Annotated in this window: 193 protein-coding genes, 2 tRNA genes and 1 pseudogene; 104 read left to right on the top strand and 92 right to left on the bottom strand. The window is 62.0% G+C overall.

Annotation, left to right across the window (positions count from 1 at the left end; translation table 11 throughout):
- The 7 genes from M653_RS0107405 to M653_RS0107375 form a co-directional block, all read left to right on the top strand.
- Window positions 1-590: 2-oxo acid dehydrogenase subunit E2 (locus M653_RS0107405; RefSeq protein ID WP_027142757.1), on the top strand; the 590-nt coding region annotated here is incomplete at its 5' end.
- Window positions 591-648: 58 nt separating this feature from the next.
- Entirely contained in the window at window positions 649-1,017 is a 369-nt protein-coding gene (locus tag M653_RS0107400; protein ID WP_245262073.1) for a hypothetical protein, read from the top strand.
- A 4-nt stretch (window positions 1,018-1,021) separates the two neighbouring features.
- On the top strand, window positions 1,022-1,657 hold the full coding sequence (locus M653_RS0107395) for an SGNH/GDSL hydrolase family protein (protein ID WP_027142755.1): 636 nt from the start codon (window positions 1,022-1,024) through the stop codon (window positions 1,655-1,657).
- A 16-nt stretch (window positions 1,658-1,673) separates the two neighbouring features.
- Window positions 1,674-3,137 (top strand): dihydrolipoyl dehydrogenase, encoded by a 1,464-nt coding sequence (lpdA, locus tag M653_RS0107390; RefSeq protein WP_027142754.1) that lies wholly within the window; start codon window positions 1,674-1,676, stop codon window positions 3,135-3,137.
- 99 nt (window positions 3,138-3,236) lie between these two features.
- Window positions 3,237-3,494, top strand: coding sequence for a GlsB/YeaQ/YmgE family stress response membrane protein (locus M653_RS0107385; RefSeq protein WP_027142753.1), 258 nt, complete (start codon window positions 3,237-3,239; stop codon window positions 3,492-3,494).
- A gap of 136 nt (window positions 3,495-3,630) precedes the next feature.
- The gene (gene lipA / locus M653_RS0107380) at window positions 3,631-4,596 is read left to right on the top strand and encodes a lipoyl synthase (protein WP_027142752.1); all 966 of its coding nucleotides are present in this window, start codon (window positions 3,631-3,633) and stop codon (window positions 4,594-4,596) included.
- A gap of 114 nt (window positions 4,597-4,710) precedes the next feature.
- Window positions 4,711-5,169 (top strand): type II toxin-antitoxin system RatA family toxin, encoded by a 459-nt coding sequence (locus tag M653_RS0107375; protein WP_027142751.1) that lies wholly within the window; start codon window positions 4,711-4,713, stop codon window positions 5,167-5,169.
- Here M653_RS0107375 and M653_RS0107370 read toward each other — a convergent pair.
- A complete protein-coding gene (locus tag M653_RS0107370) occupies window positions 5,145-5,654 on the bottom strand; it encodes a CinA family protein (RefSeq protein WP_027142750.1) in 510 nt (169 codons plus the stop codon). The two genes, M653_RS0107375 and M653_RS0107370, sit on opposite strands and share 25 nt — an antisense overlap.
- Complete coding sequence (locus M653_RS0107365; protein ID WP_027142749.1) at window positions 5,651-6,880, bottom strand: bifunctional 2-C-methyl-D-erythritol 4-phosphate cytidylyltransferase/2-C-methyl-D-erythritol 2,4-cyclodiphosphate synthase; 1,230 nt, start codon at window positions 6,878-6,880, stop codon at window positions 5,651-5,653. Before M653_RS0107365 ends, M653_RS0107370 begins: the two co-directional genes overlap by 4 nt.
- 140 nt (window positions 6,881-7,020) lie before the next feature.
- Between M653_RS0107365 and dusB the strand changes: the two genes are divergently transcribed.
- From dusB to hflX, 8 genes are all read left to right on the top strand, one after another.
- A complete protein-coding gene (gene dusB / locus M653_RS0107360; RefSeq protein WP_027142748.1) occupies window positions 7,021-8,049 on the top strand; it encodes a tRNA dihydrouridine synthase DusB in 1,029 nt (342 codons plus the stop codon).
- Window positions 8,046-9,188, top strand: coding sequence for a nitrogen regulation protein NR(II) (locus M653_RS0107355; protein WP_027142747.1), 1,143 nt, complete (start codon window positions 8,046-8,048; stop codon window positions 9,186-9,188). The genes dusB and M653_RS0107355 overlap by 4 nt, the downstream gene beginning before the upstream one ends.
- On the top strand, window positions 9,185-10,645 hold the full coding sequence (ntrC, locus tag M653_RS0107350) for a nitrogen regulation protein NR(I) (RefSeq protein ID WP_027142746.1): 1,461 nt from the start codon (window positions 9,185-9,187) through the stop codon (window positions 10,643-10,645). Before M653_RS0107355 ends, ntrC begins: the two co-directional genes overlap by 4 nt.
- A 129-nt stretch (window positions 10,646-10,774) precedes the next feature.
- Window positions 10,775-13,060, top strand: a complete 2,286-nt coding sequence (locus M653_RS0107345; RefSeq protein WP_027142745.1) for a PAS domain-containing sensor histidine kinase — start codon at window positions 10,775-10,777, stop codon at window positions 13,058-13,060.
- On the top strand, window positions 13,050-14,411 hold the full coding sequence (locus tag M653_RS0107340) for a sigma-54 dependent transcriptional regulator (protein ID WP_027142744.1): 1,362 nt from the start codon (window positions 13,050-13,052) through the stop codon (window positions 14,409-14,411). Before M653_RS0107345 ends, M653_RS0107340 begins: the two co-directional genes overlap by 11 nt.
- Before the next feature lie 98 nt (window positions 14,412-14,509).
- On the top strand, window positions 14,510-15,373 hold the full coding sequence (locus M653_RS0107335; protein WP_027142743.1) for a D-amino-acid transaminase: 864 nt from the start codon (window positions 14,510-14,512) through the stop codon (window positions 15,371-15,373).
- A 144-nt stretch (window positions 15,374-15,517) separates the two neighbouring features.
- The gene (gene hfq, locus M653_RS0107330) at window positions 15,518-15,763 is read left to right on the top strand and encodes an RNA chaperone Hfq (protein WP_006202172.1); all 246 of its coding nucleotides are present in this window, start codon (window positions 15,518-15,520) and stop codon (window positions 15,761-15,763) included.
- Window positions 15,764-17,155, top strand: coding sequence for a GTPase HflX (hflX, locus tag M653_RS0107325; protein WP_027142742.1), 1,392 nt, complete (start codon window positions 15,764-15,766; stop codon window positions 17,153-17,155). It begins immediately after the preceding gene.
- Between the two features lie 61 nt (window positions 17,156-17,216).
- On the opposite strand, the gene mazG is transcribed toward hflX, so the two are convergent.
- Complete coding sequence (gene mazG, locus M653_RS0107320) at window positions 17,217-18,041, bottom strand: nucleoside triphosphate pyrophosphohydrolase (protein WP_027142741.1); 825 nt, start codon at window positions 18,039-18,041, stop codon at window positions 17,217-17,219.
- A gap of 89 nt (window positions 18,042-18,130) precedes the next feature.
- A complete protein-coding gene (locus M653_RS0107315) occupies window positions 18,131-19,315 on the bottom strand; it encodes an amino acid aminotransferase (RefSeq protein ID WP_027142740.1) in 1,185 nt (394 codons plus the stop codon).
- Window positions 19,316-19,409: 94 nt separating this feature from the next.
- Here M653_RS0107315 and M653_RS01000000132195 point away from each other — a divergent pair, with 94 nt between their 5' ends.
- The 5 genes from M653_RS01000000132195 (at window position 19,410) to M653_RS0107290 (ending at window position 23,245) form a co-directional block, all read left to right on the top strand.
- Window positions 19,410-20,093, top strand: coding sequence for a histidine phosphatase family protein (locus tag M653_RS01000000132195; RefSeq protein WP_348626231.1), 684 nt, complete (start codon window positions 19,410-19,412; stop codon window positions 20,091-20,093).
- A 39-nt stretch (window positions 20,094-20,132) separates the two neighbouring features.
- Entirely contained in the window at window positions 20,133-20,651 is a 519-nt protein-coding gene (locus tag M653_RS0107305) for a sigma-70 family RNA polymerase sigma factor (protein WP_245262072.1), read from the top strand.
- Window positions 20,648-21,421, top strand: a complete 774-nt coding sequence (locus tag M653_RS0107300; protein ID WP_027142738.1) for an anti-sigma factor — start codon at window positions 20,648-20,650, stop codon at window positions 21,419-21,421. Before M653_RS0107305 ends, M653_RS0107300 begins: the two co-directional genes overlap by 4 nt.
- A gap of 24 nt (window positions 21,422-21,445) precedes the next feature.
- Complete coding sequence (locus M653_RS0107295) at window positions 21,446-22,162, top strand: Bax inhibitor-1/YccA family protein (RefSeq protein WP_027142737.1); 717 nt, start codon at window positions 21,446-21,448, stop codon at window positions 22,160-22,162.
- A 198-nt stretch (window positions 22,163-22,360) separates the two neighbouring features.
- Window positions 22,361-23,245 carry an aldose 1-epimerase family protein gene (locus M653_RS0107290; protein WP_027142736.1) on the top strand — a complete coding sequence of 295 codons (885 nt, stop codon included), beginning with the start codon at window positions 22,361-22,363 and terminating at the stop codon, window positions 23,243-23,245.
- Between the two features lie 48 nt (window positions 23,246-23,293).
- Here M653_RS0107290 and M653_RS0107285 read toward each other — a convergent pair whose 3' ends face one another.
- Complete coding sequence (locus tag M653_RS0107285; protein WP_027142735.1) at window positions 23,294-24,205, bottom strand: agmatinase; 912 nt, start codon at window positions 24,203-24,205, stop codon at window positions 23,294-23,296.
- 264 nt (window positions 24,206-24,469) lie between these two features.
- Between M653_RS0107285 and M653_RS0107280 the strand changes: the two genes are divergently transcribed.
- The 3 genes from M653_RS0107280 to M653_RS0107270 all read left to right on the top strand — a co-directional run bounded on the left by M653_RS0107280 (window position 24,470) and on the right by M653_RS0107270 (window position 26,576).
- The gene (locus M653_RS0107280) at window positions 24,470-25,348 is read left to right on the top strand and encodes an alpha/beta hydrolase (RefSeq protein ID WP_027142734.1); all 879 of its coding nucleotides are present in this window, start codon (window positions 24,470-24,472) and stop codon (window positions 25,346-25,348) included.
- A 24-nt stretch (window positions 25,349-25,372) separates the two neighbouring features.
- On the top strand, window positions 25,373-25,717 hold the full coding sequence (locus M653_RS0107275) for a hypothetical protein (protein ID WP_027142733.1): 345 nt from the start codon (window positions 25,373-25,375) through the stop codon (window positions 25,715-25,717).
- Between the two features lie 196 nt (window positions 25,718-25,913).
- A complete protein-coding gene (locus M653_RS0107270; protein ID WP_027142732.1) occupies window positions 25,914-26,576 on the top strand; it encodes a DUF1629 domain-containing protein in 663 nt (220 codons plus the stop codon).
- Between the two features lie 218 nt (window positions 26,577-26,794).
- Here M653_RS0107270 and M653_RS0107260 read toward each other — a convergent pair whose 3' ends face one another.
- The 7 genes from M653_RS0107260 to M653_RS0107230 form a co-directional block, all read right to left on the bottom strand.
- Window positions 26,795-27,616 (bottom strand): MBL fold metallo-hydrolase, encoded by an 822-nt coding sequence (locus M653_RS0107260; protein ID WP_027142731.1) that lies wholly within the window; start codon window positions 27,614-27,616, stop codon window positions 26,795-26,797.
- On the bottom strand, window positions 27,613-28,413 hold the full coding sequence (locus M653_RS0107255) for a TatD family hydrolase (RefSeq protein WP_027142730.1): 801 nt from the start codon (window positions 28,411-28,413) through the stop codon (window positions 27,613-27,615). The genes M653_RS0107260 and M653_RS0107255 overlap by 4 nt, the downstream gene beginning before the upstream one ends.
- Complete coding sequence (gene metG / locus M653_RS0107250; RefSeq protein ID WP_027142729.1) at window positions 28,413-29,966, bottom strand: methionine--tRNA ligase; 1,554 nt, start codon at window positions 29,964-29,966, stop codon at window positions 28,413-28,415. The genes M653_RS0107255 and metG overlap by 1 nt, the downstream gene beginning before the upstream one ends.
- A 141-nt stretch (window positions 29,967-30,107) precedes the next feature.
- The gene (locus M653_RS0107245) at window positions 30,108-31,163 is read right to left on the bottom strand and encodes a DNA polymerase III subunit delta' (RefSeq protein WP_027142728.1); all 1,056 of its coding nucleotides are present in this window, start codon (window positions 31,161-31,163) and stop codon (window positions 30,108-30,110) included.
- Complete coding sequence (gene tmk, locus M653_RS0107240) at window positions 31,160-31,834, bottom strand: dTMP kinase (RefSeq protein WP_027142727.1); 675 nt, start codon at window positions 31,832-31,834, stop codon at window positions 31,160-31,162. The genes M653_RS0107245 and tmk overlap by 4 nt, the downstream gene beginning before the upstream one ends.
- Before the next feature lie 81 nt (window positions 31,835-31,915).
- Window positions 31,916-33,079 carry a D-alanyl-D-alanine carboxypeptidase family protein gene (locus M653_RS0107235; protein ID WP_027142726.1) on the bottom strand — a complete coding sequence of 388 codons (1,164 nt, stop codon included), beginning with the start codon at window positions 33,077-33,079 and terminating at the stop codon, window positions 31,916-31,918.
- A gap of 95 nt (window positions 33,080-33,174) precedes the next feature.
- Entirely contained in the window at window positions 33,175-34,398 is a 1,224-nt protein-coding gene (locus tag M653_RS0107230) for a septal ring lytic transglycosylase RlpA family protein (RefSeq protein ID WP_027142725.1), read from the bottom strand.
- A 1,990-nt stretch (window positions 34,399-36,388) separates the two neighbouring features.
- On the opposite strand from M653_RS0107230, the gene M653_RS0107215 reads away from it, so the two are divergent.
- The 13 genes from M653_RS0107215 (at window position 36,389) to M653_RS0107150 (ending at window position 46,985) form a co-directional block, all read left to right on the top strand.
- A tRNA-Ser gene (locus M653_RS0107215) sits at window positions 36,389-36,478 on the top strand.
- Window positions 36,479-36,598: 120 nt separating this feature from the next.
- Window positions 36,599-37,885: an integrase arm-type DNA-binding domain-containing protein gene (locus M653_RS0107210; RefSeq protein ID WP_084636490.1), complete on the top strand. Its 1,287-nt coding sequence runs from the start codon at window positions 36,599-36,601 to the stop codon at window positions 37,883-37,885.
- Window positions 37,886-38,154: 269 nt separating this feature from the next.
- A complete protein-coding gene (locus M653_RS1000000134915) occupies window positions 38,155-39,651 on the top strand; it encodes an AAA family ATPase (RefSeq protein ID WP_051442615.1) in 1,497 nt (498 codons plus the stop codon).
- Window positions 39,648-40,055, top strand: coding sequence for an HNH endonuclease signature motif containing protein (locus M653_RS01000000132185; protein WP_084636488.1), 408 nt, complete (start codon window positions 39,648-39,650; stop codon window positions 40,053-40,055). Before M653_RS1000000134915 ends, M653_RS01000000132185 begins: the two co-directional genes overlap by 4 nt.
- On the top strand, window positions 40,055-41,662 hold the full coding sequence (locus M653_RS0107195; protein WP_027142723.1) for a terminase TerL endonuclease subunit: 1,608 nt from the start codon (window positions 40,055-40,057) through the stop codon (window positions 41,660-41,662). The genes M653_RS01000000132185 and M653_RS0107195 overlap by 1 nt, the downstream gene beginning before the upstream one ends.
- A 17-nt stretch (window positions 41,663-41,679) precedes the next feature.
- Window positions 41,680-41,985 (top strand): hypothetical protein, encoded by a 306-nt coding sequence (locus M653_RS0107190; protein ID WP_156938157.1) that lies wholly within the window; start codon window positions 41,680-41,682, stop codon window positions 41,983-41,985.
- 573 nt (window positions 41,986-42,558) lie between these two features.
- Window positions 42,559-43,821: a phage major capsid protein gene (locus tag M653_RS0107185; RefSeq protein ID WP_027142721.1), complete on the top strand. Its 1,263-nt coding sequence runs from the start codon at window positions 42,559-42,561 to the stop codon at window positions 43,819-43,821.
- Complete coding sequence (locus M653_RS01000000132180; protein WP_051442614.1) at window positions 43,821-44,099, top strand: head-tail connector protein; 279 nt, start codon at window positions 43,821-43,823, stop codon at window positions 44,097-44,099. Before M653_RS0107185 ends, M653_RS01000000132180 begins: the two co-directional genes overlap by 1 nt.
- 2 nt (window positions 44,100-44,101) lie before the next feature.
- Window positions 44,102-44,626 (top strand): HK97 family phage prohead protease, encoded by a 525-nt coding sequence (locus M653_RS0107170; protein ID WP_027142720.1) that lies wholly within the window; start codon window positions 44,102-44,104, stop codon window positions 44,624-44,626.
- A complete protein-coding gene (locus M653_RS0107165) occupies window positions 44,623-45,849 on the top strand; it encodes a phage portal protein (protein ID WP_027142719.1) in 1,227 nt (408 codons plus the stop codon). Before M653_RS0107170 ends, M653_RS0107165 begins: the two co-directional genes overlap by 4 nt.
- Window positions 45,846-46,181, top strand: coding sequence for a head-tail adaptor protein (locus M653_RS0107160; protein ID WP_027142718.1), 336 nt, complete (start codon window positions 45,846-45,848; stop codon window positions 46,179-46,181). Before M653_RS0107165 ends, M653_RS0107160 begins: the two co-directional genes overlap by 4 nt.
- Entirely contained in the window at window positions 46,178-46,720 is a 543-nt protein-coding gene (locus M653_RS0107155; RefSeq protein WP_027142717.1) for a hypothetical protein, read from the top strand. The genes M653_RS0107160 and M653_RS0107155 overlap by 4 nt, the downstream gene beginning before the upstream one ends.
- A 55-nt stretch (window positions 46,721-46,775) precedes the next feature.
- On the top strand, window positions 46,776-46,985 hold the full coding sequence (locus M653_RS0107150; RefSeq protein ID WP_027142716.1) for an AlpA family phage regulatory protein: 210 nt from the start codon (window positions 46,776-46,778) through the stop codon (window positions 46,983-46,985).
- An 88-nt stretch (window positions 46,986-47,073) separates the two neighbouring features.
- On the opposite strand, the gene M653_RS1000000136605 is transcribed toward M653_RS0107150, so the two are convergent.
- Window positions 47,074-47,250, bottom strand: coding sequence for a hypothetical protein (locus M653_RS1000000136605; RefSeq protein WP_156938156.1), 177 nt, complete (start codon window positions 47,248-47,250; stop codon window positions 47,074-47,076).
- Window positions 47,251-47,983: 733 nt separating this feature from the next.
- Here M653_RS1000000136605 and M653_RS0107140 point away from each other — a divergent pair.
- Complete coding sequence (locus M653_RS0107140) at window positions 47,984-48,196, top strand: hypothetical protein (protein WP_140711572.1); 213 nt, start codon at window positions 47,984-47,986, stop codon at window positions 48,194-48,196.
- Window positions 48,197-48,334: 138 nt separating this feature from the next.
- Here the strand turns inward: M653_RS0107140 and M653_RS0107135 are convergent, their stop codons facing one another.
- Entirely contained in the window at window positions 48,335-49,051 is a 717-nt protein-coding gene (locus M653_RS0107135) for an SDR family NAD(P)-dependent oxidoreductase (protein WP_027142713.1), read from the bottom strand.
- 132 nt (window positions 49,052-49,183) lie between these two features.
- On the opposite strand from M653_RS0107135, the gene M653_RS0107130 reads away from it, so the two are divergent.
- A complete protein-coding gene (locus M653_RS0107130; protein WP_027142712.1) occupies window positions 49,184-50,134 on the top strand; it encodes a LysR family transcriptional regulator in 951 nt (316 codons plus the stop codon).
- A 28-nt stretch (window positions 50,135-50,162) separates the two neighbouring features.
- On the opposite strand, the gene M653_RS0107125 is transcribed toward M653_RS0107130, so the two are convergent.
- Complete coding sequence (locus M653_RS0107125; RefSeq protein WP_245262070.1) at window positions 50,163-50,357, bottom strand: hypothetical protein; 195 nt, start codon at window positions 50,355-50,357, stop codon at window positions 50,163-50,165.
- Between the two features lie 360 nt (window positions 50,358-50,717).
- On the opposite strand from M653_RS0107125, the gene M653_RS0107120 reads away from it, so the two are divergent.
- From M653_RS0107120 to rimO, 7 genes are all read left to right on the top strand, one after another.
- On the top strand, window positions 50,718-51,515 hold the full coding sequence (locus M653_RS0107120) for a sterol desaturase family protein (RefSeq protein WP_027142710.1): 798 nt from the start codon (window positions 50,718-50,720) through the stop codon (window positions 51,513-51,515).
- A 174-nt stretch (window positions 51,516-51,689) separates the two neighbouring features.
- Window positions 51,690-52,496 (top strand): alpha/beta hydrolase, encoded by an 807-nt coding sequence (locus tag M653_RS0107115; RefSeq protein WP_027142709.1) that lies wholly within the window; start codon window positions 51,690-51,692, stop codon window positions 52,494-52,496.
- Between the two features lie 95 nt (window positions 52,497-52,591).
- Window positions 52,592-53,263: a DUF2161 family putative PD-(D/E)XK-type phosphodiesterase gene (locus M653_RS0107110; RefSeq protein ID WP_027142708.1), complete on the top strand. Its 672-nt coding sequence runs from the start codon at window positions 52,592-52,594 to the stop codon at window positions 53,261-53,263.
- 64 nt (window positions 53,264-53,327) lie between these two features.
- Window positions 53,328-53,621, top strand: coding sequence for a TfoX/Sxy family DNA transformation protein (locus M653_RS01000000132175; protein ID WP_051442613.1), 294 nt, complete (start codon window positions 53,328-53,330; stop codon window positions 53,619-53,621).
- Between the two features lie 110 nt (window positions 53,622-53,731).
- Entirely contained in the window at window positions 53,732-54,139 is a 408-nt protein-coding gene (locus M653_RS0107100) for a DUF930 domain-containing protein (RefSeq protein ID WP_032935075.1), read from the top strand.
- A 184-nt stretch (window positions 54,140-54,323) separates the two neighbouring features.
- Window positions 54,324-55,010 carry a TerC family protein gene (locus tag M653_RS0107095; RefSeq protein WP_027142706.1) on the top strand — a complete coding sequence of 229 codons (687 nt, stop codon included), beginning with the start codon at window positions 54,324-54,326 and terminating at the stop codon, window positions 55,008-55,010.
- Window positions 55,011-55,175: 165 nt separating this feature from the next.
- Window positions 55,176-56,489: a 30S ribosomal protein S12 methylthiotransferase RimO gene (rimO, locus tag M653_RS0107090; protein ID WP_027142705.1), complete on the top strand. Its 1,314-nt coding sequence runs from the start codon at window positions 55,176-55,178 to the stop codon at window positions 56,487-56,489.
- 73 nt (window positions 56,490-56,562) lie between these two features.
- Here rimO and M653_RS0107085 read toward each other — a convergent pair whose 3' ends face one another.
- From M653_RS0107085 to M653_RS0107050, 8 genes are all read right to left on the bottom strand, one after another.
- Window positions 56,563-57,630: a BMP family ABC transporter substrate-binding protein gene (locus M653_RS0107085; RefSeq protein WP_027142704.1), complete on the bottom strand. Its 1,068-nt coding sequence runs from the start codon at window positions 57,628-57,630 to the stop codon at window positions 56,563-56,565.
- A gap of 51 nt (window positions 57,631-57,681) precedes the next feature.
- On the bottom strand, window positions 57,682-58,602 hold the full coding sequence (locus tag M653_RS0107080) for an ABC transporter permease (RefSeq protein ID WP_027142703.1): 921 nt from the start codon (window positions 58,600-58,602) through the stop codon (window positions 57,682-57,684).
- The gene (locus M653_RS0107075; protein WP_027142702.1) at window positions 58,602-59,732 is read right to left on the bottom strand and encodes an ABC transporter permease; all 1,131 of its coding nucleotides are present in this window, start codon (window positions 59,730-59,732) and stop codon (window positions 58,602-58,604) included. The genes M653_RS0107080 and M653_RS0107075 overlap by 1 nt, the downstream gene beginning before the upstream one ends.
- Window positions 59,729-61,306: an ABC transporter ATP-binding protein gene (locus tag M653_RS0107070; RefSeq protein WP_032935074.1), complete on the bottom strand. Its 1,578-nt coding sequence runs from the start codon at window positions 61,304-61,306 to the stop codon at window positions 59,729-59,731. Before M653_RS0107070 ends, M653_RS0107075 begins: the two co-directional genes overlap by 4 nt.
- Window positions 61,307-61,518: 212 nt before the next feature.
- Window positions 61,519-62,496, bottom strand: a complete 978-nt coding sequence (locus M653_RS0107065) for a quinone oxidoreductase (RefSeq protein ID WP_027142700.1) — start codon at window positions 62,494-62,496, stop codon at window positions 61,519-61,521.
- A 27-nt stretch (window positions 62,497-62,523) separates the two neighbouring features.
- Window positions 62,524-63,342, bottom strand: coding sequence for a phosphatidylcholine synthase (pcsA, locus tag M653_RS0107060; protein WP_027142699.1), 819 nt, complete (start codon window positions 63,340-63,342; stop codon window positions 62,524-62,526).
- A complete protein-coding gene (locus M653_RS0107055; RefSeq protein WP_027142698.1) occupies window positions 63,339-63,953 on the bottom strand; it encodes a DUF1326 domain-containing protein in 615 nt (204 codons plus the stop codon). Before M653_RS0107055 ends, pcsA begins: the two co-directional genes overlap by 4 nt.
- Before the next feature lie 13 nt (window positions 63,954-63,966).
- The gene (locus M653_RS0107050; RefSeq protein WP_032935073.1) at window positions 63,967-64,854 is read right to left on the bottom strand and encodes a DUF2182 domain-containing protein; all 888 of its coding nucleotides are present in this window, start codon (window positions 64,852-64,854) and stop codon (window positions 63,967-63,969) included.
- Between the two features lie 113 nt (window positions 64,855-64,967).
- Between M653_RS0107050 and M653_RS0107045 the strand changes: the two genes are divergently transcribed.
- Window positions 64,968-66,182 (top strand): UbiH/UbiF family hydroxylase, encoded by a 1,215-nt coding sequence (locus M653_RS0107045; RefSeq protein ID WP_027142696.1) that lies wholly within the window; start codon window positions 64,968-64,970, stop codon window positions 66,180-66,182.
- 142 nt (window positions 66,183-66,324) lie between these two features.
- Window positions 66,325-66,648 carry a heat shock protein HspQ gene (gene hspQ, locus M653_RS0107040; protein ID WP_027142695.1) on the top strand — a complete coding sequence of 108 codons (324 nt, stop codon included), beginning with the start codon at window positions 66,325-66,327 and terminating at the stop codon, window positions 66,646-66,648.
- Between the two features lie 79 nt (window positions 66,649-66,727).
- On the opposite strand, the gene M653_RS0107035 is transcribed toward hspQ, so the two are convergent.
- Complete coding sequence (locus tag M653_RS0107035; RefSeq protein WP_015317881.1) at window positions 66,728-67,357, bottom strand: invasion associated locus B family protein; 630 nt, start codon at window positions 67,355-67,357, stop codon at window positions 66,728-66,730.
- A 232-nt stretch (window positions 67,358-67,589) separates the two neighbouring features.
- Here M653_RS0107035 and M653_RS0107030 point away from each other — a divergent pair, with 232 nt between their 5' ends.
- From M653_RS0107030 to mgtE, 4 genes are all read left to right on the top strand, one after another.
- Window positions 67,590-69,410, top strand: a complete 1,821-nt coding sequence (locus M653_RS0107030) for an extracellular solute-binding protein (protein WP_027142694.1) — start codon at window positions 67,590-67,592, stop codon at window positions 69,408-69,410.
- A 16-nt stretch (window positions 69,411-69,426) separates the two neighbouring features.
- Window positions 69,427-70,107 (top strand): DsbA family protein, encoded by a 681-nt coding sequence (locus M653_RS0107025; protein WP_027142693.1) that lies wholly within the window; start codon window positions 69,427-69,429, stop codon window positions 70,105-70,107.
- Window positions 70,108-70,662: 555 nt separating this feature from the next.
- On the top strand, window positions 70,663-72,555 hold the full coding sequence (locus tag M653_RS0107015; RefSeq protein WP_027142692.1) for an ABC transporter ATP-binding protein/permease: 1,893 nt from the start codon (window positions 70,663-70,665) through the stop codon (window positions 72,553-72,555).
- Between the two features lie 271 nt (window positions 72,556-72,826).
- A complete protein-coding gene (mgtE, locus tag M653_RS0107010) occupies window positions 72,827-74,191 on the top strand; it encodes a magnesium transporter (protein ID WP_027142691.1) in 1,365 nt (454 codons plus the stop codon).
- A gap of 56 nt (window positions 74,192-74,247) precedes the next feature.
- Here the strand turns inward: mgtE and gor are convergent, their stop codons facing one another.
- The 3 genes from gor to rpiA form a co-directional block, all read right to left on the bottom strand.
- Window positions 74,248-75,639, bottom strand: coding sequence for a glutathione-disulfide reductase (gene gor / locus M653_RS0107005; RefSeq protein ID WP_027142690.1), 1,392 nt, complete (start codon window positions 75,637-75,639; stop codon window positions 74,248-74,250).
- A 119-nt stretch (window positions 75,640-75,758) separates the two neighbouring features.
- Window positions 75,759-76,379 (bottom strand): DUF2059 domain-containing protein, encoded by a 621-nt coding sequence (locus M653_RS0107000; RefSeq protein ID WP_032935072.1) that lies wholly within the window; start codon window positions 76,377-76,379, stop codon window positions 75,759-75,761.
- Window positions 76,366-77,097, bottom strand: coding sequence for a ribose-5-phosphate isomerase RpiA (gene rpiA, locus M653_RS0106995; protein ID WP_027142688.1), 732 nt, complete (start codon window positions 77,095-77,097; stop codon window positions 76,366-76,368). Before rpiA ends, M653_RS0107000 begins: the two co-directional genes overlap by 14 nt.
- Before the next feature lie 253 nt (window positions 77,098-77,350).
- Here rpiA and M653_RS0106990 point away from each other — a divergent pair, with 253 nt between their 5' ends.
- The 5 genes from M653_RS0106990 to M653_RS0106970 all read left to right on the top strand — a co-directional run bounded on the left by M653_RS0106990 (window position 77,351) and on the right by M653_RS0106970 (window position 80,253).
- Complete coding sequence (locus tag M653_RS0106990; protein WP_027142687.1) at window positions 77,351-78,034, top strand: phosphoglycolate phosphatase; 684 nt, start codon at window positions 77,351-77,353, stop codon at window positions 78,032-78,034.
- A 139-nt stretch (window positions 78,035-78,173) separates the two neighbouring features.
- Window positions 78,174-78,248 (top strand) — tRNA-Val (locus M653_RS0106985).
- 270 nt (window positions 78,249-78,518) lie between these two features.
- A complete protein-coding gene (locus M653_RS0106980) occupies window positions 78,519-78,776 on the top strand; it encodes a PepSY domain-containing protein (RefSeq protein WP_027142686.1) in 258 nt (85 codons plus the stop codon).
- Between the two features lie 143 nt (window positions 78,777-78,919).
- Window positions 78,920-79,663, top strand: a complete 744-nt coding sequence (locus M653_RS0106975) for a lysozyme inhibitor LprI family protein (protein ID WP_051442612.1) — start codon at window positions 78,920-78,922, stop codon at window positions 79,661-79,663.
- Window positions 79,664-79,776: 113 nt separating this feature from the next.
- On the top strand, window positions 79,777-80,253 hold the full coding sequence (locus tag M653_RS0106970; RefSeq protein WP_084636482.1) for a hypothetical protein: 477 nt from the start codon (window positions 79,777-79,779) through the stop codon (window positions 80,251-80,253).
- Window positions 80,254-80,256: 3 nt separating this feature from the next.
- Here the strand turns inward: M653_RS0106970 and M653_RS0106965 are convergent, their stop codons facing one another.
- A complete protein-coding gene (locus tag M653_RS0106965) occupies window positions 80,257-82,146 on the bottom strand; it encodes a murein L,D-transpeptidase (RefSeq protein ID WP_027142683.1) in 1,890 nt (629 codons plus the stop codon).
- 211 nt (window positions 82,147-82,357) lie between these two features.
- Window positions 82,358-83,104, bottom strand: a complete 747-nt coding sequence (locus M653_RS0106960; RefSeq protein ID WP_027142682.1) for a 3-oxoacyl-ACP reductase family protein — start codon at window positions 83,102-83,104, stop codon at window positions 82,358-82,360.
- A gap of 100 nt (window positions 83,105-83,204) precedes the next feature.
- Here M653_RS0106960 and M653_RS0106955 point away from each other — a divergent pair, with 100 nt between their 5' ends.
- Both M653_RS0106955 and M653_RS0106950 read left to right on the top strand, forming a co-directional pair.
- Window positions 83,205-83,819 (top strand): TetR/AcrR family transcriptional regulator, encoded by a 615-nt coding sequence (locus M653_RS0106955; protein WP_027142681.1) that lies wholly within the window; start codon window positions 83,205-83,207, stop codon window positions 83,817-83,819.
- Window positions 83,820-83,883: 64 nt separating this feature from the next.
- Window positions 83,884-84,279, top strand: coding sequence for a rhodanese-like domain-containing protein (locus tag M653_RS0106950; RefSeq protein WP_027142680.1), 396 nt, complete (start codon window positions 83,884-83,886; stop codon window positions 84,277-84,279).
- 8 nt (window positions 84,280-84,287) lie between these two features.
- Here M653_RS0106950 and M653_RS0106945 read toward each other — a convergent pair whose 3' ends face one another.
- The gene (locus tag M653_RS0106945; RefSeq protein WP_027142679.1) at window positions 84,288-85,199 is read right to left on the bottom strand and encodes an alpha/beta hydrolase; all 912 of its coding nucleotides are present in this window, start codon (window positions 85,197-85,199) and stop codon (window positions 84,288-84,290) included.
- Window positions 85,200-85,246: 47 nt separating this feature from the next.
- Between M653_RS0106945 and M653_RS0106940 the strand changes: the two genes are divergently transcribed.
- A complete protein-coding gene (locus M653_RS0106940; RefSeq protein WP_027142678.1) occupies window positions 85,247-85,699 on the top strand; it encodes a MarR family transcriptional regulator in 453 nt (150 codons plus the stop codon).
- Window positions 85,700-85,715: 16 nt separating this feature from the next.
- Here the strand turns inward: M653_RS0106940 and M653_RS0106935 are convergent, their stop codons facing one another.
- The gene (locus tag M653_RS0106935; RefSeq protein WP_027142677.1) at window positions 85,716-86,327 is read right to left on the bottom strand and encodes a pyridoxamine 5'-phosphate oxidase family protein; all 612 of its coding nucleotides are present in this window, start codon (window positions 86,325-86,327) and stop codon (window positions 85,716-85,718) included.
- A 63-nt stretch (window positions 86,328-86,390) separates the two neighbouring features.
- Window positions 86,391-86,744 carry a DUF971 domain-containing protein gene (locus M653_RS0106930; protein WP_027142676.1) on the bottom strand — a complete coding sequence of 118 codons (354 nt, stop codon included), beginning with the start codon at window positions 86,742-86,744 and terminating at the stop codon, window positions 86,391-86,393.
- 191 nt (window positions 86,745-86,935) lie between these two features.
- Between M653_RS0106930 and moaA the strand changes: the two genes are divergently transcribed.
- From moaA to M653_RS0106870, 12 genes are all read left to right on the top strand, one after another.
- Window positions 86,936-87,931, top strand: a complete 996-nt coding sequence (gene moaA / locus M653_RS0106925; protein ID WP_027142675.1) for a GTP 3',8-cyclase MoaA — start codon at window positions 86,936-86,938, stop codon at window positions 87,929-87,931.
- Window positions 87,932-87,986: 55 nt separating this feature from the next.
- Window positions 87,987-88,460, top strand: coding sequence for a hypothetical protein (locus M653_RS0106920; protein ID WP_027142674.1), 474 nt, complete (start codon window positions 87,987-87,989; stop codon window positions 88,458-88,460).
- A gap of 137 nt (window positions 88,461-88,597) precedes the next feature.
- The gene (locus M653_RS0106915) at window positions 88,598-88,957 is read left to right on the top strand and encodes a hypothetical protein (RefSeq protein WP_027142673.1); all 360 of its coding nucleotides are present in this window, start codon (window positions 88,598-88,600) and stop codon (window positions 88,955-88,957) included.
- Window positions 88,958-89,136: 179 nt separating this feature from the next.
- Complete coding sequence (locus tag M653_RS0106910) at window positions 89,137-90,057, top strand: DMT family transporter (RefSeq protein WP_027142672.1); 921 nt, start codon at window positions 89,137-89,139, stop codon at window positions 90,055-90,057.
- A 54-nt stretch (window positions 90,058-90,111) separates the two neighbouring features.
- On the top strand, window positions 90,112-90,744 hold the full coding sequence (mobA, locus tag M653_RS0106905) for a molybdenum cofactor guanylyltransferase MobA (protein ID WP_027142671.1): 633 nt from the start codon (window positions 90,112-90,114) through the stop codon (window positions 90,742-90,744).
- Window positions 90,741-91,250, top strand: coding sequence for a molybdopterin-guanine dinucleotide biosynthesis protein B (gene mobB / locus M653_RS0106900; RefSeq protein WP_027142670.1), 510 nt, complete (start codon window positions 90,741-90,743; stop codon window positions 91,248-91,250). The genes mobA and mobB overlap by 4 nt, the downstream gene beginning before the upstream one ends.
- 159 nt (window positions 91,251-91,409) lie before the next feature.
- Window positions 91,410-92,195, top strand: a complete 786-nt coding sequence (locus tag M653_RS0106895) for an ABC transporter substrate-binding protein (protein ID WP_027142669.1) — start codon at window positions 91,410-91,412, stop codon at window positions 92,193-92,195.
- Window positions 92,196-92,268: 73 nt separating this feature from the next.
- Window positions 92,269-92,985, top strand: a complete 717-nt coding sequence (locus M653_RS0106890) for an ABC transporter permease (protein WP_027142668.1) — start codon at window positions 92,269-92,271, stop codon at window positions 92,983-92,985.
- Entirely contained in the window at window positions 92,982-93,806 is an 825-nt protein-coding gene (locus tag M653_RS0106885) for an ABC transporter permease (RefSeq protein WP_027142667.1), read from the top strand. The genes M653_RS0106890 and M653_RS0106885 overlap by 4 nt, the downstream gene beginning before the upstream one ends.
- A 113-nt stretch (window positions 93,807-93,919) precedes the next feature.
- Window positions 93,920-94,789: an NAD(P)-dependent oxidoreductase gene (locus M653_RS0106880; protein ID WP_027142666.1), complete on the top strand. Its 870-nt coding sequence runs from the start codon at window positions 93,920-93,922 to the stop codon at window positions 94,787-94,789.
- 7 nt (window positions 94,790-94,796) lie between these two features.
- Entirely contained in the window at window positions 94,797-95,501 is a 705-nt protein-coding gene (locus M653_RS0106875) for a DNA alkylation repair protein (protein WP_027142665.1), read from the top strand.
- Between the two features lie 103 nt (window positions 95,502-95,604).
- Entirely contained in the window at window positions 95,605-96,168 is a 564-nt protein-coding gene (locus tag M653_RS0106870; protein WP_027142664.1) for a DUF3299 domain-containing protein, read from the top strand.
- A 9-nt stretch (window positions 96,169-96,177) separates the two neighbouring features.
- Here the strand turns inward: M653_RS0106870 and M653_RS0106865 are convergent, their stop codons facing one another.
- The 4 genes from M653_RS0106865 to M653_RS0106850 form a co-directional block, all read right to left on the bottom strand.
- On the bottom strand, window positions 96,178-96,669 hold the full coding sequence (locus tag M653_RS0106865) for an Lrp/AsnC family transcriptional regulator (protein ID WP_006205209.1): 492 nt from the start codon (window positions 96,667-96,669) through the stop codon (window positions 96,178-96,180).
- 108 nt (window positions 96,670-96,777) lie between these two features.
- Complete coding sequence (locus M653_RS0106860; RefSeq protein ID WP_032935071.1) at window positions 96,778-97,452, bottom strand: uracil-DNA glycosylase family protein; 675 nt, start codon at window positions 97,450-97,452, stop codon at window positions 96,778-96,780.
- Window positions 97,392-98,003: a glutathione S-transferase gene (locus tag M653_RS0106855; protein ID WP_027142662.1), complete on the bottom strand. Its 612-nt coding sequence runs from the start codon at window positions 98,001-98,003 to the stop codon at window positions 97,392-97,394. The genes M653_RS0106860 and M653_RS0106855 overlap by 61 nt, the downstream gene beginning before the upstream one ends.
- A gap of 33 nt (window positions 98,004-98,036) precedes the next feature.
- On the bottom strand, window positions 98,037-98,660 hold the full coding sequence (locus tag M653_RS0106850; protein WP_027142661.1) for a thermonuclease family protein: 624 nt from the start codon (window positions 98,658-98,660) through the stop codon (window positions 98,037-98,039).
- A 76-nt stretch (window positions 98,661-98,736) separates the two neighbouring features.
- Here M653_RS0106850 and M653_RS0106845 point away from each other — a divergent pair, with 76 nt between their 5' ends.
- A complete protein-coding gene (locus M653_RS0106845) occupies window positions 98,737-100,257 on the top strand; it encodes a HAMP domain-containing sensor histidine kinase (protein ID WP_027142660.1) in 1,521 nt (506 codons plus the stop codon).
- 23 nt (window positions 100,258-100,280) lie between these two features.
- Here the strand turns inward: M653_RS0106845 and M653_RS0106840 are convergent, their stop codons facing one another.
- Entirely contained in the window at window positions 100,281-101,279 is a 999-nt protein-coding gene (locus M653_RS0106840; protein WP_027142659.1) for a nicotinate-nucleotide--dimethylbenzimidazole phosphoribosyltransferase, read from the bottom strand.
- A 198-nt stretch (window positions 101,280-101,477) separates the two neighbouring features.
- On the opposite strand from M653_RS0106840, the gene M653_RS0106835 reads away from it, so the two are divergent.
- Both M653_RS0106835 and M653_RS0106830 read left to right on the top strand, forming a co-directional pair.
- Window positions 101,478-101,708, top strand: a complete 231-nt coding sequence (locus M653_RS0106835) for a DUF1289 domain-containing protein (protein WP_027142658.1) — start codon at window positions 101,478-101,480, stop codon at window positions 101,706-101,708.
- A 10-nt stretch (window positions 101,709-101,718) separates the two neighbouring features.
- On the top strand, window positions 101,719-102,423 hold the full coding sequence (locus tag M653_RS0106830; RefSeq protein WP_027142657.1) for a TIGR02281 family clan AA aspartic protease: 705 nt from the start codon (window positions 101,719-101,721) through the stop codon (window positions 102,421-102,423).
- A gap of 105 nt (window positions 102,424-102,528) precedes the next feature.
- Here M653_RS0106830 and dusA read toward each other — a convergent pair whose 3' ends face one another.
- On the bottom strand, window positions 102,529-103,524 hold the full coding sequence (dusA, locus tag M653_RS0106825) for a tRNA dihydrouridine(20/20a) synthase DusA (RefSeq protein ID WP_032935070.1): 996 nt from the start codon (window positions 103,522-103,524) through the stop codon (window positions 102,529-102,531).
- Window positions 103,525-103,798: 274 nt separating this feature from the next.
- Between dusA and M653_RS0106820 the strand changes: the two genes are divergently transcribed.
- Together M653_RS0106820 and M653_RS0106815 are read left to right on the top strand one after the other, a co-directional pair.
- Window positions 103,799-104,212, top strand: coding sequence for a hypothetical protein (locus M653_RS0106820; protein WP_032935069.1), 414 nt, complete (start codon window positions 103,799-103,801; stop codon window positions 104,210-104,212).
- A gap of 32 nt (window positions 104,213-104,244) precedes the next feature.
- Entirely contained in the window at window positions 104,245-104,562 is a 318-nt protein-coding gene (locus M653_RS0106815) for a hypothetical protein (protein WP_027142654.1), read from the top strand.
- A gap of 89 nt (window positions 104,563-104,651) precedes the next feature.
- Here M653_RS0106815 and M653_RS0106810 read toward each other — a convergent pair whose 3' ends face one another.
- Complete coding sequence (locus M653_RS0106810) at window positions 104,652-104,954, bottom strand: DUF982 domain-containing protein (RefSeq protein ID WP_027142653.1); 303 nt, start codon at window positions 104,952-104,954, stop codon at window positions 104,652-104,654.
- Window positions 104,955-105,079: 125 nt separating this feature from the next.
- On the bottom strand, window positions 105,080-106,066 hold the full coding sequence (locus M653_RS0106805; RefSeq protein ID WP_032935084.1) for a dipeptide ABC transporter ATP-binding protein: 987 nt from the start codon (window positions 106,064-106,066) through the stop codon (window positions 105,080-105,082).
- Window positions 106,067-106,225: 159 nt separating this feature from the next.
- Between M653_RS0106805 and M653_RS0106800 the strand changes: the two genes are divergently transcribed.
- From M653_RS0106800 to M653_RS01000000132170, 3 genes are all read left to right on the top strand, one after another.
- The gene (locus tag M653_RS0106800) at window positions 106,226-106,543 is read left to right on the top strand and encodes a LysR substrate-binding domain-containing protein (RefSeq protein WP_027142651.1); all 318 of its coding nucleotides are present in this window, start codon (window positions 106,226-106,228) and stop codon (window positions 106,541-106,543) included.
- 251 nt (window positions 106,544-106,794) lie between these two features.
- Window positions 106,795-108,252: an NCS1 family nucleobase:cation symporter-1 gene (locus M653_RS0106795; RefSeq protein WP_027142650.1), complete on the top strand. Its 1,458-nt coding sequence runs from the start codon at window positions 106,795-106,797 to the stop codon at window positions 108,250-108,252.
- Between the two features lie 534 nt (window positions 108,253-108,786).
- Window positions 108,787-109,389: a HEPN domain-containing protein gene (locus M653_RS01000000132170; RefSeq protein ID WP_156938155.1), complete on the top strand. Its 603-nt coding sequence runs from the start codon at window positions 108,787-108,789 to the stop codon at window positions 109,387-109,389.
- 57 nt (window positions 109,390-109,446) lie between these two features.
- Here M653_RS01000000132170 and M653_RS0106780 read toward each other — a convergent pair whose 3' ends face one another.
- The 5 genes from M653_RS0106780 to tpiA all read right to left on the bottom strand — a co-directional run bounded on the left by M653_RS0106780 (window position 109,447) and on the right by tpiA (window position 114,574).
- Entirely contained in the window at window positions 109,447-109,986 is a 540-nt protein-coding gene (locus M653_RS0106780) for a DUF1697 domain-containing protein (RefSeq protein ID WP_027142648.1), read from the bottom strand.
- Window positions 109,987-109,994: 8 nt separating this feature from the next.
- Window positions 109,995-111,632 carry a CTP synthase gene (locus M653_RS0106775; protein WP_084636480.1) on the bottom strand — a complete coding sequence of 546 codons (1,638 nt, stop codon included), beginning with the start codon at window positions 111,630-111,632 and terminating at the stop codon, window positions 109,995-109,997.
- Window positions 111,633-111,829: 197 nt separating this feature from the next.
- On the bottom strand, window positions 111,830-112,960 hold the full coding sequence (locus tag M653_RS0106770) for a L,D-transpeptidase (protein ID WP_027142646.1): 1,131 nt from the start codon (window positions 112,958-112,960) through the stop codon (window positions 111,830-111,832).
- A gap of 211 nt (window positions 112,961-113,171) precedes the next feature.
- The gene (gene secG / locus M653_RS0106765) at window positions 113,172-113,636 is read right to left on the bottom strand and encodes a preprotein translocase subunit SecG (protein ID WP_027142645.1); all 465 of its coding nucleotides are present in this window, start codon (window positions 113,634-113,636) and stop codon (window positions 113,172-113,174) included.
- A 167-nt stretch (window positions 113,637-113,803) separates the two neighbouring features.
- Window positions 113,804-114,574: a triose-phosphate isomerase gene (tpiA, locus tag M653_RS0106760; protein ID WP_027142644.1), complete on the bottom strand. Its 771-nt coding sequence runs from the start codon at window positions 114,572-114,574 to the stop codon at window positions 113,804-113,806.
- 143 nt (window positions 114,575-114,717) lie between these two features.
- Between tpiA and M653_RS0106755 the strand changes: the two genes are divergently transcribed.
- The 5 genes from M653_RS0106755 (at window position 114,718) to glp (ending at window position 120,223) form a co-directional block, all read left to right on the top strand.
- Complete coding sequence (locus tag M653_RS0106755; protein WP_027142643.1) at window positions 114,718-116,610, top strand: SurA N-terminal domain-containing protein; 1,893 nt, start codon at window positions 114,718-114,720, stop codon at window positions 116,608-116,610.
- Window positions 116,607-117,617 carry an anthranilate phosphoribosyltransferase gene (gene trpD / locus M653_RS0106750; protein ID WP_027142642.1) on the top strand — a complete coding sequence of 337 codons (1,011 nt, stop codon included), beginning with the start codon at window positions 116,607-116,609 and terminating at the stop codon, window positions 117,615-117,617. Before M653_RS0106755 ends, trpD begins: the two co-directional genes overlap by 4 nt.
- Before the next feature lie 3 nt (window positions 117,618-117,620).
- Window positions 117,621-118,469, top strand: a complete 849-nt coding sequence (gene trpC, locus M653_RS0106745) for an indole-3-glycerol phosphate synthase TrpC (protein ID WP_027142641.1) — start codon at window positions 117,621-117,623, stop codon at window positions 118,467-118,469.
- Window positions 118,470-118,535: 66 nt separating this feature from the next.
- Window positions 118,536-119,018, top strand: coding sequence for a cyclic pyranopterin monophosphate synthase MoaC (gene moaC, locus M653_RS0106740; protein WP_027142640.1), 483 nt, complete (start codon window positions 118,536-118,538; stop codon window positions 119,016-119,018).
- Window positions 119,018-120,223, top strand: coding sequence for a gephyrin-like molybdotransferase Glp (gene glp, locus M653_RS0106735; RefSeq protein ID WP_027142639.1), 1,206 nt, complete (start codon window positions 119,018-119,020; stop codon window positions 120,221-120,223). The genes moaC and glp overlap by 1 nt, the downstream gene beginning before the upstream one ends.
- A gap of 46 nt (window positions 120,224-120,269) precedes the next feature.
- Here glp and M653_RS0106730 read toward each other — a convergent pair whose 3' ends face one another.
- The gene (locus tag M653_RS0106730) at window positions 120,270-121,100 is read right to left on the bottom strand and encodes an alpha/beta hydrolase (protein ID WP_027142638.1); all 831 of its coding nucleotides are present in this window, start codon (window positions 121,098-121,100) and stop codon (window positions 120,270-120,272) included.
- 166 nt (window positions 121,101-121,266) lie between these two features.
- Here M653_RS0106730 and M653_RS0106725 point away from each other — a divergent pair, with 166 nt between their 5' ends.
- Window positions 121,267-122,892 (top strand): AMP-binding protein, encoded by a 1,626-nt coding sequence (locus M653_RS0106725; RefSeq protein ID WP_027142637.1) that lies wholly within the window; start codon window positions 121,267-121,269, stop codon window positions 122,890-122,892.
- Window positions 122,889-123,725: a tryptophan 2,3-dioxygenase gene (kynA, locus tag M653_RS0106720; RefSeq protein WP_027142636.1), complete on the top strand. Its 837-nt coding sequence runs from the start codon at window positions 122,889-122,891 to the stop codon at window positions 123,723-123,725. Before M653_RS0106725 ends, kynA begins: the two co-directional genes overlap by 4 nt.
- Window positions 123,726-123,746: 21 nt before the next feature.
- On the opposite strand, the gene kynU is transcribed toward kynA, so the two are convergent.
- From kynU to M653_RS0106700, 4 genes are read right to left on the bottom strand one after another with little or no spacing between them, the layout of a single operon-like run.
- The gene (gene kynU, locus M653_RS0106715; protein WP_027142635.1) at window positions 123,747-124,994 is read right to left on the bottom strand and encodes a kynureninase; all 1,248 of its coding nucleotides are present in this window, start codon (window positions 124,992-124,994) and stop codon (window positions 123,747-123,749) included.
- 34 nt (window positions 124,995-125,028) lie between these two features.
- A complete protein-coding gene (locus tag M653_RS0106710) occupies window positions 125,029-125,952 on the bottom strand; it encodes an ABC transporter permease (protein WP_027142634.1) in 924 nt (307 codons plus the stop codon).
- 5 nt (window positions 125,953-125,957) lie between these two features.
- Complete coding sequence (locus M653_RS0106705; protein ID WP_027142633.1) at window positions 125,958-126,737, bottom strand: ABC transporter ATP-binding protein; 780 nt, start codon at window positions 126,735-126,737, stop codon at window positions 125,958-125,960.
- A 58-nt stretch (window positions 126,738-126,795) separates the two neighbouring features.
- Complete coding sequence (locus tag M653_RS0106700; protein ID WP_027142632.1) at window positions 126,796-127,782, bottom strand: ABC transporter substrate-binding protein; 987 nt, start codon at window positions 127,780-127,782, stop codon at window positions 126,796-126,798.
- Window positions 127,783-127,935: 153 nt separating this feature from the next.
- On the opposite strand from M653_RS0106700, the gene M653_RS0106695 reads away from it, so the two are divergent.
- Together M653_RS0106695 and lexA are read left to right on the top strand one after the other, a co-directional pair.
- Window positions 127,936-128,709 (top strand): GntR family transcriptional regulator, encoded by a 774-nt coding sequence (locus tag M653_RS0106695; protein ID WP_032935064.1) that lies wholly within the window; start codon window positions 127,936-127,938, stop codon window positions 128,707-128,709.
- A gap of 406 nt (window positions 128,710-129,115) precedes the next feature.
- Window positions 129,116-129,859: a transcriptional repressor LexA gene (lexA, locus tag M653_RS0106685; RefSeq protein ID WP_027142630.1), complete on the top strand. Its 744-nt coding sequence runs from the start codon at window positions 129,116-129,118 to the stop codon at window positions 129,857-129,859.
- On the opposite strand, the gene M653_RS0106680 is transcribed toward lexA, so the two are convergent.
- A complete protein-coding gene (locus tag M653_RS0106680; RefSeq protein ID WP_027142629.1) occupies window positions 129,853-132,306 on the bottom strand; it encodes a ComEC/Rec2 family competence protein in 2,454 nt (817 codons plus the stop codon). The genes lexA and M653_RS0106680 overlap by 7 nt on opposite strands.
- A gap of 102 nt (window positions 132,307-132,408) precedes the next feature.
- On the opposite strand from M653_RS0106680, the gene gltX reads away from it, so the two are divergent.
- Together gltX and gltA are read left to right on the top strand one after the other, a co-directional pair.
- Window positions 132,409-133,833: a glutamate--tRNA ligase gene (gltX, locus tag M653_RS0106675; protein WP_027142628.1), complete on the top strand. Its 1,425-nt coding sequence runs from the start codon at window positions 132,409-132,411 to the stop codon at window positions 133,831-133,833.
- Window positions 133,834-134,014: 181 nt separating this feature from the next.
- Window positions 134,015-135,337: a citrate synthase gene (gene gltA, locus M653_RS0106670; RefSeq protein ID WP_027142627.1), complete on the top strand. Its 1,323-nt coding sequence runs from the start codon at window positions 134,015-134,017 to the stop codon at window positions 135,335-135,337.
- 75 nt (window positions 135,338-135,412) lie between these two features.
- Here gltA and lpxB read toward each other — a convergent pair whose 3' ends face one another.
- From lpxB to M653_RS0106595, 14 genes are all read right to left on the bottom strand, one after another.
- Window positions 135,413-136,591 (bottom strand): lipid-A-disaccharide synthase, encoded by a 1,179-nt coding sequence (gene lpxB / locus M653_RS0106665; protein WP_027142626.1) that lies wholly within the window; start codon window positions 136,589-136,591, stop codon window positions 135,413-135,415.
- The gene (locus tag M653_RS0106660) at window positions 136,584-137,498 is read right to left on the bottom strand and encodes an LpxI family protein (protein ID WP_027142625.1); all 915 of its coding nucleotides are present in this window, start codon (window positions 137,496-137,498) and stop codon (window positions 136,584-136,586) included. The genes lpxB and M653_RS0106660 overlap by 8 nt, the downstream gene beginning before the upstream one ends.
- Window positions 137,470-138,303, bottom strand: a complete 834-nt coding sequence (lpxA, locus tag M653_RS0106655; protein ID WP_027142624.1) for an acyl-ACP--UDP-N-acetylglucosamine O-acyltransferase — start codon at window positions 138,301-138,303, stop codon at window positions 137,470-137,472. Before lpxA ends, M653_RS0106660 begins: the two co-directional genes overlap by 29 nt.
- 13 nt (window positions 138,304-138,316) lie before the next feature.
- Window positions 138,317-138,784 (bottom strand): 3-hydroxyacyl-ACP dehydratase FabZ, encoded by a 468-nt coding sequence (fabZ, locus tag M653_RS0106650; RefSeq protein ID WP_027142623.1) that lies wholly within the window; start codon window positions 138,782-138,784, stop codon window positions 138,317-138,319.
- Window positions 138,777-139,832 carry a UDP-3-O-(3-hydroxymyristoyl)glucosamine N-acyltransferase gene (gene lpxD / locus M653_RS0106645; RefSeq protein ID WP_027142622.1) on the bottom strand — a complete coding sequence of 352 codons (1,056 nt, stop codon included), beginning with the start codon at window positions 139,830-139,832 and terminating at the stop codon, window positions 138,777-138,779. Before lpxD ends, fabZ begins: the two co-directional genes overlap by 8 nt.
- A gap of 73 nt (window positions 139,833-139,905) precedes the next feature.
- Window positions 139,906-142,287, bottom strand: coding sequence for an outer membrane protein assembly factor BamA (gene bamA, locus M653_RS0106640; protein WP_027142621.1), 2,382 nt, complete (start codon window positions 142,285-142,287; stop codon window positions 139,906-139,908).
- Window positions 142,288-142,504: 217 nt separating this feature from the next.
- The gene (gene rseP / locus M653_RS0106630; RefSeq protein WP_027142620.1) at window positions 142,505-143,647 is read right to left on the bottom strand and encodes an RIP metalloprotease RseP; all 1,143 of its coding nucleotides are present in this window, start codon (window positions 143,645-143,647) and stop codon (window positions 142,505-142,507) included.
- A gap of 97 nt (window positions 143,648-143,744) precedes the next feature.
- Window positions 143,745-144,560, bottom strand: a complete 816-nt coding sequence (locus tag M653_RS0106625) for a phosphatidate cytidylyltransferase (protein WP_027142619.1) — start codon at window positions 144,558-144,560, stop codon at window positions 143,745-143,747.
- Window positions 144,557-145,291, bottom strand: a complete 735-nt coding sequence (locus M653_RS0106620) for an isoprenyl transferase (protein ID WP_027142618.1) — start codon at window positions 145,289-145,291, stop codon at window positions 144,557-144,559. The genes M653_RS0106625 and M653_RS0106620 overlap by 4 nt, the downstream gene beginning before the upstream one ends.
- A 32-nt stretch (window positions 145,292-145,323) precedes the next feature.
- Window positions 145,324-145,878 carry a ribosome recycling factor gene (gene frr, locus M653_RS0106615; RefSeq protein ID WP_027142617.1) on the bottom strand — a complete coding sequence of 185 codons (555 nt, stop codon included), beginning with the start codon at window positions 145,876-145,878 and terminating at the stop codon, window positions 145,324-145,326.
- A 102-nt stretch (window positions 145,879-145,980) separates the two neighbouring features.
- The gene (pyrH, locus tag M653_RS0106610) at window positions 145,981-146,703 is read right to left on the bottom strand and encodes a UMP kinase (protein ID WP_027142616.1); all 723 of its coding nucleotides are present in this window, start codon (window positions 146,701-146,703) and stop codon (window positions 145,981-145,983) included.
- A 152-nt stretch (window positions 146,704-146,855) separates the two neighbouring features.
- Window positions 146,856-147,965, bottom strand: a complete 1,110-nt coding sequence (locus M653_RS0106605) for an aldo/keto reductase (protein WP_027142615.1) — start codon at window positions 147,963-147,965, stop codon at window positions 146,856-146,858.
- A gap of 35 nt (window positions 147,966-148,000) precedes the next feature.
- Complete coding sequence (locus tag M653_RS0106600; protein ID WP_027142614.1) at window positions 148,001-148,528, bottom strand: nuclear transport factor 2 family protein; 528 nt, start codon at window positions 148,526-148,528, stop codon at window positions 148,001-148,003.
- A gap of 63 nt (window positions 148,529-148,591) precedes the next feature.
- Complete coding sequence (locus M653_RS0106595; protein ID WP_027142613.1) at window positions 148,592-149,020, bottom strand: nuclear transport factor 2 family protein; 429 nt, start codon at window positions 149,018-149,020, stop codon at window positions 148,592-148,594.
- A gap of 112 nt (window positions 149,021-149,132) precedes the next feature.
- Here M653_RS0106595 and M653_RS0106590 point away from each other — a divergent pair, with 112 nt between their 5' ends.
- A complete protein-coding gene (locus M653_RS0106590; protein WP_027142612.1) occupies window positions 149,133-150,068 on the top strand; it encodes a LysR family transcriptional regulator in 936 nt (311 codons plus the stop codon).
- 13 nt (window positions 150,069-150,081) lie between these two features.
- Here M653_RS0106590 and tsf read toward each other — a convergent pair whose 3' ends face one another.
- From tsf to M653_RS0106565, 5 genes are all read right to left on the bottom strand, one after another.
- Window positions 150,082-151,002 carry a translation elongation factor Ts gene (gene tsf, locus M653_RS0106585; RefSeq protein WP_027142611.1) on the bottom strand — a complete coding sequence of 307 codons (921 nt, stop codon included), beginning with the start codon at window positions 151,000-151,002 and terminating at the stop codon, window positions 150,082-150,084.
- Between the two features lie 109 nt (window positions 151,003-151,111).
- The gene (gene rpsB / locus M653_RS0106580; protein WP_027142610.1) at window positions 151,112-151,894 is read right to left on the bottom strand and encodes a 30S ribosomal protein S2; all 783 of its coding nucleotides are present in this window, start codon (window positions 151,892-151,894) and stop codon (window positions 151,112-151,114) included.
- A gap of 176 nt (window positions 151,895-152,070) precedes the next feature.
- On the bottom strand, window positions 152,071-152,682 hold the full coding sequence (locus tag M653_RS0106575) for a LysE family translocator (RefSeq protein WP_027142609.1): 612 nt from the start codon (window positions 152,680-152,682) through the stop codon (window positions 152,071-152,073).
- On the bottom strand, window positions 152,679-152,957 hold the full coding sequence (locus tag M653_RS0106570; RefSeq protein WP_027142608.1) for a DUF4031 domain-containing protein: 279 nt from the start codon (window positions 152,955-152,957) through the stop codon (window positions 152,679-152,681). Before M653_RS0106570 ends, M653_RS0106575 begins: the two co-directional genes overlap by 4 nt.
- Before the next feature lie 31 nt (window positions 152,958-152,988).
- Window positions 152,989-153,819: a cell envelope integrity EipB family protein gene (locus M653_RS0106565; protein WP_027142607.1), complete on the bottom strand. Its 831-nt coding sequence runs from the start codon at window positions 153,817-153,819 to the stop codon at window positions 152,989-152,991.
- 139 nt (window positions 153,820-153,958) lie between these two features.
- On the opposite strand from M653_RS0106565, the gene M653_RS0106560 reads away from it, so the two are divergent.
- From M653_RS0106560 to M653_RS0106545, 4 genes are all read left to right on the top strand, one after another.
- Window positions 153,959-154,423, top strand: a complete 465-nt coding sequence (locus tag M653_RS0106560; protein ID WP_015317774.1) for a RidA family protein — start codon at window positions 153,959-153,961, stop codon at window positions 154,421-154,423.
- Between the two features lie 14 nt (window positions 154,424-154,437).
- A complete protein-coding gene (locus M653_RS0106555; protein ID WP_027142606.1) occupies window positions 154,438-155,166 on the top strand; it encodes a glycerophosphodiester phosphodiesterase in 729 nt (242 codons plus the stop codon).
- Window positions 155,167-155,221: 55 nt separating this feature from the next.
- On the top strand, window positions 155,222-156,433 hold the full coding sequence (locus M653_RS0106550) for a GNAT family N-acetyltransferase (RefSeq protein WP_027142605.1): 1,212 nt from the start codon (window positions 155,222-155,224) through the stop codon (window positions 156,431-156,433).
- A gap of 95 nt (window positions 156,434-156,528) precedes the next feature.
- The gene (locus M653_RS0106545; RefSeq protein ID WP_027142604.1) at window positions 156,529-156,960 is read left to right on the top strand and encodes an HIT family protein; all 432 of its coding nucleotides are present in this window, start codon (window positions 156,529-156,531) and stop codon (window positions 156,958-156,960) included.
- A gap of 6 nt (window positions 156,961-156,966) precedes the next feature.
- Here the strand turns inward: M653_RS0106545 and M653_RS01000000132165 are convergent, their stop codons facing one another.
- The 5 genes and pseudogenes from M653_RS01000000132165 to M653_RS0106525 form a co-directional block, all read right to left on the bottom strand.
- Complete coding sequence (locus M653_RS01000000132165) at window positions 156,967-157,905, bottom strand: phosphatase PAP2 family protein (RefSeq protein ID WP_051442611.1); 939 nt, start codon at window positions 157,903-157,905, stop codon at window positions 156,967-156,969.
- A 23-nt stretch (window positions 157,906-157,928) separates the two neighbouring features.
- A pseudogene (locus M653_RS1000000134320) lies at window positions 157,929-158,585 on the bottom strand (chloramphenicol phosphotransferase).
- Window positions 158,586-158,695: 110 nt separating this feature from the next.
- Window positions 158,696-161,164 carry an ATP-dependent Clp protease ATP-binding subunit ClpA gene (gene clpA / locus M653_RS0106535; protein WP_027142603.1) on the bottom strand — a complete coding sequence of 823 codons (2,469 nt, stop codon included), beginning with the start codon at window positions 161,162-161,164 and terminating at the stop codon, window positions 158,696-158,698.
- Between the two features lie 6 nt (window positions 161,165-161,170).
- Window positions 161,171-161,500: an ATP-dependent Clp protease adapter ClpS gene (gene clpS, locus M653_RS0106530; RefSeq protein WP_010909565.1), complete on the bottom strand. Its 330-nt coding sequence runs from the start codon at window positions 161,498-161,500 to the stop codon at window positions 161,171-161,173.
- Window positions 161,501-161,754: 254 nt separating this feature from the next.
- Window positions 161,755-162,084, bottom strand: coding sequence for a phasin family protein (locus tag M653_RS0106525; protein WP_027142601.1), 330 nt, complete (start codon window positions 162,082-162,084; stop codon window positions 161,755-161,757).
- Window positions 162,085-162,367: 283 nt separating this feature from the next.
- Here M653_RS0106525 and M653_RS0106520 point away from each other — a divergent pair, with 283 nt between their 5' ends.
- Entirely contained in the window at window positions 162,368-163,789 is a 1,422-nt protein-coding gene (locus M653_RS0106520; protein WP_027142600.1) for a D-alanyl-D-alanine carboxypeptidase family protein, read from the top strand.
- Between the two features lie 45 nt (window positions 163,790-163,834).
- Here M653_RS0106520 and M653_RS0106515 read toward each other — a convergent pair whose 3' ends face one another.
- From M653_RS0106515 to M653_RS0106505, 3 genes are all read right to left on the bottom strand, one after another.
- Window positions 163,835-164,536: a DnaJ domain-containing protein gene (locus M653_RS0106515; RefSeq protein ID WP_027142599.1), complete on the bottom strand. Its 702-nt coding sequence runs from the start codon at window positions 164,534-164,536 to the stop codon at window positions 163,835-163,837.
- A 345-nt stretch (window positions 164,537-164,881) separates the two neighbouring features.
- Window positions 164,882-165,319, bottom strand: coding sequence for a DUF1489 family protein (locus M653_RS0106510; RefSeq protein ID WP_027142598.1), 438 nt, complete (start codon window positions 165,317-165,319; stop codon window positions 164,882-164,884).
- A 76-nt stretch (window positions 165,320-165,395) separates the two neighbouring features.
- Complete coding sequence (locus M653_RS0106505) at window positions 165,396-166,799, bottom strand: L-serine ammonia-lyase (RefSeq protein ID WP_027142597.1); 1,404 nt, start codon at window positions 166,797-166,799, stop codon at window positions 165,396-165,398.
- Between the two features lie 170 nt (window positions 166,800-166,969).
- Here M653_RS0106505 and M653_RS0106500 point away from each other — a divergent pair, with 170 nt between their 5' ends.
- Complete coding sequence (locus tag M653_RS0106500; protein WP_027142596.1) at window positions 166,970-167,689, top strand: DUF599 domain-containing protein; 720 nt, start codon at window positions 166,970-166,972, stop codon at window positions 167,687-167,689.
- On the opposite strand, the gene M653_RS0106495 is transcribed toward M653_RS0106500, so the two are convergent.
- The 6 genes from M653_RS0106495 to M653_RS0106470 form a co-directional block, all read right to left on the bottom strand.
- On the bottom strand, window positions 167,662-168,459 hold the full coding sequence (locus tag M653_RS0106495; RefSeq protein ID WP_027142595.1) for a YdcF family protein: 798 nt from the start codon (window positions 168,457-168,459) through the stop codon (window positions 167,662-167,664). The genes M653_RS0106500 and M653_RS0106495 overlap by 28 nt on opposite strands.
- Window positions 168,460-168,568: 109 nt before the next feature.
- Window positions 168,569-170,134 carry an amidase family protein gene (locus tag M653_RS0106490; RefSeq protein WP_027142594.1) on the bottom strand — a complete coding sequence of 522 codons (1,566 nt, stop codon included), beginning with the start codon at window positions 170,132-170,134 and terminating at the stop codon, window positions 168,569-168,571.
- Window positions 170,134-170,586, bottom strand: a complete 453-nt coding sequence (locus M653_RS0106485) for a GNAT family N-acetyltransferase (protein WP_027142593.1) — start codon at window positions 170,584-170,586, stop codon at window positions 170,134-170,136. Before M653_RS0106485 ends, M653_RS0106490 begins: the two co-directional genes overlap by 1 nt.
- A 7-nt stretch (window positions 170,587-170,593) precedes the next feature.
- Complete coding sequence (gene gatC, locus M653_RS0106480; RefSeq protein WP_027142592.1) at window positions 170,594-170,881, bottom strand: Asp-tRNA(Asn)/Glu-tRNA(Gln) amidotransferase subunit GatC; 288 nt, start codon at window positions 170,879-170,881, stop codon at window positions 170,594-170,596.
- A gap of 88 nt (window positions 170,882-170,969) precedes the next feature.
- The gene (locus M653_RS0106475; protein ID WP_027142591.1) at window positions 170,970-171,386 is read right to left on the bottom strand and encodes a hypothetical protein; all 417 of its coding nucleotides are present in this window, start codon (window positions 171,384-171,386) and stop codon (window positions 170,970-170,972) included.
- Window positions 171,387-171,410: 24 nt separating this feature from the next.
- A complete protein-coding gene (locus tag M653_RS0106470; protein WP_027142590.1) occupies window positions 171,411-172,118 on the bottom strand; it encodes a metal-dependent hydrolase in 708 nt (235 codons plus the stop codon).
- A gap of 123 nt (window positions 172,119-172,241) precedes the next feature.
- Between M653_RS0106470 and ruvX the strand changes: the two genes are divergently transcribed.
- Window positions 172,242-172,748, top strand: a complete 507-nt coding sequence (ruvX, locus tag M653_RS0106465) for a Holliday junction resolvase RuvX (RefSeq protein ID WP_027142589.1) — start codon at window positions 172,242-172,244, stop codon at window positions 172,746-172,748.
- Here ruvX and M653_RS0106460 read toward each other — a convergent pair.
- From M653_RS0106460 to M653_RS0106450, 3 genes are all read right to left on the bottom strand, one after another.
- Entirely contained in the window at window positions 172,666-173,007 is a 342-nt protein-coding gene (locus tag M653_RS0106460) for a DUF6105 family protein (protein WP_027142588.1), read from the bottom strand. The genes ruvX and M653_RS0106460 overlap by 83 nt on opposite strands.
- A complete protein-coding gene (locus M653_RS0106455) occupies window positions 173,007-173,555 on the bottom strand; it encodes an AEC family transporter (protein WP_027142587.1) in 549 nt (182 codons plus the stop codon). Before M653_RS0106455 ends, M653_RS0106460 begins: the two co-directional genes overlap by 1 nt.
- A 135-nt stretch (window positions 173,556-173,690) precedes the next feature.
- Complete coding sequence (locus M653_RS0106450; RefSeq protein WP_027142586.1) at window positions 173,691-175,319, bottom strand: DNA alkylation response protein; 1,629 nt, start codon at window positions 175,317-175,319, stop codon at window positions 173,691-173,693.
- 171 nt (window positions 175,320-175,490) lie between these two features.
- Between M653_RS0106450 and M653_RS0106445 the strand changes: the two genes are divergently transcribed.
- The 4 genes from M653_RS0106445 to dprA are packed head-to-tail and all read left to right on the top strand — an operon-like array spanning window position 175,491 to window position 179,526.
- Window positions 175,491-176,471, top strand: coding sequence for an aspartate carbamoyltransferase catalytic subunit (locus M653_RS0106445; RefSeq protein WP_027142585.1), 981 nt, complete (start codon window positions 175,491-175,493; stop codon window positions 176,469-176,471).
- The gene (locus M653_RS0106440) at window positions 176,468-177,754 is read left to right on the top strand and encodes a dihydroorotase (protein ID WP_027142584.1); all 1,287 of its coding nucleotides are present in this window, start codon (window positions 176,468-176,470) and stop codon (window positions 177,752-177,754) included. The genes M653_RS0106445 and M653_RS0106440 overlap by 4 nt, the downstream gene beginning before the upstream one ends.
- A 54-nt stretch (window positions 177,755-177,808) precedes the next feature.
- Window positions 177,809-178,396, top strand: a complete 588-nt coding sequence (gene plsY / locus M653_RS0106435) for a glycerol-3-phosphate 1-O-acyltransferase PlsY (protein ID WP_027142583.1) — start codon at window positions 177,809-177,811, stop codon at window positions 178,394-178,396.
- Window positions 178,393-179,526 carry a DNA-processing protein DprA gene (gene dprA, locus M653_RS0106430; protein WP_027142582.1) on the top strand — a complete coding sequence of 378 codons (1,134 nt, stop codon included), beginning with the start codon at window positions 178,393-178,395 and terminating at the stop codon, window positions 179,524-179,526. The genes plsY and dprA overlap by 4 nt, the downstream gene beginning before the upstream one ends.
- 6 nt (window positions 179,527-179,532) lie before the next feature.
- On the opposite strand, the gene M653_RS0106425 is transcribed toward dprA, so the two are convergent.
- From M653_RS0106425 to M653_RS0106405, 5 genes are all read right to left on the bottom strand, one after another.
- Window positions 179,533-179,745, bottom strand: a complete 213-nt coding sequence (locus M653_RS0106425; protein WP_027142581.1) for a hypothetical protein — start codon at window positions 179,743-179,745, stop codon at window positions 179,533-179,535.
- Window positions 179,745-180,545, bottom strand: coding sequence for a trehalose-phosphatase (gene otsB / locus M653_RS01000000132155; protein ID WP_032935056.1), 801 nt, complete (start codon window positions 180,543-180,545; stop codon window positions 179,745-179,747). The genes M653_RS0106425 and otsB overlap by 1 nt, the downstream gene beginning before the upstream one ends.
- Window positions 180,545-182,350, bottom strand: coding sequence for a trehalose-6-phosphate synthase (locus tag M653_RS0106415; RefSeq protein ID WP_027142580.1), 1,806 nt, complete (start codon window positions 182,348-182,350; stop codon window positions 180,545-180,547). Before M653_RS0106415 ends, otsB begins: the two co-directional genes overlap by 1 nt.
- 106 nt (window positions 182,351-182,456) lie before the next feature.
- On the bottom strand, window positions 182,457-184,619 hold the full coding sequence (locus M653_RS0106410; protein ID WP_027142579.1) for an amylo-alpha-1,6-glucosidase: 2,163 nt from the start codon (window positions 184,617-184,619) through the stop codon (window positions 182,457-182,459).
- A 44-nt stretch (window positions 184,620-184,663) separates the two neighbouring features.
- On the bottom strand, window positions 184,664-185,725 hold the full coding sequence (locus M653_RS0106405) for a glycosyltransferase family 4 protein (RefSeq protein ID WP_027142578.1): 1,062 nt from the start codon (window positions 185,723-185,725) through the stop codon (window positions 184,664-184,666).
- Window positions 185,726-185,903: 178 nt separating this feature from the next.
- Here M653_RS0106405 and M653_RS1000000136595 point away from each other — a divergent pair, with 178 nt between their 5' ends.
- Both M653_RS1000000136595 and M653_RS01000000132140 read left to right on the top strand, forming a co-directional pair.
- Entirely contained in the window at window positions 185,904-186,389 is a 486-nt protein-coding gene (locus M653_RS1000000136595) for a hypothetical protein (protein ID WP_027142577.1), read from the top strand.
- Between the two features lie 134 nt (window positions 186,390-186,523).
- On the top strand, window positions 186,524-186,663 hold a 140-nt coding region (locus M653_RS01000000132140), incomplete at its 3' end, for a helix-turn-helix domain-containing protein (protein ID WP_032935043.1).

Raw genomic sequence — 186,663 nt, 5'->3', positions numbered from 1 at the left:
CCCTGCGCACGCAACTCAATGCCGCCGCGCCGGTGAAGAAGACCGACAAGGGTGAGGCGCCTGCCTACAAGCTGTCGGTCAACGACATGGTGATCAAGGCGATGGCCATGGCGCTGAAGGCGGTGCCGGATGCCAATGCCTCGTGGACCGAGAGCGCCATGGTCAAGCACAAGCATGCCGATGTCGGCGTTGCCGTGTCGATCCCCGGNGGCCTGATCACGCCGATCATCCGGCATGCGGACGAAAAGACGCTGTCCGTCATCTCCAACGAGATGAAGGATCTGGCCAGCCGCGCCCGCAGCCGCAAGCTGAAGCCGGAGGAGTATCAGGGTGGCACGACCGCGGTCTCCAATCTCGGCATGTTCGGCATCAAGGACTTCGCCGCGGTGATCAACCCGCCGCATGCGACGATCCTGGCGGTCGGCGCCGGCGAGGAGCGGGCGGTGGTCAAGAACGGCGAGATCAAAATAGCCACGGTGATGTCGGTGACGCTGTCGACCGATCATCGCGCCGTCGACGGAGCNCTGGGNGCCGAACTGCTGGTCGCCTTCAAGAAGCTGATCGAAAATCCGATGGGCATGCTGGTCTAGGAAGGAAAAGGCTGTGCGGATATTCTTCACCAGCCTTTTTGCCTTTCTCATTTCCGGGTTGGCCGGCGGGCTGATCGCGCAATGGTTGGCCGTCGCCACCGGCGCCGAGGAAGAATACATCATTGTCTTCATGTTCTCGGTGCTGGTGACTTTTGTCGTCACCTTCGTCTTCTTCGTCGCGCAATTAACGAACGATCCGGTCGCGGCCGTGGCGACCGCCGGAAAGTGGACGCTGATTGTATTTGTGACGCTGCTCCTCCTCTTGGTCGCGCTGATCCTCTACAGCGACAGCAGCGCCGCGGTGGTCAGGAGAGACATGCCGGTGGTTGCCGGTCTCGGTCTGCCGGGCCTGGTGACGATCATCATCCATTGGTTGTTCGTGCGCTGGCGCGTGAAGCGCGGTGTGGCAGACATAAAGGCGGGTTGAACGGATGAAGACGGTTCTTTGTTACGGCGACTCGCTGACATGGGGTTACAATGCCGAAGGCGGGCGTCATGCGCTCGAGGATCGCTGGCCAAGCGTGCTGCAAGCTGGCCTCGGCGAAGGCGTTCAGGTTATCGCCGACGGCCTCAACGGCCGCACCACCGCCTTCGACGATCATCTGGCCGGAGCCGACCGCAACGGTGCGCGGCTGCTGCCGACGGTGCTGACGACGCATGCGCCGATCGAACTGATTGTCATCATGCTCGGCGCCAACGACATGAAGCCATGGATCCATGGCAACCCGGTTGCGGCCAAGCAAGGCATCCAGCGGCTGATCGACATCGTGCGTGGCCACGACTATCCGTTCGACTGGCCGGCGCCGCAGATACTGATCGTTTCGCCACCTGTTGTAAGCCGCACCGAGAATGCCGATTTCAAGGAGATGTTTGCCGGCGGCGATGACGCCTCGGCACAGCTCGCAGGGCAGTATTCGGCGCTTGCCGACGAAGTCGGCTGCGGCTTCTTCGATGCAGCCACTGTGGCGCAAACCACACCGCTCGACGGTGTCCACCTCGACGCCGAAAACACGCGAAACATCGGCAAGGCGCTGACTTCGGTCGTGCGCGTCATGCTGGAATTGTGATTGAAGGAGAAAAACCGTGGCTGAGAACTACGACGTCATCATCATCGGCTCCGGTCCCGGCGGCTATGTCACGGCGGTGCGTTCCGCCCAGCTCGGCTTCAAGACGGCGATCGTCGAGCGCGAGCATCTCGGCGGCATCTGCCTGAACTGGGGTTGCATTCCGACCAAGGCACTGCTGCGCTCGGCCGAGATCATGCACTATTCGGATCACCTGAAGGACTATGGCCTGAAGCTCGACGGCAAGATCAGCGCCGACACGGCGGCAGTGGTCGATCGGTCGCGGAAAGTGTCACTGCGGCTCAATGGCGGCGTTGCCTTCCTGATGAAGAAGAACAAGGTCGACGTTATCTGGGGTGAGGCCAAGCTATCGAGGCCTCCTTCCGGTGATAAATTGGGTGAGATCGTTGTTTCCAAGACGGCCAAGAAGCCGATGGAACCGCAGCCGCCGGTGCCGAAAGGCGTCAAGGGCGAGGGCACCTACGCCGCCAAGCACATCATCCTGGCGACCGGCGCCCGGCCGCGCGCACTGCCCGGCATCGAGCCGGATGGCAAGCTGATCTGGACCTATTTCGAAGCCATGGTGCCCAAGGAGATGCCGAAGTCGCTGCTGGTGATGGGTTCGGGCGCCATCGGCATCGAATTCGCCTCCTTCTACCGCACCATGGGCGCGGACGTAACGGTCGTCGAACTGCTGCCGGCGGTGATGCCTGTCGAGGACGCCGAAGTCTCGAAATTCGCGCAAAAGCAGTTCGAGAAGCAAGGCATGAAGATCATCCTCGAAGCCAAGGTGACCAAGGTCGAGAAAGGGGCGAACTCGGTCACCGCGCATGTCGAGATGAAGGACGGCAAGATCGAGAAGATATCAGCCGACCGCATGATCTCGGCCGTCGGCGTCCAGGGCAATATCGAGGGCCTCGGCCTTGAAGCACTCGGCGTGAAGACCGATCGCGGTTGCGTCGTCATCGACGGTTACGGCAAGACCAATGTGCCTGGCATTTACGCCATCGGCGATGTCGCCGGCCCGCCGATGCTTGCCCACAAGGCCGAGCACGAGGGCGTCGTGTGCGTCGAGAAGATCGCGAATTTCCCCGGTGTTCACGCCATAGACAAGCTCAAGATCCCTGGTTGCACCTACTGCAATCCGCAGGTCGCCTCGGTTGGCCTGACGGAAGCCAAGGCCAAGGCCGAAGGCAAGGACATCCGCGTCGGCCGCTTCCAGTTCGCCGCCAACGGCAAGGCGATCGCGCTTGGCGAGGACCAAGGCTTCATCAAGACCATCTTCGACAAGAAGACCGGTCAGTTGCTTGGCGCGCATATGGTCGGCGCCGAAGTCACCGAATTGATCCAGGGCTTTGTCGTGGCGATGAACCTCGAAACGACCGAGGAAGAGCTGATGCACACGATCTTCCCTCATCCGACGCTGTCGGAGATGATGAAGGAAAGCGTGCTCGACGCCTATGGCCGCGCCTTGAACGCATGATAGATTCGCCGCAGGAGACTCAGCTTCGAAAGTCGCGAGATCGCGACGGCGGGGCAGTTCGTTTCCGGATGCATTTTTACTGGCGCAAGGAGAAGGCATATGCACTTGAACGGCGTGGGCTGGATCGCAGCCATCATCATCGGCGGCCTGGCAGGCTGGTTGGCCGAAATGGTCATGAAGAGCAACACCGGCATATTCATGAATATTATCATGGGCATCGTTGGCGCTGTGGTGCTGAATGCCATCCTGCAGGCGCTCAACATCGGCGTGTTCGGCGTCGGCTGGACCGCCTATCTGATCACCGGCTTTATCGGTGCCTGCCTGCTGATCTGGGTCGGTCGTCTGGTGCGCCGTTAGTCGATATCGCTCCGGCTATGCGAAAACGGTTGTGGCGGCATGCGCCGCTGCCGCCTTTTTCTTTGTGTTGAAAAGTCCTAGATGACGTGAAAGTGACGATCGCCGACGGGCGGTCGCGAGAAAAGCCAGGGTTCAGATGGTCACTGTCCTCGACACGATCGCCAACGCGCCGCGGCTGCGGCATCCCGAGAAAGCGCACAAGCCCGACCAGGAGGTGTTGCGCAAGCCGGACTGGATCCGCGTCAAGGCGCCGGTCTCGAAAGGTTATGCCGAGACGCGCGAGATCGTGAAATCGCACAAGCTGGTGACCGTATGCGAAGAGGCCGGGTGCCCGAATATCGGTGAGTGCTGGGAAAAGAAGCACGCCACCTTCATGATCATGGGCGAGATCTGCACACGCGCTTGCGCCTTCTGCAATGTCGCCACCGGTATCCCGACCGCGCTCGATCCCGACGAGCCGGCCCGCGTCGCGCATGCCGTCAAGCAGATGGGCCTTACCCACGTCGTCATCACCTCGGTCGACCGCGACGATCTCGCCGATGGCGGTGCGCAGCACTTCGCCGACGTCATCCGTGAGATTCGGGCGGCAACGCCTCTGACGACGATCGAAATCCTGACGCCGGATTTCCTGCGCAAGGACGGGGCGCTGGAGATCGTCGTGGCGGCCAGGCCCGACGTCTTCAACCATAATCTCGAAACTGTGCCGTCGAACTATCTGAAGGTCCGGCCGGGCGCCCGCTATTTCCACTCGATCCGGCTGCTGCAGCGGGTCAAGGAACTCGATCCGTCGATTTTCACCAAGTCCGGCATCATGGTGGGTCTTGGCGAGGAGCGGAATGAAATCCTGCAGTTGATGGATGATCTGCGCTCGGCCAATGTCGACTTCATGACCATCGGCCAATACCTGCAGCCGTCGAAAAAGCACCATCCGGTGATCCGTTTCGTCACGCCCGAGGAATTCAAGTCCTTCGAGACGATCGGCAAGACCAAGGGTTTCCTGCTGGTGGCATCGAGCCCGCTGACGCGCTCGTCGCATCACGCCGGCGACGATTTCGCCCGGCTGCGCGCGGCGCGCGAAGCGCAGCTCATGAAAGCGCTCTAATGCATGTTGCCCAAAAGTGAACTCGGTTTTGGGAGAACGACGTGCATAAAGACAAAGACTCCGAAGCGCGTCGCATGAGTCCGTTTCGACGCGACGCGCTTTAGGGCAGGGTTCATGCCGAAATTCGAAGCCAACCGCCGCGTCGCCCACACGCCTGAGCAGATGTTCGCGCTGGTCGCCGACATCGAGACGTACCCGCAATTCCTGCCGCTTTGCGAAGCGCTGACGGTCCGCTCGCGCAAGGAGCGTGACGGACGCACCATCCTGGTGGCCGATATGAGCATCGGCTACAAGGCGATCCGGGAGACCTTCACGACGCAGGTGCTGCTGAAGCCCGAAGAGAACGCAATCGATGTGAAATACATTGATGGCCCGTTCAAATATCTGAGCAATGTCTGGCGTTTCGAGCCGGACGGTGCCGGCTGTACAGTGCGCTTCTTCATCGACTATGAATTCAAGAGCCGCATCCTGGGTGCGCTGATGGGCACGATGTTCGACCGCGCCTTCCGCATGTTCGCCGAGGCTTTCGAAAAACGCGCCGACGTCATCTATGGCAAGACACCGGCGGCCTGACTCGCGCCAAGAGCCTGCAAGCCGAGCTCGAGTGCATGGTTGACCGTTTCCCGGCGGATGAAGTCACGGCCATTGTCGGCAAACAGCTTGCGTTCAGCCGTCACCGGCTGGCCGTTCACCGCAACGCCGAACCAGACCAGCCCGACCGGCTTTTCCCTAGAACCGCCACCCGGACCGGCAATGCCGGTGACGGCCAGGGTCAGCCCGGCGCGTGAAAGGGCGAGCGCGCCGGCTGCCATTTCGATCGCTGTCTCGCGAGAAACCGCGCCATGCGCGTCAAGCGTGGCGGCGTGCACGCCGAGCATGTCCATCTTGGCTTCATTGGAATAGGTGATGAAGCCGCGATCGACCACGGCCGAAGAGCCGGCAATGTCGGTCAGCGCGGCAATGATCATGCCGCCGGTGCAGCTTTCCGCGGTCGCCAGCATGATGCTGCGCTCCCGGCAGGCCTCGAACAGGGCGATTGCCAGGTCGCTGTTGGTCATTCCGGAACCTCGCCGGGAAACACCACGCTGGCGGTTGCGATCGCCGCGATGCCTTCTTCGCGGCCGACGAAGCCGAGCTTCTCGTTGGTTGTCGCCTTGATCGAGATGCGGTCGGCGGAAATGCCCAGCATCTGGGAAAGGACCGCCGTCATCGCCTCACGGTGCGGGCCGACACGCGGTGCCTCGCAGATCAGCGTGATGTCGGCATTGGCGATGCGCCCGCCGCGCTCCCGCACCAGTCTTGCCGCATGTTCGACGAATATCCGCGACGCAGCACCTTTCCACTGCGGATCGGACGGCGGGAAGTGCGTGCCGATGTCGCCGGCCCCGCAAGTCGCCAGCAACGCGTCGGTCAGGGCATGCAGGCCGACATCGGCGTCGGAATGGCCCGACAATTTTCTGTCGTGCGGAATGGCGACGCCGCAGAGCGTGACATGGTTGCCGGGCTCGAAGGCATGGACGTCATAGCCATTGCCGGTGCGGATGTCGGGAAAGTGCGCCCGCTCACTGGAAAGTCGCTGGTGCGCCATGGCGATGTCCCGTGCCCATGTGAGTTTGACATTGTCCGGCGAGCCGGGAACGAGCTTCACCGGCATTTGCATCCATTCAGCGATCGACGCGTCGTCGGTAAAGTCGGTTCTGCCTCTGTTATAGGCTTCCTCATGCATCGTCATGATCGCGAGGAAGGGAAAGCCTTGCGGCGTTTGCGCCGCGTGCAGCCCGCGCCTGGGGACTGTTTTGCCGACCATGCCGGTGGCCGATTCGCGTTTCAGCGTGTCGGCAACGGGCAAGGCGGGAAGCGCGCCTTCGCCCTCGCCGATGGCCGCGATGGTGCGGTCGATCAGATCCATGTCGACAAAGGGGCGCGCGGCGTCGTGGATGAGGACCTTGTCCGGCGCGTAGCTTCTTAGCGCGTGCAATCCGAGCCGAACCGAATCCTGTCTGGTCGCCCCTCCGGCGATTGCCGTCACCCGATCGGCATCGGTGCCGACCGCTTGCCGAAAAAGCTCCTGGTCCTCGGCATGAATGGCCACGACGATCCGGCCGATAAGTGGGTGCGCCAGAAAAATATCTATGACACGAGCGATGACGGCACGTCCGCCAATTCGTTGATATTGCTTCGGACCATCAGTCTGTCCGGCACGCGCGCCGCGACCGGCCGCGACGATAACCACCGCGACTTTGCCACCCGGATCCGGAGCCTGATTTTCAGTTGCGCCAGTCATTCAGTCTGGTCCTAGTCGCGGCTAAGGCCGAAGGCCAGCATTTTCCCAATTGCGCCTTAATGTGGCGTCATTCCGCGTTGCACATTTCTCTCGATCTGGCTAGAGAATGTGCAACGAATGGACATGCTTGGTTTTTGTGCATGATTAACTTGATCAGATTGGCCGCGCCTCTCGACGTCGGCGGCGTGAGAATCCGCAACCGCGTCTTCCTCGCGCCGATGTCCGGGATTACGGACGAGGCGTTCAGACAGCGCGCCCATGCGCATGGCGCCGGCCTGGTCGTGTCCGAAATGGTGGCCAGCGGCGAACTCGCCAAGGGCAGGGCCGGCTGCGACCTGCGCATACGTCATTCCGGCCTGCCCGTCCATATGGTGCAGCTTGCCGGCCGCGAAGCCATGCATATGGCTGAAGGCGCACGGATCGCCGCCGGCGAGGGTGCCGACATCATCGACATCAATATGGGCTGTCCGGCCAAGAAAGTCACCGGTGGCTATGCCGGCTCGGCATTGATGCTGGACCTCCACCACGCGCTCTCGCTGATCGAGGCCGTGGTCGCCGCCGTCAAGGTGCCGGTGACGGTCAAGATGCGACTGGGTTGGGACGACGCCGCACTTAACGCTCCCGTCCTGGCCCGCCGTGCCGAGCAGGCGGGCGTCAGGATGGTCACGGTTCACGGTCGTACACGCTGCCAGTTCTACCAGGGCAAGGCGGATTGGCGCGCCATCGCTCGCGTCAAGGAGGCCGTTTCCATCCCGGTCGTCGCCAATGGCGATGTCTGCTCCCAGGCTGAAGCGTCGGTCATTCTCGAACAGTCCGGCGCCGACGCCGTGATGGTCGGCCGCGCCCATTATGGCGCGCCGTGGGTCGCCGGCAGCATCGCTGCGGCTGCCGGCGGGACATTTTCATCCGGCATTCCCGAGACCCCGCAAGGGCTCGCCGACTATGTCGTCGCCCATTACGAGGACATGCTGGCGCTTTACGGCATCGAGAGCGGCCTGCGGCAGGCGCGCAAGCATCTGGGCTGGTATCTCGATCGACATGCCGGCGGTGTCGCTGGCGAGAGTAGAAAAGCGATAATGACCGCACTCGAGCCGGCTCGCGTCATTACCTTGCTGCGCGATGTGTTTTCGCGCGATCCGCAAACCTTGAACCTGCGGAGCGCCGCATGACCGCCACCGCTGGCCAGGGCACCGAAATGGCCGATGCCGCCCAGATCGTGCTGAACACGATCCGCCGCCCGGTGATCATGCTCAGCGAGGAAGGCTTCATCACCTTCGCCAACGCCGATGCCGAGGATTTCTTTCGCTCCAGCGCGACCATGCTGGCGCGCAACACCCTGTCCAAGCTCATACCCTTCGGCAGCCCGTTGCTGACGCTGGTCGACCAGGTGCGCGAGCGCCGCGCGCCCGTCAACGAGTATCGGGTCGACGTCTCGTCACCGCGCCTCGGCATCGAAAAGGTCGTCGATCTCTATGTCGCGCCGGTGCCGGAATTTCCGGGCTCCGTCGTCGTCATGTTCCAGGAGCGGTCGATGGCCGACAAGATCGACCGGCAGATGACGCATCGCGGCGCCGCGCGCTCGGTGACCGGCCTGGCGGCGATGCTGGCGCATGAGATCAAGAACCCGCTCTCCGGTATCAGGGGTGCTGCCCAGCTGCTCGAACTGTCCGCATCCGATGAGGATCGCGCGCTGACGCGGCTGATCACCGACGAGACGGACCGCATCGTGTCGCTGGTCGACCGTATGGAGGTGTTTTCCGACGAGCGGCCGATCGATCGCTACCCCGTTAACATCCACGTCGTGCTCGATCACGTGAAAGCGATCGCAAAGAATGGTTTCGCGAAGAAAATCAAGATATTGGAGGATTATGATCCTTCATTGCCTCCGGTATTCGCCAACCGCGACCAGCTGATCCAGGTGTTCCTCAACCTGATCAAGAACGCCGCCGAGGCAATCGGCAGCGATCCGCAGGGCGAAATCGTGCTGTCCACCGCCTTCCGGCCCGGTATTCGGGTTTCGGTCCCGGGCACGCAGGACCGCGTATCGCTGCCGCTGGAGTTCTGCGTGCGCGACAATGGTTCCGGCGTCTCGGAAGATATCCTGCCGATCCTGTTCGATCCCTTCATCACCACCAAGCCGAACGGCTCGGGGCTGGGGCTGGCGCTGGTGGCCAAGATCGTCGGCGAACATGGCGGCATCATCGAATGCGATTCGACGCCGCGCGCGACAACGTTCCGGGTCCTGATGCCGGCCTGGAAGGAAACGGCGCTGGGCGCCGATCAAGACGGCGAAGGAGACCGCAAATGACGGTTCGCGGCAATATTCTCGTCGCCGACGACGATGCGGCCATCCGCACCGTGCTCAATCAGGCCCTGTCGCGGGTCGGTCACGAGGTGCGCGTCACCTCCAACGCCTCGACCCTGTGGCGTTGGGTGGCGGCAGGCGAGGGTGACCTCGTCATCACCGACGTCGTGATGCCGGACGAGAACGCTTTCGACATGCTGCCGCGCATCAAGAAGGCGCGGCCGGAGCTACCCGTCATCGTCATGAGCGCCCAGAACACCTTCATGACGGCGATCCGCGCTTCCGAAACCGGGGCCTACGAATATCTGCCGAAGCCTTTCGACCTGACCGAACTCCTCAACATCGTCAATCGCGCGCTATCCGAGCCCCGGCGGCCGAAGATCGATGCCCGGCAAGAAGAGCAGCCCGAGACGATGCCGCTGGTCGGCCGTTCGGCCGCCATGCAGGACATCTACCGCATGCTGGCGCGCATGATGCAGACCGACCTGACGGTCATGATCTCGGGCGAATCGGGCACCGGCAAGGAACTGGTGGCGCGCGCGCTGCATGAGTATGGACGCCGCCGCGGCGGTCCATTCGTTGCCATCAACATGGCGGCGATCCCGCGCGACCTGATCGAATCGGAATTGTTCGGCCACGAGAAGGGCGCGTTCACCGGAGCGCAGAACCGCTCGACCGGCCGCTTCGAGCAGGCAGAGGGCGGCACGCTGTTCCTCGACGAGATCGGCGACATGCCGATGGAGGCGCAGACGCGCCTGCTGCGCGTCCTGCAGCAGGGCGAGTACACGACGGTCGGCGGCCGCACGCCGATCAAGACCGATGTGCGCATCGTCGCTGCAACCAACAAGGACCTGCGCACGCTGATCAACCAGGGCCTCTTCCGCGAAGACCTTTTCTATCGCCTCAACGTCGTGCCGCTCAGGTTGCCGGCGCTGCGCGAGCGCTCCGAGGATGTGCCCGATCTGGTGCGCCATTTCTTCAAGCTTGGCGAAATGGAGGGGCTGCAGACCAAGCGTATCTCTTCCGGCGGCATCGAACTGATGAAGCGCTATCCGTGGCCAGGCAATGTGCGCGAGCTGGAAAACCTCGTTCGCAGGCTCGCCGCGCTTTATTCGCAGGACGAGATTTCCGCCGAGATCATCGAGGCGGAGCTCAAGACAGGTGAGCGCCCGGTGGTACCAGGCGCCGGCAACCTCATTCCCGACGATCTTTCCATTGGCCAGGCAGTGGAGCACTTCCTGCAGCGCTATTTCGCCTCCTTCGCGGGCGAATTGCCGCCCGCCGGTCTCTACGAGCGCATTCTGTCCGAAGTCGAATATCCGTTGGTGCTGGCTTCGATGACGGCAACCCGCGGCAACCAGATCAAGGCCGCGGAGCTCTTGGGCCTCAACCGCAACACCTTGCGCAAGAAGATTCGCGAATTGGGCGTCAACGTCTATAAGTCATCCCGCCAGACCTGAGCCGGCGCCGGGCACACGATCTTTTCAGGGGACCGAACGGGGAAAGAGTCCCGTCGCCGTCACACTTGTTGCATAATCGCCACAATGCGTTGCATAGATCGGATGCAATCACTGGCTCTACACGGCGACATGGCTCCGCAGACACCTGTACTCAACCAACCGCTTTTCAGCGAACCCGGCGCGCGCGACGGACGCCGGCTGCTGGCGCTGCCCGGCGTGATCGCGGTCGTCGGCGCCCTGGCCATGGCGGCTATTTCGTTCGCTATCCTGGTCGGAGCGACGCCGATTGCGCCGGACGCCAAGGCAACCTGGGCGCTGATCGCACTCAACGCCGCCTTCGTGGTCTTCCTGATTGCGCTGGTCGGGCGCGAGGTGCATCGCATCGTCATGGCCCGCCGCCATGGCAAGGCGGCTTCGCGCCTGCATGTGCGCATCGTTGCCATGTTCGCGCTGGTTGCCGCCATTCCCGCCATCATGGTGGCGATCATCGCCTCGATCACACTCGATATCGGCCTTGATCGCTGGTTCGAGATTCGCACCAAGACAATCGTCAATTCTTCATTGTCGATCGCCGACGCCTATGTGCAGGAGAACGCGCGCAACCTGCAGGGCACGACATTGTCGATGGCCTACGATCTCGATGCCTCCCGCTCGCTTTATGGCCTCGATCGCACGGGCTTTCTCGATCTCATGAACAAGGAAGCCGTAGGCCGCTCGCTGGCGCACGCCGCGCTGATCAAGCCCGACGGCTCCTTCGTCATGAGCGCCAAGACCGATGCCGATTTCGCCATGCCGGAACCGCCGGAAGGCGCGGTTGCCACTGCCACCGACGGCAAGCCGGTGCTGATTGAGCCGCGCACGCGCAACATCATGGGCGCCATCGTCAAGTTGCGTGAGATCGAGGGCCTCTATCTCTACACCATCCGGCTGGTCGACCCAGAGGTGATCAAGGCGCGGCAGATCGTCAGGTCCAACACCGACGAGTATCGCAATCTCGAGGACAACAGGCGCACCTCGCAAGTGGCATTTGCGCTGCCCTACCTGTCGCTGACCCTGATCATTATCCTGTCGGCGATCTGGACCGGCATAGCCGTCGCCGACCGGCTGGTGCGGCCAATCCGTCAGCTGATCGGCGCCGCCGACGAAGTCGCGACCGGCAATCTCGATGTCGCGGTGCCGGTGCGGCCGTCCGATGGCGATGTCGCCTCGCTTGGCGATACCTTCAACAAGATGCTGCTGGAGCTCAAATCACAGCGCAACGAGATCCTGTCGGCGAAGGACCTGATCGACGAGAGGCGGCGTTTTTCGGAAGCCGTGCTTGCCGGTGTCACCGCCGGCGTCATCGGCGTCGACCCTTACGGCATCGTTACCATCGTCAACCGATCTGCCGAATCGATGCTGGCCATTTCCGCCAGCGCGGCACTTGGGCAAAACCTTTCCGCGCTCCTGCCGCATGTCGGCCGTGTCTTCGAGATCGGCCGCAAGTCCGGCAAGCCGGTTTACCGCGAGCAGGTGACTTTCTATCGCGCCGGCGCCGAACGGACCTTCAATGTGCAGGTCACCATCGAGGCCGGCGACGACGGCTCTGAGGAAAAATCCTATGTCGTGACGGTGGATGACATCACTGATCTGGTTCAGGCCCAGCGTTCATCCGCCTGGGCCGACGTGGCGCGGCGCATCGCCCACGAGATCAAGAATCCACTGACCCCGATCCAGCTTTCCGCCGAGCGTATCAAGCGCCGCTATGGCAAGGTCATCACCGAAGACCGCGAAGTTTTCGACCAGTGTACCGACACCATCATCCGGCAGGTGGAGGACATCGGCCGCATGGTCGACGAGTTCTCGGCTTTCGCGCGCATGCCAAAGCCCGAGATGAAGGCCATCGACCTGCGCGAATCACTGCGCGAAGCTTCCTTCCTGGTCGAAGTCAGCCGCGCCGATATCATGTTCGAGCGGATATTCGGCAATGAGCCGCTCAAGGGCACTTTCGACAGCCGGTTGATGGCCCAGGCCTTCGGCAATGTGATCAAGAATGCGGCCGAAGCGATCGACGGACTGGAACAGAAGGACGGTTCGCACGGCATAATCCGGATTCAAGCCGGGCGTCAGAATGGCGCGATTCGCATCGACGTCATCGACAACGGCAAAGGCCTGCCGCGCGAGAATCGCCAACGGTTGCTGGAGCCTTATATGACCACACGTGAAAAAGGCACCGGTCTTGGTCTCGCTATCGTCAAGAAGATCGTGGAGGACCATGGCGGCAGGCTGGAGCTCAATGATGCACCTGCTGATTTCCATGGCGGGCGCGGCGCGATGATCAGCATCATCCTGCCGCCCGCAGCCGCCGCACTGCCGCGCGGCGAAAGCAGGGCGGACCACGAAAGAGAAACTGAAAAGGTCGATAATGGCGTCTGATATTCTCATCGTCGATGACGAGGAAGACATCCGGGAACTCGTCGCAGGCATCCTGAGCGACGAGGGTCACGAAACCCGCACGGCATTCGATGCCGACAGCGCACTGGCGGCCATCGCCGATCGAGCGCCGAGGCTGATCTTCCTGGACATCTGGCTGCAAGGCTCGCGCCTGGACGGATTGGCGTTGCTGGACGAGATCAAGACCATGCACCCGAACCTGCCCGTGGTGATGATTTCAGGCCACGGCAACATCGAAACCGCGGTTTCCGCCATCCGTCGCGGCGCGTATGACTTCATCGAGAAGCCATTCAAGGCCGACAGGCTGATCCTCATTGCCGAACGTGCGCTCGAGACCTCGAAATTGCGCCGCGAGGTTTCCGACCTCAAGCTGCGCAGCGGCGAGACCTTTGACCTGATCGGCATGTCGTCGGCGATGAGCCAGTTGCGCCAGACCATCGAGCGCGTCGCGCCGACCAACAGCCGCGTGATGATCATTGGTCCCTCCGGCTCGGGCAAGGAGCTGGCGGCCCGCGCCATCCATACGCTGTCGACCCGCAAGGGCGCGCCGTTCGTGACGCTGAGCGCCGCCAACATCACGCCCGAACGCATGGAGATCGAACTGTTCGGCACCGAATCGAACGGCGTCGAACGCAAGGTGGGAGCGCTGGAGGAAGCCCATCGCGGCATTCTTTACATCGACGAAGTGGCCGACATGCCGCGCGAGACGCAGAACAAGATTTTGCGCGTGCTGGTCGAACAGCAGTTCGAGCGGGTGGGCGGCACAAAGCGGGTCAAGGTCGATGTCCGCATCATTTCCTCGACCTCGCAGAACCTGGAGGCGATGATCGCCGACGGGCGCTTCCGCGAGGATCTTTACCACCGTCTCGCCGTGGTTCCGGTCATGGTGCCGGGGCTGGCCGAGCGGCGCGAGGACATTCCCTATCTCGTCGACAATTTCATGAAGCAGATCGCCCGCCAGGCCGGCATCAAGCCGCGGCGTATCGGCGACGACGCGCTGGCCGTGCTGCAGGCGCACAATTGGCCGGGCAACGTGCGTCAGCTGCGCAACAATGTCGAGCGGCTGATGATCCTGGCGCGCGGCGAGGACGTCGACGCGCCGATCACCGCGGATCTGCTGCCGTCCGAAATCGGCGATGTCATGCCGCGCACGCCCAACCAGTCGGACCAGCACATCATGGCGCTTCCGCTGCGCGAGGCACGAGAGCAGTTCGAAAAGGACTATCTGATCGCCCAGATCAACCGGTTCGGCGGCAACATCTCGAAGACGGCCGAGTTCATCGGCATGGAGCGCTCCGCCTTGCATCGCAAGCTGAAGTCGCTGGGCGTCTGACGCGCGGCGTCCGTCAGACGCGCCTGGGCCAAGCATTTGCCGGTTACGGCGGCGACGGAATCGCATAAGAAAGCCCGAGAATTTTCCAGGGGTCGCCAATGCCGCGCATTGCCTATGTCAACGGGCGCTACGTCGCTCATGCCGACGCTTCCGTGCATATCGAGGATCGCGGCTATCAATTCGCCGACGGCGTCTATGAGGTCTGCGAGGTGGCGCGCGGCTTCATCGTCGACATGCCGCGCCACCTTGCCCGGCTGAACCGCTCACTGACCGAACTGTCGATCACCTGGCCGGTGACACGCAATGTGTTGCCGCTGATCCTGCGCGAGGTGGTCAACCGCAATCATGTCGTCAACGGTCTGGTCTATGTTCAGGTAACGCGCGGTGTCGCCAGCCGCGATTTCGTCTTTCCGGCGGCGGACACGAAGCCGGCCTTGGTGGTGACCGCCAGGAAGGCGGATCCTGCCGCCGGCACGAAACGGGCTGAGACTGGTATCGCGGTCATCACCGTACCCGAGAATCGCTGGGACCGTGTCGACATCAAGAGCACCGGGCTGCTGCCCAATGTATTGGCCAAGCAGAAGGCCAAGGAGGCCGGCGCCCAGGAAGCCTGGTTCGTGGACACGGATGGCAACGTCAAGGAAGGTGGCTCGTCGAACGCCTGGATCGTTACCAGGGATGGGGTTCTGGTCACCAGGCCGGCCGAACATGGCATTCTGCGCGGAATCACGCGCACCACCATGTTCGAAGTCGCGGCGAAACTTGGCCTGAAGATCGAGGAGCGTGGATTTTCCGTTGCCGAGGCCAAGACGGCTCGCGAAGCATTCATCAGTTCGGCGACGACTATTGCCATGCCAATCGTGACCATTGACGGTGATCCCATAGCCAATGGGCACCCCGGCTCAATAACACTTTCGTTGCGGCAGGCCTTTTTTGACATTGCGGAAAAAAGTCCAGCCTGATAACCGCACAGGTGGAATGAACATCAATATATCTCGTTCTGCTTGTCGTTACTGACGGCAAGAGGGTGTTTGCGCGCTTGACATGTGCCCGTTAATTTGGCGCATTGGCTGCAAACCGAAGGGGATCGGCGAAAGACAAAAACAATGGCGGAACGATCGCAAAACCTTCAGGACCTGTTCCTGAATTCAGTTCGCAAGAGCAAGAACCCGCTCACCATCTTCCTTATCAACGGCGTGAAGCTGACCGGCGTGGTCACTTCCTTCGACAACTTCTGCGTCCTGTTGCGCCGCGACGGCCACTCCCAGCTCGTCTACAAGCACGCCATTTCCACGATCATGCCGAGCCAGCCGGTTCAGATGTTCGATGGCGAGGAAAGCCAGGGCGCCTGATTGGCACGTGAGAAGGACGCGGACGGCACGGTTCGCGGAAAACCAGCGCATCATCCCGGGACGGAAGCCAAGGGTCCGACCCGGGCCGTTGTCATTGTGCCTGTGCTTACCCGCCAACCGCGTAATGACGATGACACGAGCCGTCCCCGGCTGACGCGCTCGGCCGAGGCGCGCCACGACGAAGCAGTCGGCCTTGCCCGAGCCATCAACCTTGATCTAATCCATACAGCGGTCGTAACCGTCAACGATCCACGTCCGGCGACGTTGCTCGGCAGCGGCAAGGTCGAGGAGTTCGGTCAAATCGTGAAGGAGGGTCATGTGGAAGTGGTCATTGTCGACCATCCGCTGACCCCGGTGCAGCAGCGCAATCTCGAGAAGGAATTCAACGCCAAGGTGCTGGATCGCACGGGGCTGATCCTGGAGATCTTCGGCGAGCGGGCGCGCACCAAGGAAGGCACGCTGCAGGTCGAGCTTGCCCATCTCAACTATCAGAAGGGCCGCCTGGTGCGTAGTTGGACCCACCTGGAGCGTCAGCGTGGTGGTGCCGGCTTCCTCGGCGGCCCCGGTGAAACGCAGATCGAATCCGATCGGCGTCAGTTGCAGGAAAAGATCATAAAGCTGAAGCATGAGCTGGAAACCGTGCGCCGCACTCGCGACCTGCATCGCGCCAAGCGCAAGAAGGTGCCGTTTCCAGTGGTGGCGATCGTCGGCTACACCAACGCCGGCAAGTCGACGTTGTTCAACAAGCTGACCGGAGCAGGGGTGCTGGCGCAGGACATGCTGTTTGCCACGCTTGATCCCACACTGCGCCGCGTGCGCCTGCCGCATGGAACGCCGATTATCCTTTCCGACACGGTGGGCTTCATCTCGGACCTGCCGACGCATCTGATCGCGGCTTTCCGGGCGACCTTGGAAGAGGTGGTCGAGGCCGATCTCGTCCTCCATCTACGCGATATTTCCGATCCCGATACGGCGGCTCAGGCCGAGGATGTCGAACGCATCCTCGCCGATCTCGGCGTCGACGCCAGCGACACCAAGCGCGTGATCGAAGTCTGGAACAAGATCGACCTGCTGGACGAAGGCAACAGGCAGCGGCTGCTCGCCGACGGCGCCGACGGCAGCAAGGAGCCGCCAATCGCAATATCGGCGATATCAGGCGAGGGCATCGATGCGCTGAAAGCGATCATCGAAACGCGGATGGCCGGCGAGCTGCAAGATCTGACGGTGACGATCGAGCCGGCCCAGTTCGGGCTTCTCGACTGGCTCTACCGCAATGGTGATGTCGTTTCGCGAACCGACAATGACGACGGCAGCGCCACCATCTCGCTCCAGGCCACGCAAAGCGCCCGTGAAGAGATCGAAAGCCGGTTGCGCCGCAAAAACAACGGCTAACGCACAACAATTCCAGGGAAAGTGTATCGCGGTTTTTGCCTGGGATTGCCGAGCTACAGGCTTACTTCGCGGTTTTTGCTTCCTGCCAGAGCGCTTCCATTTCCTCCAGGGTAGCTTCCTCTAGCGAGCCGCCTGATTTTTCCAAGGCCCGCTCTACATAGTGAAAGCGCGAGCGGAATTTTTCGTTCGTTCCGCTCAGCGCTGCCTCCGAATCGAGCTTGAGGTGACGACCGAGATTGACGACGGCAAACAACATGTCGCCGAACTCATCCTTGATCTCAGCCGTTTCGCCCTTGGCCAGAGCCTCGCGCAGCTCCCCGATCTCTTCTTCGATTTTATCCAGGATGGGAGCAGCCTCGCTCCAGTCGAAGCCGACACGGGCGGCCTTTTCCTGAAGCTTCAAGGCTCGCGTCAAGGCGGGCAGGGCGACCGGAACACTGTCCAGGAATCCCTTGCCATTGTCCTCCGGGTCGAGGCCACGCGCGAGGCGGGCTTGCCGCTTCTCGGCCTTCTCCTGCGCCTTGATCTTCTCCCACATGCCCTTGGCCATGCCGGCGCTGCGAGCCTTCTCGTCGCCAAAGACGTGCGGATGGCGGCGGATCATCTTGGTGGTGATGGCCTGGACCACGTCAGGGAACGCGAATTCACCGACCTCCTGCGCCATCTGGGCATGGTAGACGACCTGCAGCAGGAGGTCGCCAAGCTCGTCGCGCAGGTCGTCGAGATCGCCGCGCGCGATGGCGTCCGCCACCTCATAGGCCTCCTCGATCGTATAGGGGGCGATGGTGGAGAAATTCTGCTCGATGTCCCACGGGCAGCCGGTCTTCGGCGCGCGCAACGCCGCCATGATCTCGATCAGGCGTGAAATGTCCTTCGATGGCGTCATGTAGCGGATGCTACAGCGCGAACCGCGGCACTGCCAACGCTGTCAGCCGGCGAGGGGACCTTGTCCACAATTGCACCGCATCCGCTTCGTCAGTCGAGCACGGAAACGATCGCGTTGGCGAGGTCATCCATGCCGTCCTCGGGCAGGCCGGCCACGTTGATGCGGCTGTCGCCGACCATGTAGACAGCGTGCTCGGCGCGCAGCCGTTCGACCTGCGCTTCCGTGAGGCCAAGCCGGGAGAACATGCCGCGATGGCTGGCAACGAAGTCGAAACGGTCGGAGTTGGATTGCCGGCGCAGCGCCTCGGCGAACGCGACCCTAAGCCTCAGCATACGCAGGCGCATCTCTTCGAGCTCGGCTTCCCAGTCGGCACGCAGCGTGGCGTCTTCCAGCACGATGCGCACCGCGGCCGCGCCATGGTCCGGCGGCATCGAATACATAGCGCGCGCCGCCGACAGCATCTGGCTCATCGCGACGTCTGACTGCGCGCCGTCCCTGGCCAGGACCATCGCCGCGCCGACACGGTCGCGGTAGACGGCGAAATTCTTCGAGCAGCTCGACGCGACAACCATTTCCGGGACTTTCGCGGCCAGTAGCCGCAAGCCGAGGGCGTCGGCCTCGAGGCCGTCACCAAAGCCCTGATAGGCGATGTCGACAAACGGCAGCAAGCCACGCTCGACCATCAGAACCGTGACGGCCTCCCACTGAGCCGCGTCCAGATTGGCGCCGGTCGGGTTGTGGCAGCAGCCATGCAGCAGCACCACGTCGCCGCTGCCGGCCGTCCGCAATGCCGCCAGCATGGCGTCGAAACGAACCGCACCCGAGGCCGCATCGAAATAAGGGTATTCGCGAATCCGCAGGCCGGCGGCACGCATCACCGGCATATGGTTCGGCCAGGTCGGGTCGGAGACCCAGACTGTCGCGTCTGACCGTGTGCGCTTGAGCAGTTCCGCCACCAGCCGCAGCGCGCCGGAGCCGCCGGGCGCCTGTGCCGCACGGATGCGCGACAGGTCCGCACCCGGACCGAAGGCGAGCTTAGCCATCACAGTGTTGAAAGCGGTATCGCCGGCAAGGCCGAGATAGGTCTTTGTATCCTGTCGCTCCAGCAGCCGCTTTTCGGCCTCGCGCACGGCGCGCATGACCGGCGTCTTGCCGTCACGATCCTTATAGACGCCGACGCCGAGGTCGACCTTGCCAGGGCGTGGATCGGCGCGATAGAGGCCGATCAGCGCAAGAATTTTGTCGGCGGGAGCTGGCTGCAGGTCTTCGAACATCATTATGGTTCCGTTGGCGCGGCGGAGTGATACGCAAATTGGCCAGGTTTCACCAGAGGTTTCGGTGCGCCGACGCGAAAGGCGGCACCTGTTGGTGCAGCTTCCACAAACTTCAGAGAAAGCATGCTCCATGCTCGTCCGTCTGACCATGATCTGCGCCGGCGCCACGGCGGCGACCCGGAAAGGATCGTTTCCTTCGGATGAACCGCTGGAGCCACGATCGCGGGCATTGGCAAAGGCGATGCGTGGGACGCTGCGTCGGGCCGACCGTGTGTGGACAGCGCCGGCGCTTCGCGCCTGTCAGACCGCGGAGGCGCTATCGCTGGATACGTCTGTCGATCCGATGCTGGCAGACCAGAACTACGGTCGATGGGCAGGCAAGAGCTTCGACGAGGTGCAGGCGCTACAGCCGGACGAGATCGCCGCCTGGCGCACGGATCCGAATGCGGCCCCCTGTGGCGGTGAATCGCTGGCCGACGTTGCCCAACGGGCCGCTGGATTGATGGATCGATTGATCGCCGAACGTGGTCACACGATCGCTGTGACGCATGCCAGCGTCATCCGCACCGCGATCCTGCATGTTCTCAGCGCGCCGCTTGCCGCCAGTTGGAAGATTGACGTCGAGCCGCTGAGCATCACCGATTTTCGCAGCGATGGCCGCAGGTGGATGCTGCGCGCCTGCGGCGTAACAGCTCTCAAACCGGCAAAACCGCTTGGGGCTGAGACGCGAGCCGCGGCGATATCCTCCAGCAAAGAAAAGTGGCGCCCCCGGGATTAAAACCCCCACATGCTCCGTAAACAGGACATGAAACCGTCGATGCCACGCTTTGACATCATAGGACAGCTCGGGCCGCTGCGGCGCTACGCGCGCTCGCTGACGCGCGACGGCGTCGAGGCCGAGGATCTCGTGCATGACGCGCTGGTGCGCGCCTATGAGCGGCGCGGCACCTTCCGCTCCGGCGGAAACCTGCGGGCATGGCTGCTGTCGATCGTCCACAACACCTTCATCGACCGCATGCGTTCGCGCCGCTCGGAAGCGGCACGTCTCGAACAAGCCGGATATCTGGCCGACGGCAGCACGCCGGCGCCGCAGGAACATTCCGTGCGCCTGGCGCAGGTGCGCGAAGCCTTTTTCAGCCTGCCGGAAGAGCAGCGCTCGGCGCTGCATCTGGTCGCCATCGAGGGGCTCTCCTACCAGCAGGCCGCCAACGCCAGTGGCGTGCCGCTGGGCACGCTAATGTCGCGTATCGGCCGGGCGCGCGCGGCCTTGCGCCAGATGGAAGAGGCGCCAGCGCGCGGCAAAAATCATCTCAGGATCGTTGGAGGTGACTCATGACCGCTCTTGTCGACCCGGTTACGGACGCCGATCTCGACGCCTATGTCGACGACCAGCTTGATGTCGCCCGCCGCATCGAGGTCGAGGCTTTCCTGTCCGCGCGTCCGGATGCGGCCGCGCGCGTGATGTCGGATCTGCGCACCCGCGACGAACTGCGCGTGGCGCTGGCCGGCTCCGAGGGCATGGCGCGGCCGGCGACGGCCGATGCGGCGCGGCGGCTGGAGAGGGGACTTGGCCGGGGTCGCATCTTCGGCGTGCTGCAACGCGCCGCGGCGGTCGCCGCCTTCGTTGCCGCCGGCTGGCTGGCCAACGGTATCGTCGGGCCGATGTCGGTGACAAAGGTCGTCGCTTCGCCACAGCCGCCCGCTTATGTCGACGAGGCTGTCCAGGCACACAGGACGACGTTGCTGCGCGAAAACATGCCCTCGCAGACCGAAGCGCCCAATTACAATGCCGGCGAGATCCGCGCCGCCACCGCCATCGTCATGCCGTCGCTGCCGAAGGACTGGAAGGTCCGCGACGTGCAGATCTATCCGTCGCGCTTCGGCCCGAGCGTCGAGATCGCGGTTGAAACGAAGGAGATGGGCCTGGTGTCGCTGTTCGCGATCCGGCCGGGCACTTTCGATGTGGTCAAACCGACCGTCGCGCCCTCCGGCGATATCTCCTCGGCTTATTTCCAGATTGGCGATGTCGCCTACGCGGTTGTCGCGAAGAGCGGGGTTCATGATCTCGACCGCACCGCCGAAACGCTCGCCAGAACGCTTTACTGACCCATCCACAAAGGAGACCTCAAAATGAATACGCCCAATCTTGGATACCGCGTGGGCACGGGCGCCCGGACCGGAGCCGTCTATGACGAGGGCCTGCGCCAGCACATGCTGCGCGTCTACAATTATATGGGCCTCGGCCTGGTGGTTACGGGCCTTGTCGCCTTGCTGGTGTCGTCGACGCCGTCTCTCTATGTGCCGATCTTTTCCAGCCCGCTGAAATGGGTGGTGATGCTGGCGCCGCTCGCTTTCGTGCTCCTGTTCTCGTTCAAGATGCAGACCATGTCGGCGGCAAGCGCGCAGGCAATGTTCTGGGCCTTCTGTGCCGTCATGGGCCTCTCGCTGGCCTCGGTGTTCCTGGTCTTCACCGGAACCAGCATCGCGCGCACCTTCTTCATCGCCGCGACCATGTTCGGTGCCACCAGCCTCTATGGCTACACGACAAAGCGCGACCTGACCCAGTTCTCGTCCTTCCTGATCATGGGTCTGATCGGCGTGGTGATCGCCAGCATCGTCAACATCTTCCTCGGCTCGACCGCACTGCAGTTCGCCATCTCGGTGATCGGCATCGCCGTGTTCATCGGCCTGACCGCCTGGGACACGCAGACGATCAAGGAGCAGTATGCGGAGAATTTCGATGCGGAGTCGCGGCAGAAGCTCGCCGTCTTCGGCGCGTTCTCGCTCTATCTGAACTTCATCAACATCTTCCAACTGCTGCTGAATTTCACCGGCGAGCGGGAATAATCCGAACCGTAGCAGGAAACAGCTGGCATCTTGCCGTGGCCGGAGGGAAACCTCCGGCCACTTTTTGATCTGAGACGGCGCCCGGCTCGTGGCGCCATCGAAGTTCATCGCGACTGTGTGAAATGCTGCGTCCGCCGCCTTGAGTTCACGCCTGGCCATTTGCTAGCCTGCCGGCCACCAGACGAACCGCGAGGACATATGGAACAGGACAGCCTGACGCTTCATGGCGACGGCATATCGGCGACCATTGCCGGGCAAGGCGCCGAACTGGTTTCGCTAAGGGATGCGCAAGGATTTGAGTTCCTGTGGCAGGCCGGTCCGGCCTGGCGGCGCCATTCACCAGTGCTGTTTCCGATCGTCGGCCGGCTGGAGGGCGATCAACTGCGCCATCGCGGCCAGACCTATCCGATGACGCAGCACGGCTTCGCCCGCGACAAGCCGTTTATGTGGGCGGAGAGGGCGCCTCGATCCTGTACGCTGGTGCTCACCGATGACGCGGAAACCCGAACCCACTACCCATTCGCATTCCGCCTGGCCGTGACCTATACACTGGGCGAGGGGCAACTCGACATAGGATTGGAGGTCACCAACTCCGGCGACCAGCCGATGCCGGCCTCGATCGGGGCGCATCCGGCTTTCAATTGGCCGCTGCTGCCGGATCTGGCCAAAACGGACTATCGGCTGACCTTTTCCGATGACGAGCCAGCGCCGATCCGCCGGCTGAAGGATGGCCTGCTCACCGCGAAGCCGCAGCCAACGCCGGTCAAAGGCAATATCCTCGAACTCTCCGAACGGCTGTTCGACGAAGACGCCGTGATCATGGACCGGCCGGTCAGCAACAGCGTTCGCTACGGCGCCGAGACTGGTCCGGCGATCGAGGTCTCATGGCAGGGATTTCAGGAACTGGGCATCTGGTCCAAACCAGGCGGCGCACCGTTCCTGTGCATCGAGCCTTGGCACGGCACGGCCAGCCCGCTGGATTTCGATGGAGAGTTCACCGACAAACCGGGCCTGATGCTGATCGCGCCGGGCGCGAAGCGTTCGCTGAGTTACCGGATCAGGCTGGAGCAGGGGCCTCGGTAAAGTTTCCTGTAGGCTGGACAGGGGCCGTATTCGACCTCAGGTCGGGTTTCAAACCTGCCGGACCACGGCGCCGATCACATTGACGAGGAGGCGCGCGGCGGTCAGCGCCGACAGGCCGTCAATGTCGGCTGGCGGATAGAACTCCACCAGATTGAATCCGGCGATCCTCGCCCGCTTGCCCAAGCCGGCAATAAGATCGATGACCTGCGTGTAGGTGAGGCCGCCGGGAGTACGCGCTGCTACGCCCGGCATGATGCTGGGATCGAGGCTGTCAAAGTCCAGGGTGACGACGACCCGCGCTCCCTCCGGGATGTGCCTGAGCGCCGCTTCGACACCCAGGGTGTGGACCTCGCGCGCGGTGACGAAACGGCTGCCATAGTGCCGCGCCGCTTCGATCTCCGTGAGGCGTGCGCTGCCGACGCTGCGCAGTCCGACCTGCACCATGCCGGCGACGTGCGCCATCTCGCTCGCCCGGCGCATCGGGCTGGAGTAGCCGTGGCGTTCGCCATGCACCTCGTCGCGCCAGTCGATATGGGCGTCGATCTGCAGGATCCAGACAGGCCCGTGATCCGCGAAGCCGGTGAGGAAGGGAATGACCACGGAATCGTCTCCGCCGAGCAGGATGGGCACGGCCGGCAATGACAGGACCTCGCGCGTCTTCGCCTCGATCCGGGCGCGGTTGCCGGCATTGTCATGCATGGTGGTCAGGATGTCGCCGGCGTCGACGCAGCAGATCGGCCTGCCGTCGAACAGCGGGCCGCCGAGATCGAAATCCCAATGCTCGATGAGCGCGGCATCACCCTGGCTTGCAACACGGATGGCATCGGCGGCCAAGGCATGGCTGCCGCTGTCTTTGCCGGGATAGGTGCTGCCGTGACCAGCTCCGAAGATCACTGCGCGGGGCGCCGTGCCATCGGCGAGGCGATCGGGCAAGCCCAGAAAGGAAGATCGAGTGGTCATTTCTGATCGCCTTCAGTCCCGCCGACGCATGATGAGCGGATTGGGGCAGGGTAGTTGCTTTGTATGCCGGATTCCATCGTCGAAATCTTGATCCCATGCTGGGCCTGCATTGGGTTCATTCCCGGCGTTCCGCGCCGGGTGACCCTTTCGATCTTTCCTTGACCACCGTTTGGCACGGAACCTTCCAGCGCGAGCATCGTAAACGACGAGAGGTATTGGAAGCGCAATGCGCTCGTCTTCGAACGCTCTATCGAGGAGGCAAGGTTGCGACACCGCCAAGTGAAAGTTGACGGAAATACCATTTTCTATCGCGAGGATGGTCCGACCGACGCACCGGTGCTTCTGCTGCCGCACGGCTATCCATGCTCGTCCTATCAATTTCGGAGGCTGATGCCGGCATTGGCCGATCGCTGGCGTACCTTTGCGCCGGATTTCCCGGGCTTTGGCTACAGCGCGACGCCCGACTTCTCGGCATTCGGCTATGATTTCGATGCCTATGCAGGATTTCTGACGGCTTTCGCGGATACGCTCGGTCTGTCCCGCTATGCGCTCTGGTTGCACGACTACGGGTCGCAGATCGGCTTGCGCCACGCCATCGCACATCCGCAACGCATCACCGCGTTGATCATTCAGAACGGCGACGTCTACGAAGACGTGCTCGGCCCGAAATATGCGGCTATCAAAGCCTATTGGACCGAGAAAACACCTGAGAAGCATCGTCCGCTGGAGGAGGCGGTGAGCGAGGAGGGTTTCCGGCACGAGTTTATCGGTGAGGTGGCTGACGCCGTGGCCGAGCGAATGCCACCGGATCTATGGAAACTCCACTGGCCGCTCATGGATACGCCGCTGCGTCGGCGGCTGGCCGTGGGCCTGATGGAGAAGCTGGAGGCGAATCTCGACTGGTTCCCGCGATACCAGGCCTATTTGCGCGAAAGACAGCCGCCGACGCTCATCGTCTGGGGGCCGGAAGACGGCTACATGCCGGCCGCATCGGCTCGAGCCTACAAACGCGACCTGCCGGGAGCAGAACTCCATCTCATCGAGGGCGCCGGCCACTGGCTTCTGGAGACCCATTTCGATGACGTGCTTCCGCTGGTGCGTGACTTCCTCGCGCGCATCCATCGTTCAGCGCAAGGTTTGTGAAGAAGTGCAAAAGGAGAAGGATCGATAACGACAACGCCGACAATCGCGCGCATTTGGCGCGGCCGCACCCGGGCTGGTGTGGGCGACGCTTACGAAGTCTATTTGAAGGCCGAGGGCATTCCGCCGCTTGAGAAGACCGCGCTGGGCGTCCAGCTGTTTCGCGAGGATCGCGAAGGGGAAAGCTGGTTTACCACCATCTCGTACTGGCCCGACCACGAATCCATGACGGCTTTCACCAAGGGCGAGCCAACCAAGGTCCATCATCTCGACCGCGACCCGGAGTTCCTGATCGAGCTGCCGGAGCGCATCCAGATCCATCGCATCCTGCTCGACCGGCGGAGGCTCCGCGGATATCGGAACACACAGTGAGCGTCGCGCGGCACCGCCGCGTCATGTACAATGATATGTTGGGTGCGGGCGGTTCGCCAAACCGGATGCGTTTGTCTCGATCGACGTGTCTGTATCGGGGGCGCCGTTCGAAATCCGCTGCGAGGCCGAATACACCTCAGGAGGAGTACACCTGCGGAGCAGCACTGCCTTGAGCGGACGAGGGTCAGGAGGTCGGGTGAAAATCTATGTTTTGAGTGTAGTGGAGGGGCAGGAATGGGTTCTTCCCCATCAACCCGACGACTACCAGCTATTCGCGACCCTCGGGTGCCGGAGCCAGAAGCGATGGCGTTCGCCCCGGATGAAATTCCTGCGCGAGCAAGACGACGGAACACCCCGGCTGTATTCGGATTTTCCTTGGCTTGGCGAGCACGTGCTCATTCTGAGGGGCACGGCGTTGGAGTCGCTACGGCCGATTCTCGAACCGTATGGCGAATTCCTGCCGCTTCGTGCTGACGAGCCGATATCGCTCTTCAACGTCACCACTGTGGTCGACGCGCTGGATGAAGAACGTTCAGGAATCGTCCGCTTTGACGATGGCGGCATCATGACGATCGAAAACCTCGTCCTTCGGGCCGAGGCCATCGCCGGGGCCGAGATATTCAAGCTGCCGGAGCGTGCCGATGGCGTGCGAAGATCCGATATCTATCTGCAAGAAACCATCGTGCGTCAGATCGGAGACCTCGGGCTCAAAGGCATCGCCTTTGAGTTGGCCTGGAACGACGAAACGGTCGGTCGCGACAGGATCGAATACCGCGGCGGGAAGCGGCGTGCGCCTGTCTCATCCGCGAGTTCGCTCAGAAGCTTCTGGGCCGGCCTGCTTCGGAAGGCAGGGCTGTAAAGCAGGGTTGCGAGATGGATTCGAGATGCTTCTCACGTTGTGGCGAAAGTCGCATAAGATAGATTATGGAACTAGCGCATGGGGCGCAGCCCGGGAATTGCTGCGGTTTCGGCGTTTGACGAGCAACATCGTGAACAGCACCACGCCGGCACCTCACGACCTCGAACTCATGATCGAACATTCGAACGGCGGGTTGAAAGCCGACTGAGCCGCTGTCTCTATCGTTCTGACTCGTAAGGGATTTCGATCACCATACCATCATAGGCCGGTTCGACATTGTCGGGCGTCTCAGTCATCACGGCGGTGTAGTCGAGCGGCACGTGCATGTGCGTCAGCACGGCGTTGCAAGGCGAAAGCGCCTCGATCCAGTCCAGCGCCTGGCCAAGCGAAAGATGGCTTGGATGCGTGTTGTACTGCAGCGCATCGATGACCAGCATGTCGAGGCCTCTCAGCCGCTCTGTGGTGGTCTTGGGAAAGTCGCTGATATCGGGACAGTAGGCGAGCCCGCCGATACGGAAACCCAGCGAAATGATGTCGCCATGGATCTGGGGCAGCGGCTCGAAGGTGAGGGCACCCCCCTCTCCTTCGATCACAACCGGCCTGGAATGATCGATGATGTGGGCGTCGACGATCGGCGGATAGGAACTGCCTGGCGGCGTCTCGAAGCAATAGCCGAACGCCTGGCGCAGCCGTAGCATGGTCGGCTCGTCGGCATGGATGTCGATGCGATGCCCCTGCTCCTGCACATAGCCGCGCAAATCGTCGATGCCGTGGATGTGGTCGGCATGCGGGTGCGTGTAGAGCACACCATGGATACGCCTGACTGAAGCCATCAGCATCTGCTCGCGGAAATCCGGACCGGTGTCGATGACGACCGTGGTGCGGCCGCCATTGTCGGCGATGCGCTCGACAAGCGCGGCCGTGCGCATGCGCCGGTTCCTGGGATTGGCGGGGTCGCAATTGCCCCAGTCGCCGGTGATGCGCGGCGTGCCTGGCGACGATCCACAGCCGAGAATGGTGAGGCGCAGCCGGTCGCTCATGCCTCGGGCGCCTGCTGGTCCGGACGTGGCATTTTTCCAAACAGTCGAAAGAAGTTATCGGTGGTCACCGCTGCGATTGCAGCCTCGGTGACGCCGATCGTCTCGGCCAGCACCTTGGCGGTCTGCGCGACATAGGCCGGCTCGTTGCGCTTGCCGCGAAACGGCACCGGCGCCAGATATGGAGCATCGGTTTCGACCAGCAGCCGGTCGTGCGGGACATCGGCGGCGATGGCGCGCAATTCGATCGAATTCTTGAAGGTCAGGATGCCCGAGAACGACACATAGCCGCCTAATGATACGCCAACCTCGGCGAGCCGCCGTCCCGACGAAAAACAATGCAGGATGAACGGGAAGGCGCCCTTCCCTGTCTCGTCCTCGAGAATGGCGGCCATGTCGTCGTCTGCATCGCGCGAATGGATGACGAGAGGCAGCCCGGTCTCGCGGGCGGCGGCGATATGGGCGCGAAAGCTCCGCGCCTGCGCATCGCGTGGTGCCTTGTCGTAGAAGAAATCGAGCCCCGCTTCACCGATCGCCACCACCTTCGGGTGAGTGGAGAGGCGGACAAGGTCGGCGGTGGTGACGTCGAGCTCCTCGGCGGCATTGTGCGGATGGGTGCCGACCGAGCAATAGACTTCGTCGAAAGTCTCTGCGATCTCAAGGATTTGCTGAAACCGCTTCACGCGCGTGGAGATCGTCACCATGCGGCCGATACCGGCCGCCTTGGCGCGGGCGACAATGGCCGCCCGCTCCTCGGCGAAGTCCGGAAAGTCCAGATGACAATGGCTGTCGACGAGCATCAGGCGTTCGCGTCCGTCTGTTCGACATAGCGCGGAAACACGCCCTCTGGCGCAGGCAGCGCCGTGCCGGACACAAGCGCATGGTCGGCGTGGACATGCACGAAATCGCGATTGTCCGCCGGCACTGCCAAGAGGTCGAGCAGCTTGCCGGCCGAGCCCGGAATGAAGGGCTGGCATAGAACGGCCACGCGCCGGACCACTTCGGCCGTCGTCCACAGCACCGTTTCCATGCGTTCCGGATTGGTTTTCTTGAGCACCCAAGGTTCCTGACCGGCGAAATACCGATCGGCTTCCGCGACCACGCCGAAGATCGCCGCCAGTGCCAGATGGATGCCCTGTTCGGCCATTGCCTTGCGCGCGGTGGCGAGAGCGTCGACCGCCTGATCCAGGATCACCTTGTCGGATTCCGCCAGATCGCCGCGCTTCGGCACCACGCCGCCGCAATTCTTGGCGATCATCGACAGCGAGCGCTGTGCCAGATTGCCGAGACCATTGGCCAGATCCGCATTGGTACGGTTGACGATCGCTTCATGGCTGTAGCTGCCGTCCTGTCCGAACGGCACCTCGCGCAGGAAGAAGTACCGCACCTGGTCGAGGCCGTAATGCTCGATCATGGTGAACGGGTCGATGACGTTGCCGACCGATTTCGACATCTTCTCGCCGCGGTTGAACAGGAAGCCGTGGCCGAAGACGCGCTTCGGCAGCGGGATGCCGGCCGACATCAGGAAGGCGGGCCAATAAACCGCGTGGAAGCGTACAATGTCCTTGCCGATGATGTGTGCATCAGCCGGCCAAAACCGCCAATTATCAGCTTTTTCATCGGGATAGCCGACGCCGGTAATGTAGTTGGTCAGCGCGTCGACCCAGACATACATGACGTGCTTTTCATCGCCAGGTACCGGCACGCCCCAGTCGAATGTGGTGCGCGAGATCGAAAGGTCCTTCAGTCCCGACTTGACGAAGCTCATCACCTCGTTGCGGCGCTCGGCCGGACCGATGAAGTCGGGTTGGTTTTCATAAAGCGCGACGAGCTTGTCCTGATAGGCCGACAACCGAAAGAAATAGCTCTCTTCCTCGACCCATTCGACCGGCGTTCCCTGTGGCCCATAGCGAATATTGTCGGGACGGACCTCGGTCTCTTCCTCGCCGTAGTAGGCTTCGTCGCGCACCGAATACCAGCCGGCATAGCCGCCCTTGTAGACGTCACCATTGGCGGCCATCGCCTTCCAGATCGCCTGCGAAGCCGCGTAATGCCGCTCCTCGGTGGTGCGGATGAAATCGTCGTTCGAGGCGTTGAGCGCGGTCGCCATGCGCTTGAATTCGGCCGAGTTGCGGTCGGCCAGGTCGCGCGCCGAAATGTCTTCCTTCTTTGCCGTCTGCAGCATCTTGATGCCGTGCTCGTCGGTGCCGGTGAGGAAGAAGACCTGCTTGCCATCGAGCCGCTGAAAACGGGCAAGCGCGTCGGTGGCGATCAGCTCGTAGGCATGGCCGATATGCGGCTTGCCGTTCGGATAGGAAATCGCGGTGGTGATGTAGAATGTGTCGCGTGACATGAATGAACCGTCATGAATGTCTGAATGGAAGCCGTGGCGGTGGATATCGCATCGGAATGGCGATTGCCATCCCGAGACCAGTGCATGCCGCCCAAAAGTGGCTCCTGTTTGGGAGGCCAACGGCATGCACCAAAAAGGCCGTCACATTCGCATTGCAGAATTCAGGCGGTCGATCATGGTCAGGGCGTGCTGCTTCTTGTCGAGATTGTAGGTGTCCGTTTCAGATATAGCGTCCAGGGCCTCGTGCCAAGTATCGGAGAGCGTTTTGGCCCGCTTGAGATCGCCAGCCCGCGCCGCCTGGCTTGCCGCGTCCGACAGAAGGTCCAGCGCCCGGCGGTTGAAGATGTCGAACTGGATCGCCTGGTCTTTGCCCGCGACGGCCTCGGCCAGGCGGTAGGCACCGGCAATATCGCTCTTTCCCGTCGCCACCAGGCCATCGAGCGTCTGCGCGATCTCCAGCCCGCCATACTGCGTCAACAGGATCGCGCTGCGGGCGCTCCCCCCTGCCCGCTCGACCAGTGCGGCCCTCGCTACCGGATCGTCCGGTGGTGGCGGCTCCGCTGTCTCCAGCACCGCCATCAATTCGTCGGCGTCGAGCGGTGTCAGCCGCACCACCTGGCAGCGCGAACGGATCGTCGGCAGCAGACTGCCCGGCGCATGGACGATGAGAATGAACAGGGTCCGTGCCGGTGGCTCCTCGAGATTCTTCAGCAGGGCATTGGCCGCATTGGCATTCATGTCGTCGGCCGGGTCGACGATCACCACCCGGTAGCTGCCGTCATGCGAAGTCAGCGACAGGAAGCGGCTGACCTTGCGGATTTCGTCGACGGTGACGACGGTTTTGAAGCTCTTGGTCTTGTCGTTCAAGGGACGGGTCAGATGCAGCACCCCCGGATGCGCACCGGTGGCGATCTGGCGAAACAGCGGCGAGGCCGGATCGGGAACCGCAAGGTTGCCGGGCGCCTGCTCGAAGGCTGGATGCTTTAAAAGGTGGTGGGCAAGATGGAAGGCGAGCGTCGCCTTGCCGATCCCGACCGGTCCAGCGAAGATCAGCGCGTGCGGCAGCTTTCCCGCGCGATAGGCGGCGGCAAGCATGGTGGCGGCCTGCCCGTGCCCGACCAGACGTGGCGTTTCGGAAGGTTCCGGCACACCGTCCAGCGTGTCGTGCTGTTCCGGCGCGATGCGTTCGAAGATCATACCGGTGCGACCTGCCTGTTGCGCTCGGGCGCCCTTGCCTCCAGTGCCGCGAACACGGTCGCCGTGACGACATCCTCCACCGTGTCCGGATCGGCGGAGGCATCGACGACGATGCAGCGTTCCGGCTCTGCCGCCGCGATCGCCAGGAACGCTTCGCGGCGGGCCTGGTGGATGGCCAGCGTCTCCTTTTCGAAGCGGTCGGCGACGGCATCGCTGCCACGCCGCAATGTCGCCCGCTTCAAGCCCTCGGCCGGGTCGATATCGAAGATCAGCGTCATGTCGGGCATCATGCCGTTGATGGCGACCTGTTCCAGCATGGCCATGAAGGCCGGATCGATCCCGCCTGTGACGCCCTGATAGACACGCGAGGAATCCAGGAAGCGGTCACAAAGCACGATGGAGCCGCGCTCGACCGCCGGCCGGATGACCTGCTCGACATGGTCGGAACGCGCGGCAGCGAAGAGCAGCGCTTCCATCTTCGGCCCGAACGGTTCGGCGGCACCCGAAAGCAGCACATGCCGGACCGCTTCCGCGCCCGGCGAGCCGCCCGGCTCGCGCGTGCGCAGGACATCATACTTCTTGGCGCGCATCTTTGTGGCCAGCCGCTCGATCTGTGTCGACTTGCCTGCGCCTTCGCCGCCTTCGAAGGTGATGAAAAATCCGCGCGCCAACCGAGGGGCCTTTATTCCTGTTTGAGTGGGTTGTTGCGCTCTAGATAGTCCGCGACAGGGAAAACGTCCATGCCGTCGGCACTATCGAAGCCAGCCGACCGCCAGTTCCTTGACGGCGTCGAGCGCGCGTTGCGGCAACGTGCCGACGCCGATCGACTCGGCGGCGAACAACGGTGTCTCCTGGCTCAGCGTGTCGCCGATCCAGACCCGCAGTGCGCCCACCGGTTGCCCCTCCTCCACCGGTGCGGCGACCGGGCCGAAGTAGATGATCCTGGCCGTCAGCTTGTCGCGGTTGGTGATCGGCAGGAAAATGTCGATCGGACCTTTTGCCTTCAGCGTCACGCCGGATTTCGCACCGCCAAAGACCTGGGCCTCCCCGACCACCTCGTCCTTGGCGAAGATCTCGGTCCTCGCGAAGGAACGAACGCCCCAATCGAGCAGTTTGCGCGCTTCTTCGGCGCGCTCCTTGTCATTGGCCAGCCCGCTCATTGCCGCGATCACCCGTGTGCCGCCGTGGCTGACCGAAGCGACGATGCCGAAGCCGGATGTCTCGCTTGCACCGACAGCCAGGCCGTCGGCGCCGATGTCTATCGCCAACAACGGGTTGCGGTTCCTCTGCGAGATCTTGTTCCAGGTGAAATCCTTCAGGCCATAGTAGCGATAGAAATCCGGGTATTCGCGCCACAGATGCAGGGCAAGCTGCGCCAGCTCGCGCACGCTTGTCTGCTGGCCATCGGCAGGCAGGCCGGTCGAATTGACGAAAGTCGATGTCTTGAGGCCGATCTGGCGCGCGCGTTCGGTCATCTCTGCGGCAAAATTGTCCTCGGATCCGGCCATGCCTTCGGCGATAACGATGCAGCCGTCATTCGCGGCCTGCACGGTCACTCCCTGGATCAGGTCCTCGATCCGGATCGCCGATTTGAGCTTGGCGAACATCGTCGAGGTTCCCGACGGCGCGCCGCCTTTGCGCCAGGCGTTCTCGCTGACCACGAACGTATCGTCGAGTTTGAGGCGCCCGGACTTGAGGGCGTTGAAAACCACCTCCATCGTCATCAGCTTGGCCATCGAGGCCGGCGGAATGGGTTTGTCGGCATCTTTCGAAAACAGCACCGTGCCGGTGTCGGCATCGATCATGAAGGCCTGTGCGGCCTTGGTCTCGAAAAGCTGCGCTTGGGCCGGCGAAAGCGTGAGCAGGAGGCCGAGGAGAAAGAACCCGGCAAAAGGCTGTAGCAAGCGAAACTGCATGAAATTCGACCCGTTGGCCGGCCCCTCCGGCGTGCCGAAACTATCGGGCTTTTTCGCTGAGGGATCAACAGCCGGGCGGAAAGCCGGCTGTTGGATCAGTCGCGCACGACCAGCGCATCGGGCGCACCGTGGGACCATGCCGCCTTCAGCAACTCGTCCAGGCCGCCATGGCCGTCCGGATAGAGGTTGACCGCATACCAGTCATTGCCGTCGAGATCGGAGCGCTGGATTTCTATTCTGCCGAAGGGCTTTAGTGCCGAGGCCACACGTTTGGCTTCGGTAGCATCGTCGAACGTGCCGGCGGCGACATAATCTGGGCTGGACGGCGCCGCTTGGCGGCCGTTCTTTTTCCACGACCGCAGGATATCGGCGGGCGACATGCCGCTGTCATCCAGAGCGGCAAAAACATCTGCGTGATGGACGCGTTCATTCGCATATGACAGCGAGGCCATGGCGAACGGCGATTGCGGCGGCAGGCTGATCTCCGGCCGCTCCGGCACGATCGGTCCGAAATCGGGCAGCGCCAGATCGCCGAAGGCCGCCGACTGCGCGGACATCTGCCCCTGCACCGGGGTTGCGGCATCGGTCAGCTGACCTGGAAACGGCACTGCGGCCGCGCCGACCGGAAGGCTCGGCGAAGGCCCGTTCATGGCCACCATGACGCCGGTCGGCAGGCCATCCGACGGATCCGGTATGCGGTTGCCTGGATGGTAAGAGGCCATCAGGTACTGGTCGTCATTGCCGTCGAGCGGCGCGCGGCCGACATATTCGACCTTCACCTTCGCGGTGCCGACCTTGTCGTAGTCCAGCATCTGCGCGGCTCGCTCAGAGACGTCGATGATGCGGCCCTCATGGTATGGGCCGCGGTCATTGACGCGCACGATCACCGAACTGCCGGTTTCGAGGTTGGTGACGCGGGCATAGCTGGGCAGCGGCATGGTCGGATGCGCCGCCGTCAGATGCGCCGTGTCGTAGACTTCGCCGTTGGCGGTCAGCCGGCCATGGAAGGCGTCGCCATACCACGAGGCCAGACCCACCTTGGCGTACTTCTTGTCTTCTTTGGGATAATACCACTTGCCGCGCACCTGATAGGGCTTGCCGAGCTGGTCGCGGCCGCCGCCGCGCCGCATGAAGGCAGCGCGCGGACTGGCCTTCACGCCATATTCGGTCTCGGCGAAATATTCCTTGGAGCGGGTCTTCTTGTAGACCATGCCTTTCGGCTCAGGCTGCGACGCGCAAGCGGCAAGCAATGCAGCAGACGCTGCAAGCAACGCAGCCGTGGCAACGCGACGAAGACGCGGGTGCGTCACAGCCTGCATTCTTGATTGTCCCCTAAAGTCTCAACCAAAGACGTCGTATCCGACCATCAGAGGAGCCAAGCACTCACTCGACAATGCCAACGATGTCTCGGACCCCGATCCTTTGTGCGCAGGAATTGTTTATTACGGTATTAACCGATTGTGGCCGGAACCGGGCAAGATTGTGACACTGCCCGTCCTGTCGTTGGCTAGGGAGAGGTATGCCTTTGCGGAGCCTGCCTGCAGGAAGCGATCAGGCGGTCGATCTCCGCTTCGTCGGCAAGTTGCCGGCGTCGGAAAGCCGCTCCAAGGCCAGGAACAACGGTGATCGCGCCCGCGAGCGCGGAGCGTCGCGTTTCTGCGTATGCATTTGGTAGTTCTCATCAGGAAGGGCTGTTCAGTCGCCGCCCTCGGGAGGCTTCTCCCGAGGGCGGGCAACGACGGCTTACCGAATGTAGGCTCAATCCAGAACTTAACAACGCAACGCTTACGCAACTGCCAATTCAATAGATTTTGAACGTTTTTGTTCCGTTAGCTATGGCTAAAAAGTAGAAAAAACCAACCTTCTTCATGCATGGCACCGGCGGGACCGGCGCGGGCGGAATCCTCTTCTAAGAATTCTACTTCTTTCATACACCCATCTAAGCCCATTAGCTTGCTGGCGGCCGATGCTGCGAATGGTACGGTAGTGTTGAATTGGAGGCTTTATACATGTCGACCCAGAACACGAACGGCTCGAAACTCGACCAGGGCCTTGTATCGGAATCTCAAGCGCGCCGGGACTTTCTTAAGAAGGCGGGGCGTTTCGCTGCGGTTACGCCGCCGGCTGTAACTCTCCTGCTCGGCACAAGCTTGAATTCCAAGGCGATTGCCAAATCAGGCGGATCACGTCCTGGCAACGGAGGGGGGGACAAGAACCACCCCCACGCCGGCCCTCCCGGTCATCCTCAAGGCGGCCCTCCCGGTCAGGTCCATACTCAGTTCCTGTTCGAGCGAGGCCACTCTGACAACGCCGGCGGCGGATCCCACGGAGGATCGAGGGCAGGCGATCCTAACTAGCAACCAAGCCCTCTGGATAAGGCCGAAGCGCTGGCGGTATCAATCGTCACCACGGTCGAGAAGCTGAGGGATAACGGCTGATGCCCGCCTGGCCTGCGAGATCGCAAAAATTAACGGATCGTTGACCGCGCTGTCCTATTCTGAGACAGCGCGGTCTAGTCCCATCCGGACTGCGCAGGCGGCTCCGGCAACACAGCCCCCGCCGCACTGTCGGAGCCGCCACCATACTAGCCTGAAGATACCAGCAATGGTTGAATCAACTGTTACTGCAGTTGTTGCAAATAGAGCGAGCTGCGTCGGCCGCCGTCCCGCCACCAGATGCAAAAAAGCCCGCCGGAAGTCTCCAGGATGAATCAAGGGACATAACCGGAGCGTTGGAAACCCAAGCTATCTCTTAACGCGTGAGAAGCGGCCTAGAGGTTTCAAGGTGTGAGGAACGGTAGCGGGCCTGTTCGAGGCCAGCATAGGTCAACGATGGGCGGCGGGGTCGGCTATTTCGACTCCACGCCCAGCTCAGGCCGTATGTCGATTGTATCGTCATCTCCATGCAGGGCATCATGGTCCCGATTGTTCGTCTTCTCGGGCGTTTTGACGACAGCCTCTCGGGTGTCTCTGTCTTTGTCCTTGCGGGGCTTTGGACCTGGCATGTCGCGTGATGACTTCGGTTCCATATGCGCCTCCTTTAGTTCTCTCCAGAAACAAGGACGGGAGGCTCGGGTTCCAAAAACAAGAACGTCCGCTGCCTCGGGCAGCGGTCCGCTGCCTCGGGCAGCGGACTTTCGCTAGGAGTTGAGGGGACATCTCCACGCTGCGGAGACAAGGAGCAAGTTGACGTCGCGTTGCAGGCGGCTATAAGCAGCGATCGAAAAGGCAAATAGTTGCAAAGTGCGCAGCAGCCGGCATTTCTCGACCGGACGTAGAATCAAAAAAAGCGCAGCGTTTGTAATTACTTGGAGGGATGGCCGAGCGGTTTAAGGCACCGGTCTTGAAAACCGGCGTGGGCGCAAGTTCACCGTGGGTTCGAATCCCACTCCCTCCGCCAATTACCTTTCCCATACGTACCCATACATTGCCGCAATGCCTTGAAAAGGCGAGGAATATTGCGGTATTCCGTTCCCATGCTTTGCCAAACCCTGCCGCACCTACCCGGTGGAAGTCGGGTATGAAACCGGGTATGTTCCCTTTGAACCGGGTATTTCAAGGGGAAAGCAACATGCTCACAGACACGCAATGCAGGAACGCGAAGAAAGCGGACAAACCCTACAAACTCGCAGATGGCGGTGGACTACACCTGTTTGTCAGCGTGGCGGGCGGGAAGCTTTGGCGCTTCCGGTACGAATTTGGCGGGAAGGAAAAGCTTCTTTCACTTGGCGCGTACCCGGTAGTTTCGCTCATTGATGCTCGTTCGGCTCGTGACGAGGCCAAGGCCACCATCCGGGCCGGGCGCGATCCTGGCATCGCCAAGAAGCTCCGGAAGCTGGCGCACGTCACAAGCACGGCTAACACCTTCGAGGCGATCGGCCGCGAATGGTACGAACTGCAAAAGCCGCAGTGGGCGGAACGGCACGCGCACGACGTGCTGGTCAGTCTAGAGCGCGACGTATTCCCCACCTTTGGCGATGTTCCGATCAAGGATATTACCGCGGCGGAGGTGTTGGCTTTGCTTCGCGTTGTCGAGAAGCGGGAAGCGAAAGAAACGGCACGCCGTATCCGCCAGCGCATGTCGGCAATCTTCGTCTACGCCATCGCTTCTGGCCGGGCGGAAAACGACCCTGCCGCGATCGTCAAAGGCGCAATGGCGCCAATGAAGAAAGGCAAGCAGCCCGCCATAACCGACTTGGACAAGGCCCGCGAAATGCTCGTGAAGGCGGAGGCCGAGACGGCACACCCGGTGACGAAGCTTGCGCTTCGGATCCTTGCGCTAACCGCCATTCGCCCCGGCACGCTTGCGACGACGCCTTGGGCGGAGTGGCCCGTTGGCGTTGACCTTTGGCAGATACCCGCCGAACGCATGAAAATGCGACTTCAGCATAAGGAAGACGAAGCCCGCGACCATCTAGTGCCGCTGTCGCGGCAAGCGGTGGATGCAATCGCAGCGCTTCGCACGATATCGGGACGCGGCCCGCTTGCCTTCCCCAACACCCGCCATGCGCACAAGCCCATGAGTGAGAACGCAATCGGGTATTTGCTCAATCGGGCCGGGTATCATCACAAGCACGTCCCGCACGGCTGGCGAGCGACATTCTCGTCAGTGATGAATGAGCGGTTTCGGGCCGACAAGCCCGTTATCGACCTCATGTTGGCGCACGTTCCGAAAGACAAGGTGGAAGGCGCCTATAACCGCGCGCTGCATTTAGAGCGGCGACGGGAACTTGCCCAGCTATGGGCCGACCTCATTCTTGAGGGAGCAAGACCGGCCCGAGAGCTTTTGAGCGGGCCTAGACGGTAAATCAAATCACGAAACGGAGCATATATTGCATATCATTGATATCCGCCTCGAACCTCCGGGTTCCGGCAGCACCCTTGCACGGTTCGACGTGCAGCTAACCCCAGAGCTTCGCCTCTACAATGTGAAACTCATTGAAGGCCCACGCGGGCGGCGAGTTCATGCCCCCCATGCCTTCGGCGCCAACGTCGCCACCTTCGCCCCGGCCTTGGCCGACTCCTTAACGCGCGCCGCTGGCGCAGCCCTTGCGAGTGCTAATTCCGGAGTCCGTAATGCAGCGTGAAACCCTACTCGACCTTATCCAGGCCGGCGACACTGCCCGATTGGGCGATTTCTTCTACACCAGCGCAGCCAAAGCCAAAGGCACAGTCAAGGTGCGGCCCGCAGATGTCGGCTGGGAAGACCACACGCTGACCGCGGACAAGTTCCAGCGTGCCGAAACCGATCCCGCAGACATTGACGAGGCCATGCGGTGGTGCGTGCTTGTCTCCGATATTCCGGAATGCGATGGCGATACAGCCGCGTTCATGTACCTCGATGGCGAAACCGGCAGTGCGATTATTGCAGCACTCTCCGGTCCTGCCCATGACCATGCCGTTGCCATCCGCATGGTGGCCCGCGATCTAAGGGCCGAACAGACGGAGGCCCCAGCACGTAAGACAGTCACGGTTGAAGCCGCGCCAGAGCCGCGGAAGGCCGCAAACGACAACAAGCCCAAGTTCGCATCGATCGACGCGGAAACGCTGCTCGGCATGGAATTCGCGCCCATCAAATACGTCATACCCGGCTATGTGGCGGAAGGTCTTACACTGCTTGGCGGCAGGCCGAAGCTCGGCAAGTCCTGGCTGGCCCTAGACTTCGGCGTTGCCGTTGCCAGCGGCGGGCGGTCGCTAGGTGCGGAGTGCGAACAAGGCGACGCTTTGTATTTGGCATTGGAAGATAACCAGCGTCGTTTGCAGGACCGGCTTCGCGTGGTGCTACCGAGGTTCAAGCGTCCGGATATGTCGCGCCTTTCCCTGCTGACCGAAGCGCCCAAGATCGGGGCCGGATTGATTGAGATGCTCGACAAATGGCGGCAATCCGTGCCTGACCCGCGCCTTATCATCGTGGACACGCTGGCGATTGTGCGGCCGCCCAAAGGCAAGAACCAAGACAGTTATGCGGCGGACTACGAGGCGCTTTCGCCATTGCAGCGGTTCGCCAGCGAACATCGGCTTGCCGTGGTGGTCGTGACCCACGTCAGGAAGGCCGAAGCGGAAGATCCCCTTGAAATGATATCCGGCACGAACGGATTAACCGGCGCGGCGGACTCCATCATGATCCTCAATCGCACCACAGACGGCCCGAAACTCTACGGTCGCGGACGTGACGTGGAGGAAGTTGAGAAGGCGTTGAAGTTCGACGGTGGGCGCTGGTCTGTGCTTGGCGACGTCGATGATGTGAAGCGTTCCGGCGAGCGCAAGCAGATCATGGAAGCTCTGGCCGCAGCCAGTGGCCCGATGACTCCAGCCGAGATCGTCACGGCAACCGGCATGAAGCTGCCCAACGTCAACTATCTGCTCCGCAAGATGGTCGCGGCCGGCGAAGCCGAGAAGCAAGGTTACGGCTCCTATGTCTCAACCCCTCAGACTCCTATGACCCCTCAGTCTTCATCCTCACACTATCCTCCTATGGGTACTAAGACTGAGGAGTCTGAGGACTCTGAGGGGGGAACACTAGAGAGTGAAGTCCCCGATTGCGTGCCCACCTTCCTGCGGAGGGCAGCATGAGCCGTTGGCCTTACAACACCGCCGCATGGCAGCGCTTGCGGCAAGCCAAGCTATCGACTGACCCATTGTGCGAGGCGTGCGTACGGCGGGAAGTGATCGAGCCTGCCATTGCCGTCGACCATGTTGTTGCAATCGAGAAAGGCGGGGATCCGTTCCCGCCGATCGACCGACTCATGAGCCTGTGCTTGCCGTGCCACAACAGCAAGACACGGCGCGTCGATAGCGCGGATAGCAAAGGCGGCTCGCGCTTCAAGGGCTGCGACGTCGAGGGCAACCCGCTGGACGATGAAGACGACTGGTGGGCGCCTGGGGGCTTCGCATCGCCAGGTTCGACCGGCCGGGGACCGCCGTGCCCCACAAAGAAAGAATTAGTTTCACCTGAAACCAATTGGGAGTTTGTCTAATGGGCCTGCGTGGACCTGGCGCCCGCGCTAAGGGCAAATCCATCATATCGGCACCGGCCCGTGATCTGCCATGGATGGCGCCCAACCTCACCCGCGTCGAGCGGCTGGTCGCCTTCATGGAGTTCCTGCCCATCACTAAGGGCATCCTGGCCGGCCAGACTATGAAATTGCTGCCGGAACAGATCGAATTCATCGATAATGTGTACGGCAATGTCGATGAAGACGGTCGGCGCAAAGTGCGGCTGGCAATTCAGAGTCAGCCACGCGGCGGGGGAAAGACCGGTTTCCTAGCAGGAATAAATCTTGCCCATCTGCTTGGCCCGGAGAGCGAACCGCGCGGCGAAATCTACAGCGCAGCCATCGATAAGCAGCAAGCCGGTCTCCTGTATCGAGAGATGGAAGCCATAATCTCCGCTGTGCCTGAGTTCGAGGAGCGCACGAACTGCCAGCGTTTCCACAAGCGGATTGAGGTTCTGGACGGCGACGGCAAGGGCTCGCTTTACGAGTCCCTGTCGGCAGATGTCCGCCGTGGTCACGGCTTGGCGCCCTCCCTCTGGACCTACGACGAATTTGCGCAGGCCAAGACGGACGAGCTGCTGCACAACCTGCAGACCGCGCAAGGCAAGCGCAAAGAGAGCCTTGGCATCGTCATTTCGACGCAAGCGGCCAACGACCACCATCCGCTTTCCGTGATGATAGACGATGCTCTGCGGGGCGAAGACCCGACCGTCTATTGCCAGTTGATATGCGCACCGGATGACGCTGATCCGTTCGATGAGGAAGTGTGGAAGGCGTGCAACCCGGCTTGGGGCATCTTCCTAGACGAAACCGAATTCCGGGCACAAGCGGAGCGCGCCAAGCGCATGGCGTCCTTCCTGCCGCGGTTCTTGAACCTCCGCCTCAATCGCCGCGTAGAGGCGCAGGAGCGGTTTATACGGGCTGCCGAATGGAAGGCGTGCGGCGGCAAGGTCGACGTTGCCGGGCTTGCCGGACGGCGCTGCTATGGCGGTTTGGATCTTGGTTCAACGCGCGACCTTAGCTGCCTGACGCTCGTCTTTCCCGACGACGAAGGCGGCTTCGACGTGTTGCCGTTCTTTTGGTGTCCTGGCGACAACCTTCTCGAGCGGGAAGACACCGACCGCGTGCCCTATTTCTCATGGGCTAAGGACGGCTTCATAGAGCCTACGCCGGGCGCCGCAACGGACTATTCGTTCATCTCGCACCGTATGGGCGAGCTTGTGCAGACGTACGATGTGCAGGCGATCGGGTTCGACCGCTGGCGCATTAAGGATTTGCAGCGCGACCTGGCCGACGACGACATCAGTGTCAATCTTGTCGAGTTCGGCCAGGGCTACCGCGATATTTCGCCCTCGCTCGACTACATGGAAACCTTGCTGATATCCGGCAAGCTGCGGCACGGCGACCACCCGGTCATGACATGGAATGCGGCAAACGCGGCGGTGAGCCGTGACGCCGCTGGAAACCGCAAGCTCGATAAAGACAGGTCGCGAGAAAAAATCGATGGCCTAGTGGCGATGACAATCGCGCTCGGAATTGCGCGGCGGCACGAGAATGATAGCTTGCCGGCGTGTCTTATGGCGGCTTAGAGAACAGGGGAAGCACTATGAATGAAGAAACTAAAGCCGAAATTGACGCCTTGCGAAACGGCATGGTTCAAGGTCGCTCTATTGAAGAAATCGACAAAGCTTGGGACCATTACTATCGGCTGGAATCGCACTTTGAACGCTACCATTCCGCAGACAAGGCGATCATGAAAACGCTAGGGCGCCTGAAGCAGGGGCTGGGATGGTTCACGCGTGACGTACGGGAAGAAATGCCCTCGCCCTATTCCGGCTTCGGTCCAGCGCTCACCTCACTCCGCAGTTACCTAGACGGCGGCTATGACGAGAAAGGCTGGCCGAAGAAATAGCTATGCAGCCATGCGGCGGCGCCTGCTCCTGCGTGGCTGCTCCTTGCCGATTATGCGGCTCAACTCTATATATAGTGGTGGTGGCGAGAAAAATTCGCATATCTTGTGCTTCGGACCTAAAAAAGCCGCAATGATTTGCGATCCTATTGTCAGATCGGGTTTTCTGAGCGATTCGCAGCCACTAGATGTAGATTCTTTAGAAAACCGACCCACTACATATTGACTTTCTAAGCGGAAACGTGCTATAATAACTTTTTGAAGGTCGGATACCGATTCGGCATCTTCAGGTAGCGGTCGAGGCCGCTCACAAGCACCGCGCGAAAAGCGTGGAAGATATAGAAGCCGGCAACAGGGGCGCCGGAATGAATAGAGCCACAAGGCTCGCGCTGGGAGGCGCTTCAAAATCCTAAAAGTTTTCAGCCTGCCGGCATCAGCCGTGCGGGCTATTCGTGTTTCCGGCGTTAGGCCGGAAAACCCGTAGGTACCTACGGGAAAGCAAAGGGGCCGCGGTGGCCTAGGAAACGACCGCGAACCCCTCATTTCTACCAACTGTCTCGAAAGGACAAACATTACATGAACGTTCATACACTTCAGGAACAGCGTGCCGCCAAGGTAGTCGATATGAAGGCTCTTGGCAACGACCTGACCGGCGATAAGGCCGGGAAGTTCGATGCGCTCGAAACCGAAGTTCGCGATCTCGATAAGCAGATTGGGCGCGCCAAGACGCTGGCCGACTTCGAGCGTGCCGCGCCCGCCATCGTGTCGTCCGACAATATCGGTGACGGCCAGTACGAGGAACGCGCTCGCGGCTTCTCGATCACAAAGGCCATCTCTGCCGCCATCGGCGATAACGTCGACGCCGGCTTTGAGCGGGAAATGTCGCAGGAAGTTGCCAAGCGTTCCGGCCGCAAATTTCAGGGCATCGCAGTTCCGGACGAGGTATTCCTCGAGCGGCGCACCCTGCTTGCTGGCTCGTCCGCTGCCGACCTGATTCCGAACGTGCACCGGGCCGACCTCTTCATCGATCGCCTGCGGGCCAAGCTCGTTGTCGGCAGGCTGGGCGCAACTGTTCTGGACGGTCTCGTCGGCAACGTCGACATCCCGCGCCAGACCGGCTCTAGCACCGGCCAGTGGGTTGCCGAAGACGGCTCGCTCACCGAAACGGATGCCGCCTTCGATGACGTGAACTTGGCGCCGAAGACGGTTGGCGCAATGACGTCGTTTAGCCGCCGCACCCTCATCAACGCCGTTCCTGCCATCGAGCAGCTGGTCCGCAACGACCTGGCCGCTGTGATTGCCAACGCGATTGACGACAAGGCCATTGCCGGCGACGGCACGTCAAACACGCCGACCGGTATCCTGAGCACGTCGGGTATCGGTTCCGTGGCGCTAGGCACCAACGGCGCCGTACCGACCTGGCAGTCGATTCTGGACCTGATTGCCGCGCTCGAAACTGCCAACGCCGAAGGCAGCGCCTTCCTGACCAACCCCAAGGCGGTCAAGAAAATGCGCGGCACCCAGAAGGTTTCGGCAACCGACTCCGTGATGCTGCAGGAAGCACCCGGCTCGCTCGCTGGCTATGTGCTGGCCAGCACCAATCTGGTGCCGTCCAACCTGGTCAAGGGCACGTCGGGCGCGGTTGCTTCGGCCCTGATCTTCGGCAATTTCGCCGACCTGATTATCGCCAACTATTCGGGAACAGACATTCTGGTTAATCCGTATGAAACAACGGCTTACGCCAAGGGTCGGGTTATGGTCCGCGCTATGAAGGACGTCGATGTGGCCGTGCGCCACGCCGAGTCGTTCGCTGCCATCAAAGACATGCTGACCGCATAATGACCGCGGTTAGCCTTGCGGAAGGCAAGGCACATTTGCGCGTCACATTCGATAGTGACGACGATTATGTGACCTCGCTTCTAGAGGCGGCCGAAGGGTATGTGACCGAGATCGGGGTGGCGTTTGCCACCCCGGTTCAGGCGCCCGTCAGGCACGCCATTTTGCTACTTGTGAGCCACTGGTACTCAAACCGAGATGCAGCGACCGAGGCACCACCGAAGGCGATTGCCTACGGCGTAGACGCTTTGCTGCAACCGTTTAGGGAGCAAACGATATGACAATGGAAACTCGCGCGGCCCATGAGGTTCGCGCCGAAGGTCGGAAACTGGTCGGTTTTGCCGCGGTCTTCGACCAAGAGACTCGGATTACCGACTTCCGGGAAGTGATCAAACGCGGTGCGTTCGCGGCGAGCCTGGCAAGCGGCAAGGACATTCTGGCCCTGGTCGACCACGATTCCGGCAAGGTGCTTGCGAGGACGCGCAGCGGTTCGCTGCGCCTTTCCGAAAATGAGCGCGGACTCGCTTTCGAACTAGACATCCCCGACACATCGGCAGGCCGCGACGTTCTCGCCCTTGCCGCTCGTGGCGATCTTGGCGGCGCATCCTTTGGCTTCACGGTCGAAGCCAGCGGCGAAGTCTGGAGCGGCGACAAGCGCGAGCTTAGAGCCGTGACACTGCACGAGATTAGCGTTGTCCAGTCATTCCCAGCCTACAGCGGCACAAGCGTGCAGGCCCGTTCCCGGCCCGCTACGCGCACGACCGCCGATCGCCGGATTGCGCTTCTCGACCTGGAGGCCGCACGATGAACTGGTGGCCTTTCGGAAAGAAGACGGAGACCCGAGACCTGACCTCATGGGATCTCCTCCAAGGCACGACGTACTATTCGGCTACCGGCACGCCTATTAGCCCTGAGGCGGCGGCGGGCCATGCCGTGGCCCATCGCTGTATTTCGGTCATTGCGGAAAACCTCGCCAGCGTGCCGCTCGTCCTGTACCGCAAGACGGCAGACGGAGGCCGTGAGCCCGCAACGGACCATCCGTTGCATGACGTCCTACAGTCGCAGTCCTCGTCCCTGCTTACCGCCTACGAGGCTCGCGAGGCACTGATCGTTTCGTGTCTTCTCTTCGGTAATGCCTTTGCCAAGATAGAGCGTAACGGTCGCGGCCAGGTCGCGGCGTTGCATCCGATCCCGGCAAGCAGGGTCTCCGTCGAACAGCTTGCATCCGGTAGGTTGCGATATCGTGTTAGTCCGATCACGGTCGCTAGCACGGAGACCTTGCTAGCCGACGAAATCTTGCACTTGAGATACAGGCTCGACCGAACGACCGGCTTCCTCGGTCAGTCACCAATCTCGATCGCTGCGGCGACCTTTGGGCTTGCGCTTTCGCAACAGGAGCAAGCCGGTTCCGCCGCAGAAAATGCCTTCCGCCCAAGCGGTCTGTTAACGTTTCCAGACAAGCTTTCCGGCGCTGGCAAGGAAGACATTATCACCAAATTCCAGAACAGGCTGATCGGCTCGCTTAAGGCAAATCAGCCCCTAGTACTGGACGGCGGCGCCACATGGTCCAACATCAGCTTCAACAGCAAGGATTCGGAATTCCTGGCTAGCCGTCAGCTTTCCAACCTTGATGTTTGCCGCATCTTTGGCGTGCCGCCTACCGCAGCCGGCATTGTTGATCAGGCCACATACTCGAATGTCGAGGGTGAAAGCCGAGCCTTGGTTCAGCGCTGCTTGCAGCCATGGGCAAAGCGTATCGAGCAGACAATGAACGTGGCCCTGCTGTCGCCGGAAAGCCGAAAGTCGCTCTTCATCGAGCATGACTTGGACGGATTGCTCCATGGCAGTTTGGTTGACAGGTACAACGCATACCGCGTCGGCCGCGAAGGCGGCTGGTTGTCCACCAACGAGATCAGGTCGATGGAGAACATGTCGAAGATCCCGGATGGGGACCAGTTCGTCCAAGCCTTGAACATGGGGCTAGTCGGCGCGAATGACAACAAGGCGAAGATCGATGAGGCGGCGGCATGAGCGCCGGTCAGCTTCGCGAACTGGTGACTCTGCAAGACTTCGTGGAGATGGACGACGGGCATGGAAATACCATTAGCGATTGGTTCGACGTCGCTACTGTGCCTGCCAGGATCCGCTACCTCAAGGGAAGCGAGGAAGTCCTCTCCGCTCGGCTAACGGGCGTGCAGCCCATCGTCATCACGATCCGCAATGGCGGCCCTGTGGCCGTCGTGACGACAGACTGGCGCGCGCTTGATGCGCGTGCCGGAACAGCATTCAACATCAGATCAATCATTAAGGCCGAGCGAGGCGACTATATCGACCTCCTCGTGGAAAGCGGAGTCGCAACATGACCTTCAATACCGAAATTCGCGGCATGACATTCTTCCAGAACGACGACGGCAAGCGGGCCTTCACCAAGCTTGCATATGCCGACATCTACGTTCCTGAACTGCACACGAACATCAAAGGCGTGGTGCTGTCATGGTCGGCTGACCGTGGCTACGTAGCCATGGCGCCATTCGCAACCGTGCAAGGCGGTCAGCCGGTGATCCAATGGCTGCATAAGGGCGCTTTCGCAACTGACCTCAAGGAGAAGCTGTTGGACATGTATGAGCGGATGGGCGGCAAACTGCCGGCTCCGGCGAAAAAGACCCGCGTCGAGGCCATAGCCGATGCGAAGGCAGGCAAGATTGAGCGACGTGTGTTTCCGGCAACCTTCAAGATCGGCACGGCAAACGGCCAGCCGATCGATGAAGTCATTGCGGAAGCGGAGTGCGAGATTGCCCGCATGAACGAGCACCTTGACCCAGTAGACGATGCGGCAGGCTTACACGCTTTTCTTGGCGTCAGCCCTGCCGTTTCGGAAACTATGGACCAGGCTGGGCTTTGATGCATCTTGCCGTCTGCCCGTAATGGGCGGGCGGCCTGCTCAACGGAGGAAGACAATGCACGCTGACAACGACAATCTGCCCGATCGCCTGCTGAAGCTCAAAGAAGTCATGCGGATGACGAGTCTCGGGAGTAGCACGATCTATCGTAAGATGGATGCCGAATCCTTCCCTCGGCCGCGTGTCTTGAGCGAAGCCTGTGTGCGATGGCTTGAGTCGGAAATCCTCGCATGGATCACAGGGCTGCCCGTCCAAAAAGCCGCATAATCGAGCCGGGTACTTTTACGGGTATTTTGTCGCACTGGCGTTATGAATGATAAATGATATCAATATGATGTATAGATTAGATAGACGGTCACTCCCTCCGCCATATCTCATTGAAAATCACCGAGGTTTCTTCATTTTTACCTTGCGGTGTGCTCTTCATCTGCTCAACAATCTCAGCAGCCAGCGCCAATTTTGGCCAAGCTTTCCCTGGCTGCTTGGCGTTGCACAGAATAAGGCCCTGGGAAGAGTCGGCCCTTTCTGCCAATCTCCCGATCTATTCGGCCATAATCCGGGATACAGGTGAAGAACACCGGGCGCTGGTCCCTGCCCGCCTGCTTGCACTCGCACCGGAACATCTTCACCAAGTCACCGTGCATGAGCGTGCTCAAGCCCCAGGCGGGCGCGCCTAACGCCGCAAGGTCGAACTTGACGGAATGTTTGCACTTGGGATGCCGCAAGTGACGTAAAACGAATCGCATCGGCAATGGTTTTGGGCGAGGTGCGGCCTCGGAATGACAAAATCGCCGCGCGCGGAATATGTTCCTATTGGCTAAGATTTGGCAAAATGAAAAGGGCCGGAAGCCGAACCCCGCCGGGCCTTGACGCCCTGACTTAAAGAAAACGCCCGCCACGTTTTGCGCAGCGGGCGCTAGTTCATGGGAGGAAATGAAACGCGTGCGGTCAAGGGTGGCCCCCTTTTACCCTCGATGACGATACGCCTCGCCTGGTTGGATAATAAGCGCGCAGCAGTTGAAGCACCGCATTATCCGGGTTGCGTGACTTTTCCGCCACAGACGAAGAAAGCCCGGGCACCTGAGCAGCCGAGCTAAACCTGCAAATATGCAGGTTTGATGTGGGAGGATCGTGTTTCCTTTCAGTGCAGCAGCGGGGCGCCGACGACGGCCAGCGCTGCGGAGAGGGCGAGGAGCGGCAGCAAAGGCAGGGAGGCGGGTTAACCATGCCGAATCTAGATGCGGTTGGCCTTCAGCAGGCGTACGATGGACTCGCGGGAGGGCATCTGGGAGGAGCCCTTTATGTTTGAAGTGCGGAGCTTTGTCGCCAAGATGGTGAAACGCGAGCGCGTAGCTGCCAAGCAGCGCGTCATGCCGCCGATAGTGAAAACACTCGCCGATCGGCCGGTTCACATCAAACCCCGGCCCGCCAAGAACAGACCGGCTCCGCCGCAGCATCACGCCGCCAGCAACATGTAGGCTTTCAGACGCCTGCACTTTCCGCACAGGACCGACGCTCAAGGATTGAGCGCCGACGCCCGAACCTTTGTCCCTCTTTCTCCAGAACCATCGTGCGGTGCCGGTGACGTTTGCGACGTTCCGCTTGGCGGGCCTATATCACCAGGGGACGGTGCGGCCGAGATAGTCGACATAGGTCAACCCCGGGGTTCCCCGCCTGGCAAGCAGGACGTTCACAAGGCTGGGCACGCTTTCCTCGATGCTCAGCCGTCCATCTGGTCCGCCCAACTCAGTACGGACCCATCCGGGCGCCATCAGCACCATGGCACGCGATGTTGCGGCATGACGGGTCGCGAAGCTTCGCATGAACATGTTCAGCGCCGCCTTGCTGCCGCGGTAGACCTCACGTTGACCTGTTTCGTTGTTGGAAATGCTGCCCTGCCCGGACGACATCACGCCGATCAGACCGGTCGCCGGGACAAATGGCTCCAGGCTCTCGAGGACACGCATCGGGCTGAGTGCATTTGTGACCATCACGCGAACGAACTCGTCGGTCGTCACATCAGCGATCGTTTCAGCCGGGTTGTTTGTCACGCCGGCATTGACGAACACTATGTCGAATGCCCTGCCCGACAGCCGGTCGCGCAAGGCCGCGACCTGATCGGGCTCGCAGATGTCGACCGTCTCGATTTCGAGCCGGCCGTCGAACTCATCCGCGAGATCGTGCAGCTTGGTCCGGCCGCCGCTTTCCCGGATCGTGCCAACGACATGCCAGCCTTTCCTGAGGAACTCGGCCGCCATCGCGTGGCCGAGGCCGCGCGATGCGCCGATAAGAAGGGCTGTACCTGATGGGGTGTTCAGAACGTCTGCGGACATTGGGCAATCTCTTTCGTTTGCTGGGTGAACGCAGATATGGGCAAGCGGAAGCCACGCGCCAGACGCGCCAAATTCAAACTATGATTGCATCCGGCGCTATGTCTGCCAGAACAGCTGCGATAAGGCTGTGCCATGGACAATGTGGACTTGAACCTTCTCGTGGCGCTGGACGTCTTGCTTGCCGAAGGCAGCGTGACGGGGGCGGCCCGCCGGCTCGGCTTGAGCACCTCGGCGATGAGCCGGACGCTCACGCGACTTCGCGCTGCCACCGGCGACCCGCTGCTCGTCCGGGCCGGACGCGGGCTTGTGCCCACGCCCCACGCCACGGAATTGCGCGATCGCGTCCATGAGCTCAGCCGGGACGTGCGAGCTGTTCTACGGCCGCAAAACATGCGCCTGGACCTGGCCAAGCTCGAATTGACATTCACCATTCGCGCCAGCGAGGCATTCCTGGAATTCCTTTCCGGCCCGGTCGTGATTGCGGTCACCCGTGCGGCGCCCCGTGTGCGCCTGCGCTTCGCACCAAAGCCCGACAAGGACGCGCGTCCGCTTCGGGAAGGTCTCATCGATCTGGAGATCGGTTTGCTTGGAACGTCCGCGCCCGAGATACGCACCCAGTTGCTGTTCCACGACAAATATGTCGGCGTGGCCCGGGCCGGACACCCGCTTCTGACGGGTGCGGGTGTGACGCCCGAACGCTACGCCGCCTGCAAGCATGTGGTGGCATCACGGGAAGGAAATGTCGTCGAGCCGATCGATGGAGCCTTGGTGAAGCTTGGCCTCGGACGCACCGTCGTGGTTGTCGTGCCCGGCTACCCCGATGCAATGCGGATCGTGCGCCAATCGGATCTGGTCGCGACCGTGCCGCGCTCGTGTTTCGGCAATGCCGGCGCAAGCGACCATGCCGTCACGGCGGGTCTCGAGAGCTTCGAGCTCCCGCTTCTCATTCCGGAGTTCAAGATATCGGCGATGTGGCATCCTCGCATGGACGCCGACCCGGCGCATCGTTGGCTGCGCGATACCGTCATGTCGGTCTGCCGGGCGGCTTATCCCCGGCGAGGAAGCGTGATCGCGCAGCGATAGTAAGACCAACGCCAAGGCGCCGACTTGCTCAGTCCGATTGCTGTGTGCGCTCCGCGATGGCAAATGCCTGCAGGTTCCTGGCCTTGCCGATGTCCTGGTCCGCGTTCGCGATGATCGAGAAGAAGGCTGCTCTCGCAATGTCCTTCTTGGAGGCCTTGGGGTGCGCTTTCCGGGCAGCTTTGACAAGCTGCTTGGGAGACATGTCGGGCGTGACGATCCTCATGAGAGTGTCGCCGATCGCACTCATTTCGCTGCGTCCATGATGGGCGTCCCTGTGCTGACCGCAATGCCACAATAGCAAGGACAACTCGCGACCGACAATATGGTTCTGGAAATGAAAAACCCCGCCGGCAGGGACCCGGAGGGCTTAGTCCTGGGAGGACGCGCGTTGCGCTGCGTTCGACAAGCGCGCGCCGACCAAGTAGCGCCAGCTTGCGACGCGGATGTGACACCCGGCGAGTGCGTGACAAGCCGTGAGCATGACACAGGCGGCCGGCATCAAGCCTTTCGAAAGGAGAAGTGTGGTTCTGTTCGAAACTGAAGCGCGGGTGGCGCTGGCCAAAGGCAAGGCGATAGCGGTCGAATGGATATCTTTGGCATCAAGGGGCTGCTGATCTGCGCGCTGATCTTCATTCCGTTCGAGCATCTGTTTGCAGAGCGACCGCAGAAGATCCTGCGCAACGGCTTGGGTGTCGACCTGATCTATGTGCTGTTCAACGGCCTCGTCATAAAGGCAGTAGTAGTCCTGATCGCGGCGAACACGCTCGAAGCCGCTGCAATGCTGGTCCCGCAATCGGTAACGCACGCGATCGGCGGCCAGCCAATCTGGCTGCAGGTCGCTGAAATCATCGTGATTACCGATACAGGTGTCTACTGGGCACACCGTGCGTTTCACGAAATCCCCGCGCTTTGGAAGTTCCATGCGGTCCATCACGGCATCGAGGAACTGGACTGGCTCGGTGCATTCCACTCTCACCCCGTCGACTCCATAATCACGAAGGCAATTTCGCTGACTCCGATCTTTTTTCTCGGATTTTCCGAAGCTTCGATCGGGGTCTTTTCCGTCATCTACTTCTGGCACACGCTGCTCGTTCATTCGAACTTGCGAATTCCGTTCGGCCCCTTGAAGTGGCTTATCGCCAGCCCGCAGTTCCATCGCTGGCACCATGCCAACCAGCGCGAAGCCTATGACAAGAACTTCGCCGGACAGTTGCCCCTCCTCGACGTGGTGTTCGGCACCTATAATGCGACAGGCAACAAAGTGCCTGAGAAGTATGGCGTCGATGATCCGGTCCCCTCCAGCTACTTCGGACAGATTGGCTACCCACTGCTGCGCCGCGGGAAACGATCGAATCGGGCAAAGGCTGACGGCAAATATTGACCGCGGCTGTTGCCGCCCGATGTGGCTGCTTCGCGCCGAACGGCGTTCATGGCGGCAACACAACCCCACTTGTCGTGTCGGCTGATGCAGCAGAAATTCCTTCGTGGGTTGGTATCGGCGGGTGCCGGCGATAAATGTAGGTCCTGCGCAATTTGCCACGAGGCTGGTTTCGGCATGGATTATCGCGACGACGACCTCACGAAATTCGAAGCGCATGGCGCCGCTCCTTTGCCGGCCGCGGCGGACGAAGGTCAGGTGGAGCACGAGGGCGCAAAGATCTGGTACGCGACGTTTGGGACGGGTTATCCCGTGATCCTGTTGCATGGCGGCCTTGGCCATAGCGGCAATTGGGGATTTCAGGTCCCGTCATTGGTCAAGCACGGCTATCAGGTCGTCACTGTCGACAGCCGAGGCCATGGACGCAGCACCCGCGACGAACGGCCGTACAAATACGAACTGATGGCCTCGGATGTCCTGGCGGTGATGGACCGCCTGCAATTGAACAAGGCTATCGCAGTGGGTTGGAGCGATGGCGCCTGCGTTGCCCTGATCCTTGGGATGAAGGCCGCCGATCGCATCGCGGGTGTGTTCTTCTTCGGCTGCAACATGGATCCCAGCGGCACGAAGGAGTTCGAGGCCAGTCCGGTCATCGAGCGGTGTTTCAGCCGGCATAAAAAGGACTATGCCGAGCTGTCGGCCACGCCAGGTCAATTCGATGCGTTTGTGAAAGCTGTCGGCCTGATGATGAAGACCGAACCCAACTATGGCGCCGCCGAACTGGGAGAGATCGGCGTGCCCGTGGCGGTCGTCCAAAGCGAGCACGACGAGTTTATCAAGGACGAGCACGCGATCTATCTGGCCCACAGCATACCGGGATCGGAATTGGTCATGCTGCCCGAGGTTAGTCATTTCGCGCCCTTGCAGCGCCCCGACCAGTTCAATCGCGTGCTGTTGGCTTTCCTCAAAGAAATTCATCCTTGAGCCCTGCCGCCTCCGGAGTCCCAGCTCCGGGCCATGCACGCGAGACATCATTTCGCCTGCGAGGCTTTTCACGTCGAATCGGCTAGCCTTGCGGCATGAACGAGACCTCACTTTATGCGCCGGTGAAGCGTTTCCTCGAAAACCTCGACTTCGTCGTGAAAGGCGAAATCGGCGGCTGCGATATCGTCGCGCTGCGCGAGGGAGAGCCGCCGATCGTCGTCATCTGCGAGTTGAAGCTGCAGTTCAATCTCGAGCTGGTTCTGCAGGGCGTCGACCGCGCGGCTGCTTGCGATGAAGTGTGGCTGGCGGCGCGCATGTCGGCGCGTGGCAAGGGGCGCGAAAGCGATGCCAGGTTCCGCAACCTTTGCCGTCGGCTCGGCTTCGGCCTGATTGGCGTAACCGCCAATGATCGGGTCGAAGTGCTTCTCAGTCCGATCGCCGTGGCGCCGCGCAAGAATGCGAGACGGCGTTCTCGCCTGGTCGACGAGCACCAGCGCCGCCGCGGCGATCCTGTCGCCGGCGGAGGATCGCGCACTCCGATCATGACCGCCTACCGGCAGAGCGCCCTCGCCTGCGCCGCGGCGTTGGCGGACGGGCCCCAGCGCCCACGCGACCTGAAGGCGCTGACGCCGCTTGCGCCAAAGATCCTGCTGCATAATGTCTATGGCTGGTTCGCGCGCGTCGACCGCGGCGTCTACGATCTCACCGACGCTGGCCGTGCCTCGCTGATCCGTTGGCCGCAGGCCCCGGACAGTTCGCCAGGATGATCGTGAACGTGCTCTATGCCGTCGGTCAGTTTGAGCGGGATTTGCCGATCGAACCAGGGGATGCATGGTGATGGTGCGCATCCTGGACATGCGAAACCTTGGCCCGGCGATGGCGCGGATGTTGGCGGAAATCGACATTGTCTCCGACGACGATTTGCGCAATCTCGGCTCGGTCGAAGCCTATCATCGCCTGAAGTTTCGATTTGGCCGGCATGTGACGATCCTCGCGCTCTATGCGATGGAAGCTGCATTGTGCGACTGCGATTGGCGGAATCTCGACCAGGACACAAAGGTGTTTCTCCGACAACAGGTTGGCGCCGGCCAAGTCTTGGGGACGGCGTTACGCACGCCTCGCTGATCCGTTGGCCGCGGTCGTCCGACGATGAAACACGACACGGGATTTTGAACGCGCCGACCGCCTGAACACGGGAACCTGCCAGGCCTGTTGGTTGATTTTTCAGACAAAACATGCTGCTTGTCCCACCCATGAAGACACTATGTATGACGGCCGTGGCGTCCTTGGCCCTGGCTTTTCCGGCCAGCGCCATGGACAGCGCCCTGCGCGCCGGCCTCCTGAAACTCGACCCGCAAACTCGCCTCGAACAACGTTGCGACGCCGAAATCCTCGACCGCATCTCTCATGACGACCGCAAGTTCAAGGCCGACCGCGTCGTCGCATACGCCTTCGCGACGCCAGAGATGAGCGCCGACGCGATCCGGAGCCCCGGTGCGGCGTTCCGCAGCAAGGGACAATGGTACCGGCTGAAATTCAAATGCCAGACGGGGCCGGACCATATGGACGTTCTCCAGCTCCGCTATCGGATCGGGGATGAGATCCCGGAGGCCGACTGGGCGAAGTACAATCTCTACGATTAGGTTCTCGCGGGCTCGCGCCGGCATCTGGCTGCAGTCGGCGGCTGTTGAGAATCTCGCGTGGTTCCACCGCCACGAAAATGGTTTTCCAGCGTTGTCCGGTGCCGCGACTTGACGCCAGCGGACCATGCCTTTAGGCCCGTTTGGACGATCGACGACGAACACTCGACGAAGGGCTTCCAGGTCGATGGAAATTTTTACCACCGCGGGCTTTTCGGCTCTTCTTCAGGTCATCGCTATCGATCTTGCCCTAGCGGGCGACAATGCCATTGTCATCGGCCTCGCGGCGGCCGGCCTACCGGTCAGCCAGCGCAAGCGAGCCATTCTTGTCGGCATCGCGGCAGCCACCGTTCTTCGCATTTTCTTCGCCTTGATCACGCAATGGCTGCTGACCATTGGTCCCATGCTGCTTATCGGTGGCGGCCTGCTTTTGCTGTGGGTTTGCTGGAAGATGTGGCGCGAATTGCGTGTCAGCCACGACGACGAGCGCGACGCCACCGAAGCGCTGTCGAACGGCGACTTCGACAAGGATGGCGTCGTCGGCGGCAAGGGGCCCAGCAAGACCTTCTCGCAAGCCGCCTGGCAGATCGTCATTGCCGACGTGTCGATGTCGCTCGACAATGTCCTTGCCGTGGCGGGCGCGGCCATGAACCATCCGACGGTACTGATTGTCGGACTGGCGCTGTCGATCGCGTTGATGGGCTTTGCCGCGTCGTTCGTCGCGCGCCTGCTGCACAAATACCGCTGGATTGCCTATGTCGGCCTGATCATCATCCTCTATGTCGCGGTCAAGATGCTGCTTGATGGGGCCGTGCAGCAATTCCCCGGTCATTTCGCTTTTTTGGCACCCTGGTTCGGATCGGGAGGCCACTGAGCCACCCTGATGGCGTGGACCAGCCAATCGACAGGTTTGCTTGATTGCTGAACCCGTGCTATTGCGCCGCGCGTATTGGCTCCGGCCATGCGCCACAGACCGACATTTACAGCGACTTGAGGCCGGGGCACCGTTTCGGCCCGTGCCCCCATCGGAAACTTGCCTATGTCCGCCCCTCGCGTCAGTTTCGTCAGCCTTGGATGCCCGAAGGCGCTCGTGGATTCCGAGCGCATCATCACGCGTCTGCGGGCCGAGGGCTACGAGATCGCCCGCAAGCATGATGGCGCCGACCTCGTTGTCGTCAACACCTGTGGTTTCCTTGATTCCGCTCGCGACGAGTCGCTCAACGCCATCGGCTCCGCGCTTTCGGAAAACGGCAGGGTCATCGTCACCGGCTGTCTGGGCGCCGAGCCGGACGTGATCCGCGAGAAGCACCCCAACGTGCTGGCGATCACGGGGCCGCAGGCCTATGAGAGCGTGATGGCCGCCGTCCATGAGGCTGCCCCTCCCTCGCACGATCCCTACATCGACCTCCTGCCACCGCAAGGCGTCAAGCTGACGCCGCGCCACTATGCCTATTTGAAGATTTCGGAAGGCTGCAATAACCGTTGCACCTTCTGCATCATCCCGGCACTTCGCGGAGATCTCGTCTCGCGGCCGGCGGCCGATGTGCTGCGCGAAGCCGAAAAACTGGCCAAGGCCGGCGTCAAGGAACTCCTCGTCATCTCGCAGGATACCAGCGCCTACGGCATCGACATCAAGTACCAGACGTCCATGTTCGGCGACCGCGAAGTGCGGGCGAAATTCCTCGATCTCTCGGAGGAGCTGGGCAAGCTCGGCATCTGGGTTCGCATGCATTATGTCTACCCCTACCCGCATGTCGCCGACGTCATCCCCCTGATGGCCGAGGGAAAAATCCTTCCCTATCTGGATATCCCCTTCCAGCATGCCTCACCGCAGGTGCTGAAGAACATGCGCAGGCCCGCCCACGGCGAAAAGACGCTTGAGCGCATTCGCGGCTGGCGCGACGTGTGCCCGGATCTCGCCATCCGCTCGACCTTCATCGTCGGCTTCCCCGGCGAAACGGACGACGATTTCGAGATGCTGCTCGATTGGCTGGATGAAGCGAAGATCGATCGCGCCGGCTGCTTCAAATACGAGCCGGTCAGGGGCGCCCGTTCCAACGACCTTGGGCTCGAGCAGGTTCCGCAGGAGATCAAGGAGGCGCGCTGGCATCGCTTCATGCAGCGCCAGCAGAAGATCTCGGCGACGCAGCTGGCCAGGAAGGTCGGCAAACGGCTGCCGGTGCTGATCGACGAAGCGCACGGGAACTCGGCAAAGGGCCGCACCAAATATGACGCGCCTGAGATCGACGGCTCGGTCCACATCCAGTCGCGCCGGCCGTTGCGCGCCGGCGACATCGTCACCGTCAAGGTCGAGCGCGCCGACGCCTATGATCTCTACGGTTCGGCCGTCTGACCCTTCCTCGCTTTCCCGACAAATGAAAAGGGCGCCTCGCGGCGCCCTCTCAGTATCCGAGGTGATCCGCTGCTTATTGCGGCAGCTTGTCGTCGACGCCCTTGACGTAGAAATTCATGCCGAGCAGCGTGCCGTCGTCGGCGACCTCGCCGTCCTTCAGCCATGCCGAGCCGTCCTGCTTTGCGATCGGTCCGGTGAAGGGATTCCAGCCGCCGGCGATCTTCTTTTCGGTCGCTTCGGCCATCGCCTTCACGTCATCAGGCATGTTGGTGTAGGGCGCGAGCTTGACCGCGCCGTCCTTGATGCCGAGCCAGACATTGTCCGGCTTCCAGGAGCCGTCGATGGCTGCCTGCACGCGGCTGATATAATAAGGGCCCCACTCGTCGGTCAGCGAGGTCAGCTGCGCGTTCGGCGCGAACTTGATCATGTCGGACGACTGGCCGAAGCCGTGCAGCTTGCGCTCTTCGGCCACCTGCAGCGCAGCGGTCGAGTCGGTGTGCTGGACGATGATGTCGGCGCCCTGGTCGAACAGAGCCTTGGCGGCGTCGGCTTCCTTGCCCGGATCGAACCACGAGTTCACCCAGACGATCTTGGCCTTGAAGTTCGGATTGATCGATTGCGCGCCGAGCATGAAGGAGTTGATGCCCATCACCACTTCGGGGATCGGGAAGGAGACGATGTAGCCGGCGACGCCGGACTTCGATTCCTTGGCGGCGATCTGGCCGAGCACGTAGCGGCCTTCATAGAAGCGCGCATTGTAGATGCCGAGATTGTCCCCCGTCTTGTATCCGGTGGCGTGCTCGAACATCACCTTGGGAAACTTCTTGGCGACCTTCACTTCGGCGTCCATGAAACCGAACGAGGTGCCGAAGATGATCTTGCAGCCTTCGCGCGCCAGACGCTCGAAAGCCCGGTCGGCGTCGGGACCTTCGGAGACGTTCTCCAGATAGGCGGTTTCGACCTTGTCGCCGAGCGCTTTCTCGACCTCGAGACGGCCCTGGTCGTGCTGGTAGGAATAGCCGAAATCGCCGATCGGGCCGGTATAGACCCAGCAGGCCTTCAACTTGTCGGCGGCCTCTGCCGACGCCGCCAGCGACAAAGCCGCTGTCGTCGTCATCAGGGCAATAAGCAGTTTTTTCATTGTGTTACCTCTCTGTGTTAAGCCTTGGAGCTTCCCGTCTTTTTGTTGTTGTCAACGATCCGGAACGAATGGCTGCCCCAGGGAGGCCGGCGTGTTCATCATCGTCAGACGCTTGTTGCGCGAGATTAGAACGAGAACCACGACGGTTGCCAGATAGGGCAGAGAAGAAAGCATCTGCGAGGGCACCGGAATGCCAAAAGCCTGTGCATGAAGCTGGCCGATCCAGACCGCGCCGAAGATATAGGCGCCGGCCAGCACCCGCCACGGCCGCCAGGATGCGAACACCACCAGTGCGAGCGCGATCCAGCCGCGGCCGGCGGACATGTTCTCGACCCACTGCGGCGTGTAGACCAGCGACAGATGCCCGCCGGCAAGACCGGCGCAGGCGCCGCCGAAGATGACCGCCAGGTAGCGGTAGCGGATGACTTTGATGCCGAGCGCATGCGCCGATGTGTGGCTGTCGCCGATCGAACGCAGCGTCAGCCCGGTACGCGTCTTGAACAGGAACCACATTACCGCGGCCGTCAGCGCGATCGAAATGTAGAACACAGGGTCCTGGCCAAAGAGCAGCCTGCCCACGACCGGAATCGAGCTGAGGCCGGGAATGTCGAGGTTGGGCAGCCTGACGCCAGGCTGGCCGACGAAGCGCGTTCCCATCATGCCGGAAAGGCCGAGCCCGAGCAGCGTCAGTGACAGGCCGGTCGCCACCTGGTTGGTGGCCAGCGACAGCGTCATGACGGCGAACAGCAGGGAGAAAAGCGCGCCCACGGCGATCGCTGCCAGGAGGCCGACCCAGGGAGATCCGGTCAGATAGCCGGCTCCGAAGCCGCCGACGGCGCCCATGACCATCATGCCTTCGACACCGAGATTGAGCACGCCGGAGCGCTCGACCACCAATTCGCCGATCGCCGCGATCAAAAGCGGCGTCGCCGCCGTTGCGATGGTCAGGAGGATGTTGACGGTAATGTCCATCAGCGGGCTTCCTTCAACTTTGGCGCGGCCTCGAGCTTCGCGGGGGCTTCCTGTTTGGTCAGCGCCAGGCCGATCAATCGGATGCGGTAATGAATGAGCGTGTCGCAACCGAGCACGAAGAACAGCAGCATGCCCTGGAACACCCTCGCCACCTTGTCGGAAATGCCGAGCGCGCTTTGCACCGCCTCGCCGCCGAGATAGGTCAGCGCCAGAACCAGGCCCGCGGCGACGATGCCGAGCGGATTGAGGCGGCCAAGGAAGGCCACGATGATGGCGGTGAAGCCATAGCCGGGCGAAATCACGGGCTGCAGTTGCCCAATGGCACCGGAGACTTCCGAGATGCCGGCAAGGCCGGCCAGCGCGCCCGACAGCAGGAAGGCGAAGAATACCATGCGGTTCAGGCCGAAGCCGGCGAACCGCCCTGCCCTCGGACTGGAGCCCAGCACGCGGACCTCGAAACCCTTGAGCATGCGGCCCATCAGGATCCAGATCAGCACCGCCGCAACCAGGGCGAAGACGAAGCCCCAATTGGCTCGCCCGGCATCGGGCATCAGCTCCGGCAGCACGGCCGAGTCGCCGAACTGGATCGTCTGCGGAAAGCCGTGTCCCTGCGGATCGCGCCAGGGACCGCGCACCAGCCAGTCGAGGAACAGCTGCGCGACATAGACCAGCATCAGGCTGGTCAGGATCTCGTTGGTATTGAACCGGGTCTTCAGCAAGGCCGGGATCGCCGCGTAGGCCGCACCGCCGACCATACCGAGCAGAAGCATCAGCGGCAGCACCAGCGGGCCCTCGAATTGCGGAAACAGCACGGGAATGATGGAGCCGAAGATTGCGCCGAAGATGAACTGGCCTTCGGCGCCGATGTTCCAGATGTTGGCCTTGTAGCAGACCGACAAGCCGACAGCGATCAGGATCAGCGGCGCGGCCTTGATTGCCAGCTCATGCAATTGCCAGACCTGGCTGATCGGCTCGATGAAATAGATCTTGAATGCGTTGAGCGGGTTGACGCCGAGCAGCGCGAACATAATGGCTCCGGCGATGATGGTCAGCGCGAAGGCGATGAACGGCGACAGCATCGAAAACAGCGCCGAGCGCTGCGGGCGTTTGACGAGTTCGAGGCGCATCATGCCGTCTCCAGCGTGTGTTCGGCGTGGCCGGGTTCGGCGCCGCCCATCAACAGGCCGACCTTCTCGAAAGTCGCCTCGGCGATCGGCATCGGCTTGGACAATTCGCCATTGTGCATGACCGCGATCGCGTCCGATATCTCGAACAGCTCGTCCAGATCCTGGCTGATCACCAGTACGGCCGATCCGCTGCGAGAGAGCTCGATCAGGGCCTGGCGAATGTGGGCGGCGGCACCGGCGTCGACGCCCCATGTCGGCTGGTTCACCACCATGACGCTTGGCCGGCGGTCGAGTTCGCGGCCGACGATGAATTTCTGCAGATTGCCGCCCGAAAGTGCCGCTGCTTCGGGATCCGGCGCGCTTTTGCGCACATCCATCGCCTCGATGATGCGTTGCGAAGCGGCGTAGACGGCGCCGCTCCTGACCATGCCACCGGTGCCGACAAAGGCCTTGCCGTCCGTGGCATGGCGCGACAGCAGGAGGTTTTCCGAGAGTTTCATGCGCGGCGCGGCACCATGGCCGAGACGCTCCTCCGGCACGAAGGCAGCCCCCAGCAGGCGCCGCCCGGTAATGGTGAGGCCGCCGGCGTCCTTGCCACGTATGCGCACCGAGGCGGTATCCTGCTGCAAAACCTCGCCGGAGACGGATTCGAAGAACTCGCCTTGGCCGTTTCCGGCGACGCCGGCAATGCCAATCACCTCGCCGGCGCGGACATTGAGGCTGATGTTCTTGAGCGGAATGGAAAACGGCGTTGCCGGCTTGCGGTTGAGGCCGCGGATTTCGAGCAGCGGCTGCGCGGTTTCGATCCCCTCGACCGGCGCCCGCACCACCGCCTGCACCTCGCTGCCGACCATCATGCGGGCGAGCGATGAAGCGGTCTGCTCGCGCGGATTGCAGTGACCGACCACCTTGCCGTGCCGCAGCACCGTGGCGCGGTCGCAGATGCGTTTGACCTCTTCGAGCCGGTGCGAAATGTAGAGGATCGATTTGCCTTCCGAGCGCAACCGTTCCAACGTCTCGAACAGCTTGTCGGCCTCCTGTGGCGTCAGTACCGATGTCGGCTCATCCAGGATGATGAGTTGTGGCGTCTGCAACAGGCAGCGGATGATCTCGATGCGCTGGCGCTCACCGACCGAAAGGTCGCCGACCAGCGATTCCGGATCGAGCGGCAGGCCGTAGCTGTAGGAAAGCGCCCTCGCCTTGGCCGCGATGCTGCTGATCGGCGAGCCGTCATCCAGCGACAGCGCGATGTTCTCGGCAGCCGTCAGCGCCTCGAACAGCGAAAAATGCTGGAACACCATGCCGATGCCGAGCTTCTTGGCGGCGCCAGGGCTGGTGATCCGCACCGCTTGGCCGTTCCAGAAAATCTCGCCCGAATTGGGCTCCAGCGAGCCGAACAGCATCTTGACCAGCGTCGACTTGCCGGCGCCGTTCTCGCCGAGCAAAGCGTGGATTTCACCTTTGGCGATGTTGAGGTCGATATGGTCGCACGCCGTCAACGTGCCGAATATCTTGGTCAGGCCACGAACCTCAAGCAGGTTCGCCCCATCATGATTTGCACTCACAGTGCCTCCCATCCGGATTACCGGACATGTTCTGTGTTCCCGCAAGCATCGTATGCGCGGCCGGCTCTCGTGCGAAAGCAGCACGCAACTTGAAAGAGCTTCAAGAATTTCAGCGGAAACTCAAGGGTAAAGATTAGCCCTTCTCGCACAAGGATACGGCTGGCCGGCTTTTCGTGCAAACCATGCCCGCCGCTGCGGCAGGACGCTGAAAACCCAGGCTGTCGTCAGGGAACCAGGACGGTCGTGCCTGTCGTTCTACGTCCTTCAAGATCCTGATGTGCCTTGCCCGCGTCCTTCAGCGCATAGCGCTGATTGATCTTAATCTCGACAGCACCACTGAGCACAACCTCGAACAGTGCGGCGGCGGAGGCGTCGAGATCCTTGCGTTTAGCATTGTAGACGAACAGCGTCGGCCTCGTGGCAAACAGCGAGCCCTTCTGCGCCAGCAGCGACATCGAAAACGGCGGGATGGGTCCGGAAGACTGCCCGAAGCTGACGAACATACCGAGCGGCTTGAGGCAGTCGAGCGAGGCCGGAAATGTGTCGTTGCCCACGGAATCATAGACAACGTCGCATTTCCTGCCGCCGGTGATAGCGGCGACGCCGGCGACGAAATCCTGCTCCTTGTAGTTGATGACGTGATCGAAACCGTGTGCCTTGGCCAGTTCGATCTTGTCGGCAGAGCTGGCGGTGCCGATGACCGTCGCCCCGAGATGCTTCGCCCACTGGCCCAGAATGAGCCCGACGCCGCCGGCCGCTGCATGAAACAGGATCGTGTCGCCTGCCTTTACCTTGAAGGTTCGGCGCAGCAGATATTCCGCGGTCATGCCCTTCAGCATCATGGCGGCCGCCTGTTCGTCGCTGATGCCGTCCGGCACCTTGACGACCTTGCTGGCATCGATGACGCGCTCTTGCGCATAAGCGCCCGTCGTCACGGCATAGGCAATCCGGTCGCCGGGCTTCAGCCAGTCGACGCCCTGGCCGACTTCCAGCACCATGCCGGCGGCTTCGCTGCCCGGAATGAGCGGAAACCCTCCGGGCGGCGGATAGAGGCCCGAGCGATGATAGACATCGATGAAGTTGAGACCGATCGCGGTATGCCTGATCAGGATCTGGCCCGAACCCGGCTGGCCGGGATCGGCGTCTTCATAGGTCAGGACTTCCGGGCCGCCATTGGCATGGATGCGGATCGCTTTGGACATGGACGGGATTCCTTGAAAAGCGGCTGGTCAGGCCTTTTTGGCGCCGAGGTTTGGAAAGAACTGCATGAGGCCACCAATGGTTGCAAGATAGAGCCCGGTAACGGTAATGCCGATCTTGGTGAAAGTGCCGACCTGCTCGCCCAGCACGCCGATCTGGTCGTAGAAGGCGGCGAGCGCCGCCTGCGCGAGCGCAAGCGCGCCAAAGGCGCACCACAACAGTGTCATGCCGAGATTGATCGGCCGCAGCCGCTCCACCCGCACCGGATGGATGAAGTTTATCGGGACAAAAGTCAGAATACCGGCCACCACGACCACGGCGAACGAAACCCATTGTCCCGGTTCTATGACGAATAGAGTGAACACCACCATGTTCCAGACCACGGGGAATCCCTTGAAGAAGTTCTCCTTCGTCTTCATGCCGGTGTCGGCATAGTAGATCGCGCTCGACACGACGATGATGGCGGCCGAAAGGAACGAGAGGCCTTCGCCCATGAAGCCCCGTTGGTAGAGCGCGAAGGCCGGGATCAGCACGTAGGTCACATAGTCGATAATGTTGTCGAGGAGTTCGCCGGACCAGGTCGGCAGGATTTCCTTGACCTCCAGCTTTCGGGCGATCGGCCCATCGATGCCATCGACGAACAGCGCCAGTCCGAGCCACCAGAACATGGCCGTCCAGCGCTCCTCGCTCGCCGCGACCAGCGACAGGAAAGCCAGGAACGAACCGGAGGCGGTCAGCAGATGCACCGAAAACGCGCGCGCCTGCGGCCAGGTTACCTTCTTCTTCGGTCGCGGAATCCGCTCGGTGATCTTCTCGGCGATTTTCCGGGCCTTTGTGTTCTTTCTCACGGGCCCCGCCAATCCAGCTTGCAGATTTCGGCCGAGCGGCCGGCGAAATTCCAATTGCGGCCAAAGGCGCGCATCTTGCTCTTGTCGGACCTCGCCACGATGATCTCCGGCGCGATCCAGTATTCGGAATTCGTGATCACCGTATCCTTCTCGCGGTCCTTGCCCGCGATTGGCGTGACCGCCCCGTCGATGATCTTCGGTATCTGGACAATACGCGTCTTGTCCCGCGTCTCGTAGGTAATCGGCACCTGTTCGACGCCCAGGAATTTGCCGACGAGGATCGAGAGCAGCGACGTCGTCCCGCCGGCCTTGCCGGTGAAGATCTTGGTCAATGCCTTGACCGCGTAGACCGAGGCTCTGATGTCGATGAACAGGCCCGCGGTCCAGTTGCCGCGGCTCATGTAACCGGGGATTTCCATGATCAGCCCAAGATTGAGGCCGGAGAGGTCGACCTCGCCGAAATGCCCAGCGTCGATACGAAAACCCGCCCAGGTCTGGCAATAGCCCTCGGTCGGAGGATGACTGCCAAGCGACAACACGCAAGGGCAAAAAACGGTGCAATTGCAGGAGAGTACGAGCTCTCCTTTCATTGCCCAGCTTTGATCTGCCATCGAATTTCCCCACTCATAGCGAGACTACTAGCAGCGCGGCTGCCCAGACAAGCAGTATCGCACCAGCCAGCCGGGTTGGAAGACTGCCCGTCGTCTGTTTTTCAATCAGGGTGAACACACCGATCAGCGCCATCCAGAAGACATTCATCACGCCCACGGCGAACATCACCAGCATCAATGCCCAGCAACATCCCAGGCACCAGATGCCTTGCGCGGCGCCGAGCCGAAATACGCGGACGGTCTCGGCACTCCAGTTCGAAAACAGGATCGAGAACGGGTTCCGGCATTTCGTCAGGCAGGCCTCCTTGAGGCCGCTGAACTGGTAGAGGCCGGCAACCAGCAAGGCGAGCCCACCAGCAACGCCAAGCACCGGATCGAATATCCCGCCGGAGGCGGCGAATGCGTGGACGGCAAGTGTCAGTGCCGCAAACAGCATCGAGGCGGCAAGCCAGACGCAGAGGTAGCCGGCAACCAGCACCAGCGGATGGACGACTGACTCCCCTTTGATCCGCGCCGTATCGGCGATCTCGCAATAAATGCGGATCATTGGTGCCGCGGATGGCAGCATCGCGGCGATCGCCATGAGAAACCACATGAGGATGAGCGCCAGGGTATGCGGGCCAATGCTTGCGTCGAGCGGCGCTGGTGAAAGGCAGAGCGCGAAGAACCGTTCGAGGACGGCCGGTAACGGCAGTTGCGGCAAATTACGCAACAAAGCATCGCCTGGCGCGCTGATCTGGGCTTCGGCGCCGCGAATCGCAATCGCGGCAAGCAGCAGCCAGGCCAGTGCGATGCTTGCACCGACGACGACGTTGACCGTCAAGCGCGGGTTGCGCGCGACGTTTGCCGTGGCGCGGCCGGCACGATCGAGGTGGCTGAAATCATCCTGTTGGCCGGTCATTCCACTCGAATGGGCCGAATCGCCGCGTTGATCAAGCCGCATGATCTGCCCTATATGCGTCTCTTGACTGGCAGGTCTGATGGCCGCCTCGCACAGCAAGCCGGAAACCGATCTTGGAGCATCAGGAAACAGCGCGGATACTGATCGCAGGCACGGGGCCGGCGGGATTGATCGCCGCACTTGCCTTCGCCGATGCCGGTTTTCCGGTGACGATTGCCGGGCCCGAGGTTTCGGCTCCCGATGGCCGCACCACGGCGCTCATGACGCCTGCGCTGAAAGTGCTCGAACGGCTGGGCGTGCTCCAGGACATCGAGTCCAAGGCCGCACCCTTGAAGGTGATGCGCATTGTCGATGCGACCGGCCGGCTGATCCGCAGTCCCGTCGTCACTTTCCGCGCCAGCGAGATCGACGAGGAACAGTTTGGCCTGAACCTGCCCAACAGTGTCCTTGGACCCGCGCTTGCCGGCAAGGTGGCCGAGCATTCCGGGATCGAATGGCGCAGATCGATGGTGAAGACCTGGCATCTCGGCGCCGCCAAAGCTCATGCCGCGCTGGCCGACGGCAGCGAAATCGATGCATCCCTTGCGGTCGCCGCCGATGGCCGCCTGTCGTCGGCCCGCGAGGCCGCGGGCATCTCGACGGCGGCGCGCGCCTACCCTCAGGCGGCGCTCGTCCTCAATTTTGGCCACAGCCGCGAACATGGCTTCACCTCGACGGAGTTCCATACCGAGACTGGCCCGTTCACGCAGGTTCCGCTGCCGGGCAATCGCTCCAGCCTTGTCTGGGTGGTCAAGCCCGAGACCGCCAGGGAGCTTGCCGCGTTGGACGACGCAACGCTCTCGCTGCGGATCGAACGAAAGATGCAATCGATGCTCGGCCGGGTAACCGTGGAGCCGGGCCGCCAGATTTATCCATTGTCGACGGTGACCCCTCTGCGTTTCGCGGCGCGACGGATGGCGCTTGTCGGTGAAGCCGCGCACGTATTCCCGCCGATCGGTGCGCAAGGCCTCAACCTAGGCATCAGGGATATCGACGATCTGGTTGGAATCGCAACGGAAAATCGCGGAGATCCCGGCGCTGCTGAGGCCCTTGCAGCCTATGATTTCAAACGCCGGCCTGACATCCTCGCGCGGAGTAGCGCGGTCAATCTGCTCAACGTGTCGCTTCTTTCCGATATGTTGCCGGCGCAAATGGCGCGTGTCGTCGGTCTCGGCGTGCTTGGTGGTTTTGCACCGCTTCGCGCCTTTTTCATGCGCGAAGGGCTGCGTCCCGGCAGCGGCTTTGCGGCCCTTGCGGGCGGCCTTCGGAAGCCGACGCGGCAGCGGTAGCGATTTTGCGGGCTTTGCCGCGGTACGTTCATCCAAAACCTTTGTTGCGCATTCCGCGTATTTTGAAGGCGCTCAGACGCCCGGGATTGAATTGATGCGGAGTCTGCGCCAAATAAAGTCAAGGAATTCAGTGGTGAGTACGATGAAAACGGCCAAATTCGCGATCGGACAGGTGGTTCGCCACCGGCTGTTCCCGTTCCGAGGCATCATTTTCGACGTCGATCCGCAATTCGCCAACACCGACGAATGGTACGAAGCCATCCCCGCTGACGTGCGGCCGCGCAAGGACCAGCCGTTCTACCACCTGCTCGCCGAGAATTCAGAAACCGAATACATCGCCTATGTCTCAGAGCAGAATCTGCTCGAGGATCAGTCGGGAGAACCCGTCCGCCATCCGCAGATCAAGGAAATGTTCGACAAGAAGCCGGATGGGCGCTACGCGCCGAAACGACAGTCCAGGCACTGACTTCCGGCATACTGAGACGGACAGAAAAAGCGGGGCATGACCCCGCTTTTTTTGACTCGATAATGACCCCGATGGCGGATCAGTTCGCGGTCTTCGCCTTGTCCTGCTCGTCCTTGAGCTTCTTGGCGAAGTCCTGGTTGTTCTTGGCGACGAAGTCCTGGAGCTTCTTCTGCCGGTCCTCGATGTCCGACTGCTGCAGCGGGGGGCCGTCATAGGCGCCGCTGAAGCCCTGCAGCGCGATCTTGATCGGGTTGGCCTGGTTCTGGAAATTGATCGAGGTCAGCGTGATCCCCTGACCCTTCTTGAACGAGGCGACGAGCTGGTCGGTCAGCGGCACTTCGGCCACGCAACGATCCGGGAAGCAGATAACATAGTCGAGCTTCTGCGCCTTGCCGGTGTCGATCTGCAGGCCGATGCCGGGAGGCACGAGGCGACCGGTCGGGACCGTCACCTGGAACACCTTGCGGTTCACCTTGCCCTTGAGCTCGATCAGGCTGACGCCGGTGACGAGCTGGCCATTGCCAGCGGTGACGATGTTCTGGACATTGCAGATGTCGACATCTTCCTGCTTGGTGCAGGCCTTGAACCAGCCCTGCGGAATCTGCGGCTGCTGCTGCGCGGAAGCAGAGGGAAGTCCTGCGCCGAGAAAGCCAACCACGCCTGCGGCCATGACCGACAGGCGGTACGCGTTGCTGTTCAGGCTCGTCATGTCGTGTACTTCCTCTCAATGATCCCGGGACCGGCTTCTTCGTGCCGTGTGGTCCAGCTACCTGTTGCCAAAATGAGGCAACAGAATGACTTCGGACGGCGTGTTACACTGCAAGCGGCGTCGAATCCAGCCCGCTCACTTGTAATTCTTGACGACGCCATTGGCCGCCACGCAGTTGCCCCATGCTAGGGTGCGGACCGAATCATCAAGCCGACCTGTTAAGGAGACGGTCATGGGCCGCGTTCTTGTTTGGCTGGTCACCGCACTATCGTTTTTCACCCTGTCGTCGCCACCGGCGCTGTCGGAGCCGAAATACGCGATTGCGATGCAGGGCGAACCGGCCCTGCCGCCGGACTACACCCATTTCAGCTACGTCAATCCCGACGCTCCGAAGGGTGGCAGCATCACTTATTGCGTGGTCGGCAGCTTCGACAATCTGAACCCTTTCATCCTGAAAAGCCTGCGCACGACGGCGCGCGGCATGATGGACACGATCTTCGGCAATCTGGTCTTCGAGCCGCTGATGCAGCGCAGTGCCGACGAGGCTTTTACCCTCTACGGGCTTTTGGCCGACACCGCCGACATGGACCCCGAGCGCCAGAGCATCGAGTTCCATCTCAACGCGAATGCCAAATGGTCGGATGGTCAGCCGGTGACGCCGGAAGACGTGCTGTTCACTTACGATGCCTATACGCAGAAAGGCCGCCCACCCTACAGCGACCGCATGGCCAGGATCGCCAAGCTCGAAAAGACCGGCGACCATAGCGTGCGCTTCACCTTCAACGACAAGGCCGATCGTGAGTTTCCCCTGATCATCGCGCTGACGCCGATCATCCCCAAGCACGCTTTCGACATCGACACTTTCGACAGAACGACGCTGAAGCCGTTGATCGGAAGCGGTCCCTACAGGATCGCGCAGGTGACGCCCGGCCAGCGCATCGTCTTCAAGCGCAACCCCGACTATTGGGGCAACGGCGTTCCCGCCAAGCGGGGTTTCGACAATTACGATCAGATCACCATCGAGTATTTTCTCAACGCCAACGCCAAGCTCGAAGCCTTCAAGAAGGGGCTTTGCGCCATCGACGACGACGGCGATCCCGTGAAACGCGAGCGCGACCTCGACTTTCCCGCCTTCCATAGGGGTGACGTGGTTTCTGAAACCTTCGACACTGGCATTCCGCCTGTCGTGACCGGTTTTCTGTTCAACACGAGGTTGCCGAAGTTTTCCAACCCGGTGGTTCGGCGCGCGCTCGGCATGCTTTACGATTTCGAATGGGCCAACAAAAATCTGTTCGGCGGCAAGTACACGCGCACGATGAGCTATTGGCAAAATTCCGAGCTTTCCGCGCTCGGCCATCCGGCTGACGACAGGGAAAAGGCGCTTCTGGCGCCCTACCCCGGCCGCGTGCCGGCCGACGTCATGGACGGCACCTGGAAACCGCCGGTGACAGACGGTTCGGGCCAGGACCGCAAGGTGCTGAAGATCGCTTTCGACCTTCTGAAAAGCATCGGCTACCACGTGAACAATGGCACGATGATCGATCCCGATGGCAAACCTTTTGGTTTCGAGATCCTGACCGCCTCGCAGGACGAAGAGCGTCTGGCCGGCATCTACCAGCGCACATTGGAGAAGATCGGCATCAACGTCAGCATCCGCAGCCTCGATGGCGACCAGATCCAGTCGCGCAAGCAGCGTTTCGATTTCGAAGTCCTGATCGGCTCCAGCGGCTTCAACAATTCGTTGTCCCCTGGCATCGAGCAGATCGGGCGCTGGTCGTCCGCCGCGGCCAGGACAGAAGGATCGTTCAATCTCGCCGGCGTCGCCGATCCGGCGATCGATGCCGCCATCGACGCAATGCTGCGAGCCCGTTCGAAGGAGGATTACGTCGCGGCGGTTCGCGTTCTCGACCGGCTGCTGATCTCCGGCAATTACATGGTGCCGATGCAATACAACACGCAGCAGTGGCTTGCTTACTGGAATTATCTGGAACATCCGCGAAAGACGCCCATATTCGGTTACCAGTTGCCGACCTGGTGGCGCAAACCGAACTGAAAACCCGGAGATAGAGATGAGCGAAGCGAACGCCATAACCGTCGATGTGGTGTCGGACGTCGTCTGCCCGTGGTGCTTCATCGGCCAGAAGCGGCTGGACAAGGCGGTCGCCGCGGCCGGAGACGTCGAAGTTCATATACGCTGGCGGCCGTTCCAGCTCGATCCGACCATTCCGCCGCAAGGCAAGGACCGCCACGAATACATGCTGGCCAAGTTTGGCAGCGACGAGCGCATTAGCGAAATTCATGCCCGCATCGAGCCGCTTGGCGAGGCCGAGGGCATTTCCTTTGCCTTTGACGCCATAAAGGTGGCCCCAAACACGCTCGACGCGCATCGGTTGATTCGCTGGGCCGGTGCTGCCGGCGAGGACGTTCAGAACCGGCTGGTGCGCCGCCTGTTCCAGCTGAATTTCGAGGAAGGCGTCAACATCGGCGACCATACGGTGCTGGTCGAAGCTGCCCGCAAGGCCGGCATGGACGCCTCGGTTGTTGAAACGCTCTTGCCGAGCGACGCCGATGTCGAAGCGGTTCGCACGGAAATCGCCACCGCTTCGCGCATGGGCATCACAGGCGTGCCGTGCTTCCTGCTCGAGGGTAAATATGCCGTGATGGGCGCGCAGGACGCGGACACGTTGGCTGATGCGATCCGTCAGGTCGCGGCGGCCAAGGGGCGTGGTGAATTGGAAAAGGCCGACTGAGGCCAGCAGACGCCACTTCGCCGCCATTTTGGCCTTGCTGATGAAAGAACCAGCCACCGTTGGCGCGCTGGTGCGGATCAACCCCTTGGTTGATGACGGGACAGGCGAGTTTGGCGACGTCGCTGCGGCAAGGAATCAGACATTGAGGGCAGGGTATTTCGGGAATTCTGGCCAGGCCCAGTAAGAAAATCCCCCGCCTCACACGACTTTTGAGTCACAAAGCCGTGTACGAAGCTTCCCTAAGGGAAGATCTACCGCGGCCACGGCCGTGGTGCCTAAACGGCTGAAATTCCTTGAAATGTTCTGATCATCATCCACGATTTTGATGTCAATTCGATCTTAAATCTGTTGCCTCAGGGCAACGGCCGCGGCGGCTTTCTGATCGGCCCGGTTTAAAATTAATGGAAAATGATCAATTGGTGTTACCATCCGTAACAAAACAAAAAAGGTTTGGGCGGGATCGTGATTCGGATCGGCAGACGATCGCAAGAGTCAGTACCGGATGGACTACACCGCGACGCCGCAGGGCAGTCGCATTTGACGCCGGTATCCTCGATGCGCAATTTCTGGGGGCTCATGCGGGCCTACTGGGTCTCGGACCGCTGGAAGGAAGCCTGGACGCTGACGCTGGTGATCGCGCTGCTCACCGCGCTGTCCAGTAAGGCCAGCGTGTGGTTCGCCATGGCTTCGGGCGAATTGGTGAATTCAATTGCCTTCCTGCACGACGCCGCCAACACCCGTCCGCTGGAGACAATCCTGACCAACGCCGGCGTGCTGGTGCTGCTCGTCCTGCTCAAGGATGCCGGCTTCACCGGTATTCGCAATCTCGTCTCGGCAACCTTGCACCGCAAATGGCGTGGCTGGCTGAATGACAAATTCAACCAGGCCTTGCTCGACGGCAACCATACTCATTTCCATGCTCAACATGGTTCCGCGGACGGCGGCATCGTTGCGCCCGACAATGTCGACCAGCGCATCCAGGAATCGATCAAGGACATGACCGGCGGTGCGATCGGCCTCGCCATGGGCGTGCTGGGGCTGGCGACTTCGCTCTACTTTATCGGCCAGAACCTGCTGCAGTCGTCGGTGGAGGTCAAAGGTCTGGAGTTTCTTGGCAGCTATGGCAGCGCTGTTCTGGCCCTCCTCGCGGTTGCCACTTACGTGCCCCTCAACACCTGGATCGCGGTCAAGCTCGGCAGCCTGCTCGAACGTCTCAATATTCGCATGCAGAAGGCCGAGGGAAGCTATCGTAGCGAACTGACGACATTTCTGCGCCGCAGCTTCCATGTCGCCGCCTCACATGGCGAGGGCGTGCAGAAAATGATGCACGACCGGCTCTATGTCGACATCGATCGCACCTGGGGACGGCTGAATGTCGTCAACACCAGCTATATGTCGTTCGAGTTGATCTACAATTTCATCGGCGCCCGTATTGTGGCCTATGCTCCTGGCCTGGTGCCGTTCATCCACAGCCGCCTGGACTATAAAGGCTACATCACCGGCTCTGAAATGGTGGGCCAACTCATCAGCCAGTGTTCGTGGTTCATTCACGTCATGCCCGCCATCGCCACGCTTCGCGCCAATAGCCAGCGTGTGACGGAGCTCGCCAACGCGATCGAGAATGTCCAGCACCCACAGGAATTCTACAGCCAGAGCGGCCGTTCCGACTTCCACTACGCCAGCCAGAATCCGGTTTTCGGCCTGACCATCCAGAAGCTGGAGCTGGCGCATCAGGGCGAGGACGCGACGCCATTCCTCAGCTCCGCCAACCTGCGCTTCCGGCGCGGCGAATGGACCTTCCTGAAGGGCGAATCCGGTTGCGGCAAGACCTCGCTGATCAAGGCGATCAACGGTTTGTGGCCCTACGGCCGCGGCACTATCGTCTTCCCCGAGGGCGTGAAGAGTTTTTATGCCGCCCAGGAGGTCAAGCTGCCGCAGGTATCACTGAAGCAGCTGGTCTGCCTGCCCGGCTCCGAACGCGATCATGGCGATGCCCAGGTCGCGTCGGCGCTGCACAAGGCTGGCCTTGGCGATTTCATCGAACACATGGCCAATGAAAGCCGCGAGGGCAAAAGCTGGGATCAGGTCCTGTCGGGCGGCCAGAAACAGAAGTTGGTGGTGGCTCGTATCATACTGCAGCAGCCGGGACTGTTGTTCCTCGATGAGGCGACCGGTGCTCTCGACCCTGACGGCAAGATTGCCTTCCACCAGGCCATCAAGGACAACTGCCCGGATGTGACGGTGATCAGTGTCATGCACGAAGCCGTGGCGCCGAGATCGGCTGCCGGCACCGAGTTCTACCACTCGATGGTCTTGATTGCCGACGGCGTCGCCACGAAGAAGCCGCTCGCCCCGAGCCTGCCTCTCGAACTCACCACGATCCTGGCCCAGCCAAGGCCGGTAGAGGACAAATGGACGCGGTTCTCGCGTCGGCTGAAGCAGAAATAACGACGACGTCACCGGGACTTGTCGCGTTGAACGGCACACGGTGATCACAGTCTCGCGATCGGCGCCGTTCGGCACTGTTTTCCTTCCTCACCGCGATTGACTCGGCAAGGCGCGCTCCTATGTTGCGCCGGCTTGCAGACAGTCAAAAGCGAACCCGCAAGCGGAAAGGTCACCGCGCCATGCCTGGCGACAGTCACAGTCGAACGCAACCGCCGTCCGCCTAGACGTGACCTGAATGGTTCATGTCCTGCCGGACGGCAAGGAGTGAACCATGAACGATTTTTCCCCGGTAGCGGACGACGAGGCCATCGCCATCGCCTGCATCCTTGCCAATGACCACGTCGCCGACGTTGTCGAGGCGCTCAATCATGAATCGCGCGAAACCGCGACGGAGCTGCTTTGCGCCGTACCCTTCGAACGGCTGGTCGAGATTTTCGATCAGCCTGAGCTTGAGGGCGCGCCCGAACTGGCGGAGGCCCTGCCCCGTCCCAAGGCGAGCAAGCTGCTCACCGCCATGTCGGTCGACCGCGCGGCCGACATCCTGCGCGAGCTCGAAGATCCGGCACGCTCCGAGCTGCTCGGCGCATTGGTGCCGCCGCTACGCGCGACCCTGCTTTCCATTCTGGGCTATCCTGAAGGCAGCGCCGCCTCGATCATGACGACGGAGTTCGTCAGCGTTCCCTCCGACTGGACCGTCGGACGCACGCTCGATTACATCCGCAAGGTCGAGCGGACGCGCGAGACCGTGTATGCAATCTACATCGTCGATCCGCAAACACACCTCCTGGTGCGGTCGACGGGCTTGCGTCGGCTCATCGCCGGTGAGCCGGACGACTCGATCCTGTCGGTGGCGCCCGACCGCATGCCGGTGACGGTCAGCCCGCTGATCGACCGCGAAAACCTGGCGCAGACGATCTCCAAATACGATCTGCTCGCCGTTCCGGTCGTCGACCACGGCAAGATCCTCGGCATCGTCACCATCGACGACATCATCGACACGATGATCGAGGAGACCACGGAGGACGTGCATCGCTTCGGCGGCATGGAGGCTCTGGACGAGCCGTATATGAAGATGAGCTTCCTCGCCATGATCAAGAAGCGTGGCGGCTGGCTCTGCGCGCTGTTCATCAGCGAGATGCTGACGGCCAATGCGATGCAAAGCTATGAGGGCGAGCTGGAGAAAGCGATCGTGCTGACGCTGTTCATCCCGCTGATCATGAGCTCCGGCGGCAATTCCGGCTCGCAGGCGACCTCGCTGGTCATCCGTGCGCTGGCACTGCGCGAGATCGGCCTGCGCGACTGGTGGCGGGTGGCGTTGCGCGAATTGCCTACCGGTCTCGTGCTCGGCGCCATGCTCGGCGTCGTCGGCGTCTGCCGCATCGCGCTCTGGCAATATATGGGCTTCTACGACTATGGCCCGCACTGGCCGCTGATCGCCACGACTGTCGGCGCCGCACTGGTCGGCATCGTCACCTTCGGCTCGCTGTCGGGGTCGATGCTGCCTTTCGCCCTGAAACGGGTCGGTTTCGACCCCGCCAGCGCATCCGCGCCGTTCGTCGCCACGCTGGTCGATGTCACCGGACTGGTGATCTATTTCTCAGTGGCGCTGGTCATTCTGCGCGGCACTCTGCTGTAGCGGTTTGACTACCGCCGCCGGCCAAGGCTGGCGGCGGCGCGTCGACAGGCGAGGCGTCAGATGCGCTCGCCGTCCTTCACCCGGTAGGTCGGCTTGTACATGGTGACGAGCTCTTCTGCCGCGGTCGGATGCACGGCCATGGTGCGGTCGAAATCATCCTTGGTCAGCCCCGCTTTCAGGGGGATGCCGAGCAACTGTGCCATTTCCCCGGCATCCGGCCCCAGTATGTGGGCGCCGAGAACCTTGCGCGAAGCGCCGTCGACGACCAGCTTGATCATCATCTTTTCGTCACGGCCCGACAGCGTGTGCCGCATCGGCCGGAAGCTGGCGCGGTAGATTTCGATATCGGCGAAGCGCTTGACGGCTTCGTCTTCCGATAGGCCGACCGTGCCGATTTCGGGTTGCGAGAAGACGGCGGTCGCGATCGTGTCGTGGTCGGGCGCCGTCGGATTGCCCTTGAACGCCGTCTCGACGAAGCACATCGCTTCGTGGATCGCCACCGGCGTCAGCTGTACGCGGTTGGTGACATCGCCAATCGCCCAGATATTGTCGATGTTGGTGCGGGAATACCGGTCGACCTTGATCGCACCGGTCGCGGCGGCCATCTCGATGCCTATGCCCTCCAGGCCCATATTCTCGCTGTTGGGGATGCGGCCGATGGCCAGCATCACCTGGTCGACCGTCAGCACCTGCCCGCTGATGAGCTGCGCGTCGAGCCGCCCGTCCGGCCGCCTGCTGACCGATTCGGAGACGGAATGGCAAAGGATTTTTATCCCCTTCTTTTCCATCGTCTCATGCAGCGTGCGCCGCAGATCCATGTCGAAGCGGCCAAGAATTTCCTTGCCGCGATAGACCAGCGTGGTGTCGACGCCGAGCCCGTGAAAGATGTTGGCGAACTCGACCGCGATATAGCCGCCGCCCTCGATCATAATCGTCTTCGGCAGTTCCTTGAGGTCGAAAGCCTCATTGGAGAAGATGCAGTGTTCGTGGCCGGGCAGTGCCGGATGCGCCGCCGGACGGCCGCCGGTGGCGATCAGGATCTGATCGGCGGTGACGGTGCGGTCCTCGCTCAGGAGATGGATCACGTGCGGGTCGACGATCATCGCCCGCGAATGAAAGGTCTCGCCGCCCGAACCCTCGACGTTCTTCTTGTAGATCGCCTCCAGGCGGCTGATCTCGCGGTCCTTGTTGGCGACCAGCGTCTGCCAGTCGAAACTGGCTCCCGGCACCGTCCAGCCGTAGCCGGCGGCGTCGGCGAAATGCTCGGGAAATTGCGAGGCATAGACATAGAGCTTTTTCGGCACGCAGCCCCTGATGACGCAGGTGCCGCCAAAACGGTATTCTTCGGCGATGCCGACGCGCTTGCCGAGCGCTGCCGCGACCCGTGCCGCCCTCACCCCGCCGGAGCCTCCGCCGATGACGAAGAGGTCGTAGTCATAACCGGCCATGAAGCGGCTCCTTGAACGCCAAAAATGTGAGTGACAGGTAGGCCGCAAACCACCAAAAGAAAAGCCCGGACAGGCCGGGCTTTACAGATGGCCGCAAAGGCAGCGTTTGAAATGCAGGATCAGTTCTGCGTGCCGTCGGCGGGAGCCGAACCGTCCGCGGGTGCGGCGCCATCCGCCGGGGCCGCATTGTCGGCCGGAGCGGCGCCATCGGCGGGCGCAGGCGCAGCCGGCGCCTTCGCTTTTGCCGCCGCCGCCAGCGTTTCGCCGACCTGCTGGGCAAGATCGCGAGCTACGCCGTTCTGCCAGATGTCGGCGGCCTTGACGAGGTCGCGCGTCACGGTCGGGCCGCTGTCGAGCAGCTTCTTGCCGGACTCGGAGCTGTAGAAGGCCGCGATGTCGGTGAGTTCCTTTTCGGAAAACACTTTCGCATAGGCAAGAGCCGCTTCCTTCTCGAGATCCGCGCGGCGCGAGGCCATCGCCAGTGCCTTCTCGTTGATCGTCTTGCCGATCAGCTCCTGCATGTCAGGGTTCTTCTGGATGAGCTGCGATTCGAGCGCCGCGGCGGCCTGCGGCAGGATGCTGTCGAACGGGTCGGTCGCGTGGATCGCGGCAACCGCGGCGCGTGCGGCCTTCAGATGCGATTCCGTGACGTCCTGCGCGAAGACAGGCGAGGAGAACGCGAAGACGGCCGAAGCCGCCACAAGGACGGAAAGACGGCGAACCCGGTTATGCAACATCATGATCGGTAGAACTCCCTGGTTTTCGGGCGGCATGGACAGTTTGGATACCGTCGCCGCCGGCGATGATGGCCGCTGACGCCAGCCCGATGAAAAGACCGTGCTCGACCACGCCAGGAATGGCGTGGAGAGCATTCGAAAGCGCTCTTGTATCCGGAATGCGGCCAAAAGATGCATCGAGGATAAAATGGCCGCCGTCTGTAACAAAAGGCTGGCCTCCCGTCATCCTCAATGTCACCGGACCGGAAAGGCCGAGATTTCCAGCCGCCACGGCCACGGCGATCTCGGTCGCGCGCAGGCCGAACCGGTTGACTTCGACGGGAAGAGGAAACCGGCCGAGCGTCTCGACCATCTTCGAACGGTCGGCGATGACGATCATGCGCCGCGAGGCCGCGGCCACGATCTTCTCACGCAGCAGCGCACCGCCGCCGCCCTTGATCAATGTCAGCTCCGGGTCGACTTCGTCGGCGCCGTCAACGGTGAGATCGAGTTCGGGCGTTTCCTCCAGCGTCGACAGCGGCACGCCGAGTTCGCGGCACAGCGCAGCGGTGCGTTCCGACGTTGGCACGCCTGTTATGGTCATGCCGGAGGCAACCTTGTCGGCGAGCAGCCGCACGAACTCGTCGGCAGTGGTGCCGGTGCCGATGCCGAGCCGCATGCCGTCGGTGACTTGGGCAAGGGCCGCCCGCGCGGCCTCGACCTTCAATTGCCTCGCATCCATGCCGTTTGCTGCCCCGAAACCTAATGCATGCCGCCCAAAAGTGACCTCGGTTTTGGGAAACGACATGCATGAAACAAAGACCCAAAGCGCGCCGCAGGGAGTCCGTTTCGACGCAACGCGCTTTAGCGTTTCGGGCTCCTAGCACTTTTGCCGGCCGGGTCAAAGCCTTTGGCGGCGGCCCCACCAGTCTGCTTGCCTTAAAGCGTCGCAGCCGCTATCGCCTGCCGATGCACAAATCTGCGCAGGATGGATCATGAGTCGCCCGATCATCGTGTTCGACCTCGATGGAACGCTGATTGACACGGCGCCGGACCTGCTCGACAGCCTCAACCACAGCCTGGCGGCCAGCCAACTGGCAGCCGTCGACGAAGCCGGCTTCAGACGCTTCGTCGGCCATGGCGGCCGGGTGATGATCGAACGGGCGCATGCCGCGCAGCAACGATCCCTCAAGGTTGAGGAGCACGACCGGCTGCTGAAACTGTTCCTCGATCACTACACCGACAATATTCCGGGCAAATCCCGGCCCTACCCCGGCGTGATCGAGGCGATTGCCCGCTTTGAGAAGGCCGGCTATCTGCTGGCCATCTGCACGAACAAATACGAAGCCAACTCGCTGGCGCTGATCGAAGCGCTTGGCTTGACCAGGCATTTCGCGGCAATTGCCGGGCAGGACACGTTCGCGTTCCGCAAGCCCGATCCGCGTCACCTGATCGAAACCATCAAACGGGCCGGCGGCGATCCGCACCGCGCCTTGATGGTGGGCGATTCGCAAACAGATATCGACACCGCCAAGGCCGCCGGCATTCCTGTCGTCGCCGTCGACTTCGGCTACACCGACCGTCATGTGCGCGAGTTCGAGCCCTCGGCGGTGATATCGCATTTTGACGCATTGACGCTCGATCTGGCGCAAGGGCTGATCGGCGCCGCCGCGCACTGAGCGCCGGCGATGAAAATGTCTCCGGAACGGGCCCTGGCGGGACCGCAAATCCGATCTGTGTGAGAACACCAGACACTGCCTTGACTTAACGGGCCGGCCTCCCTTATATCGCGGCTCGCTTGGCCTTCGGGCAACGAGCGGGCGATTAGCTCAGCGGGAGAGCACACCCTTCACACGGGTGGGGTCGCAGGTTCAATCCCTGCATCGCCCACCATCTGTTTGCTGGGCATCACATCGGCAGCTACAGTCCGCCCCTTCAGCGTTCTGCCTTTTTGCGCAGGCATTGAAACGTCGGGATGCAGGCACGACGACATGACGCCAATGTTGCATCGCCATGAATATTGAAGCGGCCATCGTGGGTTTTGGCATAGGACGCTTGTCTTGCCGCAACTGCAAATCCTTGGATCGGTGACCCGGCATGCCCATATGCGGAACAAACCTGCATGGCAGCGAGTTTCCCTCCGTCGAAACTTGAGGGAAAACCATGTCCAGATTTCTGCTTGCGACCTCCGTCGCCGTTCTTCTCGCCGCCGGGCCTGCCTTTGCCGCAGATGAAACTCCGCTGCCGCCACCCAATGCCAAGAAGCTGTCGGAGATCATCGCCAAGGTCGAGCAGCGTGACGGGTTTCGCTACGTGAAAGAGGTCGACTGGGACAAGGACGGCTACACCGTCACCTACTACACCTCGGACAAGGCAAAGGTCGAAATCGACTTCGATCCTGTGACGGCCGAACCAAAATAGGATTCGCAGGGATATCCTCGTCGCGAATGCGCTACCTACGAGCATTCTCAACGACGAAACGGGAGCCCAAATTGTCTATCCTTGGGGTATGTTATGCGCCGGCGCGGGGCCGCGCCTTGGGCAATCCTATTGGCTTGGGGGTCATGATGCGATGTTTCGTTAGAACTTATTTGCTGTCCGTGCTCGCCATCGTCCCAGCCGGCAGTTTCCTTGCCGTTTCTCGGGCGCGGGCCGATGGGCCGTCCTTCGACTGCGCCAAGGCAAGCCTGCCGGCGGAAAAAGCGATCTGCGCCGACCCGCAACTGTCGGCGATCGATCTGCTGGTTTCGAAGGCGTACAAGGGTTTCGAGCCAGCGTTCGGCGGCGACAAGCGCAAGATTGCCCGCGGGCTGATCGCCGACCGCAATGCCTGCAAGAGCGATACGGCCTGTATCGTCAGCGCGCTTAACAACGCCTTGCAGACCTATGGGAATGCGCCATCCTGGGTGCAGGACTACAACGTCGCGCTGATTGGCAAGAAGGCGCTCGAAGCCGCCGGGCGAAACCCCGGGCATAACGATCAGCCCTTGCCCTTAGCAATCGGCCAATGCGCATCGACGCACATCAAGACGCTTACCACGCGCCTCGGCGACGATCCGCTGGAAACGGCCAGTCCCGACGCGGGCAGCGCGGCCACGTTCACCAATGGTGGCGGGGCTGTCTCCTATGATCGCGAGCCTGGATTGGCTGCCTCGAAGGTTGGAGAACCGGTCGTCATGTGCTTGATCTCGATTCCCAGGGACTGCCCCAAGGACGACGACCGTGGCCGGGTCTATTATTCCGTCGACCTCGTCGCGAAAGGCTCCTGGGCTCTGCCGGATTCGCAGCATATGTGCGGCGGCGCCTGAGTGGCTGGTCCGCCTGCGTCGGGCCACGACGCTGGCCAGGTCTTCCGTCTCCCCTTGCGTCAATTCGCCATTGATGGCTGACTGTAGGATGAACGGGCTTCACGGGGGTGGGCATGTCGACTGCGAAGCACTTGATGAAGCGCGTCCTGATGATGCTGGCCGGTTATCTTGTCGCCATACTGGTTGGGCTGATCGCCGTAGTGGCGATCTATGCGGCGCTGAGTTCCCTGCCCAACGCGCCCGCCTATTTCGACCTCATGGGCGTATCGCCGATCGCGGCCTTGGTGGTGCCGCCGCTTGGCATGTTCATCTATTTCCTGACGGTTGTGCTGACCGCGCCACAGACACTGATTTTCGCGCTGATCGCCGAGTTTTTCTCCCTGCGCAGCGCCCTGCTGCACATGCTCTTCGGCGCCGCCGCAGCGGCCGGCGGCTTCTTCCTGATCTGGCCGAGCGCGGCGGAGGAGGTCGATCCGGAGCGCTGGGCCGATATCGGCATCATCGCCGTCGCCGGTCTTGTGGCCGGGCTGGTCTATTGGGTGATCGCCGGGCGCGACGCCGGTTTCCGGCGCCCGCTGTCAGAGAGTTAGCGATTAGCTCGAGGGCGAGCGCACCGCCTCGGTCGCATCCAGGGCCTGCTTTAGCCGGGAATCGCGGTCATAGACGTCGCTGAAATACTCGACCTTGCCGGACATGTCTGGCCAGGCGGTGAAATAGGCGACATAGACCGGGATTTTGCGCGTCACATCCTCGGTCGAGTGTCCGTGCTTCAGCTTCTCCGCGATATAATCGACCGAGGTGCCGAGCACCGCCGCCGCCATGCCGCGTGGATCCTGCAGGCGTACGCAGCCATGGCTGAGCGCGCGCATATCCTGCTTGAAGAATGATTTCTGCGGCGTGTCATGCATGTAGATCGCATGCTTGTTGGGGAACAGGATCTTCAGTTCGCCCAACGCATTGGCCTCGCTCGGCTGCTGGCGCACATTGTAGGGAATGTTGGCGCCATAAGCGCCCCAGTTCACTGCCGACGAAGGAATGCGCTTGCCGCGTGAATCCGTCACCTCGTAGCCGGCACGGTCGAGATAGCCGGGGTCGCCGCGCAACCTCGGCAGCATTTCGTTGACGATTATCGACTGCGGCACGCCCCAGTAGGGGTGGAAATCGACCTGCTTGATCTGATCGTAGAAGAAGGCCGTCTGGTTGGTAACCCGACCGACGACGGCACGCGTCTTCAGCTTTTCCTGGCCGTCGTCAATGTAACTTGCGGTGAAGGCGGGCTGGTTGATGAAAACACGCGGACTGCCGAGATCGGAAGGCAGCCAGCGCAGTTCTTCCAGCGCCACCTCGACCTTCAGCAGCCTGTCGGCCTTCGACGTCCCGGCCAGCGTGGCGACGGTGCGCGGTCCGATGACGCCGTCACCCTTCATGCCCTCCTTCTGCTGCACCGCCTTGATGAGCGGGACCAGTTCGGGAACATAGATTTCGCTGGTCGCCAGCCGCGACAGGACCTCGCCATAGCTGCCGCCCATCTCGTCGTCGAGATTACGCGCGATCAGCGACAGGAGCTTTGGCAGTTCGGGGCTGGTTTCGCCTGGCTTCAGCAGCAGCTTGGGATCGACGACGATTTCGTTCTCGGCACTCGCCTGCAGCGATTCCAGTTCGACGCGCAGCGCCTGATACTCCGCATTCTGCGGATGGCGCGATTCCAGATATGTACGAACTTCCTGTGTATGCGCCAGTGTCTTCAGCACGCCTATCATGTCGAGCGGCTTGGCCGGGAAATCGTAGTAGCCGGTCATACGATTGGGCTCGACGCGGCCGCTCTGGGCGTCATGAGCGTAACGCAGGACGCGTGCCGACAGCGCCATCTCGAAACGGACGAGTTCCTTTAGCTTGGCTGCGTCGTCTGTCGAGGTCGAACTGGTGGCTGGCACGTCGACGGTGTAGTCGGCAGGCGTGAGGCCGTAGCTGGCAGCCTCGCCGAGCACCCGCACGGCATCTTGCGCACGGTTGTTGGGGCTGGTTCCGTTCACCCAGATGAAATCCGGGTTGGCCGAGTAATAGGCGATCAGCGCCTTGGCGATGTCGGGCTCCGCGTAGAGTTCGTAGTCGCTGAGGCCGGCAATGGCATCGTGGAAGGCAGCACCGGTGGCCGAAGGAACGAAAGCGGCATCTTGCGGTGTCGCCGGCTGCGGCGCGGTCGCTAGCGTCGAGAAGTCGACACGCACCAGCCTGTCGGCCTTGTAAGTATAGTATGACGGACCGCTGATCCTCACGCTACCGCCGTCGCCGCTGCCGGCCGGCGCCTTCGGCTTGTGCTTTGGCGGAGGAGGCGGAAATTCGCCCTTCGGCTCGTGCCTGATGCCGCCGCCGAACAGCATGTCGAAAAGCCCTTGGGCCCCTGCCTGAGGCATGCCGAAAGCCAGCGTCGCCGTAATCGCCACCAGCGGCATCACGGTTGCTTTTGTACCGAGGAATTTCATGGATCACCCGCTCCGGTCGCAACCGGTTCCCGTTCCGCACGACAAACCGTCCCGCTCACCGCATGGCGGATGTAAGGCGCGACTATACCGATTCATACCGATTTCGTTAAGCTTTCATAAATTTCGGCAGGGCTGTTGCAGAACGGTTTCACAACATCGTGACGGCCGGCGCGACCGAACTGTCGCCCCCGGCCACGGGAAGCCTCGCGCCTCAAGCGTTTGCGCCGCCGTCGATGGTCAGCGCGGCTCCGGTGACGAAACGGCCCTCCGGTCCGGCGAGCCAGGCAACCATGCCGGCGATATCCTCCGCCTTGCCGAATCGCGGGGTCGCCATCTTCTGGCGCTGATGGTCGGCATGCGGGCCGTCGGCCGGGTTCATGTCGGTATCCGTCGAGCCGGGATGAACCACATTGGCGGTGATGCCGCGTGACCCGAGGTCGCGGGCCAATGCCTTGGTCAGACCGACCAGCGCCGCCTTGCTGGCCGAGTAGGCTCCCAGGCTGGTGTCGGTGACCCGCTCGGCCAGATTGCTGCCGATTGAGATGATCCTGCCGCCCTCGCTCATGTGTCTTGCCGCCGCTTTCGAGGCGATGAACGGCGCCCTCAGATTGACCGACATGGTTTCGTCGAAATCGGCAAGCGACAGCGTATCGATCGGCGCCGCACGCCAGATGCCGGCACTGTTGACCAGGATGTCGAGCCGGCCGAAGGCGGTCACCGCATCGGCAACCGCCTGGTCTATGGCCTCGGCATCACGGTTGTCAGCCTTGATCGCGATGGCGCGACCGCCCTTGGTCTCTATCTCGGCGACGACGGACCGAGCCAGTTCCTCTCCATGCACGTAGGTCAGCGCGACATCGGCCCCGTCTGCCGCGAGCCTTCGCGCGATTGCCGCGCCGATACCGCGGCTGCCTCCGGTGACGAGTGCCGCCTTGCCGTTCAAACTTCCTGATGACATCGATTTCTCCATTTATGTAGCGATTGATACATAAATATCTGCCAACCTTGCCCAGTCGCGTCAACTCATTTATGTATCGATCAGCACAGAAAAGAGCGTCATGTCGGAAAGAGGCCGTCCCCGCACGTTCGACCGAACCGCGGCCCTGCGGCGCGCGATGGATGTGTTTTGGGCCAAGGGCTATGAAGGCGCGTCGATCAGCGATCTCGCCGCCGCGATGGGCATCTATTCGCCGAGCCTCTATGCCGCCTACGGTAGCAAGGAGGCCCTGTTCCTCGAGGCGACCGATCTCTATTCCCGCGTGGAGGGCGCCGACATCTGGCTCGCGCTGGAAGAGGCGCCAACGGCGCGCCTTGCGATCGAGCGGTTTCTGCGCCGCACTGCAAAGGCCTATTCGCAGACGGATCGCCCGCAGGGCTGCCTGATTACGCTGGGTGCGCTGCACGAAGACTCGAGCCGAGGCGCGATCTGCACGGATTTGCGGCGCCGCCGCGCCGAGAATCTTACCGCCCTGAGGAAGCGTCTCGAGCGCGGCGTGGCCGAGGGTGAACTGCCCGCCGGCTTCGATTGCCGTGCCGCGGCGACCTTTTTCGCAACGGTCCAGCACGGCATGTCGATCCAGGCGCGTGACGGCGCTTCCCGGGCCGCCCTGCTGGCGACGGTGGCCGGGGCAATGGCCGCCTGGAAGACCATGGCCGGCACAGTCGAGGCGTGACAAACACCGTTCGTTGTGCTCGAAATCCGCCTTGCCAGCAAACCTGCGGCCGGGAGGGACGACAGTGAAAAAAGGGTATCGCGAACTGCTGGATGAGGCCAACGCCGAGATCGAAGTGGTCTCACCCGAGGAAGCGGCGGGACTGCTTGAAGACGAAGACACCATTTTCGTCGATCTGCGCGATCCTCGAGAGATCGAGCGTGACGGCAGAATTCCCGGCGCCAAGCATGTCACCCGTGGCATGCTGGAGTTCTGGATCGATCCCGAAAGCCCTTACCACAAACCCTTCTTCGCTTCGGGAAAAAGCTTCGTCTTCTTCTGCGCCGGCGGCTGGCGTTCGGCGCTGGCCACCAAGACCGCACAGGACATGGGGCTTTCACCGGTCAAGCACATTCTCGGCGGCTACACGGCCTGGAAAGCGGCCGGGTTGCCCGTAGAGCCGGGGGAAAAGAAGAAATAGCCTGAAGCTCAGTGGAGCAGCGACGGCCCGCGCTGCGTGGCCACGAAGTCGACGGCGCGTTCAACCACACCCTTGTCGACCAGAATGCGGCGATGGCCGAGCCCGTCGGCCCAATGCAACCGCACATGATCACCGGCGCCGGCATAGCGTCGTGCGTGTTCAGCCGGCACCTCCCGGTCGTCAGGCGCGTGGATGACCAGCGTCGGCACGGGCGCCTGGGCAAGCTGGCAGTCACCGGTGAATTCATGCAGCGGCCGGCCGGAGAGATATTCGACGCGGTCAGCCATCGCGACTTGCGAGCGGGGACCGACATTGAGCATGCGGCTGAAGTCGTCGAAGATTGCCGGCAGTGAGCTTGGCGCCGCGATCAGCACAAGACGTGCGGCCGCCAGTGGGAGGATGTCCTTGACGGAGCCGGCGATGGCATTGACGGCAACAGCGCCTCCGAAGGAATGGCCGACGGCGGCCACGAATGGCCCGAACCATTCGCCGGCCACTCTTGCGGCTTCGACGGCGTTGACCATGTTGAGGTGCCTGCCCTGCGAATGGCCATGACCGGGAAGATCGAGCGAGACGACCTTATGGCCGGCAGCGCGAAACCCTTCGATCAGCACGCGCATATATTCGGTACGCGAGCGCCAGCCATGGATGACGAGAACGGTGCCGGCAGGCTCGCGGCCCGGCTCGGGGCGGAATTCATGCACCATGACGCAGCCGGTCGCGGTCTTCAGCCGGTGATGCCGCGCCTCGGCCATGAACTCCGCGGCGCGGTCGATAGCGCGGCGCTCGCCGTCGGTCAGCGTCCTGGAGTTTGGCGTACGGCAGAACAATTCAAAAGCCGCGCGTCCGGTGATGCGCGGCGCGACATGTTCGGCCGCACCAAACACACCTCGGATGACCTTCAGCCCGAATGATGCCATAGTCAGGATCCATCCATACGTTCAAGCATGAACATAATAGTTCAAAGATGAACAATAAACAAGAGCTACCCTGGGACAACCCGCGTTTTCGCAACTGGGTCGCGGTGGCGCGCGCCTGCCATGTGCTGGAGCGCACGCTGGCGGTGAAACTCGCGCCGCTCGACCTGAAGCCGGCGCAGCTCGACGTGCTGATGAATCTCTACCGCCATCCCGGCATGTCGCAGCACGACCTTGCCCGCAAGCTGCTCGTGGGCCGCTCCAACATCACCATGTTGTTGCCGCAGCTCGAGACACGTGGCCTGCTGCGGCGCGAAGGCGACGAGAAGGACAAGCGCGTCTTGCGGCTTACGCTGACCGAAGCCGGCGAGGCGCTGCTGATGCAGGCGCTGAAAGTGCATATGGCGCTGATCGAGAAGGCGATGAGCCAGTCGACGCCGGAGCAATGCGACATGATCGGCGACCAGATGCGCAAGATCTATGACGTGCTGAACGAGGCGTGACCGCCCTTTCAGTAGATTACCACATCGATTTTTTCGCCCGTTCCGGCCATTCCCTGTCGTAGCTTTCGCCGTCGATATTCTTGCGGCTGGTGATTTCCAGGATCTTTCCGGGTGTCGGCAGCGACTTCGGATCGACATGTCTCTCCGGGTTCCACAGCTCCGACCGCACGATCGCCCGGGCGCACTGGAAATAAACCGAATCGACATCGATCACGGTGACCGAACGCGCCGGCCTGCCCTCGACCATGAACGACGCGCACAGCGCTGCATCCGTGGTGATATGCGCCCGGCCGTTGATGCGCAGCGTCGTGCCGGAGCCCGGCACCAGGAACAGCAGGCCGACGCGCGGGTCGCGGATGATGTTCTTTAGCGAATCGGCACGGTTGTTGCCGCGCCGGTCCGGCATCATCAGCGTTTTCGCATCGACGATGCGCACGAAGCCCGCGAGATCGCCGCGCGGCGAACAGTCCAGCCCCTCCGGACCGCTGGTCGCGAGCGCGACGAAGGGCGAGGCTTCGATAAAGGCTGCGTATTCGGGAATGACATGGTCGAGTTCCTTGACCACGGAGGCTTCGCCGGGCAATCCGTAGAGCGCTTCGAGTTGTTCGACTGTGGTGATCACCGACATTTTCCGTCTCCCGATCCGCCGCCCCTACTCCCGGCACATGACGTTTTGACGACGCAACGGCGGCTAACGATCGCGGCTCAAGCCCTTTTCGGCGAGCTCCGCGAGATAGGCGTTCCAGCGTGCGTCCTTCTCGTGGCCGAGCGTGTGCAGGTAATTCCAGGTGAAGATGCCGGTGTCATGGAAATCGTCGAAGGTGATGCGCACGGCGTAATTGCCCACCGGTTCGATCTTCAGGATGGCCACGTCGCGTTTGCCGGGAACCGTCACTCTCTGTTCCGGCGAATGGCCCTGCACTTCCGCGGAAGGCGATGCCACGCGCAGCAATTCCGCCGGCAACTCGAACGGCTGATGGCCGGGAAACGTCACGGTGAGCAGCTTGCGGTCCCTGGAGACCCTCAGTTCTTTTGGCGCTGTCATGGTCGATCCTGCCTGAATGCCCTTCCCTACGCTGCTTCGCCCCGTACGCAAAGGCGTCAACGGTGTCCGACACGCAATGTCGGTCGCGGAATGTTACCAAGGATCGAGGCAAGCTATCTTGAATGGCGGGCTGGATCGTATCACATAGCAATATATAACGATGCCGATAACGGCCACGGAAACGTTCGAACATGAACATGATCGACCCCTTCGGTCGCACGATCAGCTATCTCAGAGTGTCGGTCACCGACCGCTGCGATTTCCGCTGCACCTATTGCATGGCGGAGGACATGGCCTTCCTGCCCAAGAAGGACCTGCTGTCGCTGGAAGAACTCGACCGGCTCTGCACCGTGTTCATCGAAAAGGGTGTCAGACGGTTGCGCCTCACCGGCGGTGAGCCGTTGGTGCGCAAGAACATCATGCATCTGGTGCGCCAGCTTTCGCGGCACCTCGAGAGCGGCGCACTGGAAGAACTGACGTTGACCACCAACGGCTCGCAGCTTTCGCGCTTCGCCGCCGAACTCGCCGATTGTGGTGTCAAGCGCATCAACGTTTCGCTCGATACGCTCGATGCCGACAAATTCCACGCCATCACCCGCTGGGGTCATCTCGACAAGGTCATGGCCGGCATCGACGCGGCTCAGGCGGCGGGACTGAACGTCAAGCTCAACGCGGTGGCGCTGAAGGATTTCAACGACGCCGAATTGCCCGAGATGATGCGCTGGGCGCATGGCCGGGGCATGGGCCTGACCGTCATCGAAACCATGCCTATGGGTGAGATCGATGCCGACCGCACCGACCAGTATTTGCCGCTGTCGCTGCTGCGCGCTTCGCTCGAGCGCCAGTTCACGCTGACCGACATCCCGTTCAAGACCGGTGGCCCGGCCCGCTATGTCCATGTCAGCGAGACCGGCGGGAAACTCGGCTTCATCACGCCGATGACGCATAATTTCTGCGAAAGCTGCAATCGGGTCAGGCTGACCTGCACGGGCACGCTCTATATGTGCCTTGGCCAGGAGGATGCGGCCGATTTGCGCGCGCCGCTGCGCGCGTCCGAAGGCAACGAACTTGTCGCCGACGCTATAGACGAAGCCATCGGCCGCAAGCCGAAAGGCCATGACTTCATCATCGATCGCCGCACCAGCCGTCCGTCAGTGTCGCGGCATATGAGTGTCACGGGCGGCTGACCTTCTCGTCTTTTTGTGCGAGAATTGCCCTGCAATCATCGGCTTCGGGGCAGACATGCGGTGGCTCTTTTCGACCGTGATATCTCTCGCCGTGGTCTCGGCGAGCACTGCGTTTGCCGAGCAATCCACCTACGTGAACGAGCGCTTCGGCACCGTCTGCACTTTTCCCGACGATGTCTTTACCGATCGCCAGCCCGAGCCTGAGAATGGCGACGGGCAGGTGTGGCTGAGCGCGGACGGCGCCAGCCTGACATGCTCCGGCATATTCAATGTCGATGAGGACACGCCGAACGGGTTCATTGCCGGCGAAAAAGCGAGCAACGAGCCGGGCTATATGGTGACCTACAGCAAGGCCGGCAAGGACTGGGCGGTGCTGTCGGGCATGAAGGATGGAAAGATCTTTTACGAGCGGCGCCTGTTTGGCAGGGATGGCGTCATCCGCACGGTCTGGATCGATTATCCGTCGGCGCTGAAATCGAAATATGACCCGCTGGTCGGCGTCATCGCCGGCAGCCTTAAGGGGCCATGAGCCGTAGGTGGTCATGAGCATTTTAGCCACACGGCAAACAAATCTTTGTCCGCAAATGTCCGTCAGATTTACTGGTGACGGTTTCCCGCCTAGCCTCCATTCCCTAGCGGCTCATCGCTTTCTCGGGGGATAACATCATGCGCCAACTTCTTCTTTCTTTCGCCTTGCTCGGCTTGGCCGCCCTGCCCGTGGCTGCCCAGTCGATCGGCGGCACTTACACCGTCGCCGGCACCAATTTCGACGGTTCGTCCTATGACGGCGAAGCCACCATCACGCTGACCAGCGGGACCACCTGCGCGATCCATTGGGAGACGGGCGGCTCATCCTCCGATGGCATCTGCATGCGCAACGACAACGCATTCTCCGCCGGCTACGCAATGGGCAAGGATATTGGCCTCGTCGTCTACAAGGTTGAGGATGACGGGTCGCTGCATGGCCTGTGGACCATCGCCGGCAAGGAGGGGAATGGCACCGAGGTGCTGACGCCGAAGAAATAGGGATCGCCTCGGCTGTACAGGTGTCGGGAGGCAATGCCGCCTTCCGAGAGAATTCGTGCCTGATCCAGGATGATTTCACGCCGGCGACGATGGGTATCCGGTCCTGGCCCAGCCCTTTGCTGTTGCTGTTTCGTTGCGGGCTGTTACAGGCTTGCATGCCAAAGCAACCGGTAGATGTCTTGCCCCTTTCCCCAAATCTTCGCGGCGCGTTGTTCATGGTGGTGGCGATGGTTGGCTTCACGCTCAACGACGCCATTACCAAATACTCTTCCCAGTCGATGAACATGGCGCAGGTCATGCTGATCAGAGGGGCGTTCGCCTCGCTCTTCGTCGGCCTGCTGGCCTGGCAACGCGGAGCGCTTGTCCAGCCTCGCCTGATGCTGCAGCCGCTGGTGGCGATCCGTGTGCTGAGTGAAGCGGGCGCTACCGTGTCCTTCCTTGTCGCCCTCGCCCATTTGCCGATCGGCAGCGTTTCGGCCGTCTTGCAAGCACTGCCGCTGGCGGTGACGATGGGTGCGGCGCTGTATTTCGGCGAAGCGGTCGGCTGGCGGCGCTGGTTGGCGATCGCTATCGGTTTTGCCGGGGTTATGATCATCGTGCGGCCGGGTTTCGAGGGCTTCAGCGTCTATTCTCTGGTGGCGCTGGCCAGCGTCGTGTGCTGCACGGTGCGGGACCTCGCCACCAAGCGCATCCCCCAGGCCGTCCCGACGATGCTGGTATCAACCGCCACCGCGCTTGCCATGACCGTCGTCGGCGCCTTTCTGTTGACGCCGCTGGGCGGCTGGACACCGATGACAGGCAAAAGCACGGCGCTGCTGGCGCTGGCGGCAGTGCTGGTGCTGATCGGCTATCAATTCATCATCATGGCGATGCGTTCGGGCGAGATCTCCTTCATCGCGCCGTTCCGCTACACCGCGCTCCTCTGGTCGATACTGCTTGGCCTGATCATCTTCGGTGACATACCGGACATGCCGATGATCGCCGGCGCGGCAATAGTCGTCGGCTCGGGCCTCTATGCGCTTTATCGCGAGCGCATCGTCGGCCGGCGAAGGATCGTCGCCGAAAGCACCGGCCCGGCCATGGCGCCGGAAGGACTCTAGCACTCCCTTGAAGCCGCTTGCGATTTCCGGCGGCTGGCGTACAGGCTGGATGGCATGAAGCGCGATGTCACGGGGATCATTCTGGCCGGTGGCCAGTCGAGACGAATGGGCGGTGGTGACAAGGCGTTGTTGCCGCTGGGCGGCGGCTGCTTGCTTGACCAGGTCCTGTCGCGGTTTGGTCCGCAGTTCGAGACCCTGGCGCTTAGTGCCAACGGCGACCCGGCACGGTTTGCCCGTTTCGGGCTGCCGGTGCTGGCCGATACCGTTGAAGGCTTTGCCGGGCCCCTTGCCGGTATCCTCACCGGCCTGGAATGGGCCGCTGCCGGCAGGCCTTGCAAGGCGGTCGTCACTGCTGCCGGCGACACGCCTTTCCTGCCGCTGGATCTCGTCGATCGTCTGGCGGCGGCAGTCGATGAACGTCCCGGTTCGATCGCCGTCGCTTTCTCGTCAGGCAGGCGGCATCCAACCTTCGCGCTATGGCCGACCGGATGCCGCGAAGCCTTGCGGCATTTCCTGGTCGACGAAGACAACAAGCGGGTTTCGGCCTTCATCAAGCGGCACGACTATGTCGAGGTGGAATTCCCGTTCCTGCAATCCGCCGGACAACCAATCGATCCTTTCTTCAACATCAACGTGCCGGACGATCTTGCCCAGGCCGCGCGCCTGTTGCAGAGCATGACGCCATGAATAGACGCGTCTTCGGCATCACCGGCTGGAAAAACTCCGGCAAGACCACACTCACCGAGAAGCTGGTCGCCGAGCTTGTGCGGCGCGGCTGGAAGGTCTCGACGGTCAAACACGCCCATCATGATTTCGACATCGACAAGCCAGGCGCGGACAGCTTCCGCCATCGGCAGGCCGGCGCAACCGAGGTCGCGATCGTGTCGGGCAATCGCTGGGCGCTGATGCACGAGTTGCGTGGCGAGCAAGAGCCGCCGCTGGACGCGATCCTCTCGCGGCTTGCCCCGTGCGACATCGTGCTGGTCGAAGGCTACAAGCGCGAATCCCACCGCAAGATCGAAACGAGGCGACTGGAAGCGAAGGACCGGACGCCGCTTGCGGCGGGTGATCCCAATATTGTCGCCGTCGCCGCGGATTTTGCCATCACCGACAAGAGCCTGCCGGCGTTCGACCTCGACGACGTAGAATCCATAGCCGACTTCATCGAGCGCACGACCGGCCTCGTTGCTTGAGATGTAACGTAAGGGCAGAATCCCATTACCGATTTTGGCGGTTTTGCAGTTGCTTTTTTCTTGGAAAGAGTGGGAGTATCGGCCCAGCGGTCGGTCAAAAAGCACCGCCCCACAGAGCCGTTTCGGAACGACGGCCGGGACCATAAAGAGAGGACTATCATGCGTATTGCACTGCGTATCGCGCTCGCCGCATCGGCTGCGCTGCTGACGCTCGGCGTAGCCCAGGCCCAGGAAAAGACCCTGCGGATCGGCACCGAAGGCGCCTACCCCCCATTCAACAACCTCACCGCCGATGGCCAGCTTGTCGGCTTCGACATCGACATCGCCAAGGCGCTTTGCGATGAGATGAAGGTCAAGTGCACCTTCGTCGCCCAGGATTGGGACGGCATCATTCCCGCACTTCAGGCCGGCAAGTTCGATGCCATCGTCGCCTCGATGTCGATCACGCCGGAGAGGAAGGAGAAGGTCGACTTCTCGCACAAATACTACAACACGCCGTCGGCGCTCGCCGTGCCGAAGGATTCGCCGCTGAAGGGCGTGACCAAGGAAGACCTCGCCGGGAAGAGCATCGGTGTCGCCACCACGACCACCCATTTCAACTATGCCTCGAAGACCTACACCGACAGCACCGTCAAAGGTTATCCGAGCAGCCCCGAGGAGCAGGCAGATCTTGCCAATGGCCGTCTCGACGCTATCGAGGACGATATCGTCGTGCTGCAGCAGTGGCTTGATTCGCCTGACGGCGCCTGCTGCAAGATCCTCGGCCAGCCATCGCCGCAACCGGTCGAAATTTTTGGCCCTGGCGCCGGCATAGCCGTTCGCAAAGGCGAGACCGACCTGGTCAACAAGCTGAATTCCGCCATCGACGCCATCCGTGCAAACGGAAAATATAAGGAAATCAACGACAAGTACTTCAAGTTCGACGTCTACGGCGCCGAGTCCTGATCATCATTGCCAAGGCGGCAGGGGTCTCCTGCCGCCTTTCATCTCAGGAGCGCCGTGGGGATAAGACCAGTCAATGCCAGCCCAAAGCATATGGACACTGCTGAGTTGGGGACCCGAGGGCTGGAGTGACGATATTGCCTATGGCGCGTTGGTCACCATCGCGCTTGCCCTTGCAACGCTGCCGATCGGCCTGACGATCGGCTTTTTCGTCGCCTGGGCCAAGCAGTCCGAAGAACCGTCGCTGCGGGTGGCCGCCAACATCTACACCACCGTGTTTCGCGGCCTGCCGGAACTGGTGACGCTGTTCCTGTTCTTCTTCGGCATGCCCATCCTGCTGCAATATGTCATCCGCCTGTTCAAGCCCGACGCGACGGTCGACGTCGACAGCTTCATCGCCGGCATGATCGTGCTGTCGCTGATCTTTTCCTCCTACGCCAGCGAGGTATTCCTCTCCGCCTTTCGCGCCATTCCCAAGGGCCAGTATGAGGGCGGCTACGCGATCGGCCTGTCGACATGGCTGACCATGCGCAAGGTGATCCTGCCTCAGCTGCTGCGCATCGCCTTCCCCGGCCTCGAGAATTGCTGGCTCAGCCTGCTCAAGGACACCGCCCTGGTCTCGGTCGTCAACCTCGCCGAAACCCTGCGCAACGCGGGGGTGGCGGCGCGTGTCACGAAACACGCGTTCCTGTTCTACAGCGTCGCGGCCCTGGTTTTCCTCGTCCTGGCGATCCTGTCGTCGATCGCGACCGGGTTCATCTTGCGTTCGCTGGGACGGAGGGAGGCACGATGAGCGTCAGCCAAGCTATCTCCGTTGACCGGCCGCCGCCGCAGGCACGCGGCTGGTCGCGCACCCGTATCGTCGGGTACGCGCTCGTCGGCCTCTGGATTCTCTTCGGCCTCGGTATCCTCGCCTATCTCATCTATGCCTGGAATGGCGAGTTCTTTGCCAGATATGCGCCTGCCTATCTGCAGGGGCTGTGGACCACGCTGTCGCTCGTTGCCATCTCGATGGTGGTCGGCGCGATCTTTTCGCTGCCCGTCACCTATGGCCGCATGTCGAAGAGCCGTTTCCTGTCCGGCCTTGCCTATTGCTATGTCTATTTCTTCCGCGGCACGCCACTGCTGGTCCAGGTCTACCTCGTCTACTATGGCTTGGGTTCTTTCCGGCTGCAGCTCGAATCCATCGGGCTGTGGTGGTTCTTCCGCGAGGCCTTCAACTGCGGCGTCTTCGCCTTTGCGCTCAACACCGCGGCTTATCAGGCCGAGATCCTGCGCGGCGCCATCGAAAGCGTGCCCAGGGGCCAATGGGAAGGAGCCGCCTCGCTCGGCCTTCACAAGCTGCAGACGCTGCGCAAGGTTGTCCTGCCGCAGGCGTTCATCGTGGCATTGCGGCCTTACGGCAACGAGCTGGTTCTGATGATCAAGGCTTCGGCGATCGTCGCCATCATCACCGTCTATGACCTGATGGGCAACGCGAAGCTCGCCTACGCCAAATCCTTCGATTTCCAGGCCTATGTTTGGGTCGCCATCGTCTATCTTGTGATGGTCGAAATCCTGCGCCACGGCGTCGAATGGATCGAGCGCCGGATCACGATCCACCTAAAGCGCTGAACCGTTCCTGATAGGCCTGTGCCAGTCGATGCGGCGGTGCGCGCCTTGACGAATTCGTCGCATGGCCTAGAGCTTCCGCAGCTGAAATCTCTGTTTCGCCGGAAGGACAAGGCATGGCATCGGTGGCATTTCTCGGTCTTGGGGTCATGGGCTATCCCATGGCCGGACACCTGAAGAACAAGGGCGGCCACGACGTCACCGTCTACAACCGCACCCAAGCCAAAGCCGAACAATGGGTCACCCAACATGGCGGCAGCCTTGCCGCGACGCCGGCCCAGGCCGCCGAGGGCAAGGATTTCGTCTTTTCCTGTGTCGGCAATGACGATGATTTGCGCTCGGTGACCACGGGGTCGGAAGGCGCCTTCAAGGCGATGGAGAAAGGCTCGGTCTTCATCGACAACACCACGGCGTCGGCTGAAGTCGCTCGCGAACTGGCGCAAGCCGCGCAATCGGGCGGATTCTCATTTCTCGACGCACCGGTCTCCGGCGGTCAGGCCGGCGCCGAGAACGGCGTGCTGACCGTCATGGTCGGTGGCGATGAGGCTGCGTTCGACAGGGCCAGGCCCGTCATCGACGCCTTTGCCCGCATGGTTGGACTGATGGGGTCGGCGGGCGCCGGCCAGCTCACCAAGATGATCAACCAGATCTGCATCGCCGGATTGGTGCAGGGACTGTCGGAAGGCATCCATTTCGGCAAGAAGGCCGGCCTCGACATCGAAAAGGTCATCGAGGTGATTTCCAAGGGTGCGGCCGGTTCGTGGCAGATGGAAAACCGGCACAAGACCATGAACGCCGGAAAGTACGATTTCGGTTTCGCCGTCGACTGGATGCGCAAGGACCTCGGCATCTGCCTGGCGGAAGCCGACCGCAACGGCGCCCGGCTGCCGGTGACCGCGCTTGTCGACCAGTTCTACAAGGACGTGCAGGCGATGGGCGGCAAACGCTGGGACACATCCTCGTTGCTGGCCCGGCTGGAAAAATAGGATCGCGATGGCCGAGCTTTCGCCCCAATCCAATGCCGACGAAATCGTCGCGCATCTGCGCTCGATCGCCTCGGAGGAAAATCGTCTTGGCATGCTGCGCTACGGCATCAAGATCGAACGTGCGCTCGGCATCTCGCACGGTGTGCAGCGGCAGATTGCCAAGAAAATCAAGCGCAACCACGAGCGCGCGTTCGCGCTGTGGCAGACAGGTATCGTGGAGGCGCAGTTCATCGCCTCCGTCACGGCCGACCCAAAGCGGTTTTCCGCCGCGGATGCGAGGCAATGGGCGTCGAGTTTCGACTCCTGGGATATCGTCGATGGCGTCTCTGATCTGTTCGTCGACACGGATGCCTGGATAGAACTGATCAGCGAATTTGCGGCCGATGAACGGGAATTTGTTCGACGCACGGCTTTTGCCATGATGGCCTGGTCCGTCGTCCACCGGAAGAAAGAGCCGGAGGCGACTTTTCTCGCCTTCTTGCCCATCATCGAAGCGCAGGCCACCGACGCCCGCAATTTCGTGAAGAAGGGTGTGAACTGGGCCCTTCGTTCGCTCGGCAAACGGTCCATGGTTATGCACGGTGCTGCCCTTGCTGTCGCCGAAAGGCTCGCGCAATCGACCGACAAGACCGCGCGCTGGATCGGCAAGGATGCTGTGAAGGAACTATCGGATGCCAGGACAATCGAGCGCCTCGCCGCCAGAAAGACCTGACAGGTTGAGGAGTGCTGCGGCCGGTTCTCGCCGACATGTGATGCGGCTCGAGCATTGACGCCACCGACGGCGGCGTCTTTACTCGCCCGCAAAGGATGCGGCCATGACCCATTTCAAATCAATCCTGGCGCTTGCTGCCGCGCTTGCTCTCTCCACCGCCGGCGCTTCGGCCGAAACCACGCACATCTTTTGGAAGGATTTGCGCCCGGTAACCCAGGCGGTTGCCGAAGACGCCGGCCTGCCGATGATCGCGGCGAAACTGCCGGACCACGGCGAGACGCTGTCGGTTGCCCTACAGGGCAAAACGATACAATTAGCCGGCTATGCATTGCCGGTCGATCGCGACGGCGATCTCGTCTATCAGTTCCTGCTGGTGCCTTGGACCGGCGCGTGCAGTCACATGCCGACGCCGCCGCCCAATCAGATCGTGCTGGTCACGCCTGCCCGTCCCTACAAGATGTCGGAAGCCTACCAGCCGGTCGCCGTTGCTGGTGCCCTGAATCCGGAGATGGAGAAAAGCCAATTGTTCATTCTCGACGGCGTCAGCGTCATCCAATCCGGTTACGCCGTGCGCAAGGCAGATGTCAAGGCCGTCGACACGGTGCCGGATTCCATCGTATTGCCGGTGAACTCGCCCTGGAGTTTCCTCAACAAGAAGAAGAATTGAGTTGCGAGATCAGGCCGCGTTGGCGCCCGACTCCTTGTCCAGCACCATGTAGTCGAGCGGGATTTCGGTCGTGTATTTGATCTGCTCCATGGCGAAGGACGACGACACGTCCCGGATCTCGATCTTGGCGATCAGCCGCTTGTAGAAGGCGTCATAGGCGGCGATGTCGGGCACCACGACACGCAACAGGTAATCGACGTCGCCGCTCATGCGATAGAATTCGACCACCTCGGGAAATTCCTGGATGACCTCGGAGAACCGGCGCAGCCATTCATGGCTGTGCGAATTGGTGCGGATCGACACGAAGACGGTGACCCGCACATTGACCTTTTCGTGGTCGAGAATGGCGACGCGCCGCTTGATGACGCCCTCCTCTTCGAGCTTCTGGATGCGCCGCCAGCACGGTGTGGTCGACAGGCCGACTTTCTTGGCAACGTCGGCGACCGCGAGCGTCGCGTCCTCCTGCAGGAGGCGGAGAATTTTTCGGTCAAGGCGATCCATCGGAGGCTCCTGGTGGAATAGTTTCGCTATATTCCCTTTTATTTGGGCCGTTCACAAGAAAGAAATTCTGCTGCCTGCGCCGAAAGCGAGTGATTTCTTGCTGAATGCCTAACCGAGGCGATAGCGGATTTCCGACCGCAGGAAAGGCAGCAAATCCATTTCAAACCAAGGATTCTGCTTCAACCAGCCAGTGTTGCGCCAGGATGGATGTGGCAGTGGCAGCACTTTGGGGCCGACGGAACTCTCCCAGATGGCGCGCCAGTTCATCACTGTTTCCGTCAGCGAGGGGCGGCGCGCCGCGCCCATGTGCCAGGTCTGCGCATAGATGCCGATCGCCAGCACCAGGTCGATCCGCGGCATCGACGCCATCAAGGGCGCGCGCCAGGCCGGGGCGCACTCACGCCTCGGCGGCAGGTCGCCGCCCTTGGCGTCCTGTCCGGGAAAGCAGAAGCCCATCGGCACAATGGCGAATTTCTCGATGTCATAGAATTCGTCGCTGGTCACACCGAGCCAGTTGCGCAGGCGGTCGCCGGAAGCGTCGGTGAATGGCATGCCCGACACATGCACCTTGGTTCCGGGGGCCTGGCTGGCGATCAGGATGCGGGCGCTGGACGAGGGTCGCAGCACCGGACGCGGCTTGTGGGGCAGCGGCTTGCCGACGGGAGTGTCGACGCAGATGCGGCAGGCGCGGACCGTCGCGGCGAGCCTGTCCAGTTGGACGCTCAAGCGGCGGCACTCGGGCGGCTGGAGACGGCCTGATGCCAACGTAGCACATTGGTGCATTCCTCCGGCACCTTGATGCGTGCCGGCTTCATGAAGTCGATCGCGATCAGGCCGGTGATGTCGGCAATCGAATAGCTGTCGCCGGCGGCGAATTCGCGGCTGCCCAGTTCAGCGTCCAGCAGCCTGAGAAAATCCACCGCCTTCGGCTTGTTGGCCTCGCCCCATTCGGGGATCTGCGGGATTTCCCATTCCTTCATGGCCGGATGGATGTGGCGGAAAGCTTGCGTGACGCTGCTGAGCAGGTTGAACTCCATCCGCCTCTGCCACATCTCGACCTGCGCCTTGCCAAGTGCGCCGCGCCCGAACAATGCCGGCTCGGGATAAAGCTCCTCGAAATAGCGGCAGATAGCGACGGATTCGGTGAGGATGGTGCCGTCATCGAGCTCCAGAACCGGCAGGCGCCGCAGCGGATTGCGCGAGCTGACCGGCTGCTGCTTGTGTTCCAGTGCGCCCATGTCGATGGGCACCAACGGAACCGTGATCCCCTTTTCAGCGAGGAAAACGCGAACCCGCCGTGGGTTGGGCGCACGACCGCCGTCGAACAGCTTCATTTCGATCCTCCTTTTCCTTCCGCCAGACATGCTTCACCAGAAGCGAAATATCTCGCGCACGGCATCGCCGATCGACGCCAGCATGCCATGTTTTCGCTCCACGACATCGCCGTGGTGGCTGTCGCGCCAATCCTGCGGCTGGTCGAACGTGCCCGCCCAGATGCCAATCCTTGCGGCGCGCGCGGTGGCTTCCTCGCCTTCGAAGTCGCCATAGGCGACGGCCCAGCCCGCCTCGACCTGGGCGCGGTTGAGGTCGGTGCCGCCGGCCTTGCAGTCGCCAAGCAACCGGCCATAGCGATCGCGCTGCCAGCCGCTGCAGGTGACCGGCCTGCCGGCGATCAGCCGCACCAGCGATTGGCGCGCCTGAGTACCACAGGCATAGTCGGCGCCGCTCTTGCGGCAGGTCTGGGTATACTCTGGAGCGTCGATGCCGCGCATGCGGATGCGCTCGGCGCCGAGCGTGATCGAATCGCCGTCATTGATGATGGCCGTACCTTGCGTCTTGCGTGTCTCCACCCGGTCAAGACGCACCGCAAGCAGGATCAACAGCCCCAGAATGATGACGGTCAGCCCGTAGTCCAGCGGCTTGCGCCACAGGCTTCTGCGGCGAGGTGCCGCGTACCGCGGGCGCGACCTTGGCGACCAGGAACGGCTCATATGGCAAACGGTTGGTTAATCATTCGAACGTAGCTTAACACCTTGAAATCGCTGCGCGCATAAATTGAAGCTTTTGATGCCCTTGCAACGCTCGAACACAGCGGACAAGTTCATTGTGGACCGCAGGAAACGGCATCGCAACAGCGATGTCGCGCGCGCGGTGCGCAAGACGCGCGACCGTCTTTCGCAGCAGGCCGGGAATCCCGATTTCGATCGCGAACTGCTGAAGCTTCACGCCCGGGCCATGACAAGCGGTGCCGTCGTCATCCCGCTGCTCGTCCTGGTGATCGCCGCGGCCGGCCGTCTGGCCGGTGTCGGCAATGAGATCGGGCTCTGGGCGTTGTTTACACTCACCTGCTATACAACAGTCGTCTTCATGGCGCGGCGCATCGAGCGCACGGAAGCTTCCGAACTCAACTCATTGCAAACGCGCAGGGAATTCCTGGTCGGGCATTTCCTTTGCGGCCTAGGCTGGGCCTGGTTCGTCTGGCTGGGCTGCGGCGCCTGCGAGGTCGACCAGTTCCAGGTGATCAAGGCGGTGGTGCTCCTGTTCGCCATGGCAGGGACCGCGCTCATGGCCTCGTCCCTGATCGGCGCCCTGCTGGCGACCTTCGCGTTTCCGGTGGCACTCTACGCCTATGCCGCGACCAGATCGTGGATGCCGGTCGAGGCGATCATGGCCGGGCTGCTCGTCCTGTCGCTGCCTTTCTTCGCCTATATCGCCAGTCACCTCAATCGCTTCTCCCTGCTGCTCTTGTCGTTCCGCTCCGAAAAGGATGCGCTGATCGCCGAAGTGGAGACGGCGAAATCGATGTCGGACGAGGCGCGGCGGCGGGCAGAGGACGCCAACCTTGCAAAATCGCGTTTCCTCGCTTCGATGAGCCATGAATTGCGCACGCCGCTCAACGCTATTCTCGGCTTTTCCGAGGTGATGGCGAACGAGGTGCTGGGGCCGATGAGCAATCCCACCTATCGCGACTATGCCCATGACGTGCATGATTCAGGCCAGCACCTGCTCGACCTGATCAACGAGATCCTCGACCTGTCGCGCATCGAGGCCGGCCGATACCAGCTCAATGAGGAGCCGGTGATGCTGCTCAACATCGTCGAGGATTGCTGCCACATGATGGAGCTGAAGGCACGCAACAAGGATATCCGTGTCGTTCAGGATTTCGAACAGACATTGCCGCGGCTGTTCGCCGACGAGCGCGCCGTGCGCCAGATCGCGCTCAACCTTCTGTCCAACGCCATCAAATTCACCGCCACCGGCGGCGAAATCCGCGTCCGGGTCGGCTGGACGGCGGGTGGAGGACAGTACATTTCGATCAAGGACAACGGCCCCGGCATTCCCGAGGACGAGATCCCGATCGTGCTTTCAGCCTTCGGCCAGGGGTCGATCGCCATCAAGAGCGCCGAGCAAGGCACCGGGCTTGGCCTGCCGATCGTGCAAGGGCTGCTCGCCATGCATGGCGGCGAGTTCGAGCTTCATTCCAAGCTGCGCGAGGGCACCGAGGCGATCGCCATCTTCCCGCTGAGCAGGGTGATGGAAGAACTGCCGGCGCTGCCGACCGCCGCGGTCGCCGCGCGACGGCGGTAGCGGATCTATCAGTTGCGGTGTGCTTAGCCCCGCACAGCCGCCGCCATGCCTGAACCTGTCAATGCCGCTGCCTTGACCAGCCCGGCCGCCAGGGCTGCTCCTGCCCCTTCGCCATGACCGATGCCCAGATCGAGCAGCGGACGCAGCCCGAGGTGCTCGGCGGCCCTTGCATGCGCGGGCTCCGGCGACAGGCTGGCGAGCAGACAATGATCAAGCGCTGCGGGGTTCGCCGCATGCAGCACCGCCGCGGCTGCCGTTGCCGCGAAGCCATCGAGCAGTACCGGTATCTGCTGCATCCGCGCGGCAAGGATTGCGCCGGCTATCGCCGCGAACTCGCGGCCGCCGATCCGGCGCAGCGCCTCCAGCGGGTCTTCCAGATGGTTCCCGTGAAAGGCCAGCGCCGCATCGATCACCTCCGCCTTGCGGGCCTGCATCGCCGCATCGGCGCCGGATCCCGGACCAATCCAGTCGGCACCCCTGCCCCCCAGCAACGCGGCGAACAGGGCGGCGGCGACGGTGGAGTTGCCGACGCCGAGATCGCCCAGGCAAAGCAGGTCGGTGCCGCCGGCAATCGCCTCCATTCCGAAGGCCATGGTGGCCGCGCAACCGCGTTCATCGAGCGCGGCATCCTCGGCGATGTCGCCGGTCGGGATGTGCAGGGCAAGATCGAACACCTTCAGACCGAGGTCGTTGGCAATGCAGATCTGGTTGATCGCCGCACCGCCGGCCGCGCAAAGCTCGACCGCGTTGGCGGTCGCCGCCACGGGCCTCGTCGAAATGCCATACCTGACAACGCCATGATTACCGGCAAAGACAGCCATCAAGGGCCTGGTCACGGCGGGCGGAGCGCGACCGCTCCAGGCCGCGAGCCACGCGGCGATGTCCTCGACGCGGCCAAGCGAATTCACCGGCTTGTCGGCCTTGGCAAACAGCGTGCGCACGCGCGCTTCGGCTTTGAGGTCGGCTGCCGGCAAATTGTCGAGCAGGTTGCGGAAATCATCGAAAGGCAGTGCACTGGTCATGTCGCGAACAATCGTTCCTGGATTCGGGGAGCGGCATAGCTGCCTTGCGTGATCGGCACAACCTCCTCGATCGTCCTTGCTGATTTGCCGCAAAGGCGGTCACGGAAGGCGCTATCGCGAGGGCTTGCATTGGCTTTGCCGTTGCACCATGTGGAGATGGAAGAGCGGATTCCGGACCGGGTCCCTCGAGAGAAAGTCATGACGGCCATCGAAACTCCCTGCATCCTGGTCTGTTCGATCGATATGAAAACCGGCTTCTGCTTCGGTTGCGGCCGCACGCGCGACGAGATCGGCGCCTGGATGGCGATGACGCCCGAGACGCGCCGCAGCGTGATGGCCGAACTGCCCGCCCGGCTGGAAACCGTCGAGCGCCGGCCGCGCCGGGAAACACGCCGCACCCGCATGGCGCGCGAACGCGACGCACTCTAGCGAGGGACGGATGAGCAGCCGGCTGTTCTGGACTGTGATGGCGGTGATCGGCGTGGGGGCAGCGCTTCTCATGCTCAACGATTCCGCCGGCAGCACGCTCGGCGTCGAGAATTACGATTTTGGCCGGCTGATCTGGCTTGGGGCTTTCGCCGCCCTTATCGGCGCCGGCTTGCTGCGGTCGGCTCCGCTCGGAGTGATGGCCCGCAATCTCGGCGCCTGGGCGGCAATCGTGCTCGCGCTGATTGCCGGCTACCAATATCGTTACGAGTTGCAGGACGTCGCCAGCCGCGTGACCGCAGGCCTCGTTCCCGGCAGTCCGCTGGCGCTCGGCGTCGAAGACGGCCACGCCACCGTGACCCTGGACAAGGCCGACAATGGTCATTTCGAAGCGCGCATCCTGGTCAACGGCAACCCGGTTCGCACCGTCGTCGACACCGGCGCGACCAGCACGGTCCTGACTTCGGAAGACGCGCAAGCCGCCGGCTTCAATCCGGCGGCGCTCAACTACACAATACAGGTTTCGACAGCCAACGGCATGGCACGCGCCGCAGCGGTCAAAACCCACGAGCTGGCGATCGGCGGCATCGTGCGCAAGGATATGTCGGTGATGATCGCCGCTCCCGGCATGCTGAGCCAAAGCCTGCTCGGCATGAACTTCATCGGTTCGCTCTCGGGCTTCGACGTGCGCGGCGACCGTATGATCCTCAGGGACTAATGCATGTCGCCCGGAAGCGCCCTCGGTTCCGGGACAACGACATGCATAAAATCAGAAGCTTACAGCCGGTCAGGCGAATCCTATTCGCCGCGACATGCTGTAAGTTCATGCCGCTTCGGCGGCCGCTCCACCAAATTCGACAGCCGCGAAAGCCGTCTTCAGCACGTCCGGCCCGGCTCCGGGCCGGGTCGCGTCGATGGATAGGATCTGGCGGTAGCGGCGCGCTCCGGGCAGCCCGTGAAACAGCCCGACCATATGGCGGGTGACATGGCCGAGCCGTCCGCCTTGTTCGATATGGCGCGCCGCATAATCCGCCATCGCATCGACCAGCGCCGCGAAATCGAACGCTTCCGGCAGCGCTCCGTAGAAGGCGGCGTCAACACCGGCCAGAATGCCTGGTGTGTGGTAGGCGGCGCGGCCGAGCATGGCACCATCGACATGATCGAGATGCGTCCGAGCCTCTTCAAGCGACTGAATACCGCCATTGATGCCAATGAATTGGCTCCTCTTTTTTTTCTTCAGCCGATAGACCCTGTCATAGTCAAGCGGCGGGATGTCGCGGTTTTCCTTGGGGCTCAGCCCTTCCAGCCACGCCTTGCGAGCATGCACCCACAAGGCATCGGCGCCGGCCTCGAAAACCCCATTCGCCAGCGCATCGAGCGCCGGCTCCGGATCCTGTTCGTCGACGCCGATGCGGCATTTGACCGTAACCGGCACCGTTACTGCCGCTTTCATCGCTGCGACACAGTCGGCGACAAGGTCGGGCACTTTCATCAGGCAAGCGCCGAAGGTGCCCGACTGGACGCGGTCGGACGGGCAGCCGACATTGAGATTGATCTCGTCATAACCGAAGGCCTCGCCAATGCGCGCCGCTTCGGCAAGTTTTGCGGGATCCGAGCCGCCAAGTTGCAGGGCGACAGGATGTTCCACCTCATCGAAGCCAAGCAGCCGCTCGCGTGCGCCGTGGATCACCGCGTCGGCGACAACCATTTCGGTGTACAGCAGCGCATATGTCGTCAGCCGGCGATGGAAGAACCGGCAATGCCGGTCCGTCCAATCCATCATAGGTGCTATGGCGAGTTTGTGATATATATTGTTCATTTCATTATCTTTTCGATCTCAGGCCGTCCAATACCAAAAGGAGAAGAACTGCGGAACTTGGCCCGGGCAGCCATTCTCTGCTCGCCGTGACGTGAGGCATCAGTCTTTTCTGTGCACAGATAGTGCACACGCCCCTGCCCGCACAAGCTGCATTGGTCGATCATGAGGCGGCGGAAATGCCATGGCGCCATCACGGTCATTTAAAATCATATGGGAAAGGAGTAATATTAGTTGTCGCTCACATTGTTGCGCGACCAGCATATGGGAGGAAGGCATGAATCGCAGATCTGCAATTGCCCTTGGTCTCACGGCCGCGGCGGCAACCCCTCTGTTCGTCCTGACCGCGCATGCAAAGACCAAGAAATACGGTCCGAAAGACGGCAAGGAGATTGCCCCTGGCATCAGGGTGGTGGAGGTCGGCACCGGGAACGCCGACATTCCCGCCTACAAGAGCATCTCGATTGTCGACGTCGTCTTTCAGCCCGGGGCACACGCTCCTCAAATGGTGATGGACAACGACATGGTCTGCACGATTACCGCCGGTGCATTCACCATCAAGAAAGCGGACAAGGAATTCAAGCTGAAGGAGGGCGACATGTACACTTGCGCCAAGGGCAAGACCGACGAGGCGACCAACACAAGCAAGGTGGTCGGCATACATCGCATCGCCGTCCTGATACCTGCTTAGAGAGACGGGAATCCGGTCGACGCGTCGCCCGCATGTTGCCGCGCAATCAGCGGCTCCAATTCCTGCAGATTCAGCGAGATCGGGCCTCGTTGTTCGAACCGGATGCGGTGATCGACTGTGGCGGTGGACGGTTTCTGCACGGCCACGAAGCCATTCGCAGCTACTATGCCGACGTCACCGCCTCCGGTCGTAAGTTTGCCGTCGGCGAGCAGCGTGCGGCGCTGGTCAGCAGTGATCTGGCGCTGACGTCTACCCGCTTTCCGGACGGTGATGTGACAAGCGAGGTCGCCGGCCGGCAAACGGATGGATCATGGCTCTGGGTGATCGATCGATACAGTGTCGATTGGTGACCGGATGGTGGGACGGTTTGTCCGAAGCGCAAACATCGACATCGCGCCCGCAACGGGCGCGATCCGCCAGCAGTAAAGGCCGTGGACGGCTACCGCCGCAGCGCGTGTATGCTCGCCTTGCTGTCGTTGCCTATCGGCAGAGCCATGTCATCGTCCAGAAGCCGCGTGATCCGGGCAAAGCCGGTGAACGCCTTTCTTGCTTCCTCCGCCGACATCTGTCCCGCCAGGGCGGCCGAGCAGCAATTCAGTGCACACTGATACACAGGCCCACGCCGTCCCTTCGGCCATTTACGCAAGAAAACCATCGCCTCGGCGACACTATCCACTTCTTCCACAGGATGCCCCTGCCCGCGCGATATCCGCACGGGCGAAAAGAAATGCAGGTAGTCCATCGTTTCCTCCGCTTCGATCGAGATGCGCTCGATCGAACCCCACGAAACGCGCCGTCCGGCGGTTGGTTCCACGCGGAACACAGAATTTTGAAAAATCTGGCGGTCGGATTGATGAGTGATGTCGGCTATATCGTTGGTAAGTGACAGGCCGCTTTGCGGCCGGATCGGTACTCCTTCAGTTCCGGCCGCTCCGACCGGCAGCGCTCAACCGCTATTGGGCATCGGGAGTGGAACCGGCACCCGGATGGAGGATTGAGCGGGCTCGGCACATCGCCCGTAAGGATAATGCGCCTGCGCGTCCCGCTGGGTGTCGTCTCCACGACGGGAACGGCCGAGATCAGCGCCTGGCTGTAAGGGTGGGCCGGGGCTGAAAACACCTCTTCCGCCGGTCCTTCCTCGACGATCGAGCCGAGATACATGACCGCGATGCGGGTCGAGACCTGACGCACCACGGACAGGTCGTGGGCGATGAAGACATAGGTGAGGTCCAGCTTCTCCTGAAGGTCGGCAAGCAGGTTGACGATCTGCGCCTGTACGGACACGTCGAGCGCTGAGACCGGTTCGTCGAGAACGACGAGATCGGGATTGAGGGCTATGGCGCGCGCTATGCCGACACGCTGACGCTGCCCGCCCGAGAATTCATGGGGGAAGCGCATGACATGGTCCGGTAACAGTCCGACGAGCTCGAAGAGCTCCGCGACGCGGTTGGTGATCTCGCGCGATGAAAGCTTGCCATGGATGCGCAGCGGTTCCGCCACGAGGTCGCCGACACGCCGGCGCGGATTGAGCGAGGCCGACGGGTCCTGAAACACCATTTGCAGGCGCCGCCGCAGCGGCCTCAGTTCAGACAGCGACTGCGACGTGATGTCGTCGCCTTCGAACAGCAGCTCACCGTCTGAAATGTCGTAGAGCCTGACCAGACAGCGCGCCAGCGTGGACTTGCCACATCCGGACTCGCCGACCAACCCTACGGTTTCGCCGCGCCGCACCGTCAGGGAGACATTGTCGACCGCATGGACGGTTCGCCTGCCTTCGGCGGAAAAACGGGTGCCGATCGAGAAACGCTTGCCGAGCGAGCGCGTTTCGAGGATTGGACGGTCGTTGTCGATCATCGGTGCGCTCATGTCTGCGCCACCCGAAAGCAGGCCGCCGCGTGCGTGGCGGCACCAAGCTCGGGCTTGCCGGTTAGACAGGGCTCGTAGCGGACCCGGCAACGCGGACCGAAGGCACAGCCTTGCGGCAATCGCAGCAGCGATGGCGAATGCGAGACCATGCGATGGAAGCGCTGGCTGGAACAGGAAGGCGTTTTGGACACGACGCCGAAATCCAGCACGACGCTGGATGATTGCACGCTGATCATGCGCGAGGCGATCAATGGCGCTGGAATAGCGCTTGCCGACACGATGATGGCCCAGGATCTGCTGCAGCAGGGCAAGCTGGTCGCCCCGTTCAGCGCCCGCCATACCTATCCGGCGGGCATCTACCTGCATCAGCGCCGCAGCATCGGCAACAAGCCGGGTACCGGCCTCTTTCAGGACTGGCTGCTTTCCGAAGTCGAGGACCATAAGCGGGTGATGGCCATCGCCTAGGCACCCCCGCTTGCCGACAGATGTCGTGAACACGGGTTCGTCCAGATTCGGGCCGTGGATCGAGAACTCGAATCAACAGGCAGGCCTTTTCAAAAGCGGCTCGCCATCATTGCCCCGTCGATAATCGCGGTTCGCATTGAATATCTTTAAGGTCAAAGCCGGCAAATCGATTGCTTGCCGGTTCCCCTGCGTCAGGCGTAACCTCCGCGGTCAACGCGTGAGGGCGCGTGCTGCAAGAAGGGGACATTGCAATGACGATACAAGGCGCATCGCCTGACCTGTATAATGAAGACCTCGCTCCTGCCAAGGTTCGAAACTGGGGACCGTTCTCGATCTTCAACGTCTGGACGTCGGACGTCCATAGCCTGTGGGGCTACTATCTCGCCGCCAGCCTGTTTCTGTTCTGTGGCGGCTTCGTCAATTTCATCATCGCCATCGGCATCGGCTCGCTGATCATCTACGCGCTGATGAACATGGTCGGCTATGCCGGTGTGAAGACCGGTGTGCCCTACCCCGTGCTCGCCCGCGCCTCCTTCGGCATCTGGGGCGCCAACATTCCGGCACTGGTGCGCGCCATCGTCGCCTGCTTCTGGTACGGCGCGCAGACTGCCGCCGCCTCCGGCGCCATCGTTGCATTGCTCATCCGCTCGCAATGGTTCGCCGATTTCAACGCCAACACCCATTTCCTCGGCCATTCCGGCCTGGAGGTGATCTGCTTCGTGGTCATATGGGCCCTGCAACTGCTCATCATCCAGAAAGGCATGGAAACGGTGCGCCGGTTCCAGGATTGGGCGGGACCAGCCGTCTGGGTGATGATGCTGCTCCTGGCCATCTATCTCTGCGTCAAATCCGGAACCTTCGCCTTCACCAGCGACATCCCGATGGACGTGCTTCTGGAAAAGACCAAGGATGCCGGCGTGCCTGGAACGCCGGGCTCGTGGACGTCGCTGTTCGCGGTCGCCGCGATCTGGGTGACGTATTTTTCGGCGCTCTATCTCAATTTCTGCGATTTCGCCCGCTATGCGCCCGATCAGGCGGCGCTGCGCAAGGGTAATATCTGGGGTCTGCCGATCAACCTGATCCTGTTCTCGCTGGTCGCCGGCGTCACCACCATTGCCGCCTACGACGTTTACCATGAGGTGCTGCTGCACCCCGACCAGATCTCGGCCAAGTTCGACAGCTGGTTCCTGGCCGCCCTTGCCGCGCTGACCTTCGCGGTGGCGACGCTTGGCATCAACGTCGTGGCCAACTTCGTGTCGCCGGCCTTCGACTTCTCCAATGTCTTCCCGCGGCAGATCGACTTCAAGAAGGGCGGCTACATCGCCGCTGTCATCGCGCTTGTGCTCTATCCGTTCGCACCGTGGGAAGGCAGTGCCGCCTCCTTCGTCAACGTCATCGGCGCGACGATGGGACCGATCTTCGGCGTGATGATGGTCGATTACTATCTGATCCGGAAGGGCGAGGTCGACGTCGAGGCGCTGTATCGCGAGGACGGCGAGTTCCGCTTCCAGGGCGGCTGGCATGTCAATGCCTTCATCGCCGCCGGCATCGGCGCCATCTTCTCCTCGATCCTGCCGAACTTCACCAACTGGCTGCCGTCCTGGTGGGGCGTCTATGGCTGGTTCTTCGGCGTGGCGATCGCCGGCATCATCTACTACGTGCTGCGCACCGCCGCCCTGGGTGCAGGCGCCAAGATAGCAAAAGCTTGAGCAAGTTAGATAAAAGCTAGGGATCCAGGCTAGCCCTCGATTCCCTAGCTTTGAACCTCTGACCAGGACATGCTTACCATACAGGGCCAACCCACCGGGGAGAAAATGGCGATCTTGCCGAAAAAGAGTCAATACGTCTTGGAGGTGCGGACATATGGGCGTGAAATCACTGACGCCAATTGGCAAGTAATAGAGGTAAACCTAAGGGATTTCTGGGCGGTAGCGAAAACCTCATTCAGAAATAAGACCGTAAAATTCGAAACGAGATCTACGAGATCGAAGCAGATTTCGAATCCCTATACGAGCACTTTCGAGACCTTGTTATTGCTCTCCAAGGAATAGCAGATGGAACAATTGAGTTGGGAGACTCTGCGGACCCATTCCCGCGTGCTCCTGTAATAATTACTATAGATGTGACGTCAAGCCACGAGAGCAAGCAAGATATATAATTCTATTATTGAGAATTATATCTATGATATATTTTTAGTTTCCAATATAGCGGCTCCAGCTTCTCTTAACCTATATGTTTCATCGTTGTCCGTCGACGGAAAGAATCTGGATACAGAAATATCTCTTACGAGTACGATATTTGAGGTTTCGTACCTGCAAGACATTTCTGGCGGGCTAGCTTTGCCATCCGTATTGAGCCCAGATGATGCATGGCGCTGGTATTTCGATATACGGAAATCACCAACGCAAGTATCAAAAGATCCTATCGAGCAAATATTCTTTGCGCTATTTCATATGGCCAGAGTGTCCGATACTCCTACCAACTTGGTATGGATATTCTACTGTCTTGAGACTCTGTTTGATACCAAGGTCGGAGAAAATTTTCGAGTTCTAACGGAGAGGATCGGCATTTTTTTAGAACTCGAAACGAAGGGCATTGCTATCGTTAAGAAAAAACTCCGAAATCTTTATGATTTCCGTAGCTCCTTGGTGCACGGCGGGCAACCTATTATACACCCTATGCATGATGATATTCTGGACAAGGAAGTTGCGGAGCAGACTAGCAAAATCATCCAAGGGCTTGATTTTGGCTACGTTCTCATATTTTCCTGCTTGCAAAAGCTAGCAAGAAACCACTGGACGTCGCTTGCGTTCACAGAAATCATGACGGGAACAAAGGCTTCATAGCCATCTCAGTGGAGCTAAAGTCGAATGCGCCGCTGCGGTTATAAAGAACGTCTTAACTTATCCGCCGGTCATCTCGGCCAGCTTGCGCACCGTGTTCCAGTTGCGCGAGGTTCCGATGCCCATGCGCTTGTGATTTGCGGCCGCGAGCAGCCGCGAGCTAGGCCTCTCCCGTGAAAAGAGGACCCAGATGTCGCCGCCGACCAGAAGCACCTTCTCGTCCGCTGCGGCATAGGCCTGAAGGCCCGATATGGCATCCTCGGCCACGGGTTTGCGCATCACGCGCACCGCGACCTGGTCGCCGGCTTCCACCGACTCGGTCGGGAATGGATTGCCGCTTGCGAGTTTGCGCCAGTCTCCGGCGGCACGGACGATGATGTCGACATGGCGGCCAAAGGTCTGTTCGAAGGCGGATTCCAGCCGCTTCTCAAGTCCGGCGATCGAGATCTTTTCGCTCTCGAAAACCAGGTTGCCGGTCGCCACCAGGGTGCGGGCATTCTTCAGGCCGAGGCCTTCCGCCATCGCCTTGAGATCGGACATGACGACCCGCCGCCCCTCTCCCAGGGTGATGCTGTAGAGAAGCGCCACATAGGTCCGCATGGTAGCGATCAGACCAGCCGGCTCTGCTCCACCGCCGCCTCGATGAAGCTGGCGAACAGCGGATGCGGATCGAGCGGCCGGCTCTTCAGCTCGGGGTGATATTGCACGCCGATGAACCAGGGATGGTCGGGATACTCGACCGTCTCCGGCAGCACACCGTCGGGCGACATGCCGGCAAACACCAGCCCGCAATCTTCCAGGCGCTTCTTGTAGTCGATATTGACCTCGTAGCGGTGCCGGTGACGTTCGGAAATCTGGGTGTCGCCGTAGATATCGGCGATCTTCGAGCCCTTGGCGAGCTCGGCCTGATAGGCGCCGAGCCGCATGGTGCCGCCGAGATCGCCGCTCGCCCTGCGCTTTTCCAGCATGTTGCCCTTCAGCCATTCGGTCATCAAACCGACGACTGGTTCCTTGGTCGGGCCGAACTCGGTCGACGAGGCATGTTCGATACCGGCCAGTGAGCGTGCCGCCTCGATGCAGGCCATCTGCATGCCGAAGCAGATGCCGAAATACGGCACCTTGCGCTCGCGTGCGAACTTCGCCGCCAGGATCTTGCCTTCGGAGCCGCGTTCGCCGAAGCCGCCGGGCACGAGGATGCCGTGCACCTTCTCCAGCCAAGGCGTCGGGTCTTCCTTTTCGAAGATTTCCGATTCGATCCAGTCGAGCTTGACCTTGACGTGGTTGGCCAGCCCGCCATGCGAGAGCGCCTCGATCAGCGATTTGTAGGCATCCTTGAGGCCGGTATACTTGCCGACGATGGCGATGGTGACCTCGCCCTCCGGATTGTGGATGCGGTTGGAGACAGCCTGCCATGGTTCCATGCGCGGCTTGGGCGCCGGGTCGATGCCGAACGCGGCCAGCACTTCCGAATCGAGACCTTCCTTGTGGTAGGCCATAGGCACGTCGTAGATGTGCGGCACGTCGAGCGCCTGGATGACGGCGCTTTCCCTGACATTGCAGAACAGCGACAGTTTGCGGCGCTCTTCCTTGGGAATGGCGCGGTCGGCGCGCACCAGAAGAATATCCGGCGCAATGCCAATGCCGCGCAATTCCTTGACCGAATGCTGCGTCGGCTTGGTCTTCAGTTCACCCGCTGTCGGGATGTAGGGCATCAACGTCAGGTGGACATATACGGCGTTGTTGCGCGGCAGATCGTTGCCGAGCTGGCGGATGGCTTCGAGGAACGGCATCGCCTCGATGTCGCCGACCGTGCCGCCGATTTCGCACAGCACGAAATCATAGTCGTCATTGCCGTCGAGGACGAAGTTCTTGATCTCATCGGTAACGTGCGGGATGACCTGCACGGTCGCGCCGAGATAGTCGCCACGCCGCTCGCGCTCGATGATATTCTTGTAGATACGCCCGGTCGTGATGTTGTCCTGCTGGTTGGCGGAACGGCCGGTGAAGCGCTCGTAATGGCCAAGGTCGAGGTCGGTTTCGGCCCCATCATCGGTGACGAACACTTCGCCATGCTGGTACGGCGACATCGTGCCGGGATCGACATTGAGGTAGGGGTCGAGTTTTTTGATGCGTGCGCGATAGCCTCGCGCCTGCAGGAGAGCCCCAAGGGCCGCTGCGGCAATGCCTTTTCCAAGTGAGGAAACCACGCCGCCTGTGATGAATACATATCGCGCCATGGGAGTCATCGCTTAACGCGGCCGGATTGATTCCGCCAGAGAAAAAACCGCCGCGAAGGCTTTTTCCCAAGATGGCGCTCGAACCATGACCCCGAAAAGTGGAATCCGGCTTTTGGACAAGATCACGACCAAACAGGTTTGAGCGGGACCTTAAGCAAAACAAAAGGGCCGGCTGAGCCGGCCCTTTCGGCATGATGATGGAAACGTCAGATGATGACGACTTTGGTGCCGACCCGGACGCGGCTGTAGAGATCCATGACGTGCTCGTTCATCATGCGGAAGCAGCCATTGGAGGCACTGGTGCCGATCGACTGCGGCGCGATGGTGCCGTGGATACGCAGATGCGTGTCCTTCTTGCCGTCATAGAGATAGATGGCGCGCGCGCCGAGCGGGTTCTGGCCGCCGCCGGCCATGCCGTCCTTGTACTGGCCGTAGTGCTTGGGCTCGCGCTTCTGCATGTCGAGCGTCGGGATCCAGCGCGGCCATTCCTGCTTGTCGCCGACCGCGAGCGTGCCCTTGAACTGCAGGCCTTCGCGGCCGACCGCGATGGCGTAGCGGCGTGCGGTGGTCGATGATTCGACGAGATAGAGCCGGCGAGCACTGGTGTCGATGACGATCGTGCCGGCATCGTAGCCCGTGAATTCCACGTCCTGAGGCACGAATTCCGGCTTCACCTTGAACGGCTTCTTGGCATTCTTCTGGGCAAGTGCCGAGTCGAGCGCCTGTGTCTCGGGCAGATAGCTGATCGATGAGCCGGATGAGGTTCCACCGAACAGACCGGCGAACAGGCCGCCGCTTGACTGCTTCTGGCCGCCGACCACCTCGCTGCGCAATTCGCCATTGTTACCGGTCAAAGCGACATTCATCACCTCGGCCGGGACAGGCTCGGCCGACTGGATAGCCGTGACCGGTTCAATCGGCTCGATAATCTTAATGGTCTTCTTGGCCGGCTTGGCATCGGCCACTTCGGTTGCCGGTGCTTTTTGACCCTTGCTGGCCAGGAATGCCTTCCGGTCCGCGTCAGCCCTGGCTTTGGCTGCCTCGCGCATCGCCAGCTTCCTAGCTTCGAGCGCCTTGGCTTTGGCGTCTTCCTTGCCAGCGGCGATCTTGGCCTCGATCTTCTTGATCTGGGCGAGGTCGTCCGGTGTCGGGGTTTTCTTCTTCTTGAGAAGCTTCAACTGCGCCGCATCGCTCTTGGCCGCGACGGCGATGGCGTCGGTTTTTTCAAGCGACACCGACTGTTGTGCGGCCATATTTGCCGGCATGCCGGCGAAGGCCGGGGAACTCATGCCGATTGCGGCGCAAAGTCCCAGGAAAATGAAGCTGCGAAGCTGCATGGCGAAGATCCGATCGTTCAATGCTTGTTGCCCACGGCGTCGCCCGGCGTCCCCCAAGGACGCCGAAAATGCCGCGTGCAATCTATAGTCGAATAAGCGCGGGTGCCTCAAGCGCGAGACCGCACTGGTGCCCGTCGAATCTTCGTGATCGCGCAGCATTTGCCGCGACTGTGTTCAAACGATCACAGATCGCGGTTTGGAGACGTGGAAGTTACTGGTTCGGAACCTGAGGCGCCGCCGGCGCTGTGTTGGTCGTCCCATTGGTCGCTGGCGGCGTCGAACCGGCGGCGGGCGCGGTGGCCGGGGCCGGAGGCTTTGCCGCGGCGTCGTTTCCGGACGGTGGCGTCGGCGTAGCGTTGCCGGCGGGTGCCGGCATGGTCTTGCCCGGCAGTTGGTTGAGCACGCCCTTGCCATCCGAGGTCGTGGGAACCCGATCGAGAATGTCGATCGGTTTCTCGCCGTAGCGGGCGATGATCGACAAGGTCAGCGACGTCACAAAGAACGCAGCCGCCAGGATCGCCGTCGCCCGGGTCAAAGCGTTGGCGGCGCCGCGTGCCGTCATGAAGCCCGATCCGCCACCAATGCCGAGGCCGCCGCCTTCGGAGCGCTGCAGCAGCACCACGCCGACAAGGGCGAGCACGACCATGAGATGGATGACGATCAGTACGGTTTGCATAGTTTATCCTGGCAAGGCCCTGCCCGGCCGCGGACACGACCGGTGAATTGGAGGCGGCTCAATACAATGCTTTCACGGCATTTCCAAGCCCGTGGCCGGAATATGGGAAGCAACGCGCCCTTTGCAACGAATTTGGACGGAACGAGACCCGCCCACCCTCGTGACTCTCAGCCTGTAATGCTGCGATAGGCTTCGGCGATACCCAGGAAATCAGCCGCTTTCAGGCTGGCGCCACCGACCAGCGCGCCATCGACATTCCGGACGCCCAGCAGCTCCACCGCGTTGGACGGCTTGACCGAGCCGCCATAGAGAATACGCATCCTGGCAGCGGCGGTCCCCAGCTTTTCCGACAGCTTTTCACGGATATGCGCATGCGCTTCGGCCACATCGGCCGCGGTTGGGGTCAAGCCGGTGCCGATCGCCCATACCGGCTCATAGGCAATGACGGTGTTGGATGGCGTGGCACTTGGCGGCACCGAGCCGGCCACCTGGCGCGACAGCACCTCCAGCGTGGCTCCAGCCTCACGCTCCTGCCGCGTCTCGCCGATGCAAACGATGGCCACCAGCCCGGCACGCCAGGCCGCGGTGGCCTTGGCCTGGACCGTCGCGTCGTCCTCGCCGCTTTGTTCGCGGCATTCGGAGTGACCGACAATGACATGGCTCGCGCCCGCGTCCTTCAGCATCTCCGCGGAAATGCAGCCGGTATAGGCGCCGCTCTCCTTGCTATGGCAGTCCTCACCGCCGGCATGGACCGGCGTGCGTGACAGGATCTCCGCGGCATGGGAAAGCAGCGTCGCGGGAACACAGACCAGTGCTTCGGTCTCGGCGTCGAGCCCGCTCATGAAACCGTTACCGATCATCCTGAGCTCGTTCAGCGAGGCGCTGGTGCCGTTCATTTTCCAGTTGCCGGCGACAAGCGGGCGAATTCCTGGCGTCATGGTGTGCTTCTCCGGGCGATATCAGGCTCTGGCCCTCACTACCAAAATCGGGCCACAAAGCAATCGACAGTGAACCGGAAGGGCGCTATTGCGCTTGTTTCAAACTCGGCGCATGCGAAAATGCGCATAAATCGGAAGTAACCATGCTTGGTATATTGAGAAGCGCGGCGGGTACCTGGGTCGCGAAGACATTGCTTTCGCTGCTGGTGGTCAGTTTCGCCGCGTGGGGCATCTCCGGACGGCTGATGGGCGGCCTTGCGGGCCACGATTCGGTGATAACGGCCGGCGGCACCAAGGTATCGATCAACGAATACCGCCTTGCATATGACCGCCAGCTCGCCGTCATGTCGCAGCAGTTCGGTCAGCGCCTCACTCATGAACAGGCAAAGGCGCTCGGCATCGATAACCAGGTGCTGGCGCAACTCGTTTCCGGTGCCGTTCTCGACGAACAGGCACGCAAGCTGGGCCTCGGCCTCTCCAAGGACCGGCTGGCCGAACTCACCCGCGAAGATCCGGCTTTCAAGGGCCCTGGTGGTCAGTTCGACCGAAGGACATTCGACTACATGCTGCACGAGGTCGGCATGCGGCCCGAGGATTACCTGAAGAACCGCGCCCAGGTGGCGGTGCGCCAGCAGATCGTCGAAGCGGTCTCGGACGGCCTCAAGGCGCCGGACACGTTCTTCAAGGCGGTCGCACTCTACCGCGGTGAAGACCGCACCGTCGACTATTTGACATTGCCAAAGACGCTGGTCGAGCCGATCGAAGCGCCGAGCGACAGCGTGCTCCAGGCCTATTTCGAGGCCAACAAGAAAACCTACGCCGCACCTGAATACCGCAAATTCTCGTATGTCCGCCTGGAACCGGTGGACATCATGGACACGACCGCGGTCACCGACCAGCAGGTCAGTGACGACTACAACAAGAACAAGGCACGCTACACCACGCCCGAAATGCGCACCATCGAGCAGCTTGTGTTCAAGACGCCGGATGCGGCCAAGGCAGCGCTCGATTCGCTCAAGGCCGGCGCCACCTTCGACAAACTGGTGATCGCCGAAGGCAAGGCCCCGGCCGACACGCTGCTTGGCACGCTCGCCAAGGACAAGATCGCCGACAAGGCGGTTGCCGATGCCGCCTTCGCGCTCAACGTCAATGAAGTCAGCCAGGTCGTTCAGGGCACCTTCGGCCCAGTGCTGTTGCGCGTGACCGAGATCAAGCCCGAGGTGGTAAAGCCGCTCGCCGAAGTGTCCGACCAGATCCGCAAGGACCTGGCGCTGGGCGAGGCAAGCCGCATCCTTTTGGATGTACACGACAATTATGAGGACACCCGTGCATCGGGCAGTTCTCTGGCCGACGCGGCCGCCAAATTGAAGCTTAAGGACATCACCGTCGACGCCATCGATCGCAATGGCCTGAGGCCCGATGGCTCCATCGTCAAGGACCTGCCGGAATCACCGTCTCTGATCAAGGCCGTCTTTGATGCGGAACCCAACACCGAAAACGAGGCGCTGACCACCGCGGACAACGGCTTCGTCTTCTATGAGGTCGGTTCGATCACACCGGCCCGCGACCGCACTCTTGACGAGGTGCGCCAGAAAGTTGTCGCCGACTGGACGGCGGCCGAGATCACCAAGCGGCTCGCCGCCAAGGCGGGCGAACTCGAGAAGCGCCTCAAGGCCGGCGCCACGCTCGACGTCATCGCCGGTGACCTCAAGCTGGAAAAGCAGACCAAGCGCGGCTTGAAGCGCGAAGCCGATGACGCCGATTTCGGCAAGGAGGGCGCCGCCGTGATGTTCGGGGTCGGCGAAGGCGGCACCGGCTTGATCCCCTCGCCCACCGGCGACGGCCAGATCCTGTTCAAGGTCGCCGAAGTGTTCGAACCGGCCGGCGCCGACGCCAGCTCGGTGCCGGACGACGCGCAGAAATCATTCACCTCCGGCATGTCCGACGACCTGCTCGACCAATTGGTGGCGCAGTTGCAGACGCAGTACGATGTCCGCATCGACCAGGCCGCCGTTGCTCAAGCCTCGACAAGATGAGCGCGCTGAAAACCCATATCGCCAAGGTCGCGACCGGCACTGCCCTGTCCTTCGAGGAGGCCTGCGAGGCCTTCGACATCATCATGTCGGGCGATGCGACCCCAGGGCAGATCGGCGGCTTTCTGATGGCGCTGCGCGTGCGCGGCGAGACGGTGAACGAGATTTCGGGCGCTGTCGCCACGATGCGCGCCAAGATGCTTCGCGTCGATGCCCCTGACGGCGCCATCGACATTGTCGGCACCGGCGGCGACAATTCGCACTCGGTCAACATCTCGACGGCCTCCGCCTTTGTCATTGCCGGCAGCGGCGTGCCTGTCGCCAAGCACGGCAATCGCGGCCTGTCGTCGCTGACCGGCGCGGCCGACGTGCTGATTGCCCTCGGCGTCAAGATCGACATTGCGCCGGAGATTATCGGCAAATGCATCCATGAAGCCGGCGTCGGCTTCATGTTCGCGCCGGCGCACCATCCGGCGATGAAGCATGTCGGTCCGGTTCGGGGCGAGCTTGGCACGCGCACCATCTTCAACCTGCTGGGCCCGCTTTCCAACCCGGCCAGCGTCAAGCGGCAGATGGTCGGCGTGTTCATGCCGGAATGGATCATGCCGGTGGCCGAAACGCTGAAGGCGCTCGGCACCGAGCATGCCTGGGTCGCCCATGGCGATGGCTATGACGAGATCACCACCACAGGCGAGACGCAGGTCGCCGAACTGGTTGGCGGCGAAATCCGCAGCTTTACGCTGACCCCGGAAGAGGTTGGACTGAAGCGCCATACCAAGGGTGAGCTGCGCGGCGGTGATGCCGCCTATAATGCCAAGGCCTTGCGCGACATGCTGGGCGGCGCCGCCGGCGCCTACCGCGACACGGTGTTGATGAATGCCGGCGCCGGACTGGTGATCGCGGGCAAGGCGACGACACTCGGCGACGGCATCGCCATCGCCGCGCAGGCGATCGACAGCGGCCGGGCGCTGCAGGTGCTCGACCGGCTGGTCGAAATTTCGAACGGGTGAACCGTGTCTGACATTTTGCGCAAGATCGAAGCCTACAAGCGCGACGAGATAGCCGCCGCCAAGGCACGCCTGCCGCTGGCCGAGATCAAGGCGCGCGCAAAGGACGCCGACGCACCGCGCGGGTTCCTCGCCGCGCTCGAAGCGAAGCGCAGATCGGGCGGCTTTGCACTGATCGCCGAGATCAAAAAGGCAAGTCCGTCCAAAGGATTGATCCGGGCCGATTTCGATCCGCCGAGTCTGGCCAGGGCTTATGAAAAAGGCGGCGCGGCCTGCCTTTCCGTGCTGACCGATGCGCCCTCCTTTCAGGGCGCACCGGAGTTTCTGACCAAGGCGCGAGCCGCCGTGACGCTGCCCGCCCTGCGCAAGGATTTCCTATTCGACCCCTACCAGGTCTACGAGGCGCGGGCCTGGGGCGCGGACGCCATTTTGATCATCATGGCCAGCGTCGATGACGCCATGGCAAGCGAACTCGAATCGACCGCGTTCGAGCTAGGCATGGATGCCCTGATCGAGGTGCACGACGAAGCCGAGACGGAGCGCGCGCTGAAACTGTCATCGCAATTGATCGGTATCAACAACCGCAACCTGCGGACATTCGAGACCAGCCTCGATACGTCGGAGCGGCTGCGGGCGATGGTGCCGGGTGGTCATTTGCTGGTCAGCGAAAGCGGCATCTTCTCGCATGACGATTGTCTTAGACTGCAAAGGATGGAGATCGACGCCTTCCTGGTGGGCGAGAGCTTGATGCGCCAACGGGATGTGACCGCTGCAACACGCTCGCTGCTCACGGGCAAGGCGTCCGATGGGTCGGCCCGAAAATCGGAATCGATTTTCGGAGAGCACGATGCATAGAGTCAAAGTGATAGAGCGCACTTTGTGCGTCCGAATGGACGCACGTCGCTCTAGGGCGATTTGACGATGGCTGCCAACCTCACGCACCTTGGCGCGCAGGGCGAGGCCAACATGGTCGATGTCGGCGACAAGGACGAGACGACGCGCACCGCGATTGCCGAGGGTTTCGTCTCGATGCATCCAGAGACGTTGAAGACCATCCTTACCGGCAATGCCAAGAAAGGCGATGTGCTCGGCACCGCGCGCATCGCCGGCATCATGGCGGCGAAGAAGACGCATGAATTGATCCCGCTCTGCCATCCCCTGCTGCTGACCAAGGTTTCCGTCGACATTGAGCCTGACCATGCGCTGCCAGGCCTGAAGGTCACTGCCCTGGCGCGCGTCACCGGCAAGACCGGGGTCGAAATGGAGGCGCTGACCGCCGCGTCCGTGGCCTGCCTGACCATCTATGACATGGCAAAGGCGGTGGACCGCGCCATGGTCATCTCAGGTATCCGGCTGGTCGAAAAAACCGGCGGCAAGTCTGGCGACTACAAGGCAGGTGCCTGATGGCGCTGGTTCCAGTCGTCGAGGCGCTCGAACGCCTGCTTGATGGCGCCGTGCCGCTGGAGGGCGAAAGCGTTCCTCTCATCGAGGCTGCCGATCGTGTGCTGGCGGAATCCGTCGTGGCGCTTCGCACCCAGCCGCCTTTCAACGCTTCGGCCATGGACGGTTATGCAGTGCGTGCCGCCGACGTGGCGTCGGTGCCGTCGAAACTCGCGGTGATCGGCATGGCGCCGGCCGGGCGTGGCTTTGACGGTACGGTCGGCCAGGCACAGGCCGTGCGCATCTTCACCGGCGCACCGCTGCCTGACGGCGCCGACACCATCGTCATCCAGGAAAATGTCCGGGATATCGGCGGTGGCAATATCGAGGTGATCGAGCCCACCGCGGAGTGGCGTAACATCCGCCGCATCGGCCTCGATTTTTCCAAGGGCGACGTGCTGCTGGAAAGGGGGCGCGTGCTCGACCCGGCGGCACTGTCGCTGGCGGCATCGGCCAATCATCCCCGAGTGAGCGTGGTGAAACGGCCGCTGGTCGCCATCATCGCCACCGGTGACGAGCTGTTGCCGCCCGGAAGCGAACTCGGGCCTGACCATATTATTTCGTCCAACGCCTATGGCGTCGCCGCGGCAGCACAGTCGGTCGGTGCCCGCGCGCTCGATCTCGGGATCGCCGCCGACTGCAAGGACGCCATAGCCGGCATGGTCAGGAAAGCTGTCGCGGCGAGCGCCGATGTCATCGTTACGCTGGGCGGCGCCTCGGTCGGCGACCACGACCTGATCCATGACGTGCTGACCGGCGAAGGCATGACGCTCGGCTTCTGGAAGATCGCCATGCGTCCCGGCAAGCCGCTGATGTTCGGACGCCTCGGCGATATCAGATGCATCGGCCTGCCCGGCAACCCGGTGGCAAGCCTGGTCTGCTCGCAATTGTTCCTGAAGCCGCTTCTGGCAAGGCTGGGCGGTCGCGCCTACCGTCAGGACATCCGTCAGGCGCGGCTGGGCACCGCAATGCCCGCCAATGATCTGCGCCAGGATTATGTGCGGGCGATGGTCAGGGAAGACCACGGCGAACTGATGGCAACGCCGTTCGGCATCCAGGATTCCTCGATGCTGAGGATGCTTGCCGACGCCAACGGGCTGGTCGTGCGCGCGCCTTTTGCCCCTGCATCCGCTGCCGGAGACGTTTGCAGCGTTCTGATGTTGCGCTGAAGCATTTTCCTGTAATAAGCTGATAACAAGACAAAAATGATCTCGGCTATTCCGAGATCAAGGTTCGCGTCAACGCATGGGCCGGATCGGCAAGGCCATCGACGACGTCGTAATGATGCCGATCGGGCTCGACCACGGCACTGGTGATGGCGCCAAGCCCGGTCCAGATATTGGCCAGCAATGCATTCTGGCGCAGGAACTCGGAACGCTCCCCGCCGCCAGCCCAGCAGGTGATGCGGACACCATCCACGGGCCGCAGCAGTGCCGGGCTTTCCGTCAGCGCCTCATGCTCGTCGATTTTCAGCACCGTGTTCATGTCCGTGCGCATCAGCGGACGCAAATCATGCAAGCCTGAAATCGAAACGACATGGCGTATGCGCCGCGAGACATCGGCCGCCAAAGGCGTCGATGTCGTCACCATGCGGCTGGCGAGATGGCCGCCGGCCGAATGTCCGGTCAGCATCAGTGGTCCCCCGACCATGGCCGCCGCCTTGCCGATCGCCGCCCCGATTTCGCTGACAATGCCGGCGATGCGTATATCGGGGCATTGCGTATAGGACGGCATCGCCACGGCAAAGCCGGTGCCGACCCCGCCACCGGCGAGGTGCGACCACAAGCTCTTGTCGGTCTCCATCCAATAGCCGCCATGGATGAACACCACGAGTCCCCTGGGCGCGACATCGGGAAGGAAAAGGTCGAACCGATTGCGCGGCCCGTCGCCATAGGCGATGTCGAGCCGTGCCCGGCCCTGCGCCGACATCGCGTCTCGGAATGCTTGCGCGGGTTCCGCCCAGGCGGCCGGCCAACGGTCGCTGCCGGCGATATTGGCGCCGTTGGCGTAGGCATTGTCCCAGTCGGCAATGCGATGGTCGAGCATCGGCACCCTCCCCGAAGCGGCATCGTTTCGACACTAGCAATGGCCGCCGCCATGTCATGCGTCAATGCTCGAGCGAAAAACATTTTAGGCTTGAAACAAATTTCGACTGGTGCGATCCTGCGCTCTGTTCCACCATGGACGTGAGGCAGACAGGGGCAGCCGCAAGATGCTTGGGCCTTCAGCGCATACCGACACGTTCACGCGCGATCATTTGCCGCCGCCCGACCAATGGCCCGACTTCCTGCTCGACGGTTTCGACTATCCGGAACACCTCAACGCCGGGGTCGAATTGACCGACAGGCTGGTCGAGAAAGGCCTTGGCGACCACACCGCGCTGATCGGCAACGGCCGTCGCCGCACCTACAAGGAACTGTCCGACTGGACGAACCGGCTCGCCCATGCGCTGGTCGAGAATTATGGCGTCAAGCCGGGCAACCGGGTGCTGATACGCTCCGCCAATAACCCGGCAATGGTCGCCTGCTGGCTGGCCGCCACCAAGGTCGGCGCCGTCGTCGTAAACACCATGCCGATGCTGCGCGCCGGTGAACTCACCAAGATCGTCGACAAGGCGGAAATAACGACCGCGCTCTGCGACACCAGGCTGATGGACGAGATGACCGCCTGCGCCAAGGACAGTGCGTTCCTGAAGCAGGTGATCGGCTTCGACGGCACCGCCAACCATGACGCCGAGCTCGACCGCGCCGCCCTCGACAAGCCGGTCACCTTCACCGCCGTCAGCACCGGCCGCGATGACGTCGCCCTGCTCGGCTTCACCTCGGGCACGACAGGCGTGCCGAAGGCGACGATGCATTTCCACCGCGATCTCCTGATCATCGCCGATGCCTACGCGCGTGAAGTCCTGCAGGTGACGCCGGACGACATCTTCGTCGGCTCGCCGCCGCTCGCCTTCACCTTTGGCCTTGGCGGGCTCGCCATATTCCCCCTGCGCTTCGGTGCGGCGGCGACACTGCTGGAACAGGCGACGCCGCCCAACATGGTCCACATCATCGAGACCTACAAAGCGACCATTTCCTTCACCGCGCCGACCGCCTACCGGGCCATGCTGAAGGCCATGGATGAAGGCGCCGATCTGTCATCGCTGCGTGTTGCCGTTTCGGCCGGCGAGACCTTGCCGGCGCCGGTCTTCGAAGAGTGGACGCGAAAGACCGGCAAGCCGATCCTCGACGGCATCGGCGCCACCGAAATGCTGCACATCTTCATCTCCAACCGCTTTGACGACAGGAAGCCGGCTTCGACCGGCAAGCCGGTCGGCGGCTATGAGGCCCGCATCGTCGACGGCGACATGCACGAGGTGCCGCGTGGCGAGACCGGACGGCTGGCGGTGCGCGGGCCAACCGGCTGCCGCTACATGGCCGATGACAGGCAGAAGGACTATGTGCGCGACGGCTGGAACCTCACCGGCGATACCTTCACGCAGGATGAGGACGGCTTCTTCCACTTCGCCGCGCGTTCCGACGACATGATCGTCAGCGCGGGCTACAATATCGCCGGACCCGAGGTCGAGGCGGCGCTGTTGTCGCATCCCGATGTCGCCGAATGCGCGGTCATCGGCGCCGACGATGGCGAGCGCGGCCAGATCGTCGAGGCGCATGTCGTTCTGGTGCAGGGTGTCTCGCCAGACGCGATGACCGTCAAGCGCCTGCAGGACCACGTCAAGGCAACCATCGCGCCCTATAAATACCCGCGATCGGTAAAATTCATCGCCGCCCTGCCCAAGACCCAGACCGGCAAGATCCAGCGCTTCCGGCTGCGCACGGAGAAAATCAATTGAGCGAGCCCTACGATCCGGCGTCCGAAGGCGCTGAGATGTCGTTCAAGGAACGCATGTCCTACGGCGACTATCTGCAACTGCAGAAAGTGCTCGACGCGCAGGCGCCGCTGTCATCGGCGCATGACGAAATGCTGTTCATCATCCAGCACCAGACATCGGAATTATGGATGAAGCTCGCCTTGCATGAGATCGGTGCAGCGATCCGTTCGATCCGTGCCGATCGGCTCGAGCCGAGCTTCAAGATGCTGTCGCGCGTCGCCCGTATTTTCGAGCAGTTGAACAATGCCTGGGACGTGCTGCGCACGATGACGCCCAGCGAATACACCGAGTTCCGCGACTCGCTCGGCCAGTCCTCGGGTTTCCAATCCTGGCAGTATCGCGCCATCGAGTTCATGGCCGGCAACCGTAACCTCGCCATGCTCGGGCCGCACAAGCACCGGCCGGACCTCAACGCCAAGCTGGAGGCGATTCTGGCCGAGCCGTCGCTCTACGATGAAGCGCTGCTGCTTCTGGCGCGCAACGGCTTCGACATTGGGGCGGATGCAAAGCGCACGGAATGGCGCGAGACGCGGACGGAAAACGAAGAAGTCCTGGTCGCCTGGCAGACGGTGTACCGCGATCCGCAGCGCTACTGGATGTTCTACGAATTGGCCGAGAAGCTGGTCGACTTTGAGGACTACTTCCGCCGCTGGCGCTTCAACCACGTCACCACGGTGGAACGCATCATCGGCCTGAAGCGTGGCACCGGCGGCACATCGGGCGCCTCCTATCTCAAGAAGATGCTCGAGGTCGTCCTGTTTCCCGAACTCTGGAACGTCCGTACCCGGCTCTGAGCTCTCTGTTTTGACGGCTTTTCAGGTCACCGCCGTCTTGACCGCGAAGCGCGCGTCCTTCCAGGCGCCGGTGCGCAGGATATCTTCCAGTACGTCGACCGCCTGCCATACATCGGTGTAACCGACATAGAGCGGCGTGAAGCCGAAGCGGATCGTCGACGGCGCACGGAAATCGCCGATCACGCCGCGCTCGATCAGGGCCCGCATCACCTGATAGCCCTGCGGGTGGAGGAACGAAACCTGGCTGCCGCGCTGCTTGCCGTCGCGCGGGCTTTCCAGCTCCAGGCCGTAGGCGCCGCATCTGGTCTCGACGAGTTGGATGAACAGATCGGTGAGCGCGATGCTCTTCTTACGCACCACCGCCATGTCGACATCGTCCCAAAGGTCCAGTGCCCCCTTCAGCGCCCGCGTCGACAAGACAGGTTGCGTGCCGCACAGGAACCGGCGGATGCCGCTGCCGACCGCGTAACCCTGTTCGAAGGCAAAGGGCCGCGCATGGCCCCACCAACCGCTGAGCGGCTGCCGGACTTTGTCGTGATGCCGCTCGGCGGCGTAGATGAAGGCTGGCGCGCCCGGACCACCATTGAGATATTTGTACGTGCAGCCGATGGCGAAATCGGCATTGGCGCTGTCGAGCTCGACCGGCAAGGCGCCGGCCGTATGGCAGAGATCCCAGACGATGAGCGCACCGACCTGGTGGGCCTTGCATGTCAGTGCCGCCATGTCGCGCAGCTGGCCGGATTTGTAATTGACATGGTTGACCAGGATGACCGCGACACGCTCGTCGATCAGTTCCTCAATAGTCGGCGCGTCGACGCCCTCGAGCCGCAGCACGGTGCCGGGTCGCGTCGAGGCCACGCCTTCGGCCATGTAGAGATCGGTCGGAAAGCTGTCGCCCTCGGCGACGATGACCGAGCGGTCCGGCCGCATGCCGAGTGCGGCATGCAGCACCTTGTAGATGTTGATCGAGGTCGTATCGCAGACCACCGTCTGGCCGGCCGCCGCACCGATCAGGCGTCCCAGCTGGTCGCCAAGCGCGACCGGCATGTCGAACCAGCCGGCGGTGTTCCAGGCACGGATCAGGTCCTGCGCCCACTCCTGCGTCGCGGCCTTCTGCAATTCGTCGAAGACGGCCGGCGCCGCGGCCCCGAGCGAATTGCCGTCGAGGTAGATGACGCCTTCCGGCAAGATGAAGCGGTCGCGCATGGCGCGCAGCGGGTCCGCCGCGTCCATGGCTTCGACGGCTGCGAGATCGAGCGTTGCACGCATCATTTGTGACATTCCCTGATTATTCACGCCTTGATTATTCACGGATCGCTTCGCGTGCTGGCGCCGGCCCGCGGCTGCGCTTGAGACTGGGCAAGGCGAGCATGGCCAGCACGAACAGGCCCGTGGCAAGCTTCAGGTCGGGCGGCGGCATGCCGGCGGCAAGGCAGAACGACACCAGCTGGTAGTAGATGATCGCGCCGGCGAAGGGCGCCAGCAGCTGCCGCCAGACCGTCTGCTTGCCGACGACGGCCTCGCCGATCATCAGCGCGGCAAGGCCGTTGATGAGGATGCCCAGCCCCATATTGACGTCGGCGAATCCCTGCGACTGCACCATCAGCGCGCCGCTTGACGCCGAAAACGCGCTCGCCAGCCCGACACCGCCTATGGTCGCGGCCCAGACATTGATTCCTTGCGCCTCGGCCATGTCAGGATTGGCGCCCACGGCGCGCACGGCCGTGCCCTTCTCGGTCCTGAAGAACATGTAGAGCAGCATGAAGGCGATAAGCGCGAGAAGGCCAGCGACGACGATCTTGCTGGCGGGAAAACCCGGCCGCGCGAACGGCACCCAGTCGAACACCGTCGGCGAGCCGAACACGGAGAGGTTGGATTTGCCCATGATGCGAAGGTTGATGCTGTAGAGCATCGTCATCATCAGGATGCCGGCAAGAAGCGTGTGGATGCGGAAGCGCAGATGGATGAACGCGGTACAGCAGCCTGCCGCGAAGCCGACAACGAGGGCGGCGGCGATGCCCATCAGCGGCGATGCGCCGGCGGCGAGGAGAACGCCGCAGACGCAGCCGCCCAGCGGAAAAGCGCCTTCGCTGGTGAGATCGGGAAAATTCAGCATGCGAAACGGGATCATGATCCCGAGCACGACAAAGGCCAGGATCAGGCTCTGCGCCAGGGTGACCGGCATGATAGCGACGAAGCTGGCGAGAACGTCCTGAACAAAACCCATGGTGATCAGCTCGCCAGCAACATGCGGTCGGTTTTGACGGAGAAATGGCCGATCAGATCGATAACCGTGACCCTCGCCTTCTCCTCGCCGCTAACTTCCAGAAGGACGCGGCCCGCGTCGAGCATGATCACGCGGCTGCCATAGTCGACGGCGTGCTGCATGTTGTGGGTCACCATCAAAGTCGTCAGCTTCAGCGCGCTGACGGCGCGCACCGTCGCCTGCATGACAATCTCGGCCGTGCGCGGATCAAGTGCGGCAGTATGTTCGTCGAGCAGCAGCAAGTCAGGCGATCCGCCGACCGCCATGATCAGCGACAAGGATTGCCGCTGCCCGCCCGAGAGCAGGTCGACGCGTGTGTCGAGGCGGTTTTCAAGGCCGAGGCCCAGTATCGACAGGCGTTCCCTGTAGGACGCAAGGCGGGTGGCATTCAGCCCCTGGCGCAAGGTGCGCTTGCTGCTGCGCAAATCAGCCAGCAGCATGTTTTCAGCAACCGTCATGCTGGCGGCGGTGCCGCGCATCGGATCCTGGAATACGCGAGCCAGTCTCGCGGCGCGCTTGTGCACCGGCATACCAGTCACATCGGCGCCATTGATCAGGATCTGGCCGGAATCGAGGATCAGAGCGCCGGAAATGGCATTAAGCATGCTGCTCTTGCCGGCCCCGTTGGAGCCGATGACGATGCCGAACTCGCCCGTGGCCAGCAACAGGCTGAGACCGTCCAGCGCGATCTTCTCGTCAGCCTGGCCCTTGTAGAATACTTTACGCGCGGATCGGATCTCGAGCATCGTTCCTCCCTGACCTCGGGGTGACAGCGCCTGCGCCGTCACCCTCACAGCGCCGATGTCAGTCGACGATGCAGCCGCAATCGGCCATCGAAGCCGGTATCTCGATGCCGAACGCAGCCATCGCCTTGCGCGAGATCAACGCCATGTGGTCCTTGTAGGCCGGGCGTGACGGTGCGATCGTCTTGGGATCCTTGCCCTTGAGGACTTCGGCCGCGATGTTGCCGGCGTTGATCCCGACCTGCGTATAGTTGACCGCGAAGCTCGCCGGCACGGTGCCGTTGCGGACCGCGCTGTCATCGGCGTTGACGACCGGGATACCGGCCTGGCGCGCGGCGGCGGAGACAGCGGCGATCGCCGGCTGGATCAGGTTCGAGGTCGGTCCGTAGATCACATCGGCTTTCCCGGCGAGCGAGGCGATGCGTTGCTGAATGTCATTGACGTTGTCGATGCCGACTTCCACGACCTCGAAACCGGCGGCCGGTGCCGCCGCCTTGATCTTCTCGATCAGGGCAACGTCGTTGGCTTCACCGGGATTGTAAGGCACACCAAAACGCTTGGCGTTTGGCAACAGCTTCTTGGTGAAGGCCATTACCGCGGCAACATCCTGAAGATCGGTCGCGCCAGTCATGCCTTCATCACCCGAGTCCCACGACGGCACGAGCTTGGCCGCCACCGGATCGGTGACCGCGGCAAAGACGATCGGAATGCCGGAGCCCGCGAGCGCTTTCTTGGCGATCTGCGAGACCGGCGTGGTGATGGTGTAGATCAGCTTGGGCTGCTCGGCCTGCAGCTTTGCGATCATCTGCGGCACCAGCGATGCATCGAAATTGGTATGGCTCTCCGTATAGACGACGTCCTTGCCGTCGACGAAGCCATTGTCCGTCAGCGCCTTCTTGAAGCCGGCTATGGCGGCGTTCAATTGCGGATGCTCGCCAAAATTGGCGATGCCGATGCGGATCTGATCAGCGGCGGCACCGCCGGCGCTCACCATCAATGCGCCGGCCACGAACAAACCCGACAGCCAAGCGGATTTCGACTTCAACATCATTTCCTCCCAGATTTGATCGACGCCGCTTGCACCGCGGCTAGTGCGGCGATCATGGTCAGTCCGCCGGCCCGTGTCAAACATTATATATAATTCTTGCCATGCACCTACATCATATATAATTTTCCTCTGCCAGACGATGGATGGACCGTGATGCAGGATCAAACGATCTCCACAAAGACGGAGGCAGCCTATCAGCTGTTGCGGCGCGATATCCTGACGACGCGCCTCATGCCCGGGGCCCCGCTCAAGCTGAGTGCGCTGCGCGGGACCTATGGTGTCGGCTGGACGCCGTTGCGCGAAGCCTTGTCGCGGCTAGAGGCCGAACGCCTGGTCACCGCCATCAGCAATCGTGGTTTTACCGTCGCTCCGGTATCGCGGGCCGAACTGGAGGACCTGGCACGCGCCAGGATGGTGGTCGAGATACCCCTGTTCCTCGAATCGATGGAAAAAGGCGGCAAGGAGTGGGAGGATGCCGTTGTCACCGCCCACTACCGGCTCTCCCGTTGCAAGACCGCGGTCGACGATCCTTCGGATGCGGCCGTCGATAAATGGGACGAGAACCACGAGGCTTTCCATGCGGCGCTGCTGAGCGCGGCGACTTCCAATTGGCTCATGCGATTCCGCTCGACCATCGCCGATCAGCTGCGACGGCATCATCGTTTTCTCGGCCTGGCGCCGACATTGCGGGCCGCGGCTGGCCTGAAGGACGGTTATGAAGAGGCAATGGAGGCATTGTGCGAAGCGATTGCGATCGAACACCATACAGCGATCATGGAAGCTGCACTCGATCGTGACGTCGAGCGGGCCAAAGCGCTGATGACGGCGCATATTGGCTATACCCTGCACGTCTATGTCCATAGCGAAGACAGCGGCGCGACCATATACGCCGCCCGCGCCGGCAGTTTGAAAGCGGGTTCCGGGTGACTTCAGCGCTTTCGCGACGCCTATTGGCATGCGCTGGCCGGAGTGGGCCAAACACCTGATCCATCGCCGCCTCAAAGCTACCAATCGTTGGCGTTTTGGTTTCGTTTCGTTCCGCGAATAATGGATCCATAAATTGTACAATCCACCCGAGAAGAGCCATCTGAAAGACTGATGCCAAGGCCCAACAGTGGATAGGCCACAGGCCATTAACCAAAACGATTTCAATGCCTGCCGATCGCGGAAACGGTCGGCCGCAGTCCGCTGTCGCGGCAAAAAACTTCAGGCGCGTTAACAAATTCATTAAACTTTAAACGGTTGCGGAACACAACTGGAACGGATAGTGTTTGTTCTGGGTTTGTTTTTCGATTCTGGTTCAGACCTTTCGTTCAATGCCTTGGGGGCCGCCATGCTGACACGCAAGCAACATGAACTGCTGATGTTCATCCACGAACGGCTCAAGGAAAGCGGGATACCGCCCTCCTTCGACGAGATGAAGGAAGCGCTCGATCTTGCCTCCAAGTCGGGCATCCATCGCCTGATCACGGCGCTGGAGGAACGTGGCTTTATTCGCCGGCTACCCAATCGGGCGCGCGCGCTGGAAGTGCTGCGGCTGCCGGACTCGATCGCGCCGGGCCTCAATGCGGCAAAGAAGTTCTCGCCAAGCGTCATCCAGGGCAGCCTTGGCCAAGGCGGTCTCGGCCGCCAGATCAGGCCGGCGACGGCTCCTTCGCGCCTGCCCGCGGCCGGCAACGACGACGATGCGGTTTCAGCCGTGTCCATCCCGGTCATGGGCCGTATCGCCGCCGGTGTGCCGATCGATGCCATCCAGCATCAGACGCATTCGATTTCGGTGCCGCCGGACATGATCATGGGCGGCGAGCACTATGCGCTGGAGGTCAAGGGCGACTCGATGATTGAGGCCGGTATCTTCGACGGCGACACGGTCATCATCCGCAATGCCGATACAGCAAGTCCGGGCGAAATCATCGTGGCGCTGGTCGACGAGGAGGAAGCAACGCTGAAGCGGTTCCGCCGCAAAGGCGCCTCGATCGCGCTCGAAGCCGCCAATCCAGCCTACGAAACACGCATCTTCGGACCGGATCGGGTCAAAGTGCAGGGCAAACTCGTCGGGCTGATCAGGCGCTACTGAACTGGCTTGCCATCGGGCTTGTCGGCCTTTTTATAGGGGGCCAGCCCTCTCGCCTCGCGTGAGAATTTTCGCTGCTCGTGCCAAGGCCGGTATGGTCCGTCGACGGCGAATTCGATCTCAGCCGGGGTCGTGGCCGATTGGGGATCGAAGAAAACGGCGGCACTCCCCTTGCGGGCGAGCTGGCGTTTGGTGACGACGAGAACCAGCGGATTATGGCAGGCGTCATAGGCGGTCGCGTCATTGACGACGATCAGGTCGGCGAAAGCGCAGGCCTTCCAGGTGTTCTTGCGATCCTCGACATAGGCGATGATCGCGCCGGAAGGGTGCCTGGCAAGGCACAGGCCTTCGCGGCAATAAAACGGCGATCCCTGCGGCAGGTCGGTGGGAGCGGAAATATCGAATTGCCCGTCAGTCTTCTCGAACATTTCCGGTTTCACGATTGTTTCGGAGATCAGAGCGCGTTTCCAGTTGTCGGCTGCGAATTCGTTCGGACGTTCCCGGTTGACGGCCAGTTCGCCATTGCCGATCGACAGAGCCACCAACCGCGCATCTTCCGAGATCAGCACATCGGGCGCGCGCGTGTGCGACACAGTCAACAGACCGGCAAGCGCGAATGGCACCGCCGTGAGCCGGAGCCACGTCGTCGCCATCGTCGCGATGACCAGCGCGACGGTGACCAGCAGCACGGATTGCTGCGAAATCAGCCCGACTCCATCGACCGGAGAGCGCTCCGATATCCACGCCGATATGGCGATCATCGCTGTCAGGCCCTTGCCCATGAGGTAGAGAGCCGGCCAATCCAACCCGAACGGCATCAGCAACGCGCTGGCGACGGCCAGGAACATCACGACCGACACGATCGGCATGACGGCCAGATTGGCGAACAGGCTGAGCGGCGACACCCGCTGGAAATGCCAGATGGCAAACAGTGCCGTCGCGCTGCCGGCGATGATGGACGTCATGGCCAATCCACCTGTCGCCAAGAGGAATTTTCGCGTCAGAAACCCGGGTAGGGATCGCTTTGGCGGCGGAGGCCTCGTCTTTCCCGCATGGTGGTCGGCCCAGCCGGCATAGGCGCCAACCAAGGCTGCGGTTGCCGCGAACGACATCTGGAAACTCGGGCCGACGACCTCGTGCGGCGAAACCAGGATAACGACGATCGCCGAGATCGCCAGATTGCGCATGGTCAGCGCCGCGCGATCGAACAAGACGGCGATCAGCATCACCGCCAGCATGATGAAGCTGCGTTCGGCCGCGACGACGACGCCCGAAATGACGAGATAGGCGGCGATCGAAAACAGTGCGGCGGCGGCGGCGTATTTCTTCACCGGCCGGCGCGCGGAAAAGCCTGGAAACAGCGCAAAGGCGCCGCGCAGCAGACCCATGATGGTGCCGGCCACCAGCGCCATATGCAGACCCGAAATCGAGATGATGTGATAGATGCCGGTGCGCCGCATCGCTTCGTTGATTTCATCGGGAATGCCGGCCCGCACGCCGACGATCAGCGCCGCCGCGATTTCGCCTTCGGCGCCGCCAATGCTGCCCCTGATGTGGTCGGCGATGGCTTCGCGGGCATTTTCGATGCCTGAAAACACGCGTGCCGGCAGCGGCATCTCACTGGCTTCGGCGGAGACAACCGTTGGATTGCCGAGAAAGAAGCCGCTGCCGCCGATGCCGGCGAAATAGCTGTCGAAGGAGAAGTCGTAGCTGTCCGGCCGCACCGGGCCGGTCGGCGGCAGCAGTTTGGCATAACCTGTGACAAGCGAGCCGGCGGTCATTTCGGGCGGTATCTTGCGTGCCGAAAGCCGGACCCTTTCAGGCGCGTAGCGCAGTTTCGGCCGGGCGGTCGAAATCACGTCCATGGTCAGCCGGATGCGGCCGCTCTCCATCTCCTCGAGCGAGATCACGCGGCCGGTCAGTTGCGTCGAGATTTCCGAGCCCAGCATCCGGGTTCCGGCTCGCCATGTTTCGACCTTCGCCGCGAGCAGGCCAAGCACACACAACAGCAGTGCCATGAAACACAGATGGGTTTTCGGCCAGGAGCGCGAGACGAATGCACAGACCGCCGCCAGAACCACGACCGCGACAGGCTTTGCAAAATCGGGCTCGGACGCCAGCGAAAAGTAGCAGATCGCCCCAACGGCCAGGCAGACCGGCACCAGCAGGAAGGCGATGCCCCGGTCGAGTTCCAGCTCCGCCGCCTTGGCGACGCCGTGACGCAGGCGAGGCAAGGATATCGGGCCGATTTGCCGGCGCATGCGCACAATCCGGCGTGCGGCAGGAGATGGAGTTGGCGCTGGGCTATCCGCCTGCAGTGGCTGGGTTGCGGGCGCAGCCACGAGCGGCGATGGCAGCGGGATCGCAGGAGGCGTCGCAAACAGGGATCGCTCGCTGACGCCGACAATGGCGCCCTCGCCCCGATCCGAGCCCCGGCCTCGTCCAGTCATCGGGTCTGCCCCTTGCGCCCTCGACACCCTATGCTACATGAACGCGCGACGCGCGAAAGTCCGCGCACTCCGCACTCAGCTTCAGACGTTTCCGAGAGTTCCATGCCCGACAAGGTCATCACCCGTTTTGCTCCCTCGCCGACCGGCTATCTGCATATCGGCGGCGCGCGCACGGCACTGTTCAACTGGCTCTATGCCAAGCACACCGGCGGCACGATGCTGCTGCGCATCGAGGACACCGATCGCGAGCGTTCGACCGATGCGGCCACATCGGCCATTCTGGACGGCCTGACCTGGCTCGGCCTGTCATGGGACGGTGACGCGGTCTCCCAATTCGAGCGCGCGCCGCGCCACCGGGAGGTGGCCGAGGAGCTGGTGCGCCTGGGCAAGGCCTATTACAGCTACGAGACTTCAGCCGAGCTCGAGACGATGCGCGAGGCGGCACGCGCCAAGAGCCTGCCGCCACGCTATAACGGCCACTGGCGTGACCGCGCCCCGTCGGAGGCACCCGCCGGCGTCAAGGGTGCCATCCGCATCAAGGCACCGACCGAGGGCGAGACGGTGGTGCAGGACCGGGTCCAGGGCGAGGTGCGTTTCCCCAACAAGGATCTCGACGATTTCATCATCCTGCGTTCGGACGGCAACCCGACCTATATGCATGCCGTCGTCGTCGATGACCACGACATGGGCATCACCCATATCATCCGTGGCGACGATCACCTGACCAACGCCGCCCGCCAGACCGTGATCTACAACGCCATGGGCTGGGACGTGCCGTCGATGTCGCACATCCCGCTGATCCATGGCGCCGACGGCGCCAAGCTGTCGAAACGCCACGGCGCGCTGGGCGTCGAGGTCTACCGCGCCATGGGCTATCTGCCTGAGGCGCTGCTGAACTACCTCGCGCGCCTGGGCTGGAGCCATGGCGACGACGAGGTCATGTCGATCAAGGACATGATCTCCTGGTTCGATATCGGCGACGTCAACAAGGGCGCGGCGCGCTTCGACTTCGCCAAGCTCGAGGCGCTGAACGGCGTCCATATGCGCCGCATGGCCGACACCGAATTGTTCGACATTTTCATCGCCACCTTGCCCTATCTGGAGGGTGGCCCGGCGATGGCGGCGCGCCTCGACGAGAAGAACAAGGCGCAGTTGCTGGCAGCACTTCCGGGCCTGAAGGAGCGCGCCAAGACGCTGGTCGAGCTCGTCGACGGCGCCGGCTTCCTGTTTGCCGCGCGGCCGCTGCCGATCGACGACAAGGCGGCACTCCTGCTCAACGACGATGCCCGCAAGATCCTGCGTGGCGCTCACGAAGCTTTGAACGCGCTGTCCGGCGACTGGACAGCCGCCACGGCCGAGGCCGCGATCCGCGACTATGCGCTGGCTGGCGGCCACAAGCTCGGCGCCGTGGCCCAGCCGCTGCGGGCTGCCTTGACCGGCAAAAGCACCTCGCCAGGCGTGTTCGACGTGTTGGCCGTGCTGGGGCGTGGGGAAAGCCTGGCGCGCATAGCGGATCAAATCGATTAGGAGCAAACTGGCCCAAGAAGATTGGCATTGAAAGGCGCGTTTCGCAGTGCAACATTAGGCTTGGCCCAATCTGGCACGCACCTCCTAAAATGCGGTGGCGAATACGCGCATTGCGGTGATTTCGACGTGTCGCTCTGCGGAATTTGCCTTTGCCGGCATGAGGAACAAGAAGGAGTTTGCAATGACCGAAGCTGCGAAAAAACTGGATGTGGGCGGCCAGGAGGGCATGGCAACGCTGCAATTCGCCGGCAAGACTCACGAATTCAAGGTGCGAAGCGGCTCGGTCGGGCCTGACGTCATCGACATCGCCTCGCTCTACAGCACCACCGGCGCCTTCACCTATGATCCCGGCTTCACCTCTACGGCAAGCTGCGAGTCGGAGATCACCTTCATCGATGGTGATGCCGGCATCCTCCTGCATCGGGGCTATCCGATCGACCAGTTGGCCGAACACGGCGACTTCCTCGAGGTCTGTTACCTCCTGCTCTACGGCGAACTGCCGACGAAGGCGCAGAAGGACGATTTCGATTATCGCGTGACGCGCCACACCATGGTGCACGAGCAGATGTCGCGCTTCTTCACCGGCTTTCGCCGCGACGCGCACCCGATGGCGGTGATGTGCGGCGTGGTCGGCGCGCTGTCGGCCTTCTATCACGACTCGACCGACATCTCCGACCCATACCAGCGCATGGTTGCGTCCATGCGCCTGATCGCCAAAATGCCGACGATCGCGGCCATGACCTACAAGTACCACATCGGCCAGCCCTTTATTTATCCGAAGAACGAGCTGAATTTCGCCGCCAACTTCCTGCACATGTGCTTTGCCGTGCCGTGCGAGGAATACAAGATCAATCCGGTGCTGGCGCGCGCCATGGAGCGCATCTTCATCCTGCACGCCGATCATGAGCAGAACGCTTCGACCTCGACCGTTCGTCTCGCCGGCTCTTCGGGCGCCAACCCCTTCGCCTGCATTGCCGCCGGCATCGCTTGCCTGTGGGGCCCGGCCCATGGCGGCGCCAATGAAGCGGCGCTCAACATGCTGGGCGAGATCGGCCATGTCGATCACATTCCGGAATTCATCGCCCGCGCCAAGGACAAAAACGATCCGTTCCGGCTGATGGGCTTTGGTCATCGCGTCTACAAGAACTACGATCCGCGTGCCAAGATCATGCAGAAGACGGCGCATGAGGTTTTGGGCGAACTCGGCATCAAGGACGATCCGCTGCTCGACATCGCGATGGAACTGGAAAAGATCGCGCTGACCGATCCCTATTTCATCGAGAAGAAACTCTACCCGAACGTCGACTTCTACTCCGGCATCACGCTGAAGGCGCTGGGCTTCCCCACCACCATGTTCACGGTGCTGTTCGCGGTCGCCCGCACGGTCGGCTGGATCGCGCAGTGGAAGGAAATGATCGAGGATCCGCGCCAGAAGATCGGCCGCCCGCGCCAGCTCTACACCGGCGCGCCGGAGCGCGACTACGTGCCGATCGCCAAGCGGTGAATGGAAAGTCAGTAGTCAGTAGTCAGTAGTCAGTAGGGAATAGCCGACATATTCCCACTCACTACTCACTACTCACTACTCACTACTCACTCCCTTGATGTGCCGCATCACAACCTCCGCGGCGATTTCACCGGACGGTTTGTCCGTTGCCATGCGCCCTGAAATCTCGGCAAACCCATCTTTCTGCCAGGCGCGCATGCCACTGTCGTCCAACAGCGCTTCCAGCTGGCGCGCAAGATTGTTCGGTTTGACGTACTCGTTGTAGAATTCCGGGATCAACGCGCGATCCGAGATCAGGTTGGGAAGCAGCGCCGACCAGACGGAAACGAGATACGGCGCGACGACGCGTGCGACCGGGTCGAGCCGATAGCAAGAGATCATCGGCACGCCGGACAATGCCAGTTCCAGGGACACCGTGCCGGACGCGATCAACGCGGCGTCGGCCTTGCCGAAGGCCTGCCATTTGCGCTCGGGCTCAAGGATAATCTCGGGTTTCTCGTCCCAGCGCGTGACCGCGGACCGCACGGTATCCGCGACATGTGGCACCGTCGGCAGCATCAGCCGGAGCCGATGCCCGCGAGCCCGCAACATCGACACGGTCTCGCCGAACGGTTCGAGCAGCCGCCGCACCTCGCCGCGCCGCGAGCCGGGCAGGACGAGCAGCGTCTTCACGCGGTCTGGTGATAGATCACGCGGCTGGGCTTGAGCCTTTGCCGCCGAGAGCACACCCGCGTCATGGGTCAGACGGTGCCCGACATAGGTGCCGGGCGGACCACCCAGCCGATCGAGTTCATTCACTTCGAACGGCAGGATGCACAGAATGTGGTCGACATAGGGCTTCATCGCCACCGCCCTGCCCGGCCGCCATGCCCAGACGCTCGGGCAGACATAGTGGACGATCGGGATCGACGGGTTGGCCGCGCGCACTTTTTTGGCGACGCGCAGCGAAAAATCGGGACTGTCGATGGTGACGAGGCAATCGGGCTTGGCGTCCGCAACCATCCCCCCCAGCTGGCCGATCCGCCGGATCAGGCGCGGCAGGTCACGCAGGACGGCGCTGAACCCCATCAGAGCGACCTCGCCGGCGTCGAACGGCGCAACCAGCCCAAGCGCCTGCAGGTGGCGGCCGCCGAGTCCAACGAGTTGCACCTCGCGACCTGTCATCTGGCGGAGCGACCGGACGATGTCGGCGCCAAGGAGGTCGCCTGACTCCTCGCCCGCGACGATCGCGATCTTCAGCGCCCTGTCAGCCATGTCCGGACTCCGCTGCTGCCATGCCGACGATGAACAACCCAAGCTCATTGGCACGCGAGAGGGTTGCGGGGCCTTCGAGGATCAGGGAGCGTCCCGCTTCGACGGCAATGCCGGCAAGGCCGGCCGCATGCGCTGCTTCTACCGTCTGTGGTCCCATGGAAGGAAGATCCGCCCGCAACTCCTGGCCAGGCTTGGCGCATTTGACCAGAACGCCGCGCGTCTTGCCGGCGATACGGCCGTGGCCGCGCAGCAGCCTGGCGCGGTCCAGCAATCCGGCCGTGCCCTCGATGCCTTCAAGCGCAATGGTCCGGCCGCCGACCGCGATCGCCGCCTGGCCGATATCCAGCGCCCCAATGGCCTTTGCCGCCGCAAAACCCGCCTCGATGTCGCGCCAGTCCGATTTCAGAGGCTTAGCCCTGGTCAACACCCCTTCGGCGGCGACAAGGTTCGGCACGATCTCGTGAGCACCCACGACCTTAATCCCCCTGGCCTCAAGCCCGCGCGCCACCACCTTGAGCAGCCCGTCATCGCCACGCGCCAACGCCATGACAACAAGGGGCACCACGGCGAGCAGGCTGAGGCTTGGACGCAGATGTGTCAGCCTTGGCCTGCGCTTTATCTCGCCGGCAAGTACCAGATGGGTAATCCGGTTGCGCTTGAGCAGCGGAACGAGCGATCCTATCGCCTCCAGGGCAAGCGTATCATGCTCGTACCGGCACAACTCCGCCAGGCGGTCAGCCTCACCGTCCATGAGCACGATGAAGGGCGCATGACCCTGTTCGGCCAAACCGGCAGCGACTTCGACCGGAAGGCTGCCGCCGCCGGCGATGATGCCGACCCTGGCACCAGGCGGGAGATCAAGACCAGCCGCGGCTGTCTCAGTCTTCGTCATCGGTATCGTCGCCATCGCCGCCCTTGAGCGATGGCACCGCATAGTGCCGCTTGCCGCGACTGGTGATGAAGTCGATGATCTTCATTGCGGTCGGCGACGAGGCGAACTCCGCCTTGGCGAACTCGATGTTCTCGCTGACGGTGCGGGAGCGGTCGAAGATCGTCTTGTAGGCCTTGCGCAGCAGATAGATTTCGGAACGCGGCAGACCGGCGCGCTTGAGGCCGATGATGTTCAAGCCGCGCAAGCTGGCGCGGTTGCCGACCGCGATGGCATAAGGAATGACATCACCAACAAAAGCCGAGCATCCGCCAAGAAAGGCGTTGTCGCCTACACGCACGAATTGATGAACGGCGCTGAGGCCGCCGATATAGACATTGTTGCCGATCTCGCAGTGGCCGCCCAATGTCGCCCCATTGGCGAAGGTGGCGTTGTTGCCGACGGCGCAATCATGAGCGATATGGGCGTAGGCGAGGAAATTGCCATTGTCGCCGACCGTCGTTTCGCCGCGGCTGGTGTCGGTGCCGACATGCATGGTCACGCCTTCGCGGATGGTGCAGTTGGCGCCGATGACGAGTGTGGTGCGGCCGCCCTTGTGCTTGGTGTTCTGCGGCGGTCCGCCCAGGATCGCCATCGGATAGACCTTGGTCGACGCTCCGACAGTGGTCGCGCCCATGACCGAGACATGGCTAACCAGTTCGACACCGTCACCGATCACAGCATCGGCGCTGACATGGCAGAACGGCCCAATGCGCACACCGTGGCCGATTTGGGCGCCTTCTTCCACGACGGAGGAAGGATGGATTGACGTGTTGGTTTTCATAGGCACTCGATCGTCAGTCGCCGGTGACCATCATGGCTGAAATCTCGGCCTCGGCCGCCTTGGCACCTTCGACCAGGGCTTCGCAGGCGAATTTGAGCAGGTTGCCGCGCTTCTTGATTTTCTTGACATGGATCTTCAACTGGTCGCCGGGAACGACCGGTTTGCGGAATTTGGCGTTGTCGATGGTCAGGAAATAGACCAGCGAGGGCTTCGACGCCCCGAGGCTGCGGATACAAATGGCGCCCGCCGTCTGCGCCATGGCCTCGACGATCAGCACACCCGGCATCACCGGCTGCTCCGGGAAATGACCCTGAAAATGCGGCTCGTTTATGGTCACGTTCTTGATGCCGATGGCGGAGTCGTCGCCATCGATGTCGATGATGCGGTCGATCATAAGGAAGGGGTAACGGTGCGGCAGGAGCTTCATAAGCCCCAATATGTCGACCGCTTCCAGCGTTGTCGCCGCCACCATGTCAGCCATTGTCCTTGCCCTGCTTGCGTGCCCTGGCCATCGTGCGCAACATGGCTATCTCTCGCATGGCTTCCGCCATCGGCTGCGCCGGATAGCCACCCCATATCTCGCCGGCGGGAACATTGCTCATAAATCCACTTCTGGCGGCAAGCTTGGCACCTGTACCAATCGTGAGATGATCCGCAAGCCCGACGCCGCCGCCCATGGTGACATTGTCCCCCACCACCACGGAACCGGAAATACCCGAAAGCCCGGCTACTATGCAATTGCGACCGATGCGGACGTTATGGGCGATCTGCACGAGATTGTCGATCTTGGTGCCTTGCCCGATGATCGTATCGGACATGGCGCCGCGATCGACGGTGGAATTGGAGCCGATCTCGACATCGTCCTGGATGATGACCCGCCCGATCTGTGGAACACGTTCGGGACCCTTGGCGCCGCCGACAAAGCCAAAACCGTCCTGTCCAATCCTGGCGCCTCCATGGATGATGACCCGATTGCCGATCAATGCGTACTGGATACTGGCGCCCGGGCCGACATAGCCGTCACGGCCAATCTGGCAGGACTGTCCGATGACGGCGTTTGGCGCAATGACGGTGCCGCTGCCGATCGAGACGCCTGGCCCGATGACCACGCCGGCTTCGATGACAGCGCCGGCTTCGACATGCGCTGTCGGATCGACGTGGGCATGAGGCGAAACACCGGTTTCACCGGTCATCGGCCCCGGCGTAGCGGCCGTGGGGAACAGCAGCCGACCAACCAGGGCGAATGCCTGTTGCGGCCGCGGATGGATCAGGACGGCGACGCTAGCCGGCGCCTTGTTTGCGAATTCCGCCGGACACAGCACCGCTGCCGCCCGCAGCGACGGCATCAGCGCCGAATTGCGCCTGCCGTCGACGAAAACGAGCGCGTTGGCGCCGCCCTCATTGGCTGGCGCCAACGCTTCGATCGAAACGTCGGATTGGCCGGAATCGACAAGCACCGAGCCAGTCAGATTCGCGACTTCGGCCGCCGTATACCGGCGTGATGGCGCGAAGAACACCGGATCGGTCATTCCAGAAGCTATATCCAGCTAGGTCGGAACATTTCTCCCGGATCCAAAACCCGGGAGCATCGTTGGCCGCCGATCAGAAGCGGGTCGATATGCCGAAGTTGAATTCCTGCACGTCGTCTTTGGCTTCCTTCTTGACCGGGATCGCATAGTCGATACGGATCGGCCCGAACGGCGAGGCCCACATCAGGCCGACACCGACCGAGGCGCGTATCTGCAAACCGGTCGAGTCCTGATCGACCAGTGACTGATCGGCAATCTTGTTGCCGTAGAGCGTCGCCGCATCCGCGAACACCGCGCCACGCAAGCCGAAGCTCTCGGGAATAACCGGGAGCGGGAATTGCGCCTCGGCCGAAGCGTTGAAATAGGTCGTGCCGCCCAGATGATCGCCGCTGGTACCGGTAGCGACCGGGCCGATGCCACCATAGGCAAAGCCGCGGATCATGCGATCGGTGCTCTGGAAGTGGTCGAAGATGCGCAGATCGCCGTCGCTGCCGTAACCCTCGACGTGACCCGCGCCACCTGAAAGGAGCCCGACAAGGTCAAGCTGCTCGGACAGCGTCTGATAGATGCTGCCGCGGCCGGTGATCTTCACGAACTTGGCATCGCCACCGAGACCCGCGACCTCCACGGTCGTGTTGGCGTAGATACCCTCGTGCGGGTTCTTCATGTCGTCGATGGTGTTGTAGACCAGCCCCAGGCTGACCGAAGACTTGATCCACGGGCTCTGCTCGATACCATCCAGGACAGCCTGTGAGATGTTACAGGTGCCGTCCGGATCTCCTGGGCTGGTTGGACCGCAACTATCGTCGACCTTATACTTCTCTTGCGAGATGTTGTACGCCAGCTGGGTTGTAATGCTGTTGGTGATTGGCAGCCCGAAGCGGATCGTCGCGCCGGTGGTGTCGCTGTCGTAGTTATTGTTGTATTCCCGCGTCGACTTGTAGATATCGAAGCCGGCGGCGATGCGCCGCCCGAGGAAATAGGGCTCGGTGAAGGACAGGCTGTAATCGCGCGAGTTCTTGCCGCCACCGGCCGACACCTTGATGAACTGGCCACGACCGAGGAAGTTGCGCTCGGTGATCGATCCTTCGACGGACGGTCCGGCCGAGTCGCCACCGGTCGAATAGCCGGCGCCAACCGAGAATTCACCCGTCGACTTCTCTACCACATCGACCACCAGCACGACCTGATCAGGGGCCGAGCCAGGCACGGTCGAAATGTCGACTTTGTCAAAGTAATTGAGGTCTTCCAGACGCTTCTTCGCGCGCTGGATGAGCACCTGGTTGAACGCGTCGCCTTCGCTGACGTCGAATTCGCGGCGAATGACATAGTCACGCGTCCGATCGTTGCCGCGGATCTCGATGCGCTCGACATAGGCCTTGGTGCCCTGGTCGACCGTGTAGACCACCGAAATCGTATGGTTCTCGAAGTTGCGATCGCCACGCGGCGTCACCTGCGCGAATGCGTAGCCGGAACCGGCCACCTTCTCGGTCAAGGCAATGATCGAGTCTTCGACATTCTTGGCGTTGTAGACATCGCCCTTGTGTGTTTCCACCACCGATTCCAGCGACTTGGAGTCCACTTCCGGGATCGTGCTTTCGACGCTGATGTCGCCGAAAGTATAGCGCTCGCCTTCCTGGACGGTGATGGTGACCGTGTATTTGTTGGTCGCATTGTCGAGCTCGCCGACAGCGGACACGACCTGGAAATCAGCATAGCCGTGATTATAGTAGAAGCGGCGCAGCAGTTCCTGGTCGGCGCGCAGCTTGTCTTCATCATAGACGTCGTCGCGCAGGATGAACGAGACCCAGGATGAGCGCTTGGTATTGATCACGTCCGACAGGCGGCGGCTGGAATAGGCGCTGTTGCCGACGAAATTGATTGCCGCGATCTGCGTCCGATCGCCTTCGGTGACGTGGAACACCACATTCACGCGGTTGTCGCCGAGCTCCATGATCTGCGCGGTCACGCCGGCATCGTCACGGCCGATGCGCCTGTAAGCGGCCTTGACCGCCTCGACGTCCGAATCGAGCGTAGCCTGGGAGAACGTGCCGCGCGGCTTCAGCTGAACCGCTGCCTGAAGCGCGTTGTCCTTGAGCTTCTTGTTGCCCTGGAACAGCACCTGGTTGACGACCTTGTATTCCGAAACCTTGACGACCAAGGTCGAGCCGACCTGGTTGATCTGGACATCCGAGAACAGGCCGGTGCCGAACAGCGCCTTGACCGCGCTATCGACATCGGAGCTGGAGAAGGCCTTGCCGGGCTTGATGGTGATGTAGTTGCGGATGGTATCGGCGTCGACACGCTGGTTGCCGCTCACCTCCACCCGGCTTACGACAGCGGCTTCGGCCGCCGATGTGGCAACGAACTGCACTGCGAGCGCACCGGGTACGACCAGAGCGGCGGACAGTGCCGCCGCTGACGCGGCGTTTAGAAACTTGGATGCTGCCTTCATCGGGCTTAATAACCTTTTCTCGTAGTCCCCACGGCGAGAAAACCGGACGTGCGGTCATTTCCCCTACCGTATTAACCGGATTTTCCCTACACGCAAGGCTTCTGGTTAATTTGTATTTACTTAACCCTGTTGCGTGGCTTTCGCGTCACTCATATCCCCGTGCATGGTAAACGGCGTCTCAACATCGACCATGCCCAGGCCAAATTCCTTCATGATTTCAGCACCCAAAGAGATCGTTCCAGAACACGAACGCCATGAAGCACAGCACCAGAAGCAGACCGGCCCGATAGGCCATTTCCATCATCCGTTCCGACACCGGCCGGCGGATGACGGCCTCCACCCCGTAGAACAACAGATGGCCGCCGTCGAGGGGGGGAATCGGCAAAAGGTTTAGAATGCCTATCCCCACGGAGAGCAGCGCGACAAGCTGCACCAGCCACTCGAAACCGAGTTTGGCAGCCTTGCCGGCCATACCTGCGATCTTGACCGGACCACCCAGCTGGCACTTGTCCTCGCGCCCGACGACGAAGCGCTGCAGAAACTGGCCCGTGCGCTCGATGACATGGCCCGTTTCCTCAACGGCCGCCGCAACGGCTCCCACCGGGGTGTATGTGATGAGACGAGGCTGGCCGAGTTCCTTGTTGTTGACGACGCCGATCACCGCAACCTTGATCTTGTTGCCGAGCGCGTCCTCTTGTTCCATCAGGTGCGGCGTCGCGGTCACCGTGACCTCCTTGCCGCCGCGCAGCATGACGAAGGTGATGGTGTCGCCGGCCCGGCCCGAGACCAGCCGCTGCACGTCTCCGAAGGTTTCGACCTTGCTGCCGTCGACACTGACGAATCGGTCGCCAGGCAAAATGCCAGCTTTGGCCGCGGGACTGTCGGCGGTAATCTCCGCGACCATGGGCTCCGCGACATAACGCCCATAGGAGGCAAACAGCACGGAAAAGACGACGATCGTCAGCAGGAAGTTGAACAGCGGCCCGGCCACCACCGTTGCCGCGCGCTTCCAGATCGCCTGGGTGTGGAAGGCAACCTTGCGTTCCTCGTCGGTCAGCGTTTCGAGCTCGTCCGATGTCGGCTTGCTGGAGGTGGCGCTCATGTCGCCGACAAACTTCACATAGCCGCCAAGCGGAATGGCGCAAAGCTTCCAGCGCGTGCCGCGCCTGTCGTTGAAGCCTATGAGCTCCGGGCCGAAGCCAATCGAGAAGGCCCTGACCCCGATGCCGCACCAGCGGCCGACGAGGTAGTGGCCCATCTCGTGAACGAACACCACCACGGTCAGTACGAAGAGAAACGGCACGAGCGTGCCGAGAAAGAGGCCTTCCGTGCTGAAAATCGCGTGAAGAATCTCGTTCAACTCAAGCCCTCAAATTCTTCCGCGGCCGCTGCGTGACTGTGACATCAATACAGGCGAATCCAAGGCACGTCCGCGCCAGATCGTGGAATGACATCATTCAAATGGCAAACAGCCCCTGTGCCGGATGGTCGGCGCCCGCCGAAATCCAACCGATGACGTATAGGGCAAGAGCGGCCGCGACAAGCCCGTCGACACGATCCATGATGCCGCCATGGCCAGGAATGAGCACGCCCGAATCCTTGCGGCCGTGCCGCCGTTTGACCCAGGATTCGAACAGGTCGCCAGCTTGGGCGACAACGGACAGCACCAGCGCCACAATGCCGAGCAACGCCAGGTTGCCGGCGCCGGCAATGGCTGCCAGCAAAAGTCCCGCGACGACGCCACCGACCGCCCCGCCGAACGCGCCGCTGCGCGTCTTGCCTGGCGAAATCGACGGCGCCAGTTTGGGCCCGCCGACGGCGCGCCCGACGAAATAGGCGAAGATGTCGGTCGCCCAGACGACCGCGAACAGGAACAGAATGGCGACGAAGCCCGAATGGTCGCCGTCGCGCAGCAGGGCAAGCGACAGACCCGACACGCAGGCATAGGCAAGGCCGCCAGCGTCCCACTGGCCGATCCTGCGAATTCCCGCGGTGGTCGCCGTTATCGCAACCAGAATCACCACGAGCGGCAGCAGCCACAATGCGGACAGGCCGGCAATCAAGGCACCGACGAAAATGACCATCAGCGCTTCCGGCAGGAAGCCAAGCCCGTCGGCCGCGGCGGGCCGCGACATGCGTGTCCATTCATAAAAGATCATTGCCGCCATGACGGCGCACAGCAGCCGGAAAGGCAGGCCGCCAAGCCAGGTCAGGCCAAGGGCCGCAATAGCGAGCACGACCGCCGAAATCACACGTAGCTGAAGGTTGCTCATCCCGCGGCCGGTCGCGACGCGACGTCTTGCGGGTCCAGTCCGCCGAAGCGGCGCTCGCGGCCGGCATATTCGCGCAGGGCCTCGGCGAGGTGCTCGCGATTGAAGTCCGGCCAGTAGCACGGCAGGAAGACGAGCTCGCTGTAGGCGGCCTGCCACAAGAGGAAGTTGGACAGGCGAAGCTCGCCGCTGGTGCGGATGACCAGCTCCGGATCGGGAATGCCTTGCGTGTCGAGAGAGCCGGCAAAGCTTTCGGCGGTGATCGCCTCGCTGTCGATTTCACCGCGCGCCACCGCCTCGGCGAGCTTGCGCGCGGTGCGCACGATCTCGTCGCGCCCGCCATAATTGAAGGCGATCACCAGCGTCAGCGAGGTGTTGTGGATCGTCAGCGATTCGGCTTCCTCGAGCAGCCCCCTGATGTCCGCCTGCAGCCCTGCCCGGTCGCCGATGATCCTGACCCGCACGCCGCTCTGGTGCAGCTCGGCAAGGTCGCGACGGATGAACAGCTTCAACAGCCCCATAAGGTCGCTGACCTCGGACTTCGGCCGTGACCAGTTCTCCGACGAGAAAGCATAGACGGTCAGGAAGGAGATACCGAGACCGGGGGCGGCACGCACGGCCTTGCGCAGCGCCTCGACACCGGCGCGATGACCCGCGAGCCTCGGCATACCGCGCGCCTTGGCCCAGCGTCCATTTCCATCCATGATGATCGCGACATGCGCGGGCGTTGTCATGATCTCGCTTTCGGATCAGCCAAGGGCCAACCCTAAACCTGCATGATTTCAGCTTCCTTGTCGGAAAGCAGATGATCGATGGTGCTGATGGTCTCGTCGGTAAGTTTCTGGACCTGGTCGGAACGCTTGCGCTGATCGTCCTCGCTGATGTCGCCGTCCTTCTCCGCCTTCTTCAGGAAATCCATACCATCGCGACGCACATGGCGCGCGGCGACGCGCGCGTTTTCGGCATAGCCGTGCGAAATCTTGACCAGTTCCTTGCGGCGCTGTTCGTTGAGCTCCGGCAGCGGAATCCTCAGATTGGTGCCGTCGACGATCGGGTTGAAGCCCAGATTGGATTCCCGGATCGCGCGGTCGACCGCGCCGACCATCGACTTGTCCCAGACCGAGACGGAGATCATGCGCGGCTCAGGCACGGTGACATTGGCCACCTGATTGATCGGCATGGTGGTGCCATAGGCTTGCACCTGGATCGCGTCGAGCAGGTTGCTGGAGGCGCGACCGGTCCGCAGCGAGGCCAGATCATGCTTGAACGCCGCGATTGCCCCATCCATGCGCCGCTTGAGATCGTCGTACTCACCACTCATTCTAGTCTCCTCGACCCGTCTGCCGCGGGTTCACTGCTTCGGGGGCAAAGGCCCCGTGTTCGAGCTGATCTCGAAACCCGGTTTCCCGGGATCAGGCCCGGATCACTCGTCGGCGACGACCGTACAGCGGCCGCCGCCCCTCAGAATATCGCCGAAACCACCTTTTTCGTGGATCGAATAGACGATTATCGGAATGTTGTTTTCGCGCGCAAGTGCAATCGCAGCCGTATCCATGATCGAAAGGCCGCGATTTATGACTTCGGCATGGCTGATGCGTTCGAAACGTGTCGCGCTTGGGTCCTTTTTCGGGTCGGCCGAATAGACGCCGTCGACCTGCGTGCCCTTGAACAACGCGTCGGCGCCGATTTCGGCCGCACGGAGCGCTGCGGCCGAATCGGTGGTGAAGAACGGATTGCCGGTGCCGCCGGCGAAGATCACCACCTTGCCCTGGTTCATGTAGGCGGTCGCCTGGCGCTGCGAAAAGCTCTCGCAAAGCTCGGGCATGGCAATCGCGGACAGCACGACGGCGTCGACGCCGATCTTGTTCAGCGATGTGCGCAGCGCCAGCGAATTGATGACAGTGGCAAGCATGCCCATATGATCGCCCGTGACGCGGTCCCCACCCTTGGAGGCAACGGCCACGCCGCGAAAGATATTGCCGCCGCCAATGACGACACCCACCTCTATGCCCAGCGCGCGCGCCTCGGCGATGTCGCCGGCGATGCGGTCCACGACCGAGACGTCGATGCCGAAATGCTGTTCGCCCATCAACGCTTCGCCCGAAGCTTTCAGCAGAACACGTCGGTAGAGGGGCTTCACCGTCATCTGGTTCCTCGAAAATCCCGGCGCGGCAAGCTCTGAAGGCGAAAAAGGCCTCCTGCTTCGCCCGGCGGTGCTGTCATGACGGGTTGACCGGATACACGAAGGGCGCGGCGATGTCACGCCGCGCCCTTGTGCAAAATTCCAGGCTTTTTGGATCAGTTGCTGCTGATGGCAACGGCCTCGCCTTCGACCACGACCGGCAATGCATAACCGGACGGCTTGTCGCCGGTCACGACACCGCCGGCGACACGGACCTGGATCTCGGGACCGAAATAGGAATGCGGGAACGGCGCCGGCGTGCCGCTCACCTTGTCCAGCCGCTGGCGAAGCGCGGGCGGTATCGAGAAATCGAGCGCGGCAAGATTGTCCTGCAACTGCGAAAGTCTCGTTGCCCCAAGGATGACGGTGGCGATTCCTGGCTGTGTCGCCACCCAGTTGAGCGCCACCTGAGCCATGCCGCGGCCGAGTTCGGCGGCGACTTTCTCCAACTCCGCCACAACAGCCCAGTTGTGATCCGTGAATTTCTGGAAGCCGGGGTGGGTGGTGTTGCGGAAACCGTCGAGCCGGCCGGCATTGCCCGCTTGCGCCGGGCGGTATTTGCCGCTCAACAGCCCGCTGGCCAGCGGGCTCCAGACCATGATGCCGGCGCCATGACGTGTCCCGAACGGCACGAATTCATGCTCGATGGCACGCTCCGCCAGCGAGTATTCGAGCTGCAACGCCGAGATCGGCTCATAGCCGCGCAGTTCGGCGATCGCCTGAGCCCGCCCGGCATACCAGGCCGGCACGTCGGACAGGCCGATGTGACGTATCTTGCCTGCCCGAACCAGATCGTCGAGCGTACGCAGCACTTCCTCGGCCGGCGTCAGCCTGTCCCAGATATGCATGAGATAGAGATCGATGTAGTCGGTGCCCAGCCGCTTCAGCGAGGCGTCGACAGCACGCATGATATTCTTGCGGCCATTGCCGCCGGCGTTCGGATTGCCGGGGTTCGAGTTCATGGTGAACTTGGTGGCGATCACCGCCTTGTCGCGCAAGCCTCGCTCGCCCACGAATTCACCGAGCCAGGTCTCGGCGGTGCCCCCGGTATAAAGGTCGGCGGTGTCGAAGAAATTGCCGCCGGCCTCGACATAGGCGTCGAACATCGCGCGCGCCGTATTCCGGTCCGCGCCCCAGCCCCATTCCGTGCCGAAGGTCATCGTGCCCAGCGCCAGCCGGCTGACGCGCAGGCCGCTGTTGCCGAGTGTGTAGTAGCTCATCGTCATTGTCTTTTCCGATCCTGATCCGGTTGATGCGGGCGTCATTGGCCCGGGGTCGTCTTGACCCAGGGATTGCCGCGTTCATGCGTCATGTGGAAGGTGAAGCCATCGACCTTCCAGGCGGTGCCAGAACGCGTCAGGTGGTGCTCATAGGTGCCCCAGACTTCCCAGAGTGGATCGCCATTGCCCTCCATCCGGTTCCAGGCATAGCCGTTCGACAGAACAGTCGCCGTGTCCGCCTCGAGGACGACCTGGTGATTGGTGCGCAGGTGCAGGCTGGTCTTGCTGCCCTTGAGATTGCCGGCCCAGGCGCCGATCAGATCGTCGGAGGCAATGTTGGCCGCGGGCTGCCCGGACAGGCTGCTGAAGTCGGCGGTGACCCGATCCGCGAAATAGCTGCGCGCGCGTTTCCAGTCCTGCGCGTCGACGGCGCGGTCGATGGCATCGGCGATACGGACCACGGCGCGTTCATCGGCAAGTGCCTGCCAGCCGGTCGGTTCGGCACCACCGGCATCGACGGGTGCCAGGGCAAGGCCTGCGGCGAAGGTAACGTGTTTCAAGGCATTCATTTCGCTTCTCCTTTGGTGGATAGGTTTGCAAACGGACGGATGATCAGTCGGGGAGGTCCGCCTTCAGCCTTTTGACAGCGCGTCGACAACGACCTGGAACCGGCGCGGGTCGAAATAGTCGTGATAGGCGCAGATCAGGCCATTCTCGAAATGGAAGACGGCAATGTTGCTGTTGGTGTATTCGGTGCCGCCCACGAGCACGGCGCGGTTCCGGTATTCGACCACCACGGCTTCGGAGTCCGCGGCGGGATAGATGGCCGTCAGTTGCGATTCGAAGGTTTCGAAATTGCCGAACAGTCCCCTGAAGGCGGCCACGATCGCTGCCTTGCCGTCGATGCTGTCGCCAAATCCCGCCGGCGGATAGAAGACTATGATGCGGCCATCCTCGGCCCAGAGTTCACTCCAACTGTCGATATCCTTGCGGTGCATCAGGTCAAAGAAGCTGTGTACCGTCTGGAGGTTGCGGGCTTGTCTGGAATGAAGGTCGGACATCGGAGGCTCCTTGCTGTCTGATGCTTGCTGTTCGATGCCGTCTTAAATGGTCCGCTTTTGCCTCCTCGATAAGATTGCATGATCTGCATGGACCGTGCGATATGGTTCATGAATGGACCGAGACCTGCTCACCCACCTGCCTGTCATCGTAGCCGTTGCGCGGCGCGGCGGCTTCGCACTTGCCGCGGCGGAACTCGGGATGAGCCCGTCGGCGGTCAGCCACGCGGTGCGGCTCGTCGAGGAGCGTATCGGCCAGCCGCTGTTTGCGCGCACGACGCGCAGCGTTTCGCTCACCGAGGCCGGCAAGGCGCTGGTGGAAACGGCGGCCCCTGCCCTCCAGGATATTGCCGAGCGGATGGATCGCATCCGCAGCGACAAGGGCAGGCCGTCTGGCCTGCTCAGGATCAACGCCTCCAACATCGCGATTCCATTGGCGGTGACGCCGGTCGTCGCCGCGATGGCCGAGCGCTACCCCGACATTACGGTCGAGATTTTTGCCGATCAGGGATTGGTCGACATCGTCGGTGAAGGTTTCGACGCCGGCATCCGGCTCGGCGAGATGATCGCGCAGGACATGGTTGCCATCCGCCTGACGCAGCCCTTCAAAGTCGTCATCGTCGCCTCTCCCGCCTATATCGGGCGACGTGGCCGTCCGCGCCGCGTTGCCGATCTCGCGAACCACAATTGCATAGGGTACCGGCTTGTTCGTTCGGGCGCTCTCTATCGCTGGGATTTGGCCGAGGATGGCAAGGATGTGGTCATGGAAACCAGCGGTACGGCCATCGTGACGGATTCGCTCGCCGCCATTGATCTGGCGCTCGCTGGCGTCGGCCTCGCCTATATGTTCGAGCCGCTGGCCCGCGCGGATCTGGCAGCCGGGCGCCTGGTGCAGGTTCTGCCGCAATCAGCGATCGAGGAACCCGGCCTTTTCCTCTACTTCCCGCGCCGCGCCGCGATGGCGCCGAAGCTCAGGGCGTTTATCGATACCGCAAACGAAATCGGCCGGGCATCCCTGCGGACACCCGGCCGAAAAACACAGTCGGAATAAAGCGGTAGGACGCTTACTTCTTGACCGCCGCCGCAACTTCCGCGGCGAAATCGGACTCTTCCTTCTCGATGCCTTCGCCAAGCGCGAAGCGCAGATAGGCCGTGATCTTGGCCGGCGCGCCGATTTCCTTTTCGGCATCCTTCAGCGCCTTCTCGACAGTGATGTCGGGGTTAAGCACGAAGGCCTGCTTCAAGAGCACGACTTCTTCATAGAACTTGCGCAGGCGACCCTCGACCATCTTTTCGATGATGGCTTCCGGCTTGCCAGACTGGCGCGCCTGGTCGGAGAAGATTGCCTTCTCACGCTCGACCGCTGCCGGGTCGATCTGCTCGGCGGTCAGCGCCATCGGGTTGGTGGCGGCGACATGCATGGCGACCTGGCGGCCAAAGGCATTGGCGGCATGCTCGTTGCCGGTAGTCTCGATCGCGACCAGCACGCCGAGCTTGCCAAGGCCATCGGCTACCGAATTGTGGACGTAGGTCGCAACCGCGCCATGCGGCACGGTCAGCTTGGCCGAGCGACGGAAGCCCAGGTTCTCGCCAATGGTGCCGACAGCGTCCTTGATGGTGTCGGTGACCGACTTGTCCGAACCCGGATACTTCGCGGCGGCCACGGCCTCTGTCGTGCCATAGGCAAGCGCCACCTTGGCGACGTTGGCGACGATTTCCTGGAAGGCGGCATTGCGGGCGACGAAATCAGTCTCGGAATTCACCTCGACGACGGCGGCTTCGCGCACGCCGTTGTCGACGCCGATCAGGCCTTCGGCGGCGGTGCGGCCGGCCTTCTTGTCGGCCTTGGAGATGCCCTTCTTGCGCAGCCAGTCAACGGCTTCTTCCATGTTGCCATTGGTCTCGTTCAACGCCGCCTTGCAGTCCATCATGCCCGCGCCGGTCAAGTCGCGGAGTTCTTTGACCTGTGCAGCCGAAATGCTCATTGTCGCCTCTTTGTTTAAATGCACCGACGCACCATCGTTATTTGATGGTGCGTCTGTTTAGCGTGCCAAAATATGAGAAAGATGAAGGCCGCAAACCGGCCTTCGACTATCAAGCCTCTGGGGCTTCCGACGCCGGAGCCGGATCGAGCGCCGGCTCGACCGGAGCTTCGACCGAAGCGCCGATATCCATGCCGAGCGCGCCCTGCTGACGGGCGATGCCGTCAATCGCGGCCTTGGCGATCAGATCGCAATAGAGCTGGATGGCGCGGGCCGCGTCGTCATTGCCGGGGACCGGGAAATCGATCTTGTCCGGATCGCAGTTCGAATCGATGATGGCAACGACCGGGATGCCCAGGCGCTTGGCCTCGAGGATGGCGATCGCTTCCTTGTTGGTGTCGATCACGAACATCAGGTCGGGCGTCGAGCCCATGTCCTTGATACCGCCGAGCGCCTTGTCGAGCTTCTCGCGCTCGCGGTCGAGGTTCAGGCGTTCCTTCTTGGTCAGGCCTTGCGCCTCGCCGGCCAGCATCTCGTCGAGCTTGCGCAGGCGCTGGATCGAGTTCGAGATCGTCTTCCAGTTGGTCAGCATGCCGCCGAGCCAACGCGAATTGACGTAGTACTGGGCCGAACGCTGCGCGGCATCGGCGACGATGTCGGACGCCTGGCGCTTGGTGCCGACGAACAGCACGCGGCCGCCCTTGGCAACGGTGTCGGAAACCTGCTTCAGCGCCTGGTGCAGCAAAGGCACCGTCTGCGAGAGGTCGATGATGTGGATGTTGTTGCGGGCGCCGTAGATGTAGGGCGCCATCTTCGGGTTCCAGCGGTGGGTCTGGTGGCCGAAGTGAATGCCAGCTTCCAAAAGCTGGCGCATGCTGAAATCAGGCAGTGCCATTCTCATTTCCTTTCCGGTTAGCCTCCACGGACACAGGCATTTTTTGGACGAAGTCCTCGAACGCCACCGGAGGTTTCAGCCGGATTTCTCCCGGGCAGACACCAAAGTCCGTGTGTGGAATGAGCGGGCATATAGAGGGGAAGCGCGATAAACGCAAGCCGTGTGACGCTTTCCGCTCAGCGTGCGGCAATCAGCGCTCCGGTGCCTATCATGGCACTGCCGGCGAACCTGTTCATCAGTCGCATGCGCCCGGGCGTCCTGAACCAGCCCGAGGCCCGGCCCGCAAGTACCGCATAGACACCCATGGTGAGGATATTGATGCTGATGACGACGGCTACCACCAGCAGGCCATCGACAAACGTCAGCGTGTCGAGATCGAGGATCAGCGGCATGATCGAGGCATGGAACAGGATCGCCTTCGGGTTCCCCAGCGCAATGGACGCGCCAAGGAAGAAGAACCGCGACAATCTCGCCTGTGCCGTCTGCGGCCCGTTCGGTTGCGTGGCCGAGGCCCGCCACATCCTGATGCCGAGAAAAATCAGGTAGGCGGCGCCTGCATATTTAAGCAGGAGGAATATCCATTCGAATGTCTGGGCCAGGGCTACCAGCCCGAGCAGTGCCAGAGTGACCAGCACGGCATCGCCGGCGGCGACCCCCACGCCGGCCATGAAGGCGCCAAGAAAACCACGCGACACGCCATTGGTGATGACCGTGAACATCGCTGGCCCCGGTGTGGCGGCGGCGAGTGTGACGGCTGCGCAATACGCGAAAAATGCCGTTGGAGTCATGACCGGGCCTTTCCGTTGGGTACCCGCACGCGCCTGAAGATCGCGACGATCTCCTCGCGGCTGCATTCGATGGCGCCGAGCCGCACCGCGCGGTCGCGCTCGAAACCGGTTATGTCATAGTGTGGCGCCGATGTCCTGGGCGGCCCCTGGTAGGACGAGCGCTTCACGCCAAGCCGGGATGCGAACCGATGCAGTTCTTCGGTGTCGTCGGCCATCAAATGGCACCAGCGATGGCCTGCCCACTTCCAGATCGCCGCATCGACATAGACCGCCATCAAGCCCGGCCAGTTCACTTGCGCATCGCTGCTACTTCGATACGGGACAAGGCTTTGTCTGGTCGAACAGCGACAGGTTGACCAGCTTGCCGGTCATGGAGAAGTCGCCATAGTCCATGACGAGATCACGGGTGATGCCGTTTTCGTGCAGCTTGAAGCTGATCCGGTATTCCGGCACTTCCTCGCCCTTCTGGGCACTGTCGTCGAAATACGCGATGTCGACCGGCCAATATTTGTCGGTGGCAAGCTTCGCCAGTGCCGGCGCTTCCGGATCGGCCTTGTCGGCTTCGGTCTTCTTGCCGACGACAACCGTGGTCGTCATCACCTTGTTGGCGTCCTCCGACCCGTCGAACAGGTTGGTTTGATAGAAGTTTTCGCCTTTTTCGGCCTTGCCGATCAACTCGACCAGATGCTGGGTCGGAAACTGGGTGGCCGCGAGTTCAAGACTGTTCTTCTCCGGCTTGTCGATATCGACCTTCAGCCCCTTGGCATTCTTTGTCGCGACGCCCTTGACCTCCTTGTCGAGGTTCTGGTCGACGAAGGACTTCGTTACGAAAGAAAACACCTTGCCTTCCGCGTCCTCGAAGGTGGTGGTCTGCTGGTCGGTCAGCTTCGTGTTGTCGCTGGTCGCGATCTGCGTGACGAAACGGAATTTCACCGTGTAGCCTTCGCAGGCCGAGCCGTTGAACTCGTAGACCATACGGCCGGTGATACCGGTAATGCCGGATCGATCATCCGCCTTCTTGAGGGTGAGATCGTAGACGGCGCGATGCGCCTGCAGCGCCGGTACGGCGAAAGCGGAGCCCACAGGGAACAGCGCCGACAACAGAACGGCGTGGAATGCAAGGCGCGCTGCGCGCATGAGGTACTCCAATCGTCGCGGCTGATGGCAGGGCCGCAGGGAAAGATGGTCCAGCTTAAAAAAAGTCGTGGCGGAAGCGAGGCAAAAATAGCAATTTCGGCCCGGCCAGCGCGGCACCTTCCAGCAATAGGGAAAAGCAATGAGTGAAACAATCGAAAAGCGGCTAAGTGATCTCGGCGTGACGCTTCCTGTTGCCGCCGCGCCTGCCGCCAACTACGTGCCCTATTGCAGGACCGGCAATCTGCTGTTCACGGCGGGACAATTGCCGCTCAAGGACGGCAAGTTGCAGGCGAGCGGTCTGCTCGGCCGCGACGTCGACACGGCAAGCGGCAAGGACGCCGCGAAATACTGCGCCATCAACATCCTGGCGCAAGCCAAGGCGGCACTTGGCGACCTCGAGAAGATCCGCCGTCTGGTGAAGATCACCGTCTTCGTGGCGTCGGCCCCCGACTTCGTCGAACAGCATCTGGTCGCCAACGGCGCCTCCGATTTCCTGGTTGCCGCGCTTGGCGAAAGCGGCAAGCACGCACGCTCCGCCGTCGGCACCGCCTCCCTGCCGCTTAATGCCGCGGTGGAAATCGAAGCGATCTTTGAAGTCGAATGAGTGAAGGTGCGGACATGACCGACCTCTCCTGGCTGACTGCCCGGCCGGTTGCCCATCGCGGCTTTCACGACATGAACAGGTCGCGCTGGGAAAACACGCTTTCCGCCTTCGCCGCCGCGGCCGAACGCGGCTACGCGATCGAATGCGACGTGCATCTGTCGTCGGATGGCGTTCCCATCGTCATCCATGATGACGATCTGCAACGGCTGACAGGTCAGGACGGTTTCGTCTGGCAACGCAGCGCCGCCGAACTTGCCGCGCTCAAGGTCGGCGGCACGGCGGATCACGTGCCGACGCTGCAGGACGCGCTCGATCTCGTCGACGGCCGCGTGCCCATGGTCGTCGAGCTGAAAGGAACTCCCGGTCGCGATGAGTGCCTGGTGGCGCGCGTCGGCAAGATGCTGAAGCGCTACAAGGGCAAGGCGGCGATCATGTCGTTCGATCACTGGCTGATCCGCGATTTCCCCAGGCACGCGCCCGGCATTCCGGCTGGATTGACCGCCTATGGCAAGGACGCCAAGCTGATCGAAGCACATTTTTCCATGCTGGCGCACGAACTCTCCTTTACCTCCTATGCCGCCGGCGATCTGCCGAACCCGTTTGTCAGCTTCGTACGCGAAAAGCTCAAAATGCCTGTCATCACCTGGACGGTGCATGACCAGCCGGCGGTCGACCTGACCTTTAGATATGCCGACCAGATGACGTTCGAAGGTTTCGAACCCGACCTGATCAAAGTCGCCTGAGCAGGGTGCCCGAAACGTGACTTGTAGCGGCCCGAATGGAGCTTAAATAAGCCTCATGGATCAGGGCGACGACTGCGACGAACAATCGGCGAATGCGGGCTATTCGATCCGCATCGCCGCGGGCATAGGCGCCTTTACCTGCGATGAATGGAACGGCTTTGCCGGGACCACGCGCGGCGACGCGGCCGGATATAACCCGCTCGTTTCATTTGCTTTTTTGAGCGCTCTGGAGGATTCGGGCTGCGCCGTGCGGCGCACTGGCTGGCAAGGCCATCACCTGCGGCTGGAAACCGCGCAAAGCAGGCTGCTCGGCGCTATCCCCTGCTATCTCAAGTCGCACAGCCAGGGCGAATATGTGTTCGATCACGGCTGGTCGGATGCCTTCGAGCGCGCCGGCGGCCGTTACTATCCAAAATTGCAAAGTGCCGTGCCGTTCACGCCCGTCACCGGCCCTCGCCTGCTGGTCGGCAAGGGCGAGGATCGGGACGCGGTTAAGGCCGGGCTTGCCGCCGGGCTCAAAATGGTGACCGACAAGCTCGGCATATCCTCGGCGCATGTCACCTTCGCGCAGGAGAGTGACGTCGCGACGCTGGAGGCCGCGGGCTTCCTGCATCGCACCGATCAGCAATTCCATTTCTTCAACGAAGGCTTTGCCACCTATGACGATTTCCTCGCCACGCTTGCCTCGCGCAAGCGCAAGGCGATGAAGAAGGAACGGCGCGAAGCGCTTGCCGATGGCATCACGATCGACTGGCTGACCGGCAAGGACCTGACCGAAAAGGCCTGGGACGACTTCTTCGCCTTCTATATGGACACCGGCAGCCGCAAATGGGGCCGCCCCTACCTGAACCGCCAGTTCTTCTCGCTGATCGGCGAACGCATGGCGGACGACATCCTGCTGGTGATGGCCAAACGCAACGGGCGCTACATTGCCGGCGCCATCAACTTCATCGGCTCCGACGCGCTCTACGGCCGCAATTGGGGCTGCATCGAGGATCATCCCTACCTGCATTTCGAGATCTGCTATCACCAGGCCATCGACTTCGCCATTGAACGCAAATTGAAGGTGGTCGAAGCAGGCGCGCAAGGCGAGCACAAGCTGGCGCGCGGCTACCGACCGGTGACCATGCATTCGGCGCACTACATTGCCCACCCCGGCCTGCGCAAAGCGGTCGCCGATTATCTCGGGCGCGAGCGGCGCGAGGTAGAGCGGATGGGCGAATATCTGGAAGAACATACCCCGTTCCGCAAAGATCTCGAGGAATAGCGACCGGGCTGCCTGGGCAGTGTCGACTTCGCCCGATCGTCTTGCCGAGTTTCAACGGCTTCGCTACACGAAAGACACAATCCGGAGCGTTCACGATGGCCCAAACCGCCTATGACACCGACAACATCTTCGCGAAGATCCTGCGCGACGAAATACCCTCGCACCGCATCTATGAGGACGAAGCGGTCGTGGCCTTCATGGATGTGATGCCGCAGGGGCCGGGGCATACGCTGGTGATGCCGAAGGTGCCGTCGCGCAACCTGCTCGACGCCGATCCGTCAACGTGCGGCCCGCTTTTCACGGTGGTCCAGAAAGTGGCGAGGGCCGTCCGCAAAGCATTTGATGCCGACGGCGTCACCATCATGCAGTTCAATGAACCTGCGTCAGGGCAGACCGTCTATCATCTTCACGTGCATGTCATCCCGCGTTTCGACGGCATCCCGCTGAAGCCGCATACGGGCGCGATGGAAAAACCTGAAGTGCTGGCGCAGAACGCCGAAAAGATACGGGCTGCGCTGACCGAGTAGTGACGCTCAGCCCTCGGTCGCCGGCGCCTCATCGACCCTCGACAATGGCTGGCGCTGTTGCGCTTCAAACGCCAGCAGACCCAGTCGCCAGCAAGCTATTGTAATCACCGTGCCGCCAAACACATCCATCAGATTGTGCCCGCCATGGATGAGAATTGCCGGCAGGAGTGCGGTGTTGCCTAGGATCAGCGCAAAACGCGCAAAAGGATACGGCCAGATCGCGATCAGGGACATCAGCGCCATGACCGTGTGGAACGAAGGGAACCCTATCAGCCCCGTAACCTGTATGGCTGAAATGTCCTTGATGCCGTCAACCAGCAGGCGATTCAATTCCGCTCCATAAGCGGAATTGACCACGGGTCGAACAACGCGATCGATTTCAGGGTCCAGGGTCCAGTAAGCGGAAGCCCCGCTGGACGGAAATAGCGCCCAGCAAAAGATGGTGGCCAGCGCTGCAAACACCGTAGCCAGCATGGCTGTGTGCAACTGCCTCCGATCATTGGCCATACCCAGAAAAAGAAAGACAAACAGGATCTGAGCTAGTGTCAGATTATAGACCTGCCTGAGGGCATCCGGGAGGAGTGGGTATTGGGAAATCCACGCACAGGCATCTGGCCACGAGTAGCCGAACCAAGAATCGATCCATACTAGGGTAGCGTCGATCGGCGCCGAGTCCCGGGGCAAGAGCAGAAGGTTGAAGAGCGAAGCAACCACCGAAAAGAGGATGAACAGCGCCAGCCCATGCGCGGTCAGCGCGATCCGCTCGGCCTTGCGGACCCGCCGATAGAATTGCCCAAGGCCAGTCATGACGACGGCAAAGCCGAAGGAAAAGCGGTAGCCGTCGAGCGCAACGGTGACGCCCTTGTCCCAGGCAAGGAACAAGCAAACGGCGACCAGCGCCAAAGCGACGGCCAGTATTGTCCGTTCTGTGGGCAGCAAGACCATCCTTGAAGCATGAGCAACCGGCGTTAATTCGGAGTGAAAAATTGGCCGGCAATAGTCAGGAAGGCTTTTGAACTCCGGATCGGAATCAAGAGACTCTCAAACGCCGTCGGACGCACCCTGTCCATTAGAAGTGTCTTACAGATCAACTCGGGGTTCAGGCGCGATGTGTCGACTTCCAGATCGTAAACGCCCGGCCGATGCACCACTTCCTGCCACAGCCGCACCGGTAAAGGCTCGGTACCGTCGAGGGAGCCGGTGACATAAACCCTGCCAGCCTTAAAGCGCGCCGCATGAATCGGTTTCGACGCGACGCGCTTAGTGGACAGCGAACGCCGACAAACAGCACCGGCAGGCCGGCGAGCACAATCGACCAAGCAGTCAAGGGGCTTCGAATAGGCATCGTGATGACCGACATCGGTCACGACATTCAGCCCCAGCCGGCTATGGGACGAGATCGACTCATAAAGGGCGGCGGTACATGCGCGGCACGAAAACTTCGAGGTCGGGGCGTTCGCCACCAGGGCGCAAGCCTACTCCCGGACAAAGTCTCGAGGTGATCCGCTCAAAGCTGTCGACCCCCAGATTCATCCATGGCCGTCAAAGCATTCCCGGATGGCTCGAGCGATGCTCGATTTTCCTGACCGCGGCGCGCCGTTGAGGATAATGATCTGGCCGGCCATAGCCACCACATTGTCCCAACAAAAGAGCCTCATTTTGAACTGCCCCCCAAAAGTTGCGTCCAACTTTCGGGGGGCAGTTCATTTCCGGGGCATTTTCGACTGTCTTCAGCTCAGTTCTTTCTGGGCAGTTGCGGCACGAGGCTGCGCTTGCCGCCGTCCTTGCCTTTGGGCTCGGGCTTCTGCGCCACGACCTTCTTTGCCGCAGGCTTCCTGGCCACGGCCTTGGGTGGCTTCGGCGCGTCTTCCGGCTCTTCCTTCTTCGGCTTCACCGGCGCCTCGTCGGCGAGCGATTCGAGCTTGAGGCCGGTCTCGCCGGTTCCCTTCTTCTCGACGGTGACGCGCACCGTGCCGCCCTTCTTCAGCTTGCCGAACAGCACTTCGTCGGCCAGCGGCTTCTTGATGTGCTCCTGGATGACGCGGCCGAGCGGACGCGCGCCCATGCGTTCGTCATAGCCCTTGTCGGCGAGCCAGGCGATCGCGTCCGGCGAGAGGTCGAAGGTGACGCCACGCTCGGAAAGCTGGGCTTCCAGCTGCATGACGAACTTCTGCACCACCTGGTGGATGACCGGCACCGGCAGCGAGCCGAACGGAATGATCGCATCGAGACGGTTGCGGAATTCCGGCGTGAACAGCCGGTTGATCGCTTCGACATCGTCGCCTTCGCGCTTGGTCGAACCGAAACCGATCGCCGCGCGCTGCGCATCGGATGCGCCCGCGTTGGTGGTCATGATCAGGATGACATTGCGGAAGTCGATCTGCTTGCCGTTGTGGTCGGTCAGCTTGCCGTGGTCCATCACCTGCAACAGGATGTTGAACAGGTCCGGATGCGCCTTTTCGACCTCGTCGAGCAGCAGCACGCAGTGCGGATGCTGGTCGACACCGTCGGTCAAAAGGCCGCCCTGGTCGAAGCCGACATAGCCGGGAGGCGCGCCGATCAACCGCGAAACGGTGTGGCGTTCCATATATTCCGACATGTCGAAACGGATCAGTTCGACGCCGAGCGAGGCGGCCAACTGCTTGGCGACTTCGGTCTTACCGACGCCGGTCGGACCTGAGAACAGGTAGGAACCGATCGGCTTCTCCGGCTCGCGCAGGCCGGCACGCGCCAGCTTGATCGCCGAGGTCAGCGCGGTGATGGCGGTGTCCTGGCCGTAGACGACGCGCTTGAGCTCGACATCCAGGCCCTGCAGCACCTTCTCGTCATCGGCCGAAACCGTTTTCGGCGGGATGCGCGCCATGGTGGCGATCGTCGCTTCGATCTCCTTGATACCGATCGTCTTCTTGCGCTTGGCTTCCGGCACCAGCATCTGCGAGGCGCCGGTCTCGTCGATCACGTCGATCGCCTTGTCCGGCAGCTTGCGGTCGTTGATGTAGCGCGCCGACAACTCCACCGAGGCCTTGATCGCCTCGTTGGTGAACTTCACCTTGTGGAATTCCTCATAATAGGGCTTCAGGCCCTTCATGATCTCGATGGCGTCCTCGATGGTCGGCTCGTTGACGTCGATCTTCTGGAAGCGCCGCACCAGCGCGCGGTCCTTCTCGAAGAACTGGCGGAACTCCTTGTAGGTGGTCGAACCGATGCAGCGGATCGCACCCGATGACAGAGCCGGCTTCAACAGGTTCGACGCATCCATGGCGCCGCCTGACGTGGCACCCGCACCGATCACGGTGTGGATCTCGTCGATGAACAGCACGGCGCCCGGATAGTCCTCGAGCTCCTTGACGACCTGCTTCAGCCGTTCCTCGAAGTCACCGCGATAGCGCGTGCCGGCCAAAAGCGTGCCCATGTCGAGCGCAAAGATGGTGGCATTGTGCAAGACTTCCGGCACGTCGCCTTCGACGATGCGCTTGGCCAGGCCTTCGGCGATCGCCGTCTTGCCGACGCCGGGGTCACCGACATAGAGCGGGTTATTCTTGGAGCGGCGGCACAGCACCTGGATGGTGCGGTTGATCTCGCTCTCTCGGCCGATCAGCGGATCGATCTTGCCGGCCTTGGCCTTGTTGTTGAGGTTGACGCAATAGGCGGTCAGCGCGTCCTGCTGCTGCTTCTTCTTGCCGCCTTCCTCCTGGGGCTCGGCACCGTTCTGGCCGCCCTGCTCGTCATCGGCGCCGCGCGGGGTGCGGCTCTCGGACGCGCCCGGACGCTTGGCGATGCCATGCGAGATGTAGTTGACCGCGTCGTAGCGGGTCATCTGCTGTTCCTGCAGGAAATAAGCGGCATGGCTTTCGCGCTCGGCGAAGATGGCGACGAGCACGTTGGCACCCGACACTTCCTCGCGGCCAGATGACTGCACATGGATCACCGCGCGCTGGATGACGCGCTGGAAACCGGCGGTCGGTTTGGAATCCTCATCGTAGCCGGTGACCAGATTGTCGAGCTCGGTGTCGATGTAGGTCAGAACTGTATGCTTCAGCTCGTCGAGATCGACGTTGCAGGCGCGCATGACGGCGGCCGCCTCGGTGTCGTCGATGAGCGCGAGCAGCAGGTGTTCAAGGGTTGCATATTCATGGTGCCGCTCGTTGGCGAGCGTCAGCGCTTGATGAAGCGCCTTTTCCAGGCCTTGGGAGAAAGCCGGCATGTTACCTCACTTCTTCTCCATCACGCATTGCAGCGGATGCTGATTCTGTCGGGCGAAATCCATGACCTGAGACACTTTGGTCTCGGCCACCTCGAATGTATAGACCCCGCACTCGCCTACTCCATGATTGTGAACATGAAGCATGATGCGTGTGGCAGCTTCGCGGTCCTTCTGGAAAAAACGCTCCAGCACATGAACCACGAACTCCATCGGAGTGTAGTCGTCGTTGAGGATGAGGACCCGGTAAAGGCTGGGCTTCTTGGTCTTGGTTTTGGTGCGCGTGATGACGGCCGTCCCGCGGCCGGCCTCATTGCCGTCGCCGCCGCCGTTTTGCATCCGCGCCACTCGTCTCGTGGCAGTCAAACCGATCGTCACGTATTCCTGCCTCTTCGAATCCTCATGCGAGTTTCACATGTAGGTGTTCGATGGACGATTTTAAGCCCTTCTGGTTAGCTGACAATATGGCTAGGTGACCAACTTGGCGGAATTTCGCGATCGTGAAGCGTTGACATGAAAAAACCCGGCCGCGTTTCCACGACCGGGTTTTGTCCCGCACCCAAAGGGCCGGATCTGGAATTCTCGGGCGAAAATTATTTCGCCTTGGCAACGATCGATTCGAACGGCTTGTAGGCTTCCTTGGCGAGTTCGGCATAGAGGTCGCCAATCTTGGTGGCCTCGGCGACGAACGCCTCGTAGGACTGCTTGGCATAGTCGGATTGAATCTCGATCGCCTTGTCCAGCGACTTGGCCGAGAACAGCTTCTCGACCGCGGCGCTGCCGGCTTCGAGGCTCTTCTTGGTGTATTCGCCGGCCTCGGTGGCGATCGCCTGCGCGCCCTTGGACAAAGAGGCGAAGCTCTTCAATCCGGTGTCAGTGAACTCCTTGCCGTATTTGCTGAAGTCCTCATAGGTCTGGGTCATTTCGTACTCTCCCTGGACGGTTGACGCGCCCTGCCCCGAGCGCCGTTGTGCAATGCATAATATATATTGTGCGACGCACAAAAGTCAAGAATTCAGGGCTCGCGGCCGCGATGGCGGCGGCAATGGCTAAAATTCAAATAAAGGAAGGCTCAAACCGCCAGAAAATGGTGAACGCGGCGGTTACCATAAACGGATTGGTAACGCTGCCCCGCTAGCTTGGCCGGAAGTGAGGCAGGATCCCTTTGCCGCCTCCAACGCAACGAGAAATTCAAAGGAACTACCAGTGCGTCAGGCGTTGTCGGGCATCGTTTCCAAATCCGCGTCCCCTCTCAAAACGATCATGATCCTCGCCATGGCGATGACATTCGTCGTCGCGGGTGGCGCCTCGTCGTTCGCGGCAAAATCGGCAGCCATCGTCGTCGACGCCAAGACCGGCAAGGTGCTCTACTCGGCCAATGCCGATGGCCGGCGCTATCCTGCCTCGCTGACCAAGATGATGACGCTCTATCTGACCTTCGAAGCGATGGCGAAGGGCAAGATCAGCAGAAACACGCCGGTCGTGTTTTCGGCCCATGCATCCGCCGAGGCGCCGACCAAGCTCGGCGTGAAGCCGGGCGGATCGGTCGCGGTCGAGACCGCGATCCTGTCGATAGTCACGAAGTCGGCCAACGACTCGGCGACCGCGCTCGGCGAAATGCTCGGCGGCAACGAAACCAACTTCGCCCGCATGATGACGGCCAAGGCGCGGCAGCTCGGCATGAACGGCACCGTCTTCCGCAACGCCAACGGCCTGCCCGACCCGGGGCAGTTCACCACCGCGCGCGACATGGCCACGCTCGGCATCGCGCTCCGGGAACATTTTCCCCAGTACTACGGCTATTTCGCGCAGCGCTCCTTTCTCTACGGTCGCCAGCGCATCAATGGGCACAACCGCCTGCTCGGACGCATCAAGGGCGTCGACGGCATCAAGACCGGCTATACCCGCGCCTCCGGCTTCAATCTCGTCTCCTCCGTTAATGACGGCAACCGCCGCCTTGTCGCCGTCGTCATGGGTGGCACCTCGGGCGGCAGCCGCGACAACCAGATGGCTGGTCTGATCAACGCCTATTTGCCGAGGGCATCGACCCGCGGTGGCGGCGATCTGGTCGCCAAGGCGGACAGCAATCCCATCAGCGCACTTGCGAAGGTTCTGCTGCCCAAGCATGACGCGCCGACCCCGGACGAAAAGCCGGTGGCAGTGGCGGAAGCCGATACGGCCGTCGCGGACGACGCGACCGTTGCCCAGGGCGACAGCGAGGACGAGGATACAGCCGAGGCAGAGGCACCCAAGCTGGTTGTCCCGGCAAAGAAGGTGAAGACGGTCATCGTCTCCGCCCCCAAGGTCGCCACCGCACAGGTCGTAGCTGCCTATGCAGAGCCCGCCCCGGCCGTTGATCCGGTCAGCACCGCGTCGGTTCCATCGGGCTGGGCCATCCAGGTTGCTTCCTCGCCGAAGCAGTCCGAAGCCCAGGCTTTCCTCGACAACACAACCAAGCAGGCTCCCAAGGTGTTGGCCGACGCGTCCGGCTTCACCGTCGCTTTCGACAAGGACGGCGTCACCTACTACCGCGCCCGTTTCGGCGGCTTTGGGTCGAAGGACGCCGCGTGGAAGGCCTGCACCGCTTTGAAGAAGAAGAAAATCGAGTGCTACGCCGTCCAGCAATAGGACCGCGTGGAAGATATCTCCCGGAAAATTTTGCGTCGAAGGAGACTAGTTGTGATTGGAGAGCAAGACGTCCTTGGCTTCGTTAATCCGCGCCGCCAGGAAAGACGTGCCGCCGATATCGGGGTGCAGGCGCTGCATCAGGCGGCGGTGCGCCTTGCGGACATCCGCCGCGGCGGCCCCCGCTTCAAGACCAAGGACCTTGTAGGCCTCCTCCTTAGTCATGGCGCCCGGACTTGGCGCAACACCCAGCCCTTCGCCACCGTTCGTCTCAGCGTGTTTGCGCCAGACGGGAAATCTGCCGTCAAGATACGTCTCTAGCAACTGCCGGCTCTCCGGATCGCCGGAGAGCTCGCGGTAGAGATGCTGCAATTCCGCAAGGGTCATCGAGCCAAGCATCTTGCCATCGTGGCGGCCGGCCAGGACCAGCCCTTCAAGGCCGCCCGTATTGTGATCGAGTTCCATCTCGAGTGCCGCTGTCCGCACGGTTGAGCGTTTTCCAGCAACCGGCCTGGCATTTGGCCGGCCCGTACGCGTGGCGCCGTACCAGGCGATTGCCACGAACAGGATGATGCCGCCGATGGCTTGACGCCCGACCACGAGCACGGCGCCGCCGACCACCGCCAGCAGGATCGGCCCCAAGGTTCTCGTCCCGCTTGCGAGTTGCGCCGGATCCGCGCGGAGAAAGGCCGTGGCTACCCCCAGGAGCACCAGCACCAACGCGACCACAACGATAATTGCGCCTAACATTTCCCATCGCCCCGCAGGTATCCTGTCCGCCTGGACAGCCGCGTGATGTCCTTCAACACTTTTTCTGCGCCAGAATCATGGCCTTTACCCGGGCTGGAAGAGGACCATCGTGCGAACTGGTTCCGCAACGCCGCGGCCTGTGTCGACTTCGACGGTTCTTCATCGCGCATGGATTTGAAGATGTGGCGTTGTCCCCTCGCTTGCAAGTCCAGCACGAGGCAACATTGAGGGCCAGAAAATGTCTAAAGCGCGTCGCGTCGAAACGGACCTATGCGACGCGCTACAGAGGCTTTGTCTTATGCATGTCGTTCTCCCAAAACCGAGGTCACTTTTGGGCAACGTGCATTAGAGCAAGCCGAGATCGGCCAGCTCGCGCCTGAGTTTTGGCGGCATCTCGATCAATCCCGCCTTGCCCTTGCCGAGATCGGACGGAGCGTCCGCTGGCTTCAGATAGCGCCAGCCCTGGAAGGCGCGGCGCGGCTGCCAGTCGGTGCGCACCACCTCGGGATCGAGCATCAAATGGCAGCGGCCGATGCCGTCGTCATCGGTGAACGGCCGGATTTCCGTGATCAATTGGCGGCATTGTACGCTGCCCTTGATCACCCAATAGAGTGAGCCGCCATCGGTGACCTCGTCGCCACGTGTCGGCACCATGCGGGTGGTGTGCCAGTGTTCGGCTGGCTCACCGGCACGGCGGCGCTCGTCAAGACGGAAGGCGATCCACTCTTCGAGATCCTCGACACTGTCGCAGCCGACGCAAAGCTTTAGGAGATTGAGAGCCATTCGCTAAGGTTAGTCCGGAGCGCCGAGACGTCAACGGCCTGACGGACTTCTCCACAGTGCCGGTTTGGGCCAGCCCTCAACACTCCACGACGTTGACCGCCAGCCCGCCAAGGCTGGTTTCCTTGTACTTTTCGTTCATGTCGAGCCCGGTCTGGCGCATGGTCTCGATCGCGGCATCGAGCGGCACGAAATGCACGCCGTCGCCTTTGATGGCCAGTGACGCGGCCGTCACCGCCTTGACGGCACCCAGCGCGTTGCGCTCGATACATGGCACCTGGACCAGCCCGCCGACCGGGTCGCAGGTCATGCCGAGATGATGTTCGAGCGCGATCTCGGCGGCATTCTCGACCTGTTCGGGCGTGCCGCCCATGACCGCGCACAGGCCGGCGGCCGCCATCGCCGAGGCTGAGCCGACCTCGCCCTGGCAGCCGACTTCGGCGCCGGAGATCGACGCATTGGACTTGATGATGCCGCCGACAGCCGCTGCCGTCAGCAGGAAGTCGCGGATGCTCGGCTGGTCGGCCTCGGGATGGAAATGCAGCCAGTAGCGCAGCACCGCCGGCAGCGTGCCGGCCGCGCCGTTGGTCGGCGCGGTGACGACACGCCCGCCGGCCGCATTTTCCTCGTTTACGGCCATCGCATAGATCGACAGCCAGTCATTGGCGAGCAGCGGGTTCGGCCGGTTCTGCTGCCACTGCTCCTGCAGCTTGTCATGCAGCTGCCTGGCACGCCGCCGCACCTTCAGCCCACCCGGCATGATGCCGTCCTGTGACAGGCCGCGGTCGATGCAGCCCTTCATCGCATCCCAGATGGCATCCAGGCCGGTGTCGAGCGCCTCGCGCGACATCTGCGTTTCCTCATTGGTGCGCTTCATGTCGGCGATGGAAAGGCCGCTCTTGGCCGCCATCTTCAGCATCTCCACAGCGTTCTTGAAGGGATACGGCACCTTCTTGCCCTCGGTCGTGACCGAGCCTTTTGCCTTCATCCGCTGCAGCTCTTCTTCCGAAACCACGAAGCCACCGCCGATCGAATAGTAGATGCGCTTGAGCAGCAACCGGCCGCCGGCGTCGTAGGCGTAGAACGCCATGCCGTTGGCATGACCGGTGAGCGGCGTCTTGCGGTCGAGCACCAGATCGGTGGCCGGGTCGAAATGGTAGGAAGGGTGGCCGGGCGGTGAAATCAGCTTATCGGCGGTGATGCGGCTGATGATGCCGTCGGCCTGGTCGGGGTCGACCGTTTGCGGCGTCTGGCCGGCAAGGCCGAGAATGACGGCACGATCGCTGCCATGGCCGATGCCGGTATAGGCGAGCGAGCCATGCAGGCTGGCGCCGATGCGGTCGACCTTGGCGCCGGCCGGCCGCGGCCAGTCGTCGCCCGCGACCTCGTCGAGGAAACGGCGCGCAGCCGTCATCGGCCCCATCGTGTGCGAGCTCGAGGGGCCGATGCCGATCTTGAACAGGTCGAAAACCGAAAGGAACACGATGTCTCCTGCATCACGTCGAGGACTACATATAGGAATTCCCGAGATGTTTCCGCTCTTTTGACAATCGCGGCGCAGCACCTGCCGACCTTGTTTGCTCCGACAGCGACATTGATTGCCGGCCGCTGCGTGGGGCGATCGAAGCGATCAAGATGTGATAAATTCATCCTATGGGCGATTCCTCCTATCTTTCGACGGCCGATCTCGCGGCGCTGGGCTTTTTCCTCCTCGCATGGGTGCTGCACACGCTTGCCTCCGATGGCAAGCTGGTTAGCCGCATGTCGCTGACGACCGCCATGAATGCCCAACGCGAGGCCTGGATGCGCACCATGGCCGAGCGTGAGATCCGCATCGTCGACACCGCCATCATGAGCGGCCTGCAGCAGGGAACCGCCTTCTTCGCCTCCAGTTCACTGATCGCGCTCGGCGGCTGTTTCGCCCTGCTTGGCGCGTCCGACCGGGTGCTTGAGGTGCTGAGCACCCTGCCCTTGGGCGGTGCGCCATCGCGCTCGGCCTTTCAGATCAAGGTGCTGGGACTGGTGCTGATCCTGGCCTTTTCCTTCTTCAAATTCGGCTGGGCCTACAGGCTGTTCAATTACTGCTCGATCCTGATCGGCGCGGTGCCGATCCCACATGGCGAAGCCTCGCGCAATCCCGTCACGCAAACGGCTGTGTGGCGCGCGACGCAAATGAATATGCTGGCCGGCAAGCATTTCAATTCGGGCTTGCGCGGCGTGTTCTTCTCGATCGGCTATCTCGGCTGGTTCGTCGATCCGGTGGTGTTCGTGCTGTCGACGCTTCTGCTGCTGGCCGTCCTGATACGGCGCCAGTTCTTCTCGGCGGCACGGCGCGCCGTGATCGGTCAGCCGCCCGGCGCCGGAAACGGCTGATCGATACGCCCGGAAAGCCAATAGGCGAAAAGTCCGATCCACTCGCGGACGGCCATGGTCGTGTTCTGCACTGAATCGGCCGCATTGTCGCGAAACAGCCCGATGCCTTCGCGACCGGAGGTGCGATAGTCGACCGGCCAGGGAACGGTTGAAAAACCGGCCTTGTCGAACAGCGCCTTGGCGCGTGGCATGTGAAAGGCTGATGTCACCAGTAGCCATGTCTCGCCCGGTTTGGGTTTGACCAGTTCATGGCTGAAGACCGCATTCTCGTAGGTGTTGCGGGATTTGTCTTCGAGGATCAGCCGATCGGCCGGGACATCCAGCGCCTCGAGCAGGCGCGGAGCGGTGTCGGCATCACCTTCGCCGTCGAAGAACAGTGAGCCGTTTCCACCGGAGACGACCACCTTTGCCTGCGGGAAACGCCGGGCGAGGATTGCGGTCTCGACCATGCGATCGCCGCTGCTGTTCAATTCATAGCCGCCACGCGCGAGGTTGATGGCGCCCTCGAAGCCGCCGCCGAGCACGACGATGCCGTCTACCTTCTCCAGCAGCGGCGGCTTGGGAAAGCGTTCCTCCAGCGGATTGAGCATCATGGCCCCGAGCGACGTCCAGGCCGACAGCGCAAGGATCAGAAACGCCAGCACGCTGCCGGTGACGGCAAGTCGCCGCCGGCCGATCGTCCCGGCGATCAGCCCCGCCAAAAGCAGGAAAATCGCCAGGTTGAGCGGCTGGACGAAGAACCAGAATATCTTGGAAAGATAGTAGAACATCGCTCAACCCTTACGGCATCAAGGGCTCTGTAATGCTCTGGTTTTGCGCATGATTCTCTCCGAAAATCGATCGCGATTTTCGGGATCATGCGTCAGGCGAGTGATACCCTTACCACCACTTCTCCGGCTGGAATGAGCCGGCCGCCTGCTCGATGACGGCGGCGGTCTGGAACAATGTCTCTTCCTCGAACGGCCTGCCGATCAGTTGCAGGCCGAGCGGCAATCCCTTGGGATCGAGGCCGGCGGGCACGGCAATGCCCGGCAGGCCGGCCATGTTCACGGTGACCGTGAAAATGTCGTTGAGATACATCTTGACCGGATCGGCGGCCATGTCCTCGTCGGCGATGCCAAAGGCGGCGGACGGTGTAGCCGGTGTCAGGATGACATCGACGCCGGCGGCGAAGACGTTTTCGAAGTCGCGCTTGATCAGATTGCGCACCTTCTGAGCCTGCAGATAGTAGGCGTCGTAATAGCCGGCCGACAACACATAGGTACCGATCATGATGCGGCGCTTGACCTCTCGGCCGAAGCCGGCGGCGCGGGTCTTCTCGTACATCTCCACGATGTCCTTGCCCGGCACGCGCAAGCCGTAGCGGACGCCGTCATAGCGGGCGAGGTTGGACGACGCCTCGGCCGGCGCCACGATGTAATAGGCCGGAAGCGCATACTTGGTGTGCGGCAGGGAGATGTCGACGATCTCGGCACCGGCATCCCTGAGCCAGGCAATACCCTTCTGCCACAGCGCCTCGATCTCCTCCGGCATGCCGTCGACGCGGTATTCCTTGGGAATGCCGACCTTCATGCCCTTGATCGGCTTGCCGATCGCAGCCTCATAATCTGGCACCGGCCTGTCGACGGACGTCGTGTCCTTCGGATCGACCGAGGCCATCGACTTGAGCAGGATCGCGGCGTCGCGCACGTCGCGGGCGATCGGTCCGGCCTGGTCGAGCGACGAGGCAAAGGCCACGATGCCCCAGCGCGAGCACCGGCCATAGGTCGGCTTGACGCCGACCGTGCCGGTGAAGGCGGCCGGCTGGCGTATAGAACCGCCGGTATCGGTGGCGGTTGCGCCTGCGCACAGGAAGGCCGACACAGCGGTCGCCGAACCGCCGGAAGAGCCGCCCGGCACCAGTTGCGCATTGTCGAGGCTGCGCTGGGTTTTCGTGCCACCGGCCGAAACGAAGCCGCCATCACCCTGATGTGTCGTCGGCATCACCACCGTATCGAGGCGCAAACGCCGCCACGGGTTGATGACCGGGCCGTAGTAGGAGGTCTCGTTGGACGAGCCCATGGCGAATTCGTCCATGTTGAGCTTGCCCAGCATGACCGCGCCGTCAGCCCACAGATTGGATGTGACAGTCGATTCATAGCGCGGCTTGAAGCCGTCAAGCACATGGCTGCAAGCCTGGGTATGGACGCCTTCGGTGCCGAACAGGTCCTTGATCCCAAGCGGAATGCCTTCCAGCGCACCGCCCTCGCCCTTAAGCAGCCTGGCGTCCGACGTCTTGGCCATGTCGCGCGCCTTGTCGCCGGTCACCGCGACGTAAGCATTGAGCGCCGGATTGGCGCGATCGATCGCTAAGAGATAAGCCTCGGTGATCTCGGTCGCGGTGATCTCCTTGGCGCGCAGCTTGGCGCGGGCCTGCGAAATCGTCAGATGGATCAGGTCGCTCATCAAAGGCTCTTTTCGTAAAACACCGACCACTCGGAATCGGGATAATCCAGCACCGGGCCGCAACGCGAGAAGCCGGCACGTTCATAGAAGGTCCAGGCGGCGGGATGGCGATCGCCGGTCTCCAGCACCAGCCGCTTCAGCCCTTCATCGCGCGCCAAGGCTTCAACGCGTTCCACAATCCTGGCACCGATCCGCTGACCACGATGCGACGGCCTGATATACATGCGCTTGACCTCACCGGTGGCGTCATGCCGCTTCAGGGCGCCACACCCAATGGCGATACCATTGTCGCGAGCGATGAAAACCGTTGTGTCATGGCCCGCCATCTGCTCGACCGTCAGATGGTAGCAATGCTCCGGCGGCGTCAATTCGAGCAAGGTTTCGTTGAGTTGCCTGACCAGGTCGCGCACGTCATCCTGCAGCGGCGTCTCGATGGCGATCTCGATTGCCATCGGCGTCTTACTCCACGACCTTCGGCACGAGGAAGAAATTCTCGTCGGTCGCCGGTGCATTGGCGACAATGTCGGCCGCCTTGTTGCCGTCGGTGACGACATCCCCGCGCTTCTTCATCTCCATCGGCGTCACCGAGGTCATTGGTTCGACGCCAGAAACATCGACCTCGTTCAACTGCTCGACGAAGCCCAGTATGGCGTTCAACTCGCCGGTCATGCGCTCGGCATCGTCCTCGCTCACCGCGATGCGGGCGAGATGCGCGACGCGCTTCACTGTCTTGACATCAACGGACATGTATTCGCCTCGGGAAAAACCAGTCCGCGCTATAGCGGCGCGGCGCGCGGCGCGCAACATGCGCCGGCCGACAATCGGGCAAACAGCTTCATGGCAGGGCAACGCCCTCGCACAGATAATAGCTGCCGCTGTTGCCGCTCGCCTCGCTTTCATCGTCGATGGGCCGGACCGAGACGAGGTCGAGCTGCGTCGGGCTGATCCGCGTTACCGACAGGACATCGGGAAAGACATAGCCCGGTTCCTGGCAGATGGCCGTCACCGCCCAGCTCGGCGAGCGCGTCGCCTTGCTGACCTGCACGAACTCGCAATTGTATTCCACGCCTTGCAGGCCATTCTTCGAAAGCACGATGTTGCCGGCATCGACAAGCGTCTGCAGCGTGTCCTTTTTGGCCTGCGCGCAAAGCTCCTCGGATTGGAGATAAATGCCTTCGATGAAATCATCCGCGGCGAGCGCGGGCGACGCCGCGACAAACATCGACACGCAAAGAAATCGCCCCAACGCCATGGATTTGTTCCGCTTTGGTTGTTTCTAGATGGTAATCGTTTCCCCGATCCTCGACAATGCGACCTTGACGCCGGATCCTTCCATGCCGGCTTCGAACTTCTCAGGCGTCGGATCGATCATCGGAAACGTGCCGAAATGGCAAGGGACAACCGTGTCGAATTTGAAGAAGCGGCGGCAGGCAAGGGCTGCCACCGCGCCACCCATGGTGAAGCGGTCTCCGATCGGAACAATGCCGATCTTCGGCTCGTGCAGCTCGTTGATCAGCGCCATGTCGGAAAAGATGTCGGTATCGCCCATGTGGTAGAGCGTCTTGTCTTCCGGGAAATGCAGAACCAGCCCACCCGGATTGCCGAGATAGACGTTCTTGCCGCCCTCTTCGCCAAACGAGGAAGAGTGCAGCGCCTGGACGAAGGTGGTGGTGAAGCCGCCGCAATCGACCGTGCCGCCGATATTGCCGGGGTTGATCTTCTTGTCGCTGACGCCCTTGCCGACCAGGTACATGCAGATCTCGAAATTGGCGACCAGTTGGGCGCCGCTCTTGCCGAGCACTTCCAGCGCGCCGCTGATGTGGTCGCTATGCCCATGTGTCAAAAGAACATGCGTGATCCCTTCGGCCGGCCCTTCCCAATCGCTTGTCCAGGATGGGTTGCCGATCAGATAAGGGTCGATCAGGATCTTCGCGGCACCGGTTTCGATGCGGAAGGCCGAGTGGCCGTACCAGGTCAGTTTCATGAATGCATTTCCTCGATTTTTGCCGAGCCAGACGATAGAACGCCGATGGCCCAGATATCAAAGGGTATAATGTCCGCCGCGCATCCGAAAAGACGCGTGGCGCCGAAAAGACGAGGAAACCCGTTGGCTGTCATCACGATTGAGCAATTGCCGGCACGGCTCGCCCATGGCAAGACCCTGGCGGGGCTCGATCTCGGCGACAAGACGATCGGCGTCGCTGTTTCCGACCGGGGTTTCTCCTTCGCTCATCCCCGCCCGGTCATCCTCAGAAAGAAATTCTCACTCGATGCCGCCGTCCTTTTGGCGTTGCTGGAGAGGGAGAATGTCGGTGCGGTGGCGATCGGACTGCCGATCAACATGGACGGGTCGGAAGGCCCGCGCGCACAGAAATCGCGCGCCTTCGTGCGCAACATGGCGCAGCTGAGTGACCTGCCCTTCGTGTTCTGGGATGAGCGGCTGTCGACGGTCGCGGCCGAACGGACGCTGATCGAAATGGACTTCTCGCGCGCCAAACGCGCCGGCAAGATCGATTCGGCGGCAGCCGCCTTTATTCTGCAGGGAGTTTTGGACCGGCTTCAGTCGCTCGATGCAGCCGATCGAAGGGAACCTGAACCACCGACCTCTGCCTGATCCAGCCGATGATCTCACTGCGGCGGCGAAACGCCCACAGCGCCATAAGCAGAAAACCGTCGAAGATGCAGGTCTTGGCCACCATACCGGGGATGATCGCTGGATCGATACCGAGTATCTGGCCATAGAGCTGGAAGAAGAAGTCGTGCATCTGCCGGCTGAGCATGACGTAGCCGAAATTCATGTCGTTGGCCGACAGATAGAACCAGCCCCAGAACAGCGCCATCGGGCCCGCCCACAACGCGAAGATGTAGCGCATCAGCGACCTCCCTTGCCGTTCGAGCCGGTCCGGCCCGATATCAGGGAGAGCAGTGAATTATGCGCCGCGGCCTTCGCCATGCTGTGCGCCGTGGCGTGGAATTCGTCCTCAGCCAACGCAGCTACCGAACGCCGTTCGGCGAGCATCGCGACATAGGAAGCCAGAAGTGCGGCCAGTTGCACGGCCACCACCATGAACAGACCGTTGATGCCTTGCGCCGCGCCGCCGATCAGGATCATCGACATCACGCCGGAAGCTGAAATAAAGGCGATGCGAATGACGCTGTCGGCGCCCGGGCTGGACGCGTCGTTGATCAGCGTATCGACAAAGGCCCAGAAGAACAGCACCGCCACGACCAGCAACGCGGTCGCCAGCGGAGCGACCACGACGATATTCTCGAGATTGATCAATCGGGCGCTCTCGACGGCCACCCCGAGTACGCCAAGAGCCGCCGCCACACCTCGATTTCCATCGATACAGATCAGCGCGAGCAGGCCGAAAACGATCGCCCAGTGCACGGACAGAAAGGAGGTCAATACGTGTCGCATCGTGATTCCTGCTTCGACGGGAATGACAGTGGGCTTTGCGGTGCGCTGCCGCAATGGAAACCATTTGTTAAGGTTAACGGCGGCTGGGCCGATGAGATTCCGGCAACGCCCTTCGGATGATGGGTGGCATCGCCGTCAATTCACCGGCGGATATAGCGTATCGATGATCATGCGCGCATCGTGACGAGAATCGAGCATACCGTAGGTATTGCGCCACTGGCCCGCGAGTCGCGTCTCGACGAAAGCGTCGGCGATCCGCCCTGCCCCCAGCCGGCGCAACTCGGCCGCCGCCGCCGACAGCGCAAGCTGTTCCGTCAGCAGCCGGGCCGAGCCCTCGTCGGTCGAAGCGACCTGCATGGCCGCCTTCAGAACACCGACCGTGCCGCGCCCGCCGGCACCGAGGTCGCGGTCGATGCCGCCCAGCACCTCTTCGAAAAGGCCCGGGGCGCGGCCAAGCACGCGCAGCACATCGAGGGCCATGACATTGCCCGATCCTTCCCAGATCGCGTTGACAGGTGCTTCGCGGTAATAGCGCGCGAGCGGAGCTTCCTCGACATAGCCATTGCCGCCAAGGCACTCCATCGCCTCATAAAGCAGCGGCGGCGCGATCTTGCAGACCCAGTATTTGACGACCGGCGTCATGGCGCGGGCGAACGCCGCCTCGCCGCGATCGCTCGCCGCCTCGTCGAAGGAACGCGCCAGCCGGAACGAGAGCGCGGTCGCCGCGGCGACATCGAGCGCCATGTCGGCCAGCACCCGCTGCATAAGCGGTTGCTCGATCAGGTTGGTCCCGAACACCTGGCGATGACGAGCATGATGGATCGCTTCGGCCAGCCCCGCCCGCATGATCGCCGAAGACGCCACCGCGCAGTCGAGCCGGGTCAGCGTCACCATGTCCATGATCGTCTTGACGCCGGCGCCGGGCTCGCCGACCATCTCGCCGATGGCGTTGACGAACTCGACCTCGGAAGACGCGTTGGAGCGGTTGCCAAGCTTGTCCTTCAGCCGCTGGAAGCGAAAGCCATTGCCCGACCCGTCGCCGAGCACGCGCGGCACCAGGAAGCATGACAGCCCCTCCGGCGCTTGCGCCAGCACCAGGAAGGCATCCGACATCGGCGCCGACATGAACCATTTGTGTCCCGTCAGGCGGTAGAACCCACTTCCGACGCGTTCCGCCCTGGTCACATTGGCCCGCACATCCGTGCCGCCCTGTTTCTCGGTCATGCCCATGCCGAGCGTCAGCCCGGTCTTCTCGACCGGCGGCTTTTGGCTCTGGTCGTATTTGCGCGTCGTTACGCGCGGCGCCCATTCGCGAAACAGTTTTGGACTGGCCATCAGCGCCGCCAGCGAGGCGCTGGTCATGGTGATGGGGCAGAGGTGTCCGGTCTCGAGCTCCGCGGTCAGGTAGAAACGGGCGGCCCGCACCTGATGGCGGCGGCCAATCTCGGCGTCGCCATTTTCCCAGACTGAAGAGTGCAGGCCGTTGGCCACCGAACGGCGCATCAAAGCGTGGTAGGCAGGATGGAATTCGACCAGGTCGATGCGCCGTCCCTGGCGATCGTGGGTCCTGAGTTTCGGTGTCTCGACATTGGCGAGGCGCGCCAGTTCCTGGGCTTCTTGCGTGAGCACGAAACGGCCAAGCCCATCGAGATCCTTGCGCACCGGATCCGAAAAGCGTTCGGCAAGCTGGATCAGCAACGGATCGCCTCGCCAGGCGTTGCCGCCGGTCAGCGGCGGCGGCTGGTTCGTCACGTCGTCGGTCACGCCCAATCCTTCTAGAAAGGCCCTATCGTTGGAAAGCCTCGAATCCGAGGCCATCGGCTAGATATAGCCCAAGCGTTGCCGCGCGCGCGACGAAAATACCGGGGAGAACGGCGTCAATCCAAAGCGGGTGCTTGCGGGCGCGAAATCCGCACCCTATAGCAGCCCCTTGAGATGACCGACGCTTCGTCCCTGCCATTCTATCCTCACCGCCATCTTCTGGGCATCAGCGATCTTTCGCCCGCCGACATCGAGTTGTTGCTCGACAGGGCGGATCGGGCGGTCGCGATCTCGCGGCAGTCCGAGAAAAAGACCTCGACGCTGCGCGGCCGCACCCAGATCAACCTCTTCTACGAAGCCTCGACCCGCACGCAGTTGTCCTTCGAACTGGCCGGAAAACGGCTCGGCGCCGACGTCATGAACATGTCGGTGGCGAGCTCTTCCGTGAAAAAGGGCGAAACGCTCATCGACACCGCGATGACACTGAACGCCATGCGGCCCGATATATTGATCATCCGCCATCAGTCGGCGGGCGCGGCGGCCCTTCTGGCGCAGAAGGTCGGCTGCTCGGTGGTCAATGCCGGTGATGGCGCGCATGAACACCCGACACAGGCGCTGCTCGACGCGCTCACCATCCGCCGCGCCAAGGGTCCGCTGTCGAAGCTGATCGTGGCGATCTGCGGCGACATCCTGCATTCGCGCGTGGCGCGCTCCAACATCATGCTGCTCAACGCACTCGGCGCACAGGTCCGCGTGGTGGCGCCCTCGACGCTGTTGCCCTCGGGCATCGACAGGATGGGCGTCATCGTCTGCCGCTCGATGGCGGAAGGCCTCAAGGACGCGGATGTGGTGATGATGTTGCGCTTACAGCGCGAGCGCATGGAGGGCGCCTTCGTGCCGTCGGTGCGCGAATATTTCCGTTATTTCGGCCTGGATGCCGAGAAGCTGAAAGCGGCCAAGGACGACGCGCTGGTCATGCATCCCGGCCCGATGAACCGAGGTGTCGAGATCGCCTCCGAAATCGCCGACGGCCCGCAAAGCGTCATCCAGGAGCAGGTGGAAATGGGTGTCGCCGTGCGCATGGCGGTGATGGAAGCGCTGCTCGATCCCCGTCGTAATCAAGAGGGCCGCAATCAAGGGGGCCGCGGCGCATGAGCATCACGGTCTTTGAACGTGCCCGCATCGTCGACCCTTCGCGCGGCATCGACGAAGTCGGCTCGGTCATAATCGATGGCAAGAAAATCGTTGCCGCTGGCAAGGCAGCGCTGAACCAGGGCGTCCCCGACGGCGCCACGGCAATCGACTGCGCCGGCAAGGCGATCATGCCAGGTTTGATCGATGGCCGCGTCTTCATCGGAGAGCCGGGCGGCGAGCATCGCGAAACCATCGCTTCGGCGAGTGTCGCCGCGGCCGCGGGCGGGGTGACGTCGATCGTCATGATGCCCGATACCGACCCGGTGATCGACAATGTGGCGCTGGTCGAATTCGTGCTGCGCACCGCCAAGGATACGGCCGTCGTCAACATCTTTCCGGCCGCCGCCATCACCAAGGGCCTCCACGGGCGCGAGATGACGGAGTTCGGCCTGCTGCGCGAGGCGGGTGCGGTCGCCTTCACCGATGGGCGGCATACCATATCGAGCGCCCTGGTGATGCGCCGCGCGCTGACCTACGCGCGCGATTTCGGCGCCACCATCGTCCATGAAACGCAGGATGCCGACCTTGGATCATCGGGCGTCATGAATGAAGGCCTGTATGCCAGTTGGCTTGGCCTTTCCGGCATTCCGCGTGAAGCCGAATCCATGCCGCTCGAGCGGGACCTCGCGCTGGCGCGGCTGACGCACGGTTCGTACCACGCCGCGAAAATCTCGACGGCAATGGCGGCAAGCGCCATGGCGCGGGCGAAGGCTGACGGCGCGGCAGTGACATCGGGCGTATCGATCCACAATCTGTCGCTCAATGAAAACGACGTCGGCGAGTACCGCACCTTCTTCCGCCTGACGCCGCCGCTGCGCGCCGAGGAAGACCGGCTGGCTGTGATCGAGGCGGTGAAGGACGGAACGATCGATGTCATCGTCTCTTCGCATGATCCGCAGGATGTCGACACCAAGCGGCTGCCCTTCGCCGACGCCGCTGCCGGTGCCATCGGCCTCGAAACCCTGCTTGGGGCGGCCTTGCGGCTCTACCACAATGGCGACGTGCCTTTGCTCAGGCTGATCGAAGCCTTGTCCACCGCGCCGGCGAGGCTGTTTGGATTGCCCGGCGGCACACTGAAGCCGGGCGCGGTAGCCGATCTCGTGCTCGTCGATCTCGATGAACCCTGGATCGTCAGTGAAAGCGGCATCCGCTCGCGCTCGAAAAACACCTGCTTCGAAGGCGCACGACTGCAAGGCAAGGTCTTGCAAACGCTGGTGGCGGGCCGCACAGTATTTTCTGCCTGAGCCGGCGGTAACCATGCCACATCGAGCATGGTTGTGGACAATGCGGGGGAAACAATGACTTACGGCCTGATCCTGGCGTTGGTGTTCGGTTATCTGCTGGGCTCAATTCCGTTCGGCCTGCTGCTCACCCGCGCGGCCGGCCTTGGTGACGTACGCAAGATCGGCTCCGGCAATATCGGCGCCACCAATGTGCTGCGCACCGGCAACAAGGGCCTCGCCGCCGCGACCTTGCTGCTCGATGCGCTGAAAGGCACCGCCGCCGTGCTGATAGCAGGCCATTTCGCGCCTGAGACGGCGGTCTGGGCTGGTCTTGGTGCCTTTCTGGGCCACCTGTTCCCGGCATGGCTGGGATTTAAAGGGGGCAAGGGCGTCGCGACCTATCTCGGTGTGCTGGTCGGCCTTGCCTGGCAGGTGGCGGTGATCTTCGCCATTGTCTGGCTGGTGATGGCTTTTCTGTTTCGCTTCTCCTCGCTGGCAGCATTGGCTGCGGCCGTCGTCGTCCCGGTCGCCCTGTATTTCATGAGCACACCGCGGATTGCAGTGCTGTTCGTGGTGATGAGCATCATTGTCTTCATCAAACACCGGGAAAACATTTCGCGGCTGATTGCCGGCACCGAAGGCAAGATCGGAGCCAAGGGGTGAGCGAACCGGCCGCCGGGCCGCGTCTCACCGATCGCCAGCGACTGAGCTGGCTGCGGCTGATCCGCACCCAGAATGTTGGCCCAGCCTCCTTTCGCGACCTGATCAACCGCTTCGGTTCGGCCGAGGTCGCGTTGGAAATGCTGCCGGAACTGATGATTTCCGGTGGCGCCAACCGGATCGTGCGCATCCCTTCCGTTGCCGAAACCGAGGCCGAGATGGAGGCCGCGAGGCGGATCGGTGCACGCTTTGTCGGCATCGGCGAGGCAGACTATCCGCCGCTGCTGCGCAGCATGGACAATCCGCCACCGCTGCTGGCGGTCAAGGGTAACGCCGCGGTGTTCCGATTGCCGGGGGTCGCGATTGTCGGCGCCCGCAACGCGTCGCTTGCCGGCATCAAGATGGCGCGCATGCTGGCAGCCGATCTCGCAAGAGAGGGCTACGGCATCATTTCCGGCCTGGCGCGCGGCATCGATACAGCGGCGCATCAGGGCAGTCTCTTGACCGGTACGGTCGGAGTGCTCGCCGGCGGCCTCGACCTGCCCTACCCGCCCGAAAATACCGGCCTGTGCGATGACATTGCCGAGCGCGGCGCCATCATCTCGGAAATGCCGTTCGGCTGGCAGCCGCGTGCCCAGGATTTCCCGCGCCGTAACCGTCTTGTTGCTGGTGCTGCCCTTGGACTGGTGGTGGTCGAGGCAGCGCAGCGCTCAGGCTCGCTGATCAGCGCCAGGCTTGCCGGCGAGATGGGCCGACTGGTCTTTGCGGTCCCCGGCTCCCCGCTCGATCCGCGCGCAGCCGGGACCAACGGCCTGCTCAAGGACGGCGCCACGCTGGTCACCGAAGCTTCGGACATCTCCAGGGCGATCCTTCCGCTGACCGGCATGCGAGCGCCTGAGGTGCCGCCGTTTGAAGACCCGCCCGATTTTTCGGCAACACCGCCACCAGGCGAGAGCGACCGCGCCAAGGTGATCGAGGCGCTGGGGCCGACACCGGTGCCGGTCGACGAAATCATCCGCCACACCGGCCTGCACCCGGCCCAGGTCTTCATGGTGCTGCTGGAACTCGACCTCGCCGGCCGCCTCGAGCGTCACGCCGGTGGCAATGTTTCGCTGGTTTTCGGGGAAGGCTGACCGCCCTCAGTGACGGTTGGTCTTTTTATCCTCGGTCTCGACGTAATCCTGCGTGTTGTCGCCAAAGAGATCCTTTTGGACAAACTGGCGCCAGACCTCGTCCGCGTCCTGCGGGCGCGACGGATCGAAACCCGGCTCGCTCTCGTGCTCGTTCGGGAGCGACCGCCGGCGTAGCCAAGCAGGCATGATCTCCAGGATGAGACTGGTGAATTGGGTCATCACCGACTCCTTCGATTCAAGGGATGGACCAGACCGGTCGATCCATCCAAGTTGCGCTGGCTCACCGCAGCCAGCCAAGCCAAGGCCTCGCCAACCCCGGCAAGCACATGGCGCGCCGCTGTCGGTCCGCTCGGTTTGATGCGGATCGAGATGCCGTCCATCTCATTCACGGCCTCAAAACCATTCTCGTCGGATGTGTCGTCGCCAAGAAACACCGGCCGCCTCCCCGCGAAAGCCGGCAGATCCAAAAAGCGCCTGATTGCCGCTCCCTTCGCCGCCTCCAACGGCATCAATTCAACGCCGGCATTGCCAGCCAGCACCCGATACCCCACGGGCAACCTGTCCAGCGCCTGCTCGACCAGTTGCGTCGCGCGCTGCAACAATTGCGGTGCCGCGCGCGTGTGGATTGCGAGGATCGGACCCTTGCGCTCGATATAGACGTCCGCACTGCCCAGCTCCGCTTCGATTTCCTCGGCAAGCGCCGCAATGTCGGCCGGCTCTCCCGCCGCCTCGACCGGACCATCACGCGTGAGCCTGTGCTCAAGGCCGTAAAGCCCGGCGGCGCGCAATCTGAGGGGCTGGAAAAGATGATCCACCGCAGCGATCGACCGTCCCGTGATGAACGCCAGAGCCCCGTCCAATTGCAATTCGAGCCCCGCCAACAGCGTCCGCAACTCATCGCCGACAACCACCGCATCTGGATGCGCGGCATGTTCGAGAAGCGTGCCATCGATATCGAGGAAAAGACACCACGCATCCTGCGGGACGTTGGGTTCGGTCAAGTTTGACAATGTCGACATCACAGCGCTGCCACGCGCTTGCGGTCGAGCAGCGATATCACATTGCCAGTAGAACCGGGGCCAGGAGAACCGGGACCAGGAGAACCGGGGGCGCCGTTGACGGCACGATCGACCGCATCGCGTTTGCGCAGGCGCGCCGCATCGAACAGCATGCTGCCAGCCCATCGATAGACATTGTTTTCGCGTACGACCTCGCGCATGCGTCGCATGCGCTGACTTTGCTCTTCCGGTGACATGGTCAAGGCTTGCAGCAGGGCGTCGCCCATCATCGCCGCGTCATAGGGATTGACGATCAACGCCTCCAGCAGCTCCTTCGACGCGCCGGCAAACATGCTGAGCAGCAGCACGCCCTGTTCATCCTCGCGCGCCGCGACAAACTCCTTTGCAACCAGGTTCATGCCGTCGTGAAGGCTGGTGACCATGCAGACGTCGGCGGCCCGGTAAATCTCGTAGACCTGTGTTTGCGAGTGATGTTCGGTCACTAGCACCACCGGGGTATAGCCTTCACGACCATGGCGCTGGTTGATATCCTCGGCATGGCGCAGACATTCCTCGTACAATTGTTGATAGGCAGGCAAGGTGCCGCGGCTTGGCGCGGCGACCTGCAGGAACGCCACCTTGCCGATCCATTCCGGATGCAGTGTGAGCAACTCATCGAGTGCGTTGAGGCGGTCCAGGATGCCCTTGGTATAGTCGAGGCGTTCGACGCCCACGCACAGCCTGACGTTTTCGGCAAAGCCGAATTTATCGCGGATAAGCCGGCGACATTCTGCAACGGCAGGCAGTTTGCTCAGACGCGGCGGCTCCCATTCGATTGAAATCGGATAGGCGTGAACCAGGCTGATCTGACCGCCATAGGAGATGGCGGAATCCTCACGCTCGATCCTGCTCTCCAGGAAGCGGTCGACGCTATCGATGAAGTTGTTGCAATGGAACTGGGTGTGAAAGCCGACGATTGAACTGCCCAGCAATCCTTCGAGAATCTTCTCGCGCCATGGGCAGATGCTGAACACCTCTGAATTCGGCCACGGAATGTGCCAGAAGGTGATGATGATCGCTTCCGGCAGGCGCTCCCGGATCATCCGCGGCAACAGCGCGAAATGGTAGTCCTGGACCAGCACGATGGGCCGCTCGTTACGTGCCTCCGCGACGACGGTATCGGCGAATTTACGGTTGACCGCCTCATAGGCCTCCCAGTCGGAGGCGCGGAATATCGGCCGGGTGAAGGCTATGTGGCACAGCGGCCAGAGCCCTTCATTGGCAAAGCCCAGGTAATAGCCTTGCAGTTCTTCCTCGCTCAGCCAGACGCGGCGCAACGTATAGGAAGGATTTTCAGGCGGCACCTCGACGCGGTCATTTTCGTCGACGACAAGCGGATCGGCCGAACCGCCACCATAGGCGATCCATGTGCCGGCGCAGGCGCGCGTAATCGGCTCCAGCGCGGAGACCAGCCCGCTGGCGGGCACGACCAGTTGGATTTCGTCGCCGTTGCGGTTGTGGATGTAGGGTTCGCGGTTTGAAACCACGATCACCTGCGCATCGGGAAGTTCCTTCGCCAAAATGTGACGCAACGTTTCCGGCGACCATTGGACGAGCGCGGCGGTCGCGGATTGCCCGTTCTTCTCGAATTCCGGCAACGGACCGCGAATGGGTTCTGCTTCAGACCTGGCGAGCTTCGCGCTTCTGGCCCGATTTCCTCGCGATATTGCCACCGCAAGCGCGACGCATGAGATACCGACAATTACGAGAATGAAGAGCCACATTGTAGCCGAAGGGACGACCAGATACCAACTGTTGTCGGGCATTTCGAATTGACTACCTTTCAATGGGACGCGGCAATGCCACCGACAGGATCTCCGGCATCCATGACGCGGTGACCCAACGTTCCGCTCTCATGATGGTTCCGATTTTTCAACTCCTGACCACCAGAGGCACCAGTCCCTCATGCGCATCCGCAAGGAAGGCGCCGACACGATCTCCCACGCGCTGGAACGTCAGATCCACCGCCACATGTCCGACCGAGAGATGGCGAATGACGAGATTGTCGATACCGATCGGCAAGCGCGGCTGGGTCACGTGAATTTCGTTCGTCCGACCGTCAATCTGAAGGCCCAGGCAGGCCTGCATGAGCATGAAGGCGGAGCCTGCGGACCAGGCCTGCGGCAGGCAAGCCACCGGATAGGCAATCGGCGCTTCGCCGGCCGCGCGCGTGAATCCGCAGAACAGTTCGGGCAGCCGCATGTTGAAATGAACCGCGGATTCGAAGGTCCCACTCATCAACCGCACCACGTTGTCACGGATGCCGTAGCGCGCCAGTCCGGCGGCGCAGATCGCGGTGTCGTGCGGCCAGATGGAGCCGTTATGATAGGACATCGGGTTGAAGAAGATAGCATCGTCCGCCAGCGTTCTCAGCCCCCAGCCGGAATGGAACGAAGCCGATAGCAGTTGATCGGCGACAATGCGTGCGCGATCCGGATTGGGAAGGCCGACATAGAGCAGGTGGCCCGCATTGGACGTGCGGACCTTGCAGGGTTGGCCATCGCCATCGATCGCCAGCGCATAATAGCCAAGGTCTTCGATCCAGAAATGGCGTTCGACATGTTGGCGAATCGCATCGGCGCGCAGTTCCCAATTTTCCGACCGCTCCTCTTCGCCGCGCAGCCGTGCAAGCTTTGCCAATCCCTGGAACGCCGCAAAGACGTAACCCTGGACCTCGACCAGCGCGATCGGTCCTTTCGGAATGCGGCCATCGGCATGGAAGACGGAATCGAAACTGTCCTTCCATCCCTGGTTGGCAAGACCGGATTCCGCGGCGCGCTGGTAGGTAAGGAACCCGGTCGAACGGCTCGCCGTCTCGATCCACTCGGCGGCGGCGCACAGCGATGGCCACAGGCTATCGATGAATTCCGTGTCTCCCGTGCGGTCCGCATAGGCGCAGGCGAGATGGATGTAGAGCGGCGTCGTGTCGACGCCGCCATAATAGCGGCCGAACGGCAACTCACTCAGCGCCACCATCTCGCCCTTGCGGGTCTCGTGCATGATCTTGCCGGGCTCGGAATCGCTGAAGGGTGAGGTCTCGGTCGCCTGGTGCTGGGCGAGAAACGCAAGAACGCCACGGGCGAGGCCGGGATTTAGCCAAAGCATCTGCAGAGCTGAAATCACGCCGTCCCGGCCGAAGGCGGTGGAGAACCACGGAATGCCGGCATAGGGGTAAGGCCCGGTCGCCAGTTCCGTCGTCAGCAACGCCACATCGGCGCGGGCCCGCTCCATCCAGTCATTGAAGACGCGGCCCGAACTGTGGAGCGTCGCCCCATGCCGGCGCTTGGCGCGCATGCCGAAACGGGCGCGTGCCGCAGCGGCCCGGAACCGGTCACTTTGCGGGCGGGCGTCTGTCTTGCTCCCCACCTCCACGTAAAGCGTCTGGCGGCTGCGCTTGGTGACGGCAATGAAGAAATCCGCCCGCTCGGAGGTCAGTTGATCGGGCGGCTGTGAAAACGAGATCGCCGATGTCCGCTCCACTTCGTCCAGGCCTTCGTAGCGAAGCACGACCGAACTCTGGTCGATCTCTGCCGTGTGCGCGGTGCCGCGCTTGGAACGGGTCGAGCCCCGGACTTCGAACATGTCGCGAAAATCGACGCCAAAGCGCAGCGACACCAGGACCGTCGAATGCTCCCGGCTATAGTTGGAGAGCGTGATGCGTTCATACAGCCTTTCCTCCCACAGAAGCCTGACCCGCTCGATATGGATCGCGCCCTGCGGAATCTGGCGGCCCGCGGCGCTCTCGATCGGCAGATTGGTCAGGTTGCTGGTGAACAGGACGTTGTCCTGACTAAGCGATGCGCCAAGCAACGACAGCGACCGCCCGCCAACGGTCAGGCGAAATTCGGAGAGCATGCGCGTGTCGTCACGGAAGAACCCGTCGCCAGCGCCGCGTATGTCGCCATAGGCATCGGCGACGGCAAAGCAATCGCTATGCTTGAGGGCGTAAAGCCGATGCGGCTCCCTGGGGGCGGTTTCGTCCAGGGAAGCCAGTGCTATTGCAGGGTCGAGCTTTCGCTCGTCGAGTTGGGTAATGGTCAAGAAGATTGTCCCGTGCTGATTTCTGGACGGGTGAAGGTTTACGAGGCTCTGCTCTGCTCGTGGCGGTCGCTCAGCCGCGAATAGGCCGCGACATAATCCCTGGCCATTCTGACGGCGGAGAACCGCTTTTCGAAGGCCGTTCTTATTCGTCGCCTGTCGAGTTGCAGGAGAGCCGGCATTGAGGCGACGGCATCTTCGATGGTTTCGACGACAAAGCCGGTGACCCCATGATCGATGATCTCGGGCATGGCCCCGCAACTCCAGGCCATGACCGGGGTTCCGCAGGCCATGGCCTCGATTACCGCAAGCCCGAAGGGTTCGGGCCAATCGATGGGAAACAGCAAAGCGGCCGCATTGCCCAGAAATCTGCTCTTCTGATCCTCGCCGATCTCGCCGACATACTCGACCTGGTCACCATCGATCAGCGGCTGCACGACTTCCTCGAAATAGGCGCGGTCGCCATCGCCGACCTTGGCGGCGAGCTTCAGTTTCAGGCCGGTGCGGCGGGCGATCTCGATCGCCCGGTCCGGCCGCTTGTCACGCGACATTCTGCCGAGAAATGCAAGATAGGTCCCATCGGAGCCTGCCTCGAAATCGGGCTCGTAAAGCTCGAGCGGCAGCCCATGATGGATTGTAGCCAGCCAATTCGCGGATGCGAACCGCGCCCGCTGGCTGCGGGATATGGAAATCATGGGAAACCGAGGAAACCGGTCATAGGCTTGCGCGAGGTCCGCGTAATCCAGCCTGCCATGCGGGGTCGTCACCGTGCGTTGCGGCATATCGCGGAAAAACGGAAAATGCAGGAAATGGCTGAGATGGAAATGAACGACGTCAAACTCTTCGGCCCGGTTCCTCACCTCGTCGAGCATCGACAGATGCGCGGCAATCTCGGACTTCAGCGGGCGGGGATCGAGACGAAGCGCCCTTTCGCGGCATGGCACCAGTTTGGCGGAGGTCTTTGTGTCGCCGCTGGCGAACAATGTCACCTCGTGGCCGAGATCGACGAGAGCTTCGGTAAGGTATGAGATGATACGCTCGGTACCCCCGTAGAGCCTTGGTGGCACCGATTCGTAAAGTGGTGCGACATGCGCAATCTTCATGTCCCGGCGTCCCTCAATGAGCTGGTCATAGGGCCAAAATGCATCAGGGCCGGGATCGTTCCTGATTCTTTGGAAGATGCGTGGAATGATTGATCCGTCCCCTGTCTGACTCGACCAGCCGCCCTATTTCCTGTCGGTAATGCCGACCTTGCGCTTACGGCAGCCGAAGGAGGTCCAGATGCAGGAACCCAGGGATATCGCAGCCCGGCGTCTAAGCATGATCGTCGAACAATATGTCGAGGCCAGAAAACGGCACTTTGGCTTTGTGTCGACGGACCAGGCCGCCCGAGTGATCCGCAGAACCCTGAAACCCGATCCTTCGGAGCCAGTGCTCTCCGATCGCCACCTCGACGACATGGTCGCCGCCCTCGCCGTGAAGAACGGCCTGGCGGTCATCTTCGACCGGGGCGTGCGGGGACCGGCCGACGGCGCCGAGGCCGAGTTGAACAGAAAGGAACCGATCATGCGAGCACCGACGGAGACTCCCGATGTCGCCGGCGCGGTGGACGCTATCCTGAGCGATCGCACCGTCCAGCTTACGATGAGCGCGGTGATCTCGTTGCTGCGCGAACGTACCGGCACCAAACGATCCGACGCGGACCTGGAAGGACTGATTGCCAAGAAAGCCGCCGTTTTGGAGGTGCATCTGTCGCAGGGCGTCTGAGCGGTTATAGCGCGCCGCCCGGATTCACGGGCAAACCAAAAGCGCTGGCATGTCGTCTGCCCTTCCCGAGAGATGGGTGACAGTTCATTGCGGATAGATGGGTTACACTTTCGGCCCTTTGCAAGGAGAGCAAGGTGCCTTGGAAGGAGTGTAACGTCATGGAAGAGCGGCTGAAGTTCATCGCCCGTCTGCTGGACGGCGAGAAGATGGCCGTGCTTTGCCGGGAGTTCGATATCTCGCGCAAGACGGGCTACAAGATCCTCACACGCTACAA

The organism is Mesorhizobium sp. WSM3626, from assembly GCF_000513935.1.
GTDB lineage: Bacteria > Pseudomonadota > Alphaproteobacteria > Rhizobiales > Rhizobiaceae > Mesorhizobium > Mesorhizobium salmacidum.
This window is presented reverse-complemented; position numbering and strand designations above follow the sequence as displayed.

Excerpts from the sequence above, each read along its gene's own strand:
- M653_RS0107055 (WP_027142698.1), bottom strand. The coding sequence starts at position 63,953 with ATGGCAGATCAAAGCTGGGCAATGAAAGGAGAGCTCGTACTCTCCTGC.
- M653_RS01000000132185 (WP_084636488.1), top strand. The coding sequence starts at position 39,648 with ATGAGCCGTTGGCCTTACAACACCGCCGCATGGCAGCGCTTGCGGCAA.
- M653_RS0107285 (WP_027142735.1), bottom strand. The coding sequence starts at position 24,205 with ATGACCACTCGATCTTCCTTTCTGGGCTTGCCCGATCGCCTCGCCGAT.
- M653_RS0107100 (WP_032935075.1), top strand. The coding sequence starts at position 53,732 with ATGCTGCTTGTCCCACCCATGAAGACACTATGTATGACGGCCGTGGCG.
- lpxA (WP_027142624.1), bottom strand. The coding sequence starts at position 138,303 with ATGAAAACCAACACGTCAATCCATCCTTCCTCCGTCGTGGAAGAAGGC.
- hfq (WP_006202172.1), top strand. The coding sequence starts at position 15,518 with ATGGCGGAACGATCGCAAAACCTTCAGGACCTGTTCCTGAATTCAGTT.
- M653_RS0106860 (WP_032935071.1), bottom strand. The coding sequence starts at position 97,452 with ATGCACCAATGTGCTACGTTGGCATCAGGCCGTCTCCAGCCGCCCGAG.
- M653_RS0106625 (WP_027142619.1), bottom strand. The coding sequence starts at position 144,560 with ATGAGCAACCTTCAGCTACGTGTGATTTCGGCGGTCGTGCTCGCTATT.
- M653_RS0106840 (WP_027142659.1), bottom strand. The coding sequence starts at position 101,279 with ATGACCAGTGCACTGCCTTTCGATGATTTCCGCAACCTGCTCGACAAT.
- M653_RS0106500 (WP_027142596.1), top strand. The coding sequence starts at position 166,970 with ATGGGCGATTCCTCCTATCTTTCGACGGCCGATCTCGCGGCGCTGGGC.
- frr (WP_027142617.1), bottom strand. The coding sequence starts at position 145,878 with ATGAGTGGTGAGTACGACGATCTCAAGCGGCGCATGGATGGGGCAATC.
- M653_RS0106930 (WP_027142676.1), bottom strand. The coding sequence starts at position 86,744 with ATGACAGCGCCAAAAGAACTGAGGGTCTCCAGGGACCGCAAGCTGCTC.
- M653_RS0107155 (WP_027142717.1), top strand. The coding sequence starts at position 46,178 with ATGACCTTCAATACCGAAATTCGCGGCATGACATTCTTCCAGAACGAC.
- M653_RS0106870 (WP_027142664.1), top strand. The coding sequence starts at position 95,605 with ATGACCCATTTCAAATCAATCCTGGCGCTTGCTGCCGCGCTTGCTCTC.
- M653_RS0107115 (WP_027142709.1), top strand. The coding sequence starts at position 51,690 with ATGGATTATCGCGACGACGACCTCACGAAATTCGAAGCGCATGGCGCC.
- M653_RS0106875 (WP_027142665.1), top strand. The coding sequence starts at position 94,797 with ATGGCCGAGCTTTCGCCCCAATCCAATGCCGACGAAATCGTCGCGCAT.
- M653_RS1000000136595 (WP_027142577.1), top strand. The coding sequence starts at position 185,904 with ATGCAGGAACCCAGGGATATCGCAGCCCGGCGTCTAAGCATGATCGTC.
- M653_RS0106600 (WP_027142614.1), bottom strand. The coding sequence starts at position 148,528 with ATGAATGCCTTGAAACACGTTACCTTCGCCGCAGGCCTTGCCCTGGCA.
- M653_RS0107000 (WP_032935072.1), bottom strand. The coding sequence starts at position 76,379 with ATGATGTTGCATAACCGGGTTCGCCGTCTTTCCGTCCTTGTGGCGGCT.
- pyrH (WP_027142616.1), bottom strand. The coding sequence starts at position 146,703 with ATGACGGTGAAGCCCCTCTACCGACGTGTTCTGCTGAAAGCTTCGGGC.
- M653_RS0107025 (WP_027142693.1), top strand. The coding sequence starts at position 69,427 with ATGAGCGAAGCGAACGCCATAACCGTCGATGTGGTGTCGGACGTCGTC.
- M653_RS0107365 (WP_027142749.1), bottom strand. The coding sequence starts at position 6,880 with ATGACTGGCGCAACTGAAAATCAGGCTCCGGATCCGGGTGGCAAAGTC.
- M653_RS0107395 (WP_027142755.1), top strand. The coding sequence starts at position 1,022 with ATGAAGACGGTTCTTTGTTACGGCGACTCGCTGACATGGGGTTACAAT.
- M653_RS0106605 (WP_027142615.1), bottom strand. The coding sequence starts at position 147,965 with ATGACGATGAGCTACTACACACTCGGCAACAGCGGCCTGCGCGTCAGC.
- M653_RS0106490 (WP_027142594.1), bottom strand. The coding sequence starts at position 170,134 with ATGAGCGACCTGATCCATCTGACGATTTCGCAGGCCCGCGCCAAGCTG.
- M653_RS0107295 (WP_027142737.1), top strand. The coding sequence starts at position 21,446 with ATGAATACGCCCAATCTTGGATACCGCGTGGGCACGGGCGCCCGGACC.
- M653_RS0107015 (WP_027142692.1), top strand. The coding sequence starts at position 70,663 with ATGCGCAATTTCTGGGGGCTCATGCGGGCCTACTGGGTCTCGGACCGC.
- M653_RS0106795 (WP_027142650.1), top strand. The coding sequence starts at position 106,795 with ATGACGATACAAGGCGCATCGCCTGACCTGTATAATGAAGACCTCGCT.
- M653_RS0106570 (WP_027142608.1), bottom strand. The coding sequence starts at position 152,957 with ATGGCGGTCTATGTCGATGCGGCGATCTGGAAGTGGGCAGGCCATCGC.
- M653_RS0106475 (WP_027142591.1), bottom strand. The coding sequence starts at position 171,386 with ATGGCGTTGGGGCGATTTCTTTGCGTGTCGATGTTTGTCGCGGCGTCG.
- plsY (WP_027142583.1), top strand. The coding sequence starts at position 177,809 with ATGACTTACGGCCTGATCCTGGCGTTGGTGTTCGGTTATCTGCTGGGC.
- fabZ (WP_027142623.1), bottom strand. The coding sequence starts at position 138,784 with ATGGCTGACATGGTGGCGGCGACAACGCTGGAAGCGGTCGACATATTG.
- M653_RS0106460 (WP_027142588.1), bottom strand. The coding sequence starts at position 173,007 with ATGCGCTACATCTTCGCGTTGTGGGCGGGCCCGATGGCGCTGTTCTGG.
- M653_RS1000000134915 (WP_051442615.1), top strand. The coding sequence starts at position 38,155 with ATGCAGCGTGAAACCCTACTCGACCTTATCCAGGCCGGCGACACTGCC.
- M653_RS0106935 (WP_027142677.1), bottom strand. The coding sequence starts at position 86,327 with ATGTCGGTGATCACCACAGTCGAACAACTCGAAGCGCTCTACGGATTG.
- kynU (WP_027142635.1), bottom strand. The coding sequence starts at position 124,994 with ATGCGTGCAACGCTCGATCTCGCAGCCGTCGAAGCCATGGACGCGGCG.
- M653_RS0106915 (WP_027142673.1), top strand. The coding sequence starts at position 88,598 with ATGCGCCAACTTCTTCTTTCTTTCGCCTTGCTCGGCTTGGCCGCCCTG.
- clpA (WP_027142603.1), bottom strand. The coding sequence starts at position 161,164 with ATGCCGGCTTTCTCCCAAGGCCTGGAAAAGGCGCTTCATCAAGCGCTG.
- M653_RS01000000132175 (WP_051442613.1), top strand. The coding sequence starts at position 53,328 with ATGGTGATGGTGCGCATCCTGGACATGCGAAACCTTGGCCCGGCGATG.
- moaA (WP_027142675.1), top strand. The coding sequence starts at position 86,936 with ATGAACATGATCGACCCCTTCGGTCGCACGATCAGCTATCTCAGAGTG.
- M653_RS0106945 (WP_027142679.1), bottom strand. The coding sequence starts at position 85,199 with ATGGCATCATTCGGGCTGAAGGTCATCCGAGGTGTGTTTGGTGCGGCC.
- M653_RS0106710 (WP_027142634.1), bottom strand. The coding sequence starts at position 125,952 with ATGGGTTTTGTTCAGGACGTTCTCGCCAGCTTCGTCGCTATCATGCCG.
- metG (WP_027142729.1), bottom strand. The coding sequence starts at position 29,966 with ATGTCACGCGACACATTCTACATCACCACCGCGATTTCCTATCCGAAC.
- M653_RS0107370 (WP_027142750.1), bottom strand. The coding sequence starts at position 5,654 with ATGACCAACAGCGACCTGGCAATCGCCCTGTTCGAGGCCTGCCGGGAG.
- M653_RS0107375 (WP_027142751.1), top strand. The coding sequence starts at position 4,711 with ATGCCGAAATTCGAAGCCAACCGCCGCGTCGCCCACACGCCTGAGCAG.
- M653_RS0106510 (WP_027142598.1), bottom strand. The coding sequence starts at position 165,319 with ATGGCTCTCAATCTCCTAAAGCTTTGCGTCGGCTGCGACAGTGTCGAG.
- M653_RS0107345 (WP_027142745.1), top strand. The coding sequence starts at position 10,775 with ATGGCTCCGCAGACACCTGTACTCAACCAACCGCTTTTCAGCGAACCC.
- dusA (WP_032935070.1), bottom strand. The coding sequence starts at position 103,524 with ATGAACAATATATATCACAAACTCGCCATAGCACCTATGATGGATTGG.
- M653_RS0107355 (WP_027142747.1), top strand. The coding sequence starts at position 8,046 with ATGACCGCCACCGCTGGCCAGGGCACCGAAATGGCCGATGCCGCCCAG.
- M653_RS0106440 (WP_027142584.1), top strand. The coding sequence starts at position 176,468 with ATGAGCATCACGGTCTTTGAACGTGCCCGCATCGTCGACCCTTCGCGC.
- secG (WP_027142645.1), bottom strand. The coding sequence starts at position 113,636 with ATGCAAACCGTACTGATCGTCATCCATCTCATGGTCGTGCTCGCCCTT.
- M653_RS0106890 (WP_027142668.1), top strand. The coding sequence starts at position 92,269 with ATGCCAGCCCAAAGCATATGGACACTGCTGAGTTGGGGACCCGAGGGC.
- M653_RS01000000132165 (WP_051442611.1), bottom strand. The coding sequence starts at position 157,905 with ATGGTCTTGCTGCCCACAGAACGGACAATACTGGCCGTCGCTTTGGCG.
- hspQ (WP_027142695.1), top strand. The coding sequence starts at position 66,325 with ATGAAAACGGCCAAATTCGCGATCGGACAGGTGGTTCGCCACCGGCTG.
- M653_RS0106820 (WP_032935069.1), top strand. The coding sequence starts at position 103,799 with ATGAATCGCAGATCTGCAATTGCCCTTGGTCTCACGGCCGCGGCGGCA.
- lpxD (WP_027142622.1), bottom strand. The coding sequence starts at position 139,832 with ATGACCGATCCGGTGTTCTTCGCGCCATCACGCCGGTATACGGCGGCC.
- M653_RS0107030 (WP_027142694.1), top strand. The coding sequence starts at position 67,590 with ATGGGCCGCGTTCTTGTTTGGCTGGTCACCGCACTATCGTTTTTCACC.
- M653_RS0107085 (WP_027142704.1), bottom strand. The coding sequence starts at position 57,630 with ATGAAAAAACTGCTTATTGCCCTGATGACGACGACAGCGGCTTTGTCG.
- M653_RS0106960 (WP_027142682.1), bottom strand. The coding sequence starts at position 83,104 with ATGTCATCAGGAAGTTTGAACGGCAAGGCGGCACTCGTCACCGGAGGC.
- M653_RS0107335 (WP_027142743.1), top strand. The coding sequence starts at position 14,510 with ATGCCGCGCATTGCCTATGTCAACGGGCGCTACGTCGCTCATGCCGAC.
- M653_RS01000000132180 (WP_051442614.1), top strand. The coding sequence starts at position 43,821 with ATGACCGCGGTTAGCCTTGCGGAAGGCAAGGCACATTTGCGCGTCACA.
- M653_RS0107070 (WP_032935074.1), bottom strand. The coding sequence starts at position 61,306 with ATGGGAGGCACTGTGAGTGCAAATCATGATGGGGCGAACCTGCTTGAG.
- M653_RS0106455 (WP_027142587.1), bottom strand. The coding sequence starts at position 173,555 with ATGCGACACGTATTGACCTCCTTTCTGTCCGTGCACTGGGCGATCGTT.
- M653_RS0107290 (WP_027142736.1), top strand. The coding sequence starts at position 22,361 with ATGGAACAGGACAGCCTGACGCTTCATGGCGACGGCATATCGGCGACC.
- M653_RS0107110 (WP_027142708.1), top strand. The coding sequence starts at position 52,592 with ATGAACGAGACCTCACTTTATGCGCCGGTGAAGCGTTTCCTCGAAAAC.
- moaC (WP_027142640.1), top strand. The coding sequence starts at position 118,536 with ATGGCTGCCAACCTCACGCACCTTGGCGCGCAGGGCGAGGCCAACATG.
- M653_RS0106845 (WP_027142660.1), top strand. The coding sequence starts at position 98,737 with ATGCCCTTGCAACGCTCGAACACAGCGGACAAGTTCATTGTGGACCGC.
- M653_RS0106990 (WP_027142687.1), top strand. The coding sequence starts at position 77,351 with ATGAGTCGCCCGATCATCGTGTTCGACCTCGATGGAACGCTGATTGAC.
- M653_RS0107300 (WP_027142738.1), top strand. The coding sequence starts at position 20,648 with ATGACCGCTCTTGTCGACCCGGTTACGGACGCCGATCTCGACGCCTAT.
- M653_RS0106590 (WP_027142612.1), top strand. The coding sequence starts at position 149,133 with ATGGACCGAGACCTGCTCACCCACCTGCCTGTCATCGTAGCCGTTGCG.
- glp (WP_027142639.1), top strand. The coding sequence starts at position 119,018 with ATGGCGCTGGTTCCAGTCGTCGAGGCGCTCGAACGCCTGCTTGATGGC.
- M653_RS0106970 (WP_084636482.1), top strand. The coding sequence starts at position 79,777 with ATGTCGACTGCGAAGCACTTGATGAAGCGCGTCCTGATGATGCTGGCC.
- M653_RS0106855 (WP_027142662.1), bottom strand. The coding sequence starts at position 98,003 with ATGAAGCTGTTCGACGGCGGTCGTGCGCCCAACCCACGGCGGGTTCGC.
- M653_RS0106755 (WP_027142643.1), top strand. The coding sequence starts at position 114,718 with ATGCTTGGTATATTGAGAAGCGCGGCGGGTACCTGGGTCGCGAAGACA.
- M653_RS0106865 (WP_006205209.1), bottom strand. The coding sequence starts at position 96,669 with ATGGATCGCCTTGACCGAAAAATTCTCCGCCTCCTGCAGGAGGACGCG.
- M653_RS0106515 (WP_027142599.1), bottom strand. The coding sequence starts at position 164,536 with ATGTTAGGCGCAATTATCGTTGTGGTCGCGTTGGTGCTGGTGCTCCTG.
- M653_RS0106850 (WP_027142661.1), bottom strand. The coding sequence starts at position 98,660 with ATGAGCCGTTCCTGGTCGCCAAGGTCGCGCCCGCGGTACGCGGCACCT.
- M653_RS0106835 (WP_027142658.1), top strand. The coding sequence starts at position 101,478 with ATGACGGCCATCGAAACTCCCTGCATCCTGGTCTGTTCGATCGATATG.
- M653_RS0107120 (WP_027142710.1), top strand. The coding sequence starts at position 50,718 with ATGGATATCTTTGGCATCAAGGGGCTGCTGATCTGCGCGCTGATCTTC.
- M653_RS0106775 (WP_084636480.1), bottom strand. The coding sequence starts at position 111,632 with ATGACTCCCATGGCGCGATATGTATTCATCACAGGCGGCGTGGTTTCC.
- M653_RS0107315 (WP_027142740.1), bottom strand. The coding sequence starts at position 19,315 with ATGTTCGAAGACCTGCAGCCAGCTCCCGCCGACAAAATTCTTGCGCTG.
- M653_RS0106830 (WP_027142657.1), top strand. The coding sequence starts at position 101,719 with ATGAGCAGCCGGCTGTTCTGGACTGTGATGGCGGTGATCGGCGTGGGG.
- M653_RS0106880 (WP_027142666.1), top strand. The coding sequence starts at position 93,920 with ATGGCATCGGTGGCATTTCTCGGTCTTGGGGTCATGGGCTATCCCATG.
- M653_RS0106955 (WP_027142681.1), top strand. The coding sequence starts at position 83,205 with ATGTCGGAAAGAGGCCGTCCCCGCACGTTCGACCGAACCGCGGCCCTG.
- M653_RS0107230 (WP_027142725.1), bottom strand. The coding sequence starts at position 34,398 with ATGCAGGCTGTGACGCACCCGCGTCTTCGTCGCGTTGCCACGGCTGCG.
- M653_RS0106965 (WP_027142683.1), bottom strand. The coding sequence starts at position 82,146 with ATGAAATTCCTCGGTACAAAAGCAACCGTGATGCCGCTGGTGGCGATT.
- M653_RS0106495 (WP_027142595.1), bottom strand. The coding sequence starts at position 168,459 with ATGTTCTACTATCTTTCCAAGATATTCTGGTTCTTCGTCCAGCCGCTC.
- bamA (WP_027142621.1), bottom strand. The coding sequence starts at position 142,287 with ATGAAGGCAGCATCCAAGTTTCTAAACGCCGCGTCAGCGGCGGCACTG.
- M653_RS0106730 (WP_027142638.1), bottom strand. The coding sequence starts at position 121,100 with ATGCTCGACCATCGCATTGCCGACTGGGACAATGCCTACGCCAACGGC.
- M653_RS0107305 (WP_245262072.1), top strand. The coding sequence starts at position 20,133 with ATGCCACGCTTTGACATCATAGGACAGCTCGGGCCGCTGCGGCGCTAC.
- clpS (WP_010909565.1), bottom strand. The coding sequence starts at position 161,500 with ATGCAAAACGGCGGCGGCGACGGCAATGAGGCCGGCCGCGGGACGGCC.
- M653_RS0107150 (WP_027142716.1), top strand. The coding sequence starts at position 46,776 with ATGCACGCTGACAACGACAATCTGCCCGATCGCCTGCTGAAGCTCAAA.
- M653_RS0106680 (WP_027142629.1), bottom strand. The coding sequence starts at position 132,306 with ATGACTGGACGAGGCCGGGGCTCGGATCGGGGCGAGGGCGCCATTGTC.
- M653_RS0106885 (WP_027142667.1), top strand. The coding sequence starts at position 92,982 with ATGAGCGTCAGCCAAGCTATCTCCGTTGACCGGCCGCCGCCGCAGGCA.
- M653_RS0107255 (WP_027142730.1), bottom strand. The coding sequence starts at position 28,413 with ATGCTCGTCGACAGCCATTGTCATCTGGACTTTCCGGACTTCGCCGAG.
- M653_RS0106525 (WP_027142601.1), bottom strand. The coding sequence starts at position 162,084 with ATGACCCAGACCTATGAGGACTTCAGCAAATACGGCAAGGAGTTCACT.
- M653_RS0107210 (WP_084636490.1), top strand. The coding sequence starts at position 36,599 with ATGAAACCGGGTATGTTCCCTTTGAACCGGGTATTTCAAGGGGAAAGC.
- M653_RS0107385 (WP_027142753.1), top strand. The coding sequence starts at position 3,237 with ATGCACTTGAACGGCGTGGGCTGGATCGCAGCCATCATCATCGGCGGC.
- M653_RS0106895 (WP_027142669.1), top strand. The coding sequence starts at position 91,410 with ATGCGTATTGCACTGCGTATCGCGCTCGCCGCATCGGCTGCGCTGCTG.
- otsB (WP_032935056.1), bottom strand. The coding sequence starts at position 180,545 with ATGTCGACATTGTCAAACTTGACCGAACCCAACGTCCCGCAGGATGCG.
- gor (WP_027142690.1), bottom strand. The coding sequence starts at position 75,639 with ATGGCCGGTTATGACTACGACCTCTTCGTCATCGGCGGAGGCTCCGGC.
- rpsB (WP_027142610.1), bottom strand. The coding sequence starts at position 151,894 with ATGGCACTGCCTGATTTCAGCATGCGCCAGCTTTTGGAAGCTGGCATT.
- M653_RS0107035 (WP_015317881.1), bottom strand. The coding sequence starts at position 67,357 with ATGACGAGCCTGAACAGCAACGCGTACCGCCTGTCGGTCATGGCCGCA.
- M653_RS0106920 (WP_027142674.1), top strand. The coding sequence starts at position 87,987 with ATGCGGTGGCTCTTTTCGACCGTGATATCTCTCGCCGTGGTCTCGGCG.
- M653_RS0106695 (WP_032935064.1), top strand. The coding sequence starts at position 127,936 with ATGCAGGATCAAACGATCTCCACAAAGACGGAGGCAGCCTATCAGCTG.
- M653_RS0107125 (WP_245262070.1), bottom strand. The coding sequence starts at position 50,357 with ATGAGGATCGTCACGCCCGACATGTCTCCCAAGCAGCTTGTCAAAGCT.
- M653_RS0106805 (WP_032935084.1), bottom strand. The coding sequence starts at position 106,066 with ATGATCGACAACGACCGTCCAATCCTCGAAACGCGCTCGCTCGGCAAG.
- M653_RS0106660 (WP_027142625.1), bottom strand. The coding sequence starts at position 137,498 with ATGGCGACGATACCGATGACGAAGACTGAGACAGCCGCGGCTGGTCTT.
- M653_RS0106725 (WP_027142637.1), top strand. The coding sequence starts at position 121,267 with ATGCTTGGGCCTTCAGCGCATACCGACACGTTCACGCGCGATCATTTG.
- M653_RS0106560 (WP_015317774.1), top strand. The coding sequence starts at position 153,959 with ATGAGTGAAACAATCGAAAAGCGGCTAAGTGATCTCGGCGTGACGCTT.
- M653_RS0107135 (WP_027142713.1), bottom strand. The coding sequence starts at position 49,051 with ATGTCCGCAGACGTTCTGAACACCCCATCAGGTACAGCCCTTCTTATC.
- M653_RS0107190 (WP_156938157.1), top strand. The coding sequence starts at position 41,680 with ATGAATGAAGAAACTAAAGCCGAAATTGACGCCTTGCGAAACGGCATG.
- M653_RS0106770 (WP_027142646.1), bottom strand. The coding sequence starts at position 112,960 with ATGCAGCTTCGCAGCTTCATTTTCCTGGGACTTTGCGCCGCAATCGGC.
- M653_RS0106445 (WP_027142585.1), top strand. The coding sequence starts at position 175,491 with ATGACCGACGCTTCGTCCCTGCCATTCTATCCTCACCGCCATCTTCTG.
- M653_RS0106780 (WP_027142648.1), bottom strand. The coding sequence starts at position 109,986 with ATGCGGACCTATGTGGCGCTTCTCTACAGCATCACCCTGGGAGAGGGG.
- M653_RS0107235 (WP_027142726.1), bottom strand. The coding sequence starts at position 33,079 with ATGCAGTTTCGCTTGCTACAGCCTTTTGCCGGGTTCTTTCTCCTCGGC.
- M653_RS0107160 (WP_027142718.1), top strand. The coding sequence starts at position 45,846 with ATGAGCGCCGGTCAGCTTCGCGAACTGGTGACTCTGCAAGACTTCGTG.
- mobB (WP_027142670.1), top strand. The coding sequence starts at position 90,741 with ATGAATAGACGCGTCTTCGGCATCACCGGCTGGAAAAACTCCGGCAAG.
- M653_RS0106415 (WP_027142580.1), bottom strand. The coding sequence starts at position 182,350 with ATGCCCGACAACAGTTGGTATCTGGTCGTCCCTTCGGCTACAATGTGG.
- tsf (WP_027142611.1), bottom strand. The coding sequence starts at position 151,002 with ATGAGCATTTCGGCTGCACAGGTCAAAGAACTCCGCGACTTGACCGGC.
- gltX (WP_027142628.1), top strand. The coding sequence starts at position 132,409 with ATGCCCGACAAGGTCATCACCCGTTTTGCTCCCTCGCCGACCGGCTAT.
- M653_RS0106470 (WP_027142590.1), bottom strand. The coding sequence starts at position 172,118 with ATGAAACTGACCTGGTACGGCCACTCGGCCTTCCGCATCGAAACCGGT.
- M653_RS0106485 (WP_027142593.1), bottom strand. The coding sequence starts at position 170,586 with ATGGCAATCGAGATCGCCATCGAGACGCCGCTGCAGGATGACGTGCGC.
- M653_RS0107080 (WP_027142703.1), bottom strand. The coding sequence starts at position 58,602 with ATGGACATTACCGTCAACATCCTCCTGACCATCGCAACGGCGGCGACG.
- M653_RS0107185 (WP_027142721.1), top strand. The coding sequence starts at position 42,559 with ATGAACGTTCATACACTTCAGGAACAGCGTGCCGCCAAGGTAGTCGAT.
- ntrC (WP_027142746.1), top strand. The coding sequence starts at position 9,185 with ATGACGGTTCGCGGCAATATTCTCGTCGCCGACGACGATGCGGCCATC.
- M653_RS0106810 (WP_027142653.1), bottom strand. The coding sequence starts at position 104,954 with ATGGACTACCTGCATTTCTTTTCGCCCGTGCGGATATCGCGCGGGCAG.
- M653_RS0107260 (WP_027142731.1), bottom strand. The coding sequence starts at position 27,616 with ATGAGCGACCGGCTGCGCCTCACCATTCTCGGCTGTGGATCGTCGCCA.
- M653_RS0107170 (WP_027142720.1), top strand. The coding sequence starts at position 44,102 with ATGGAAACTCGCGCGGCCCATGAGGTTCGCGCCGAAGGTCGGAAACTG.
- M653_RS0106425 (WP_027142581.1), bottom strand. The coding sequence starts at position 179,745 with ATGACCCAATTCACCAGTCTCATCCTGGAGATCATGCCTGCTTGGCTA.
- M653_RS0106700 (WP_027142632.1), bottom strand. The coding sequence starts at position 127,782 with ATGTTGAAGTCGAAATCCGCTTGGCTGTCGGGTTTGTTCGTGGCCGGC.
- M653_RS0107165 (WP_027142719.1), top strand. The coding sequence starts at position 44,623 with ATGAACTGGTGGCCTTTCGGAAAGAAGACGGAGACCCGAGACCTGACC.
- M653_RS0106575 (WP_027142609.1), bottom strand. The coding sequence starts at position 152,682 with ATGACTCCAACGGCATTTTTCGCGTATTGCGCAGCCGTCACACTCGCC.
- M653_RS0107075 (WP_027142702.1), bottom strand. The coding sequence starts at position 59,732 with ATGATGCGCCTCGAACTCGTCAAACGCCCGCAGCGCTCGGCGCTGTTT.
- M653_RS0107050 (WP_032935073.1), bottom strand. The coding sequence starts at position 64,854 with ATGACCGGCCAACAGGATGATTTCAGCCACCTCGATCGTGCCGGCCGC.
- dusB (WP_027142748.1), top strand. The coding sequence starts at position 7,021 with ATGATTAACTTGATCAGATTGGCCGCGCCTCTCGACGTCGGCGGCGTG.
- M653_RS0106545 (WP_027142604.1), top strand. The coding sequence starts at position 156,529 with ATGGCCCAAACCGCCTATGACACCGACAACATCTTCGCGAAGATCCTG.
- M653_RS0106555 (WP_027142606.1), top strand. The coding sequence starts at position 154,438 with ATGACCGACCTCTCCTGGCTGACTGCCCGGCCGGTTGCCCATCGCGGC.
- M653_RS0106405 (WP_027142578.1), bottom strand. The coding sequence starts at position 185,725 with ATGAAGATTGCGCATGTCGCACCACTTTACGAATCGGTGCCACCAAGG.
- M653_RS0107195 (WP_027142723.1), top strand. The coding sequence starts at position 40,055 with ATGGGCCTGCGTGGACCTGGCGCCCGCGCTAAGGGCAAATCCATCATA.
- M653_RS0107065 (WP_027142700.1), bottom strand. The coding sequence starts at position 62,496 with ATGTCCAAAGCGATCCGCATCCATGCCAATGGCGGCCCGGAAGTCCTG.
- rpiA (WP_027142688.1), bottom strand. The coding sequence starts at position 77,097 with ATGGATGCGAGGCAATTGAAGGTCGAGGCCGCGCGGGCGGCCCTTGCC.
- M653_RS0106980 (WP_027142686.1), top strand. The coding sequence starts at position 78,519 with ATGTCCAGATTTCTGCTTGCGACCTCCGTCGCCGTTCTTCTCGCCGCC.
- M653_RS0107245 (WP_027142728.1), bottom strand. The coding sequence starts at position 31,163 with ATGATCTTCGAACGCATCGCGCCGGAACAGCACGACACGCTGGACGGT.
- M653_RS0107130 (WP_027142712.1), top strand. The coding sequence starts at position 49,184 with ATGGACAATGTGGACTTGAACCTTCTCGTGGCGCTGGACGTCTTGCTT.
- M653_RS0106800 (WP_027142651.1), top strand. The coding sequence starts at position 106,226 with ATGCGATGGAAGCGCTGGCTGGAACAGGAAGGCGTTTTGGACACGACG.
- gltA (WP_027142627.1), top strand. The coding sequence starts at position 134,015 with ATGACCGAAGCTGCGAAAAAACTGGATGTGGGCGGCCAGGAGGGCATG.
- mazG (WP_027142741.1), bottom strand. The coding sequence starts at position 18,041 with ATGACGCCATCGAAGGACATTTCACGCCTGATCGAGATCATGGCGGCG.
- M653_RS0106940 (WP_027142678.1), top strand. The coding sequence starts at position 85,247 with ATGAACAATAAACAAGAGCTACCCTGGGACAACCCGCGTTTTCGCAAC.
- M653_RS0107140 (WP_140711572.1), top strand. The coding sequence starts at position 47,984 with ATGGACTCGCGGGAGGGCATCTGGGAGGAGCCCTTTATGTTTGAAGTG.
- lpxB (WP_027142626.1), bottom strand. The coding sequence starts at position 136,591 with ATGGCTGACAGGGCGCTGAAGATCGCGATCGTCGCGGGCGAGGAGTCA.
- mgtE (WP_027142691.1), top strand. The coding sequence starts at position 72,827 with ATGAACGATTTTTCCCCGGTAGCGGACGACGAGGCCATCGCCATCGCC.
- M653_RS0106705 (WP_027142633.1), bottom strand. The coding sequence starts at position 126,737 with ATGCTCGAGATCCGATCCGCGCGTAAAGTATTCTACAAGGGCCAGGCT.
- lexA (WP_027142630.1), top strand. The coding sequence starts at position 129,116 with ATGCTGACACGCAAGCAACATGAACTGCTGATGTTCATCCACGAACGG.
- trpD (WP_027142642.1), top strand. The coding sequence starts at position 116,607 with ATGAGCGCGCTGAAAACCCATATCGCCAAGGTCGCGACCGGCACTGCC.
- M653_RS0106620 (WP_027142618.1), bottom strand. The coding sequence starts at position 145,291 with ATGACAACGCCCGCGCATGTCGCGATCATCATGGATGGAAATGGACGC.
- mobA (WP_027142671.1), top strand. The coding sequence starts at position 90,112 with ATGAAGCGCGATGTCACGGGGATCATTCTGGCCGGTGGCCAGTCGAGA.
- tpiA (WP_027142644.1), bottom strand. The coding sequence starts at position 114,574 with ATGACGCCAGGAATTCGCCCGCTTGTCGCCGGCAACTGGAAAATGAAC.
- rimO (WP_027142705.1), top strand. The coding sequence starts at position 55,176 with ATGTCCGCCCCTCGCGTCAGTTTCGTCAGCCTTGGATGCCCGAAGGCG.
- M653_RS0106565 (WP_027142607.1), bottom strand. The coding sequence starts at position 153,819 with ATGCGCGCAGCGCGCCTTGCATTCCACGCCGTTCTGTTGTCGGCGCTG.
- M653_RS0106550 (WP_027142605.1), top strand. The coding sequence starts at position 155,222 with ATGGATCAGGGCGACGACTGCGACGAACAATCGGCGAATGCGGGCTAT.
- gatC (WP_027142592.1), bottom strand. The coding sequence starts at position 170,881 with ATGTCCGTTGATGTCAAGACAGTGAAGCGCGTCGCGCATCTCGCCCGC.
- M653_RS0106815 (WP_027142654.1), top strand. The coding sequence starts at position 104,245 with ATGTTGCCGCGCAATCAGCGGCTCCAATTCCTGCAGATTCAGCGAGAT.
- M653_RS0107095 (WP_027142706.1), top strand. The coding sequence starts at position 54,324 with ATGGAAATTTTTACCACCGCGGGCTTTTCGGCTCTTCTTCAGGTCATC.
- M653_RS0106595 (WP_027142613.1), bottom strand. The coding sequence starts at position 149,020 with ATGTCCGACCTTCATTCCAGACAAGCCCGCAACCTCCAGACGGTACAC.
- M653_RS0107340 (WP_027142744.1), top strand. The coding sequence starts at position 13,050 with ATGGCGTCTGATATTCTCATCGTCGATGACGAGGAAGACATCCGGGAA.
- lipA (WP_027142752.1), top strand. The coding sequence starts at position 3,631 with ATGGTCACTGTCCTCGACACGATCGCCAACGCGCCGCGGCTGCGGCAT.
- M653_RS0106975 (WP_051442612.1), top strand. The coding sequence starts at position 78,920 with ATGATGCGATGTTTCGTTAGAACTTATTTGCTGTCCGTGCTCGCCATC.